At 47.3% G+C, this 230,686-nt stretch carries 219 protein-coding genes and 1 tRNA gene (2 of these 220 cut by a window edge); 83 read left to right on the top strand and 137 right to left on the bottom strand.

The window, feature by feature from the left end:
* Window positions 1-178: the 3' portion of a CDP-alcohol phosphatidyltransferase family protein gene (locus tag K7B07_RS14535; protein WP_223710793.1), read on the top strand. Its footprint begins 431 nt before the window's first position; the window shows 178 of its 609 coding nt (coding positions 432-609); the start codon falls outside the window, past its left edge; the stop codon is at window positions 176-178.
* Between the two features lie 50 nt (window positions 179-228).
* Here the strand turns inward: K7B07_RS14535 and K7B07_RS14530 are convergent, their stop codons facing one another.
* The 3 genes from K7B07_RS14530 to K7B07_RS14520 all read right to left on the bottom strand — a co-directional run bounded on the left by K7B07_RS14530 (window position 229) and on the right by K7B07_RS14520 (window position 2,909).
* Window positions 229-840: a trimeric intracellular cation channel family protein gene (locus K7B07_RS14530; RefSeq protein WP_223710792.1), complete on the bottom strand. Its 612-nt coding sequence runs from the start codon at window positions 838-840 to the stop codon at window positions 229-231.
* Window positions 841-972: 132 nt separating this feature from the next.
* Window positions 973-1,431 (bottom strand): DUF983 domain-containing protein, encoded by a 459-nt coding sequence (locus K7B07_RS14525; RefSeq protein ID WP_223710790.1) that lies wholly within the window; start codon window positions 1,429-1,431, stop codon window positions 973-975.
* A 194-nt stretch (window positions 1,432-1,625) separates the two neighbouring features.
* On the bottom strand, window positions 1,626-2,909 hold the full coding sequence (locus K7B07_RS14520) for a UDP-N-acetylmuramoyl-tripeptide--D-alanyl-D-alanine ligase (protein WP_223710788.1): 1,284 nt from the start codon (window positions 2,907-2,909) through the stop codon (window positions 1,626-1,628).
* Between the two features lie 77 nt (window positions 2,910-2,986).
* On the opposite strand from K7B07_RS14520, the gene K7B07_RS14515 reads away from it, so the two are divergent.
* The 5 genes from K7B07_RS14515 (at window position 2,987) to K7B07_RS14495 (ending at window position 6,825) form a co-directional block, all read left to right on the top strand.
* Window positions 2,987-3,988 carry an alpha/beta hydrolase family protein gene (locus K7B07_RS14515; RefSeq protein ID WP_223710786.1) on the top strand — a complete coding sequence of 334 codons (1,002 nt, stop codon included), beginning with the start codon at window positions 2,987-2,989 and terminating at the stop codon, window positions 3,986-3,988.
* A 4-nt stretch (window positions 3,989-3,992) separates the two neighbouring features.
* Window positions 3,993-4,472 (top strand): 2-C-methyl-D-erythritol 2,4-cyclodiphosphate synthase, encoded by a 480-nt coding sequence (ispF, locus tag K7B07_RS14510; protein WP_223710784.1) that lies wholly within the window; start codon window positions 3,993-3,995, stop codon window positions 4,470-4,472.
* A 69-nt stretch (window positions 4,473-4,541) separates the two neighbouring features.
* Complete coding sequence (gene dut / locus K7B07_RS14505) at window positions 4,542-4,985, top strand: dUTP diphosphatase (RefSeq protein ID WP_223710782.1); 444 nt, start codon at window positions 4,542-4,544, stop codon at window positions 4,983-4,985.
* Window positions 4,986-5,078: 93 nt separating this feature from the next.
* The gene (lolB1, locus tag K7B07_RS14500; RefSeq protein ID WP_223710780.1) at window positions 5,079-5,909 is read left to right on the top strand and encodes a lipoprotein insertase outer membrane protein LolB1; all 831 of its coding nucleotides are present in this window, start codon (window positions 5,079-5,081) and stop codon (window positions 5,907-5,909) included.
* A gap of 25 nt (window positions 5,910-5,934) precedes the next feature.
* The gene (locus K7B07_RS14495) at window positions 5,935-6,825 is read left to right on the top strand and encodes a murein hydrolase activator EnvC family protein (protein ID WP_223710778.1); all 891 of its coding nucleotides are present in this window, start codon (window positions 5,935-5,937) and stop codon (window positions 6,823-6,825) included.
* A gap of 147 nt (window positions 6,826-6,972) precedes the next feature.
* On the opposite strand, the gene queA is transcribed toward K7B07_RS14495, so the two are convergent.
* On the bottom strand, window positions 6,973-8,022 hold the full coding sequence (gene queA / locus K7B07_RS14490) for a tRNA preQ1(34) S-adenosylmethionine ribosyltransferase-isomerase QueA (protein WP_223710776.1): 1,050 nt from the start codon (window positions 8,020-8,022) through the stop codon (window positions 6,973-6,975).
* 387 nt (window positions 8,023-8,409) lie between these two features.
* Between queA and K7B07_RS14485 the strand changes: the two genes are divergently transcribed.
* Genes K7B07_RS14485 through K7B07_RS14470 form a run of 4 tightly spaced genes read left to right on the top strand, consistent with a single transcriptional unit; the run spans window position 8,410 to window position 11,515 of the window.
* Complete coding sequence (locus K7B07_RS14485) at window positions 8,410-9,738, top strand: hypothetical protein (RefSeq protein ID WP_223710774.1); 1,329 nt, start codon at window positions 8,410-8,412, stop codon at window positions 9,736-9,738.
* A 26-nt stretch (window positions 9,739-9,764) separates the two neighbouring features.
* Window positions 9,765-10,196, top strand: a complete 432-nt coding sequence (locus tag K7B07_RS14480; protein ID WP_223710772.1) for a hypothetical protein — start codon at window positions 9,765-9,767, stop codon at window positions 10,194-10,196.
* 45 nt (window positions 10,197-10,241) lie between these two features.
* The gene (locus K7B07_RS14475) at window positions 10,242-11,243 is read left to right on the top strand and encodes an SPFH domain-containing protein (protein WP_223710770.1); all 1,002 of its coding nucleotides are present in this window, start codon (window positions 10,242-10,244) and stop codon (window positions 11,241-11,243) included.
* A 29-nt stretch (window positions 11,244-11,272) separates the two neighbouring features.
* Window positions 11,273-11,515 (top strand): hypothetical protein, encoded by a 243-nt coding sequence (locus tag K7B07_RS14470; RefSeq protein ID WP_223710769.1) that lies wholly within the window; start codon window positions 11,273-11,275, stop codon window positions 11,513-11,515.
* A 17-nt stretch (window positions 11,516-11,532) separates the two neighbouring features.
* Here K7B07_RS14470 and K7B07_RS14465 read toward each other — a convergent pair whose 3' ends face one another.
* The 3 genes from K7B07_RS14465 to K7B07_RS14455 are packed head-to-tail and all read right to left on the bottom strand — an operon-like array spanning window position 11,533 to window position 14,421.
* On the bottom strand, window positions 11,533-13,248 hold the full coding sequence (locus K7B07_RS14465; RefSeq protein ID WP_223710767.1) for an ABC transporter ATP-binding protein: 1,716 nt from the start codon (window positions 13,246-13,248) through the stop codon (window positions 11,533-11,535).
* Window positions 13,248-13,637 carry a hypothetical protein gene (locus K7B07_RS14460; protein ID WP_223710766.1) on the bottom strand — a complete coding sequence of 130 codons (390 nt, stop codon included), beginning with the start codon at window positions 13,635-13,637 and terminating at the stop codon, window positions 13,248-13,250. The genes K7B07_RS14465 and K7B07_RS14460 overlap by 1 nt, the downstream gene beginning before the upstream one ends.
* Before the next feature lie 13 nt (window positions 13,638-13,650).
* Entirely contained in the window at window positions 13,651-14,421 is a 771-nt protein-coding gene (locus tag K7B07_RS14455; RefSeq protein WP_223710764.1) for an AMP nucleosidase, read from the bottom strand.
* Between the two features lie 155 nt (window positions 14,422-14,576).
* Here K7B07_RS14455 and K7B07_RS14450 point away from each other — a divergent pair, with 155 nt between their 5' ends.
* On the top strand, window positions 14,577-15,023 hold the full coding sequence (locus tag K7B07_RS14450) for a type I restriction enzyme HsdR N-terminal domain-containing protein (RefSeq protein WP_223710762.1): 447 nt from the start codon (window positions 14,577-14,579) through the stop codon (window positions 15,021-15,023).
* Here K7B07_RS14450 and K7B07_RS14445 read toward each other — a convergent pair.
* Both K7B07_RS14445 and K7B07_RS14440 read right to left on the bottom strand, forming a co-directional pair.
* Window positions 14,997-15,887 (bottom strand): 3-hydroxyacyl-CoA dehydrogenase NAD-binding domain-containing protein, encoded by an 891-nt coding sequence (locus tag K7B07_RS14445; RefSeq protein WP_223710761.1) that lies wholly within the window; start codon window positions 15,885-15,887, stop codon window positions 14,997-14,999. The genes K7B07_RS14450 and K7B07_RS14445 overlap by 27 nt on opposite strands.
* A gap of 17 nt (window positions 15,888-15,904) precedes the next feature.
* Window positions 15,905-17,062: a DUF3667 domain-containing protein gene (locus K7B07_RS14440; protein WP_223710759.1), complete on the bottom strand. Its 1,158-nt coding sequence runs from the start codon at window positions 17,060-17,062 to the stop codon at window positions 15,905-15,907.
* A 139-nt stretch (window positions 17,063-17,201) separates the two neighbouring features.
* Here K7B07_RS14440 and K7B07_RS14435 point away from each other — a divergent pair, with 139 nt between their 5' ends.
* Together K7B07_RS14435 and K7B07_RS14430 are read left to right on the top strand one after the other, a co-directional pair.
* Complete coding sequence (locus K7B07_RS14435; protein ID WP_223710757.1) at window positions 17,202-17,687, top strand: ribonuclease domain-containing protein; 486 nt, start codon at window positions 17,202-17,204, stop codon at window positions 17,685-17,687.
* 6 nt (window positions 17,688-17,693) lie between these two features.
* A complete protein-coding gene (locus tag K7B07_RS14430; RefSeq protein WP_223710756.1) occupies window positions 17,694-17,972 on the top strand; it encodes a barstar family protein in 279 nt (92 codons plus the stop codon).
* Between the two features lie 7 nt (window positions 17,973-17,979).
* Here the strand turns inward: K7B07_RS14430 and K7B07_RS14425 are convergent, their stop codons facing one another.
* Complete coding sequence (locus tag K7B07_RS14425) at window positions 17,980-18,618, bottom strand: carboxypeptidase-like regulatory domain-containing protein (RefSeq protein ID WP_223710754.1); 639 nt, start codon at window positions 18,616-18,618, stop codon at window positions 17,980-17,982.
* A 104-nt stretch (window positions 18,619-18,722) separates the two neighbouring features.
* On the opposite strand from K7B07_RS14425, the gene K7B07_RS14420 reads away from it, so the two are divergent.
* Complete coding sequence (locus tag K7B07_RS14420; RefSeq protein WP_223710752.1) at window positions 18,723-19,793, top strand: Mrp/NBP35 family ATP-binding protein; 1,071 nt, start codon at window positions 18,723-18,725, stop codon at window positions 19,791-19,793.
* A 34-nt stretch (window positions 19,794-19,827) separates the two neighbouring features.
* Here K7B07_RS14420 and K7B07_RS14415 read toward each other — a convergent pair whose 3' ends face one another.
* The 6 genes from K7B07_RS14415 to K7B07_RS14390 all read right to left on the bottom strand — a co-directional run bounded on the left by K7B07_RS14415 (window position 19,828) and on the right by K7B07_RS14390 (window position 25,366).
* Window positions 19,828-20,550 (bottom strand): hypothetical protein, encoded by a 723-nt coding sequence (locus K7B07_RS14415; protein ID WP_223710750.1) that lies wholly within the window; start codon window positions 20,548-20,550, stop codon window positions 19,828-19,830.
* Between the two features lie 4 nt (window positions 20,551-20,554).
* Complete coding sequence (locus tag K7B07_RS14410; protein ID WP_223710748.1) at window positions 20,555-21,829, bottom strand: hypothetical protein; 1,275 nt, start codon at window positions 21,827-21,829, stop codon at window positions 20,555-20,557.
* A 229-nt stretch (window positions 21,830-22,058) separates the two neighbouring features.
* Complete coding sequence (dapB, locus tag K7B07_RS14405; protein WP_223710746.1) at window positions 22,059-22,775, bottom strand: 4-hydroxy-tetrahydrodipicolinate reductase; 717 nt, start codon at window positions 22,773-22,775, stop codon at window positions 22,059-22,061.
* Between the two features lie 61 nt (window positions 22,776-22,836).
* Window positions 22,837-23,568, bottom strand: a complete 732-nt coding sequence (locus K7B07_RS14400; protein WP_223710745.1) for a DUF5683 domain-containing protein — start codon at window positions 23,566-23,568, stop codon at window positions 22,837-22,839.
* 19 nt (window positions 23,569-23,587) lie between these two features.
* A complete protein-coding gene (locus K7B07_RS14395) occupies window positions 23,588-24,517 on the bottom strand; it encodes a ParB/RepB/Spo0J family partition protein (RefSeq protein ID WP_223710743.1) in 930 nt (309 codons plus the stop codon).
* Window positions 24,518-24,565: 48 nt separating this feature from the next.
* Window positions 24,566-25,366, bottom strand: a complete 801-nt coding sequence (locus K7B07_RS14390) for a ParA family protein (protein WP_223710741.1) — start codon at window positions 25,364-25,366, stop codon at window positions 24,566-24,568.
* A 294-nt stretch (window positions 25,367-25,660) separates the two neighbouring features.
* Between K7B07_RS14390 and K7B07_RS14385 the strand changes: the two genes are divergently transcribed.
* The 6 genes from K7B07_RS14385 to K7B07_RS14360 all read left to right on the top strand — a co-directional run bounded on the left by K7B07_RS14385 (window position 25,661) and on the right by K7B07_RS14360 (window position 36,520).
* Window positions 25,661-26,917 carry a metallophosphoesterase gene (locus K7B07_RS14385; RefSeq protein ID WP_223710740.1) on the top strand — a complete coding sequence of 419 codons (1,257 nt, stop codon included), beginning with the start codon at window positions 25,661-25,663 and terminating at the stop codon, window positions 26,915-26,917.
* A 64-nt stretch (window positions 26,918-26,981) separates the two neighbouring features.
* Entirely contained in the window at window positions 26,982-27,572 is a 591-nt protein-coding gene (locus tag K7B07_RS14380) for a porin family protein (protein WP_223710738.1), read from the top strand.
* Window positions 27,573-27,824: 252 nt separating this feature from the next.
* Window positions 27,825-30,224, top strand: a complete 2,400-nt coding sequence (gene lon / locus K7B07_RS14375) for an endopeptidase La (protein ID WP_223710737.1) — start codon at window positions 27,825-27,827, stop codon at window positions 30,222-30,224.
* Between the two features lie 353 nt (window positions 30,225-30,577).
* On the top strand, window positions 30,578-33,772 hold the full coding sequence (locus tag K7B07_RS14370; protein WP_223710735.1) for a SusC/RagA family TonB-linked outer membrane protein: 3,195 nt from the start codon (window positions 30,578-30,580) through the stop codon (window positions 33,770-33,772).
* Window positions 33,773-33,791: 19 nt separating this feature from the next.
* The gene (locus K7B07_RS14365) at window positions 33,792-35,408 is read left to right on the top strand and encodes a RagB/SusD family nutrient uptake outer membrane protein (RefSeq protein WP_223710733.1); all 1,617 of its coding nucleotides are present in this window, start codon (window positions 33,792-33,794) and stop codon (window positions 35,406-35,408) included.
* 113 nt (window positions 35,409-35,521) lie between these two features.
* Window positions 35,522-36,520 (top strand): alpha/beta fold hydrolase, encoded by a 999-nt coding sequence (locus K7B07_RS14360; protein ID WP_223710731.1) that lies wholly within the window; start codon window positions 35,522-35,524, stop codon window positions 36,518-36,520.
* On the opposite strand, the gene K7B07_RS14355 is transcribed toward K7B07_RS14360, so the two are convergent.
* Both K7B07_RS14355 and rpe read right to left on the bottom strand, forming a co-directional pair.
* Window positions 36,517-37,218, bottom strand: coding sequence for a porin family protein (locus K7B07_RS14355; protein ID WP_223710730.1), 702 nt, complete (start codon window positions 37,216-37,218; stop codon window positions 36,517-36,519). The two genes, K7B07_RS14360 and K7B07_RS14355, sit on opposite strands and share 4 nt — an antisense overlap.
* Window positions 37,219-37,281: 63 nt before the next feature.
* Window positions 37,282-37,929, bottom strand: coding sequence for a ribulose-phosphate 3-epimerase (rpe, locus tag K7B07_RS14350; RefSeq protein WP_223710728.1), 648 nt, complete (start codon window positions 37,927-37,929; stop codon window positions 37,282-37,284).
* 212 nt (window positions 37,930-38,141) lie between these two features.
* Between rpe and K7B07_RS14345 the strand changes: the two genes are divergently transcribed.
* From K7B07_RS14345 to K7B07_RS14330, 4 genes are all read left to right on the top strand, one after another.
* The gene (locus tag K7B07_RS14345; RefSeq protein ID WP_223710727.1) at window positions 38,142-39,134 is read left to right on the top strand and encodes a PhoH family protein; all 993 of its coding nucleotides are present in this window, start codon (window positions 38,142-38,144) and stop codon (window positions 39,132-39,134) included.
* Between the two features lie 160 nt (window positions 39,135-39,294).
* Window positions 39,295-39,720 carry a nuclear transport factor 2 family protein gene (locus tag K7B07_RS14340; RefSeq protein WP_223710725.1) on the top strand — a complete coding sequence of 142 codons (426 nt, stop codon included), beginning with the start codon at window positions 39,295-39,297 and terminating at the stop codon, window positions 39,718-39,720.
* 97 nt (window positions 39,721-39,817) lie between these two features.
* Window positions 39,818-40,366 (top strand): inorganic diphosphatase, encoded by a 549-nt coding sequence (locus tag K7B07_RS14335; protein WP_223710724.1) that lies wholly within the window; start codon window positions 39,818-39,820, stop codon window positions 40,364-40,366.
* A gap of 12 nt (window positions 40,367-40,378) precedes the next feature.
* On the top strand, window positions 40,379-41,041 hold the full coding sequence (locus tag K7B07_RS14330) for a hypothetical protein (RefSeq protein ID WP_223710722.1): 663 nt from the start codon (window positions 40,379-40,381) through the stop codon (window positions 41,039-41,041).
* Here the strand turns inward: K7B07_RS14330 and K7B07_RS14325 are convergent.
* A complete protein-coding gene (locus tag K7B07_RS14325) occupies window positions 41,010-41,813 on the bottom strand; it encodes a C40 family peptidase (RefSeq protein WP_223710721.1) in 804 nt (267 codons plus the stop codon). The two genes, K7B07_RS14330 and K7B07_RS14325, sit on opposite strands and share 32 nt — an antisense overlap.
* A 129-nt stretch (window positions 41,814-41,942) precedes the next feature.
* On the opposite strand from K7B07_RS14325, the gene K7B07_RS14320 reads away from it, so the two are divergent.
* The 3 genes from K7B07_RS14320 to K7B07_RS14310 all read left to right on the top strand — a co-directional run bounded on the left by K7B07_RS14320 (window position 41,943) and on the right by K7B07_RS14310 (window position 43,474).
* Window positions 41,943-42,521, top strand: a complete 579-nt coding sequence (locus tag K7B07_RS14320; RefSeq protein WP_223710719.1) for an RNA polymerase sigma factor — start codon at window positions 41,943-41,945, stop codon at window positions 42,519-42,521.
* Entirely contained in the window at window positions 42,514-42,876 is a 363-nt protein-coding gene (locus K7B07_RS14315) for a hypothetical protein (protein ID WP_223710718.1), read from the top strand. The genes K7B07_RS14320 and K7B07_RS14315 overlap by 8 nt, the downstream gene beginning before the upstream one ends.
* 133 nt (window positions 42,877-43,009) lie before the next feature.
* Entirely contained in the window at window positions 43,010-43,474 is a 465-nt protein-coding gene (locus K7B07_RS14310; protein WP_223710717.1) for a hypothetical protein, read from the top strand.
* Here the strand turns inward: K7B07_RS14310 and K7B07_RS14305 are convergent.
* Entirely contained in the window at window positions 43,471-44,850 is a 1,380-nt protein-coding gene (locus K7B07_RS14305; RefSeq protein WP_223710715.1) for a UDP-N-acetylmuramate--L-alanine ligase, read from the bottom strand. The genes K7B07_RS14310 and K7B07_RS14305 overlap by 4 nt on opposite strands.
* Before the next feature lie 222 nt (window positions 44,851-45,072).
* Window positions 45,073-45,597: a DUF1905 domain-containing protein gene (locus tag K7B07_RS14300; RefSeq protein ID WP_223710714.1), complete on the bottom strand. Its 525-nt coding sequence runs from the start codon at window positions 45,595-45,597 to the stop codon at window positions 45,073-45,075.
* A gap of 74 nt (window positions 45,598-45,671) precedes the next feature.
* Here K7B07_RS14300 and K7B07_RS14295 point away from each other — a divergent pair, with 74 nt between their 5' ends.
* Entirely contained in the window at window positions 45,672-47,267 is a 1,596-nt protein-coding gene (locus K7B07_RS14295; protein WP_223710712.1) for an NAD(P)/FAD-dependent oxidoreductase, read from the top strand.
* 52 nt (window positions 47,268-47,319) lie between these two features.
* On the opposite strand, the gene K7B07_RS14290 is transcribed toward K7B07_RS14295, so the two are convergent.
* On the bottom strand, window positions 47,320-48,309 hold the full coding sequence (locus K7B07_RS14290; RefSeq protein WP_223710710.1) for a zinc dependent phospholipase C family protein: 990 nt from the start codon (window positions 48,307-48,309) through the stop codon (window positions 47,320-47,322).
* A 135-nt stretch (window positions 48,310-48,444) separates the two neighbouring features.
* On the opposite strand from K7B07_RS14290, the gene K7B07_RS14285 reads away from it, so the two are divergent.
* The 4 genes from K7B07_RS14285 to K7B07_RS14270 all read left to right on the top strand — a co-directional run bounded on the left by K7B07_RS14285 (window position 48,445) and on the right by K7B07_RS14270 (window position 51,475).
* On the top strand, window positions 48,445-49,380 hold the full coding sequence (locus K7B07_RS14285; protein WP_223710709.1) for an ABC transporter ATP-binding protein: 936 nt from the start codon (window positions 48,445-48,447) through the stop codon (window positions 49,378-49,380).
* Window positions 49,381-49,385: 5 nt separating this feature from the next.
* Complete coding sequence (locus K7B07_RS14280) at window positions 49,386-50,663, top strand: ABC transporter permease (RefSeq protein ID WP_223710707.1); 1,278 nt, start codon at window positions 49,386-49,388, stop codon at window positions 50,661-50,663.
* A 151-nt stretch (window positions 50,664-50,814) separates the two neighbouring features.
* On the top strand, window positions 50,815-51,138 hold the full coding sequence (locus K7B07_RS14275) for a DUF2752 domain-containing protein (RefSeq protein WP_223710706.1): 324 nt from the start codon (window positions 50,815-50,817) through the stop codon (window positions 51,136-51,138).
* On the top strand, window positions 51,098-51,475 hold the full coding sequence (locus K7B07_RS14270) for a TM2 domain-containing protein (RefSeq protein ID WP_223710704.1): 378 nt from the start codon (window positions 51,098-51,100) through the stop codon (window positions 51,473-51,475). The genes K7B07_RS14275 and K7B07_RS14270 overlap by 41 nt, the downstream gene beginning before the upstream one ends.
* Here K7B07_RS14270 and K7B07_RS14265 read toward each other — a convergent pair.
* A complete protein-coding gene (locus K7B07_RS14265; RefSeq protein WP_223710703.1) occupies window positions 51,472-53,469 on the bottom strand; it encodes a TonB-dependent receptor in 1,998 nt (665 codons plus the stop codon). The two genes, K7B07_RS14270 and K7B07_RS14265, sit on opposite strands and share 4 nt — an antisense overlap.
* 163 nt (window positions 53,470-53,632) lie before the next feature.
* Here K7B07_RS14265 and K7B07_RS14260 point away from each other — a divergent pair, with 163 nt between their 5' ends.
* A complete protein-coding gene (locus tag K7B07_RS14260; RefSeq protein ID WP_223710701.1) occupies window positions 53,633-54,643 on the top strand; it encodes a LacI family DNA-binding transcriptional regulator in 1,011 nt (336 codons plus the stop codon).
* Here the strand turns inward: K7B07_RS14260 and nagA are convergent.
* Window positions 54,640-55,833 (bottom strand): N-acetylglucosamine-6-phosphate deacetylase, encoded by a 1,194-nt coding sequence (nagA, locus tag K7B07_RS14255; RefSeq protein WP_223710699.1) that lies wholly within the window; start codon window positions 55,831-55,833, stop codon window positions 54,640-54,642. The two genes, K7B07_RS14260 and nagA, sit on opposite strands and share 4 nt — an antisense overlap.
* 10 nt (window positions 55,834-55,843) lie before the next feature.
* A complete protein-coding gene (locus K7B07_RS14250) occupies window positions 55,844-57,163 on the bottom strand; it encodes a sugar MFS transporter (RefSeq protein ID WP_223710698.1) in 1,320 nt (439 codons plus the stop codon).
* Window positions 57,164-57,397: 234 nt separating this feature from the next.
* On the opposite strand from K7B07_RS14250, the gene K7B07_RS14245 reads away from it, so the two are divergent.
* The 3 genes from K7B07_RS14245 (at window position 57,398) to K7B07_RS14235 (ending at window position 61,447) form a co-directional block, all read left to right on the top strand.
* Window positions 57,398-58,141: a glucosamine-6-phosphate deaminase gene (locus K7B07_RS14245; RefSeq protein ID WP_223710696.1), complete on the top strand. Its 744-nt coding sequence runs from the start codon at window positions 57,398-57,400 to the stop codon at window positions 58,139-58,141.
* Window positions 58,142-58,246: 105 nt separating this feature from the next.
* Window positions 58,247-59,650: a Gfo/Idh/MocA family protein gene (locus K7B07_RS14240; protein ID WP_223710695.1), complete on the top strand. Its 1,404-nt coding sequence runs from the start codon at window positions 58,247-58,249 to the stop codon at window positions 59,648-59,650.
* A gap of 405 nt (window positions 59,651-60,055) precedes the next feature.
* A complete protein-coding gene (locus K7B07_RS14235; protein WP_223710694.1) occupies window positions 60,056-61,447 on the top strand; it encodes a serine hydrolase domain-containing protein in 1,392 nt (463 codons plus the stop codon).
* A 189-nt stretch (window positions 61,448-61,636) separates the two neighbouring features.
* On the opposite strand, the gene K7B07_RS14230 is transcribed toward K7B07_RS14235, so the two are convergent.
* The 7 genes from K7B07_RS14230 to K7B07_RS14200 form a co-directional block, all read right to left on the bottom strand.
* A complete protein-coding gene (locus K7B07_RS14230; protein ID WP_223710692.1) occupies window positions 61,637-61,837 on the bottom strand; it encodes a hypothetical protein in 201 nt (66 codons plus the stop codon).
* 76 nt (window positions 61,838-61,913) lie between these two features.
* A complete protein-coding gene (locus K7B07_RS14225; protein WP_223710690.1) occupies window positions 61,914-62,825 on the bottom strand; it encodes a pentapeptide repeat-containing protein in 912 nt (303 codons plus the stop codon).
* Window positions 62,826-63,237: 412 nt separating this feature from the next.
* Entirely contained in the window at window positions 63,238-63,621 is a 384-nt protein-coding gene (locus K7B07_RS14220) for an amidohydrolase family protein (protein ID WP_223710688.1), read from the bottom strand.
* A gap of 820 nt (window positions 63,622-64,441) precedes the next feature.
* Complete coding sequence (locus tag K7B07_RS14215; protein ID WP_223710687.1) at window positions 64,442-65,515, bottom strand: dipeptidase; 1,074 nt, start codon at window positions 65,513-65,515, stop codon at window positions 64,442-64,444.
* Window positions 65,516-65,527: 12 nt separating this feature from the next.
* The gene (locus K7B07_RS14210) at window positions 65,528-66,526 is read right to left on the bottom strand and encodes a 3-hydroxyacyl-CoA dehydrogenase family protein (protein WP_223710685.1); all 999 of its coding nucleotides are present in this window, start codon (window positions 66,524-66,526) and stop codon (window positions 65,528-65,530) included.
* Window positions 66,527-66,570: 44 nt separating this feature from the next.
* Window positions 66,571-67,680: a D-TA family PLP-dependent enzyme gene (locus K7B07_RS14205; RefSeq protein ID WP_223710683.1), complete on the bottom strand. Its 1,110-nt coding sequence runs from the start codon at window positions 67,678-67,680 to the stop codon at window positions 66,571-66,573.
* Window positions 67,681-67,686: 6 nt separating this feature from the next.
* Window positions 67,687-68,079, bottom strand: coding sequence for a RidA family protein (locus tag K7B07_RS14200; protein ID WP_223710682.1), 393 nt, complete (start codon window positions 68,077-68,079; stop codon window positions 67,687-67,689).
* A 346-nt stretch (window positions 68,080-68,425) separates the two neighbouring features.
* On the opposite strand from K7B07_RS14200, the gene K7B07_RS14195 reads away from it, so the two are divergent.
* From K7B07_RS14195 to K7B07_RS14185, 3 genes are read left to right on the top strand one after another with little or no spacing between them, the layout of a single operon-like run.
* Complete coding sequence (locus K7B07_RS14195; RefSeq protein WP_223710681.1) at window positions 68,426-69,169, top strand: glucosamine-6-phosphate deaminase; 744 nt, start codon at window positions 68,426-68,428, stop codon at window positions 69,167-69,169.
* A 6-nt stretch (window positions 69,170-69,175) separates the two neighbouring features.
* Window positions 69,176-70,366 carry a putative glycoside hydrolase gene (locus K7B07_RS14190; protein WP_223710680.1) on the top strand — a complete coding sequence of 397 codons (1,191 nt, stop codon included), beginning with the start codon at window positions 69,176-69,178 and terminating at the stop codon, window positions 70,364-70,366.
* Between the two features lie 60 nt (window positions 70,367-70,426).
* Entirely contained in the window at window positions 70,427-72,505 is a 2,079-nt protein-coding gene (locus K7B07_RS14185; RefSeq protein ID WP_223710679.1) for a beta-galactosidase, read from the top strand.
* A 425-nt stretch (window positions 72,506-72,930) separates the two neighbouring features.
* Here K7B07_RS14185 and K7B07_RS14180 read toward each other — a convergent pair whose 3' ends face one another.
* Window positions 72,931-73,692, bottom strand: a complete 762-nt coding sequence (locus tag K7B07_RS14180; RefSeq protein WP_223710677.1) for a rhamnogalacturonan acetylesterase — start codon at window positions 73,690-73,692, stop codon at window positions 72,931-72,933.
* A 296-nt stretch (window positions 73,693-73,988) separates the two neighbouring features.
* Here K7B07_RS14180 and K7B07_RS14175 point away from each other — a divergent pair, with 296 nt between their 5' ends.
* The 4 genes from K7B07_RS14175 (at window position 73,989) to K7B07_RS14160 (ending at window position 80,963) form a co-directional block, all read left to right on the top strand.
* Entirely contained in the window at window positions 73,989-77,228 is a 3,240-nt protein-coding gene (locus K7B07_RS14175; RefSeq protein ID WP_223710676.1) for a SusC/RagA family TonB-linked outer membrane protein, read from the top strand.
* A gap of 12 nt (window positions 77,229-77,240) precedes the next feature.
* Complete coding sequence (locus tag K7B07_RS14170; protein WP_223710674.1) at window positions 77,241-78,995, top strand: RagB/SusD family nutrient uptake outer membrane protein; 1,755 nt, start codon at window positions 77,241-77,243, stop codon at window positions 78,993-78,995.
* A gap of 153 nt (window positions 78,996-79,148) precedes the next feature.
* On the top strand, window positions 79,149-80,312 hold the full coding sequence (locus K7B07_RS14165) for a DUF3298 and DUF4163 domain-containing protein (RefSeq protein WP_223710672.1): 1,164 nt from the start codon (window positions 79,149-79,151) through the stop codon (window positions 80,310-80,312).
* A 63-nt stretch (window positions 80,313-80,375) separates the two neighbouring features.
* Window positions 80,376-80,963 carry a hypothetical protein gene (locus tag K7B07_RS14160; protein ID WP_223710671.1) on the top strand — a complete coding sequence of 196 codons (588 nt, stop codon included), beginning with the start codon at window positions 80,376-80,378 and terminating at the stop codon, window positions 80,961-80,963.
* Between the two features lie 6 nt (window positions 80,964-80,969).
* Here the strand turns inward: K7B07_RS14160 and K7B07_RS14155 are convergent, their stop codons facing one another.
* The 9 genes from K7B07_RS14155 to K7B07_RS14115 all read right to left on the bottom strand — a co-directional run bounded on the left by K7B07_RS14155 (window position 80,970) and on the right by K7B07_RS14115 (window position 90,661).
* On the bottom strand, window positions 80,970-81,830 hold the full coding sequence (locus K7B07_RS14155; RefSeq protein ID WP_223710669.1) for an outer membrane beta-barrel protein: 861 nt from the start codon (window positions 81,828-81,830) through the stop codon (window positions 80,970-80,972).
* Between the two features lie 90 nt (window positions 81,831-81,920).
* Window positions 81,921-82,802 carry a porin family protein gene (locus tag K7B07_RS14150; RefSeq protein ID WP_223710667.1) on the bottom strand — a complete coding sequence of 294 codons (882 nt, stop codon included), beginning with the start codon at window positions 82,800-82,802 and terminating at the stop codon, window positions 81,921-81,923.
* A 5-nt stretch (window positions 82,803-82,807) separates the two neighbouring features.
* Window positions 82,808-83,830: a hypothetical protein gene (locus K7B07_RS14145; protein ID WP_223710665.1), complete on the bottom strand. Its 1,023-nt coding sequence runs from the start codon at window positions 83,828-83,830 to the stop codon at window positions 82,808-82,810.
* Between the two features lie 2 nt (window positions 83,831-83,832).
* Window positions 83,833-84,318, bottom strand: coding sequence for an RNA polymerase sigma factor (locus K7B07_RS14140; protein WP_223710664.1), 486 nt, complete (start codon window positions 84,316-84,318; stop codon window positions 83,833-83,835).
* Window positions 84,319-84,505: 187 nt separating this feature from the next.
* Complete coding sequence (gene rodA, locus K7B07_RS14135) at window positions 84,506-85,849, bottom strand: rod shape-determining protein RodA (RefSeq protein ID WP_223710662.1); 1,344 nt, start codon at window positions 85,847-85,849, stop codon at window positions 84,506-84,508.
* Window positions 85,846-87,975, bottom strand: coding sequence for a penicillin-binding protein 2 (gene mrdA, locus K7B07_RS14130; RefSeq protein WP_223710660.1), 2,130 nt, complete (start codon window positions 87,973-87,975; stop codon window positions 85,846-85,848). The genes rodA and mrdA overlap by 4 nt, the downstream gene beginning before the upstream one ends.
* 199 nt (window positions 87,976-88,174) lie before the next feature.
* Complete coding sequence (locus K7B07_RS14125; protein ID WP_223710658.1) at window positions 88,175-88,708, bottom strand: rod shape-determining protein MreD; 534 nt, start codon at window positions 88,706-88,708, stop codon at window positions 88,175-88,177.
* Window positions 88,705-89,481: a rod shape-determining protein MreC gene (gene mreC, locus K7B07_RS14120; RefSeq protein WP_223710657.1), complete on the bottom strand. Its 777-nt coding sequence runs from the start codon at window positions 89,479-89,481 to the stop codon at window positions 88,705-88,707. The genes K7B07_RS14125 and mreC overlap by 4 nt, the downstream gene beginning before the upstream one ends.
* Before the next feature lie 154 nt (window positions 89,482-89,635).
* Window positions 89,636-90,661 (bottom strand): rod shape-determining protein, encoded by a 1,026-nt coding sequence (locus K7B07_RS14115; protein WP_090389562.1) that lies wholly within the window; start codon window positions 90,659-90,661, stop codon window positions 89,636-89,638.
* Window positions 90,662-90,916: 255 nt separating this feature from the next.
* Here K7B07_RS14115 and K7B07_RS14110 point away from each other — a divergent pair, with 255 nt between their 5' ends.
* From K7B07_RS14110 to K7B07_RS14095, 4 genes are all read left to right on the top strand, one after another.
* A complete protein-coding gene (locus tag K7B07_RS14110) occupies window positions 90,917-91,879 on the top strand; it encodes a transketolase family protein (RefSeq protein WP_223710655.1) in 963 nt (320 codons plus the stop codon).
* Between the two features lie 171 nt (window positions 91,880-92,050).
* Window positions 92,051-92,602: an RNA polymerase sigma factor gene (locus K7B07_RS14105; protein WP_223710653.1), complete on the top strand. Its 552-nt coding sequence runs from the start codon at window positions 92,051-92,053 to the stop codon at window positions 92,600-92,602.
* Between the two features lie 37 nt (window positions 92,603-92,639).
* The gene (locus tag K7B07_RS14100; protein ID WP_223710651.1) at window positions 92,640-93,203 is read left to right on the top strand and encodes a hypothetical protein; all 564 of its coding nucleotides are present in this window, start codon (window positions 92,640-92,642) and stop codon (window positions 93,201-93,203) included.
* Complete coding sequence (locus K7B07_RS14095) at window positions 93,203-93,577, top strand: hypothetical protein (protein ID WP_223710649.1); 375 nt, start codon at window positions 93,203-93,205, stop codon at window positions 93,575-93,577. Before K7B07_RS14100 ends, K7B07_RS14095 begins: the two co-directional genes overlap by 1 nt.
* 141 nt (window positions 93,578-93,718) lie before the next feature.
* On the opposite strand, the gene K7B07_RS14090 is transcribed toward K7B07_RS14095, so the two are convergent.
* Both K7B07_RS14090 and K7B07_RS14085 read right to left on the bottom strand, forming a co-directional pair.
* Window positions 93,719-94,471: an MBL fold metallo-hydrolase gene (locus K7B07_RS14090; protein ID WP_223710647.1), complete on the bottom strand. Its 753-nt coding sequence runs from the start codon at window positions 94,469-94,471 to the stop codon at window positions 93,719-93,721.
* Between the two features lie 60 nt (window positions 94,472-94,531).
* Complete coding sequence (locus K7B07_RS14085) at window positions 94,532-96,394, bottom strand: beta-L-arabinofuranosidase domain-containing protein (protein ID WP_223710645.1); 1,863 nt, start codon at window positions 96,392-96,394, stop codon at window positions 94,532-94,534.
* Between the two features lie 146 nt (window positions 96,395-96,540).
* Here K7B07_RS14085 and K7B07_RS14080 point away from each other — a divergent pair, with 146 nt between their 5' ends.
* Window positions 96,541-99,204: an alpha-L-rhamnosidase gene (locus K7B07_RS14080; protein ID WP_223710643.1), complete on the top strand. Its 2,664-nt coding sequence runs from the start codon at window positions 96,541-96,543 to the stop codon at window positions 99,202-99,204.
* Window positions 99,205-99,227: 23 nt separating this feature from the next.
* Here K7B07_RS14080 and K7B07_RS14075 read toward each other — a convergent pair whose 3' ends face one another.
* The 9 genes from K7B07_RS14075 to K7B07_RS14035 all read right to left on the bottom strand — a co-directional run bounded on the left by K7B07_RS14075 (window position 99,228) and on the right by K7B07_RS14035 (window position 106,733).
* On the bottom strand, window positions 99,228-101,810 hold the full coding sequence (locus tag K7B07_RS14075; protein ID WP_223710641.1) for a phosphoenolpyruvate carboxylase: 2,583 nt from the start codon (window positions 101,808-101,810) through the stop codon (window positions 99,228-99,230).
* 271 nt (window positions 101,811-102,081) lie between these two features.
* Complete coding sequence (gene rplQ, locus K7B07_RS27895) at window positions 102,082-102,648, bottom strand: 50S ribosomal protein L17 (protein WP_223710639.1); 567 nt, start codon at window positions 102,646-102,648, stop codon at window positions 102,082-102,084.
* 206 nt (window positions 102,649-102,854) lie between these two features.
* Window positions 102,855-103,856, bottom strand: coding sequence for a DNA-directed RNA polymerase subunit alpha (locus tag K7B07_RS14065; protein WP_223710637.1), 1,002 nt, complete (start codon window positions 103,854-103,856; stop codon window positions 102,855-102,857).
* 105 nt (window positions 103,857-103,961) lie between these two features.
* The gene (gene rpsD, locus K7B07_RS14060) at window positions 103,962-104,567 is read right to left on the bottom strand and encodes a 30S ribosomal protein S4 (protein ID WP_223710636.1); all 606 of its coding nucleotides are present in this window, start codon (window positions 104,565-104,567) and stop codon (window positions 103,962-103,964) included.
* 236 nt (window positions 104,568-104,803) lie between these two features.
* A complete protein-coding gene (gene rpsK, locus K7B07_RS14055) occupies window positions 104,804-105,205 on the bottom strand; it encodes a 30S ribosomal protein S11 (protein ID WP_223710634.1) in 402 nt (133 codons plus the stop codon).
* A gap of 190 nt (window positions 105,206-105,395) precedes the next feature.
* A complete protein-coding gene (gene rpsM, locus K7B07_RS14050; RefSeq protein ID WP_223710632.1) occupies window positions 105,396-105,776 on the bottom strand; it encodes a 30S ribosomal protein S13 in 381 nt (126 codons plus the stop codon).
* A gap of 82 nt (window positions 105,777-105,858) precedes the next feature.
* Window positions 105,859-105,975: a type B 50S ribosomal protein L36 gene (gene ykgO / locus K7B07_RS14045; protein WP_071597075.1), complete on the bottom strand. Its 117-nt coding sequence runs from the start codon at window positions 105,973-105,975 to the stop codon at window positions 105,859-105,861.
* A 27-nt stretch (window positions 105,976-106,002) separates the two neighbouring features.
* Window positions 106,003-106,221 (bottom strand): translation initiation factor IF-1, encoded by a 219-nt coding sequence (infA, locus tag K7B07_RS14040; RefSeq protein ID WP_223710630.1) that lies wholly within the window; start codon window positions 106,219-106,221, stop codon window positions 106,003-106,005.
* Between the two features lie 116 nt (window positions 106,222-106,337).
* Window positions 106,338-106,733: a hypothetical protein gene (locus tag K7B07_RS14035; RefSeq protein WP_223710629.1), complete on the bottom strand. Its 396-nt coding sequence runs from the start codon at window positions 106,731-106,733 to the stop codon at window positions 106,338-106,340.
* Between the two features lie 434 nt (window positions 106,734-107,167).
* On the opposite strand from K7B07_RS14035, the gene K7B07_RS14030 reads away from it, so the two are divergent.
* Window positions 107,168-107,758, top strand: a complete 591-nt coding sequence (locus tag K7B07_RS14030) for an outer membrane beta-barrel protein (protein ID WP_223710628.1) — start codon at window positions 107,168-107,170, stop codon at window positions 107,756-107,758.
* Between the two features lie 77 nt (window positions 107,759-107,835).
* Window positions 107,836-108,330, top strand: coding sequence for a metallophosphoesterase family protein (locus K7B07_RS14025; RefSeq protein WP_223710626.1), 495 nt, complete (start codon window positions 107,836-107,838; stop codon window positions 108,328-108,330).
* Between the two features lie 111 nt (window positions 108,331-108,441).
* Here K7B07_RS14025 and K7B07_RS14020 read toward each other — a convergent pair whose 3' ends face one another.
* From K7B07_RS14020 to K7B07_RS14005, 4 genes are all read right to left on the bottom strand, one after another.
* Window positions 108,442-108,912: a hypothetical protein gene (locus tag K7B07_RS14020; RefSeq protein WP_223710625.1), complete on the bottom strand. Its 471-nt coding sequence runs from the start codon at window positions 108,910-108,912 to the stop codon at window positions 108,442-108,444.
* A gap of 182 nt (window positions 108,913-109,094) precedes the next feature.
* Window positions 109,095-109,553 carry a hypothetical protein gene (locus tag K7B07_RS14015; protein WP_223710624.1) on the bottom strand — a complete coding sequence of 153 codons (459 nt, stop codon included), beginning with the start codon at window positions 109,551-109,553 and terminating at the stop codon, window positions 109,095-109,097.
* Window positions 109,554-109,596: 43 nt separating this feature from the next.
* The gene (locus K7B07_RS14010; RefSeq protein ID WP_223710622.1) at window positions 109,597-111,570 is read right to left on the bottom strand and encodes a methylmalonyl-CoA mutase family protein; all 1,974 of its coding nucleotides are present in this window, start codon (window positions 111,568-111,570) and stop codon (window positions 109,597-109,599) included.
* A 51-nt stretch (window positions 111,571-111,621) separates the two neighbouring features.
* A complete protein-coding gene (locus tag K7B07_RS14005; protein ID WP_223710620.1) occupies window positions 111,622-113,034 on the bottom strand; it encodes a cobalamin-dependent protein in 1,413 nt (470 codons plus the stop codon).
* A gap of 75 nt (window positions 113,035-113,109) precedes the next feature.
* Between K7B07_RS14005 and K7B07_RS14000 the strand changes: the two genes are divergently transcribed.
* Both K7B07_RS14000 and rpiA read left to right on the top strand, forming a co-directional pair.
* Window positions 113,110-114,306: an aspartate aminotransferase family protein gene (locus tag K7B07_RS14000; RefSeq protein WP_223710619.1), complete on the top strand. Its 1,197-nt coding sequence runs from the start codon at window positions 113,110-113,112 to the stop codon at window positions 114,304-114,306.
* 16 nt (window positions 114,307-114,322) lie between these two features.
* The gene (rpiA, locus tag K7B07_RS13995) at window positions 114,323-115,003 is read left to right on the top strand and encodes a ribose-5-phosphate isomerase RpiA (protein ID WP_223710617.1); all 681 of its coding nucleotides are present in this window, start codon (window positions 114,323-114,325) and stop codon (window positions 115,001-115,003) included.
* A gap of 6 nt (window positions 115,004-115,009) precedes the next feature.
* Here rpiA and K7B07_RS13990 read toward each other — a convergent pair whose 3' ends face one another.
* Window positions 115,010-117,475 (bottom strand): DUF5686 family protein, encoded by a 2,466-nt coding sequence (locus tag K7B07_RS13990; protein WP_223710615.1) that lies wholly within the window; start codon window positions 117,473-117,475, stop codon window positions 115,010-115,012.
* Window positions 117,476-117,635: 160 nt separating this feature from the next.
* Between K7B07_RS13990 and K7B07_RS13985 the strand changes: the two genes are divergently transcribed.
* Window positions 117,636-118,277 (top strand): MBL fold metallo-hydrolase, encoded by a 642-nt coding sequence (locus tag K7B07_RS13985; protein ID WP_223710614.1) that lies wholly within the window; start codon window positions 117,636-117,638, stop codon window positions 118,275-118,277.
* A 39-nt stretch (window positions 118,278-118,316) separates the two neighbouring features.
* Here the strand turns inward: K7B07_RS13985 and K7B07_RS13980 are convergent, their stop codons facing one another.
* From K7B07_RS13980 to K7B07_RS13965, 4 genes are all read right to left on the bottom strand, one after another.
* On the bottom strand, window positions 118,317-118,817 hold the full coding sequence (locus tag K7B07_RS13980; RefSeq protein ID WP_223710612.1) for an RNA polymerase sigma factor: 501 nt from the start codon (window positions 118,815-118,817) through the stop codon (window positions 118,317-118,319).
* A gap of 122 nt (window positions 118,818-118,939) precedes the next feature.
* Complete coding sequence (locus tag K7B07_RS13975) at window positions 118,940-119,641, bottom strand: tyrosine-protein phosphatase (protein ID WP_223710610.1); 702 nt, start codon at window positions 119,639-119,641, stop codon at window positions 118,940-118,942.
* Window positions 119,642-119,719: 78 nt separating this feature from the next.
* Window positions 119,720-120,799, bottom strand: coding sequence for a glycosyltransferase (locus K7B07_RS13970; RefSeq protein ID WP_223710608.1), 1,080 nt, complete (start codon window positions 120,797-120,799; stop codon window positions 119,720-119,722).
* A 292-nt stretch (window positions 120,800-121,091) separates the two neighbouring features.
* Window positions 121,092-122,045, bottom strand: coding sequence for a UDP-glucuronic acid decarboxylase family protein (locus tag K7B07_RS13965; protein ID WP_223710607.1), 954 nt, complete (start codon window positions 122,043-122,045; stop codon window positions 121,092-121,094).
* Window positions 122,046-122,226: 181 nt separating this feature from the next.
* Here K7B07_RS13965 and K7B07_RS13960 point away from each other — a divergent pair, with 181 nt between their 5' ends.
* A complete protein-coding gene (locus tag K7B07_RS13960; protein WP_223710605.1) occupies window positions 122,227-123,594 on the top strand; it encodes a hypothetical protein in 1,368 nt (455 codons plus the stop codon).
* Here K7B07_RS13960 and K7B07_RS13955 read toward each other — a convergent pair.
* A complete protein-coding gene (locus tag K7B07_RS13955) occupies window positions 123,587-125,020 on the bottom strand; it encodes a right-handed parallel beta-helix repeat-containing protein (protein WP_223710603.1) in 1,434 nt (477 codons plus the stop codon). The genes K7B07_RS13960 and K7B07_RS13955 overlap by 8 nt on opposite strands.
* A 50-nt stretch (window positions 125,021-125,070) precedes the next feature.
* Complete coding sequence (locus K7B07_RS13950) at window positions 125,071-126,219, bottom strand: acyltransferase family protein (protein ID WP_223710602.1); 1,149 nt, start codon at window positions 126,217-126,219, stop codon at window positions 125,071-125,073.
* Window positions 126,220-126,423: 204 nt separating this feature from the next.
* On the opposite strand from K7B07_RS13950, the gene K7B07_RS13945 reads away from it, so the two are divergent.
* Window positions 126,424-127,560 carry a glycosyltransferase family 4 protein gene (locus tag K7B07_RS13945; protein ID WP_223710600.1) on the top strand — a complete coding sequence of 379 codons (1,137 nt, stop codon included), beginning with the start codon at window positions 126,424-126,426 and terminating at the stop codon, window positions 127,558-127,560.
* A gap of 13 nt (window positions 127,561-127,573) precedes the next feature.
* On the opposite strand, the gene K7B07_RS13940 is transcribed toward K7B07_RS13945, so the two are convergent.
* From K7B07_RS13940 to K7B07_RS13845, 20 genes are all read right to left on the bottom strand, one after another.
* Entirely contained in the window at window positions 127,574-128,701 is a 1,128-nt protein-coding gene (locus K7B07_RS13940) for a glycosyltransferase family 4 protein (protein ID WP_223710598.1), read from the bottom strand.
* Between the two features lie 145 nt (window positions 128,702-128,846).
* Complete coding sequence (gene asnB, locus K7B07_RS13935; RefSeq protein WP_223710596.1) at window positions 128,847-130,778, bottom strand: asparagine synthase (glutamine-hydrolyzing); 1,932 nt, start codon at window positions 130,776-130,778, stop codon at window positions 128,847-128,849.
* 155 nt (window positions 130,779-130,933) lie between these two features.
* Window positions 130,934-131,791 (bottom strand): glycosyltransferase family 2 protein, encoded by an 858-nt coding sequence (locus K7B07_RS13930; RefSeq protein WP_223710594.1) that lies wholly within the window; start codon window positions 131,789-131,791, stop codon window positions 130,934-130,936.
* Window positions 131,791-132,390: a class I SAM-dependent methyltransferase gene (locus K7B07_RS13925; RefSeq protein WP_223710592.1), complete on the bottom strand. Its 600-nt coding sequence runs from the start codon at window positions 132,388-132,390 to the stop codon at window positions 131,791-131,793. Before K7B07_RS13925 ends, K7B07_RS13930 begins: the two co-directional genes overlap by 1 nt.
* On the bottom strand, window positions 132,380-133,654 hold the full coding sequence (locus K7B07_RS13920; RefSeq protein ID WP_223710591.1) for a lipid II flippase MurJ: 1,275 nt from the start codon (window positions 133,652-133,654) through the stop codon (window positions 132,380-132,382). Before K7B07_RS13920 ends, K7B07_RS13925 begins: the two co-directional genes overlap by 11 nt.
* Window positions 133,655-133,749: 95 nt before the next feature.
* Window positions 133,750-134,685, bottom strand: a complete 936-nt coding sequence (locus K7B07_RS13915; protein ID WP_223710589.1) for a glycosyltransferase family 2 protein — start codon at window positions 134,683-134,685, stop codon at window positions 133,750-133,752.
* A complete protein-coding gene (locus K7B07_RS13910) occupies window positions 134,682-135,932 on the bottom strand; it encodes an O-antigen translocase (protein WP_223710588.1) in 1,251 nt (416 codons plus the stop codon). Before K7B07_RS13910 ends, K7B07_RS13915 begins: the two co-directional genes overlap by 4 nt.
* The gene (locus K7B07_RS13905) at window positions 135,929-137,041 is read right to left on the bottom strand and encodes a DegT/DnrJ/EryC1/StrS family aminotransferase (RefSeq protein ID WP_223710586.1); all 1,113 of its coding nucleotides are present in this window, start codon (window positions 137,039-137,041) and stop codon (window positions 135,929-135,931) included. Before K7B07_RS13905 ends, K7B07_RS13910 begins: the two co-directional genes overlap by 4 nt.
* A complete protein-coding gene (locus K7B07_RS13900) occupies window positions 137,038-137,604 on the bottom strand; it encodes an acyltransferase (RefSeq protein WP_223710584.1) in 567 nt (188 codons plus the stop codon). The genes K7B07_RS13905 and K7B07_RS13900 overlap by 4 nt, the downstream gene beginning before the upstream one ends.
* Complete coding sequence (locus K7B07_RS13895; protein WP_223710582.1) at window positions 137,585-138,007, bottom strand: sugar 3,4-ketoisomerase; 423 nt, start codon at window positions 138,005-138,007, stop codon at window positions 137,585-137,587. The genes K7B07_RS13900 and K7B07_RS13895 overlap by 20 nt, the downstream gene beginning before the upstream one ends.
* Window positions 137,994-138,404, bottom strand: coding sequence for a sugar 3,4-ketoisomerase (locus K7B07_RS13890; RefSeq protein ID WP_223710581.1), 411 nt, complete (start codon window positions 138,402-138,404; stop codon window positions 137,994-137,996). The genes K7B07_RS13895 and K7B07_RS13890 overlap by 14 nt, the downstream gene beginning before the upstream one ends.
* Window positions 138,401-139,423 (bottom strand): Gfo/Idh/MocA family protein, encoded by a 1,023-nt coding sequence (locus K7B07_RS27810; RefSeq protein ID WP_223710579.1) that lies wholly within the window; start codon window positions 139,421-139,423, stop codon window positions 138,401-138,403. Before K7B07_RS27810 ends, K7B07_RS13890 begins: the two co-directional genes overlap by 4 nt.
* A 4-nt stretch (window positions 139,424-139,427) precedes the next feature.
* Entirely contained in the window at window positions 139,428-140,009 is a 582-nt protein-coding gene (locus K7B07_RS13880; protein ID WP_223710577.1) for an acyltransferase, read from the bottom strand.
* A gap of 43 nt (window positions 140,010-140,052) precedes the next feature.
* Window positions 140,053-140,481: a cupin domain-containing protein gene (locus K7B07_RS13875; protein WP_223710575.1), complete on the bottom strand. Its 429-nt coding sequence runs from the start codon at window positions 140,479-140,481 to the stop codon at window positions 140,053-140,055.
* Complete coding sequence (rfbA, locus tag K7B07_RS13870) at window positions 140,482-141,339, bottom strand: glucose-1-phosphate thymidylyltransferase RfbA (protein ID WP_223710573.1); 858 nt, start codon at window positions 141,337-141,339, stop codon at window positions 140,482-140,484.
* A gap of 32 nt (window positions 141,340-141,371) precedes the next feature.
* Complete coding sequence (gene rfbB, locus K7B07_RS13865; RefSeq protein ID WP_223710571.1) at window positions 141,372-142,421, bottom strand: dTDP-glucose 4,6-dehydratase; 1,050 nt, start codon at window positions 142,419-142,421, stop codon at window positions 141,372-141,374.
* A 39-nt stretch (window positions 142,422-142,460) separates the two neighbouring features.
* Window positions 142,461-143,417 (bottom strand): SDR family oxidoreductase, encoded by a 957-nt coding sequence (locus K7B07_RS13860; RefSeq protein ID WP_223710569.1) that lies wholly within the window; start codon window positions 143,415-143,417, stop codon window positions 142,461-142,463.
* A 15-nt stretch (window positions 143,418-143,432) separates the two neighbouring features.
* A complete protein-coding gene (locus tag K7B07_RS13855; protein ID WP_223710567.1) occupies window positions 143,433-145,805 on the bottom strand; it encodes an exopolysaccharide transport family protein in 2,373 nt (790 codons plus the stop codon).
* Window positions 145,806-145,838: 33 nt separating this feature from the next.
* Window positions 145,839-146,663, bottom strand: coding sequence for a polysaccharide biosynthesis/export family protein (locus K7B07_RS13850; protein WP_223710565.1), 825 nt, complete (start codon window positions 146,661-146,663; stop codon window positions 145,839-145,841).
* Window positions 146,664-146,673: 10 nt separating this feature from the next.
* Window positions 146,674-147,168 carry a UpxY family transcription antiterminator gene (locus K7B07_RS13845; protein WP_223710563.1) on the bottom strand — a complete coding sequence of 165 codons (495 nt, stop codon included), beginning with the start codon at window positions 147,166-147,168 and terminating at the stop codon, window positions 146,674-146,676.
* 170 nt (window positions 147,169-147,338) lie between these two features.
* Here K7B07_RS13845 and K7B07_RS13840 point away from each other — a divergent pair, with 170 nt between their 5' ends.
* The gene (locus tag K7B07_RS13840) at window positions 147,339-148,520 is read left to right on the top strand and encodes an acyltransferase family protein (RefSeq protein WP_223710561.1); all 1,182 of its coding nucleotides are present in this window, start codon (window positions 147,339-147,341) and stop codon (window positions 148,518-148,520) included.
* On the opposite strand, the gene K7B07_RS13835 is transcribed toward K7B07_RS13840, so the two are convergent.
* Window positions 148,521-149,093: a 2'-5' RNA ligase family protein gene (locus K7B07_RS13835; RefSeq protein WP_223710559.1), complete on the bottom strand. Its 573-nt coding sequence runs from the start codon at window positions 149,091-149,093 to the stop codon at window positions 148,521-148,523.
* A 166-nt stretch (window positions 149,094-149,259) separates the two neighbouring features.
* Between K7B07_RS13835 and K7B07_RS13830 the strand changes: the two genes are divergently transcribed.
* The 3 genes from K7B07_RS13830 to K7B07_RS13820 all read left to right on the top strand — a co-directional run bounded on the left by K7B07_RS13830 (window position 149,260) and on the right by K7B07_RS13820 (window position 151,881).
* A complete protein-coding gene (locus K7B07_RS13830) occupies window positions 149,260-150,105 on the top strand; it encodes a penicillin-binding transpeptidase domain-containing protein (RefSeq protein ID WP_223710557.1) in 846 nt (281 codons plus the stop codon).
* 166 nt (window positions 150,106-150,271) lie between these two features.
* A complete protein-coding gene (locus K7B07_RS13825; protein WP_223710556.1) occupies window positions 150,272-151,276 on the top strand; it encodes a VWA domain-containing protein in 1,005 nt (334 codons plus the stop codon).
* Entirely contained in the window at window positions 151,273-151,881 is a 609-nt protein-coding gene (locus K7B07_RS13820; protein ID WP_223710554.1) for a tetratricopeptide repeat protein, read from the top strand. Before K7B07_RS13825 ends, K7B07_RS13820 begins: the two co-directional genes overlap by 4 nt.
* Before the next feature lie 66 nt (window positions 151,882-151,947).
* On the opposite strand, the gene K7B07_RS13815 is transcribed toward K7B07_RS13820, so the two are convergent.
* Window positions 151,948-153,207, bottom strand: a complete 1,260-nt coding sequence (locus tag K7B07_RS13815; protein WP_223710552.1) for a DUF4861 domain-containing protein — start codon at window positions 153,205-153,207, stop codon at window positions 151,948-151,950.
* A gap of 9 nt (window positions 153,208-153,216) precedes the next feature.
* On the bottom strand, window positions 153,217-153,654 hold the full coding sequence (locus tag K7B07_RS13810; RefSeq protein WP_223710550.1) for a nuclear transport factor 2 family protein: 438 nt from the start codon (window positions 153,652-153,654) through the stop codon (window positions 153,217-153,219).
* Window positions 153,655-153,747: 93 nt separating this feature from the next.
* Here K7B07_RS13810 and K7B07_RS13805 point away from each other — a divergent pair, with 93 nt between their 5' ends.
* Window positions 153,748-154,332: a C40 family peptidase gene (locus K7B07_RS13805; RefSeq protein ID WP_223710548.1), complete on the top strand. Its 585-nt coding sequence runs from the start codon at window positions 153,748-153,750 to the stop codon at window positions 154,330-154,332.
* 73 nt (window positions 154,333-154,405) lie between these two features.
* Here K7B07_RS13805 and K7B07_RS13800 read toward each other — a convergent pair whose 3' ends face one another.
* From K7B07_RS13800 to K7B07_RS13775, 6 genes are all read right to left on the bottom strand, one after another.
* Window positions 154,406-154,651 (bottom strand): DUF6952 family protein, encoded by a 246-nt coding sequence (locus K7B07_RS13800; protein ID WP_223710546.1) that lies wholly within the window; start codon window positions 154,649-154,651, stop codon window positions 154,406-154,408.
* Entirely contained in the window at window positions 154,632-154,946 is a 315-nt protein-coding gene (locus K7B07_RS13795; RefSeq protein WP_223710544.1) for a thioredoxin family protein, read from the bottom strand. Before K7B07_RS13795 ends, K7B07_RS13800 begins: the two co-directional genes overlap by 20 nt.
* 13 nt (window positions 154,947-154,959) lie before the next feature.
* Window positions 154,960-155,595 carry a peroxiredoxin gene (locus tag K7B07_RS13790; RefSeq protein WP_223710542.1) on the bottom strand — a complete coding sequence of 212 codons (636 nt, stop codon included), beginning with the start codon at window positions 155,593-155,595 and terminating at the stop codon, window positions 154,960-154,962.
* 196 nt (window positions 155,596-155,791) lie between these two features.
* On the bottom strand, window positions 155,792-156,451 hold the full coding sequence (locus K7B07_RS13785; RefSeq protein ID WP_223710540.1) for a phosphatidylserine decarboxylase family protein: 660 nt from the start codon (window positions 156,449-156,451) through the stop codon (window positions 155,792-155,794).
* Window positions 156,452-156,540: 89 nt separating this feature from the next.
* Entirely contained in the window at window positions 156,541-157,359 is an 819-nt protein-coding gene (locus K7B07_RS13780) for an energy transducer TonB (protein WP_223710538.1), read from the bottom strand.
* A gap of 89 nt (window positions 157,360-157,448) precedes the next feature.
* Window positions 157,449-158,024 carry an ExbD/TolR family protein gene (locus K7B07_RS13775; RefSeq protein ID WP_223710536.1) on the bottom strand — a complete coding sequence of 192 codons (576 nt, stop codon included), beginning with the start codon at window positions 158,022-158,024 and terminating at the stop codon, window positions 157,449-157,451.
* An 88-nt stretch (window positions 158,025-158,112) separates the two neighbouring features.
* On the opposite strand from K7B07_RS13775, the gene K7B07_RS13770 reads away from it, so the two are divergent.
* Both K7B07_RS13770 and K7B07_RS13765 read left to right on the top strand, forming a co-directional pair.
* Window positions 158,113-158,682, top strand: a complete 570-nt coding sequence (locus K7B07_RS13770; protein ID WP_223710535.1) for a pentapeptide repeat-containing protein — start codon at window positions 158,113-158,115, stop codon at window positions 158,680-158,682.
* A gap of 48 nt (window positions 158,683-158,730) precedes the next feature.
* On the top strand, window positions 158,731-159,393 hold the full coding sequence (locus tag K7B07_RS13765; protein ID WP_223710533.1) for a DinB family protein: 663 nt from the start codon (window positions 158,731-158,733) through the stop codon (window positions 159,391-159,393).
* A 117-nt stretch (window positions 159,394-159,510) separates the two neighbouring features.
* On the opposite strand, the gene K7B07_RS13760 is transcribed toward K7B07_RS13765, so the two are convergent.
* The 7 genes from K7B07_RS13760 to K7B07_RS13730 form a co-directional block, all read right to left on the bottom strand.
* A complete protein-coding gene (locus tag K7B07_RS13760) occupies window positions 159,511-161,460 on the bottom strand; it encodes a M1 family metallopeptidase (protein WP_223710531.1) in 1,950 nt (649 codons plus the stop codon).
* A 340-nt stretch (window positions 161,461-161,800) separates the two neighbouring features.
* The gene (locus K7B07_RS13755) at window positions 161,801-162,802 is read right to left on the bottom strand and encodes an aldo/keto reductase (RefSeq protein ID WP_223710530.1); all 1,002 of its coding nucleotides are present in this window, start codon (window positions 162,800-162,802) and stop codon (window positions 161,801-161,803) included.
* A 179-nt stretch (window positions 162,803-162,981) separates the two neighbouring features.
* Window positions 162,982-164,220, bottom strand: coding sequence for a multidrug effflux MFS transporter (locus K7B07_RS13750; protein WP_223710528.1), 1,239 nt, complete (start codon window positions 164,218-164,220; stop codon window positions 162,982-162,984).
* Between the two features lie 77 nt (window positions 164,221-164,297).
* Complete coding sequence (locus K7B07_RS13745; RefSeq protein WP_223710526.1) at window positions 164,298-165,209, bottom strand: helix-turn-helix domain-containing protein; 912 nt, start codon at window positions 165,207-165,209, stop codon at window positions 164,298-164,300.
* A 131-nt stretch (window positions 165,210-165,340) separates the two neighbouring features.
* Window positions 165,341-166,084 (bottom strand): nucleotidyltransferase family protein, encoded by a 744-nt coding sequence (locus tag K7B07_RS13740; RefSeq protein ID WP_223710524.1) that lies wholly within the window; start codon window positions 166,082-166,084, stop codon window positions 165,341-165,343.
* Between the two features lie 39 nt (window positions 166,085-166,123).
* On the bottom strand, window positions 166,124-167,593 hold the full coding sequence (locus K7B07_RS13735) for a RapZ C-terminal domain-containing protein (protein ID WP_223710522.1): 1,470 nt from the start codon (window positions 167,591-167,593) through the stop codon (window positions 166,124-166,126).
* Between the two features lie 125 nt (window positions 167,594-167,718).
* The gene (locus K7B07_RS13730; protein ID WP_223710520.1) at window positions 167,719-168,903 is read right to left on the bottom strand and encodes a TPM domain-containing protein; all 1,185 of its coding nucleotides are present in this window, start codon (window positions 168,901-168,903) and stop codon (window positions 167,719-167,721) included.
* A gap of 60 nt (window positions 168,904-168,963) precedes the next feature.
* On the opposite strand from K7B07_RS13730, the gene K7B07_RS13725 reads away from it, so the two are divergent.
* Entirely contained in the window at window positions 168,964-169,512 is a 549-nt protein-coding gene (locus tag K7B07_RS13725; RefSeq protein WP_223710518.1) for a gamma carbonic anhydrase family protein, read from the top strand.
* Window positions 169,513-169,544: 32 nt separating this feature from the next.
* Here K7B07_RS13725 and K7B07_RS13720 read toward each other — a convergent pair whose 3' ends face one another.
* The 3 genes from K7B07_RS13720 to K7B07_RS13710 form a co-directional block, all read right to left on the bottom strand.
* Window positions 169,545-170,576 carry an isoaspartyl peptidase/L-asparaginase family protein gene (locus K7B07_RS13720; protein WP_223710516.1) on the bottom strand — a complete coding sequence of 344 codons (1,032 nt, stop codon included), beginning with the start codon at window positions 170,574-170,576 and terminating at the stop codon, window positions 169,545-169,547.
* Between the two features lie 66 nt (window positions 170,577-170,642).
* Complete coding sequence (gene rsgA, locus K7B07_RS13715; protein WP_223710514.1) at window positions 170,643-171,569, bottom strand: ribosome small subunit-dependent GTPase A; 927 nt, start codon at window positions 171,567-171,569, stop codon at window positions 170,643-170,645.
* Window positions 171,570-171,638: 69 nt separating this feature from the next.
* The gene (locus K7B07_RS13710) at window positions 171,639-172,445 is read right to left on the bottom strand and encodes a 2,3,4,5-tetrahydropyridine-2,6-dicarboxylate N-succinyltransferase (RefSeq protein ID WP_223710512.1); all 807 of its coding nucleotides are present in this window, start codon (window positions 172,443-172,445) and stop codon (window positions 171,639-171,641) included.
* 129 nt (window positions 172,446-172,574) lie between these two features.
* On the opposite strand from K7B07_RS13710, the gene K7B07_RS13705 reads away from it, so the two are divergent.
* The 3 genes from K7B07_RS13705 (at window position 172,575) to K7B07_RS13695 (ending at window position 175,822) form a co-directional block, all read left to right on the top strand.
* Entirely contained in the window at window positions 172,575-173,744 is a 1,170-nt protein-coding gene (locus K7B07_RS13705; protein ID WP_223710510.1) for a glycosyltransferase family 4 protein, read from the top strand.
* A 1-nt stretch (window position 173,745) separates the two neighbouring features.
* The gene (locus tag K7B07_RS13700) at window positions 173,746-174,312 is read left to right on the top strand and encodes an L-threonylcarbamoyladenylate synthase (protein WP_223710509.1); all 567 of its coding nucleotides are present in this window, start codon (window positions 173,746-173,748) and stop codon (window positions 174,310-174,312) included.
* Between the two features lie 100 nt (window positions 174,313-174,412).
* Window positions 174,413-175,822, top strand: coding sequence for a CCA tRNA nucleotidyltransferase (locus K7B07_RS13695; protein ID WP_223710507.1), 1,410 nt, complete (start codon window positions 174,413-174,415; stop codon window positions 175,820-175,822).
* Between the two features lie 97 nt (window positions 175,823-175,919).
* On the opposite strand, the gene K7B07_RS13690 is transcribed toward K7B07_RS13695, so the two are convergent.
* Together K7B07_RS13690 and K7B07_RS13685 are read right to left on the bottom strand one after the other, a co-directional pair.
* Window positions 175,920-176,207, bottom strand: a complete 288-nt coding sequence (locus K7B07_RS13690) for a hypothetical protein (RefSeq protein ID WP_223710505.1) — start codon at window positions 176,205-176,207, stop codon at window positions 175,920-175,922.
* A 45-nt stretch (window positions 176,208-176,252) separates the two neighbouring features.
* On the bottom strand, window positions 176,253-176,642 hold the full coding sequence (locus K7B07_RS13685) for a tellurite resistance TerB family protein (protein ID WP_223710503.1): 390 nt from the start codon (window positions 176,640-176,642) through the stop codon (window positions 176,253-176,255).
* Window positions 176,643-176,852: 210 nt separating this feature from the next.
* Here K7B07_RS13685 and K7B07_RS13680 point away from each other — a divergent pair, with 210 nt between their 5' ends.
* Window positions 176,853-177,752 carry a DUF6528 family protein gene (locus K7B07_RS13680; RefSeq protein WP_223710501.1) on the top strand — a complete coding sequence of 300 codons (900 nt, stop codon included), beginning with the start codon at window positions 176,853-176,855 and terminating at the stop codon, window positions 177,750-177,752.
* Between the two features lie 17 nt (window positions 177,753-177,769).
* Here K7B07_RS13680 and K7B07_RS13675 read toward each other — a convergent pair whose 3' ends face one another.
* The 4 genes from K7B07_RS13675 to K7B07_RS13660 are packed head-to-tail and all read right to left on the bottom strand — an operon-like array spanning window position 177,770 to window position 182,613.
* Window positions 177,770-178,642 (bottom strand): carbohydrate kinase family protein, encoded by an 873-nt coding sequence (locus K7B07_RS13675; protein ID WP_223710499.1) that lies wholly within the window; start codon window positions 178,640-178,642, stop codon window positions 177,770-177,772.
* Between the two features lie 58 nt (window positions 178,643-178,700).
* Window positions 178,701-180,149, bottom strand: coding sequence for an alpha-L-fucosidase (locus tag K7B07_RS13670; RefSeq protein ID WP_223710497.1), 1,449 nt, complete (start codon window positions 180,147-180,149; stop codon window positions 178,701-178,703).
* 9 nt (window positions 180,150-180,158) lie between these two features.
* On the bottom strand, window positions 180,159-181,601 hold the full coding sequence (locus K7B07_RS13665) for an alpha-L-fucosidase (RefSeq protein ID WP_223710495.1): 1,443 nt from the start codon (window positions 181,599-181,601) through the stop codon (window positions 180,159-180,161).
* Window positions 181,602-181,641: 40 nt separating this feature from the next.
* Window positions 181,642-182,613 (bottom strand): aldo/keto reductase, encoded by a 972-nt coding sequence (locus tag K7B07_RS13660; RefSeq protein WP_223710494.1) that lies wholly within the window; start codon window positions 182,611-182,613, stop codon window positions 181,642-181,644.
* Window positions 182,614-183,084: 471 nt separating this feature from the next.
* Here K7B07_RS13660 and pyrH point away from each other — a divergent pair, with 471 nt between their 5' ends.
* The 3 genes from pyrH (at window position 183,085) to K7B07_RS13645 (ending at window position 185,829) form a co-directional block, all read left to right on the top strand.
* Window positions 183,085-183,792: a UMP kinase gene (gene pyrH, locus K7B07_RS13655; protein ID WP_223710492.1), complete on the top strand. Its 708-nt coding sequence runs from the start codon at window positions 183,085-183,087 to the stop codon at window positions 183,790-183,792.
* 70 nt (window positions 183,793-183,862) lie between these two features.
* The gene (gene pdxH / locus K7B07_RS13650) at window positions 183,863-184,510 is read left to right on the top strand and encodes a pyridoxamine 5'-phosphate oxidase (RefSeq protein WP_223710491.1); all 648 of its coding nucleotides are present in this window, start codon (window positions 183,863-183,865) and stop codon (window positions 184,508-184,510) included.
* Between the two features lie 77 nt (window positions 184,511-184,587).
* Window positions 184,588-185,829 carry a PepSY-associated TM helix domain-containing protein gene (locus tag K7B07_RS13645; RefSeq protein ID WP_223710489.1) on the top strand — a complete coding sequence of 414 codons (1,242 nt, stop codon included), beginning with the start codon at window positions 184,588-184,590 and terminating at the stop codon, window positions 185,827-185,829.
* Between the two features lie 96 nt (window positions 185,830-185,925).
* On the opposite strand, the gene K7B07_RS13640 is transcribed toward K7B07_RS13645, so the two are convergent.
* The 4 genes from K7B07_RS13640 to K7B07_RS13625 form a co-directional block, all read right to left on the bottom strand.
* Window positions 185,926-186,042, bottom strand: a complete 117-nt coding sequence (locus K7B07_RS13640; protein WP_223710487.1) for a 30S ribosomal protein THX — start codon at window positions 186,040-186,042, stop codon at window positions 185,926-185,928.
* A 142-nt stretch (window positions 186,043-186,184) separates the two neighbouring features.
* Window positions 186,185-186,454 carry an HU family DNA-binding protein gene (locus tag K7B07_RS13635; protein ID WP_223710486.1) on the bottom strand — a complete coding sequence of 90 codons (270 nt, stop codon included), beginning with the start codon at window positions 186,452-186,454 and terminating at the stop codon, window positions 186,185-186,187.
* Window positions 186,455-186,753: 299 nt separating this feature from the next.
* Window positions 186,754-187,068, bottom strand: coding sequence for a DUF4286 family protein (locus K7B07_RS13630; RefSeq protein WP_223710484.1), 315 nt, complete (start codon window positions 187,066-187,068; stop codon window positions 186,754-186,756).
* Window positions 187,068-187,838 carry an exodeoxyribonuclease III gene (locus tag K7B07_RS13625; RefSeq protein WP_223710483.1) on the bottom strand — a complete coding sequence of 257 codons (771 nt, stop codon included), beginning with the start codon at window positions 187,836-187,838 and terminating at the stop codon, window positions 187,068-187,070. The genes K7B07_RS13630 and K7B07_RS13625 overlap by 1 nt, the downstream gene beginning before the upstream one ends.
* A gap of 96 nt (window positions 187,839-187,934) precedes the next feature.
* On the opposite strand from K7B07_RS13625, the gene K7B07_RS13620 reads away from it, so the two are divergent.
* Window positions 187,935-188,684 carry an LOG family protein gene (locus K7B07_RS13620; protein ID WP_223710481.1) on the top strand — a complete coding sequence of 250 codons (750 nt, stop codon included), beginning with the start codon at window positions 187,935-187,937 and terminating at the stop codon, window positions 188,682-188,684.
* Window positions 188,685-188,688: 4 nt separating this feature from the next.
* Here K7B07_RS13620 and K7B07_RS13615 read toward each other — a convergent pair whose 3' ends face one another.
* Window positions 188,689-190,236, bottom strand: coding sequence for an ArnT family glycosyltransferase (locus K7B07_RS13615; RefSeq protein ID WP_223710479.1), 1,548 nt, complete (start codon window positions 190,234-190,236; stop codon window positions 188,689-188,691).
* A gap of 11 nt (window positions 190,237-190,247) precedes the next feature.
* On the bottom strand, window positions 190,248-190,898 hold the full coding sequence (locus K7B07_RS13610) for a phosphatase PAP2 family protein (RefSeq protein ID WP_223710478.1): 651 nt from the start codon (window positions 190,896-190,898) through the stop codon (window positions 190,248-190,250).
* A gap of 172 nt (window positions 190,899-191,070) precedes the next feature.
* Here K7B07_RS13610 and K7B07_RS13605 point away from each other — a divergent pair, with 172 nt between their 5' ends.
* The 4 genes from K7B07_RS13605 to K7B07_RS13590 all read left to right on the top strand — a co-directional run bounded on the left by K7B07_RS13605 (window position 191,071) and on the right by K7B07_RS13590 (window position 193,993).
* Entirely contained in the window at window positions 191,071-191,892 is an 822-nt protein-coding gene (locus tag K7B07_RS13605) for a 3-keto-disaccharide hydrolase (protein ID WP_223710476.1), read from the top strand.
* 15 nt (window positions 191,893-191,907) lie between these two features.
* Window positions 191,908-192,192 carry a SemiSWEET family sugar transporter gene (locus K7B07_RS13600; protein ID WP_223710474.1) on the top strand — a complete coding sequence of 95 codons (285 nt, stop codon included), beginning with the start codon at window positions 191,908-191,910 and terminating at the stop codon, window positions 192,190-192,192.
* Window positions 192,167-192,529, top strand: a complete 363-nt coding sequence (locus K7B07_RS13595; protein WP_223710473.1) for a septal ring lytic transglycosylase RlpA family protein — start codon at window positions 192,167-192,169, stop codon at window positions 192,527-192,529. The genes K7B07_RS13600 and K7B07_RS13595 overlap by 26 nt, the downstream gene beginning before the upstream one ends.
* A 210-nt stretch (window positions 192,530-192,739) precedes the next feature.
* Window positions 192,740-193,993: an ROK family transcriptional regulator gene (locus tag K7B07_RS13590; RefSeq protein ID WP_223710471.1), complete on the top strand. Its 1,254-nt coding sequence runs from the start codon at window positions 192,740-192,742 to the stop codon at window positions 193,991-193,993.
* 19 nt (window positions 193,994-194,012) lie between these two features.
* Here the strand turns inward: K7B07_RS13590 and metH are convergent, their stop codons facing one another.
* From metH to K7B07_RS13570, 4 genes are all read right to left on the bottom strand, one after another.
* Complete coding sequence (gene metH / locus K7B07_RS13585; protein WP_223710469.1) at window positions 194,013-196,703, bottom strand: methionine synthase; 2,691 nt, start codon at window positions 196,701-196,703, stop codon at window positions 194,013-194,015.
* Window positions 196,704-196,752: 49 nt separating this feature from the next.
* Window positions 196,753-197,799, bottom strand: coding sequence for a homocysteine S-methyltransferase family protein (locus K7B07_RS13580; RefSeq protein WP_223710468.1), 1,047 nt, complete (start codon window positions 197,797-197,799; stop codon window positions 196,753-196,755).
* A gap of 277 nt (window positions 197,800-198,076) precedes the next feature.
* Window positions 198,077-198,694: a recombination mediator RecR gene (recR, locus tag K7B07_RS13575; protein WP_223710466.1), complete on the bottom strand. Its 618-nt coding sequence runs from the start codon at window positions 198,692-198,694 to the stop codon at window positions 198,077-198,079.
* Between the two features lie 70 nt (window positions 198,695-198,764).
* Window positions 198,765-199,346, bottom strand: a complete 582-nt coding sequence (locus K7B07_RS13570) for a DJ-1/PfpI family protein (RefSeq protein WP_223710464.1) — start codon at window positions 199,344-199,346, stop codon at window positions 198,765-198,767.
* A 149-nt stretch (window positions 199,347-199,495) separates the two neighbouring features.
* Here K7B07_RS13570 and K7B07_RS13565 point away from each other — a divergent pair, with 149 nt between their 5' ends.
* On the top strand, window positions 199,496-200,929 hold the full coding sequence (locus K7B07_RS13565; protein WP_223710463.1) for an Ig-like domain-containing domain: 1,434 nt from the start codon (window positions 199,496-199,498) through the stop codon (window positions 200,927-200,929).
* 165 nt (window positions 200,930-201,094) lie between these two features.
* Here the strand turns inward: K7B07_RS13565 and K7B07_RS13560 are convergent, their stop codons facing one another.
* The gene (locus tag K7B07_RS13560; protein ID WP_223710461.1) at window positions 201,095-201,745 is read right to left on the bottom strand and encodes a tetratricopeptide repeat protein; all 651 of its coding nucleotides are present in this window, start codon (window positions 201,743-201,745) and stop codon (window positions 201,095-201,097) included.
* A gap of 130 nt (window positions 201,746-201,875) precedes the next feature.
* On the opposite strand from K7B07_RS13560, the gene K7B07_RS13555 reads away from it, so the two are divergent.
* Window positions 201,876-202,214 (top strand): hypothetical protein, encoded by a 339-nt coding sequence (locus tag K7B07_RS13555; RefSeq protein ID WP_223710459.1) that lies wholly within the window; start codon window positions 201,876-201,878, stop codon window positions 202,212-202,214.
* 39 nt (window positions 202,215-202,253) lie between these two features.
* Here K7B07_RS13555 and K7B07_RS13550 read toward each other — a convergent pair whose 3' ends face one another.
* Complete coding sequence (locus K7B07_RS13550) at window positions 202,254-204,209, bottom strand: heparinase II/III family protein (RefSeq protein WP_223710458.1); 1,956 nt, start codon at window positions 204,207-204,209, stop codon at window positions 202,254-202,256.
* Window positions 204,210-204,341: 132 nt separating this feature from the next.
* On the bottom strand, window positions 204,342-205,103 hold the full coding sequence (locus tag K7B07_RS13545; protein WP_223710456.1) for an outer membrane beta-barrel protein: 762 nt from the start codon (window positions 205,101-205,103) through the stop codon (window positions 204,342-204,344).
* A gap of 216 nt (window positions 205,104-205,319) precedes the next feature.
* Between K7B07_RS13545 and K7B07_RS13540 the strand changes: the two genes are divergently transcribed.
* Window positions 205,320-205,393, top strand: a tRNA-Ile gene (locus K7B07_RS13540).
* A gap of 420 nt (window positions 205,394-205,813) precedes the next feature.
* Here K7B07_RS13540 and K7B07_RS13535 read toward each other — a convergent pair.
* The 3 genes from K7B07_RS13535 to K7B07_RS13525 form a co-directional block, all read right to left on the bottom strand.
* Complete coding sequence (locus K7B07_RS13535) at window positions 205,814-206,626, bottom strand: hypothetical protein (protein WP_223710454.1); 813 nt, start codon at window positions 206,624-206,626, stop codon at window positions 205,814-205,816.
* A gap of 613 nt (window positions 206,627-207,239) precedes the next feature.
* Entirely contained in the window at window positions 207,240-207,875 is a 636-nt protein-coding gene (locus K7B07_RS13530) for a response regulator (RefSeq protein ID WP_223710452.1), read from the bottom strand.
* Entirely contained in the window at window positions 207,862-209,793 is a 1,932-nt protein-coding gene (locus K7B07_RS13525) for a sensor histidine kinase (RefSeq protein WP_223710450.1), read from the bottom strand. Before K7B07_RS13525 ends, K7B07_RS13530 begins: the two co-directional genes overlap by 14 nt.
* A gap of 374 nt (window positions 209,794-210,167) precedes the next feature.
* Here K7B07_RS13525 and K7B07_RS13520 point away from each other — a divergent pair, with 374 nt between their 5' ends.
* The 5 genes from K7B07_RS13520 to K7B07_RS13500 all read left to right on the top strand — a co-directional run bounded on the left by K7B07_RS13520 (window position 210,168) and on the right by K7B07_RS13500 (window position 213,170).
* On the top strand, window positions 210,168-210,830 hold the full coding sequence (locus K7B07_RS13520) for a hypothetical protein (protein ID WP_223710448.1): 663 nt from the start codon (window positions 210,168-210,170) through the stop codon (window positions 210,828-210,830).
* Window positions 210,831-210,974: 144 nt separating this feature from the next.
* Window positions 210,975-211,433 (top strand): hypothetical protein, encoded by a 459-nt coding sequence (locus tag K7B07_RS13515; protein WP_223710446.1) that lies wholly within the window; start codon window positions 210,975-210,977, stop codon window positions 211,431-211,433.
* A 47-nt stretch (window positions 211,434-211,480) separates the two neighbouring features.
* Window positions 211,481-211,939, top strand: coding sequence for a lipocalin-like domain-containing protein (locus K7B07_RS13510; protein WP_223710444.1), 459 nt, complete (start codon window positions 211,481-211,483; stop codon window positions 211,937-211,939).
* A gap of 72 nt (window positions 211,940-212,011) precedes the next feature.
* Window positions 212,012-212,440, top strand: coding sequence for a lipocalin-like domain-containing protein (locus K7B07_RS13505; RefSeq protein WP_223710442.1), 429 nt, complete (start codon window positions 212,012-212,014; stop codon window positions 212,438-212,440).
* Between the two features lie 202 nt (window positions 212,441-212,642).
* Window positions 212,643-213,170, top strand: a complete 528-nt coding sequence (locus K7B07_RS13500; RefSeq protein ID WP_223710440.1) for an SHOCT domain-containing protein — start codon at window positions 212,643-212,645, stop codon at window positions 213,168-213,170.
* Between the two features lie 772 nt (window positions 213,171-213,942).
* Here K7B07_RS13500 and K7B07_RS13495 read toward each other — a convergent pair.
* From K7B07_RS13495 to K7B07_RS13440, 12 genes are all read right to left on the bottom strand, one after another.
* A complete protein-coding gene (locus K7B07_RS13495; RefSeq protein ID WP_223710438.1) occupies window positions 213,943-215,214 on the bottom strand; it encodes an aminotransferase class I/II-fold pyridoxal phosphate-dependent enzyme in 1,272 nt (423 codons plus the stop codon).
* A 95-nt stretch (window positions 215,215-215,309) separates the two neighbouring features.
* Window positions 215,310-215,954: a TetR/AcrR family transcriptional regulator gene (locus K7B07_RS13490; protein WP_223710436.1), complete on the bottom strand. Its 645-nt coding sequence runs from the start codon at window positions 215,952-215,954 to the stop codon at window positions 215,310-215,312.
* A gap of 233 nt (window positions 215,955-216,187) precedes the next feature.
* Window positions 216,188-217,633 carry a glycoside hydrolase family 30 protein gene (locus K7B07_RS13485; protein ID WP_223710434.1) on the bottom strand — a complete coding sequence of 482 codons (1,446 nt, stop codon included), beginning with the start codon at window positions 217,631-217,633 and terminating at the stop codon, window positions 216,188-216,190.
* A gap of 317 nt (window positions 217,634-217,950) precedes the next feature.
* Window positions 217,951-218,919, bottom strand: a complete 969-nt coding sequence (locus K7B07_RS13480) for an MBL fold metallo-hydrolase (RefSeq protein WP_223710432.1) — start codon at window positions 218,917-218,919, stop codon at window positions 217,951-217,953.
* Between the two features lie 10 nt (window positions 218,920-218,929).
* Window positions 218,930-219,805, bottom strand: coding sequence for a hypothetical protein (locus K7B07_RS13475; protein ID WP_223710430.1), 876 nt, complete (start codon window positions 219,803-219,805; stop codon window positions 218,930-218,932).
* A gap of 401 nt (window positions 219,806-220,206) precedes the next feature.
* The gene (locus tag K7B07_RS13470) at window positions 220,207-221,979 is read right to left on the bottom strand and encodes an alpha-L-rhamnosidase-related protein (RefSeq protein WP_223710428.1); all 1,773 of its coding nucleotides are present in this window, start codon (window positions 221,977-221,979) and stop codon (window positions 220,207-220,209) included.
* A gap of 41 nt (window positions 221,980-222,020) precedes the next feature.
* Window positions 222,021-223,820 carry a hypothetical protein gene (locus K7B07_RS13465; RefSeq protein ID WP_223710427.1) on the bottom strand — a complete coding sequence of 600 codons (1,800 nt, stop codon included), beginning with the start codon at window positions 223,818-223,820 and terminating at the stop codon, window positions 222,021-222,023.
* 49 nt (window positions 223,821-223,869) lie between these two features.
* Window positions 223,870-225,057: a glycosyltransferase WbsX family protein gene (locus tag K7B07_RS13460; RefSeq protein WP_223710425.1), complete on the bottom strand. Its 1,188-nt coding sequence runs from the start codon at window positions 225,055-225,057 to the stop codon at window positions 223,870-223,872.
* Between the two features lie 46 nt (window positions 225,058-225,103).
* Window positions 225,104-226,966 (bottom strand): beta-L-arabinofuranosidase domain-containing protein, encoded by a 1,863-nt coding sequence (locus K7B07_RS13455; RefSeq protein ID WP_223710423.1) that lies wholly within the window; start codon window positions 226,964-226,966, stop codon window positions 225,104-225,106.
* Between the two features lie 30 nt (window positions 226,967-226,996).
* The gene (locus K7B07_RS13450) at window positions 226,997-229,000 is read right to left on the bottom strand and encodes a glycoside hydrolase family 71/99 protein (RefSeq protein ID WP_223710422.1); all 2,004 of its coding nucleotides are present in this window, start codon (window positions 228,998-229,000) and stop codon (window positions 226,997-226,999) included.
* Between the two features lie 47 nt (window positions 229,001-229,047).
* A complete protein-coding gene (locus K7B07_RS13445) occupies window positions 229,048-230,634 on the bottom strand; it encodes a beta-N-acetylhexosaminidase (protein ID WP_223710420.1) in 1,587 nt (528 codons plus the stop codon).
* A 44-nt stretch (window positions 230,635-230,678) separates the two neighbouring features.
* Window positions 230,679-230,686, bottom strand: the final stretch of a protein-coding gene (locus K7B07_RS13440) for a RagB/SusD family nutrient uptake outer membrane protein (protein WP_223710418.1). 1,825 nt of this gene lie beyond the right edge of the window; the window shows 8 of its 1,833 coding nt (coding positions 1,826-1,833); its start codon lies off the right edge, out of view; the stop codon is at window positions 230,679-230,681.

Below are 230,686 nucleotides of genomic sequence, written 5' to 3'. Positions count from 1 at the left end.
GGGAAAAACGCCCCTCGTCTGGTTCCGGGTTTGCCTGGTGCTGGGTGTGGTTTCGCAGCTGGACCGGATCATTATTTCCTCCCTGCTTCCCCGTCCGGAATGTGATATCCCTTCCTGCTACCATGCATGGCTGCGAAAAAAAGGAAAGCCCTTTAAGCGCTACAAACTCTTCAATTAGTACCGGGCTGAACAACTATTTTCCGGTCTTTGCACCCGGCCGACGCGGTATCAGTAGCGCATCCGCGGGAAGGACAGGCGGTGCTGTACCACAATGATCCTGGTGGCAACAATGATTGCTATTACGATAAACTTACTGATATCCGTATTTACATTAAAGTGCAGCAACAGTAGGTAAACAACCCCGCCAAAGATGCAGACCGTAGCGTAGATCTCTCTCCGGAAGATCAGCGGGATCGTGTTTAAAAGTATGTCCCGGATAATACCTCCAAAGCAGCCGGTAATAGTGCCCAGTGCAATACAGATGCCCGGGTTCAGCCCGAAGTTGATCCCTTTTTGCAAGCCTACTACTGTAAACAATCCAAGGCCCAGGCTGTCGAACAGGAAAAGGGTCACTTTCAGCTTGCGGATATAGGTCTTAAAAATAATGGCAGCAATGGATGTCACCAGGATCACCAGGCATACCTGTACGTCCCGCATCCAGGCCACCGGCGTATCCCCGATCAGCAGGTCGCGGATGGTGCCACCCCCTACCGATGTTACAAAAGCAATGATCAGCACCCCGAATACATCCAGCTTTCGCTGCATCGCAGAAAAAGTTCCGGATATGGCAAAAGCAATGGTTCCCAGTATTTCTATGACTTCCGAGGTATTGGAGAACATATTGTAAAGTACGAAATTCTACATCTTAAATTCTAAGTACTAAACTCTAAATACTAAATATCAAATCTCAAGATACAAATTCCACCATCAAAAGACCGGTCTGAAAGCTGATGGCTGATAGCTGACACTCAATCACCAATTATTCCCCTGTTCCTCATTCATGCGTTCTGAAACATCATCAGGTTTTGTGTGGCGCCAGTCGGGATCATATTTCACGAACCACGACAGCCACAGGCTTCGGGAAAAGCGCATCAGCCAGGGTTGCAGGCAAATAAGGGCAACAGAATTAAATATAAGCCAGTAAATAAACCGGTTGTCACTGGTGGAAAAACCGATGATCAGCCACCAGAGTACCGCGCTGAACACCGTAAGGAAAACCGCTATAAAATAACTCACATAGCCTGTTCCGTAATAAAAGCCCACTTCTATTTCTGTCGCCTGGCCGCATACAGGACAATACCTGTTCATCTTCAGCACGCCCTTTAACCGGAGGGCAAAAGGCTTTTCAAACAACTTCCCCTCCCGGCAGCGCGGACAATAGCACCCGAATACTGTTGCCAGGTAGCCCCTGCTGCTTTTTTCCGGCTCCATAACTAGATCATTTTGCTGCAAAGGTACGACGATCAGCAGTAAGCTTTCAGCCGGCAGCAGTCAGCTGGAAGCTATCAGATTAACAACAGAGCGGATGTAACAGCTTTCCCGTTTTTCCAAAGCTGATCGCTGATCGCTAACGGCTGAAATCCCATCTCAGGCCTCATTTCTCCCCTCCCAAATCTCACCTTTACTCACATCCCTTCCACCACCTTCTCCATCTGTGAGCTCCGGCTTCCCTTAACCAGCAGCAAAGCATTTTCTGGTTTATGTTCCCGTACCCACTCGGCCGCTTCACCGGAAGTTTCAAAATAACGGAACTGCTCCTTATAGCGTTCAAAGGGTTTCCCCACCAGGATCACATCATTCCAGGCGTGTTGTTCGATCAGCTGCACAATATGCCGGTGCTCTGTCTCCGTGGCGGCTCCCATTTCCGCCATGGCACCCAGCATCAGTATTTTTTTCTCCCCTTCCATTTTGGCGAGGTTCTCAATGGCCAGCTTCATACTGCTGGGGTTAGCATTGTAAGCATCCAGTATGATCTTATTGCTGCCTTTTTCCATCAGCTGGCTGCGACTGTTGGAAGGCGTATAGTGTTCAATCGCTTTTCTGATCTTGTCCGGCGGTACATCAAAATGCGCTCCTACTGCTACCGCTGCCAGAACATTGGGCAGGTTGTAATCACCCACCAGCTGGGTGTTAATAGGGGCAGTGAACGGTTGCTCCAGTTCAACCGTAAGAAAACCACCATTGCCTGTGGCATTACCTTTTATATCTGCATCCGTAGTGCCATAACGCACGATCCGGGGAATACCGCGGCTCATTTCCCGGAGATAATCATAATCCCACATCACAAAAGCCGTCCCGTCGCCGCGCTCTCTTAAAAAATCATACAGCTCACCCTTCCCTTTCTTTACGCCTTCTACGCTGCCAAAACCCTCCAGGTGGGCCTTACCTGCATTGGTGATCAGGCCATGCGTGGGCCGGGCCACCGCACAGTATCCTTTTATCTCCTCCAGGTGGTTGGCGCCCATTTCGATCACGGCCAGCTGCACATCATTTTTAATCTTCAGCAGGGTGAGCGGCACCCCGATATGGTTATTGAGATTCCCTGTTGTGGTATAGGTCTTATAGGTAGTACTCAGCACTGCATGGATCAGCTCTTTGGTGGTGGTCTTTCCATTACTGCCGGTTATGGCAATTACGGGGAACGGAAACTGCGCGCGATGGTGAGCCGCCAGCTGCTGCAATGCATGCAATACATCCGGAACCAGGATCGTTTTTCCCGGTATCTCATATGCGGCTTCATCAATGATCACTTTTGCGGCACCGGCATCCACGGCCTGCTGCGCAAACCGGTTGCCGTTAAAATTCGGGCCCTTCAGTGCGAAAAACAATTCCCCCTCCTGTATCCTGCGCGTATCGGTCTGCACATGGGGATGGCTCAGGTATACCTGGTATAAAGCTGCCGTATTCATCAAACAAAAATAAGAAAACCCCTACGGGTTGCTGCTTCTGAAAAACAATTATTTTTATTGCTCAAATACCTGTTTCAATGTATTTCTTACGAAAAGCATTCCTGCTGTCAGCCGTACTGAGTATTGGTATCCTCCTTTTTGCCCAGGCAAAAACGCCGGAAGATTTTGGATACCGTTATATACAAACAACCTTCCGGGGCGACCCGGTCGATCTGCTGATCAAATCAAAGAAGGGGGAAGAAAAAATAAAAAAGCCGTTGTTCCTGTTTTTCCAGGGAAGCCAGCCCCAGCCGCTGATCAAAACAGATGGTGCTGCCAGCTATAGTGTTTTCCCCTTCCATACGGACAGCCTTGCTGTATTTTATCATCTGGTCATTATAGGCAAGCCGTATATTCCGGTTATTGCTGATAAAAAAGAGCTGGGAGCAAATATGATGTACCTGGACAGTGCCGGTAATATACCTTTAAACTATGCGGAAAGAAACTTGCTCAGCTATTATACACAAAGAGCGAATCATATCATCCGCTACTTGCAATCCCTGCCTTTTATTGATCCCCGGGAACTCATTGTTGCTGGACATTCCGAAGGCAGTACCATCAGCGCTGAAGTGGCCTTTACCAATAAAAGAGTAACGCATCTGATCTATTCCGGTGGAAATCCCATTGGAAGGATCATGAATATGATCGGCCCTGCCCGTTTTTTTGAAAAGGATAGCAGTGCTCAGGCAGAGAACGTCTTTCAGCTTTGGGAGCAGGCGACCCGCGAACCGGAAAAAATAAATTATGGCAAAGGCGATACCAATAAATCATTGGTTGAATTTTCAGCTCCGTTGCTCCCGCGTTTACTCACGCTGAAGATCCCGGTGCTGGTATCTTATGGCAGCAGGGACTGGTGTACGCCTTTCAACGATTATTTCCGGGTGGAATGCATCCGGTTAAAAAAGAAGAATATTGTATTTAATACTTATATTGGCACCGAACACAATTATTTTCCCGTTGACCGTGAAGGGAATATAAATTATGAGGCATTCAACTGGAACAAGGTTGCCGGTGACTGGCTCAAATGGTTAAAAAAATAAATATATGTCATTCAGAATCGGATCAGGGATCGATTTCCACCAGTTTGCGGAAGGACGCGCATTATGGATCGGCGGTATTCAGATACCGCATCATAAAGGTGCATTGGGCCACAGCGACGCGGACGTATTGCTGCATGCCATCTGCGATGCATTGCTGGGCGCATTAAGTCTGGGCGATATAGGCGTGCACTTTCCCAATAATGATCCCCGGTATAAGGACATCGACAGTAAGATCCTTTTAACGGAAACAATGCGGCTCATTACAGAAAAAGGGTACCAGGTGGTGAATGTGGACAGCACCCTCTGCCTGCAGGAGCCCAAGATAAAAAAATACGTCCCTACCATGCAGGAAACGATCGCCGGTATACTGGCCGTCTCCGTTGCCGATATCTCCGTAAAAGCCACTACCACCGAGGAAATGGGCGCTATCGGCCGTGAAGAAGGGCTGATGGCGATGGCCACCGTTTTGTTACAAAAAATATAAATTTTCATCCGGCTGCCGGCGAATGTTAAAGTAGTAAGATATTCGTAGGAAGCTTTTAACTTTGCCGCAATGGCCTCAATTGAAATAAAGATCATCAATCAGTCATCCAATCCGTTACCCGGTTATGCAACAACCGGCGCCTCCGGTATGGATATCAGAGCACATCTGGAAGCCCCCGTTACCTTAAAATCCCTGGAACGGGCATTGATCCCCACTGGCATTTTTATGGAGATACCTGAAGGATATGAAGTACAGGTACGACCCCGCAGCGGCCTGGCCATCAAGCAGGGGCTTACCTGTTTGAACACGCCGGGGACCATCGATGCCGATTACCGGGGAGAGGTAAAAGTAATATTGATCAATCTTTCCAACGAAGAGCAGGTAATTCAGCACGGAGACCGCGTTGCCCAGCTGGTAGTGCAAAAAGTGGAAAAGGCAGGATGGGTGGAAACCGCCTCCCTGAGTGAAACCGTAAGGGCGGCAGGAGGATTTGGCCATACCGGCAAGCAATAATCGCATTCTAAACAATAAACAGCGCCGACCGGCTATTGTAATAAATAGCTGCCAGGCCGGGTTTTCTTTTCAACACACAAGAAACAATAACAGATGAAATACTTTACCCTGTTTTTAGCCACCGCTCTTATCCTGGCCTCCTGTAATTCGGCAAAAAAGGCACAGCGCACTGCCCCCCCGGTTGCGGATTCTTCCGTAAAGGTGGAAACCGCTTCCACAGAGGATACTGATGAGAAAAAGGATACCGCGGCGGCTATGGAAAGCATTTCGGTTGTTCTCGAAAAGCTCAATCATATCGAATACAACACGTTTTCCGGCCGGGCGGGTGTTACCTATAAGGCAAAGGGCGACACAAAGAACTTTGATATCAAGCTTCAGATCCATAAGGACAGCCTCATCTGGGCATCCGTGATCGGACCGCTGGGCATCGAAGTGGCCAGGGGGATCATCACACAGGATTCTGTTCGTATAATTAATAAGCTGAACAAACAATATATTTCCTCCAGCTACGTTTATTTACAGGAGCAACTGGGACTGCCGCTTGATTTGGGTACCCTCCAGGACCTTCTGGTAGGAAATCCGGTCTTTATCGACAAAACCAACAGCAGTTACACCAAACTGGATGATACCCTCCAGGTTACCAGCCGCACAAAATTTTTCAGGAACCTGCTCAATGCCATGTTGCCCGATTATTTGCCGGCGGTAAGCAAACTGGAAGACGTGGATGCCGGCAGGAACCGTTCTGCGGAACTGACTTATGGCAGCTATGAGAAAGTGGCCAATGCCCAGTTCCCGAAATCAAGAACCATAAATGTAAAATATAAAACAGATATAGAAATTCAACTGGACTATAAATCATACACCTTTGATGAAGCGTTAAATACGCCATTCTCGGTACCAAAGGGTTACAAGGTAAAAAAGTAGCCTGCTAAAAAACTTCGAATGCTTTATGTTTAAGATAAAAAATTGGCTTTGGGTGGGCTTTGTATTGATAAGCGGAACCGGATTTGCCCAGGACGACATCAAAACTACCTTGCGCAAAGAGCGGGCAACGATCCTGAATGAGGTGAACGAGATACAACGGACCTATAACAGTACCAGGACGGTTTCAAGGGAGGCGATGGTCCAGCTGACAACACTCAACCGCAAGATCGAAGGACAGGAGCGCTATATCGTCAGCATGTCGCGTCAGCCGGGCTTCTTTAATCTGGAAGAGAGCCAGGACAATGACCGGGAGGTCGGCCGCATCAAAAAAGCCATTGAGACCTTAAGGGATCATTATTACCACCCCGAAACCGATGCCCCCCCGGTAGCCAAACAAACAAACGAGCCGCCACCGGAACCGGCACCCCAGCGGCAATACCCCACACTTCCCCCGCAGCACCATGCCGCTTTCCCGGTAAGCAATGCTGCTCTGACCGGCGATTTCGGATTGTACCGCGGGCAGATCCCCTACCCGCTTGAAAAAGGCACGGTTACACAGGGTTTCGGGCGGTTTAAAATTGAAGGCTCCGGACCGGATATTGTGGGTGATAATCCCGGCTGTACGTTCTCCGCCCCGGTGAATACACCGGTAAAAGCCGTTTTTGAAGGGGATGTGATCAGTGTTTCCAAGCTCGGCGGGATGTTTTATGTGGTGGTACGTCACGGACGGTATGTTACCGCCTACAGCAACCTTGCAAGTTCTGCCGTTGTAAAGGGATCAAAAGTAAAGACCGGCCAGATGATCGGCACCGTGGGGCGTGATGATGAAACCGGTTACGGGAAACTGGATTTTATCCTGATGTTTGACGACAGGAACCTGGACCCCAAAACCTGGTTTGTTCCGATGACACAATAATAAAAGCAGGAATAATAAAAGGAAAGGCAGGCCCGGGGCCTGCTTTTTTTATGGTTCATCCGGGCCGTCAAGCAGGCACCCTGTAATTCCTGTAATAAAAAAGCAGGTCGTGCGACCTGCTTCCGATATTGTATTTTCCTTAAAAAATCAGATGATCAGCAACGCATCCCCGTAGCTGAAGAAGCGGTACTTGTCTTTTATCGCCTTTTTATAGGCCTCAATGGTCAGCTCATACCCCGCAAAAGCACTGGTCATGATCATCAGGCTGGTCTTGGGCAGGTGAAAATTGGTCACCAGCGCATTCGCAATATTAAAATCATAGGGAGGATGAATGAACATATTGGTCCACCCTTCTGAAGGTTTCAGCAATTTCTGTGCGGTAAAAGAGGATTCCATTGCCCGCATAGTTGTGGTACCGATAGAGCAGATACGGCGGCCGCCTTCCTTTGCCTTGTTCACAATGCGGCAGGCCATGTCGTCGATATGATAATATTCTGCATCCATTTTGTGCTTGCTCAGGTCTTCCACCTCAATCGGACGGAAAGTTCCCAGTCCGGTATGAAGGGTCACTTCAGCAAAACGGATCCCTTTAATCTCCAGGCGCTTGATCAGCTCGCGGCTGAAATGCAGTCCTGCTGTAGGTGCAGCAACGGCTCCTTCATGTTTGGCATAAACGGTCTGATAGCGCTCTTTATCCTCATCATCCGGCTTTCTTTTGATATATTTCGGCAACGGGGTTTCTCCCAGGGCTTCCAGTTGTGCCTTAAAACCTTCCTCTGATCCCTCCCAGAGGAAGCGGATGGTACGTCCGCGGCTGGTGGTATTGTCGATCACCTCGGCAACCAGCTCTTCATTCTCTCCGAAATACAGCTTATTGCCCACCCGGATCTTGCGGGCCGGGTCAACGATCACGTCCCAAAGACGGTTCTGCTTATTTAATTCTCTTAAAAGGAATACCTCGATCTTGGCACCGGTTTTTTCTTTGCGGCCATACATCCGGGCAGGAAACACCTTGGTATTGTTCACCACAAAAACATCCTTGTCATCGAAATAATCCAGAATGTCCCGAAAGTTCTTATTTTCCATCTGTCCGGTCTGGCGGTGTACCACCATCATGCGGGCATCTTCTCTCTTTTTGGTGGGATGTTGCGCAATAAGGTTTAGCGGTAAATCAAATTGAAATTGTGAAAGCTTCATTCTACTGTTTAACGGTTTTAAATATCAATAACCCGAAAACAAGCGAAGCCCGGGGGAAGAAGTTTTGAACATGCTGGAAACCAGTATGTTTTACGCTTTCGATCCCCGGTCTTACGGCACCGGTTTTCGATTTGTGCGTGCAAAGGTACTACATATCCGGGATATTAAAATATTTTTCTCAACTTCCAAAATTTGTTTTTATATAAACGGTTGTGTGGGCTGACCACCGCCCCTGCGCCCCCTGTCAACTCCTCAAAAATCAGCCCGGTTACGATGGCGGCAATTGATCACTGTCAAATACCGGCAGTTCCCCGGATGCTCTTTTACTTTATTGTTCATATTTTACGATATTTGTTTCCTGCACCCCTGTGCTTTCGGAATCTAACTATGGCCAAACAAATAAAAGCAATCAAATGCCCGCAATGCGGCAGTGTAAAAGCAACCGAACTAAAACCTGATTTTTACCGCTGCAACAGTTGTGGCACGGAGTTTTTTCTGGATAACGATGACATTAACATCAACCATTATTACCGGAATACCAGCCCGCAGCCTGCCATAGACCCGGGAAAGGTAAAAAAAACAGCCCTGACGGTGATCCTTGTTTTTACCGGGTTAATGCTGCTGCTGATGCTGCCGCGTATGTGCAGCCGGAAAAGAGGCGGTTATACGGCCACAACAGCAGGTGCCTCCGGCGCTAAGCCCCAGTGGTCGGATGCAGAGGTATTCTATCTTGAAAAGCCGGACGGTAAACCGGTTTATATCATCGCCGGTTTAAGGGAACGGGATTACAATGTAAAAGAGCATCCTGTATATATCGGTTTTTACGACGCACTGACCAAAAAGGAAATAAAAGTAACAGAGCTGCCGCTGAAAACCACTGACCGGTTTAATGCGGCATTTAAATATTTCAGCAACGGCGCGCTGTATTTTATTGTAAATGAGAAAAAACTGTTTACCATTGATCCGCAGCAGCTGACTGCAAATGAAGTTCCGCCGGATACTTATAAGGACCTGCCGGACCTCCAGCCGGGATTTGCCAAAATAGGGTTTGGCTATGACAAGGAAGATGATTTTTTCAAAATAGTAAGCAATGCCGGAAAAGAGCTGTATTATTACCCGCTCATTTCCAAAACCTATGAGGGCTATAGCGATCACACCAAGGCGCAGCGGACCCTGGAACTCATGCCCGCAAACTCCCCGGTCATTACGCGCTTTACTTTTTCGTCTCAGAACACGGATTTTAAAGAAGACAAGATACAACTGGTCCGATACCATCAGAAAATAACTCCGGGCTACCCCGTGGAACGTCCGCTTTTTGGCTGGCAAAAGGATTACCAGGTAGGATCGGGTATCTATGTAGGTGATGTTCCGTATAAAAAAGTATTCATCGGCAACAGCTGGAAAAAATGGGCACGGGTGCAGGACTTCCAGGATTTCAGCCCCGGCCGGCTGTATTTCAGTCCGAAGGTGCTGGGCTACAACACCAATACTGTGCTGATCAGCTTTAAGGCCACCCCCGCCGAAGATGAGAAACAATCCATCCAGGCCATGGATGCACAAAGCGGCAGGATCCTCTGGACCGTACAGCCGGGCGAATCCTATCCGCAGGACAATGCACTCATCTGCAAGGCCGGCTACTTTGTAAAACTGGGCAGCGCAGCAGTTTTATATGGTGCCGATGGCAAACAGGTATCAGAGATGAATTACAGGGACTAATCAACCTTTACTATAAAACCAAAAACATGAGCACTAAAAAGATCGAATCAAAGGAAACCGCCCCGGGTGAATACGGGGATCTTTTTGCATTACTGATGAAAGAATTAAAGCTTTTCAAACGGAAATTCATCCTGTCCCTCCGTTCCGTTTCCACCAATGAGCCGCAGCGTTATGGCCTCCGGTATTTCGAAAGGCAGCACCAGGCCGAAGTGCTTCGTCTTTTTAATGAAGAACGCTTTGAAGAGCTGCTCAGCATTCCTGTTGGAGAAGTAGGACGCTGTGCCACCCAGCTGGAATGCCGCTATATCGATTCAGGAAAAATAGTAGGTTTGCAGGTAAACGAGGCGCGGCCACATGAAAACGGCCGGTACGTAGGCCTTACCCCTGCAAAAGTGTTCCTGGACGAAGAAGGCGAGAAACTGGTGCACATAGCCGCACGGATCAATCAGAAATCATAAAACCTGCACAGCACGCCAGCCGGTAATAACCCTAAAAACAACATCATGAGCCTCTTAAATCTTTTCAGCAATCAGCTTTCAAAGGTGATCCAGTGGGAAAATCAAAGCCCGGCATTGCTTTGGTACCGGTTTCCCTCCAAACAAAACGAGATCAAAAATGCCAGCAAGCTGATCGTAGCACCCGGTCAGGGTTGTATCCTGGTATATGAAGGAAAGATCGCCGATATTATTGATACAGAAGGAATCTATAACCTGAAAACGGATAACCATCCTTTTATCACTACATTGCTGAACCTGCGGCAGAATTTTGAAAGCGAGCACAAGCTGTATGTCTACTTCTACCGGAAAGCACAGGTGGTAAACCAGGCCTGGGGTACTGCAACGCCGGTCAAGTATGTTGATGCTGTTTACAATATTCCCATAGAAATGGGGGCGAACGGCAATTTCTCTTATTCCATTGCCAATCCGAAGTTCTTTTATACGGAGATCATTGGCAGCAAGGAATCCTATACCACCGATGAAATGCGCACGGTGGTGGCCGACCGTATTCCGCAGCTGATTGCAACCGCCCTGTCTGAACGACGGTACTCCTACCAGGAGATCGATGCCCAGCTGCACTATATTGCGCAGCAGCTGCTGCGCATTCTGAACGAATCCTTTACCACACTTGGATTACAGCTCACTGATTTCCGCATCACCGGTACCCAGTTCGACGAAAAAACACAGGAACGTATCGGCCGTGTAGCAGATATCTCAACCGATGTAAAGGCCGCCGGGCAGGCCGGACTGGACTATGCCGACCTGGAAAAGCTGCGCGCATTGCGGGATGCGGCGCGCAATGAAGGCGGACTGGCCGGTGCCGGCGTTCAGTTTGGCGCTGGCATGGAGCTGGGCAAAAAACTGAACCAGCAAACCGACGATATCCTTTCAAAAAGCAATACAGACACCGTCGAAAAACTACGTAAGCTGAAATTGCTTTTGGATGAGAACATCATAACGCCTGCCGAATTTGAAGAAAAGAAAAAAGAATTACTGGGACAGCTCTGACCGGCTGTTTAACCTTATAAACAAAGCATATGAAATACCTTGCCGGGATCGTTGTAACTGCGGTAATATTGTGTATTGCGGCCTATTTAACCCTTAGTGTATGGGGCATCAATCCGGTGGATCCTGCACACCTCCGTAAGGCATTGATTACACTGGGCATTATTGTTGTAGCTGCTTTTTTATTAACCATACTGGTACCCTTCTTTTTCAAAAACCACTCAAAGGGCTATAGTGATAACGGAGGTAATGTGGCCAGGCCCAAACGTTTCTGATACGACGGTGCAGGAGATCAGATTCCCCTGGGAATGGAGGCGATCAGCTTTTTGGTATACGCCGTTCCCGGGCGCTCATAGATCGTTTCCGCCGGACCGCTCTCCTCTATTTTGCCTTTATTCATCACAATGATCCGGTCGCTGAAATAGCGTACCACGGAAAGATCATGACTGATAAAGACAATGGTAAAACCAAATTCTCTTTTAAGATCATTCAGCAGGTTCAGTACCTGGGCCTGCACGCTCACATCCAGCGCGGAGACCGATTCATCACAGATGATAAAGGAAGGTTCCAGGGCCAGTGCCCGGGCAATTACAATGCGCTGCCGCTGGCCACCGCTGAACTCGTGCGGGTAACGGTGGTAGTGCTCCGGCAGCAGTCCCACTTTTTCCAGCAAGGTCTCCACCCTTTTTTTGCGGGCGGCGGCGTCCGGTTCGATATGATGTACTTTTAACGGCTCTTCGATCGCCAGGCCGATCTTTTTCCTGGGGTTCAATGAAGAATAAGGGTCCTGAAAGATAATCTGCAATTGCTTGCGCAACCCGCGCAGCGCTTCTTTTCCAAACAGCATCATATCCTTTCCCCGGTAAACGATCTTACCGGCAGTGGAAGGCACCAACTGCAGCAGGGTACGGCCCAGGGTTGTTTTTCCGCAACCGCTCTCTCCTACCAGTCCCAGTGTTTCATTTTCGAAGATCTCAAAACTCACATTATCCACAGCCTTTGTATAGCTGAGCGGTTTGCCCAGCCAGTTCCGTTCGCGGGGAAACCATACGGAAAGCTGTTCCACTTTTATCAAACAGTTTGAAGCAACGGGAGACCCGCCGGCAGCAGTGGTTTCCGGCACTGTAACCGTTTCTCCGGTGGCTTCTTTTACTGCGGAACCCATAAAATCACTCACCACGGGCAACCGGGTTCCTTTCCTGTGATTTACCGGCCGGCAGGCCAGCAATGCCTTTGTATAAGGATGCTGCGGGTTCCGGAACAGGGCGGTCACGGTTCCTTCCTCCATCACCTCGCCTTTGTACAACACTACTGCGCGGTCCGCGATCTCCGCCACTACCCCCAGGTCGTGAGTAATAAAGATCACCCCCATGCCGGTTTCCTGCTGCAGTTCTTTAATCAATTGCAGTACCGTCTTCTGTACGGTCACATCCAGGGCAGTAGTAGGCTCATCACAGATCAGGAGCCGGGGTTTGCAGCACATAGCCATGGCGATCATCACCCGTTGTTTCTGACCACCGCTGAGCTGGTGCGGATAACGGTTATAAATCGCAACCGGGTCCGGCAGCTGTACCCGTCCGAACCATTGTATGGCCAGCTCCTTCGCCTGTTCTTTTGTTACCCGTGTATGGATCCGGATGGCTTCTGCAACCTGGCTGCCACAGGTGTACACCGGATTCAGTGAACTCATCGGTTCCTGAAAGATCATGGAAATAGCATTACCACGGATCTCCTGCAATGTTTCCCTGCTTTGTTTCAGCAGATCGGTGGCGCGGCCCTCTTCTGTATAATAAATGACAGCGCCGTGTACATATTTTATGGGAGGTGAGGGGATCAGCTGCAGCACCGATAATGATGTAACCGATTTGCCGGAACCCGATTCGCCAACAAGCGCCACGATCTCATTCGGGTGTACGGTTACCGAAATTTTCTTCAACGCATGATTCACCGTCTCACCGGAAACAAAATCAGCACTCAGTTCCCGGATCTCCAACAAGGGTTGCTGCATTATTGAACCACTTTAATATTAAGCTTCTTGCCAGGTGTGGGATAATAGGCCATGCACACCGCACATTTCTGTTCTTTATCCGCCGGTACAATTTCAAAATAAAAAGTGTCTCCCTCTTTTATATTGGAAGGGAAATTGCAGGGATTGCTGATGCCAAAAGCCTTCCAGTAGGTCTTATTGGTCTGCGGGTTGGTCCAGGTGGCCTCCACCAGCATGGGATTGATCCTTCCTTCAATAACTGAGAAGGTGTAATTGGAACACATGCCGGCTACTTCAAACCGGCCTTTCAGTTTGGTGCCGCCCCCACCTTTTGAGGCTTTGGAGGAACAGGCGGTGCCGGCACTTAACGCTGCGGCCAGAACAATCAGTGCAAATAAACTCTTTTTCATATATCCTTTTTATTTAAAACCGCAGATGCCGTACCGTCTGACCATTATTGATCAGCTGTTTCAACGAATCGATACCGATCCGCAGGTGGTCTTCTACATATTTGGCGGTTACTTTTTTATCGCTTTCTGCGGTCTTTACTCCTTCCGGGATCATCGGCTGATCGCTTACCAGTAACAGGGCTCCCGTAGGTATCTTGTTATAAAACCCGACTGTAAAGATAGTGGCGGTTTCCATATCCACCGCATAGGCCCTGATCCGTTGCAGATAGGTCTTAAACTCTTCATCGTGTTCCCAAACCCTGCGGTTGGTAGTATAAACGGTTCCCGTCCAGTAATCCGTCTTCGCCTCCCGTATCGTGGTACTCACCGCCTTTTGTAAGGCAAAGGCAGGGAGGGCAGGCACTTCCTTTGGAAAATAATCATCCGAGGTACCCTCTCCGCGTATGGCGGCAATAGGCAAAATAAGATCACCTACCTTGTTCCGTTTTTTAAGTCCGCCGCATTTTCCCAGGAACAAGACTGCCTTGGGCGCGATGGCGGTCAGCAGATCCATTACCGTTGCAGCCGTAGGACTGCCCATACCAAAATTGATAATCGTGATATCATCGGCAGTAGCGCATTGCATCGGTTTGTCGAGCCCCACCACTTCCACATTGTTCCATTCCGCAAACAGTTTTACATAGTTGCTGAAATTCGTCAGCAGGATATATTCCCCAAAATTCTTCAGACTTTCTCCGGTGTACCGGGGCAGCCAGTTCTTTACAATTTCACTTTTTGTTTTCATTCGTCTTCGCTTTTAACTGAAAATGTAATGCACTCCTCTTCCTTGTTTTACCGCCGGCACTGTTTCACGTTTTAACGGGCTGACAGCTCAACCGAAAATAACATTACTTTAAATTTACATTCTCATAGCTAATTTAACCATTATTTTTGGATCAAATGATACCTGTTCAATATCCGCCGCCTCGGTTTAAGATCGAAACCCGGAATGGCCAGCCGCATATTTTTGACGCCCTGAGAAAAAAATGGCTGGTGCTGCAGGACGAGGAATGGATCCGGCAGAACTTTATTCAGTACCTGCTGCAGGAAATGCGCTACCCCCGGGGCCTGATCGCGCTGGAAAAAGAGATCCGTCTGGGTGAACTGAAAAAAAGGTTCGACATTCTTGTTTACGATCCGGATCACCAGCCCTGGATGCTGATCGAATGCAAAGCGGACCAGGTATTGCTGAATGATGCGGTGCTGAACCAGGTATTGCGGTACCACATTGCCCTGCCGGCGCAGTACCTCGTCATCACCAACGGCAACCTCACCTATGGCTGGAAAAAAGAAGCGGATCGTCTTACGCCGATCGATATATTACCGGAATTTCTCACTCACCACTAATTCCTTTGTTCCATGGGCATAGGTATAAAAGCCTTCTCCCGACTTCATACCCAGCCGGCCCGATGCTACCATATTCACCAGTAACGGACAGGGCGCATATTTGGGATTGCCCAATCCTTTATGCAATACATTTAAGATGGACAGACAAACATCCAGCCCGATGAAATCCGCCAGCTGTAACGGCCCCATCGGATGCGCCATTCCCAGTTTCATGATGGTGTCGATGGCTTCCACGCCGGCCACTCCTTCATACAAACTGTAAACCGCTTCATTGATCATCGGCATCAGGATGCGATTCGCAATAAATCCCGGATAGTCGTTGGCTACGGCCGGTATTTTTCCAAGTTGTTCACTCAGCCCGATGATCATTCCGGAGACCTCCGCCCAGGTGGCATACCCGTTGATAACCTCTACCAGCTTCATTACCGGAACGGGATTCATAAAGTGCATTCCGATCACCTGGCCGGGCCGTTTTGTAACTGCTGCGATCTTTGTAACAGAAATGGAGGACGTATTCGTGGCCAGAACGCAGTGCTCCGGGGCCGCAGCATCCAGCTGTTTAAACAGTTCCAGTTTTACTGATTCGTTCTCAGTGGCCGCCTCCACCACCAGGTCGGCCGCAGTCACTCCCTTTTGCAGGTCTGTTTCGATGGTGATCTGCTGTAGTGTTTGTTTCTTTTGCTCCCCGGTGATGCTTCCTTTGGCAAGCTGCCGGTCCAGATTTTTTTCGATGGTCTTTACCGCTTTTTCCAGCTGCGCAGCAGCAACATCAACCAACACAACTGCGTATCCCGCCTGCGCAAATACATGTGCAATCCCGTTGCCCATGGTACCGGCGCCGATTACCGAAACATTTTTTATCATAAGGTCGTTTTTAAAATTTAATGCAAGGTATAAAAGGAATAAAGAACCAATCCCAGTAAAAATGCCAGTATCAATACCACGTTAATGATAAAAAGCGCAAACCCCTTCAGCCGGGAAACTCCCTTCCGTTCGCCATAGACCCGGCTATGCGCCCTGAAAAAATAAAAAAAGGAATAACCAGACGCTGCCATAATGATGCTCACTTCAATGGTTTTTGCCAATGTGTTCGCCCCGGCCAAACCGCTGAAGAATAAAACAAAATACAGTAAGGTTACCAGCAACAGTAAAAAACAGAAATAGTGGAGGGTAAAAATACCATGATCAAAGAACCACCATTTCTTTTTACGGTGAAACAGCCAGAGGAAGAAGGCAAACAAGGGCATGTACAGGAACAGCGCCTTGGGGATATTATGGATGAAAGCCTCCCGCATCCGTTCGCGGATCTGGTTGTTTGAGTACCCGTATTCCCAAAGTTCAATGTGTTTTTTTGCAAATACGTAATCTAATTTACTCATGCGGTCCCCCGGGATTTTTTGCACAGAATCCAGCTGGGCAACGGAGTGCACCCCTTTGGGAACATTACCGCCCCCGATATTAATAACAGAACCTGATTTATCAAAATTGGTAGTGTCGGTTCTTAATGCATTAAGGTCCCTTGTTTCATCTGCAAGGTCTTCATCCACTTCCTCAAGCGCATCCCTCAGCTTCTCTTCATAAGCCGCCTTTATGTTTCCCGTTAAACCCGAGGGTTTTGCGAGCACGCTGCCCAGGCTGTCCTTTGCTTTCTTCAGCGCTGCGATATCCGTCACCAGTTCCTGTTCCCTCTCTTTAAATGTCTTCGGTTTTGCTTTATCGTGACCGGGAAATAAGAAGACGGGCAATAAAAAGGTAATAAAATTCAGAAAGATATACAGGCGCACCGGTGGTACATAACGCATTCTTCTTCCGGCCAGGAATTCCCGGGTGAGCCGGCCCGGACGAAACAGCAGGAATTTTATTGTTTTCCAGAATTTACCATCATAATGGGTAAGATCTTCAAAAAAATGCGTAAAAAGATAATGAAAGGTCTGCCGCGGTTCGATATTCTCCTGGCCACAGTGGGAGCAAAAATGGTCTGCTACCGTATGGCCGCAGTTTAGGCAGGTTTTTTCATTTCTAAGTTTGTGCCCCGACATCTATTTTTAGGGCAAGATAATCAAAAATGAGAAAAGCGGGGATCCGCTGCATTTTAATATTCCCCGGCTGCGCAGGTTCCTCCTTCTTTGCGCATCGCAATTTTTGCTGTACGTTTGTCCTGCCGATTAAAGCAATGGTATGCAAAAACAAAACAGGTGGCTCGTGCTGCTTCTTGCAGTGGTTATCGTTCTGGGATATTTCTGGTGTCAGCACCGGGGAACCTCAACCCGGGAGCCGTCTGTCATTACCCAAAAGGAGCATTCCTCAGCTACCGGGGAAGCAGTACGGGGCCCGGTTGACGAGCTCACAAACGAATCAGTAGTTGTTCCCTATATTAAGCGAACAGGACGATTGCCGGAATATTATATCACCAAACGGGAAGCCCGGGAAAAAGGATGGATCGCCGCCCGGGGCAATCTTTGCGATGTATTGCCCGGCAGGGCCATCGGCGGCGATGTTTTCAGCAACCGCGAAAAACAATTGCCGGTTAAAAGCGGGAGGAAATGGTTCGAGGCGGATATCAATTATCATTGCGGCCGCCGTAATGCAGACCGGGTACTGTTTTCGGACGACCGGCTGGTTTTTGTTACAAAAGATCATTACCAAACCTTTGAAGAAAAATAAATAATTATGCAAGAAGCCATCTTTGACTTTGACCGGATCGGGACCACCGCGGATTTTTATCAGATTGCCGTGCAGCAGCTGAACCTGCCGGAGTATTTTGGCAATAACCTGGATGCACTTTACGATGCGTTAACCGGGATGATCGGACTACCCCTGCTGGTACGGTTCATCAACCTCTCTATGGGGCAGCTGGAAAAATTTGACGCAATCATTGCCGTGTTTGAAGAGGCAGCGGCCGCCCTTGATGAGCAACTGGTTTTTGAGTACTATCTCAAAAAACCTTAAATCATTTTTATTTATTCTTAAAATCGCCGCGTTTCCAGGATTTTATAAATTCGGCCCAGGCAGCAGGGTTAAAGATATTCATAGGAGGGATCTGTCCCTGGTAGCGTGCTTTCTGTGAAATCATGTTCAGTTGCATATTCGTCACTTCCCTTCCGTCGTACCCGGTTTTTTTCAGCATGGCCCGCTGCATCTCCTTGGTATTATTTTTCCGGATGGTTTCCATCTCGTCATCTGCAACACTTACATTTACAAAATCACGTCCAAATTGTTCAGGAGTCGGGCGTGGGCGTATGATCGCAGCCGGGAGATATACCGTATCCTCCGTCAGCAATACCACCATATTATACTGGTTGCCTTCCAGGTCACGCGGAATGGGCTTTACCATCGGTTTATAGGTAACATGCGAAAACTCGATCTGATCGCCCTTGAGCACTGCGATGGAAAACACCCCGTCTTTATTGGTAACGGTTCCGCGCTGCGAGCCTTTTACCGTAACACTCACAGAAGGAATGCCGTACAGGCTGTCGGAGGACATTACAATACCAAAAAGCTGAATAACGGAATCACGGGCCTTCTCAAACTGGGCATTCGCAGTTGATGGAATTATAAACAATAAAACAATAACCGGTATGATTATTTTCTTCACAGCCCCAAATTTAAGTAACGATTTGTAAATAAGACAACAAAATGCCCAATAGGATGTTTAACTTTGCGGATTGTAATGAATTTAACATAAGCTTTAGTAAATAAATGACAAAAGAACTTGTTTTACAGGCATTAAGTACGGTTCATATCCCGGGTTCCCATAAAGATATCGTGGCGCTTGATATGGTAAAGGACCTGGTGATCGAAAAATATTATATCGCATTCAACGTGGAATTGCCCAGTGATGACGCCCGGCTGAAGGAAAAGGTGAAGGCCGACTGTATAGAAGCGATCAAAACAGGCGTAAATGAAAAAGCGGTTGTAAAAGTAGGTTTTGGCAGCAATGCACCGAAAGCCCAGGCCACAGTTGCTGTGCCTAATAAAGTATTGCCCGGTGTAAAAAATATCATCGCAGTTGTGAGCGGGAAAGGCGGCGTGGGAAAAAGCACGGTTGCTGCAAACCTGGCACTGGCACTGGCGCAATCGGGTGCGGCAGTGGGTCTGATGGATGCGGATATTTATGGCCCGAGCGTACCCATTATGTTTGGCGTGCGCGGTGAACGCCCGATGATGAAGGATGTGAACGGGAAAGGCATGATCGTGCCGCTCGACCGGTTTGGCATCAAGTTATTAAGCATCGGATTACTGGTAGACGAAAGCAAGGCGGTGGTATGGCGTGGCCCTATGGCCAGCAGTGCTATCAAACAGTTTATCACGGATGTGGATTGGGGCGATCTGGATTACCTGATCGTGGACATGCCTCCAGGCACCGGTGATATACACCTCACCCTGATGCAGATCGCAGACGTGAGTGGCGTAGTGATCGTAAGTACGCCGCAGGATGTGGCACTTGCCGATGCCAAGAAAGGCATTGCCATGTTTGGCCAGGCCCAACTGAATGCCCCCATTATCGGACTGGTGGAGAATATGAGTTATTTTACGCCTGCGGAGCTGCCGGATAATAAATATTATATTTTCGGCCAGGAAGGCGGGAAACGCCTGGCGAGCGAATACGATCTTCCCTTCCTGGGTGAGATACCCCTGGTACAGGGTATACGCGAAGGGGGCGATATCGGCATACCGGTAATGATGAGCGATGACGAGATCACCAAGGCAGCATTTAAATCCTTCGCCGGGGAAGTGATCCGTTTTGCAGAACGAACTGCAAGAAAATAACAGGCACCGTTTAACAACCGCAATATTATTCCTGTTAAAAACAATTGTTGCCGCTGCTGGCAGTAACGGTGCATTTTTTTACCGGGATCAGCCGGCCGTTTGCAATCCTGTTTTTTGTGAGCCACCGTTGCTGTTTGTTGCTCTTTCCGGTGATGATGCACTGTTTCCTTTTATCCCACCCGTAAAAAGCGCCGCTGAAAAAATGCGGTACCAAAACATAGCGCCGGGTGTGTTTATCCAGCCGGTATAATTCATAAACCAGGTTGTCTTCAGACCATTCTGATCCATTGGCCAGCAGCAGCTCGGGCACACCATCGTGGTCGATATCGTAAACATAAATGGCTTTTGCGGTCATACGGCCATACCCTTCCTTCGCATAGCAGATAAAACTGCTGTCTGCAAAGCCCGCGGCCCGCAGCCGTTCATAAGTTTCAGGATAACTGGCCCCGGTGGTCAGCACAGGCGCCTGTTCAAAATAGCTGTCAAGCATGGTATAGAAACTGTCGGGAAACAGCGCGTCCTCCCGCAGCACAGTAATAGAAAGAGAAGCGTCCTCCGGCTGCTTCCGGTATTGCAGCTTTAGGGGATAGGTTTTATTTTGAAGCCGCAACATCCCGTTTACAACAAAGGTGTCGGGAATGGTGTCCTTTTTTTGCAATGCTTCGCGGGCCGCGTTATGGTACGAAGCAGGTTTTGCCGTAAAACAGGCCAGCAAGTTGACCAGGACAAAGCACCCTGTATAAAAAAACCGTTTCATAACATTATTCTTTAACATTCCCGATCCGTTCATTATAATCAAACCCCAGGCTGTTCTTCTGGCTGATCTGCAGCACCCCTTTATTGGTAATACCCGTGATATAGTGTCCGCCATTGTAAAGCTTGATCAGCTCGGCATCCAGTATTGACTTTTCCGAATCTCCGGAGGCCGTGTCCGTCATAAACTTATTAAATGCCGCAAACTCAGCGATGGTGCTGGGACAGGTCTTATAAGTGATCAACCCTTCCAGCTGCGTGAAGGAGGCGACCGTTTTTATTCCTTTGAATATTTTATTGAACTGCGCTACGGCCATCCTTACTTTTTCCGGTATCTTTTTGTTCATCTTTATATCGATATTCTCTTTCCAGTTCCAGATATAATCCGGGTTCTTATCAACCGCCTCCAGCGCTGCAGCGGCTTCTTTTGACAAAGCGCTCTTGTTTCTTTTTTCCGCTGCAAAATCGATCTGTCCGGCTCCCCAGCCATCCGGAAACCCATAATTAGGCATGCCTTTGCTTTCAAGTCCCCGGCCCGAAGGACCATACTCTGCAGCCACCACTTTTGTTTTGCCTTTGACCTTTGTTTTTACATACTCCGGATCCCAGAACTGACGTACCACAGTAACATTCTCACTGCCCGATTCACTCAGAATGATCTTGAATACGAACCAGTATCTGGAAAGATACTGTTTGCTGACCAGATAATCCTTTACCACTGTCTTTGAGGGGTTTTTCCCCCTGATATAAAAAACAAATTTCTTTAACACTGTTTTTCCGTCTGCACTGTATGCTTCTACTATAGCCGTTCCGCCGCGGAACAATCCCCTGAAATCCACCTCCCAGCTGGAAGTCTGACCTGCCGGGGCTTCGCGGAAGCTGCTTTGTCCGGAAGGTGCCGGAAAATAATCCACATCGTTCCGGTTAAACATGACTTCGGAAGCCTTGAACACGAACGCCGTTTTCAGCCGGAACAATACCTTTTTATAATTATAATCCTTACCAACGGTCACATCGATCCGCAGCTTTGGCATTTCCGGTACCTCAGAGATGAAGACATAGGCGCCTTCTTTTATTTCACTGTTATCCTGAAAGACCTTTATAGAGAAGGAGAGATCATTGCTGGGAGGTGTTTCCGGATCGCCGTGCCGGACGCCTTCCTCCTCTCCCTTTTCTTTAATTATATTATTTGCAAACGCATTGATGTTCTCCCTGGAATACATATTGTGATTTCCATGCGTGACCTTTGTATAAGTACCTTTTACAATCCTTATCCTGCTCATGGTTAGTATGCTTTTAAACGGATGAAGCCCGGCGGCAGCCTTGCTGTTTCACAACGGATCCTGTAACTGCATTCATGAGTTAGCGGACTGATGCATTTAAGGGCTATCCTTTGATAAAAATAATCATTTCCTCAACAGGATTCAAATTATTTTTTATTTACATGTATTTAAAGCTCATAAAAAAAGCCCTTAACCGGGCTTAAAATCTTGTATCCTAATCCATCCGTTCTTACAGCGCCAGCACGTCCTTCATGGTAAAAACGCCTTTCTTATCGTTTATGAATTCTGCGGCCAGCACGGCGCCCAGGGCAAACCCTTTGCGGTTGTGCGCGATATGGGTGATTGAAATATCATCAATGTCCGAAGAATAAGTGATCGTATGGGTACCCGGCGCCGGGTCGATGCGTTTGCTGGTAATAAGCAGCTCTCCTTCCCGGGGCAGTACATCGTTGACCCATGTTGTTTTTTCGGTGTATACATCCATCACCTGCTCTGCCAGGGTGATTGCTGTACCACTGGGTGCATCTTTCTTTTCAGTATGATGAATTTCTTCCAGGCTTACCGAATAGTCTGCATGACCATGCATCAGCGCCGCCAGTTTTTTGTTCAGTTCAAAAAACAGGTTCACACCAATGCTGAAATTGCTTGCATACAGAAAGGCACCGTCATGCTGGTTGATCAGTTGCAGCAATTCCGGCATTTTTTCGAGCCAGCCGGTAGAACCGCTTACAACAGGCACTCCAAACCGGATCAGTTTTACCAGGTTTTCAAAAGCCGTATGCGGACCGGTAAATTCGATCGCTACATCTGCCTGCTGCAGGTTTTCCGGGGTAAATTCTTCCGTATTTCCCAGGTCGATCTTCAGCACGATCTCATGTCCTCTTTCCAGTGCGATCGCTTCAATGGCCTTTCCCATTTTTCCGTATCCGATAAGTGCAATTTTCATTTATTCTAAAATTTCTGTTTTTTATTGATCCGGTGGCAGCGGCTGCCATCGGGTGTTCCCGCTACTTGAACCGCAGCACAAAGCTCAGTCCGCTGGTATTGGCCATTTCGCTGTACCCCGGTTGTATCTTAAAGCTCAGCTTGGGCGACACATCAAAAGTGCTGAGGTGCGCATCCACCGTGGCGTCCACCACATTCAATCCCCAGGCAATGAGGAAAAAAACAAAGGCATAATCCACATCCTGCCGGATCTGGTCCCGGTTGCTCCGCAGGCCCTCCGTATTCAATCCGTTCGGCCCTTCAAAGAACGGCCGCTTCAGCTGATCATAAACCTTTGCATAATTCGGACCGGTAAGACTGTCCTTTCCCTGCGAGATATTGTAAGCTACCGTAAATGCGTACCGGAAGCGTTTGTACCATTTTAAATTATCAATAAAAAGCCCTCCTGTAACACCCAGTGCAGCATAAACAATGGGCACTTTCCAGATCTTTTTATTGTATACCTGACCCCAGCCGGGCAATATTGCTGAGCGAAGCGCCGCCTTTCCGGGGTTCCGGTAACGGGGGTCCTTCCGGGCCACGCTGTCCACATATTTATCCTTTACCTTACCCGCCTTCAGCGCCTTTACCTTTCCCGTATCCTTTACAGGAGTGGTGTCACCGGCGGGAAGCGTATCTTTCACAATAGGAAGGGTGTCCTTTACAGCCACGGAATCCGTTTGCTGCGCATAAAGGTTAAGGCCTGCACCTGCAAAGAAAAATAGCAGCAGTATTATTTTGTTCAGGAAACGCATGATGCAAATAAAGCACTAATTAATCTACCGATACGTTAAAGTTGTGCAGTAGCTTATTCAATTCCTCAACCGAATAATAATCGAATGTGATCTGGCCGCTTCCGTTACTGCTGTGCCTGAGTTTTACACGGGTATCGAACTGGGAAGCCAGCTTGTCTTCAATGCGTTGAAAAGAGGACGACAACCCGCCCCGGCTCACCGGTTTCTTGGCAGTACCCGCCTGCTTGTACAGGTTGCGCACCAGTACTTCAGTCTGGCGTACCGAAAGACCTTTGTCTTTTATCTCTTTAAAAATAAAAAGCTGCTTTTCAACCGTATCTACATTAATGATCGCCCGGGCATGCCCCATCGACAATGCACCGCTACGCACTGCCAGCTGAATATCGGGAGGGAGTTTTAAGAGTCGTATAAAATTGGCAATGGTGCTGCGGTCCTTACCCATTCGTTCCGCTACCTGTTCCTGCGAGTAATCCAGTTCATCCATCATGCGCTTGTAGCTCAGCGCCACTTCCACCGCGTTCAGGTCCTCCCGTTGAAGGTTTTCGAGCAGCGCCAGCTCCAGCAGCTGCGCATCGTTGGCCTGGCGGATATAGGCAGGTACATCTTTCAGTCCGGCCATCTTGGATGCCCGCAAACGGCGCTCTCCCGCAATCAGGCGGTATTTGCCGGCAGCGGTTTTTGAAACCGTCAATGGCTGAATGATGTCATGGATCTTTATGGAGTCCGACAGTTCTTTTAATGCCTGTTCATCAAAATCATGCCGGGGTTGCTTGGGGTTTATTTCAATATCCGCCACCGGGATCCGCAGGATATTGGTGGCAGTTTCCACTACTGTTTTTTTCAATTGTTCCCCGCCGGTGCCGGTGCTTTTCAGTTCTGCGTCTATACTGCCCAGCAGGGAGCGGATCCCTTTACCCAGTGCGTCCTTATTTTGTTTTGTTGTCGACATTTCTTTCTCGGATGTTTAACGTTTGAAGTTGGTAACAGTAATCAGCAGCTACTCCAAAATCTTTTCCTCATTTGCAATCTTTGTCATATCATTTTTCTGCAGGATCTCCTTGGCCAGATTGAGGTAGTTGAGGGCGCCCTTGCTGGCCGCATCATACAGGATAGCCGGTTTTCCAAAGCTGGGCGCTTCACTCAGTTTTGAATTCCGGTGAATGATGGTGTCAAACACTTTGTCATCAAAATGGCGCCGTACTTCGCTCACCACCTGGTTACACAACCGGAGACGGGAATCATACATGGTCATCAGGATGCCTTCGATCACCAGCTCGGTATTTAAACGGCTCTGCACGATCTTGATGGTGTTGAGCAATTTACCCAACCCTTCCAGGGCGAAGAATTCACATTGCACCGGCACCACCACAGAGGCTGCAGCGGTAAGCGCATTTACCGTGATCAGTCCCAGCGAAGGAGAACAATCGATCACTATAAAGTCGTATTCCTGCTCCACCGCCTCCAGGATGTTTTTAAGTACCATTTCGCGGTTGGGATAGTTGATCATCTCGATCTCCGCCCCTACCAGGTCGATGTGGGAAGGAATCAGATCAAGGTTGGGAATATCGCTTTTCAGGATGACTTCCTTTGCAGGCGCCTGATTGGCCATACAATCATACAGACTGTGTGTAATGTTGTGCAGATCGAAGCCGACGCCGGTGGTGCTGTTTGCCTGCGGATCGGCGTCCACCAGCAACGTTTTATATTCCAGCACCGCAAAACTCGCCGCCAGGTTAATGGCCGTCGTAGTTTTACCAACCCCTCCTTTTTGATTCGCTACTCCAATAATTTTTCCCATAGTACTTATATTCTGTCTGAACTGCTGCTAAAAAACGCTAAAAAAATTCAATTAAGCAAATGTAAAGTATTTGCTATTCTTAATATGGATAAAAAGCGAAAAGCTGGCAGGGCCGCGCTTCGCTTTCAGCCATCAGTTATCAGCGGTTAACCAGCGGCATCCGGCTGGCAGATCCCGGTCGTAAGTTCCGGCGTTTCAGGCAGCAAGCGGATCGCCCAAAGCCGAAAGCTCATCGCTGATCCCGAGCTCGGATCAAAATTTTACCTAGTTTTGAGCGAATAAAATCTTCCTTTTATGCGGAATACCTCGTTCTGGTGGGTGATGCTGGTGGTGATGCTCCTGATCGATCTTTACATCTTTATCGCCATCCGTTCCTCTGTTTTTGCTTATTCCCCACAAAAAAACCGGACAATATTTGCCGTAAGTTACTGGGGTATCACGCTGCTGGCCTTTGGCACCCTGTTATTGCTGCCCTACTTACCGGCGCATGAAGCAGGCCGGCTGCGCCGCAGCATAATTTTTACCATCATTTTTGCCCTTTTTCTCGGAAAGATCCTGGCTGCGGTGTTCTTCCTGGTGGATGATATCCGGCGGCTGGCCCAATGGGTGGGGGGTAAACTTTTTTCTGCCAACAGCGAGGTGGGCGAGGTATCAGGAGCAGATCTGGAGACGATCTCCCGCTCCGGCTTTCTTACCTGGCTGGGCATTGCAGCCGGCGGCGGCATTTTTTCCACGCTGCTTTTCGGACTGAGCAATAAATACAATTATAAAATAAAACGGGTGACCCTTTCCTACCCCAATCTTCCTGCGGGATTCAAGGGTTTCCGGATGATCCAGCTGTCGGACATCCACAGCGGCAGCTTCAGCAACCGGGCTGCGGTGAACCGGGGCGTCGACATGGTCCTGAAGGAAAAAGCGGATCTGATCGTGTTTACCGGCGATCTGGTGAATAATACTGCTACTGAAATGGAACACTATATCGAGGTCTTTTCCCGTCTGAAAGCGCCTATGGGTGTCTTCTCTACCCTGGGAAATCACGATTACGGCGACTACCACAGCTGGCCGGGCACCAAGGAAAAAACGGCCAACCTGGACCGGTTAAAATCGATCCATGCACAAATGGGCTGGAAACTGCTGCTGGATGAACACCTCCCGCTGGAGCGGAACGGTGACCAGATCGGCCTGATCGGCGTACAGAACATCAGTGGCAAAGCACGCTTTCACAGCTACGGGGATATGGCAAGGGCGTCAAATGGTGCAGCTTATCCTTTCAAGATTTTGCTGAGTCATGACCCCTCTCACTGGGATGCCGAGGTTACGACAAAGTACACAGATGTGGACCTGATGCTGAGCGGACACACACACGGCATGCAATTTGGGGTGGAGATACCGGGATTTCGCTGGAGCCCGGTGCAATATGTTTATAAACAGTGGGCCGGCCTTTATGAAAAAGGAAAACAGAAATTATATGTAAACCGGGGGTTCGGCTTTATTGGGTATCCCGGCAGAGTAGGCATCCTTCCGGAAATCACAGTTTTTGAATTCGTCTGAGAATCATTCCTTTAGTTCGCCATTTTTTTCTACTTTTAATGTCTTAACAACAATACTCAGTTTTATGCAAGTAACAAAGACCGCTGCCCTCCTGATAGCAACCGCCCTTTTTGCTTTTTCTGCAAATGCGCAGTTCCATGTTGGGGCCAAGGCCGGTGTAAATGCCACCAAGATCAATGGAAAAAGTTTTAAGGAAGAATTCCAGTACAATTACCTGGTCGGCTTTTTTGCAGAGATCGGGGTAAGTAAAAAATTCAGTGTCAACCCCGAATTGCTGTATTCCCAAACCAGCAGCACCCGCGATACCAGTTTTAAGAACGTATTGCCGGGGTTCAGAAAAGATCAGACCAAGGCAAAACTCAATTATCTTTCAATCCCTATTTTGGCGAATTATCATCTGGCCGGACCTCTTCATATTGAGGCAGGGCCGCAGTTCAGCATCCTTACCAGCTCCGACAAGAACTTACTGGAAAATGGGAAAGAGGCGTTTAAAAAAGGAGATTTTTCCATGATAGGGGGCGTTCAGCTGAAGTTCAGTAAACTCCGGGTTTCCGGCCGGTATGTCATCGGTCTCAGCAACGTCAGTGATCTGCCACAACAGGAGCGGTGGAAAAACCAGGCCTTGCAACTTGCCGTGGGATACGCCCTGTTGTAAGAACCGCTCCCGGGACATTAAACAGTTATAATCAATATATTAAGTATTACATAGTCTTGCTTTGTGCTGCGGACATAAAGCAGGGGCCGTCGCAGTGCGACCGGAGCTGTCAGCCGTGGTCAGGAATCCTTTAAAACCGTCAATCTTTCCGCATTTTTGTTTGTGGCATTACAATTGACCTGCTAATTGTTCTGTTTATAGATGTGCGCACTTGTTAGAGTGCGCTGTCAGTTTGTCCTGTTAAAAAAGATTATGAAGTTTGATATTAATTTTAGACCCGAAGATGAGATGGATTTTTTACCCATTATTCCACTCAATGAAAACGAAGGCGACGAAAACCTGGATGAGATACCCGATGAAATAGCAATCCTGCCCCTGAGAAATACCGTTTTATTTCCCGGAGTGGTGCTCCCGATAACCGTTGGCAGGGATAAAAGTATCCTGGCTGTGAACGAGGCCTATAAAGGCAACAAGTTTATCGGCGTGGTGGCACAAAAGGACAGTAACCAGGAAAACCCAGAGTCGGACGATCTCGAACTCATCGGTACCATTGCCAAGATCATTAAACTGATCAAAATGCCGGATGGCGGTACCACGGTGATCATACAGGGACGTAATAAATTTTCCATTGAGCAGATCGTGGCCGATGACCCCTATTTCAAGGCAAAGATCAAAAGGATCCCTGACACGGAAACCCCGGTGGATGCCGACTTTGAGGCACATATCGCCAATATAAAAGACCTGGCGACCAATATCATCCAGCAGTCGCCCAATATCCCCTCCGAAGCATCGATCATTCTGAAAAATATTGAAAAGCCCTCCTTCCTGATCCACTTCGTAAGCAGCAACCTCAATACATCGGTAGAGGAAAAACAACAGCTGCTGGAAATGAATGATATCCGCGAGCGGGCCGGCAGCCTGATGCAGTTGCTGCAAAAGGAACTGCAGTTCGTGGAGCTGAAAAACAAAGTGACCAATAAAACCCGTACGGAACTCGATAAGCAACAGCGGGAATATTTCCTGCAACAGCAGTTGAAAAGCATTAAAGAAGAACTGGGCGGCGATACCAACAGCCAGGAGATAAAGGAAATGCAGAAAAAGGCTGAAGCAAAGAAATGGCCGGAGACTGCAAAAGAAGCGTTTAAAAAAGGAATTGAAAAACTGGAGCGGATGCATCCCAGCACACCGGACTATTCGGTGGTGTATAACCATGTGGACCTGATGCTGGACCTGCCCTGGAACGAATATACAGAAGACCACTATGACCTGACCAATGCCAAGAAGACGCTGGATCATGATCATTATGGTATGGCCAAGATCAAGGAACGGATCCTGGAATACCTGGCGGTGCTTAAATTAAAAGGCGACATGAAAAGCCCGATCCTTTGCTTTCTCGGCCCTCCGGGAATCGGTAAAACATCATTGGGTAAAAGTATCGCCAGTGCGCTGGGGCGCAAATACGTACGGCTGAGCCTGGGCGGCCTGCATGATGAAAGTGAGATCCGCGGGCATCGTAAAACCTATATCGGAGCCATGCCGGGGCGGATCCTTCAATCGCTCCGGAAAGTAAAAAGCAGCAACCCTGTGATCGTGCTGGATGAGATCGATAAAGTGGGGAATGATTTCCGCGGCGATCCCAGCAGTGCCCTGCTGGAAGTACTGGACCCGGAACAGAACAATAATTTCTATGACAACTACCTGGAGCTGGAATACGATCTGAGCAAGGTATTATTTATAGCTACGGCCAATAACATTCAAACCATTCAGCCCGCCCTGCGCGACCGTTTGGAGATCATCGACCTGAGTGGTTATGCGATCGAGGAAAAAATTGAGATCGCCAAGCGGCACCTGCTCCCCAAACAGAAAGAGTTGCACGGACTGGCAAAGAGCGGTATCCGTTTTTCAGATAAAGTGCTGGCACAACTCATCGCCGACTATACCCGCGAAAGCGGTGTACGGGAGCTGGACCGCGTACTGGCAAGCATCATGCGCAACCAGGCTAAAAAAGTAGCCATGGGGGAAACGCTGAAAACACCGCTGACCACCGATGATGTTCAGGAGATCCTGGGCAAACCCCGCTACAGCAACGACCTGTATAAAACCGTGAACCTGCCCGGTGTGGCGGTAGGACTGGCCTGGACCTATGTGGGCGGTGATATTTTATTCATCGAATCCAGTCTGAGTGATGGCAAGGGTGAACTGCACCTTACCGGGAACCTGGGCAACGTGATGAAGGAAAGTGCCACCACCGCGCTTACTTATCTCAAATCAAATGCCGGCACGTATAAAATAGACAGCTCGCTTTTCCAGAAAAAGAACATCCATATCCACGTGCCCGAGGGCGCTACTCCAAAAGACGGACCCAGCGCCGGCATCACGATGATGACCTCCATCGCATCGGCATTGACCGGCAAAAAAGTAAAGCCCTACCTGGCGATGACCGGTGAGATCACTTTACGCGGGCAGGTACTGCCGGTGGGCGGGATCAAGGAAAAAATACTGGCCGCTAAACGTGCAGGCCTGAAGGAGATCATTCTTTGTCAGCAGAACCAGAAGGACGTGGAAGAGGTCGAAGCCTCATTTATAAAAGGGCTAAAATTCCATTATGTAAGCCGGATGGAAGAAGTGCTGAAGATCGCGACAGGGATTTAAAAAACATACTGACTATAATTAAAAAAAAGAGGCGGTCTCCAAACAGAGACCGCCTCTTTTTTTTATTTTCCGGTGCTTGGCAGCAGTCACCGCAAAGCAAACAATGCCCTAACCGATCAGGGTCTTTAGAGCTGCACTTCATGCGCAATTTTTTGTGCATATCTGTAAAATTTTGATTTCCAATTCTTTTTTAAAAATGGATTTCCCCTGTTTTTTGTTCATTTTTCAAGAGCAACCGATTGCACAAAGATTACCCCTGAATACAACCACTTTAACATTTTATTTTCTATACCTTGGCTGCCTTTCACTGTGTTTTTACACAGCCATCTGATACTTAATTAAAAATTGCACACATGAACAATTATCTTATTGCAGCTTTTAAAAAAAGCCTGCATCCGCCTGGCAAGGCACGTTTGCTAGTGATCGCTTTGCTTCCTTTTCTTGCAGCCGGACTTTGCTCCAATAATGCAACGGCTGCAACTTCCCTTTCCTATTTCCAGGTTCAGCAACAGACGATAACCGGAAAGGTCACTGACAAAGCCGGTGCACCTGTTGCAGGCGCATCCATCCAGGTAAAAGGAACCAACGAAGGAACCACTACCAACAGTGAAGGATTGTTTGAACTGAAAACCGGTCAGCAGCAGGTGGTACTGGAAGTATCTTTTGTAGGAAAAAAGACACAGGAGGTTACCGTAACGGATAGCAAACCTCTTGAGATCATTCTTGAGGACGATGCCACAATGTTATCGGAAGTAGTGGCTGTAGCCTTCGGTAACCAGCAGCGAAAAACCATCACTTCTTCCATCACGCAGGTAAATACCAAAGTGATACAGGATCGTCCGGTAAACAATATTGCTTCCGCGTTGCAGGGGCAGGTAGCCGGCGTCAATATCACCCAGGGATCTGGTCAGCCGGGAGCCAATCCCTCCATCAACATCCGGGGTATCGGTACCCTTCAAAGCGGCACCTCCCCTCTGATCATTATCGATGGGATTCCCGGTACACTAAGTATGATCAATCCGAATGATGTTGAATCCATTTCGGTGCTGAAAGATGCCTCTGCATCTTCGTTATACGGTGCGCGTGCCGCCAACGGCGTGGTACTGGTTACCACAAAAAAAGGGAAGATCGGCAAGGCGGTTATTTCCTATTCCGGTTATATGGGTTTTCAAAAACCCACGGAACTGTTTAAAGAAGCCAGCGCTTATGCCTATGCCGACGCGTATAATACTGCATTGATGTACGATGCCATAACAAGCGCCAACCCGGATTTTGATGCTTCAAAAAAAGTATTTACGCAGGCTGAACTGAATGGCTGGAAATCAGGGGCCGTGCCCAGCACGGATTGGCGCGGTGCCCTATTTGACAAGGACGGCTTTACCCATTCGCATACGATCAATATTTCCGGCGGTCTCAGCAATGAAGGCATTTCCGTAAGGAATAATGCCTCCTTTGGCTACCTCGATCAGGATGGGAATATCGTCAACACAAAATACCAGCGCTATACCCTAAGGGACAATGCCGAGATCAAATGGAACAAATTCACACTGGCATTGTCATTGGGTATCGGCTATACCAAGGCCAAGGAACCCACTTCTGCCAGGGTAGGTAATCTTGGTGCCATCATCAGCGCTATTAACCGTCAGCGACCGGTGGATTCTATTAAAAACTCAAACGGAGACTGGAACATTACCTCCACCAATGACACAAGAAACCCGGTAAGACAGGCCTACGAAGGTGGATTGCAAAACAGCCAGGTATATAATATTCTTGCCAATGTGAACCTGGGATACCAGATCGCCAAAGGGCTTGACCTCAAATTCACCAACGGTATTAACTACAGCGATAACACAAAGGATATTTTCAAGAACTCACTCGATTGGTATAATGGAACAACATCAGGTCCCAACTCCTCTTTAAAAGAATCTTATAAAGATGTGCACTATCTGCAGCAACTGGATCTGACCTATCAGAAGCGATTCGGTGATCATAGTCTGAATGCCATTCTTGGAGGACAACAGGAGTTCCATACCTTCCGCTATCTGAGCGGCTACCGCGAAGGCTATCCCAACAACCTCTCCGGAAGCCTGCAGCTGGGTCCGCAAACCGGCATCAACAATAACAGTATTGCCTATGAATGGGGCATTATGGGTTTGTTCGCCAGGGTTAATTATGATTATAAAAAGAAATACCTGCTGGAGCTGAACGCCCGCGAGGATGGCTCTTCCCGGCTGACCCCTGGTTCCAACTGGGATTTTTTCCCTTCCGCTTCTGCGGGATGGCGTATCTCGGAAGAACCATTCATGGAATCACTGAAGCCCACTTTATCCGAGCTGAAATTAAGAGCCAGTTATGGGGTGCTGGGGAACCAGAACCTTCCCGGTGATAATAATGATCTTACATTGGCCAATTATAATCAATTATATTATTCCTACCAGTCTCTTTTTGGTCCTGCCTCTAACTCCTATTTCGGTCCCCTGTACTATATATTCGGTGATCAGATCTACAATCCGATGATGGTGATCCAGGATCAGAATACCGGGTTTACCTGGGAGCGTACAAAAATGCTGGATGTGGCCATTGAAGGAGGCCTGTGGAACGGCATGGTCAATTTCAGTCTGGGCTATTTTAATAAAGTAACCAATGCCATGCTGATGACAAAAAAAGTATCCTCTGTGCATGGTGGTAAGGATTACATTGCCAACATCGGGAAAATGAAGAACTACGGATACGAGTTTGAGCTGGGATTGAATAAAACAACCACCAGCGGATTTACCATATTTGCAAACGGTAATCTTACTTATCTCACCAATAAGATTCTGGATCTTGGAGGTATCGATCTTGCACCCAGCGGCAATACAAAAAATACAGTTGGCTATCCGCTGAACGCCTATTATATTTATGAAAATGCCGGGCTGCTGACAAAATCCGAGTTCCTTGATCCCAACTATACATTGATCACAGGACAGAAATACGGAGATCAGAAGATAAAGGATCAGGATGGTAATGGCATCATCAATGCATCCGACAAAGTAATGCTGAATAAATCCAGCACGCCCAGATGGTTATATGGTCTGAACTTTGATCTCGGATACAAGAACTTCGGTATTGCCGGTATGCTCCAGGGTGCCGCAGATTATTACAAATACCTCGGCGCTAGTGTTGGGTATGGATTTAACAGCGGATACAGTATCACACAATGGACCATCGATCATTCTTACAACCCGATGGCAGATGAGAACAATTACAGCACGCGTTTACCCCGTACTTCTGTTACCAATTCCATCAACTCAACCTACCCGTCCACTATATTCCTGTTTAACTCCTCCTATGTCCGTTTAAAGAACCTGCGGGTTTATTACAACCTGCCGGGCACCGTACTGGAAAAACTGAAACTCAACAATGCCCGTTTTTATGTTTCCGGTCAGAACCTGTTTACCCTGTCAAAAATCCCCAGGGACCTGGGCATTGACCCTGAGGTAAGCAGTGCCACTGCCGGATATCCCCAGGTTAAAATATTCACATTTGGTGTTGATGTTTCTTTCTAAATCCTTCAAATTTTATAACATGAAAAGCAATATATATATACCCATAATTATAGCCTGCATTTCGCTTTCCTCCTGCGTTAAGCTAAAGCGGGACGCCATGGATGCCTACCCGGTTGATAAATATTTCACATCGGAGCAGGCGGCATTGCAAAACCTGGCAGCCATTTATCAGAATACAAAAATGAGCGGCTTCTTCGAAGACGGCAATGCCATTCTGATGGATGATATTACCGACAATGGTTACAACCCGTTCAGCAACCAGTGGCCCAGCTATATAGCGCTGGGATCGGGCACTGCCGCCAAAATAGACGGGCGCTATGTGGATCTGTACCGCACTTATTTTCCGTATACGGGGATCCGTTCCGCTAATTACTTTCTCGAAAATGTGGACAAAGTGCCCATGGATGAAGAAAAGAAAAATATCATGAAAGCAGAAGCCCGTTTCCTCAGGGCCTTCGACTATGCGCGTAAACTGATGTGTTTTGGAGGCGTTCCGCTGGTGACCAAGGTACTGGCCTATGGTGATGAGACAAAAATCGGAAGAAGCACTGAAGAAGAGATCGCAGCTTTTGTTAAAAATGAACTGGCTGAAGTGGCGGACATCCTGCCCCTGAAAAGAGAAGACGAAGAGCTGGGGCGCGCCACAAAAGGTGCCGCTCTTGCATTGAAAGCACGGCTGGAATTGTTCACCAGGGATTATGTCAATGCTGCAAAAGATGCAAAGTCCATCATCGATCTTAATCAATACGAGCTGTTTAATGATTATGAGGGATTATTCTGGGAAAAAAATCAGAAAAATGAGGACCGCAACAACGAAGTCATTCTGGAGGTAAAATACACCCCGCCGACCTGGGGCTCCTGGATCGATGCGCTTTATACAGTAGCGGAAGGCGGATGGAACTCCGTAAACCCCACACAGAGCATGGTAGACGCGTACGAGACCAAGAACGGATCCACGGTAAACCCGGACAAGCCTTATGACAACCGCGACCCCCGTTTTTATGCCACCATCATTTTCCCGGGGCAAACCTGGAACGGCCGGATCTTTAACAGCCTGGAACCCGTGGGACCTGATGAATATTACAATTCTTCCCAGGGGAACCGTTCCCGCACCGGCTATTGTCTCCGTAAGTACTGTGCCCCGGTGGAAAACCTTACAAAACAGTCTCCTGAAGAAGCCCAGGGACTGAACTTTATCGTATTCCGTTACGCAGAAGTGTTACTGACCTATGCGGAAGCCCTGATCGAACAGGGATCCAACCTGGGTGAAGCAGCCAGCGCCATCAACAAAGTACGGGCAAGAGCGGGGATGCCACCGGTAACCAATATGAGCCAGGAAGGCCTCCGCCAGAAGGTACGTAATGAAAGAAGAGTGGAACTGGCTTTTGAAGGATTACGCTGGTATGATATCAAACGCTGGAAGATCGGCGGTCAGGTAATGAACGGGCCCGTTCACGGAGTACGCCCCGGAAAAGTGAATATGACCACCGGAGCTGTTACTTTCTCCAGCGCCAATCACATCACTGTTGGAGATGTTCGCGTTTTCAATGAAGGCCGGGATTATTATTTCCCCATCCCGCAGGAAGACATTGATGCCAGTGAAGCATTGAAAGGTCATCAGAATCCAGGCTGGTAAAAGAAGGCTCTTTATAAACTTCAACGCTCCGGGCATTCAACCCGGAGCTTTTTTATTATACCAACAACCTTACCGGCGCTGTTTTTGTTATACCAGATACAAATCTCCCCATAATGAAGCAACTCATATTCCTGCTCGCTTTCCTGCTCCCATTGTTAACAACAGCACAGAACAAATCGAACGCTCTGGACATCAACCTGGAGAACTATGCCTATCCTTATCCGGTTTCGTTCCTCGAACTGGAAGACCAGCAGCAATCTTTGAAAATGGCCTATATGGATGTAAAACCCGCACAGCATAACGGGAAGAACATCCTGCTGTTGCACGGAAAAAATTTTAACGGTGCTTACTGGCGCACAACGATCCAGGCCCTTACAAAAGCCGGTTACCGCGTCATCGCTCCGGATCAGATCGGTTTTGGCAAATCAGCAAAACCACAACATTATCAATACAGTTTTCATCAGCTGGCGGCCAATACAAAAAAGATACTCGATCATCTTGGGATCCGCACCACGGCAGTGCTGGGGCATTCCATGGGCGGCATGCTGGCCACGCGTTTTGCATTGATGTATCCCGGGGTGACTGAAAAACTGATCCTTGAAAATCCGATCGGACTGGAAGATTACAAAACAATGATCCCTTACCAGACCATTGACAACTGGTACCAGTCAGAACTCAAAGCGGATCAAACATCCATAAAAAATTACCAGCTGAAATTTTATTATGACAATAAATGGAAGCCCGAATACGACGAATGGGTGTACCCGCTGGCAGGTGTTACGCAGAACAAACAGTATCCCCTGGTAGCCTGGAATAATGCACTTACCTACGATATGATCATTACACAACCGGTAGTATACGAATTCGCCAAACTGCAAATGCCGGCGCTTCTTATCATCGGCACCCGCGACAGAACAGCGCTGGGAAAAGCCCTTGCACCCAAAGAGATACAGGAACAAATGGGCCGTTATGATCTGCTGGGTAAGGCAACACAGGCAAAAATTCCCGGATCCAGACTGGTAGAAATCCCGAATATCGGCCACCTGCCGCATATTGAAGCGTTTGACCGATTTATTGCGCCGCTGCTGGATTTTTTAAAACCAGCGCCTTAAAACTTATAGCCCACAGAAAGACCGAACTGCATATTCTTGAGCCGTTCCCCGGTCTCCTTTCCGTCCACCTTGGGTGCAATGTTTAACAACCCCATCTGACCGTTCAGCTGAACAGAGAACTTATTGGAGAACTCATAACCGGCCAGCAATGCAGCTCCCACATCAAAAGGCTTTCCATAAGGGAGCTTCTTCAGGTTGTTGTAATCCAGGTAGCTGCTGTCGGTGGACGAGATATCATTTTTGAATTCAAGACTACCGCTCCGACTGGTAGTGGTATTGCCCATGGCCCCTTTGCCTTTCCACCGCCCCCCGATGCCGTAAGCCAGGTATGGCCCTGCACCCAGTAAAAGACGACCATTACCCAGTTCCGGCTTATAAAGAAAATTGACAGGCAGTTCAAGATAATAAGGATGCTGATTCACTGTTACCGTAAGACCGTCACTTGTTACTTTATACTGATATCCTTTGGTATTGAACAACAGGCCGGGGCTGACCGCGAATTCATCGCCCAGCGGCAGTTCTGCCGTAACCCCTGCATGAAAACCGGTCAGCAGATTGGTAGGCATCTTATTGTCATCAGCATCCCTGACAACCGCGTTTGAAAAGTTTACACCCGCACGTACACCAAACTGAACCTGGCTGAAAGCAGCACTGCAGGCACCCGCCGCAAAAAACAGGAGAACGAATCGTTTTAACATAAGCATTTGTTTTTAATAAGTAATTAGTTACCGGCAAAGGTAGCAACAACAAGCTAGAAAACATCAGGCATTTTTCAGCAGCCGGATGGCTTCAAGAGGATCTGCCGCATTGAAAACGGTGCTGCCTGCTACCAGTACATCGGCACCCGCAGCCACAATTTCGGCCGCGTTGTTCACCGTTACACCACCGTCGATATTGATCACCGCGCTGGAACCTTTCTCCCGGATCAGTTGTTTGATCTCACGGATCTTGTTCAGTGTATTCGGAATAAATGTCTGGCCGCCAAAGCCGGGGTTCACACTCATCACCAGTACGATGTCCACATCCGCAATGATATCGCTCAGCAAACTGGCGGGGTTGTGCGGGTTAATAGCTACCCCTGCTTTTAAGCCCATGGCCTTTATCTGGCGGATATCCTGGTGCAGCAGCGGACAGGTCTCAATATGTATATTGATATGATCGGCACCGGCTTTTTTAAACTGTTCGAAATATCTTGAAGGTTCTTCGATCATCAGGTGCACATCGCAGATTTTAGTGGTCACCTTTTTTACAAACTCAATGACCATCGGACCAAAGCTGATATTGGGTACAAAGCGGCCATCCATCACATCCAGGTGCAGCCATGCTGCTTCGCTCTGATTCACCATTTCCACTTCACGTTGCAACTGAAGAAAATTTGCCGCCAGCAAAGAAGGAGCAATAATCGCCATATTTTTTTGTGGCAATGTACAGCTATTTATTAAATAATGATCCATAGTAGGGTCCCCCGTATGGGCCAACCTGTTCCCCTCCGTTTTTAAAACCCGGCACAATTATCGTTGCTTTAACAAAATACACATCCTGTGCATAAAATAAATTCGCAATTTTAAAGGGTGTTGTATAAATTTGAGAAGAAGGATTTTTAATTAAAACAAGAAAAACATTGACAGAAGCAATTATTAACCTGGAGACAGTCAACCCCATTGATTTTTTTGGGGTTAACAACGGTAAACTGGATCTGCTGAAGAAGAAATTCCCGCTACTAAAAATACTTTCCCGCGGCACACAGTTGAAACTAAGCGGCGCTCCCGAACAGATAGCAGAAGCAAAAGAGAAAATAAACCTGATCGTGTCTTACATTGAACGGAACGGCCACCTGAGCGAAAATTATTTCGACCAGATACTGGGCGGCGACGACCTGGAAACCATCGATCATTTCCAGGAGCGCAACCCCAATGAAGTGCTGGTATTCGGACCCAATGGCAAGTCGGTTCGTGCACGTACCGCCAATCAGAAAAAGCTCGTCCAGGAAGCAGAAAAGAATGACATCCTTTTTGCCATCGGACCGGCAGGTACCGGTAAAACCTATACTGCCGTGGCGCTGGCTGTAAGAGCCTTAAAGAACAAACAGGTAAAGAAGATCATCCTGACCCGCCCGGCAGTAGAGGCAGGCGAAAGCCTCGGTTTTTTGCCGGGAGATCTGAAGGAGAAGATCGACCCGTATCTGCGCCCGTTGTATGACGCGCTGGATGACATGATTCCGGCAGACAAGCTGGGGTATTACATGACCACCCGCACCATCGAAATAGCGCCCCTGGCCTATATGCGCGGACGAACCCTGGACAATGCTTTCATCATCCTTGATGAAGCGCAGAACGCCACCGATCTTCAGCTGAAGATGTTCCTGACGCGTATCGGTGCCAATGCCAAAGCCATCATCACCGGTGATATGACGCAGGTGGACCTTCCGCGTAATCAGAAAAGCGGGTTGCAGACTGCCGTGCGCATTCTGCGCAATATTCCCGGTATCAGTCATATTGAACTGGATGAGGAAGATGTGGTACGCCACCGCCTAGTGAAAGCCATCATCAAGGCATACCATAAAGAACATGAAGACCAGGAACAACGGACTCCAAGGGAATTTCCAAAAAAATAGGGTAAAATATATTCCATTTTACCTTTAAAGGGCGGCCCCCGGGCCCCCTTTTTTATTCAACCACCAGGGCCGGAACCAATCCCATGTATAAAGATCTTGTAAAAAATCCCGAAAACGCAAAATAAGGCGGAGAGAGCATAAAGTTGTTTATATTGCAGGAATGAAAAGAATTTACTTATACTTTTTATCCCTGCTCTTTTTGCTGCCGGCCTGTTTGCCGGATAAGTCGGACAAGGACGAGCCGGGTGATTCCGATATTGACGCCGCACGCAATTTCATTCAGGCGGCACTGAAAGGAAACTTTAAAAGCGCCGCCAATTATATGCTGCACGATTCCGCAAACGATGAACGGCTGGACGCTGTGGCGCGCATATCCCGCACCCCGGATGAGAAACAGGGTTTCTGGGATGCGACCATTAACATTCACCAACGCAAGCTTTTAAATGACTCTGCAAGTATCATTGTTTATTCCAACTCCTATTATAAAGACAAAAAGGACACGCTGAAAGTAGTGAAGAAGGACGGGGCCTGGCTGGTTGATTTCAAATACCTGTTTGACCCCAATAAACAGATCCCGGCCAATTAATCTTGACTGATAAACATTCCGATCAAAAAACTTGTTATTTTTGATTGACGATAAGGAGTGAACAGGAATGATCCCTTACTAAAAATTTATGAATACGATGGCAACAATCACACACCCATGGCACGGCGTTAGTTATGGAGCAGGCGCACCGGAAATTGTAAATACGATCATAGAAATACCGGAAGGATCAAGAGCCAAATATGAAATCGACAAGGAGACGGGGTTGTTAAAACTGGACCGGGTCATCTATTCCTCTTTCCACTATCCTGTTAACTATGGATTTATTCCGAAAACGCTGGGGCAGGACCATGACCCGCTGGATATCCTGGTGCTTTGCTCGCAGACGATCCGTTCCTTTTGCCTGGTAAGAGCTAAAGTCATCGGAAATATGCAGATGATTGACAGCGGTGAACGGGATGACAAGATCATTGCGGTGGCCATTGATGACCCTTCTGTCAACCACTATGAAAATATTGATGAGCTGCCCCATCATTTCCTGCTGGAAATGCGTAACTTTTTTGAGCAATACAAAGTGCTCGAAAGTAAAAAGGTGGAAATAGATACCTTCCAGGATAAAGAAACTGCTTTGTCCATTATCTCCGAAGCCATTGATTATTATAAAAAGAAATTCAAAGAAATGCCCTGACCGCCTGCTTAAATGAGATACCTGCTTTCCTTTATACTTTTTATATGGGTTGGTACTGCTGCCGCACAAGACCAGTTTTTTAAAGTGGTGAAAGACTATTTCCGGGTCGACCCCTTTTCCGGACAGTTCTCTGCTTTTGTAGATGCAGTTAAAACCGATCCTCAACTGAACATCACCGAATCCTCCGATAAATCGGATACCAGTCTTTTTTCTGTGCAGGGCGACTATAAATCATTCAATCCCTTTACCATCCGCGCAAACCGGATCGAAGTATTGCTGGCTGAAAAAAAACGGATGATCCGTACGGCAAAGCCGTTCATGGATACGGTCGTATTGTACCAGATCACCGGTTTTTTTGACAGTACGGCTGAAACGGTCAGGGCCCTGAAACGGGAATACAAAAAGATCAACAAAAAAATCCGCCGGAACCTGTCCGTGCAGGGGGAAGCGCAGTTAAAGAACATAAAGGGTGTAAGGGAGGGTGCGATTACCAATCATGCGATGAGCGCTTCCCTGGCAGCACCTATTTCCGTGGCATGGTATGTAAAGGACGATGGAGAATTGGCGCTGCTGGTGGTGTTGCGTATGAAATATGCCGGCAATCGCGCCATACCCAGCGGCATGCTCTATGATTACTATTACTTTAACCGGTCGATCCTTCAGTCGATCGAATAAGTTGCGGCATCCGTTTGATCAGTTTTAAACGATGGGTGCGTTTTCCGGTTTCACTGCTGATGATCCCCTTTTTATCAATTGTATCGATGCGTACTTTTCCCGAGGAATGAATGATCCGGTCCGGCCCCAGCAGAATGCCCACGTGTACGATCTCCTGCCGGTCGTCAAAAAACGCCAGATCACCCAACGCGGCCTCCTCCAGCTTTTTTACAACACGGCCCTCCTGTGCCTGCTGCCAGGCATCGCGCAGCAACGGGATCCCCGCCATTTTAAAAATCGTTTGTGCAAAACCGCTGCAATCCACGCCCAGTATGGTTTTCCCTCCCCATAAGTAGGGAGCGTTCAACCATTCTTTTCCGTATTTCTCAATTGCGGCCTTTGCGGCAGCCGGATCTGCAACGCTGCCGGCCAGCGTACCTTTATATTCATAGTCCCAATTACCGATGCGTCCCTTTCCCTTCACGGCCTCCCCTATAAAAGATCCCATAGGGATATGCATCGGCAAATCGTTTACCTGTATGGTGTTCAGCAGCTCACCGGCAAGACCGTACGTTGTGGTTTTCGCCGTGTCCTTATCGATCTCATGGATCATATGCTGGGTCACCCATCCTTTATACCCGTCATACAGGCTTTTCACCTTATACCAGCCCTTTTGCTTCACCGAGAGCAGGATCAGTTTTTCTCCAAACAGCAATTGATTCACCATTTCAAACTTATGATGCGGTTTTTTACGAACCGGTGCCGCCGGCACTACCACTATTCCGTATTTCATCTTTTTGATTGTTTTGACGCCTTCTGTAAAGATAAAACTTAACAATGCAACGCCATCAGTATTAAAACACTGTTTTATGGAATCTGTTTAATCTTGCATCTTACAGATAGTTTAAATACCTTTATTTCTGTGAGCAATAGCCGCTATGACCATATCAGTGACCAGGAATTGCTGCAACGACACCTGCAGGAACGCGACAGTTCATGGCTGGGTATATTGCTGGAACGTTATACCCTTCTGCTTTTCGGGGTATGTATGAAGTATCTTAAGGATGAAACCCAGGCGCAGGACGCGGTACAACAGGTTTTTTTAAAAGTGATCCAGGAAGTGCACAAGTACCGGATCGACTATTTCAAGTCGTGGCTGTACACTGTGGCGAAAAATCACTGTCTTTCGGTGTTGCGGGATAAAAAAAGGACTGTTCCGGTGGAACTGACCGAGAACAATTCCGTCACCGAAGCACCGGAGGAGGACCCGGAAAAGGAGGCTGTCAGTCCGGAATTGCTGAAGGAAGCCCTGGAGTCCCTGAATGCGGAGCAACGGCAGGCCGTAATTCTGTTTTACCTGAAAAAAAAGAGCTACCAGGAGATCAGTGCCTCTGAAGGCTACAGCCTGCTCCAGGTAAAAAGTTATATACAAAATGGGAAAAGGAATTTAAAATTGCTGATCCAAAAAATGCTTAAAAAAGCAAAAAAAGACAATGGCTGAGGATTTAAAAGACATATTATCCCATTTAAATAAAAATGTAAGCCAGGAACTCTTACTCAAGTACCTCAATAATCAATTGGGGAAGGAAGAAGTGCATGAGCTTGAAAAGCAATTGCTGGACGATCCGTTCTATAATGATGCGGTGGAAGGATTACAGGAGATCGACGATACCGCACGGCTCACACTGATCGCTGAAGCCCTGAACCGGGATCTTAAGAAAAGGACACAGAAAAAAAGAGACGCCCGCACCAAACGGCAACTCCAGCCCCAATGGTGGCTTTATTTCTCCATCCTGATATTGCTTCTTCTGCTGGTGTTAATTTACCTATTTATCCACGGTCGTATAACCGCCTAATATCCACTCAGTTGGTCAGTTTTGTGCATTGAATGTGCAAATAACAGTCCTAATATTAAGTTTACATTAATTTTAGGTTAAAACGGTGTCAACCGTTCTTAGGGATGTACATTTACCGCATAAATTTTTTGATATGCAATGGAAGACTATTACATCCAGCCTTGGTAACACCGGATTTGGATTGTGGTACAATGGTCAAAAAATGCTCACCCTGGCGTACAAACCGAAGTCGGATTCGGTTTATCTGGAATCGACCGACGGAGAAAAGCGCCTGTTTCATTATAAAAAGAAAGGACTTTTCAAGAACAAGCTCGTATTGCAAAATGAATATGGTGCAGAGCTGGGGAAAATATCCAAAGAGGGGCGTCAGCGTTATATTGAAGTAGAGGATAAGCGTTTTTATCTGAATGTCAAAAATGACAATCACAACGTGATTGAAATCATTGACGAAAACCGGGAGAAGCCGGTAGCTGTTTGTTCAGTAGAAGGCGATAACCCAAGCGATGCCACTAACTACAGCCTTTTAATGGTGATGTGCTTTTATCTCTTTCAGCCCAATAACTATAATAAAGTGTTTTCCGCCAGAGCTGCGGTTTAAAGTGTTTCATAAACTTTTTTGGCAAATTGCTCCAGCGAGGGGTCTCTTGCACCCATCAGCAGCAGGGTGGTGCCCGGCCCCAGGTGACTGCCGGCTTCTGTGAGCAGCTGATCCCGGTCTTCTACAAAATAGGCATTTTTCCCAAGCATTTTCAGGTCATTGATCAGATCCAGTGCAGAGATGTCCTTTGTGGTGGTGCCTCCTGCATAAAAGATCTCGCTCATCCAGATCTCATCCTGGGGTCTTAATGCTCCTGCTATTTCCTGTACAAACTCGCTGCGCAGGAATTTTGTGGGGGTATAACCGTGCGGCTGGAACCAGGCCACCACCTTATCAGAAACGGGCTGGCAGGAGCGGATGGCCGCCGCACATTTAACAGGGTTATGTGCAAAATCATCCACTACCCAAACCCCGTTCTTTTGTCCCAGCACCTGGCTGCGCCGGTAAATCCCTTCATAATGTGCCAGTGCGTTCGCTGCATCTTCCAGCGTAGCACCTGCCAGTACAGCAGCAGCAGCAGCGGCGGCGGCATTTTCCATATTGTGCCGGCCGAGAATATTGATCCCAAATGGATGACCATTGATACGGAAGGAAATATGAAACCGGTCCTGGAGAAAATCCGATACCTGAAAGCCCGCACCGGCACAGGTGCCGTCCACACAAAAATCATTGGCCGCATCTGCCGATAATTTTTTTGAATGCTCGTTTGACTGGTTCACACAAAACAGCCGGCTGTTGTTCCGGAAGGTGTCAAATACCTGCATTAATTCATCCAGTTCCTTATGGTCCTTTTCAATATTCAGCAATAGTCCGATTTCAGGGTGGTACTGCACGATAGAGCCATCACTCTCATCCGCTTCAATAATGAGCCACTCCCCTGTTCCCACAAATGCATTCCCGATCCTGCCCTGCCGGATCAGGCTCACCAGCCCCGCACCACTGATCACCGACGGATGTTTACCCGCCTGCTGTAGTATATCAAACAACATCCCGGTAGTAGTGCTCTTGCCGCTGGTACCCCCCACTGCGATGGTCTTTTTGCTGGCGGCGATCAGGGCCAGCAGTTCCGAACGGCGGATGATGGGAATATTGAGCTCTTTTGCTTTTCTTATTTCGATAACGGTATCTTCAATGGCAGTAGACGCCACCACAAGATCCACATCCGGAGTGATGCCGCTGCCATCCTGTAAAAAACAGGTGATGCCTTCTGTTTCCAGACGTGCTTTTATGTCCCCAGCTTTCCCTTCGTTGAAAAAACGGTCGCTTCCCGCAACCTCCATGCCGGTTCCCTGTAAATACTGGGCAATAGCACTCATCCCCGCGCCCGCAACGCCGATAAAGAACGGCTTCCTGATCTTTTCTAAACTGGATACCATAGACTACAAATGTCGGTAAACGGCTAAAGCTTTCAAAACTGATTTCTGAATAGCAGTTGTTTCAAATCTTAAGGTCCATCCGCTCACAGATCAGCACAGAGTCTTTTAATAATCCTTAGTCTGTGCACATCCGCGGAATCTGTGAGCAAAAATAATCGGTGTACTTCAGTGGGAAAATGCCGCAGCGCCGCTGAGACACTGATAATTTTACTGCCTCGTATATCATCCCTCTTTATTCTTGTAAAAGCGGATCATCTGTCCATAATCCCATTTGCGCTGTAACCCGTGAATACAGCGTGCAATACGCGTAACTTTGGTGGTATCGGTTTTGGCGGCGTCGATCCATTTGCTGAAATAATGCTGGTGGGATGGTGCCAGCGACTTAAAATAATCAAGTGCCGCCGGTTCTTCAGCTAAACATTCCATCAGCTCTTTATTTAGCTCATATTTTTTGGTATCCAGTTGTAGCGTTACTTCTACCCCGGCGCCTTCCTTTTTCCGGATACCCTTACGCATGGAAGCATTTACAGGCAGTATAAAATTGCCCCCTCCCACCGGCAACAGCGAGGTGCCGGTGATCCTGTGACGGTCGATGGTTCCTTTTACCTGGAAGATTTTCTTATTTCCCGGCAGCAATTCCTGGGCCAGGTCTGCCGGAACTTCGATATAGGTCCACCCGGTTTTATCGCCATTTTCTGCAAACTTCAGCAACCGCGCGGTCAAAGAAACAGTGACTTGCTTTTTCATACGGATAAAGTTCCGGCATCTGCCGTAAAATTTTCATTTCTTTGCAGAAATTTTCCGGATAAAAATCGGACATTATGCAACAGACCATTACCCTTCGCGTCAGGCCCGAAGAAGCTTCAGCTTCGGAACAGCTTCAGCAACTCATCGCCCGCTCACTCGGCAAAAATCCGGATGCTGTTTCGGGTTATACCATATTAAAAAGTTCCATAGACGCCAGGGGGCGCCAGCCTTTTATCCAGCTGTCGCTGCTGGTTTATATTGATGAGCCGGCACAGCAACGGGAGGTGATCCGGTCCGTTTATAAAGACGTTCATTCCGCCTCCAAAAAAGTCATCATTGTAGGGGCGGGTCCTGCCGGACTTTTTGCAGCGCTGCAGCTTCTTGAGCAGGGCATCAAACCCCTGGTGCTGGAGCGCGGCAAGGATGTACGCACCCGCAGGCGCGACCTGGCGGCCATTAACAAACAGGGAATAATGAATCCTGAAAGCAACTATTGTTTTGGTGAAGGCGGCGCCGGTACTTACAGTGATGGCAAGCTGTATACCCGCAGCAATAAACGGGGCGACATCAATAAAATACTGAACACTTTTGTGCGCTTTGGCGCCGAGGAAAAAATCCTGTACCAGGCGCATCCCCATATTGGCACCAACAAGCTGCCCCAGATCATTACCGGCATGCGCGAACAGATCCTTGCCTGTGGCGGTGAGGTCCGTTTCAATAAAAAAGTGACCGGTCTTATAACCGATAACGGTGTATTGAACGGTGTCACTACCGCCGACGGCGATGCCTTCACCGGCGAAGCCGTTATACTGGCAACAGGTCATTCTGCGCGGGATATCTTCCATCTGCTGTACAACAATAACCTGCATATAGAAGCCAAGCCCTTTGCCCTGGGTGTGCGGGCAGAGCATCCGCAATCGCTGATCGATGCCGCACAGTATAAATGCGCTTCCCGCGGCGAATGGCTGCCACCCGCTTCCTACAGCCTGGTGCAGCAGGTAGGCGACCATGGTGTGTTTTCCTTTTGCATGTGCCCGGGAGGGATCATTGCCCCCGCGGCTACCGATCAGAACGAGATCGTTGTAAACGGCTGGTCACCTTCCAAACGCAATAATCCGTATGCCAATTCCGGGATCGTGGTACAGGTGGAAGAGAAAGATGTAAAGGCCCTGCCGGCTTTTAAAAAAGAATACGGAAGCACATTCAACAGCCCGCTGTTCCTGCTTTATTTTCAGCAGTGGGTGGAGCAGCTGGCGTTTACCGCAGGGGGCGGGCAGCTGGTAGCTCCCGCACAGCGGATGGTGGACTTTTGTGAAGGTACCCTTTCACAAACGCTGCCCGGTTGTTCCTATCTGCCCGGTCTTCATGCTGCACCATTATGGGAAGTATTGCCGTCCTTTGTAAGCAAGTCTCTGCAACAGGGCTTTAAACTGTTCGGCACAAAAATAAAAGGGTATTATACCAATGAAGCAGTGATCGTGGCCACCGAATCCCGTACTTCTTCACCGGTGCGGATCCCGCGTGATAAAGAGACGCTTGAGCATCCACAGCTCAGGAACTTTTATCCCTGCGGCGAAGGCGCCGGGTATGCCGGAGGCATTGTAAGCGCGGCCATGGACGGCGAGCGGGTTGCGAAAATGATCTGTTTGAAATCTGGAATTGAGCGTTGAACGTTCAGAATTAAGATTGGGGACCTGAGACCAGAAATTTGTAACCTGCAACTCAGTCCTTCGTCCGGTTATTATTACTGATCAGCCATCCCTTTTTGATCAGCTGGTCGTGACGATAGGACTTGCGTTCTTTGCGGAACTGTTTTTTCTGATAGGATGGTCCCGTAATGTCTTTCAAATCCGGCCGGCCGGCATCCACCCAGGCGGTGTACCAGAAATCGGATAAGGCGTTGCTGCTGCGGATCAGCTGGTCGTTGATGGACCCCTGCAATGCCTTATTGAACGCAACAGCAAACTCTTTGGAATAGAAGCGGCGGTTCTTTCCCCAGCGGAATTCCCAGCGGTATTTCCGGGAAGTATCTGCAAAGCTTTTAGACACTTCTTTTTCCGCTGCGAACATTGCGGGCAGCAGGGAATGCGTGTGCTTCAGTATGCCCCAGATGGCGGTTTCCACAGAGGGCAGGTACTTTGCCTTGTGCCGGCTTTTTATTGTAAAATCAGTAAGTGCTGCCTCGGGAACGGTCGTTTCCCATAGATCGTGTATCCCCCGCTGGTCGGTCAGCTGCCCGTCATAATTCAGGGAAGTGTGCAGGGGCACATGCGCATCGCCGATATAATGTCCCAGGTCGGTGGCATAAAAAATAATGCTGTCCTTGTCCTTTCTCCGAAAGGCTTCCGTCAGTTTTTTTTGCGTTTCCACTACTATATAGGGCAGGGTACCGTATTTGCGCAGCGTGTCCGCAGTGTATTTTGCCACCGCATCCTCCCATTTGTGCGGGATGCTATCGAATGCATTGTTGCCGTAATATTCCCCATCCAGGAAATGTTTATTCCCTTCCGTAGGGTCCACATTCCTTCGCTGATCCGGCCGCGGCGCATTGTACACCAGACTGTCCATATTGGTATAGAAAAAGGCCTGCATTTTCTTTGGCAGCCCATAAACAGCCAGCTGGTTCACGGTACGGTGTACCAGGAAGCCCCAGCTACCCATAACGGTCACAAATGCGATCAACAGGATCACGGTAAGATTTTTCTGCTTCATGTCTTAGAATAATGCTGCAAAGGTGCAGTAAAATCTTCAAAGCAAAAACCGGCACCTGCTGCTGTGCGGCCTCTTATCAATTTATTAATAAACAACCACCGGCGTTCGTTATATTTACAGTATTAAATCATTTGTATGGACTTACTGCAGGTTGCTCATCTAAAAAAATATTTTGCTACGCAAAAGGCAGTAGATGACATCAGTTTTACTATCTCTGAGGGTCAGATATTTGGATTGCTGGGGCCGAACGGAGCCGGTAAAACAACCCTGATCCGCATGATCACCGGTATTTTTTATCCGGATGCCGGTACCATTACGCTGGACGGGAAACTGTTTGACCCGGTTAACGATATCGGCAAGATCGGCTACATGCCGGAGGAAAGAGGTCTGTATAAGAAGATGAAGATCGGTGAGCAGGCCCTGTACCTGGCCCAACTGAAAGGACTGAAAAAAAGGGAAGCCATCGAAAGTTTAAAGACCTGGTTCGCCAAACTCGAAATGGAATCCTGGTGGAATAAAAAAGTGGAGGACCTTTCCAAAGGGATGCAGCAGAAACTGCAGTTTGTAACCACCGTACTGCACCGGCCCCGGCTCATCATCCTGGACGAACCGTTCAGCGGACTCGACCCGGTGAACAGCAATCTTATCAAAGACGAGATCTTCAACCTTGCCCGCAGCGGATCCACGATCATTTTCAGTACCCACCGCATGGAACAGGTGGAAGAGATCTGTGATCATATCATCCTGGTGAACAAAGGACAGAAGATACTCGATGGTACCGTGCAGGGGATCCGGCAGGAGTTTAAGGAGCACCTTTATAAGATCACCTTTGCAGACATACCACCGCAGGTGGGCGCACCGGATCTGTTCGAGATCAAACAGAACACGGCGGATGCGCTGGTGATACAGAAACATCCCGATGTAAGCAATAACCAGGTGCTGGCGCATTTCCTGAATACCGGCAATGCCATTGAATCCTTCAATGAGATCCTTCCCTCGCTGAATGATATTTTTATCCGGCAGGTGGAAGGCACGCCGCTGGCACGTCAATTTCAAACGATTCAAGACTGATTTTCATGAATAAGATCACATTAATCATACAACGGGAGTACCTGAGCAGGGTGCGCAAAAGAACGTTTATCATCACCACACTGCTGTTCCCCCTTTTATACCTGGGGCTGATCTTTGGCACTTCCTATATCTCGGAAAAAGCCGGAACAAAGCTGAAGATCGCGATCGTCGATTCCTCCGGAAGCTTTACCCAGCAGCGCATCGACAAGGCAAACAAGGATTTTCCGAACAGTACCCTTACACTGGTAAAAGAAGATCCGGCCGTACTCAGCAAAAACTTTGATCAGAAAGGTTTTGACGGCTATCTCATCATACCTGCCGCCACAATGATCACAAATTCACCTGATCAGCTGGTGGTAAAATCCAAACGGACACTGGGAACCGTTCCCGATGTACAGACCAAACTGAATGCCATCTGGAGCGAGATCAAATATGATAATCTTGGCATCGATACACTTAAGCAGAACCTGCTCAGTCAGAGTCAGCTGCAGATAAAATCCGAGAACACGGAAAATAAAACTACGGATGCTTCACTGGCCTATGGCATCGGATTTGTGTCCGGTTTCCTGATCTATTTTATCCTGATCATTTACGGCGCCCAGGTGATGATGGGCGTAATGGAGGAAAAAACCAACCGGATCGCGGAGATCATTGTTTCCTCCGTAAAGCCCTTCCAGCTTATGATCGGTAAGATCATCGGCATTGCCTGTGTGGCGCTCACCCAGTTCCTGCTCTGGATCGCCTTTATCTTCCTTATTTACAATGCTACCAGGGCGGGCTCCGGCGCGCTTAATAACAGTGCGGTAAGCGGAATCATCGGCGGCGTACAGGATCTGTTCACCAGCACCAATGTGCCCCTGATCCTGCTGCTCTTTATATTTTATTTCCTTGGAGGCTTCTTTTTTTATTCTTCCATTTATGCCGCGGTCGGGAGTACGGTCAATGAAGATATGCGCGAGGCGCAATCCCTTAGCTTCCCTATTACCATGATCATTATTTTTTCCTTTTTTATTATGATGACAGCAGCCAGGGATCCCGAAAGTCCGCTGGCCGTATGGGGCAGTATCATTCCCTTTACTTCCCCGCTGGTGATGATGGCCCGTGTTCCGTACGGCATACCGGGTACGGTTCCTTACTGGCAGCTATTCCTCAGTATGGCCATGCTAATAGCTTCTTTCCTTTTTGTTACCTGGTTTGCGGGGAAGATTTACCGGACGGGCATCCTGATGTATGGCAAAAAACCCACCTGGAAGGAAATGATCCGCTGGGCGATGCGGAAGTAAAGCCGTTCGCAGGTTTAAAAAGGTCCTGACAATTTTCCATCCCGTCAGTCTATCAGCTGGTTACACCCTGCCAATGCCATTAGCCGCCGTTTGTCTGCCGCTTACCGATATCGGTTTTACAAACAGCGCCGGAGTTTAGTAGATTTGTTCTATGAACGGAAGGCAATTCATTTTAAAATACAGAGAATCCATCACCTGGGGTGCTGCGCTGATCCTGTTGTTTTTTATGAATACAGAAAGTACTTTTTCGTTGTGTCCGTTCAACGCTTTAGGAATCTGGTGCCCCGGTTGCGGCATCGGGCATTCGATCCATCACACGCTTCACCTCGATCTTATCACAGCCTGGCAGGAGCATAAACTCGGCATTCCCGCTACGGCAGTGCTGATCTGGCAGCTGATCAAATCATTACCTATAATCAACAAAAACAATAATTATGAACCAGGAACAAGTATTACGGGTTATACCGGATATTGAATACGATGAGTTGGTAACCGTGCTCAATATTACCAGGGATATGAACACCTCACAGCAGGAACAATTCCTGATGTTGTACCAGCGCAGGAGAAAATCGCGCCAGGAGCTGCTGTTATTATGTTTGCTCGGATTTGTAGGCGTTGCAGGCATTCACCGGCTGATCATCGGAGACATTGCCCTGGGGATCGTTTACCTGCTGACCGGTGGCTTGTGTCTTATCGGTACCATCGTGGATATCATCAACATCAATTCCCTTACCACGGGCTACAACGCCAAGCAGGCTTACGAAACCGCGGCACTGATCACTGCCACTTTCAACCAGCCCCGTAATTTCTAATTTTTCCGCAACCGTATCGCGGCACCCACATAATAGTTTCTCAACGGTGCCGCGTTATAATAGCGGCCACCCGCAGCATTGATATCATTGCCCAGGCTGTAGGTTTCATTAAACAGGTTGTCAACACCCGCATACACATTTACCAGCACCTCCTTCAGTTGTCTCCTGTATCCCAGTTTTACACCCATCAGATGATAGGCCGTTGCTTTCTCCGCATTTGCGTCGTTTAAAAAAACAGCAGACGCTGCGTAGTAATTCAGATCCGTATAGATCCCTTGTTTTAACACCAGACCCAGCTGGGTATTCAGCGTATTCATCGGAACGCCGGGTACCCAGTTGCCGGAATAGTCCTGCGTTTCCTTTACAAAATCATTGTAGCGGAAATGGCTGTGCGCATAGTTGGCGGTAATGTTCAGGTAATCCAGCGGGCCGGCGCCAAAGAAATGCCGGTAGCCGGCATACAGTTCCGCTCCTTTTTGCCGGATGTTCCCCGCATTGGTGAAATAGTCGGCTCCTGATGAATCCCGTCGCTGTACCAGGGCCTGGCTCAGGTCAAAATAAAAACCGGTCGCTTCCAGGTGCAGCTGTCCGCGAAGCAGGGTCTTTCGGGCGGTAAGTTCATAATTCCAGCCATGCTCCGCCTTCAGGTCCGGGTTGACAATAGTGGTGGAAGGCAATACTTCTGCAACAGTAGGTGGTGAAAAGCCGCGGGATACGGTGGCCAGCAGTTCCACAGGTCTGAACTTTTTTAAAACCGTGAACCGGGGGGCTACTTCATTATTATAGCGGAATACCTGTTCGATAACAGGATATTCGTTCAACCGGGAAAACACCAGCCGGCTCCGGTTCAGACTTACACCCGCGGTATAGTTCCAGCTTTTCCAGGAAAGCATCCCCTGCGTAAACACACTGTAGGTACCGATGGTAACATCATCATCTGTTTGCAGGGTATCCGGCTTTCCGTTTTTATTGTCTGACACGCGGATCGTGGAATAGCCCTGCTGTGCTTCTATGCCGCTGCTCCATTGCAGACCGGTCTCTCCCCATTTTTTTTCAAAATCAAAAACGGTGCGGCCGCCGAAATGCGGTTCCCTGCGTTGTTCAAAGTTGCGTACGGCACTGTTCTTAACCAATGCATAAGCACCGTAGCCGGTGGTGGTATTGCTCCAGTGCGATCCGAATTTTTGTTTGTGGGTTACACCGGCTGTAATGGTTTTCTGCCAGATGGCCGCATTGATCTGCTCCGCACCCGGAAAAGCGCCGGCTTTCGGGCGCGCTGCACGCGGGTTCTGCTGATATTCCTTCAGGGTTAATGCACCCGGTGTCTGGTAATACAGATCCGAAAAAAGAACGGAGGCGATCAGCTCCTGGTCGTTCCATTTGATATGGGTGTTCCAGCTGAGATTATTCCGCTGCATGGCCGACTGCGCACGGTATCCGTCGGATTGATCATGGGCATAGGTAACCGTATTGGTATAATTGTCTTTTGCCCAGCTGCCTTCCGCCAGGATATGGTGCGCGTTGTAACTTCCTGTAAAATATTCCACCCCTATACCTTTTTTTGTTGCTGCAGGCGGTTCTATCAGGATCAGGCCGCCGGTACCTGCACCATACATGCTGGAAGCCGGACCTTTAAAAATACTGATCGAATTAAAATTATTAAATGCCAGCTGATTGAAATAGGTATTGCCGCCGGGATCCGTAAGCGGGATGCCGCCCCAGTACACTTTTACATTCCTTACACCAAAAGGCGAACGCAGCGAGCTGCCCCTGATATTGATGCGGTAACTGCCCGGGGAACGTTCTTCCATACGCACTCCGGCCACCGTATTCAGTGCCGTCACCAGCGAACTTTTACTGGTGGGCACGGCATATTCCACCCGGCGCACCACCGCCGTTGTTATGTCATCCTTTTGCTGAAAAGCCCTGCCGGTAACGGTAATGGGGTCGATGGTTTTTACGGAATCGGTTTCCTGTGCAGCTGTTGCCTGCATGTTTAGAAGGAAAAAGAAAAGAATCAGATACCTCACGCTATAAAAATGCAACTTTTCGGGCAAACAAAAAAGATTCTTTACCCTGATATACAGGGCGATACACCGATGCCTTTATTTCAGTATCTTCACCGTAAGGACTTTTACCATTCGATAAAGCGTTTACATGGGCCGATTTGTTACCATCAAGGATATTGCCAAAAAACTGAATATTTCCGTATCAACCGTGTCCCGTGCGTTGCGTGACACGTATGATGTGAACCAGGAAACGCGGGAAAAAGTACTGGCAATGGCAAGTGAACTGAATTACCGGCCGAATTTCAATGCCACAGGACTCGTGAACCGCAGCTCCCATAACCTGGCGGTGATCCTGCCTTTTGTCACCAACTATTATTTTTCAACCGTAATTACGGGGATACAGGAAGTGGCCTACCAGCATGATTACAATATTATCCTGCACATCACGAACGATTCCCCGGAGCGGGAACTTTCCATTATTAAGAACCTCGCGGTGTCTAACCTGGACGGATTACTGATCGCTGTTTCTTCCGACTCCGATGCCTATACTCATTTTCAGCAGGTGATCGACACCGGCGTGCCTATTGTATTTTTTGACCGGGTACCGGATGCGATTAAAACTTCAAAAGTGATGCAGGATGATTACAACGGCGCTTTTGAAGCAGTGGAGCACCTGATCAGACAGGGGTACCGGAAAATTGCGCACATTGCGGGTCCGGAAGGATTGGGCTTTACTCAAAAACGCAAGAAAGGTTACCTGGATGCGCTGCGAAAACACGGCTTGCCCATAAAGGAACAATGGATCGTTCATTCCGGTTTTTCTCAGGAAAACGGGCAGTCGGACGCTGAACTCCTTTTAAGCCGGAAAGAGCGTCCGGATGCTATTTTTGCCGTGAACGACCGCAAGGCCATCGGCGCCATGGTTGCATTAAAGGAAAAAGGGATCAGGGTCGGGAAACAGGTTGGCGTGATCGGGTTTACCAACGACCCGGTGTCTACGGTTGTGTCGCCCACCCTTTCCACTATTGCCGAGCCGGCCTTTGAGATCGGCAAAAGAAGTTGCGAGCTGCTGCTGAAACATATCGGTAAACGGAATTTTATTCCGGAAGAAGTAGTGCTTCCCGGCACGCTGATCGAACGGGAATCCACCCGCCGTTAACCGGCACCCCTGCTGTATACGATCTGTCCCCCGATGATCGTTTTGCTGATGCGTACCTGCTCATCAAAGAGCACCAGATCAGCATCCCTGCCGGCAACCAGAGCTCCCTTTTGCTGATCGATCCCCATAATACGTGCCGGTGTGGCGGTGATCATGCGCACCGCATCGATCAATGGAACTTCCGCCAGGTCCACCATATTCCGAACCAGCCGGTCGGCCGTGGCCACACTTCCTGCAAAAGAGCTGCGGTCCGGCAGCCAGGCCACCCCCTTATCCACAATTACTTTCAGTCCGTTTTCTTTTCCGCCCAGCACACTCTCCCCTTCCGGCATACCTGCGGCACGCATGGCATCCGTGATCAATGCGATGCGGTCTGCTCCTTTGATCTTTACGATCAGCTTTAATAAAGGCGCGGGCAGGTGGATACCGTCTGCTATCACTTCTACGTCCATGGCATCAATGAGGTAACCACTTTCGATCACCCCCGCATAGCGGTATCCGTTCCGCCTTGAAACCCCCGACATCCCCGAATAAAAATGAGTAGCGAGCGTATAACCGTTCTCAAAAGCCTTCAGCACCTCATCATATACCGCATCGGTATGGGCGATGGCAGGGAGGATGTTTTCCGAAAGCAGGTATTGTCCCAGTTCAATGGCCCCTTCCAGCTCCGGTGCCGCACTCCAGCGTTTTATGGCATTGGAATAAGCGATCACCTCTTTATATTCCGCAGGGTCCGGATCGCGGATGTAGCGCGGATCCTGGGCACCGCGCTGGTTCATGGCAAAATAAGGCCCTTCCAGGTGCATACCCAGCAACCGGGCGCCATGCCTGTTCTGCTGTTGCGCTTCTTCAAAAATATCCAGTGTTTCCAGCAGGTCCTTTTTTTCGCTGGTAAGCGTGGTGGGGTATAAAGCCGTAGTGCCGTACCGGGCGTGTGTTTCTGCTATTTTTATAAAAGCATCACTCGTTCCGTCCATAAAATCGCAACCGCCGCCACCATGCACATGCAGGTCGATAAACCCCGGAGCCAGGTATTGTCCGCCTGCATCGATCTCCAGGGCGTCACCGATCTCCTGGTTCGCTTCGCCTACATACACAATGCGGCCCTCCGCTGCAATTAAAGTACCTTCTTTAATGACCCGGTGAGGTGTAAGGATCCGGGCATTGCTGATTTTCAGATAACGTTCCATCTGTTTGAATTTACGACCATTTTTTTATACGGTGCCCATAGAAGGCATAAAAAACCAGGTACAGGTAGCAGGGCACCAGCACCCAGTAGGCTTCACGCGTTCCGTGCAGATCCGCCAGGTGGCCATATACCAGTGGCAGGATGCCGTTACCACAAAGTCCCATGATCATCACCGATGCGCCCAGTTTGGTGAACCGTCCCAGTCCGTTAATGGCCAGCGGCCAGATGCCTGCCCAGATAAGGGAATTGGCAAAGCCCAGCAGGGCCACAAACCAGATAGAGGCATCAACGGTATGTCCCAGGAAGTTGCTGTTGCCCTTTATAAACAGGATCAGTAAGGAGAAGAGGGTGCCCAGGATGGTGCATAGCTGTAAGGCTTTTTTCTGACTGATCAGCCTGGGTATGGCGATCACTCCCAGCAGGTAACCGCAGATGGTGGCAAACAACGTATAGGAAGGAAAGACCTTGGCTTCCAGCAATGGCATGTGCATGGAAGTGGCATAACCGATGATCGTGTCAATAGAGATCACCTGCGTACCCACATGCAGGAAGATGGCAACAGCGCCTAAGATCAGGTAGGGAAAATCAAAAATACTTTTCTTATCGGCGTTGGCCTTTGAAACCTCCGGGTCCTCTTTTTCTGTATTGATCTCAGGCAGGGGCGATTTCAGGATCAGCAATCCCAGCAGCAGCAACACAAGCCCCACAACAAAATAGGGCACCATAACCCGCTGTATCAGTTCATCCAGCACCTGCTCCCGTTCTCCGGGTTGCATCAGCGGAATACGCTTGAACAGTTCGGTATCCGTTTTGCGTAAAATAACGGCTGCAAAGATCAGGGGTGCCAGTATGCCTGCACCCTTATTACAAACCCCGAGAATGCTGATCCGCTGGGCTGCGCGGTCGATAGGCCCCAGTATGGTAATATAAGGATTGGCGGCTGTTTGTAATACGGAAAGTCCCACCCCCAATGCAAACAAACCGGTTAAGAACATACCATAAGTACGGGTGAGCGCGGCAGGTATAAACAGAAAGGCGCCGATCGCCATTACACCAAACCCAATGGCCATGCCCTTTTTAAAGCCGGTGCGTTTGAGCATATAGGAAGAAGGCACCGAAATGATCAGGTAGGAAATATAAAAAGCAAACGTAACAAAGTACGATTCAAAGGTAGTCAGTTCGCAGGCAATCTTGAAATAAGGGATCAGGATGGAGTTTACCCAGGATATAAAACCAATCACAAAAAACACTACGGCAATAATACCTATCGAAACACCGACCTGTCTGTTTGTAAGCGCGGAGGCTGATACCGCTGTATTCTTTTCTTTCATATTTATCGTCTGGGATCAGGCCGGTTTCCGGCGTTGGATCGCATTCGCTAAAATATTGATTATTGAGGTTCACACATTGCTTCCCACCTGATAAATGAGTGGTAACGTTGCCGGAATCCTTCCCGATAACGTTACCGTTGTTTTATTCACCGGGTACATAACAATACTCTCCGGTAATTGATACTTTTGGTTGCGACAAAAACTTCATCGCCCTATTTTAAATTTAACTTTTACATGGAACTGAACATACAGAAAGACAAGCAGGCTCTGGGAAAAGCTGCCGGAACAAAAACAGCTCAGCTCATCCGAAACGCCATCGAACAAAACGATAAAGCCAATATCATACTGGCAACCGGTACCAGCCAGTTTCAGACCCTCCAACAACTCGTAAAAGAAGACATCGACTGGAGCAAGGTGGTCATGTTCCACCTCGATGAATACATCGGGATGCCCGTCACCCACCCCGCCAGTTTCCGCAAATATCTTAAAGAACGCTTCCTGGACCAGGTAGCTCCTTTAAACGCTTATTTCCTCATCAATGGAGAGAACAACGCCGAACAGGAGCGCCAGCACTTAAATGAACGCATCCGCCAGTATCCCATCGATGTGGCACTCGTAGGTATCGGAGAGAACGGGCACCTGGCATTTAATGACCCCCCCGCGGATTTTAACACGGAAGATCCTTACCTCATCGTGAACCTCGATGAAAAATGCCGCCTGCAGCAAATGGGCGAAGGCTGGTTCACTACCCTCGAAGATGTACCCGCACAGGCCATCAGCATGTCGGTAAAACAGATCATGAAATCGGCACATATCATTTGCTCCGTACCCGACAGTCGCAAGGCTCAGGCCATTAAGGACAGTGTGGAGCAACCGGTAAGTCCGCTTTACCCTGCCAGCATTTTACAGGAACACCCTTCCTGCGGATTGTACCTCGATGAAGCTTCCGCCGCTTTATTAGCACCGGTACATAAATAGTATCATTGAATAAAAGGGATCAGTTCTTCCTTAACGACAGGCGTACCGGTATCCGTAATCTCAGATAATCTTATTATATTAACTGCACGCTGAAAAATTTGCTTTATGAATCAGAACAGAAGAGATTTTTTAAAAGTATTTGGCATACTGGGTGCCGGTGCGGTCAGCGCGGGAACCGCGCAGGCAGCTGCCCTTCCTTCTTCCCTCCTCGCGCCGGGGGTAAATATGAATAATTACCGGGCGCCTAAACTGGAAACGGTACGTATCGGATTTGTGGGGGTAGGCAACCGAGGTGCCGCTGCCGTTAAGCGCGTCTGTTATATCGAGCATGTAGCGGTCAACGCCATTTGCGATATCCGGCCGGAGCGGGCGCGGCTTGCAAAAGAAAGTATCAAAAGCACCGGCTTTGATCCCGTATTGTATACCGGCAAGGCGGATGCCTGGATGCAGCTCTGCGAGCGCAAAGACATCGATGTGGTGTATATTGCCACACACTGGAAGCTGCACATCCCCATTGCCATTTACGCCATGGCGCATGGTAAACATGTGGCCATGGAGATCGGCACCAATGATAACGTACAGGAGGCATGGGATCTTGTAAAGGCTTCGGAAACGTATAAGCGGCACTGTATCTTCCTGGAGAACTGTTGCTATGACTTCTTTGAACTGCTGACCCTGAACATGGCCCGCCAGGGATTTTTCGGAGAGATCATTCACGGTGAAGGCGCCTATATACATGATATTGCCGATAGTTTGTTTGATACCACCAAGCGCTTTGACCTGTGGCGGCTGCGCGAAAATGCCAAACGCAACGGCAACCTGTATCCCACGCATGGGCTCGGACCGGTCTGCAATATCATGAACATCAACCGGGGCGATAAAATGGAATACCTGGTATCCATGAGCAGCAATGATTTTACGTTGAACGAACTGGAAAAAGAAGCTTATCGGAAAGATGCTGCCGATTTCAAACCTTTCCTGAATGCACCTTTCCGGGGGAACATGAACACTTCGGTCATTAAGACCAATAAGGGCAAGACCATCCTATTGCAGCACGACACCAGCTCACCACGGGTGTATTCGCGGCTGCACCTGATCAGCGGCACCAAGGCGGCAGCGCAAAAATACCCGCTCCCCGGCAGGATCTCCGTGGGACATGAAAACTGGCTGCCGGAGGCCGAAATGAAAAAGATCGAAGAACAATACACACTGCCGCTCGTAAAGCACCTGGGTGAAATGGCCAAACAGATCGGTGGTCATGGCGGCATGGACTTCCTGATGGACTGGCGCTGGGTGGATTGTCTGCGCAACGGCCTGCCCGTTGATCACAATGTATACGATGCCGCGCTCTGGTCGTCCATCGGACCCCTGAGTGAAAAATCGGTGGCGGGAAGATCCATTCCTGTAACCATCCCGGATTTTACAAAGGGTGCCTGGAAAACCAATGCCCCGCTTAATTTTTCTATTGAGCATGGCAACCTTACAGGCGTAAAATCAATAAAAGGATAGGGATCTTTTACGCTCACAGACATTCACAGACTAAAGTCCAACAAAATTTCTGTGGAGATCCATGGAATCTGTGAGAAAACAGATCTGTGGGAAAAACCCAGTAGTATCTGCGAGGGAACTATTCTGCTGATCTTCGCGGATTCTCGCCGGAATGTATGTGCCTACCTGCGGGAACTTTTACGCTCACAGATCACACAGACATTCACAGACTAAAGCTTCCCAAAACTTCCATGGAGATCCATGGAGTCTGTGAGAAAACAGATCTGCGGGAAAAACTTAAACCCCTTATCTGAATTTGAAACATTTGTTAAAACAAGGAACAGCAGCGCTTTTTTCCGCGGGCACCCTAAAAGCCACTTAGAACAATACCTTAAATTTGATAGTACAAAAACAACATCAACAGTGATGCGCCTTCTGCCTCAACTACTTCTTGTGTGCTGTACCTGTTTCTACAGTAGGGTTGCCCTTACACAGAAAAACCTTTCCCGAAGTATTGAAAAAGACATAGACCAGCTGGTTGAACAGCGGCTTCCGGATATTGCACCAGGTGCCGTGATATTGCTGGCCCAGGGAGACCGCATCCTTTACCATAAAGCCTTCGGGTATGAGAATACAACCACCAAAACAAAAATGGATAAGGATGGGATCTTCAGGATCGGTTCGATTACAAAACCTTTTACGGCACTGGCCATCCTGCAGCTGGTGCAGGAAAACAAACTGAAGCTACAGGATACGCTGCAACAATACATACCCGATTTCCCGGTAAAAAAATACCCCGTAACCATAGCGCAACTACTAACCCATACCTCCGGGATAAAGAATTATTTTGAAATCGAAAATCCCGCCCTGGAAAAAGACCATTATACTCCCCGGGAAGGCATCTCCTATTTCCAGGATGCTCCCCTGCAATTTCAACCCGGTTCCCGATATCAGTACAGCAACTCCAATTACTATTTGCTGGGCTATATTATTGAGCAGGTCAGCGGTATGTCTTACAATGATTTTTTGCAAATGCATATTTTTAACGTAGCAGGGTTGCAGCATACTTCTTACGGAAGCGTTGCCAGCCCGGCATTGCATCTCGTAAAAGGTTATTCAAAACTCAATGGCAGGATCGAAGATGCCGAACTGGAAGAGATCACTTCCATTTATGCAGCCGGAGGCCTGCTTTCCAATGCCGGGGACCTGCTTCGCTGGCACCGGGTATTATATGATGGCAAACTGATCAGCAACGGGTGGCTCAACAAGGCCACACAGTCCTACCGGCTCAGTGACGGCAAGCAGAGTGAATACGGCTATGGCTGGTTTATCTCTGATATTGACGGTACTAAAACAATTGAGCACAGCGGTTCTACCGATGGCTACCAATCGGACCTGGTCTATATTCCGGATCGGACCCTGCGCATTATTACCCTGTTCAATTGTTATGAAACGGACCGCGACTGGATCCTGCTTACAAATGATATTGCGCGGCTTGCGATGGGTAAGTCACTGGATCATTCCATTCGGCTTTCTAAAGAAATGCTTCAGCAATATGTTGGCATTTACAAACACAATGAAGAGTGGCAAATGATCTTCACCATGAAAGGCAGCGATCTCTATGTACGCTGTCCCAAAGCCGGCATTCCGGATATCAAACTGTACGCCACAAATGAAAATTATTTTTACACAAAAGAAACCCCCATAAAATTCGAGCTGTTGAAGCAACCGGATGGCAGCATGCTGCTGGTTACGTATAATAATTCCGGCAAAGACGCTGAATGGAAGCGCGTGGAGGGTTCGCAGGACAAGCAATAGCCCGTTGTTTCCCCCAACTGAACTCCGCAGGTTATTTTTCGCCGACGATGTACAGGCCAGTCCATCAGCGCTTATCTGCGGGCAACTATTTATGCTCACAGATCACACAGATGGTCACAGACTAAAAGTCCGTAAAATTTCTGTGCAGATCTGTGGAATTTGTGAGAAAATAAGCTATGGGCCCTGTCCTTACAACTCCTCACATTCATAGCCCATTTGCGCCACACAGTCCACTACAGTATCTTTGGGGATCTCGCCCACAACACGCAGTACCTTATCACAATCTTCCAGGTCTATCGTGCAGGCGGTAACCTGCTGCTGCTTTACCAGTTGGAGGATCTTATCCGCAGCCACCGGACAGGAGATATTGGTTTTAAATATCAGTATCATTATAGAGGAGTTTGTCAATACAACATTTTTTACAGGAGTTGCTGCTCCCAGGGATGGAGGGCTTGTTTTTAGCAATTCACGGTTGCGTTATCAACGTAACGCCGCTCAGCTCCGCTTTCCCGTTCTTCAGGAACTCGTAGGTCAGCCGGTCTGCCTTGCAATCGATAAACCGGACCTTTTTCAGACTCCTGCATTTAAAGAACGTGCTGATCAGCGTTACATTCTGAAAGGTCACTTTGGAAAAAGCACAGTTCTCAAAATAGCAATCCTCCATATTGCCTCCGAAAACAATATCCGTAAGTTGGGAAGTAGTAAAAGAAGTGCCATTCCAGGTCACATCGGCAACGATACTCTTTCCAAAATCGCAGGATTTAAATGATGCTCCGGTAAAGTCGGCGCCCGAAAAGTCGCAGCCGCTGATATGACTTCCTGAAAAGCCCGTATCCTTCAGTGAGCAGGATTTGAACTGGTTGTTGACCAGATGCGCGTTCCGGATTTCGCTGCTGTTGATATCAGAGCCGGAAAAATCACAGCCATCAACATGATTGCTTTTTAAAAGCAGCCCCGACAGGTCTGAACCGATAAACTTACAACGCCTCATATTAGAACCGCTGAATTTTTCATGCAGGTGCTCCAGACCGGAAAAGTCAGCATCCACCCAGTTGCCGAGCGACATATCCCAGCCACGCTTTTTTTGTACCCTTTCTGGTGCCGGCTGGTTGTTATCAGCTCCAGCAACAGGCGCAACCGGGGATTCAACAGACACCTGATCTGCATCCGAAAAACCAGTTGAAAAATAATTAAGATCCACATGCAACAGTTCCGCAAGGCGGGTAAAGGTAACAATGTCGGGCATCGATTCCCCGCGCTCCCATTTTCCTACAGCCTGGGAACTGATGAACAGTTGTTCCGCCAGCTGTGCCTGGGAAATATTAATCTTTTTTCGTGCTTCCGTAATCCTGCTGCCAATGATTTTTGCATTTAACATATACGACTGTTTTATTTTTTGATCCCACAAAGGTGCCCCGATCCACACCCCGGTTCCAAAAAAAAGCAGCAACTTATGGTTGCAGCAACACTACTTTCTGTTGTTTTTAAACAACTATCAGTGGTTTATACGGGATTTATCGGTCAATCAATACCAACGGACCCAAATAACCGACAGCCGCCTGTTCCCGGTCCTGCCCGGTCTTTTTGCGGCTGACTGCTCCCCTACACCCTGTTGCGATCTTTATTCCTGCATTAAACGTTGCAACAGGCAGGTTTGCAACAGCTGTTAACCGATTGGTTTATTGTTTTTTGGGGGATATTAAAAATAAAAAGCCATTCATCCGGCTGAAATCGGTGCAGATATCGATACCTGTGGTCCGATAAGCCTGGGATGCATCGTAAGCAGAACGCTACTGCATCGCCTTTATTTCTTTCTCCGTCAGGCGAAGAAACCGGGCTGCATTATTAAAAAGGATATCCCGCTTTTCAGCGGCCGAAAGAAAGGGGGCCTTATTAATAGCGGCAATACCCAGCTCAACTGCCTGTGGCCATATCATGTTATCTGAACCAAACATAATGCGCCTGCCAAATCTTTCATTCACCAGCTGCTCCAGATAATAAAACCCTTTGCGGGGTATCATATAACAGATCATCCCAATATCAACATATAACTGGGGATCTGTATACATAGTGGGCAGCATATCATCCAGTATCGGCCATCCGGCATGCATGGCATAAATCCGCAGCCTGGGATGCCGCAGCAATGCCTCCTCCAGTACCAGCGGACTGTGCAACCGGGCTGCAGTATTCTCCGATCATAATTCATCTACCGCTCCTGCACAGATATGGTACAAACAGGACTGACGGCAGAAGTGAGCCCCTTTACAGATCGTGCCTACGGCACTCCCGTCCTGTAGCACGTTGTGGTCTCCGGAATCAATTCCGGAGTTGCAGAAATCGCCGGGCCGATGGCCCTTTTGTATTGAGAGGATGGTGCAGACGCCGGCTGTTGTGCAACCAGGAGGATCTTGCAGGACTGGCGAGTGCCGTTGGGGACCGTGTCTACGGCACTCTTATGCCTATAGCCTGTTTTAGCATCCGGAATCAATTCCGGGTTGTAGTTATATGCCGGGCCAATGCCCCCTTTTGGGTGGTGCAGACGCCGGCTGCTGTGCAACCAGGAGGATCTTGCAGGACTGGTGAGTACCGTTAGGGGCCGTGCCTACGGCACTCTTATGCCCTGTAGCATGTTCCGGCATCCGGAATCAATTCCGGAGTTTAGAGTTCAGTCAGGTCGATGACCTTGACCTGGTACCTGCCTTCGGCCAGGCAAGATAGAATTTGGTTGTGAAGCTGGAATGATGGTATTGCAGGGGCGGGGAGACTTGCGAGGCAGGTAAGTGAAAGAGGCTGCGCCTCGTCTTCATCTTCCAACAACAAACTTCAGTTTGTTGATTCCTGCCATCAATGGAACGCTGAGAGCTGTAGGCTCGGCTCATAAAAGCCGCCCTGTACTGAGGTGCCGACGAGTGCGACGCAAGACTGTTGCCATAGGCACTGAAGCCGGGCTATTAAAAAATACCGTTATTGTTGAGTGCTTGCGGCTTCCTGCATTCAGGACCAGGCCTTCCGTACAAACCGCAGCCAGTTATCATGAAAAATATTTTTTATATCCGTGTCCGTATACCCCCGCCGCTCCAGCATACCTGCCAGTGAGGGGAGATCGGCAATGGTTTCCATATCGTAGGGGCATTGCTCTTTTCCAAACATCCCGTCCAGGTCGCTGCCAATGCAAACGTGCTGACTGTTGCCCGCCAGCTGGCAGATATGATCAAAATGATCCACCAGCAGCTCCAGGCTTACATTGCGGGTTACGGGATTGGAAACACCGCGCTGCCAGTCGTTCACCAGCATCCAGGCATCCAGCGCGCCGCCGATGATGGCGCCACGTTGGATCAGTTGCTTTATCTGGTCGTCCGAAAGCTGCCGCTGGTGCTGTACGAGGGCACGGCAATTGTGGTGACTGGCCCAGAGCGGACCTTTATACAGGTCCATAGCCTGCCGGAAGCCTTCATCCGTAAGGTGGGTAACATCCAGTATCATCTTCAGCGCATCCATCTCTTTTAGCAGTTCGATGCCCCATGGTGTCAGTCCGCCGGTTTCGCCCGTACCGGGGGCATACCTTCCCGGACCGTAATGCGCCGGGCCGATCACCCGCAAGCCACCGGCATAGGCTTTCTCCAGGTAAGAAAGGTTGACCAGCGAATCGGCCCCTTCCAGGCTTAATACAAAGCCTACGGGTTTTTCTGTATTGCTTACTGCAGGATCGTTCCACAGTGCCAGGTGTTGCTCCAGTTTTTCAAGATGGGTGAGCTGCACCATTTGACCCGCATCTTCCATCGCCTTATACCAGGCCAGCTGGCCCTGCGCCTGTGCCCAGGCCTGCTGTGGCGAGTGCCAGCCGGGCAGGTTACTGCCCTGCTCCACATACCGCGCTATCTGTGTGGCCACCACAATACCGATGTTGCCGGCCCGCAGCTCCGGCAGCGCCACCACGCCTTTGGCACGGTCGGGTTTGTCGGTAAGTCCGGCCTCCCTTTCACGGATGGCCACAACCGGCAGTTGCAGGTCGCGGTTCCATTCCAGGGCGTTCATTGCCAGGTCCAGGTGTGCATCAATCATTAACATGTAACCGTACTTTTATTTAGTTACAGCTGTTTCTTTTTCTGCCAGCCGCCGCTTTACCACGTCTGCCGGGTATTTCAGCGCCAGGTCCCTTATTTCAAAACTAAAGGCGGAAAAGGTTTCCTCCCAAAGCCGCGCTTCTTCCGGTGTGTACTCATAGAAGCCTTTCCCATTAGCCACACCCCGCCCGCCGGCAGCCACAATATCTTTGATCAGCTGTGGTGCTTCTGTGGTATTGCTCAGCGTGGGCCAGAGATCTTTCATCACCGTAAGGTAAGCCGGTACACCGGTAAGATCCATCCAGCGGAACACGCCGGCAAGCGTCATCCAGTATCCCGGGTTATTCCGGCAGGCGCGGTCCACATCCTCTATTGTCGCATACCCGTTCTCCACCAGGTAAAAGGCTTCGCGGTAAAGGGCATACATCAGCCGGTTGGTGATAAAGCCCCGGATGTCCTTACGTACCAACGTAGGCTCCTTACCCCATTGATGCGCCAGTGTATACAGCTGTTCTCCCATTGCTTCATCGCTGCGGTCGCCGCAGATCACTTCCAGAAAGCGCGTGGTATGCGAGGGCTCTGCCCAGTGCAGTCCGAAAAAACGCTCCGGGTGCTGTGTCAGCTGCTGCAGAATACTGATGGGTATGGCAGAAGTATTGCTGGCCATCAAGGCATCCGCTGCAATAACGGCTTCAATTTTTCCGTACACCGTTTTCTTGATCTCCAGGTTCTCGATGGTGCATTCGATAACCAGCCGGCAATCCTTTAGCTTTTCATAATCGCCGGTGATGGTAAGGCCTTGTAAAAAAAATTCCGGCTCCCGCGTTAACAGTCCTTCCTGTTTTGATTTATGGAGGTGCGTGCGGATCCGCTTTTCCGCATGCTCCAGATCTTCAGGAATAGGTGCCAAGGCAATCACCGGATGCCCTGCCATAAGCAAACAGGTAGTGATGCTGCATCCCATCAGCCCCAGGCCCACTACCGCCACGGGAAAATCGTTTGTTTCTGTTGACATAGATTTATTTTTAACGACTGTGATAGCTTTTTAAAAGTGCTTACTCAGAGCACATAATCCTTTCCGGCTACCGGCCACACCCCGCTTTTAACTCCGCCAACGATCACCTCCGCATGCTGGTAGAGGGCTACCGTTGGACAGATATGCCAGGGCAGGCCGTACAACAAATCCCCGATCTTCCACTGATGGTTTGGGGCGGTTTCGGCAACCAGGTGCTCTTCGCTGTGCCGGAGCATTTTCAGCCCGGGGGCATTTAAAAAGAACACCCGCCGGCCGATGGGCTGTTCTGCGGCGATCGATTTATAACCCAGGTCGATACATACCTGGTCCGGCGTGGGCAGGGAAATGATACGTGCCAGTACCAGTGCCGCCGGGATAAAGGGCAGATCCGGCAACAGCTCCTGGTATCCCTTATCCCAGTAAACAAACGTACCGGGACTGCATTCAACATCCGGCGTGGCGGCATGAACAGAAAAGGTCGGTGATCCGCCTGCGATCACGTTCACCTGCGGATAGCCCCTTTCCTTCAGCAACGTTTGTAAAAAATATACAGGGGCAAATGCCCGGGTACAACTGTTCTGCCGCTGTGCTATCTCCGTTTCATTGATGTGCCCGTCATATGCATGCAGGCCTTCCACACGAAGCCCGGGCATGCGGGTCAGGGTTTCATACAATTCCAGTGCACCTGCATCCGGTTTGATACCCGTTCGGTCCATTCCCACGTTGAGGTCGATGTATACAAGCAGCGTTATCCCGGCTTTTTGAGCGGCCTCCGAAAGCAGGGTACCGGTACCGGTATTATCCACCAGGCAGGAAAAAGTGACCCCGCTGAACTTTCGTACCAGCTCCAGCCAGCGGCTGAGCTTTGCGGCGGTGGGCGGATAGGCCAGCAGGATATCGCGCGCACCTGTATCTGCAAGCAGGGCGGCTTCTGCAAGCGTGGCACATTTAAACCGTTGTATACCCGCTGCCAGCAACAGCTTTATGACCTCCGCCGACTTATGCGTTTTTACATGCGGGCGCAGCCGTTCGCGGCGGCTCAACATCTCGACCGCAGCGTCGATGTTCTCCCGGATCCGATCCGGGTATAACACCAGTGCCGGCGTGTCGATCGTATCTGCATTGCGGATGGTATACCAGGCTTGCTCTTCCATCGGGATCTATTTAGCCGGGAGTTTTACAATACAATCAATTTCCACTTTAATATTATTGGCCATAAGGGACTGCACCGTGGTGCGTGCCGGTTTTATCCCGGTAAAATAACTGTTATATACCACATTGTACCGGTCGAACTCACGGATATCCGCCAGGTGCACCGTACACTTCACCACATCATCCAGTGTGGCGCCTGCTGCTTCAATAATGGCCCTCAGGTTATTCAGCGTCAGCGTTGTCTCCTCTTCAATAGTGCCGCTGACAAAGGTGGAGGTCTTAAAATCAACTGCGGCCTGTCCGCTTACATACAGCCATCCATCTGCAATAACCCCGTCAGAAAAAGCACCGGTGGAAAATCCCGGATCACGATCGGGATGCTTTACTTCAATTTTTTTCATATATCATTATATTGATTAATACATAACCGTACCCGTTCCTTCATGTACCCTTGCAGGGTGATGAAACCGTTCCTGTAAAGGTAGGCCCTGTGGTCCAAAACCGGAACAACGGGCTGCCAGAGGATTTTTCCACATCGTTCGTTCAATTCCGTCAGCACCGCAAGCACCGGCAACGTTACCGGCTGCAGCTCTGTTGCAACAGCAGATTTGCAGCTATCCTGTGCCACCGCCTGCCGATAACGTTACCGTTGTTTTATTCACCGGGTACATAACAATACTCTCCGGTAATTGATACTTTTGGTTGCGACAAAAACTTCATCGCCCTATTTTAAAATCTGATTTTTACATGGAACTGAACATACAGAAAGACAAGCAGGCTCTGGGAAAAGCAGCCGGAACAAAAACAGCTCAGCTCATCCGAAACGCCATCGAACAAAACGATAAAGCCAATATCATACTGGCAACCGGTACCAGCCAGTTTCAGACCCTCCAACAACTCGTAAAAGAAGACATCGACTGGAGCAAGGTAGTCATGTTCCACCTCGATGAATACATCGGGATGCCCGTCACCCACCCCGCCAGTTTCCGCAAATATCTTAAAGAACGCTTCCTGGACCAGGTAGCTCCTTTAAACGCTTATTTCCTCATCAATGGAGAGAACAACGCCGAACAGGAGCGCCAGCACTTAAATGAACGCATCCGCCAGTATCCCATCGATGTGGCACTCGTAGGTATCGGAGAGAACGGGCACCTGGCATTTAATGACCCCCCCGCGGATTTTAACACGGAAGATCCTTACCTCATCGTGAACCTCGATGAAAAATGCCGCCTGCAGCAAATGGGCGAAGGCTGGTTCACTACCCTCGAAGATGTACCCGCACAGGCCATCAGCATGTCGGTAAAACAGATCATGAAATCGGCACATATCATTTGCTCCGTACCCGACAGTCGCAAGGCTCAGGCCATTAAGGACAGTGTGGAGCAACCGGTAAGTCCGCTTTACCCTGCCAGCATTTTACAGGAACACCCTTCCTGCGGATTGTACCTCGATGAAGCTTCCGCCGCTTTATTGACGCCGGCATTAAAATAAATAAGAATGACTGGTTTTATCCGTTATATCCTGTTGGGGTGCATTGCATTTTCTGCGCTTTATCCTTCTGCGCAGGATAAGGCTATGGCCATCCCGGAGGACGGATTGCCACTGGCACAGATATTCGACGGCAGGGTACCCGACCCGGCAGTGTATCATCAGCACAGCAATAAAGTATACTTTATTTGGGGCGCTAACAAACCGGCTCAGCCGGGTGGCATTGTAACCAGCAAATATTTCCCCTCCATCCGCAATCCCGACCGGAAGCGGGATATCGAATGGTATCAAAAAAATCATCCGGAATGGATCCTGTATAAAGCAGACCAGGCGACACCTGCCTATGGGTATATTTATGATTACGGGGGACTGGTACCACTGGATGTTTCCAATCCTGCGGTAAGAGAATATTACCTGAACGAATTTATTTTACCCGCCGTGCAAAAGGGTTACCCGGTGGTTGCGATGGACAACGTGGACCTGGGCAACTGGCCCGGTGCCGTTGGTCGTTTTACAAACGGCAAATGGGAACAGCTGTATACCGGAAAGAAGAATGACACGACGTTCCAGAACAATATGATCCGCTGGATACAATTTCTTGCAGACCGGCTGCATCCGCTGGGAGTGCGCGTTGCCGCCAATATCAAAGCCAACAGTGCAGCGCCCGAAGCCGTGCTCCGTATGATGCAGGCGGCAGACATCTGGCTGGATGAGAACGGCTTTACCCATACCGGGAAGAATGTAACGGGCGGGGCCTGGGAACGGCAGCGCTCCTTCTTAGAGCAGATAGCAGCAACAAAAGGATATATTTCCATCAACCAGTTAAAGGGCACCCTCGATAAAGCGGCTCCTGCGCAGCTGGAATGGGTGATCGCCAACTTCCTGTTACTACGCGGACCACAGAGCCTGCTGGCACCCACGGGCTTTGAAAAGAAAGCCATTTACCAGGAGTTCCACTACCGGCCGGAGGTGGACCTGAACATCGGCACACCAACCGGGAAGCCGCATAAGGTGCAAAATATCTGGATACGGCCGTATCAGAAGGGAATGGTTTGTGTGAACCCTTCCCCGCAGGATACTGCAACGTTCACACTTCCGGAAGGTAACTGGAAAACGATTAGCGGGGCGGTAAAACGCGGAACGCTGCAACTGGAGCCTGGTTCGGGCTATGTATTGATAAAAGATCAGGCAGCAGAATGATCTGCTGCGCCCACCAGATCCGGGTTTACCTCCAACCACTCACGATTAAATCACAGTGATATGAAGCACAGGTTTGTTCTATTATTTTGTACAGCGATTTGTTTGTTTACATTAAACGCAGCAGCGCAGCAGTTGCCTGTCGTCCAAAAAGCACAGCCGAAATGGGCAGACGGGTTCCCCGTAATCATGATCGGCAACTGGGATGTAAAACCCAGCTTCCGGCGCCGGGTAGGTGCGAACCCCGTCTGGATGGATGAGGTGTACAAAAGGGAGTCTACCGAAGCCCAGGTAAAAAAATACAAAGAGATGGGCGCTACCATGGTGATGGCCTTTTTTTATAAAGGATTTGGATTGAGCGCAGAGAAAGAAGAGATCGACGCCACACGCAAACTGTCGGCCCTTTGTAAAAAATACGGACTGAAGATCGGCGCTTATGTCGGCGCTACCATGCCTTATGAAACCTTTCTCCCCGAAGTACCGGAAGCGAAGGACTGGATCGCGCCGCCGTACCAGGGGCAACCGGTCACCTATGGCAGCCAGACCTTCCGCAAACTGGTATATTTTCAGCATGAAGGCTATAAAGCCTATATCAAACGGGTATTAAAAATAGCCATTGAAGATCTGAAAGTGGACCTGATCCATTTCGACAACTCTTCCATACAGGCCATTGCCCCGGTGTTTTATCATCCGCTGGCAGCAGAACAGTTCCGTGCTTTTTTACGGAAGAAATATACTCCGGAACAACTCCGGCAACGTTTGGGCTTCAGCAATATGGATTATGTGGAACCGCCCTCCTATACCAAAAGCATCAGCATATTGCACGATCCGCTGGCGCAGGAATGGACCGACTTCCGCTGTCAGCGGCTGGCAGATTATTACGGTGAGATGGCGCAGTATATCCGGAGCCTGAACCCGGATGTAGCGGTGGAATGCAACCCGCACGGACTGGACGGCCGTAACTCCATGTGGAATGAAAGTGTTGATTTCCCCCGCCTGCTGGCGCATACCAATTATTTCTGGACGGAAGGCGAACATACCGAGCTGGCGGCAGACGGTACCCTGCTCTCCAAGATCCGCACTTTTAAAATGGCGCGCACGCTGAACAACCGCGTGTTTACCAATACCAGCGACAGCAAACTAAAAATGGCAGAGATACTGGCCTATAACCGCGACGGCATCGGCCTCATCGGCGGATTGGAAGAAATGGAAGGCGGCAAACACCAAACTTCTTTTGAATTACCACAGGATCAGAAAGCGTATATACGTTTCTTCCGTGATCATTTTGAATACTACACCGGTACTGTGAATATTGCAGATGTGGCCGTGCTGCATAGCTTCAATACGATGGCGTACAATAATGATCGTCCCTATCAGAGCACTTTTCTTTTTGAACAAAGCCTGATCCAGGGCAAGATTCCATTCGATATTATTTTTGATGCACAACTAAAAAACCTGGACCGGTACAAAGTATTGGTACTGGCCGACCAGGAGAGCCTTACTGATGAGCAACAGGAACTGATCCGCGCTTTTGTACGTAAAGGTGGCGGCCTGGTTGCCACCGAACATACCTCCTTATACAACAGCTGGCACCAGCGTAAGGAACACTTTGGTCTCCGCGATCTTTTTAAAGTGGAGGCACCGGAATGGCACAACCGCAGCACGCCGGAGACAATACTATCCATCGCTGAACAACGCAATAGTGTTGGCAAGGGGCGGGTTTCCTACCTGCCGGAAGTGATCCCCTCACAGCCCAAACCGGCCATGGTAGCTATGTCTGGCAAATACTTCCGGCTCGCCAAAAATCACCGGCAATTAATTGAAGCTATTCAATGGGCCTCCGCCGATGCATTATCCTTAAAGGTAGAGGCACCGGAAACCGTGACCATGGAACTGGTACAACAGGAAGACCGCAACCGCCTGCTGCTGCACCTGGTTAATTTTAATTATCAGAACTCCGGGGTGGAAAATATTAAGGTCGCATTAAAAATACCCGAAGGAAAAAAGATACAGCAGGTAAGCATATTAAGTCCTGACGGAAATACCAGTAATACACCGGCGTTTCAGCAGGAGAAAGGAAAGGTGCATTTTACCGTACCACAACTTGCTTTGTACGACCTGGTAGTGATCCGGTACAGGTAGTTATGTCACTAAGACTCCAGGAAACGAAGAAAAAACTTCCGGACCATCGCTCTTTTCGCAGCAGTAAAAACATTAAGGCATTAAGCACAACAAAAATCTTTGCGCCTCTTTGTGGCTTCGTGCCTTCGCAGCCCATTTCTTGCCACTAAGACTCCAAGGCGCTAAGTAACACGAAGAAAAGCCCTCACCTCTGCGGCTTCGAAAAAATTTCAGGCTTTAAGCTCCGTTAAGAATAACCAAAACCTTTGTGCCTCTTTGTGGCTTTGTGCCTTCGTGGCTCACTTCTTGCCACTAAAACTCCAGGATACGAAGAAAAAACTTCCGGATCATCGCTCTTTTCCCAGCAGCAAAAACATTAAGGCATTAAGCACAACAAAACCCTTTGTGTCCCTTCGTGTCTTTGTGACTTCGTGGCCCACGCGCTGTTATTTCAAATACTTTGCTACCGGCAGTTTCAGCTCCTTAAGGCCTTCTGCGGCCAGTCGTGCAATCTCAGTAGCGCCCGCTCCGGAAAGATGGGTATCGTCTTTCTTTCCCTTTGGCAGCTTGGTGAATTTGCCCGGCTCGATGTACAGGTATAATTTCTTTGAGGCTTCCGGTCCGTATTGCTGCACCAGTTCTCTCGATTTTACATTAAGGTCGATCAACGGCACCTTCATTTCTGCGGCAATTTTTCTTACTTCAGCCGCATAAGCTTCAAAAGTATTGGGCAACAGTTTCCCTTCCTTATCAAACTTTCTCCGGGTAATGGAGGTGAACAATACCGGTATCCCGCCCTTTGCTCTTGTTTCCTCAATATAACCTACCAGGTACTTCCGGTAGGTAGTCTGTGGGTCTGTATGCCGCAGCGTATCCGTTTTTTCGTCATTCGGGCCGAACATGATAAACATGTAATCGCCGGGTTTTACAGCATTGATCACTTTTTGCCACCAGCCCTCATCCTTAAAGCTCTTGGAACTACGGCCACTACGGGCGCTGTTTTTTATGATCACTTCATCGGTAAAAAACTGCGGCATTTGCTGCATCCATCCGCGGATGGGATAATTTTCGCCTCCGAAGCCACTGAGGTACCGTTGATCATAATCACACATGGTGGAATCACCGATGGAATGGATGGTTATTTTCTTTTGCTCCTTAAATGCCAGCAGCAAGGTTATAATACATAAAGCAAGAAATCCTTTTTTCATACCAGATAAATTTGTAATAAATGAGAATGGATAATATACTGCCAATGTAGTTTTTTATATACCAAATCCACCAGGAATACCCAAAAATATCACCGGTAGCGTTATCGATAACGCTACCATTAATTTTTAGTGCAGCCGGTTCCCGAACTGGAGTAAAAAGATATATCTTGTTCGGGAAATACGTTCCACCCGGGTCAAACGAGTTTATTGAGAAAAGTGCGTGCCATTCACCGGGAAAGCAATAACCGCTCTGGTCATTCATGTTCGTATCCCTGGTCTTATTAAATATATATTAGATGAAGAAAATTGTAGTACTGCTTTTAGTAACCCTGAGCTTTTCAATGGGACATGCACAAAACAGCCGCCGTATCACAGGCGAGGTACTGGATTCGGCCGGTAACACACCACTGGCAGGTGCCACCATCCTGCAAAAGGGAACCGCAAGAGGCACGCAGACCAACAGCCAGGGTAAATTTACACTGCAGGTACCTGCGGCCGATACTGAAGTAATATTGCTGGTAGAGCATGTAGGCTACAACCCGCAGGAGTTATCTGCCGCCACAGACGGGCCGTTGCAGATCAGACTATCCAACAATATTGCACAGATGGATGAAGTGGTGATGATCGGGTATGCGGCTGTAAAAAAGCGCGACCTTACAGGGTCTGTATCCTCCATTACCAGTAAACAGCTGAGAGATATACCGGTGAACTCGCTGGCAGAAGCACTTACAGGAAAGCTGGCGGGTGTACAGGTCACTACTTCAGAAGGCGCACCGGGTGCAGATGTACAGATCAAAATAAGAGGGAATGGTTCCATCACACAGGATGGGGCGCCACTTTATATTGTGGACGGTGTACAGGTGGAAGGTGGTCTTTCCGGGCTGTCGCCGCAGGATATTGAATCTGTGGATGTGCTTAAAGATGCTTCCGCAACGTCCATCTACGGTGCGCGTGGTGCAAACGGGGTGGTCATCATTACTACCAAAGGGGGTAAGGAAGCAAAGCCAGTTGTGAGCTATAACGGGTTTGTGGGTATAAAAAAACTGGCCGATAAGCTGGAGGTATTACAGCCCTATGATTTTGTGATGCTTCAATATGAGAAAAGCAGGAGCACCAACGAAGCCCAGGAAGCCTTCCGCCGTATTTATGGCAACTGGGACAGCCTGGACGTCTATAAATCGGTTCCTTTTATCGACTGGCAGGACCGCACTTTTGGCAACGATGCGCTGATGCAGACCCACAATGTAGGCGTTTCCGGCGGCACCAAGGCCACGCAGTACAACCTCAGTCTTACCAGCAACGGTGAAGACGGGGTGATGCTGAATTCCGGTTATAACCGGAAGCTCGTCACTTTCCGGATGGATACCCGGGTAAGCGATGCGCTTAAAATGGGCTTTAATGTGCGCTACACCAACCAGCGCATTAACGGCGCCGGTACTTCCGATGCAGGGGCCTCCACATACAACCTGCTCCGGCATACCGTAAAATACCGGCCCTTCATGCTCAACAACCTGTCGCCGGAAGACCTGGATGAAGCCTATTATGATGAAACCAATGCAGGGAATGCACTGGGTATCATTAACCCCATCCAGCTCAGTGATGCCCAGTACAGTCAGAAACTCAATAATATCACCAATCTGAACGGTTATGCCAATTATAACTTCAACAAGCAGTTCTCCTTTAAATCCACGCTGGGTGTCAATTACAATAACCAGACCTATAATACCTTTTACGATTACATTACTTCAAAGGCACGGACACAGGGCGCCAGCATGCCCATGGTTGGGGTGCTGACCAACAATGTTTACAACCTATCCAATTCAAATGTGCTCAGCTTCAGGAATTCGCGCGCTTCCGATCACCGCATCGACGCGTTACTGGGTAATGAATTCTATAATGTAAAAGCTAAAAGCACAGACCTGCAGCTGAAAAACTTCCCCATAGGTATTACACCGGACAAAGCATTGAATCAGCTGGGCGTTGGCACTACGGTGCCCACTTATCCGCAGTCCAACAGTTATGAGAGTCATATCGTTTCCTTCTTTACAAGAGCCAATTACGCTTATAAGGATAAATTCCTGGCGAACTTCAGCCTGCGTGCGGACGGCTCTTCCAAATTCGCCCCCGGTCGCCGCTGGGGCTACTTCCCTGCCGGTGCGGTTGCCTGGCGGCTTTCAAAGGAATCCTTCCTGGAGAACAGCAAGGTCATTTCTGATCTGAAGCTCCGGGTCAGCTATGGAGCTACCGGTAATAACCGGATCGACGACTACCTCTTTATGAATGTTTTCAGTCCCAGTGCAAAATATGCGTTGAACGGACAGGTAGTGCCGGCCTATATGGTGGGAAGCCTCCCGAACGAAAAACTGAAATGGGAAACCACCGTATCCCGTAATATAGGACTGGATCTCGCTCTTTTTAACAACCGGTTGCTGCTGACCGCGGATGTATATAAGAACACCGTTAAAAACCTGCTTATCGACGTGCCCATTCCGCCAACATCGGGTTATACCACGCAGTTACAGAATGTGGGCAATATCTCCAATCGCGGTATCGAGCTGCAATTGAGCGGTACTCCCATACAGAAGCCTGATTTTACCTGGAATGCGGAATTTAACATCGCCTTTAACCGGAACAGGATCGAGCGGCTGGCGGAAGGCCTGGATCATTACTTCGCCTATTCCGGCTTTGGCATCTCCGGTCAGCCTGCGGATTATATCGTGAAGACCGGTCAGCCCCTGGGAACGATGTATGGTTATGTATCGGACGGTTTTTACGGCGTAAATGATTTTAACTATGATGCCGCAACAGGCGTTTATACCCTGAAAGAAGGCGTTACTGATGTGTCAAAAGCCATCGGTATCGCCCAGCCGGGATGGATGAAACTGAAAGATCTTGACGGTAATCATATTATTGATGACAATGACAAAACAGTCATCGGGGATGCCAACCCGAAATTCTCCGGGGGACTGAACCAGCGGTTCACCTATAAACAATTTGACCTGGGCGTGTTTGTGAATTTTGTCTATGGCAATAAGATCTACAATGCCAACAAGATCGAATTCACCAACGGGTACGGCTCGCACACCAATTCCCTGGCCATCATGAACGACCGCTGGCGCACTGTGGATGCGAACGGCAATGTAATCCAGCAGGTAGTGACCGAATCCGGCGAACAGGTGGTAAAAGGGATCGCACCCGATCAGCTGGCGGCCATCAACCAGAACGCAAAGCTCTGGATCCCCATCAGCGGCGCCGGTGCCTGGTATCCCACTTCCTGGGCAATGGAAGACGGATCTTTCCTGCGGATCAATAATATCACGCTCGGTTATACCCTGCCGGAATCGCTGATCCGGAGGATCCGGTTAAAAAGCCTGCGGGTGTACGCCACGGTGAACAACCTGGCCGTTCTCACCGGCTATTCCGGTTATGACCCGGAAGTAAACACCCGGCGGGCAACGCCCGTAACACCCGGTGTGGATTACTCCGCCTATCCCCGGAGCAAGGTTTATATTCTTGGTTTAAATGTTTCATTATAATAAATGTTGATTATGATAAAGCAACGATCTTTTATGCTGCTCTTTGTTCTTACAGCAGCGCTGTTTACCTCCTGTAAAAAATACCTGACGCTGGAGCCACAGTCCGGGTATGATGAAGATGCGATGTTCAGTTCTGTGATAAATGCAAGGAGCGCCGTTTTGGGTGTATACGACCAGTTGGCCGGTGACCAGGGCTATGGCAGCCGCCTGAGCCTGATGTATCCTTACGACAACGACGAGATGATCGGCGTCACCAATTCCAACGCTCCGGACAACAGTTCCCGGGACCTCTCACGCTACAATCTTCAATCCACCAATGCACAGCTGCTGTCTCCGTTTAATCAGCTGTATTCCGGAATAGAACGTGCCAATATCTGTATTAAAAAAATACCGGCCATGGCGCTTTACCAGGCTGGCAGTGAAACCGAAAAGACCGAGCTTCGCCGGCTTCATGGTGAGGTCCTTACGTTGCGTGCACAGTTTTATTTTGAGCTGATCCGCAACTGGGGGGATGTTCCGGCGTCCTTTGGTCCGTCTGCCGATCAGGAAAACCTTTTTCTGGGGAAGACCGACCGTGATATTATTTACGATACCCTGCTGGCCAACCTGAAGACCGCTGAAGAACTGGTACCCTGGCGCACGGAAGTAACCTCCGATGAACGCATCACCAAAGGCACCGTTAAAGCCCTTCGTGCGAGACTGGCACTGTACCGTGGCGGCTATTCCCTGCGCAAGTCGGGAGCCATGGAGCGCAGTGCGGATTACCTGGACTATTATAAAATAACGCGGGACGAATGCTATGACCTCCTTCAGCGGAGGGATCAGCATACCCTCAATCCCAGTTTCCGATCGGTGTTCAAAGGGGCGATCGACTCCTCTGCGATCGATCCCTACGGAGAAGTATTGTTTGAAGTGGCGATGGCCCGTGAGGTGGACAGTAAACTGGGGTATTATGACGGCCCCCGCTTTTATATCCCGGGAAATACAGCATTGCTGGGCAATGGTTCTGTTCGTGTAGTACCGGTCTATTTTTATTCGTTCGATTCTGTGGATCTCAGGCGGGATGTTACCTGCGCCCCTTATTATAACAACGCGGACAACTCTAAAACGGTACAGACACTGGTGAATATGACCAGTGGTAAATTCCGTTCCGACTGGATCACACCGGCCCTTGCATCCGCTATACAGGCCACAGGGGTCAACTGGCCGATCCTGCGTTTTTCCGATGTGTTGCTGATGTTTGCAGAAGCCGAGAATGAGCTCAACAACGGACCCACCGCTGACGCCAAACAGGCATTTGAAGAAGTACGGAGAAGGGGATTCAGCGGAAATGAGGAAAAGATGGGAGCAACCCCTCTGGATAAACAGGGTTTCTTTGATGCCCTGGTAAAAGAACGCTCTTTTGAATTTGGGGGAGAGGGCATCCGCAAATACGATCTCATCCGCTGGAACCTGCTGGCACAGAAAATAACAGAAGTACGCGACAACTATACAAAACTGATGAACCGCCAGGCACCTTATGATAAAATACCGCAGTATATGTATTATCGGCCGGGATCCCTGCTGGTGGTCTTCGCCAATTCTCTGTATAACCCTTCGCCTTCTGAAGCGCCGGGTTATACCCGGGTCAACTGGACACGGTCCATCACCGCATCCTGGATCACCAATGTGGCGCAGCTGTTCAAACCCAATCACAGTGAACTGTTGCCGATACCTCAGGCAGTTATCGATGCTAATCCAAAGATCACGCAGGACTACGGTTACTGACGCAGCCAAAATGTTTTATATCCATTTGCAATGAGGCTTTAAGGCCTCATTTTTTTGACCTTAACCACCGTAAAAAGCCGCTTTTTATTTAACTGCCCGATAATTGGCACGATGTTTTACTTTTGCTTTAGGTTACTACTAAACGAAAGACGCATGAAAAAACTATTTTTTCTGGCCACCCTTGTTCCGGCATTGTTCTTCAGTTGTAAGGATACCGATAAAAAAAGCGGCACCCCACCCGGCAACGACTCGCTTCCTGTAGTGCAGAACACGGATCGTTACTATATGCAATACCAGGGAACCATCGGCGATCAGCCGGCAACCATGCACGTGGTGAAATTCGGCACTACTTACGACGTCAATTATACCTATGACAATGAAGGACAGCCTGCAGACCTGCTGTTCCAGAAGGACAGCCTGCTGCAAAATGACAGTCTGTTTTTTGCGGAGTATGCACCGCGGCCGGCGAATCAGGATCTGGAGGGTGCCGATGCCGAACTGCACCTGGTGATCCGGCCGGAGGGTATCACCGGATTGAAGATCACCGGAAATAAGCAGCAGCAACAGGTACAGCTCCTACCCGTAAAAAGCGGCACCGCGTTTACACCGGCGGGTTATATAGATTCGATCAAAATCTCCGGATTTAAGAAGGACACCCCTTCAGCCTTCAGCAGCCTGCTGTTGTTGGAGCCGGCAACCCAGGAGAGCTGGTATACGGCACTCTTAAAGAAAAATATCCTCGCTGTTCAAAAGCCGGACTCCGCATCACTGGAAACCACTATGACCCAATTCGGAAGAAGTTTTATTGAAAACTTCCGGGATGATATTGATACCATGAAAGCTGCCGGCGATGAGGAAGAGGCGCCGGTATCCATGATGCATTACGATCAGCAGATCAGTTCCAACCTCATATACAACAACAACGGCTATGCCGTGCTTAGCGTAGGCAATTATGCTTACACCGGAGGTGCGCATGGCATGTACGGGCAAACAATGATCTGCCTGGACATGCAGCAAAAAAAGGAATTGGCACTGGACAGTGTTCTTAAAATTGATTCCGCAACATTGCAGCCCATACTGGAACGTCATTTCAGGGGCCGGTATAAAATTGCAGACGGCAAGCCGCTGACCGACATTCTTTTTGAGGACCGCCTGGCACTGACCGATAATTTCTATTTTACCTCCAGAGGCATCGGGTTTGTATACCAGCCTTATGAGGTGGCGGCCTACGCCTTCGGCCTGATCGATGTATGGGTTCCTTATACGGATCTGAAACCCTACCTGCAGCCGGAGTTTGTACAGCGGATGCACCTCTAAAATTAGTTTTCTTTAACAAATGACGATGGATTCACTAACGGATTTGATAGTATCTTAGCAGCAATGGTAAAACTGCTTACAGTATTTTGCTGCCTGCTGTTTGTGCTGGATCTTTCGGCGCAGTCGGATACTACGCTCCCCAGGATCAATGATTATATTTCGCTCAGAAAGAAAAACGGCATTGCCATTGACAATTATTACACAGGAATGCCCATTCATTTTATAGGTGCGGATGGTCAGGACTATGAAGGCCCCATTGCCCGTATTGCCCACGACAGTGTTTTTGTCAATTTCTATCATATCACCAAACAACCTACTATCTGGGGCAATTATATAGTGGATACGATCAGTACCACCACCATTCCTTTTTATTATAAAGAGATCAAACACATCATCTCCTACCGGTCGCTGAAACGGAGGGGTTACCTGCACCGCCTGGGTATTATCACACAGATCGGCGGCGCCGGTTATATGATTTTAAATACCGTGAATACATTAAAAGACGGAGACAAGCTTTTTTCTGCCCGTAATTCAAGAAACCTGGGTATTGCTGCTGCGATCTTCGGAGCCGGCTGGCTGATGAACCGGCAATACCGCCAGTTAAATAAGATCTCCAAAAAATACCGGATCGTTTATGTAGACATGCAGTAGTTGCCGCTACCGGCTTTCAATCTTATTAAAGAAATCGGCAGGCCGTAGCCGGATGCCGAAATTGTAAGGCGTATGATCCAGTCCGCGGGTATACATGCTTTTGAACGCATAAGAGCCGTACAGGGTCACCACCCCCAGCGTCAGATCACCTACATAGGAAAGCTTCCAGGGATCCAGGTCGAAATTATCCTTCGCCTTTCGTTTGCCCTCATCAGAAGTGATGATCTTGTTGCGGGAAGCATAAAGATATCCCACACTGATGCCTGCACTTAGCTCAAACGGATACAGGCGGTCCGGTGTAAAATTAAAATTCAGCATCAGCGGTACTGTAATGTAATCTGCTGCCAGCTTGTTCTTCTTATAAACGCGGCCGGGTTCCTGATCGATATAGGCTACCGGCGGATTGGTGATATCCGTTGCCGTCCGGGGATTGAAGCGGACTTCGTTCTTAAACCGGTAGTTATTCAGCTCCAGACCCAGGCCGTACTGGAGGTTCACAAAATGACGGATCAGGTTGTACCGCTGGGTCACGATCCAGATATTGATGTTCCGTGATTTGAAATATCTCGTGGCAAACCACTGCTCATTGCTCCCCGGTGCATACGCCTGCGCATCAGCCGCAGCATAAACCGTACCGTCCGTGAAGTTCGACATGCCGATATCGACCATGGCCCATTCCGTAACAATATTCTTCAGATTTCTTTTGGTGCGGATGCTTTTGAAGAATCCTTTTTTAGGCTCCTGTTCGATGGGCTTATTATCCCTTATAACGGTAACACCGTTAATGACCAGGGTGTCCGGTCCGTTCTGGGCTGCTGCTATCAGCACAGATACGGTCATTATAGCCAGCAGTAGTGTTTGTTTCATCTTCATTCGAATCAATTGCATTGCTCAATCCGTTTGCTGCGAAAATTGGTTTATCAGGAATTAAAGATAGGAAAGAACTTGTTTATAAAACTATAAACCTAAACGAACACCGATAATATAGGGTGTAAGATCCAGCCCGCGTTTAAACATGCTCTTGGTGGCAAAGGACCCGTAAACGCCCAGGTATCCCAGGTTTACCTCTCCCACATAGGAGATCTTCCAGGGGTTTAAACTGAAATCGTCCTTAAACTTATGTTTTCCTTCATCCGAGTTGATGTATTTGTTCCTTGCAGAATAGAGGTAGCCGGCGCTGATACCCGCACTGACGCCGAATTCCTTGCTGGCTTTTACCCGCACGTTTTTGCGGTTGATCTCCACTATTTTCCTGTTCTTGGTGGGGATGGTAAAATTGAGCATTACAGGCAGTGTCAGGTAGTCCGCAGCAAGTTTGTTCTTCCGGTAGGTACGCCCTGGTTCTTCATCCATATATACTACAGCAGGTATGGCTGCGTCGGTACCCGGTTTCGGGTTGAACCGCACCGGGTTTTTAAACCGGTAATTATTCAGTTCCAGACCCAGTGAGTATTTCAGGTTCACCACATGTTTTACCAGGTTGATTTTTTGCGAAAGGATCCAGATATTGACGTTTACCGATTTGCCGCTTCGCAGATCCAGCCAGGAATCGGTGGCCCCGGGGGCAAAAGCCTGTGTGGCCGCATCTGTATAGATCGTATTGTCCACAAAATTTACAAAACCCAGGTCGATGCCAAACCAGCTGGTGGTTACATTCTTTACACGACTGGCTTTTACCCAGGGCTGTCCGTTGTCGCTGATGATCACAGAATCCTTGTTATTCCTGGAAATGACCTTTACCGTTATTTCTGTAGTATCTACTTTTTGTTTATGCTGCGCCCACAGACAAACGGGTGCCATCAGGATTGTACCTAATACAATTACTCTTATCGTTTTCATCTCTTCTATTTTACATTAACCGCAAAGCCTGCGATGGTCACCTGGCCGTCATCGTCTGTAAGTGTGCCCGTTACCCGCTCCTCTATACGTTGGGTTAATTTTTTGAATAAGGATTTTTTTGTTTTGGGTGTTTTTTCATCTGCGGTTGTGGCCACAGCCTGCTGCACGGACGGATCCTGTTCCGGTACAGCCTGCGGGGCGGAATTATCTTTTGCAATTAAAGGTTTTGCATCGGGGGCAGGCGTAACACCGGCATTGCGCGGAGCTGTTGTTGACGGTGCGGAAGCAGCCACAGGTTGCCTTACGGTGGCCGGAGGAGCTACAGGAACCGGTATTTTTGCCGGCTGCTTAGGTACAGGGGTGCGCTTCTCCTTATCTGCTATGGGCTTATCAGCGGCAACGATCGCTTCTTTGGACGTATTGCCGGTCTGCGGCCGGGTATCGGCAATCGTGTCATCCTTATCCGGCGCAACATGGGCAATCACCATATTTAAAGAGCTGTCGCCCACATATTCAACACCGGCCAGGGCGGAGCCTTCTTCCTGACCCTGCATCCAGATGCCTGCCCCCACTGCGATCAGCACCACTGCTGCGGCCGCAGCCATGCCCCATTTTTTAAAGAAGACCAGTTTTGAGCTCCGGTACAGGCGGTTCTTATCCGGGAAAACGACGTCCTCATCCGGTACGGAGACCGTTGCGGAAAATGCCGCCAGGCGTTGCTGCAGCTCCGGGGAAGGGCCCTGCAGTTGCTGAAGCGCCTCTGCAGATACCGCTTCCTTGTCAAGAAAGGAAAGCAACGCCTCATCTGAGACGGATGCCCCGTCAAACAGCAACCTGGATTTATCCGGAAAAACATCCGCCGGATCTGCCATTTGCCGTGTCCGGAGTAATTCCTCCAGCAAGGGCTGCAGCTCCGGATGCTGTTCCAGGAATGCCTCCACCTCGCTCTGCTCTTCCCTGCTCAGTTCATTATCAACATACAGAAGGAAATAAGCTTCATAATTGGTCGGATTAATTTTTCCCTGCATGGTTATAATACGTTTTCAATTTTAACCAAATAATCTTTCAGCTGTACCCGTGCGCGGTGCAGGTACACTTTAACCTGCGCCGCAGACAGCCCTGTAATACCCCCGATCTCCTCATAACTATACCCTTCATAATCCTTTAGCAATACCAGGGACCGCTTGGTGTCATCCAGCCGCGCCAGGGCCCGGTTCAGCACCTCTTTCAGGTTGCGGTTCCCCTGTTCCGTACCACGATCGTGATTTCCCATCGACTCTTCATATACCATTCGTCTATATTTCCGGATATGATCGATCATTTTCCGGTAGGCGATGGTGAACAGTAATGATTTCGACTTTTCAAAATGTACTTCACTCCGTTGTTCCCAAAGCGCCTGGAACGAGGACTGTACCACATCTTCCGCATTTGCCGCATGTTTCAGGTTCTTTAAAATAAACCGGTACACATTGTCAGCATATTTCGTCACACATTCGTTATATTCCTTTTCTGTCATAGATCCAGTAGCAGGGTTGTAGTTATTTGTCTCTTGAACCGGTTTATTAGTAGTTCGGCTGAACGGGAAGAAATGTTACGCGAAATAAAAAAATTTTATGCGGAACGCAGATCAACTATTGCTGATGGGTTCATAAATTAGTTATTATCAACGGGTAACACCTGCAATTGATATTCTGTAACCAGCTTTATCTCAGCACCATCTGGCGGTCGGCATCCAGCCGGATAAGAATGAACAGTAAAATAGTAAACGTCAGCAGCGAGGTACCGCCATAGCTGATCAATGGCAGGGGGATACCGATCACGGGAGCCAGGCCGATAGTCATGGCTACATTAACGGCGATATGAAAAAAGAATACGGAGGCTACTCCATAGGCATAACAGCGGCTGAAAGTACTTCGTTGCCGCTCAGCGATCCGTATCATGCGAAACAGCAATAAGATGTATAGTCCCAGCAATATAACACTTCCTACAAAACCAAATCCCTCACCGATGGTATCAAAGATAAAATCCGTCCGCTGTTCCGGTACAAAACCATAGCGTGTCTGGGTACCACTCAGCAGGCCCTTTCCCATAAGTCCGCCGCTTCCTACTGCAATTTTTGATTGCTTTACGTTATAGTCGGCCGTGTTGCTTTGCTTTCCCGTTTTGGCGTCGATCTCTCCCATATTTCCCTTCAGGTATTCCTGCGGGATCTCTTTTCCGATCGTACTGTAGATCCGTTCCACCTGGTGTTTTCCAAGAACATGAGTGAACAGGAACGGCACGCCGAACCGCTGGATACCGACACAGAGCGCCCAGATAAGAATGATCTTAACAAGCACGGTCTTATCCCTTTTGATCTGACGCATACTGAACAATACCACTACTGCAGCGATAACCGTAAGGATAACCGCCAGCAGGTTCTTATCCAGCAGCAGGGTGGCCACCACCAGGGCGGCTATGGCAAAGCCGATAATGAGGATGATGGCAGGCAGGCCCTCCCGGTACATCACAAAAAAGAAGGAACAGAATACCAAGGCCAGGCCGGTTTCCTTCTGGAAAATAGTGAGCACCGCAGGGGCCATTACAATGGTCGTGGCGATCAACTGCGATCGGATCCTGGTAAAATCAAGTTCCGGATCCGAGAGGTATTTGGACAGTGCCAATGCCACGCTCACTTTACAGAACTCTGCCGGCTGAAACTGGAACCCGCCCAGTCTTATGATCGATTCCGTTCCTTTTACCGATGAATGAAAGGGGAATACCAGCAACAGCAACAGGATACCCCCTGCATACCACAGGTTGGCAGTTGCAGGAAAGAATTTACTATCCGTAAGCAGGATGAAAAGTCCCAGTACCAGTGAAACGCAGGCAAAATAGAACTGCCGGCTGTAATCCGTTTTAAAGCCCAGGAAGCTTTGCAATACCGGATCTCCTTCGGTATAAGTAACGCCAAAAATCGCCATCAGCCCGGTAGCCACCAACACGAGGTACACGATAACGAGTATATAATCCACCCCCTTGGATATTTCTGCTTTTTTCTGGCTCATATAAATTCTTCGAAAACGGTAACGGGTCTCCTGTATTTTCTATCTTCTGTTATAAATGTAATGAGCGCCGCGGGCTTTTTCTGCTGCGGCTTTTGTGCTGGCTTCGGGGCGCCCTGGGCCTGTGCAGAGTCCTTTTTAGGCGCTGCTTTCGGGCTGCCCTTCAGATAGCGGCGGAGCTGGGTGCTGTCCTTACGGATCTTTGCCCACTGCTCGGCCCGGGTGGAGTCGGTAATATACTGCAACCGGTCATAATAAGAAGGCATCAGGTTGGTATTGGAAATCCGTTCCAGGTCGGCCTTGCTTTTGTTGGTCAGGCTGTCCAGCAGGTATTTTTCCATCAGGATCCGTGCGATCGGTCCTGCCCAGGTGGCGCCGTATCCGGCGTTTTCCACCGCAACAGCAACGGCTATTTTGGGGTTGTCCTTGGGTGCAAAACAAACAAACATGGAGTTGTCTTTCAATTTGATCCGTCTGCGGTCCAGTATTGTATAGTTTTCTGCAGTACCTGTTTTTGCACATACATCAATGCCCGGGATCATGGCCACCCGCGCGGTTCCGCGTGTTACCACATCATTCATCCCATTGATAATAGCGTTGTAGGCCGTATCCGAAATATGCGTGAGCACCGCATGTTTTTCCCGGTATTTTGCCAGGATCGGGGCATCGGCTGCTGTTTCACCGTCAATACTGTCCACAAAATGCGGTATGTAATAATAGCCTTTGTTGGCGATGATCGACATGGCATTTGCGAGCTGCAGCGGGGTGGCCAGCATCTTGTCCTGGCCGATACCCAGGGTAAGGTTGGTACAGGAGTTCCAGGAGCCCCGGTATTCCTTATCATAGACGGCTACAGTTGGGATATTTCCTTTGTCCTCGCTGGGCAGGTCCACTCCCAGGCGCACGCCCAACCCGAATTTATGCATATAGGTTTCCCAGCCTTCATACCCTTTGCGCATATTGCCCATCCTGGGATTATCTACGGCCATCCGGTACACCTGCACAAAATAAGAGTTACAGGAATTAGCGATAGCCAGTCTTAAATTGGCAGCATGTCCGCCACCGGAATGCGTACAGGCCGGTTTCCCCGCTCCGCAGCCATAATAGCGGCCCGGACAGGCATATCCGTAAGACGGAGTGATCACCCCTTCATCCAGCGCCACCAGTCCGCCCAGCGGCTTAAAGGTGGAGCCGGGTGGATAGCGCCCTTTAATGCCCCGGTTCAGCAAAGGAGCCCTTACATTCAATACCATTTTTGCATAGTTGGCGTTCTTATCGGGACCGGTAAGATCATTCGGGTTGAATACCGGACCCGAGGCCATCGCCAGGATACCGCCGGTCTTTGGATCCAGTGCCACTACAGAGCCAACCTTGTTGTTGAGCAGCTTTTCTGCCAGCACCTGCAGGTCCACGTCCAGATGGGTCTTCAGACCACGGCCGGCCACCGCCGTGGTATCAAATTCACCGTTCTCATAATGCCCTACCAGCCGGTTCTTATTATCCTTGATCATGTACTGCACCCCCCGCTGCCCCATCAGCACTTTTTCATAAGTATATTCCAGTCCGTTCTTGCCCACATAATCACCCATGCGGTAAAAACTGGCAGAACGTTCAATATCCTTTGCGTCCACCTCGCTGATATAACCGAGGATATGAGCCCCTACATTATAAGGATAGGTACGCACCGGGCGCTGCTGCAATACAAAGCCCGGAAAACGCCAGCTGTTCTCTTCAAAACGTGCCTGCATTTCCGGTGTCAGCAGCGAATGGAAAATGGAGGGGCGCACTCTTGAATTTTTAATGATCGCATTTACAATACGGGTGCGGAACTCAGCGGTATCGATCTGCAGGAGATTACAGAAAGCCAGGGTATCAAAATTCTTCACTTCTGCCGGTGTTACCATCAGGTCGAACATGATGGTATTGTTCAGCACGGCCTTCCCGTTCCGGTCGAAAATAATTCCCCGTTCGGGATATAAGATCTTTTGAAATACCGCATTATTCTTTGCAAGTTCCAGGTACTTATTGCTTACCAGCTGCAGGTTGGCCAGCTGGGCAATAATGATTATAAATACGGACAGGAATATGATCCGTATAATATAACTTCTTGACTTATTGAACACCGACATAGTAAAACCTGGGAACTTTTATTAAAGAAAAACCAAAAATAGCATAAAACTGGTAATGACCTCAAATTGACCGGGGAACATTTTTAATAGCTGTCAGCTATGAGCTTTCAGCAGTCAGCTAAGCATTGTCCTGAACCCTGGGCATCCATCTTGAGGCTTCACTCCCTTCTCAATTCTGATAGCTGAGATCTGACGGCAGTTACGCTGTATTCGTACGGTAGCGTTGTTTGCGGAAGAACAGGAGCTCAGTAATAAAAATGAGCAGCATGCTGATAGCGGTAGCGCAAAGCACTTTTACAAGAAAGTTCATAAAAGACCCGAACGATAACCATTCCAGGAACAAGAGGTAAAAGTTATGAGCAAAGGAAAGCAACAGCGCATAAAGCCCGTAAGCACTCCATCCCATGGCCTTGGGCGAGGGCTCCTGGTAGGTATAGCCGGTGGCGTCTTTCGGGGAGAGCAGGTGTATGATCAGCGGGCGCAAAAAGGCCACCAGTACGCAGGCGGCCGCATGCAAACCAGGTGTCATTGTAAAATAATCGACGGTCATGCCCAGCAAAAATCCCAATAGCAGGAGCCAGCCTTTTTTAATGGAAAAAGGCAGCCACAATAAAAATAAGAAATAGAGATAGGGGGTGATCAATTCATGCAGGTGCGGCATTACATCCAATACGTAAACCTGTACAAACACAAACAGTAAAAAGCGGATTATATTTTTTACTAGATCACTCACTTATTTCCGGATTTTGCTTCTACTTTTTTAATGGTTTCATCACTCAGCTGGCGCTGAACCGCATAGTTCAGGTTCTCCACCACAAAAACCTGCTGCAGGCCTCCAAAATTAGCTGCGGGTTTTATTTTGAGAATGAAAAAATTGGTGGCCTCATCCTTTAACACGCGGATCACGGTTCCAACCATTTTACCCGGCGGATAACTCAGTGAGTAATTGCCGGTAAGGATCGTATCCCCTACATGCACCGAGTCCGTTTTTGGAATGCCGTTCAGCGTAAGTTCGGTCGGCGTCTTTCCATCCCAGGAGATGATGCCCGAATTGCCCGTTTTTTTCAGCTGAACGCTTAGTTTATTCATCACATGCAGCAGGATCATCACTTCGCTGAAATTCCTGCCTGCATTTACCACTTTTCCTACAAGCCCGCCATTGGAACTGAAAACCCCCATATCTGCCTCCACTCCCGAACTGGTACCCCGGTTGATCTGAAGATAATTTTTATCGCTGTTCACCGTAGCATACAATACCTGGGCCGTTCTCCATACATATTGACGGGCCTTCCCCGTTGTATCTACTGCGGCCGTGTCATGCACCAAGATGGCATTGGTATCAACCGTTACGAAGTTCTCCTTCATAAGGTTCATCAGGGAATCATTGAGCTGGTGCACCCGTTTGTTTTCCGCTTTCATACGGAAAAAATCTTCAAGGGAATTGTATTTGGAATTAAAATAGCTGGTAACCCGCCCTGCGGCATCCAATCCCTTAACTCGATGCAATCGATTGTACGTAAACAAGTTATACAAGCAGATTCCCTGTAGGATCAGAAAGCCTATAAAAACCGAAAACCGCCTGATGAACAAAAATATATTACGCACCGGGTGTTAAATTTAACGCCTGTTTCGCCAAGCGAGAACAAAACGGTTTGATGGATTAACGCATTACAAAAGGATAACGGTCGTAATTTTTCAACGCGATGCCCGTACCCCTTACCACACTCTTCAGCGGATCATCCGCAATATGAACCGGTAATTTTATTTTTTGGCTAAGCCGTTTGTCAAGGCCGCGCAGCAACGCTCCGCCTCCTGTAAGATACAGGCCTCTTCGGTAGATGTCGCCGGCCAGTTCCGGCGGTGTTTGTTCCAGCGCTTTAAGAATGGCTTCTTCTATTTTAAAAATGCTTTTATCCAGTGCTTCTGCAATTTCCTGGAAACTTACCATGATCTGCTTTGGTATACCTGTAACCAGGTCGCGGCCATTCACCGGGATATCATCCGGCGGGTTTTCCAGGTCTTTCATGGCGGCTCCTACCTGTATCTTGATCTGTTCGGCCGTACGTTCCCCGATCAGCAGACTGTGATAACGGCGCAGGGCTTCCATAATATCTGCCGTGAACTCATCACCCGCAATACGGATGCTCTGATCACATACAATACCGGCAAGGGCGATTACGGTGATACCGGTGGTTCCTCCGCCAATGTCAATGATCATGTTACCAACCGGCTCTTCCACATCGATGCCGATACCCAGTGCTGCGGCCATCGGCTCGTGGATCAGGTATACCTCCTTGGCTCCTGCCTGTTCGGCACTGTCCCTTACGGCTCTTTTTTCCACCTCGGTGATCGAGGACGGAATGCAGATCATCATCCTCCAGCTGGGAGGGAACAGGGGCTTCTTGGGATACACCAGTTTGATCAGCTCACGGATCATCAGTTCTGCAGCGTTAAAATCCGCGATCACCCCATCTTTTAAAGGCCGCACAGTGCGGATGCTTTCGTGCGTTTTTTCGTGCATCATCAGCGCCCGTTTCCCCACTGCCAGTACCTCTTTGGGATTATTGCGGTTTAATGCCACAATACTCGGCTCATTTACAGCCACTTCATCGTTATGTATAATAAGGGTATTTGCGGTACCCAGATCCATTGCTATTTCTTGTGTAAACCAGTTAAAGAGTCCCATTCCTTAATTAATAAAATTTCTTGTGTTTTCGTGAGGAGCAAAGGTGAAGTAAATAATCCAAATTAACAAAGTAAAACTCCAAGTACAGAAATCATTTTTAAGCTTATACTTTCATTAACAGAAAGCCCCTGAAACGCCGGCGGGTAAAATACTCCGGCCGATGATGTAATTTCTTCAAATATAAATGAATCTGATCTAAAACTTATGCTCAATTCTTTGGCAGAAACATTACTTTTGTAGCCTCAAAAATAAATTATGGCGTTAAAGGACATCCAATCTACAGGAAAAAAAGATACCCGCAGCGGGTTTGGTGATGGTATTGTGGAAGCTGCACGCAGCAACGATAAAATCGTGGCACTGACCGCAGATTTGCTGGGATCGATGAAACTGAACCAGTTTGTAAAGGAATTTCCTGACCGTTTTGTACAGTGTGGCATCGGGGAGGCCAATATGATGGGGGTAGCAGCCGGTTTAACCATCGGAGGCCATATACCGTTTACCACTACTTTCGCCAACTTCAGTACCGGACGTGTGTACGACCAGATCCGCCAGTCCGTCGCGTATAGCGGGAAAAATGTAAAAATATGCGCCTCACATGCCGGTGTGACCCTCGGTGAAGACGGTGCCACACACCAGATCCTGGAAGACATCGGTATGATGAAAATGCTGCCGGGCATGTCCGTGGTAGTGCCTTGCGATTACAGTCAGACCAAGGCGGCCACCAAGGCCATTGCCGCCATCGATGGTCCGTTTTACCTGCGTTTCGGCCGCCCTTCCTGGCCTATTTTTACCAAAGAGGAAGATTTTGTATTCGGCAAGGCCCAGCAATTTTCTGAGGGAACGGATGTAACGATCTTTGCCTGCGGACACCTGGTATGGAATGCCATCCAGGCGGGGATAATTCTTGAAGAAAAAGGCATCAGCGTGGAAGTGATCAATATTCACACCATTAAACCACTGGATGAAGAAGCGGTTATCGCCTCCATTAAAAAGACCAAATGCGCTGTTACTGCAGAAGAACATAATGTGATTGGCGGTCTGGGAGATATGATCGCCCAGTGCGCTGCCAAACATTTCCCCGTACCCATCGAATACATCGGCACCCAGGATACGTTTGGCGAAAGTGGTACCCCCGATCAACTGTTAAAAAAATACCACCTGGATATTCCGGATATCGTGGCCGCAGCCGAAAAAGTGATCGCCAGGAAGGCGGGTTAAGTACAGGAAGCAAAAGGGAACTACTTAAAATAACAGGCCGGAACCGTAGCAATGTCTATCGTTCCGGCTTTTTCAGGTCCCTTTGGCAACCTCGCCATTCACCTTTCATAATTCATATTTCGCTATTAAACTTTTACCTATCTTACTGGTCAAAGAATACCAGGCGTCTGAATGGAACAATTTCAAAGTGATGAGACTTTATTGGCACTTTTTCGTAACCCTGACACGAAAGAAGCGGCTTTTACCGCCCTAGTAAACAAGTATAAAGAGCGGCTTTACTGGCATATACGGCGCATGGTGATCGTACATGAGGATGCAGATGATGTATTGCAGAATGTTTTTATCAAAACCTGGAAGGGACTGGCCAATTTCCGCGCAGAAAGCGGTCTCTATACCTGGCTCTACCGTATCAGCACCAATGAAAGCATTACCCATCTGCAAAACCAAAAGAAAAAAAGAACATTTTTTGCAACAGATCATGAAAGCGACTTAACGGAACAGATACGGGCAGATCCTCATTTTGATGCCAACAGGGCCGAATGGAAACTGCAGCTGGCCATCCAGCAGCTGCCGGAACAGCAACGGCTGATCTTCAACCTTCGGTATTTTGACGAAATGCCCTATCAGAAAATGAGCGAGATACTGGGCGTGACGGAAGGCGCATTAAAAGCCAGCTACCATCATGCGGCAAAAAAAGTAGAAAAATATTTACGGAACAGTTAAACAAAAGAAGAAAAAACGGGTCATAAACCTGAATGCTATGAAACAGGAACCTTCATATAACATCCTGACCGGGATCCGGAAACAACAGGATCCCCAGGCTGATTTTACCCTGCCGGAGCATTATTTTGAAACCCTGGAAGACCGGTTAAAAACGGCGATCCGGCAATCCGAAAACACAACAGAAGACCCGCTGCTTCCGGAAACGGTTTCCAGGGAAATGCCCTACGCCGTACCCGGGTACTACTTTGAGCAGTTCCGCGTGAACAGAGGCCGGCTGATCCCTTTCAAAAAAGGACTGGCCATAGCCGCCAGCTTTATCCTGCTCGCCGTTACCTCCATTTTCCTGTTTACGAAAAAACCACTGCCGGGAGAAACGGCGTCGCTGCCGGTTACAACAGCAGTCGATCAGCTCAGCAATGAACAACTGGAACGATTCATACAGCCGGAAGATGCAACGTTAAAGGAAAAGATCCTGCCTCAGCAGCCGGCGGCCACCAATGGGGCCGATATGACCATATTGTTTAAAAATGTTCCTGACGCAGAACTCGCCCGTTTTTTAAATGAAACTGCAGAAGGCAATGATGAACTATTTCTAAACTGATGCGACTTATTTTTATCTTTTTACTGCTACTGACGGGGCTTCCGGGACGGACGCAGAACGCATCCGCACCCGGGCCAAAAGTGCATGAAGTTTTTCTGGATTTCCTCACGGAAAAAATCAGTTTAACCCCTGCAGAAAAAAAACAGCTGCGTCCCCTGGTGATCCGCTACCTCAATGATGCCAAGAACATCAGCAAAACCAATAAAGATCCGCTGCTCCGGGAGCAGGAGCGTATCTCTTTGAAAATAGACTACCGGAAACGCTTTACACCCATTATCGGCGAGGCCCGCGCCACCCGTTTCTTTGCTGCCGAGCAACTTTTCCGCAAAAAAATCAGGGAAGAACTGAAAAAAAGAAATGTTAAGGAAAACTAAAAATTTTCTAAAAACAATGTTTAAACAAATATTTGCAGACAAAAATTTTTTTTGTATCTGAAGGCTATTTATATTTGCATTGGTGTTTTTCATAGGTTAGCAACGGCCAGCTCTTTTCAGGGCAGGCCTTTTTTATTGCCCCTATCCCGGCTCCTCTGTTTTGGGAAATGCCACGGGCTTGCGGGTATCATGATAAAACAGGAACTGCCAGCCTTCTTCCCTGCCGGTCTGCCACCATTGAGAACGTAGTTCCATCGCTTTTTTACCATCATAATCATATTTCGCGGCAAAACGGTGCTTCATCTGCTGGTACTGCGGTGCATCATCAGCACCAAAAAAGAGCAGCCCGCCTTCCTCTTCTATCCAAAAAACCTGATGGTATTTTGAATGTGCTCCGGTAACCGTATAACGGATATAGCCGTCGATAACACCACTGTCTTCCTTCAAAAACGAAGTATTGGCAGCCAGTACCGGCTCTATCTTCGAAATATCGTAGGATGGGCCTCCCTTCTCTTTTGCAAAAGCAGCTTCCCGCTCCTGTATATAATACGTGGCATTCTCAAAAGCCGGCCGCCCGGTACCAGGATTCACCATGCCGCCGACATGATCTTTATGCAGGTGACTCATCAGCACTTTTGTTACATCCCCCGATTGTATGCCCTGTTCCGCCAGATGTTGTATCAGCTGCATTTCATCGCTTTCCTGGTGATGAAACCCCAGGCCGGTATCCAGCAGCAGCACATCCTTTGAAGTGATGATAAGAAAAGGCTGTATCTCTACCAGCAAACTTCCATGCGTCCTGTTACTCATTTCATCTTCACTCAACCGGAACGGGATAAATTGCTTGGTAGCATCAACGGTAAAACTTCCTTCAGACAATGGTATTACTTTCATTCTTATAATTTGTGGTGCAAAATTATAAGAAATACCCCAACCGGCCGGACCGTGCCCGGCTTACTCTTTTGAAACATCCCGTATTCTTTGCAGCCATACGGTATAGGCAGAACGCTCATTCCGGGTATTCCCCGCCGAGGCAAAATCGGTAAGCACCAGTTCATCGGTCTGCATTACCAGGCCGTCCGTTTCCCGGTTCATCGGGATGTGTGCCTCAAGCAATACATTATTCCTGCTTCCGTCGCTGACGGTAACCGGTATCCGCTTATCTTTTATCACGGGTGTATAGCAATCGAAAAAGGGCGCCTGCTGATACCGGAGGTCGGCCGCCAGTACCAGCGGGCCATAAAGCAATGCATAATGATACGGATCTTTTGCAGGGGAAAATAAACGCACCTGCATGTCAAACCGGATCCGGATGACATCCCCCTTTTTCCATTTACGTTTGACGGCTGTATAGGTGCCCGGCCGTGCGGTTCCGGCAGGTGTTCCATTTACTGTAATGGTTGTGGAGGTACTCCACTCGGGGATCCGCAGCTGTAGGGTGAATTCAGCGGCCTGCTGCGGTTCTACCCGCAGGGTTGCTTCATTGGAGACCGGATAGCCTGTCGCCATTTCAAGAGTGAGCTGCCGGCCATTAGCACCATGCAACAAGAAAACAGCTTTCATTGGAGAATAAAAATTGATCGCAACACCATCGCGCCCCTCCATCACCGCCTCCCCGGTTGCCAGCATTATACCCCGCGGTCCGTTGGCGATACAGCAATTGGTGGTCATACCGCACTGGTCCTCGCCCAGGTATCGCCGTCCCTTCATTCCGATATATTTACTCCAGGTAGATCCATCCGGTTTCATGGCGCCGAGTAAGGCATTGTAATACCCTTTTTCGATCTCATTGGCCCATTTTACATCCCCGGTAACGCGCAGCAACTGCAGGCAAAGCTTCAGCCATGTTACGGTAACACAGGCTTCCATGGTATGCTTAACCGGGATGGATTGTGTGGCAGCACCACCAAACCAGCATTCCATACTGGCGCCCGATCCTGTGATCATGATCTCGGTCTCCCGGATATTATCGGCTGCGGCTGTAACGGCATCCAGATAGGTCTTATTTCCCGTAACCCGGTACAGCTCCAGCAACCCTTCATAACAGGACATCATTTCATATGCTTTCTGACCATTATCAGGTCCGTACCACACCTTGGGTACAGGAAACCGCGCGCCCACCGGAACCTGCTCCAGCGCTTTCCGGATCAACCGGGAGGAACCGGGATCATCCCAGGAAGCAACAATGGCCTCCGCAAAATCAAGGTATCTTTTTTCTTTGGTCAATTGATAAAGCCGTACCACTGGTTCCAGTATGGAAGCCGCGGCCATTCCCTTATAATTTCCGAGACGGAATAACGGCACCCTGCTCTTCATGATGGCATTGGCTGCATAGTCTGCCAGCTTTTTCATTCCGGCCAGTGTAGCCGGATCTTTGGTGATGGCATAGTAGTCCAGCAACCCCAGCAGGCAATATTTCATACCCCAGATATCCCATTGCTGTAAGCGGTATTCCGGGGCATAATTTCCGATATATCCGTCCGGTGTCTGCGTGCTCAATAATCCCTGAACTGCCTGTTGCATTTTCTTCAGCAGTTGCGGATCAGTTGTGTAGCGGTAGGCTGCCGCAGCTGCCGTAAACCATTTTCCCCAAAACTCCGTTTGCCAGCGCGAACGCTCATTCCGCTGACGAAAAGGAGCCACCAGATAATCCTCATCCGTTTGCAGGATACCGTTTCTGATACAGGCATCCAGTTTATCACCAATATAGCCCTGGATTTTCAAACCGGTAAAATCAGGTGTATACCATATATCGGGAACCCGGGCACCGGTCTTCAGGGTGATAAAGAATAAAATGACAGCAAATCGTAGTTTCATTTGTTATTTTTTTTCAGGCAGGTTATAAGGTAAGAAGAATCACCGGACAACCGTCCTGTACTGTCCTGAAAATAATATTTTCAGCCGAGATGTATTATTATTGTAGCCTGCATTGATGCAGCCACTGTAAAAATTTCTTGCCGCACATGAAACCGTTTATTTTTTTATTCCTGGCCGGGAGCCTGTTCATTTCAACCTTATCAATGGCACAATCCGGAACCGGTGCTTCCCGGCTCCGATGCGAACATTTAACTGATCCGCTGGGTATCGATAATCCCCTGCCCCGCTTCAGCTGGGTGCTTCAGGATAATGAGCCGGGTGCAGTACAACAAAGCTACCAGGTGACCGTACAAAAGGAAGACGGACAGGAAATGTGGAATTCCGGCACAGTAGCTTCCGCTCAGACCCTTATTACCTACAAAGGACAGGAACTGGAGCCGTTTACCCGCTACCGCTGGAGCGTTACACTTACCGGAAAGGATGGCCGGCGCTATCCCGCAGCAGCACCGGCATTTTTTGAAACGGGCATGATGCAGCAAACCAACTGGAAAGGAGGATGGATCAGTGATGGTACGGATATAAAGCTATTGCCCGCCCCTTACTTCAGAAAATCGTTCAACCTGTCGAAGACCGTCAAATCCGCCCGGGTCTACATTGCAGCAGCGGGTCTTTATGAACTTTCACTGAATGCCCGGAAGATCGGCGATCACCGGCTGGATCCCATGTACACCCGCTTCGACCGGAGGAATCTGTATGTTACCTATGACATTACCGACCAGCTGAAACCGGGGAAAAATGCGATCGGTGTTTTGTTGGGCAACGGATGGTATAATCATCAGTCTACTGCAGTTTGGTTCTTCGATAAAGCGCCCTGGCGCAACCGGCCGGCCTTCTGCCTGGATCTCCGGATCACTTATTCCGACGGATCAGCGGAAACCATTTCCACCGACAGAAGCTGGAAAACGGCTTTGAGCCCGGTGCGGTTCAACAGCATTTACACCGCCGAGCATTACGATGCCCGGAACGAGATCCCTGGTTGGAACCAACCGGAATTTGATGATTCCAAATGGGCTTCCGCTATCGATCGCTCAGTGCCTTCCCGGCAGATAACCGCCCAGACACTGCACCCTATAAGGGACGTTGTGAAGATCACCCCGGTGGACCTCAAAAAATTCAATGACACAAATTATGTGTTCAACCTCGGCCGGAATATCTCAGGGGTCAGCGAGATCCGCGTTTCAGGCGCGGCAGGAACCGTGCTCCGGCTGATCCACTCCGAGCGCATCCATTCTTCCGGCCACGCGGATCTTTCCAATATTAATGTCCATTACCGCCCTACGGATGATAGTGATCCGTTCCAGACAGATATCTTTACGTTAAAAGGCACAGGAGAAGAAACCTTCAAACCCCGTTTTAACTACAAGGGCTTCCAGTATGTGGAAGTCATCAGCAGCAAACCGGTGCAGCTCGGCAGCTCCAGTCTTACCGGTTATTTTATGCACAGTGATGTGCCACCGGTGGGTACTGTTGCCACCGGAAGCCCGCTTATCAACAAGATCTGGGAGGCCACGAACAATTCTTATCTCTCCAACCTCTTCGGCTACCCGACCGATTGCCCGCAACGGGAGAAAAACGGATGGACGGGCGATGCCGTTATCGCACTGGAAACCGGGCTCTATAACTTTGATGGCATCACCGTTTACGAAAAATGGCTGGCAGATCACCGGGATGAACAACAGCCCAACGGCGTGCTTCCCGCCATCATCCCCACCAGCGGCTGGGGCTATCAGTGGGCTAATGGTCCCGACTGGACCAGTACCATTGCCATTATCCCATGGACGCTCTACCAGTTTTATGGAGATACCAAACCGCTGGCCGATAACTACGAGAACATAAAAAGTTATGTAGACCATATCACCGAGCTGTATCCTACCGGTCTTACCACATGGGGGCTCGGGGACTGGGTGCCGGTGAAATCCAAATCCCCTGTGGAGCTGACCTCTTCGCTTTACTATTACAAGGACGTAACAATACTTGCTAAAGCAGCAGCGCTTTTCAATAAGAAAGAAGCAGCCAGCCGCTATATGGCGCTGGCAGAAAAGATCAGAAAGGCCATTAATGATAAATACCTGGATGTTACTACCGGGATCTATGGTACCGGCCTGCAAACCGAACTGAGCACACCCGTTTACTGGGGCGTTGTTCCCGATGCCCTGAAAGCCAGAGTGGTGGCCAATCTTGCCAAAAAAGTAACAGCGGACGGCATCCAGCTGGATGTGGGTATCCTTGGTGCCAAAGCCGTGCTGAATGTACTGAGCGAAAACGGTTATGCCGATCTTGCCTATCAGCTTGCAGCACGCACCACGTATCCCTCTTGGGGCTGGTGGATTGAAAACGGCGCAACCACATTGTATGAGAACTGGCAGATTGATGCAAAGCGCGACGCCTCGCTGAATCACATTATGTTTGGTGATATCGGAGCCTGGTTTTACAAAGCACTGGGCGGCATCTTCCCCGACCCGGAGCATCCGGGATTCAGCAATATACTTTTAAAACCCAATTTTGTTACCGGTCTTAATACCTTCAACGCTACCTATAACAGCGTCCGCGGCAGCATCCGCTCATCCTGGAAAAAATCGAAGCACCAGGTGGTTTATGAATGCGTGATACCGGCCAACAGCAGTGCCACCTTCTATCTTCCGGCATCCTGGGAGCCGGAACGGAACCGGCAACTGCCGGGTATAAAAAATCCGGATGGCAGTTATACATTGTCATCCGGTACTTATTCATTTCAGCTTAAAAAGAAATAGTCAGAAGAACCAGGTGTCCGTCGTTATGCGGAGTTACGCCCGGCATTGATGATGCCGAATGAGCAGCGCATTACCAGCTTCCCGTAAGCGTCGCGCAGCGGCTCCTCCATCTCATCACCACCTTCCCGCAGTTTTACCAGCGCATACTGCTGGATGGTTACCAGTGGTTTTACAATGCGCTCCCGCATACGGATCGAAAGCTTGTCCACCGGGTAAGAGGCCATCAGCGTATCATGCCCGGAAAGCTTCAGCAGGTATTCTTTTGTCAGCATATACTCGTCGTAGATCATCTTCCAGATCTCACCAAACTGTTCATCTTTTTCAATATAGGCGGTAATGGGGAAATAGGATTTAGACATCGCCATCTCGCAGTTGTCCAGCAGCGTTTTGAAATACAGGGATTCCTTGTAGAGCTTTTTCAGTTCTTCAAACCGGCCGATGTATTCCATTTTTTTCAGCGCCGTGCCCACACCATAAAAACCGGGAACGTTTTGTTTCAGCTGGCTCCAGGCACCGGCAAAGGGAATGGCCCGCAGATCGCCCAAAGAGAAAGAAGATTGCGACTGCCCCCTTTTAGCAGGGCGGCTCCCGATATTGGTTTCATTATAAAAACGCAGCGGGCTCATTTCATACAGGTAATTCGCCAGTTGCGGATGTTCTTTCAGTTTCAGGTAGGCATCAAACCCGTAGGAGGCCAGCTCCTGCATCAGCTCTTCCTTCTTTCCGCTCAGCGGCGGATAACGGTCGGTGAACAGCGAATTGGATACGCCCGCATTGATCAGCTGTTCCAGATTGAACTGTGCTGATTCAATGATGCCGAAGTTCGCACTTACGGTCTGCCCCTGTATGGTCAGCTGGATCTCCTTGTTGGAGATATGACTGCCCATGGATGCATAAAACTTATGGGTCTTGCCGCCACCCCTTGAAGGAGGGCCACCTCTTCCATCGAAAAAGATCACATCAAACCCATATTGCCGGGTAATGCGCGTCAGCTCTTCCTTTGCGCGGTAAATGCCCCAGTTTGCCATCAGGTAACCACCATCTTTTGTACCATCGGAAAAGCCCACCATAATAGTCTGCGTTTTGCCGCGGCGCAGCAGGTGTTCCTTATAGGCAGGGATCGAATACAGGTCCTTCATAATAGTACCGGCATTCTGCAGATCCTCGATCGTTTCAAATAGTGGAACAACATCCACATTTAATGCTTCCCCCGAGATCCCGCCAAGGCGGAACAGCCCTACCACCTCGATGATGTTCAGCACACTGGTGCAATGACTGATAATATAACGGTTACATCCTTCTTCACCGTTTGCAGCCTGGATGGCGCGAACCGCATCCACTACCTGTGCGGTATCCTTTACCACGTCGTCCTTTAAAAATGAGGCTACATCTGCTTTTGGCAGCTCCAGCAGCAGCGCGATCTTTTGTTTATCCGGTAACTGATCATACCCCTCCGGAAGCACACCGGCGCCGGAAGCCGCGATCTGTGAATAGAGTTTTTCATGAATGGAGCTATCCTGGCGGATGTCCAGTGATGCGAAATGCAGTCCGAAGATCTCGATCTTATTGATCAGGTTCTGGATCTTGGGAACAAAAAGTCCGTTGTGATTTTCGTTCACGATCACTTTTATTGCTTCCAGTGTTTCAATGATCGCTCCTGTCCGGATCTTCGATTCATAACCCGGCACAAATACTTCATCATATAGTTGCTGTTCCAGCTCGGTCAGTTTTTCTTCAATGCCCTGGAACGTAAGCCGGCGCCGGAGCCGGCGCACATCCAGGTAATAACATTTCAGAATAGCGCCGCGCAGTGCACCCGCCACCTGCAGGGTGGTATCGGTGGTTACAAAGGGATTTCCATCCCGGTCACCCCCCGGCCAGAAGCCCATCTTCAGCAAGGCATGTTTGGCTGTGTCGATCTGAGGGAACTGGTTCTTCAGGGCTCCCACGATCCGCCCGGCAGCGGGATAGAATACATTCTCCAGGTACCAGATCAGGCTCACGGCCTCGTCATAAGGCGTAGGTTTCTTCTTCTTTAAAAAAGGGGTTTTCCCCAGTTGCTGCAACAGTACATTGATCTCACTGGCGTCGTTTTTTATCAGAGCGCTGCTGAGATCCCGGATGATGCCCAGTACAGAGCCCGGATAGAATTGTGTGGGATGCGCGGTAAGCACCAGCCGCACACAAAAATCTTTCAGTACCTGTTCAAAATCCGCCTCCTTATTGTTCTGCACCACTTCAGACATCAGCTGTTTCAGGGTACCCGCGCCACTCAGATCGTTGATATTCTTATAGGAGGCGTCTTCCAGTGCATCAAACAGCACCACCTGGCGCTCGATATACTGTACCAGCCGGAAAAGCAGGTCTACCTGTGCTTTTGTGCTGGGATAAGAAGTATGCCTGTTAAAAAAATCATCTACAATTTCAACCGGACTCAAAGCCTTTTCGTATCCCTCCTCACACATATTGGACAGCAGGGACAGCAGGATCCCGGTCTTCTCAATGCGGTTAAACGGCAAAGAAGTAAATAAACTATTGTACAATTGAAACCGCGTCCCTACATCATTTTTAAAGTGCTGAACCGATTGGCTGCTTACCACATCCATATGCTTCCCGTTTGATTTTTTGTGATCGCTCCCGGCCCCGTTCCCGAAAGGGAAAGGTCCGTTCCGCAAAGAATTAAACAGCGTTGAAGATACTATTTTTCCGCTACACCACTTATCATTTTCAAGCATTTAATCATTTCTTTATACATCATCTAACAATCAAATGTATTTATTACAATTTCTCAAACAGGATCAGGGGCATTTCTCTTTTTGACAAACACAAAAAACCCCGCCGGTGGAACGGCGGGGTTTACTTATAATTTTAAAAGAATCAAGCTTCTTTGCTTTCGTCTTCTGTAGCGGCCTCAGCTGCAGGTGCGGCTTCGGTTGCTGCAGGAGCTGTTTCTTTTACTTCTTCAACCGGTGTTGTTGCCTCTTCTGCAGCCGGAACTGCTTCTTCTGCTTTTTTCTTTGCGCTTCCTCCGCGGCGGCGGGTACGCTTACCGGCAGCTTTTTCGTCGGTTCCTTTACCGTAAACCTCGTTGAAGTCTACCAGTTCGATCATTGCTTTTTCAGCAGCATCACCGGGGCGGATGCCCAGTTTGATGATACGGGTATAACCACCGGGGCGGCCACCTACTTTAGGAGCCACAGCAGCAAAAAGTTCTTTAACGGCTTCTTTATCCTGTAAATGACTGAATACGATACGACGCTGATGAGTGGTATTCTCCTTGCTCTTGGTGATCAGGGGTTCTACATATACCCGTAATGCTTTTGCTTTTGCAACAGTGGTTACAATACGCTTGTGCTCGATCAGCTGGCAGGAAAGATTACGCAATAACGCATCCCTGTGTGCTTTGGTGCGACTTAAATTTTTGATTTTGTCTCCGTGACGCATGACATTTATTATTTAAGGTTTTAGGTTCAACGTTTCAGGTTTAAACCCAATACCTGGTTAAAAAATTCGGTTACACCGTGTCAAGGAATTTGTAACCTACTATACAAATTTGAAAATTTGGTTATTTGAAAATCTGAAGATATTATAACCGTAGCTCCAACGCTAACCTATTAATACATTCTCAAATTTTCAAATCACCAAATTATTTAATAATCGTCTTTATCGATTCCCAGTTTCTGAAGGTCCATGCCAAAGCCCAGGCCTCTTTCGATCAGCACCTGCTCGATTTCAGAGAGGGATTTCTGACCAAAGTTCCGGAACTTCATCAGGTCTTCCTGCTCGTACTGAACCAGTTCGCTCAGGGAGTTGATCTTGGCCGCTTTCAGACAGTTGAATGCCCGAACGGAAAGATCCAGGTCCTCCAGCGGGGTTTTCAGCACCTTGCGCAGTTGCAGGGTCTGCTCATCCACCATATCCTCTTTCTTCTCTTCCTTATTATCAAACGTGATGTTCTCATCCGTAATGATCATCAGGTGCTGGATCAGGATCCGGCTGGCCTGTTTTACGGCCTCTTCCGGATGAATGGTGCCGTCTGTAACCACTTCCATCAGCAGCTTTTCATAGTCCGTACGTTGTTCCACACGGGTATTTTCGATGCTGTATTTTACATTCTTGATCGGTGTAAAGATGGAGTCGATGGCAATATAGCCCACCGGTGCGTCTTTTACCTTGTTGTCTTCTGCCGGAACATAACCGCGGCCTTTACCGATGGTCAGTTCAACATCCAGCTTGGAAGAAGAATCCATGGTGCAGATCAGCAGTTCCGGGTTCATGATCTGGAACGATTGGGTTCCTTCGGCGATCATTCCTGCGGTAAACTCTGTCTGGTTCTTTACTGAAATGGAGATCTTTTCGTTGGCCACTTCATGATCAACGATTTTCTTAAAGCGAACCTGCTTTAAGTTTAGGATGATCTCAACCACGTCTTCACTGATACCTTTCATGGTAGCGAATTCGTGATCCACACCTTCTATCTTGATGCCCACAATAGCATATCCCTCTAACGAACTTAATAAAACGCGGCGCAATGCGTTACCGATGGTAACACCATAGCCCGGTTCTAATGGACGAAACTCAAACTGAGCTTCAAAGTCTGAAGCCTTTTGCAAAATAATCTTGTCCGGCTGGTGGAAATTTAAAATTGCCATTTTACTTTATTATAATGGTTATTGGTAAAACGCTAAAAGTTAATCGCTGAAGCGGAAACAGTCGGAGCATATTTCCATCAGCTATTAACCAGTAGCTATTCACTATTACTTACTGTACAATTCAACAATCAGTTGCTCCTTAATGTTCTCAGGAACGCTTTCCCTTTCAGGATAAGTGATGAAAGTACCTTTGATTTCAGTTTCATTGAAATCAATCCATCCGAATTTGGGGTTTTTGGGACGGATCACGCTTGTAATGGAAGAACGGTTCTTGCTGCCTTCTTTCAAGGTGATGATATCACCTGCCTTTAACTGGTAAGAAGGGATGTTCACTACTTCGCCGTTTACCTCGATGTGCTTGTGGCTCACCAGCTGGCGTGCAGCAGGGCGGCTGGGTGCGATACCCATACGGAACACGGTGTTGTCCAAGCGTGCTTCTAGTAATTTAATAAGGTTTTCACCGGTAATGCCCTTGCGGCGGTTCGCTTCCTCAAATGTTTTTCGGAATTGTTTTTCCAGTACACCATAGGTGTATTTGGCTTTTTGTTTTTCACGCAGCTGTAAGGCGTATTCACCAAGGGTTTTACGCTTACGCTTTTCACCGTGCATACCGGGAGGGTTACTGTTCTTACCCAACCATTTACCATTACCTAAAATAGGCTCTCCGAAAATACGGGAGATTTTGGTCTTAGGACCATTGTAACGTGCCATAATTATACTTTCATTTAAGCTTTTTTAGAAACCGGTACAACAATCAGTAAAAAGCTTTGGAAAAAATTAATTGTGTACCCTTTTTATAAAATGAACGGCCCATCCCAACCTTCCCTTTGGGAAGGAGAGTGAAACCTAATTTGGCAGCATTCACTTCTAAAAGCAAATGCTATATAGTAAAGAACTTTTATAAATCAGCCTGTTAAAGTCCTCCCCCGGGAGGATTTAGGAGGGCCTTATACTCTTCTTTTCTTGGGAGGACGACATCCGTTATGCGGTAAAGGCGTAACGTCCTTGATCATCACGATCTCGATACCGGACTGGGAAAGGGAACGGATCGCTCCTTCACGGCCGGATCCCGGTCCTTTTACAAATACATCCACTCTTTTTAAGCCTGCATCCAGCGCTACTTTAGCAGCGTCTGCGGCAGCTGTCTGAGCGGCATACGGTGTGTTCTTCTTGGAACCGCGGAAGCCCATTTTACCGGCGCTGCTCCAGGAAATCACCTGGCCGGTCTTGTTGGTCAGGCTGATGATGATGTTGTTAAATGTTGCAGAGATGTGGGCATCGCCGTAAGCGTCTACCTTTACAATTCTCTTTTTTGCAGCGGCTTTTGCGCTGTTTTGTGCTTTTGCCATGATTGAAAAACTGAGGTATTCTTTTAAAAAAATATCCCGTTGATAAAACGAGACCCGGTTCAACCCTCCACGTGCACCGCGTATCCGAAGTAAAACCGGTAGTTAATAGTGCATATTATAAAAGCGGTCAGCTTTTAGTCGCCGGTAATCAGCAAATACTGATAACTGACCACTAAAAGCTGAGTGCTAATTATTTCTTAGCGGCTTTTTTCTTACCCGCAACGGTCTTACGTTTTCCTTTACGTGTACGGCTGTTGGTTTTAGTACGCTGTCCACGCACCGGAAGCCCTTTTCTGTGACGCAGTCCGCGATAGCAGGCGATATCCAGCAGGCGCTTGATATTCATTTGCACTTCGCTTCTCAGCTGTCCTTCCACTTTCAGCTCTTCGGTTATGGTAGAACGGATCGCATTCAACTCATCATCATTCCACTCGTTCACTTTTTTACTGCGATCAATGCTATTCTTATCCAGAATATATTTTGCTGTAGAAGGGCCAATGCCATAAATATAGGTCAGGCCAATTTCGCCCCTTTTGTTCTTTGGTAAATCTACGCCGGCAATACGTGCCATATTTTGTTGAATTTAAATTTCAAGAAACAAATAACAATTGTCAATTGGTTCTTGTATTTTGATTTTTGTTTTTTAAAATATTTTATCCTTGTCTTTGTTTAAAACGGGGATTCTTTTTGTTAATAACATAAAGCTTCCCTTTGCGACGTACAATTTTACAGTCGGCGCTGCGTTTTTTAATGGATGCTCTTACTCTCATCTTTTTTAATTTAAGGTTTTTAGCCAATTATTTATAGCGGAAATTTATCCTGCCCCTGGTCAAATCATAAGGAGACATTTCCAATCCCACCTTATCTCCGGGCAGAATACGAATGTAATGCATCCGCATCTTACCGGAAATTGTTGCCAAAACCTCGTGGCCGTTTTCCAGCTTTACCCTGAACATCGCATTAGACAGGGCTTCCAGGATGACTCCGTCTTGTTTTATTAAAGGTTGTTTTGACATACAAATTTTAGGGCTGCAAAGATAGGTAATATTTTATAATAAAAAAGCCTTATTCTGCCTAAATTTCAGAATAAAGCTGTATCATCTGGCCCCCGGAGGTGCAAAACCAGTAAAAATTAATGCACGAGCGGCACTTTAGTCATTTGTAAATGAATATTTTGCAGCTCACTCACGGTAAGCGGACGGTCAAAATGGCGACGGTCTTCCCGGTACCATACCTCACTTCTTGAAAAATTGTCCGCCGCTGGCACCAGCACCCGGAAGGGTCCCTTTCCGTACTTGACCCCGTCCGTGGTGTTATTGTCCATTTTTTCAAAGCCCAGCCGCATCAATTGGGCCTCATTCAGGGGGATCGGCTGTACCTGGTCAAGCGGGTACCAGAATTCCTGGATACCGTTATCCACACAAACCTCGCGTTCCTCATTGCTCACGCGAACGACCGATCCCTCGCGCGATACGCCATCATCATTAACAACCACCCAGTCTCCTGGTTTCAGTTCATGTAATTTCATATGAATTTAATTTAATGCAAACAATGGGCTTTTACTTTCCTAAGATAGACAAAATAATGACAAATACTCCGGCGGAGCAGTACTTTTTTCCGGCTCAACCAGTAACCCTATTTCCCGGCGCTGTCTGTTCGTATTATAATAGTATCGGGTAATGTGAACCGGCCGTTCATCCTATAGAACCGACAAACTTTCAGCGTGCCTGTTATTTCATCACCCCGCCCGGAAGAACAGCCACTTTGTCCGGAAAAAAACTTCCTGTTGTACCGATATTCTTCAAAACCCTTTAGCACGCTGCATTTCAGGCCATTTAACATACGTTCGTACAATAGTTACCCGACAGCGGGTTATTAAGAGATCATTAATTTTTTTTTAAATTTTCATTATGATTTGGCATGTTTATTGAACCAGGGGCCGCGAATTAAAACTTCGATCAAATGAAAAAAATTGTATTAGGCATTTTCTCCCTGGCTGTAGTGGCAGGCGCAAATGCACAAAGTGGAACTGTTTTAGTGGGTGGTAATGTTGGTGTTGAAACCAACAAAGACGCAGAAGAAACAAAAACAACTTCTTTCAACATCGCTCCGTTCGTAGGTTATCAGTTCAATGATAACTGGACTGTTGGTGTGACAGGTGGTGTTGGCTTCGCCAAAGAAGACCCGAAAGGAAGTGATGAAGTTGAAAAAGCTACGGCTTTCAGAGTAGGACCGTTTGTTCGTTACACACAGCCTATCTCTGACATCTTCTCCATCTTCGGTCAGCTGGAAGGTGGTTACCAGGGTCTGAACAAAAAAACAGAGATCACAGACAACAACACTACCACTTCTACAACGCTTAAGGCGAATGGTGGTTATGCACGGTTGTTCCCTGCTGTTTTCATCAATGTTAAAAACGGCTTTGGCCTGAACTTTGACTTTGGTGGTGTTGAATTCAATACCATGAAAGTTAAAGACGCTGATCACGGTGAGAACAATTTCAAGTTCAACTTTGGTAAGACAGTTAACATTGGTATTTCCAAGAACTTCTAATTGATGCTGCAGCATCAATGATAAACAGTCCGGTAGTTGCCGGACTGTTTTTTTATGCCTATTTTTAAATAAAAAGATTGAAACGGATCGGCCTGCTTTCTGATACACATGGTTTTTTAGACGACGCGGTATTTAATTATTTTAAGGACTGCGACGAACTGTGGCATGCCGGTGATTTTGGCTCTAAGGAACTGGCGGAACAACTCGCAGCCTTTAAAACGCTCCGGGGCGTTTATGGCAATATCGACGGACAGGACATCCGGTCCGAATTTCCAGAAACACTGGTATTTACCTGTGAAGGGGTGAAGGTGATGATCCGCCATATCGGTGGTTATCCCCCGAAATATAATAAAGAGACCAAACCATTGCTTTTAAAAGAGCGGCCGTTACTTTTTATCAGCGGTCATTCGCATATACTCAAGATCATCTACGACGATGCACTGCAATGCCTGCACATGAACCCCGGCGCTGCAGGCAAACAGGGCTGGCATAAAGTGCGTACGCTGATCCGGTTTGCCATCGACGGGAATACGATCCGCGACTGTGAAGTGATCGAGCTGAAGGGCCGGTGACGGCCCGCACAAAAAAGAGGCCGTATCAGGTATGATACAGCCCCGGTTTTATGAAGAAATCAAAAGAAACAACTACGGAGAGCAGTTATCCCAGCCGCCCTGCGGATGTTCTTATCTTTCCCCCAGCTCAAAAGACCTGGAAAATGAGGGTGACATATCTTTAACCACCCGCTGTGTGCCTTCCTCTATGGTGCTGCCGTTCACCTCTATTTTCCATGTTACCGTAAAGGGTGTAGCCGCACCTTCAAACCCGCCAAAATGTACATTTCCTGAGAAAAAGTTGCTGGCGGATTCGATAACGATGGTCTTGCCTCCGTTAAAATCATCCGTACCAACTAGCACAACAGTTCCTGTTTTTTTTGCGCCGTTCACCATCCAGTCTATAAAATTCCCCTTTTTGTCACCGGCGCCAACGCTCACTTCGAAATCATCTCCTTCAGCTTTGTGAAAGGTATTGGACACCGTAAAGGTCAGCTTTGCCTTGTTATTATTTGAAGGAAGTCCCGGTTTATCATCCTTGGAACAGGAATTCAATAAGGTCAGCAACAGGCCGGAAAACAACAAGATCTTAAACACTTTCATAGTTTATGTTTTATAATTTTACGCCTACTCTGTTATCCGCAGTTTTCGGCAGCCCTGCCTCATAAGCTGCAGCAAAAATATTCACACTGCCTGCTGCTGCAAATACCGGTTTACCAGTATTTTGATCCATAAAAAAAGGTGGCTGTACAGCCACCCGGTATAAGGTCTTTATGGAATATCTTCTAGAACCAGCCTCTTCCCAGTCCCACTTCACGGAACGGCCAGGGAATTGCCGCAAGGATAATGATCAATGCCAGTACATAAAACAGTACGGTCTTCCGGTGTTTTTTTCGATCAGAAATATTCTTTTTGGCAAACGATTTTCCAATATGGATCAGCACCACAGCGATCAGCATCATGGTGATGTGCTCTACGGCAAAGAACCGTAATGTGGCATTTTGCATAACTGCGGACATACCCTGCGCCTGGATCACCTTTAATCCATGTGCCCCGGTGAACCATTGAATAACTCCCACCAGGAATTCGATATCAACGGCAATCATCAAAAATAACCCGGCCTTACGATGGCCGTTTGTAAACGGCCGGCTGCCCACACCGATGCTTTTAAAAATAGCAACCAGCAATAACAATAGAATTACCCAGCGCAAAAAACTATGCAGATGTAGCAAACCCGTTTCCATACTATTTGTTTTAGATATTGAATCTGGCGAAATTAAGAAAATATCACATATTCCGGCGGTATTGCCCGCCAACTTCGTACAGCGCATGAGTAATCTGCCCCAGGGAACAGGTCTTCACACAATCCATCAGCACATCAAAAAGATTCGCTCCGGATATAGCCGCCTCTTTCAGCCGGGTAATTGATTCCGCGCTCTTTGTTTTATTCGCATCCTGAAACTGCTCCAGGTTATGGATCTGCTGCTCCTTTTCCGCCACTTCGCTCCGGATCACCTCATCGGGCATTACCGTGGGGCTGCCCTGTTTATTCAGAAACGTATTCACGCCTACCAGGGGCAGGCTGCCATCGTTCTTTTTCATTTCATAATAAAGACTTTCTTCCTGGATCTTATTACGCTGGTACATCCGCTCCATCGCCCCCAGTACTCCACCGCGCTCGTTGATCCGGTCAAACTCCATCAGTACGGCCTCTTCCACCAGGTCTGTCAGTTCCTCGATGGCAAAACTCCCCTGTATAAAGTTCTCCGTTTTAACCGTTCCCAGTTCCCGGTTGATGATCAGCTGGATGGCCATGGCCCGGCGTACACTTTCTTCGGTGGGTGTTGTAATGGCCTCGTCGTAGGCATTTGTGTGCAGCGAGTTACAGTTATCATAGATCGCATACAACGCCTGCAACGTAGTGCGGATATCGTTAAAATCAATTTCCTGTGCGTGGAGGCTGCGTCCTGATGTCTGGATATGGTATTTCAGTTTCTGGGACCGTTCATTGCCTTTATAAACATTTTTAATGGCCTTGGCCCAGATGCGGCGCGCCACACGGCCGATAACACTGTATTCCGGATCCATACCGTTGCTGAAAAAGAAAGACAGGTTGGGTGCAAAATCATCGATATGCATACCCCGGCTCAGGTAATACTCCACATACGTGAACCCGTTGGCCAGTGTAAATGCCAGTTGTGTAACCGGGTTGGCCCCTGCTTCAGCAATATGATAACCGCTGATGCTGACGCTGTAAAAATTACGCACCTTGTTCTGTATGAAATATTCCTGAACATCCCCCATCAGCTTCAGCGCAAACTCGGTTGAAAAGATACAGGTATTCTGTGCCTGGTCTTCTTTTAAAATATCGGCCTGAACCGTGCCTCTTACTTTTGTGAGTGTAGCTGCCCTGATAGCCGCATATTGCCCCGTTTCCAGCACTTCATCCCCGCTCAGTCCCAGCAGCTGCAGCCCCAGTCCGTTATTCCCTTCCGGTAAACCACCGGGGAATAACGGGTTGTGGTATTGAGGACTGTGTCCGTTTTCAAATTTCTTCTTACGGATGATCGCCACCCGATCCCATAGCTGATGTTCCGTGATGTACTTTTCACATTGCTGGTCAATGGCTGCATTGAGAAAAAAGGCCAGCAGGATCGGTGCCGGACCATTGATGGTCATGGATACCGAAGTGGCAGGATCACAGAGATCGAAACCGCTGTACAGTTTTTTTGCATCATCTACTGTGGCAATGCTCACACCGCTGTTGCCGATCTTCCCGTAAATATCCGGACGGTGTCCGGGGTCTTCCCCATACAGGGTTACGCTGTCGAATGCCGTACTCAGGCGCTTTGCAGCAGCATCGGCACTTACATAATGAAACCGTTTGTTGGTACGTTCCGGGCTGCCCTCACCGGCAAACATCCGGGTGGGGTCCTCTCCTTCCCGCTTCAGGTCGAACACACCGGCGGTAAACGGAAATCTTCCGGGCAGGTTTTCCTGAAGCTGCCATTTTAAAATATCGCCCCAGTCTTTGTAGCGGGGGAGAACAATTTTTTTTATAATGGTGCCGCTTAAAGAGGTTCCGGTCAGCGGAAGCCGGATCGTCTTATCCCTTACCGAAAATTCAAACGCGTCCTGATCGTATTTCGCTTTCAGATCCGGCCATTGCTGCAGCATTTCCAGCAGCTCCGGTTCCAGTTGCTGCTGCAGCTGATCGTATTGTTCCTTAAGTGCCTGTTTTATGATAGAATTTGATTCCATTGATGTTCATTTATCTCCGGCAACCGGCCTGATGCCCTTGCCGGTTCCTGATCATTGCTGTTGATCCCCGTATAATTCCAGTACGCCCTTCAGCTGGTATAATTTTGTTGCAATACCCGCCTGATCGTTTACCCGGCCGTTATAACTGCGGATCGAATCAGCGATCTCAGACAGGTAGCGCACCCTTTTCCCGGGAATAACGGACCGGTCCAGCTGCACCGTATGTTGAAAGGAAAGCGCTTCATCAAAAGCGGTCCCGCATTTTTTATTCAGGGTTTGGATGACCTTCAAAAATAATTCATTCACTCCCGGGTCATTGAATTTAGCCGCAACGGTGCCGGTTACCGGCAGGTCTTCATCCGCTGCATTCCACAACTGGTGGTTCCTGCGGTATTGCTTTTTTACTTCGATGAGCGCATCTGCCGCCCCGGCTTTATCAAATTTATTAATGCAGATCAGGTCGGCATAATCCAGCATATTGATCTTCTCCAGCTGGGAGGCTGCGCCGTATTCCGGTGTCATTACATACATGCTTACATCCACATGGTCCACAATGGAAGCATCGCTTTGTCCCACACCGGCGCTTTCCAGGATGATCAGATCAAACCCGGCCTTCCTGCAAACATCCAGCGCGTGCTGCACGGTCTTGCTCAGCGCCACATGATCATCGCGCGTAGCCATAGAACGCATATAAGCCCGGGGATGGGCAATGGCATTCATACGGATCCGGTCGCCCAGCAAGGCCCCGCCCGTTTTTTTCCGCGAGGGGTCTACAGAGATGACCGCGATGGTCTTATCGGTATACTGATTCAGGAAACGGCGTACCAGTTCGTCTGTAACGGACGACTTCCCCGCGCCCCCGGTACCGGTGATGCCCAATACCGGCACCCCTGCTGTTTTGTCCGTATCCCCTGCATCTGCGCTGCTCCCGTTCCCTCTTTCCGCAAGTGTTATGGCCCGCGCTATGGCACGGATCTCCTTTTGCTCCTTCAGCGGTGGTTGTCCGTTCCAGAGATCCGAGGCTTTATTGAACGCCGCCATGGATTCCGGTGATGCCGCAATACGGATGAGGTCATCGATCATGCCTTCCAGTCCCAGCCTCCTGCCGTCATCCGGGCTGTAGATCCTGGTGGCGCCGTATGCATGCAGTTCTTCGATCTCCTGTGGCAGGATGGTGCCGCCGCCGCCGCCAAAGATCTTTATATGGCCGCATCCGGCCTCCTGCAGCAGGTCTTTCATATATTTGAAGAACTCGATGTGCCCGCCCTGGTAACTGGTGATGGCAATGGCATGCGCATCCTCTTCGATCGCACATTCCACAATTTCCTGTACTCCCCGGTTATGACCCAGGTGGATAATTTCCACACCCTTCGACTGCAAAATGCGGCGCATGATATTTATGGCGGCATCATGCCCGTCGAATAATGATGCTGCTGTTACAACCCGTAATGTATCCTTTTCCATTTTTCACCGAACAATTGTTAGCAAAAATAGGAAAATACAGGCTGTTTCCTGCCTAAGTGTGTAATTTTGAGACCGATGAATCAGCGCGAACTTTTTTTAAGACATGTAGGGCAGACCTCCCTGGCACCGCTGGCCTTAGAGATCTCCAGTGCGCGGGGCTGCCATCTTTTCGATGTAAATAACAAAGAATATATAGATCTTATCGGTGGCATCAGTGTTGCCAATACCGGGCATGGTCATCCGGCTGTGCGCGAAGCGATCGATCAACAACTGGACCGTTACCTGCATGTAATGGTGTATGGGGAGGTGATCCAGAGCCCGCAGGTACAATATGCCCGGCTCCTTACGGATCACCTTCCGGACACATTGAACTCCGTTTATTTTACCAACTCGGGGGCAGAGGCAGTAGAGGGCGCTATGAAACTGGCGAAGCGCTATACCGGGCGCACCCGGATCATTGCTGCAAAAAATTCTTACCATGGATCCACACAAGGAGCTTTAAGCATCATCGGGGATGAATACTGGCGCAATGCCTATCGCCCGCTGTTGCCGGATATCCTGCACATCGACTATAACAGTTACAGCTGGCTGGATCAGATCGATGATTCGACAGCCTGTGTGATCCTGGAAACCATACAGGCGGAGGGAGGTGTTATTGCCCCGGATCCGCACTGGCTGCAGGCCGTAAGAAAACGATGCACGGAAACCCGCACATTGCTGGTCCTGGATGAGATACAGGCCGGTTTTGGCCGTACCGGGAAACTTTGGGGTTTTGAACATTTTGGTATTGTACCTGATATCCTGCTTTTAGGCAAGGCCCTGGGCGGCGGTATGCCGCTGGGTGCGTTCGTAAGTAACCGGGATATTATGATAACCCTGGCCGACAACCCTGTACTGGGGCATATCACTACTTTTGGCGGGCATCCTGTTTCCTGTGCTGCCGGGCAGGCGGCACTGCAGGTATTACTGAATGAGTCGCTTCCGCAAAGCGTATCCCAAAAGGAACAACTTTTTCTTTCGCTGCTGCGGCATCCGTCGATAAAGAGCATCCGCTCCTTTGGCTTGTGGATGGCCGTGGAATTTGACTCCTTTGAAACCAATAAAAAGGTCATTGACCGGTTATTGCAACATGAGGGAACCGGCGTGTTTACCGACTGGTTCTTATTTGCTGCATCCTGCTTCCGTATCTGTCCGCCGCTGACCATCACCAGCGAAGAAATAAACAAGGCATGCCGGATCATTAACAGCGTGCTGGATCAAATACATCTTTAAAAGGACCTTATAAAAAATGAACGACCAGGAAAAAATCAATGCGGCATTAAAGGCCGTATCCTTTGTAACGGGCGGGCAAATTGTTGGACTGGGAACGGGTTCCACCGCCTATTTTGCCATTTGTGAAATAGGTAAAATGGTTCGGGAGGGCTTGCAGATACAGGCCATTCCCACATCGGAGGCAACCCGGCAGCTGGCAATAGAATGGCAGATCCCGCTGGCAGACATTAATACTGTTCAGCAGATCGATATTACCATTGACGGGGCAGACGAATTCACCCGCGACCTGCAACTGATCAAAGGCGGCGGTGGTGCGCTGCTGCGTGAAAAAATTGTAGCGTCCATTACAACCACCCAGATCATCATCGCGGATGGTTCCAAAGAGGTGGAACAATTAGGGGCTTTTAAAGTTCCGATAGAAGTAATCCCCTTTGCGGTGAATGCGGTAACAAAACGGCTGCATTTACTCAAAGGCAATGCCACATTGCGCCATAAAAACGGGAACGCATTTCAGACAGACCAGGGTAATTTTATTCTTGATGTCGACTTCGGACTGATCAACGCCCCGGCCGCATTGGCAAAGGAGCTGGATCATATCACCGGGATTGTAGAACATGGTCTGTTTATAGACCTGGCTGCAATGGTCATCTGCGGCAAAGGAGATGCCCTGGAGATCTACGAGGCCGCAAAAAAATAGCACCGGTCAAAGGTTCAGCCGGATACTGCCGAACACGCCAAACCGTTCGGTAGTCTTAAGCGGGTCATTTGGCAGCAGGCGCCAGATAAAATCCACGCGCAGGAAATGAAGGATATTATCGATCCCCGTTCCCACTTCCAGGTAGGTCTTGCCGTCCAGCGACTGGAAATTATGGCCTTCTTTAAAATTCAATGCCTTGTTCTCCGCTGAAAGCGATCCCCAAAGGGCCTTGACGGTATAGAACTGCCGGAACTTAAGCGCCGGGATCGCCTTGAAGATGCCATTGCCTATATTGTGCTCAAAATTGATGCCCAGGAACTGGTCATGAATAAACTCATAGCGGTTCATCATATTGAACGCATATTTGTTGTAATAATAAAGCTCATTACCCGGCGCCACATTTAAAAACGTATAAGGCAATGTGCCAAAAGTTTTACCTCCGTAAGCCTGGTAGGAGATGATGCCGAACGGCGGCGTTTTTATATTATCGGATACACTTCCCTGGATCTTTGTGTAATTATACCGCCCGCCCAGCAATCCTGAAACGCCTTTTGAAAGAGTGGCTTCCACAATGGGGTAAGGACTGCCGAGGCTGCTTCTGTAAAAATGGGATTCAATAAATTTTTCCTGGAAAGCATACCGGAGCCGCAGCGAAACTTCTGTTGCCCGCAGCGGATGAGTGCCGGTACCGAATGAATCGGCCGGCACCAGGTTCTTTAAAGGCGTATAGGTACGGGAATTCAGGCCCAGCAAGGTAGAAAAGCCGCCGCGGGTCTCATTGAAAAATTCAAACTGCCATTTTTCCAGGCTGATAAACTTCAGCGGAATATTGGGTTTCCTTATCGCAAAGGCAAAAATATTATCCGAAGTGATCTCCCCGAAATAAACCTGCCCGAAGTCAAGATCCTTTTTATACCCGAGATACCAGTATTGCCGGGGATCCTTTTTAGGCAGGTAGAACAATTCTCCTTCCCCTTTTAGTTTTTTATCGCCAAATCCATATGCCAGGTAGGTGTGCCACCGGAATTTTTTATTAAAATGTTTGTTACTCGCTATATCAAACCGTGTCCGGAACCCTTCCCACGCATTACCGGTAAACCAGTTATAGGCCGATCCGAGTTCAACGTTACCGATGTTGATATAGCCTGTGGCCAGAAACCCAACCTGCTTGGTGATCTTCCGGAAAGGAGCAGCATTTACAATAGTGTCCATCATTTTAATGATCCCCATTTCCGTTGCGGTGAGCCCTTCATGCCGCGCACTGTCCCAGTACATGCGGTCCTTTTGTCCAGAACCCGCTTTAATGATTATTTCCTCCTGCAGCTTATTTTGCAGCAACCGGTTCCGTACTATGGTATCATTTACCAGCACATGCTGGTAGGTGCTTGTTTTGCGACCGATGATCCCCGGCACGCGGTTACTAAAAGGAGAGAAATCGACCACCAGCTTATCTTTTGCGATGAACCAGGTGCTGTCATTGATCTTTTTATATTCCTGTATCAGGCTGAGACGTTCCAGGAAATTGATGTCCGCTTTTTTGTCAAGCCGGAGGTTCATTTTTTGTACGGCAAAACTGCCCCCTTCCACCCAGCAGTCGCCCTCAAATGTATTCATACCCTGACGCCGCGGTGTAAATACCAGGTGATAATATTTGATTCCCCCGATCCGCTGGGTATCGCTCAAATTGTATTTATAATAAAAATCACCATTGCTGCTTACAGGGCTGATAAATTCTTTATTGAAGACATTGATAAAATCATTGTAAATATTGATCACCTGGTCCATTCCTCCCAGGAATTTCACCATGCTTTCGTTCTTTATACCGTTGGTGTTGACGCCTTTTATTTCCTCCCGCCGGCGCAGGGGTTTTTTCTGAAAATAATAGTCCGAGATCGATTCGGTCAGGTAGGTTGGTAATACTTTAACGCCTTCCGAACTGTCCAGGTTTTTTTTGATCAGTTCATTCATCGGCCGGAAGGGCTTTATATTGGCAATCTTCTGGATGCTTTTGATGTTCTTCAGGTCCATTTCCAGCTTATTGTATAATTCATAATAAAAATTATCAAACCGCCGGAAACGGTCATTCTGTGGTTTATGCTTTACGATATTTTTCCAAAGCCAGAGGCCCATATCCACTTTTGCCCGTACCACCACACCATCGTCATATGTTCTTGGTTCCAGGTAAATGAACATTCCTTTTTTCAGACTGCCCACTGCCATCGTTTTTGATTCATACCCTACGGTTGATATTTCCAGGCTATCCGAAGGCCAGTTGTCGGCTTCAAAATGGAAATTCCCCGCCGAGTCTGCAATAAAACCGGCATTTGTATTTTTAAACTGGAAGGAAACGAACGGAACCAACTCTTCGCTGTGCCGGTCCCTTACCACGCCGGAAATACTGTTTTGTCCCCAAACAACGACACCGGACAACAAGATCAACCCACAACAAAAAGCCCATCGCAGCATTCTCATACCTTCAGGGGTTTTTCAAAACATTCAGTTATGTTCATGCGTATATTTGTTTGTATTGATACGACCAGCCTGACCACCCGGGGTTGATCGTTGGAATTTAAATAACTCATTTTAAGACCAGTTTCATTTTCACAGCCTAAAAATAAACTAAAGATTGATTATGTTACACATCCATCGTTTTGTCTTCAACCCTTTTCAGGAAAATACCTATATCCTTTACAATGAGACCGGAAAAGCCCTTATTATCGACCCCGGGTTTTCTGATGAAACGGAGCGGGATCAGTTTGTCCGGTTTATTGACGAGAAAAAACTGCAACCGGTTTACCTGCTGAATACGCATTGTCATATTGATCATATCCTGGGCAACCAGTTTGTACACGATACCTGGAAACTTCCGCTACACATCCATAAAGGGGAACAGGTCGTGCTACAATCCGGTCCGCAGGTAGCTGAGATGTATGGGTTCTCCCTGGCTCCTTTTACCGGCGCGCTGGTATTTCTGGATGAAGCGGATACGATAACCCTGGGAGATGATAGCATCAGTTTACTTTTTACGCCGGGTCATTCGCCCGCCAGTCTTTCTTTTTACAACAAGGACAGCGGTATTGTTATCAGCGGGGACACACTTTTCAGCGGAAGCATCGGGCGCACGGACCTGCCCGGCGGAAATTTTGATACATTGGAACAATCGATCCGGACCAAATTATATACGCTGCCGGATACAACCAAGGTATATTCCGGCCACGGACCGGGGACGAGTATCGGGTTTGAAAAAAAGAACAACCCCTTTATCCAGGAATAAATCCGGGAAAAAGGGGTGGAATACTGTATATAGAACCGGTTAATACCGGCGGATCTGTTCTTTCAGCAATTTGCGGGCAAAGTGGATCCTGCTTTTGATGGTTCCCAACGGCTCTTTAAGATATTCCGCTATTTCCTGATATTTATATCCTTCAAAATAAAGCCGGAAGGGTATTTTAAATGTCTCGGGTAATCCTTCAATTGCTGTATTGATCTCCTTTTCCCTCAGGGAGCTTTCTGCCGTATTTACAACCGATACCTGGCTCATATTGATCAGGTAGTCTTCCGGTGTACTGTCCAGAATGGTCTTGCGTTTTACATTTCTGCGGTAATCATTGATAAAGATATTCCGCATGATCGTAAAAAGCCAGGCTTTGATATTGGTTCCGGAGTTGTACTTTTCTGAGTTGGCCAGTGCTTTATACAAGGTTTCCTGGTAAAGGTCATTGGCTGATTCTGAATTCTTTGTAAGATTAACTGCAAAGGGTTTCAGGAAATCAGCATTGTCCACCAACAGTTCATTAAATTCTTTATTTGCCATAAACCCGCCTTTTTGAAATTTGTCTAAATTAATGCATTACGTGATAAGCGCAATGCCGCCGGTCCAATTATAACAAAAAGTTTACCGTTTCTCCGGTGCTGACATCCCGGCAGGATCCCTGATTATAAACTGTCATTTAGCAGGCGTCCGCTTGTCAGTAATTCATGAAGTTTAATGGGTATTTCCAGGCTTTTCAGGCGTTCCATATGACCTTCATGATGCAGATCCGTTCCCACAAATGAATAAAAATCATGCTCCAGCAGGTATTGTGCGATCTCCCGTACCCGCGATCCGTATCCCCCAGTTATGGAGAGCAGGTTCAGCTGGAAGAGTACACCATTATCCCGGATCTCCTGAAAGAGATCCCAGTTTTTATAGAGATAGATATACCGCTCGGGATGCGCCAATATGGGTTGATAACCAGCCATTTGCACCTCAAAAAGAATATCTTTCATGGACATGGAACGGTGCATCGTAGAAAATTCGGTTAACACGAGGTTATCCCGGATCGTCAGCAGCCGTTCTTTTTTGCGCAGCAGTTCCAGTACATGTTCATCCAGGAAGTATTCGGCAGCCGCATCGATCTCTATATCCACCTGGTTTTCTTTCAATGCCATCCGCAGCTGATCCAGTTTACCGGAAATAATTTCCGGGGTGTTCTTGTACAGGTCCCAAAGTATGTGAGGGGTTGTGATCAATCTGGTGTATCCCAGTTCCTGGTAGCCCCGGATCAGCGCTATCGATGTTTCAAGATCAGGAGCGCCGTCATCAATTCCCGGAAGCAGGTGCGAGTGCATATCCGTCTTCACCAGGGAGTAATCCATTTTTACTTTCCTGTGTTTTTTTGAAAAAAGGCTAAACATAAACTGATAAATTCTGGCAAAGATAAATAACCCTGCAGGCTATTTTTGCAATAAAGAATAATAGAGATTTCTGAAATCGGAAGCCAGCCGCCGCACACCAAACCGCTCAGCCGCAAAACCGGCACCCTGTTTTCCCATACGGTTTCTCAACGTATCGTCGTTTATAAGTGTCAGCAGGTGGTCAAACAGCAGTTGTTTGTTGTTGATCGGTGCCAGGAATCCTGTTTCGTGTTCGATAATAGCGTCCTTTACGCCCCCCACATCGGTTGAGACGACCGGTCTACCTGCCGCCTGCGCTTCTATCAGGCTTACCGGGGTACCCTCATTCAGTGAGGTAAGACAGGCAATATCCAGCCCTGCATTCACCACGTCGATATCCGACCTCCAGGAGGTAAAGATCAGTGGACGGTCCTGCAACGGCTCGCCGCTCAGGCAATAGGGAATATTCAGCGCCACTGCCCTGGCCTGAATATGCGGATTTGAGGTACCGTCTCCCACAATAAAAGCTTTTACTTTTTTGGTGGTATTGGCAAGCACATAAGCCAGTGCCTCCAGGAAAAGGTCATGATTTTTAACAGGGACCAGCCGGCCCGTAATGCCGATCGCTATTTCATCATCGGCCAGTCCGAACTCTTCGCGGAAGGCTTTCCGTTTTTGTGCGTTGTCTTCCATAAAACGTTCCAGCTGGAAGCCCAGTGGAATGATATGAAATTTATTTTCCTTAGCCACGCGGTACTGCCCTACAAGCTCCTCTTTTTGTTCCTGGCTGATCGCAATCAGGGCAGTGCTTTTCCGCGCCAGGTACCGCTCGATATTCAGGAACACCTGGGTTTTCGGTTTATTAAAGTAAGAATGGAACACATGTCCGTGAAAGGTATGTACTACTACGGGAACTTTCATATGATGCGCTGCCAGGCGGCCCACTGTTCCCGGTTTTGCAGCATGGGTATGGACAATGTCCGGTTTAAACTGTTTGATTATTTCAGTGATCTTATGGTAGGCGCGGTAGTCCTTCCAGGGATGAATGGAGCGTCCCATTTCAGGTACCAGCAGTGGCTTAATGCCCATTTTCTCCGCCAGGAACCCGGCATCCTGCTCATGGTATTCTTTCTCGCCCACAATCAGAAGTGTTTCAAAATCCGGTTCCAGAAATTTAGTCAGATTAAGCACGTTAAAAACCGGACCTCCCGTTATCAGTCGGTTGTGGATTCGGAGTATTCTAGGCATTCCATAACAGATTTACGCTTTTTCAAACAAAACAGGAATGACTCTCATAATGTATACCTTTACCCTGTTCCGATTAACCAGCTGGTTTGCCGCACAAGGTAAGAAACTTTTATTGAAAATATACTGCAAATTAAAGGGATACATAAAAGGCATTACTCAAAATAGAATTTGTTGTCCTTTTACATCAGGACCATCCTTTTTCAGAATACAAGTGTTTGAAATATTCATAGGTTCTCTTCAACCCTTCCTCTCTTGATACAACAGGCTCCCAGTTCAGAAGATTCCTGGCTTTGGTAATATCAGGCTGCCGCTTTCTGGGATCATCGACAGGTAAGGGCAGGTAAGCAATTTTAACCTTATTTCCGGTTAAATGTAATATTTCATTTGCAAATGTCAGCAATGAAACCTCATCAGGATTGCCAATATTAACCGGAAGACAGTAATCACTCAGCAATAACTTATAAACACCTTCTATCAGATCCGATACAAAACAAAAACTGCGTGTTTGTGTTCCGTCGCCGAATACGGTAAGGTCCTCCCCCTTTAGTGCCTGACCAATAAAGGCCGGCAGGGCCCGGCCGTCGTTCAAGCGCATTCTTGGACCGTAAGTGTTAAAGATTCGAACAATACGTGTATCCACTCCGTGAAAATTATGATACGCCATTGTCAGCGATTCCATATACCGCTTCGCTTCATCATATACACCGCGCGGTCCGACAGGATTTACGTTGCCCCAGTATTCCTCATTCTGTGGATGTACTAATGGATCACCGTATACTTCGCTGGTGGAAGCCACGAGAATACGAGCCTTTTTATCCTTAGCCAGCCCCAGACAATTGTGTGTCCCCATAGCGCCCACTTTCAATGTCTGTATCGGGATCTTTAAGTAATCAACAGGACTCGCCGGTGAAGCAAAATGGAGAATATAATCCAGCTGGCCGGGAATATGAATGTATTTGGTTACATCATGATGATAAAACTCGAAAGCGGCATTGGGAAGCAAATGCTCGAGATTCTTTAAAGTTCCCGTAATCAGGTTATCCATTGCAATAACATGACATCCGTCTGCTATAAACTTATCGCAAAGATGTGAGCCCAGAAATCCTGCAGCACCGGTAATCAAAACGCGTTTTTCCATAGCCAAAATTAACCACATAAAAGTAAATAAAGCAACACTACTAAAAAGCGGCCATTCCGTGAAAGAAGGTTAAATAGCCTAGCCGTATCGTTTTTTCCGCAGCGAGTTTTGAAATATCCCAGGAACCTTTTATAGATGACGACAGAATACATTAATTTTACCTCTAAAATCACCCACTGTAATGATGCAAAATATAACACTGCTGGATTATGCGATTCTTCCATTTGTGTTAGCATTTGTTTATGCGATTGCCATACGCTATCGCAATAAACATTATCACTCTGGACATCCTTATCGGTCATATTTTATTCCCGCCTTCACAGTTAAAATTTGTGGAGCACTGTTTATTGGGCTGATTTATGAATATTATTATGGAGGAGGAGGCGATACGATGGGGTATTTTCATCATGCTAAGATTATTAACAGTTCGTTAAATGACTCTGTTATAAAATGGATTAATTTGATTTTACACATCCCGAACCAAACAACTATCGGCTATTATAACTATATCTCACAAATGATTTGGTATGGCAGTGACACATCTGCGACATCCACCTATTCGGCAGCCTCTATAACAGCTCTATTGAGCTTATTTACAGGCAATACCTATTTACCTACCGCGGTACTATTTGCAGCACTCTCCTTTACAGGAGTTTGGGCGTTATTTCGAACTTTCGCAAACATCTACCCTTTGTTTATTAAACCTATTGCTATTGCTACACTATTTATTCCTAGTGTGGCCGTTTGGGGGTCTGGTATCTTTAAGGATACCATTTGTATCTTCGGGCTTGGCTGGTTAACGTTTGGAGTATTTCAAATGTTGATACAACGAAATTTCAAGTTAACCAATATTATTTTAACAACAATTAGCCTTGTACTCGTAGCACGAGTAAAAATGTACATTTTACTGGCATTTACGCCCGCTTTGCTTTTTTGGGTGCTTTCAGTTTATACTGACCAAATGAAAAATAAAGCCGGCAAATTCCTTCTTAAACTTACCGTTTTTACTATAGCAATTATTGGTTCGTATTATACGATGACGTTCTTAGGTGAAGATTCACTGGGACGCTATTCGCTTGACAATATTGAGGAAACAGCTATGAGAACCCGAAACTGGATTACGTATTCAACAGGAGATGAAGGTTCTACTTACGATTTAGGTCAAATGAATGGGGTTGCTGATATGTTTATCAAATTTCCTTTGGCTGTAAACGTAACACTTTTTCGGCCTTACCTTTGGGAGGGGAAAAAAGTAATCATCCTCATAGCTGCTATTGAATCTGCATTATTCTTATTCCTAACAATCAAGCTTTTATTTGTGGTTGGTATAAAAAGAATATTCAGAACAATTGCTTCTGACCCCACCCTTCAATTTTGCCTGATTTTTGTGCTGATATTTGCGTTTGCTGTCGGTGTCAGTACGGGCAATTTTGGTACGCTATCCCGTTATAAAATCCCCTGCACCCCTTTTTATGCAATTTTCTTGGGCATCATGTATCAAAAAAACAATTTAAGATTTCTAAAATCAACCGGCAAACGGTTTATTTAATGATTATCTGATTTCCACCCAGGTTTATATTTTGAGGATGATTAAAAAGTCCCTTTACGTAGACTTCATCCGCTGATCTTATTTTCGGGATAAATACAATATTTCCCTTTAACGTTGCGCCAAGCACTAACCCCATAAAGTTCTTATTGGGATTTCCAGGATTTTTCAAATAAAATTTGTTGTTTACTAATTTATTCATGCTATCGGCTATCTTATATTGCGAGACAAACCAGAACGGTCTTTTATAATTGATCGAAAATTCACAATCCTTAATCAATATCCGGGAGGCATAATTGGTCTCAATCATAAACTTACTGACAGTATTACCTTTTCCTGCAATATCCTCAAAATAACATTTAATGAATTTTGTAGCATCATTGTCATTCGTTGCCCGGTATCCGTGTACAACCGGTCCGTATATCCTACAATTCAAAAAATTATAATCCGGCGCAGTAACCCAAATGGCCCAATTATCTTTTACATTAAAAACACAATTGCTAAAAGTCATGTTTTTGCTATCACCACGGTCAGCAACCACACCGCACCCTTTATTATTCGAAAATTCACAGAACTCAAACTTTCCATTTCTGACACTTCCCCTTTCAGGTTCAATATCAATTCCGGCTCCCGGCGGCGAAAAAAGACCGCCCTCCCCCGTATTTCCAAACACACATTTATAAACAGACAGCCCATTGCCTGCAATCCAGGAAAGACCCTGGCGTGCATTATACTCAAATTTTGACTCACTTAACTGAATATTATCCGGTACTTTATTTGCATTGGAAATGGTAATACCGTCCTGTCCAAAATGATGTACATAGGTATTCTTAATTCTAACCGATACTGAATTCAATATGTAGATCCCGGTATAAGGCAACTGGATGCCCACATCCCCATATCCACCTCCGATATTCATACTTTTCAGATTCCCATCCAGTTGAATATTCTGAATAAGAACATTCTTGGAATTTTCAATGCGGATACAGTAGCCGGGAAATGCCGCTTTTGTACGATCAAAAAAGTTTCTTTTGACCTCTAATTTTTTTGTTTGTGATTCAAAAGACCCAAACTTTAATCCAGACTCATAAATCAATATAGATTGTCCCTGCCCCTCTATTGTGAAGTTTTCAAATCCGGTTATTTGCACAACATCATCAGGAGAATACAAGTTTTTCTTCTTGGCGCCAAAATTATATACCTGGCGTCCTATCCGATATGTGCCATTCGGAATAATCAATTTGCCATTTCCATGTCTCTTGTCAAAAAAAGCCAGGGCTTTTTTAAATGCTTCATGATCACTTACTTTTCCATTTCCTTTTGCCCCGAATTCTTTAATACTCTTTTCTACAAATGCCTGGCCCTTTGTTGTAACACTATTTACCTGCAAAATGATACATGCGATAAGAACTGATGTATATATTTTCATATCTAACCGGTTGTTTCTTTTAAAGCATAAAATCATTAGCTGTTTTGTTGTCAGCCTTTTTCTCCAGCATGTCTTTCATCTATATTTACTTTCTTTTCCGCATACCACCTGCCTCGAGACATAGACAGTTTATTTTGGACATTTTTATTCAATATTTTAATTACGGGCTTTTCTATATATTTAAAAAAAACAATACTTATGATACAAATAGCAGCAATAAGCAATAAATAGCAGTTATGAACAATAAAACTACTATCCACTCCCTTTCTGAATAATATTTTTGCCAAAGCAGCCACAAAGGGTAAATGCAGCAAGTATAAAGAATAAGAGGCATCTCCTAGAAGTATCCACGTTTTGCTGATGTTTACAGATCGTCTTTGCTCAAACGCAACACATCCCCAAACCAGGAAAAAGGCTGGTACCCCAAAATAAATCACCCGTTGCAAAGCACTGTCCGAAAGAGACACCTTATAAATATCAAGTATTGCTCCTGCAAAAAACAGCACACTTCCAGCCCATATAAGGAGGACTGATCTTCTTTGGAATATCCTTTTATATATTAATGCGATACTTACACCCATAAAAAATTCAATATTCATGGGGAATAATACCACCCCACTCCAGCCCCCCCTATTCCCTTCCGATGATCCCCATATAGAAACCAGCGTCAAAATCAAAACATATCCCATCATTAAAAAAATCAGAACATTTTTACTTCTTATTAAAAACACCAGGGCAAACAAGACATAAAAAAACAATTCATAAGTCAGTGTCCAGCTTACCCCATTAACCATCGTGTGATCCGGCAATAATAAAAAAGTACCCAGAATGTTCTTAATATCAAAACTATAGAGTGTCCTGTAAAAACCTGGCAATAATAATTGCATCATCAAAAAACCAGAGATGATTATCCAATAAGTAGGAAAAATCCGGATAAACCGCTTTGATAAAAATACCGGCAATGCGCCAGGCGTCTCTATATGGTGCACCGAGGTATACGCTATTATAAATCCACTAATAACAAAAAAGATGTCGACACCTGCTCCCCCGAATCGAAAAATTCCTCCGAAAAACTGAAATCCAAAGATCTGCCTGACAGTTTCAGTCACATGCAGTAAAACAACTAAAAGACTTGCAATAGCTCTTAACACCTGGATAGTCTGTATATTTCTATTTTCAACAATATTAGTTGATCTCATCCCAAAAATTGAATTTAAATAGTTACGCCAATTTTCATATTCTACCTATTGAGCTTTAAAAAGCCAATTATACGAAACCTTTAATTATTTATATGTGAAATAACAGCTTATAAATATCACTAAAAAATATTTTTTCATTTTTGATGCTATAAAGACTACCTTGCAATTTTAGTAACCTTTTTTACGACTAAAGATATTTACAAAATGAAAATAGCAATAAATGCTAGTTTTTATGGACCTCGTACCGGAGGAATAGGGACATATATATACAACCTCATTACACATCTGGAACAAGTAGATGTAACTAATGATTATATTATTTATTTGGCAAAAGATTATTTCAAGTATGGTACTGAGAAATTGCCCCAAAGATGGAAATTCAAAGCAACTCCATTTGCATCAAATAGTAAGATAAAAAGAAGTATAACGGAAAATAAATTTTGGTTAAAGGAAGAAAAAGATGAGCAGTTTGACGTGTTTCATTCTCCCTTTTTTCATTCCCCCAAACTAAAACATGCGAAAACCATATTAACTGTTCATGATATGCGATTTGAACGCTACCCGAAAACTTATTCACCGCTTAGATATTTATTTTTAAAGTATAAAGTAAAAAAATCAATCGAGAGAGCAAATAAAATAATTGCAATATCTCAATTTACCAAAGATGAGCTACTTTACTTTTATAAAATTGACGATAAAAAAGTCAAAGTAATTCACGAAGCGATAAATTTTGATGATTTTCGAGACAATGATAACACGAGCCCTTCCGATTTACTTTCAGGGCTGATCAGCAACAGATATATATTATCCGTTGGACATATAGAACCCAGAAAAAATTATATTAACTTAATAAGAGCATTTAATATGCTGTTAAAAACAAATAATCAGCTGGCAGACTTGAAGCTTGTGATAGTTGGAAAGCGGCAACACAATTACGTAAAGGTTATTAAATTAATAAATCAGAATAAAAATATTATTTACACCGACTTCGTATCTTTTTCAGACTTAAAATGGCTGTATAAGCACGCCGAACTATTTGCTTTCCCATCAATTTATGAAGGCTTTGGCTTTCCACCATTAGAGGCCGCAGCACTTGGCACAGTGTCTACAGTCTCCAATGCTTCCTGTATACCTGAAATATGTGGTGATAGCGTTCTTTACTTTGATCCTTTAAACACACATGATATTGCCAAAAAAATTGAGATCCTTCTGATGGATAAGACCGTGAAAGAAAACTATGGAGATCAATTAAGACTTAATTTGGATAGATTTTCCTGGACTAAAAATGCTAACGAAACTTTGAGTTGTTACAAGTTATTACTAAAAAATGAAGTGAATTGAGAGCACGTTAACGTTACTGCTTTTTATTCGATCCAAATAAAGGTCGATAGTCATTAAATAACCTGTTAAGCGAATAGTGTGCTATTGCATAGTTTCTGGCTTCTGTTGATAATTGAACCCGAAGGGTATTATTTAAAACAAGCTCTATGATTTTTTGGCTCAGGGCCGTCGCATCCTCCCGAGGAAACAACAATCCTGTAACATATGGATGAATCATATTGTTCACTCCCCATACATCCGCACCAACCGTAGGTAACCCACATGCCAGCGCCTGCATGATCGAATTGCTCATTGTTTCGCCATGTGTAGCATGCACGTAAATATCCAGACTGTCCATAAACTTTACCAATGCTTCTTCATTCAACATTCCGCAAAACTCAACATCTGATCCTATGCCCAATGCTTTTGCCAGGTTTTGCAATTCCTCCAATGTTGAACCGTCACCAGCAATTCTCAATTTAAAATCCTTCTCCGGTATTTTCGTTTTAACCAATGCAAAAGCCCTCAACAAAGTAGGATGATCTTTGATCTTTTGCAACCGGCTCTGCATCCCAATCGTAATAGATCGTAAATGTATTTCTTGCTTATGAGGGGCATATATGTCGGTATCAACACCATTAGGAATGATTGTTGCCTTTTTAAAAAGGCGATCAGCCTTTTTAAAATAGGCTTTCGCGCCGTCCAGTGAATCTTTTGTTAAGAAAACAAAATGGTCTGTAACACGTAGTGCCATTCTAAAAAATAACCATTCTGATTTTCTCTTTAAATGATGGGCCTGTGTATCTCTGGTTATTATTATGGTTCGTTTGTGAATCAGGCGGTATAAAGTAACAGGAAGAATTAATGAGGCGCTGTGTAGAAAAATAACATCGGGTTTTAATTTAACAAGGCTATGAAAAACAGAAAAATAGTACCTAAGATCAATTCCCTTTTTCTTCTGGTGGACTTTATAGGGAATATTCATTAAATCGCATCGTTTCAGATAATCGGATCTAACTTCTTCAACTCCATAAAATAATGCTATACTTTGAAATTCGCTGCTAACATCGCTTTTTACTATTGAAAAGAAAACGCTTGCATGTCCTCCCAATCCTCCGTATAAAATGTGGAGAACCCTGCGTTTTTTCTTATTATTTTCCATCTTCTGGTCGAAAACTTTTTGAACTAATATATTACCGCCCCAAATATGAAAACTATCAAACGTATTAAATCCCAGATGCTTCCATTTGACAAGCAATGATAAACAGTACTTTCAAAATGCCGGGAGAATACTTTATTTACACTTATCAATCCATCCACTTTTCATACCACATTTGAAATACCAATATAAACCAGATAACTGCTGCACCGCGTTTGCGCTTATTATAAAAATCGCTTAAAAGCGCTTTTAAATTCTCTGGCTCAAAAATCCCCTGTTTTTTTATAAACGTATCGGAAAAATAATAATCAACCTTATCTTTAAGAAAACCATGCATCCATTTACCAAGGGGAATGGAGAATCCCGATTTAGGCCGATCCAACAATTCTTTAGGCACCAGGTCATAAGCTATTTCCTTAAGAATATGCTTCTGTATTCCAGATTTATACTTATACTCTAAGGGTAATCGGGCGGCCCATTCTATAATGTGCTGATCGAGGAAAGGCTCTCTTCCTTCCAAACCAACACTCATGGTTGCACGGTCTACTTTTTGTAAAATATCATCCACCAAATAAGTTTGATAGTCCATTGCCATCATATAGGGGAACAGGGAAAACCGCTCCCCCTTTAATTCAGTACTGTCAAAAAAAGTATTCACCAATCTTACATCATCTTTAAAAAGGGTCTTGGTACTCTCCCAGTCTATATTTTTCGTTGCAAAATCCATTATTTCCTTCGCCACCGGTTTCAGCTTAAGCAGCTCCTTAGCTTTATTATATCGCAAGGGAAAGCGTTCAATCTTATTTCCTCCAGGTATATATTCAGGCGGAAGTCGGTCCATTACGCTGCTCGCAATTTTCTTTAAGAAACTGGGAGTTTTTATAGCATATCGCATACTATTTTCTGCATAAATATACCGGGTATACCCGGCAAAAATCTCGTCGCCCCCATCTGCTGATAAGGCTACTTTAACATCTTTAGCCGCAATTTTGCTCACTAAGATAGTCGGAATTGCGCTGCTATCTCCAAAAGGTTCGTCATAATAAAACGGGAGGTCTGGAATGATATTCAGAGCTTCCTGTTCAGTACAGTACATTTCGGTATGATCCGTTCCCAGATAATGCGCTATTTCTTTTGCATAAGGGGCTTCATTAAGATTTTGATCGGTCATTCCAATCGTAAAAGTTTTTAACCGCTCGGTTGAATCATGTTGCAATAAAGCTGTGACGCAGGTACTATCAAAGCCGCCGCTTAAAAAAACACCAACGGGTACATCGCTTACCATTCTCAACTGAAAAGCTTTTTTTAAAATATGTCTTGTTTCGTTCTTAGCTTCTTCGAATTCAATTTTAAGTTCCGGTTGATTATAACAATCATACACATTCCAATATTGTTTCTCATTGAGCTTTTTATCTGAAATATTATACTCTATGTAATGCCCTGGTTTGAGTTTGTATGTTTTTTTAAAAATACTGTGAGGGGCAGGTATATAACCATATTGTAAATATAAGGCAAGAGCATCGATATTAATGGCTCTAACATACCGTGAATGACTCATGAGGCTTTTTAGCTCGGATCCAAAAAGCAAGCCCTTGTCATCAACAGAATAATACAAAGGTTTTACTCCAGCTCTGTCACGCGCAATAAACAATTGATGTTTTTCTTTATCATAGATCACAATGGAAAACATTCCAATAAATTCATGTAACATGTTTGCGTCCCATTCCTCATAAGCGTGCAAGATAACTTCTGTGTCACTGGTCGTGTTAAACACATGGCCTTTTAAAGTTAACCGTTCTTTAATCTCTTTAAAATTATAGATCTCCCCATTAAAAACAATGCAATAGGACCGGTACCACATCGGTTGTCCTGCATTATTGCTTAAGTCGATTATTGATAGCCTCGTATGCCCCAAACCGATATGACATTGATCTGTTGAAATAAATTCATAACCAAAGCCATCCGGGCCTCTGTGACGCAGCGTCTTTGTACTTTTAATAATATCTTCCTCTGTTAAAGAACAGGTATAGTCAATAAATCCGGAAAAGCCACACATTGAGTAATAAGTATTATTAGACAATAAATTTTTAAAAGTTAGCGGTTATATCATCCAGAGCAAGGCTCCTTCTTCAACGGATCGCGTTCCGAGATCAGTAACACAGATCGCTCTGACCCATCCGCGCCAGGCGTAGCATGAAAAAGCTATTGTTCCACGATTCATCATCTTATGATCATTTATTGTTGAACCCGTCTTCGTTGCATCAGCTTAGAAGCATACCCTTTCCAATAACTCATAGTTCGATTAAAAAGCCAACCGGCTACTTTAGTAATCCCAATTCCTTTTTTTATTGCCAGTAACGATAGGTTCACATACAATCCGTAATTCTTAAACTGGTCAAAAAATCGCAGGTTTGAAGAAATATTCTGTCCATGCTTTACCCAGATTCCGGATATTTCTTTAGCGACTATTACAGTGTCATTCGGGTTGTTTATACAACTTTTGTATATAGAGTAAATATCAGCTGAGCTGATATTCATCTCATAAAATCCACTTTCGATCGCCTTTTTCCTATTATAAATAATCGACATATGAGAAAAGTTTTGCCGTGAAACCGGGCCGAACACATAGACGCTACCGGTTAAAATAATTTCCTCTCCCGAAAAACAATATTTCGGGTATTCCAGTTTATCCGGGAACTTAACTATATGTGCAGCCTGATAAAATAACACGTTTTCAGCAGTACCTTCCTTAACAATTCTCTTGATCGCATTGGATACAAAAGACGGATTGGTGTAATAGTCATCACCGTCTAAATTCACGACCCAATCAGCACTTGTCAGATTATATAGCAAGTTCCGGTAGTTTGCAAGTCTCCCTAGATTCCTATCGTTTCTCCAATATTTAACCCGGGAATCTGCCAGATATTTCTGAACAACCTCTTTTGTATCATCCGTTGAACAATCATCTGCGATCACAACACTAATATTAGTGTAATCTTGCCGAAGCGCGCTTTCGATACCCAGGGAAATATATTTGCTCTGGTTGTACGTAGGTATCATTATACAAACAGAGGGCATACCCTCTTCAATCATTATTTTTTCATTATGTACTCAATTTCATAACAGGGAAAATTCCTTGACCAACTATCTTCATAAATTTCTTTAAACAAATTACTGCTGTTAATTACAACTTCATAAAATTTTCTAAACATTCTTGTTATTAAAAACGGAGAAGAGAACCGAAGATGAACCGCGTCTAACGTCAGGTCAATATGAACCTGATAATTGGGAACCCTCCGCCGAAACAAGTTGTCCTTGACCAAATATGACATTGAATATAATCCAAAGAAATGCTTATGGGTATAGTCAGAGTAGAAATAAGCATTCGAAAAGTGGGGAACCACAGTCTTAATAACGCCACCATTTTTTAATATACGCTGAAATTCCTGTAACAAAGTTACGATATCCGGAATGTGTTCAAAAAAATGATACGAGTGAATTTCGTCAACCGATTTATCAGGAAAATGAGTTACAATTTCATAGATGTTTCCTACAATATCAACTCCTTCAAAATCCAAGGCATCTATTCCAATCCATTCCGGTTTCTTCTTACCTGGTCCACATCCAACATCAAGCACCACAAATGTCCGTGATTCAATTGTTTCAATTATATTGTGTTTATCATTTATCATAAATTCTAAATCTCTTTGTTAAATAAAAAGCTTGAATTGCAAAACTAAACATATAGTAAGAAGAAATAGCCACTCCTAATCCCCAAAAGCCAAATTTATAGTACACAAAAATCTTTAAGGGAATAAACAAAGTAAAGCAAATAGCCCCAATTCTTGTTGGTGTAACAGTATCCCCCAACGAGTAAAATGTAGAAGAGGTTACGCTTCCCAACACGCCTCCAATCCAAAGTCCGCTCAAAAGCAATAAGGTGTTCCATAGCGAATATACATGATCCGCTGAAAAGTTTTTATACTTAAAGGCTATTGAAAGAAAAAAACGGCCGAAAAGCAAGATCAGCAACGAACAGATGATCGTCATCGCTAATAAAAGCCATAGCCTTGTATAATAAATTTTTTTGGCAGCGCTCAAGTCATCATTTTTACGGGCAACAGCTATTTTAGGCACCATCGTATTTACAAATACTTTTATGAATATCATATTTCCGACAGCGTAGATTTGCTGTGCCAAATTAAAAATAGTAAGCCGCCCGGTTTGCGACTGTGATAAAAAGTACTTATCAACAATAGGATCCGTTTTATAATATAAATTACCCATTAATAAAGGCCGAAGCCTTTTCCATACAACCTTAAAAGTATCTGTTTTAAAATTGGGAATCCTGGGTTTACCAAGGACGCCTGATAAAAAAATCACCTGCAACGTTATTCGGAAGATACTGATCCATGAGATTAGATAGATATCAATCTTTGTTTTAAATAGGAATAGCGCAAGCAGTGCTAACATGTTAGCAAGAATCGCAGTGGTTTCAACAAAAACAAACTTATTTCTGGATGCATGTGCCGCCCAAACGATACTAAGTAAGGCTGACATTACCATCCCAATGAGCTGTATTTTAGTCAGACTAACTGCCAAGATCTGTTTTTCATCCTTAAACCCCGGCAAAAGATAGGTTACCCAATAGGAAGATAAGCTAAAAAGGATTATTCCTAATGCAATAAATACCAACCCGATGGCACAAAAGAAATCCCAGGCCACACTTAAATCTTTTTCCCTATCAAATTCCGAAAAAACGGGAACAAGCACCATGCTTAAGGAGCTACTCAGCATACTCAATATCATCGTTGGTAATGTCATTGCTCCAAAAAAAGCATCTGTTTCAGCGCCAGCTCCTAACAAAACGATCGTATACCATTGAAAAATAAATTGCATTGCAAGATTTACAATAACCAAAACACTAAGCCGGAAATACCCTTGCTTACTTTTCAATGTTTTTATAACACTTTTCACTATTTCAATTTCTGGTTAAATCAGACGATGAGTATTTGTCCGATCAAAAATCCAATCAGATCCATATCATGGTCTCACACCGCAAAGAGCGATGTACGGATATTTTTAAATGTTGTTTTCCGAAGCCTCAACTTCAAAAGAATTTTTACCCTCCATAATATAACAGCTACCGAGGGAGCCTGCAACACTTTCAGATATTCCCTCGCTTCCTTTTCGGAAAAGTCACCCAAATGGGTATAGAGATAATAAAGTGTATCAATTTTCCGACGATTCAATGATTTCCGGTAATTGGGATGATCGTCGTATTTGTCCAGCGTTTGCTTATAATTATAAAAGTTCTTCAAATCAAGGCGTGCTGAAAAGCTATTGCCGTGACGCCGGTATACGACCTGTTGATCGTCGGCTATACGTATCTTTTTCTTATTCTTTATACAACGAAGCCACATATCCCAATCTTCAAAGGCCAAATTCTCATCAAAAAAGTCGAGATCTTTTAGTACCGATAGCCGCCAGACACTTCCCGGAGCACTTAAAAAATTTCCCAGGATCAGGCGCGAAAATACATCACCCGTCAATAAATGTTGATCAAAAGCGGTTTCTTGATAAGTCGTCGTATCCTCAAAAAAGAAAAGTGGATGACTTAGCAATACGTCGGTATCAGCATGTTTATTAAAAAAGCCCATCCGGTTTTCGATAGCCATTGGTTTCAGCCAGTCATCCACTGATATGATCATGCAATAGAAAGCCACCGGATAATTCCTTAATACGTGATTTAAATTCGCTGAGACCCCGTACGGCTCCGTCCGCCGGATAAGTACGCGGGGAAAATTATACTTGCTGATCTCCGATTCAAAAACAGGAATGCTGTCGTCAGTAGAGGCATTATCACAAAACAAAAGCCTGAAGTTTTTGTCTGTCTGATTTGACAAACATTCCAAAAAAAAGGGAATGTAGCGACTGTAGTTCCAGTTCAAACAAACAATATCGATTTTTACATCAACCGGCGTCACAGGTATTTATATTTCCGCATAAGCACATACATCAGTATCCAATAAAGGAGGTATGTAATCAAAAATGCATAGACCACCCCCGGCAAACCAAACTGCTTTATCAGAACAATGGATAGCCCCCCATAACAGACCGTGAAAATGATCTCCGTAAGCATAAATGTATATTTCATTGTCTTAGCTACCATCAGATACGCCAAAAGCCAGGATCCTATTTTAAAGATATCCGCTATAAACTGAGCACCAAACAATCTTGCTGCAGGCAAAAAGTCTTCCGTCATCAACACCCGGATAATAAAAAACCGGCAGAGCCAAATTACAAGAGCCATAATCATAACCGCGGGAAGTATCACTTTATATCCAGTCCAGATTTCAGCTCGTAGCTCCTCTCGCCCTTTTGCTTCTGATAAACGGGGCAGGTAATAAACAGATAACACGGCAATTACAAACCCAAGGTAATAATCTGAGATCCGGGTAACAGCCTGCCAGTACCCGGCATCGCTGAATCCCAGCTCCCCGATAATTTTATTACGGATAAACAACTGGATGTAAGGAGTTAAAAAACCAGAGACAGTTACCATCAGTGTAAAGGACAGCAGCAGCTTAACCATGGTCCGATTCAGTTGGAATTTCAGAATCTCACCCAAAGAGAACCACCGGTGCCGATTCAGAAAATAGAGATGTACCAAAAACAGCAGCACTGCAGTAACACTGGGGGCAATCAGCACACCAAGCACCTGGTATTTTTTTGCAAACAAAATTGTTATTCCCACGCCTGCAACAGTGCCTAAAATGTTCGCCAACGTCAAAAAACGAATTTGTTTTATTCCATTGAGGATACTCGACATTAAAACGGAAAGATTTGTGAAAACCAGAAGCAATGCCCAAAAAATATATGCCACCCCATACTCCGGGGTGCGAAATGTGCTGGCGGATAAAGAAGGGGCAAAAAAAAGTACGGCTGCACCAGTACCCAGCGAACATATAATGGTGATCCAAAACGCCGTCTGTATCACGGTCTGCTGCCGCTGGCGATCGCCGGTATATTCAGCCAGGTATTTTACCACACCGGTGGACATAGCCCCACCCGCAAAAAGCGATAATAAAGCTGTTGCATTTATAAACTGGCCCGTGTAAGCCATGCCTTGTGGCCCGACCTGGGAGGTGATCACTTTTACGCTCACTAAACCGCCCAGAATACCGATGCTTTGTGATACCGAAGTAAATAAACTTGTTTTTATAAGTTTCATTGAACTGCCCGAAAGCTATTGACTGCCGCAATGACCTTTTCTGTTTCTTCTGTTGTCATTACAGGACTAATTGGCAAACTAAGTACTTGCTGGTGTATCTGTTCAGATAATGGCAAATGCAGATCGTTCCATTCCTGATATGCCTCTTGTTTATGAGGAGGAACCGGGTAATGAATCAATGTTTGAATATGGTGGTCCCGGAGATGATCCTGGAGTTTGTAACGTGCTGCAGAACGGATCACAAATAAGTGCCAGACATGCTCCAAACTGTCTGCCGGTTCTTCGGGCAGCAGTATGCTGGTATTTTCTATTCCGGCACTATAACGATGTGCGATCTCCCTGCGTTGCGCATTCTCCTCATCAAGATATTTTAACTTTACATTCAAAACGGTAGCCTGCAGTTCGCTCAACCGGGAGTTTATTCCTTTAAACCTGTGTATATATTTTTCAGAAGCGCCATAGTTTGCCAGGGAGCTAACGATCTCTTTCAGTTGCAGGTCATTGGTTAAAACAGCTCCTCCATCTCCCAAAGCACCGAGATTCTTGCCGGGATAAAAGCTAAAACCCGCGGCATCACCCAGTCCCCCGGTTCTTCTGTTACACCAGCAGGCTCCAATTGCCTGTGCACTGTCTTCAATAATTTTAAGATCATATTTATCTGCCAGCTGCACTAATTTCTCCGACCATGCACAGCGTCCGTAAAGATGAACAACCATGATCGCTTTGGTCCTGGCACTTACGGCCATTTCTATTTTCTCAAAATCGATGTTATAGGTCGCAGACTCCGGCTCTACTAGCACCGGTTTTAACCGGTTATCCGTAATCGCCAGGATACTGGCAATATAAGTATTTGCCGGAACGATTATCTCATCCCCTTCATGTATGACGCCCAACTCGATATATCCCCGCAGGATCAGCCGGAGTGCATCCAGACCACTAGCTACTCCAATAGCATGGTCAACTCCAATGTATGCAGCCAATGCCGACTCGAATGTTCTTAGTTCTTTTCCCTGCAGGTACCATCCGCTTCGGAATGTATCAAGCAACCGCTGCTCGATCTCCTCCTGACGAACCAGGTTGATTTTCTGCAGATCCAGGAATTTTATCATTGCTTCTGCACTTTTACCAGCTCCCCTGTTTCGGCGAAAACATAAAAATTCTGTTCCTCGTCTTTAAAATCAAGAGCTACCAATACTCCTTCTTTTGTGACATATCCGCTGTGCCGGGCGGGGTTCCCATAGTAAACATAATAATCCTCAACAGTATTGGTTACTACACTGCCGGCCCCAATCAGCGCATAACGTCCGATTGAACACCCCGCGATGATGGTTGCATTTGCACCGATAGAAGCGCCCTTCTTAATATGCGTTTCCAAAAACTTCCCCGGATAACGCTTCGACCGTGGCACCAGATCGTTTGTGAACGCAACGTTCGGGCCAATGAAAACATCATCCTCAATTCTGAGTCCATCCCAAAGCTGAACACCCGATTTCACCGTAACATTATTGCCTATTATCACGTCATTCTCAACAAATACAAAACAGCTGATATTACAATTACTACCAATTACTGCATTTTTCAAGATTACCACAAATTGCCAGATAGATGTCTGTTCACCAATATTTGAGGACTGAACGTCAGCCAGCACGTGTTTAAAAAACTGATCCCTCATTTCTGAAAGCTTTTAGATCATCATAATTACGTATGTAATCCTCTTCAGAGTAAATAGTAGATGCGAGCACCAGGCAGATGCTGCCACTTGAAAAATCCCTGATCTCCCGCCATATCCCAGGCACGATGTGCAATGCCCTGTCCGGCCGGTTCAAGAACACTTCTTTTTGATTGATGCAATCATCAAGTAGAACTCTGAAAGAGCCGCTTGCTGCAATTATATACTGGTTCAGATCATAGTGTGCATGCCCTCCCCGCTCCGTATCCATTGGTACATCATATAAATAATAGATCCTTTTTATATCAAAAGGGATGTTCGCGCCGTTTTCCAAAACGGTGATATTGCCCGATTCATTATGAACAATCGGCAACTCAACAACCTTGCAATCATTAACGGAGTACACTCTTCAACTGTTGAAACTCTTCAAAATCCCTTACATAATCACTTGCGTTGAATTTCCTGTCGGAAACAAATAAAGCCAGCGAATTGGTTGAAAAATTTTCAACCCTTCTCCAATATAGTTTCGGAACAAAGAGTCCGAAATAAGACCTGTTCAAGGAGTAACGCGTTTCCTTTTCACCATTATCCAGTATTATGTCGAAACTGCCGGACAACGCAATAATAAATTCCTGCTGCTCTCTGAATGCATGCCCCCCCCTTGTGGCTCCCCCTGGAACATCATATATCCAGTAGGTCCTTTTAATTTCAAAAGGAATCGGTGTGCAGTGCTGCAAAAAAGAAAGGTTCCCTCTTTTGTCGACAACCCTTGGCAGCTGAATGATCTGAGGCAGTTCTGTCATCTACCCAACTGTTGATATATCCTTTCAATAATATCCACCACTTTCATCCCTTCAAGGACATTCGTTGTCAGCTCACCTCCATGCCGTAGTACCTCCACCACATTTTCTATAATATAATGAAGATTTGCTGCTGATCCCTTATATGTCCCATCGCTATTATCCGGATTGACCGGCGTAAGCTCCGGCATTGTATAATCCTTAATATGACAATATTCTACCTCATTCATGTATTGCCCACCTACTTTAAGAGAGCCCTTTTCTGCAATTACTGTGACATGGCTTTCCAGGTTCTTATCCCATACTGCCGTACTATAATTCAGACAACCCATTCCTCCATTTACAAAATCGAAGCTGATCACTCCGCTATCTTCAAAATCAGTCAACTCCTGATGATTAAAATCTCGGAATCTTGCCCGGATATTTGTTATATCACCAAAACACCAATATATAAGATCAATGAAATGACTGAACTGAGTGAACAAGGTTCCACCATCCAGCTCTTTTTTTCCATGCCAGCTTTCTTTTTTATAATAACGTTCATCCCGGTTCCAGAAGCAGTTAATCTGAACAAGAAAAATCTTTCCCAGTATTCCTTTTTCAAGAAGTTGCTTCAACCAGACGCTCGGTGGGCTATAGCGATTCTGCATTACTGCAAACACCTGCTTACGTACCTGTAAGGCCTTATAAATAACTTTTTCTGCATCAGCCTTATACAATGCGATTGGTTTCTCCAGTACAACATGTTTTTTAGCATCCAGGCATTTCATGGCCTGATCTGCATGATATCCGTTGGGAGTCGCGATAGTGATAACATCAATCTCCTGACCTACATCTGAGGCCAGCAAGGCCTCAAGTGAGGAAAAAAGAGGGGCGGAAAACTGCTCCAGCTCCAATTTTTCTTTTGTTTGTACATCAACAAATGCAGCCAACACACAATCCTTATTCCGGCTGATCATCTCCGCATGACGTTTACCAATATGGCCGCAACCAACAACGGCAAATTTTAGTGTATTCCCCACTCCGCTATTTTAATATAGAAACCTTATTCCCCTTTAACAGATATTGTTTGCCACTTTCCGGGCAGACAGCATGACCATTCCCATCAAATTGCAATTTATGCCCATACTCACTCATCCAGCCTGTTTGCCTTGCCGGATTGCCCATAACCAATGCATAATCCGGGATATCTTTAGTCACCACTGCACCCGCACCAATAAAAGCATATTCACCTATTGTATTTCCACATACAATAGTTGCATTAGCCCCAATCGTTGCACCTCTTTTCACAAGCGTTTTCTTATATTCGCTTTTACGGCTGATAGCGCTTCTGGGGTTCACTACATTGGTAAATACCACGCAGGGACCAAGAAACACATCATCCTCGCAGCTCACTCCTTCATAAATCGAAACGTTGTTTTGTACTTTTACATTATTTCCCAGTACTACGCCAGAAGCTACCATTACATTTTGACCAAGATTGCAGTTCTTTCCGATAATACATCCGGACATAATGTGGGAAAAGTGCCAGATTTTTGTTTTTGTTCCGATAGTGCAACTATCATCAATAACAGCAGATGGATGCGCAAAAAAAAATTCGGTGTTCATTGGATTCAACTATAAAACAAATTGATCATTAAGCATTTTCAAGTTATTCCTGAAAGGCATTTCCATACAGAACCGGGTAGCGGTGCTCATCATTGGTAACGCCCACCGCATAATCCGACATGACCATTAATTTTGACCCGGGCGCAATTGCTTGCAGACAAAAAACATTTCCGGGAGGTATGTGCAACACATCTAACGTATCTGCATTTAAAAGGAAGACTTCACATTCTGCATCACTGATATCCGGAGCTTGCCAGTCGGTAACTTCTGTTACTTTTATCTGAAAAGCACCACAAACTGCCAAAAACCAGCGGTTCTCGATCTCGTGCCCCATCCAGCCTCTTATAAATGAAGGATCGTTGTGTTCAATTGTAAAGATACGTTTTACAGGGCTGAAATCAAATCCATTACTAAACAGCAAACGGCCCCGTTGGTCAATATGCTCGCCCCCCTTGATCAAACGGATATTCATCTATTTAAGTTTTTTGAGGTATGCACCATAACCACTTTTAGTCAGTTCTTCGGCCAATACGTTAAGTTCTTCTCTGTTAATAAACCCATTCCTGTATGCGATTTCTTCGATACACCCGATCTTCATTCCCTGTCTTTTTTCAATCACACGAACAAATTCTGAGGCATCTGTCAGTGAGTCAAACGTTCCTGTATCCAGCCAGGCCGTACCCCTGTCCAGCACTGCTACCTGCAATTTTCCTCTGTTCAAATATTCCCTATTTACATCAGTGATCTCATATTCGCCCCGGGGGGAAGGCTTCAGGTTCTTTGCGATCTCCAGTACACTATTATCATAAAAGTACAGCCCGGGAACCACATAGCTGGATTTAGGCTCCGCCGGTTTTTCTTCTATTGACATTGCCACTTTATTTTCATCGAATGTAACGACGCCATACCTTTCCGGATCAGACACCTGGTAGGCAAACACATATCCGCCTTCCACATTAGTTAAGTTCTTTAATTGTGAGCCCAACCCCACACCATAAAAGATATTATCGCCCAAAACCAGTGCCACCTTATCGGATCCGACAAAATCCGCCCCGATTATAAATGCCTGTGCCAGTCCGTTGGGCCGCTCCTGCACTGCAAATTCAAACCGGCAGCCAATGCGCTCTCCATCACCAAGCAACCGTTTAAAACCGGGCTGGTCTTCCGGAGTGGTGATGATAAGAATCTCTCTGATTCCGGCCATCATCAATACGGAAAGCGGATAATAGATCATCGGCTTATCATAGATCGGCATCAACTGTTTGCTGATAGCTTTTGTAATCGGATACAATCTGGTGCCGGAACCTCCTGCGAGAATGATACCTTTCATTTTATTTTGTGTTGATTAAATGTCCGGGACATTCAATTATATTGTTTTTCATAATATTGTTGATACTCCCCGCTGGTCACATGTTTGAGCCATTCCTCGTTTTCCAGGTACCAGTCGATCGTTTTTGAAAGTCCTTCCTCAAAAGTAACCGAAGGCTTCCAACCCAGCTCTTTATTGATCTTTGACGCATCAATTGCATACCGGAGATCATGGCCCGGGCGGTCTTTTACAAAGGTGATCAGCTGCTCACTGGTACCTGCAGGCCTTCCCAGTTTTTCATCTACCTGTTTGCATAATAGTTTTACCAGGTCAATATTCTTCCATTCATTGAAACCTCCTACATTGTATTTTTCTCCCGCACACCCCTGGTGGAAAACAAGATCGATGGCCCGTGCATGATCGATCACATACAACCAGTCCCGCGTATATTTCCCATCACCGTAAACAGGTAGGGGTTTATTGTTTAGAATATTGTGGATCATTAACGGGATAAGTTTCTCCGGAAAATGATTTGGCCCATAATTATTGGAACAATTGGTAACCACGACCGGCAAGCCATAAGTATCTGCATACGCATACACAAAATGGTCAGAAGACGCTTTCGAAGCGGAGTAAGGTGAATGCGGATCGTATTTCGTTTCTTCCGTAAAAAAACCTGTTTCGCCCAATGCGCCGTATACTTCATCTGTTGAAACATGATGAAACCGTTTGCCCTCGTAATTATCTTTCCACAACTCTTTGGCCGCATTCAGCAGGTTTACTGTTCCTATTACATTGGTATAAACAAAATCAAGGGGAGATGTGATTGAACGGTCCACATGACTCTCTGCCGCCAGGTGAATAACCCCTTCCGGCTGGTATTTGCTGAATAAGGCGTTCACAGCTGTCTGGTCCGTAATGTTCACTTTTTCAAATATATAATTCGATGCCTGCTCCACATCCCTTAAATTCTCCAAGTTACCCGCATACGTCAACGCATCCAGGTTCACCACTCTGTATTCAGGGTAACTTGTCACAAATAGCCGTACTACATGAGAGCCAATAAATCCTGCGCCTCCTGTAATTATCACTGTTTTTTTCATATTAATCACCTTACTATTGAAATTTTGTTTGTTCCGGGATCACGCTTCCACGCTGCTTTTATACCATTCAAATGTTCTGACCAGTCCTTCCCTCACCGATACAGAAGGCGTATAACCCAACAGTGATTTTGCTTTGGAAATATCTGCGAGACTGTGCAAGACATCCCCTTTTCTTGTTACACCAAAATCAGGTGTTATATCCAAACCCGCTTCTGTTTTAAGAAGTTCAAACAGTGTGAGCAAACTGGTCTGCTCTCCACAAGCGATATTGTAAACCTGGTTTATTGCTTCTTTTTTTTCAGTAAACAATGCACATATGTTGGCATTCACCGCATTGGCAACATATGTAAAATCCCTGCTATGCTTTCCGTCTCCATTAATAACAGGAGCTTTTTGCTCCAGGAGTGCCTTAACAAAGAGTGGGATCACTGCCGCATATGGCCCCTGCGGGTTCTGGCGCGGACCGAAGATATTAAAATAGCGCAGGCCGATCAACTCCAGATCATACAATGACGCATATACTCCGGCGTAAAGCTCATTCACATACTTGGTAACAGCATATGGAGACAATGGTTTACCGATGTTTTCTTCCTTTTTAGGCAACGCCGGATGATCTCCGTAAGTGGAAGAACTTGCAGCATAAACAATCCGTTTTATCCCGGTTGTCTTTGCCGCAGTGAACATGTTCAAAGTTCCTGTGATATTTACCGCATTGGTAGTTAGCGGATCGGCAATAGAGCGCGGCACAGAGCCCAGCGCGGCCTGATGCGAAATGGCATCCATTCCTCCACAAGCTTTCAAGCAGGTTTCAAAGTCCCTTATATCCCCTTCCATCCACTCGAACCGTTCATCAGAAAAAAAATCCTCCAGGTTCTTCATTGTTCCTGTAGAAAGATTGTCCAGCACTCTTACAATGTGCACACGTTCATCCTTTAGCAGTGTTTCAACAAGGTTAGAGCCAATAAAACCAGCTCCTCCTGTAACTAAAATCCTCATATACAAAAATTCTTTTTAACTATTTCGACGCCGGAATATCCCCTTCTTTTTTCGCTTTTCATTAAAGGAATCATCTTGATAATAATCATTACCGTGTTTTTCTCCATACCCGTACCCATATCCATATCCATACCCGTAGTTGCCATAATAGCCTCCGCCAGTCGGCATCTTGGTATCATTCAAAATAATGGAAAGGTTCGGCATTTTTTTGTTCTCATACATTTCATTGATCAGGTTTAACTGTTTTTTAAATGTATGCCCCTGCCGTGTTACATACAGGGTACAATCTGCATATTTGCTTAGCGTCAGCGCATCGCTTACCATACCAATCGGCGCTGTATCAATAACGATATAATCAAATTTGCTTTTCAGTTTTGCAAACAACAGATCTACTTTTTCATTGAGCAGCAATTCGGAGGGATTGGGAGGGATTGGTCCGCAGGGCAATACATACATATTCTCTTCACCAGCTACCGGAATGATAAGACTATCCAGGTCCATATCCCCGATCATGTAGTTACTGATCCCCTGCCTCTTTTGCATGTCCAGTCCAATTAATACTTTCGGCTTGCGCAGATCAAATTCGAGAACAATTGTTTTTTTACCGGTAAGTCCATAAACTGCGGCTATATTGGTACTGATAAAAGATTTCCCTTCTCCCCCAAAGGAAGAGGTCACCAGGATTACTACTTTATCCCGCTTACCAGTTATATATTGCAGATTTGATCTCAGTAAACGAAACTGTTCAGCGATCAGGGTCCGTTTTGTTTTGCTAACCACCAGTGTCTGATCGGACTTGGAGTGCCCGATCTCTCCAAGAATCGGAACAGTAGTAGCGCGTTCTATATCTGCCCGTGTATTCACCCGGTCGTTGAATGCTTCTTTCAATACAATAAACAATCCCGGAATGGCCAGTCCGAAAAGCAATGCGGCAATCTTTACGGTCCTGGGATTGGGCTTTATTGGGATTATATCCGGCTCTGCTTTTTCAATAACTTTTGTATTGGAAATGGTGCTGGCCCTTTTTATCGCAGCTTCTTCCCGCTTCTCTCCCAGGATCTTGAACAGGTCGAGTTTTGAAACCAGATCCCGTTCAATGTCAGCCTGATCCGTCACTTTGGCCGGCATTTCCAATGCTCCACCGGTGTTTTTTGATTTTTCGACAGACACCAACCCCAGATTCTTCCGGTAGCTGTTTTTTAGCGTTTCCACATTGGACAGGGTTCCTCTACGCATCATCTCAATACTTTGATCGAGCTGTTTGATCTGTGGATTATCCACCGGAACATTAGCTTCAATAAGCGCTTTTCGTTGGAGCTTTGCTTCATTCAGTTTTGCCAGCATTTCAGCCAATCCATCATCTTTAATCCCCAATGTTGAGGGAACAAGCATAGCATCTCCTCTTTTATCCAGGCTGCTTTCCAGCAGATCCAGTGTATTCAAAGCCAGGCGTTGTTCCTGGTTAAATGCGTCCTGTTCCTGCGCTCTGCCTAAGAGAATGCTTGTCTGTAATGTGGCATCCACCAGATTATTGCGTTTCTGATAGGCTACCAGCTTCTTTTGCAGGCTGTCAATATCATGTTGCACCAATCCCAACCGGTTATTGATAAAGTCTATAGTCAGATCCATAGAAATATTCGCCTGTTCCACCTTCCATATCGTATACTCTTTCATTAGTGTATTTACAACATCCGATGAAAGGTAAGGGTTGGCAGAATGATATTCCACCAACATGATCTCGGTATTAGCAAGTTTCGGCTGCACATTCAATAACTCGATCATGTCTGCAGCTACCACATCTTCATTATGATATGTCATCGTAAATTCAGATCCAGGTTCCGGCAGGCCTTCTCCATTTTTTACAAGCTTAAACACGCCATTCTTTGTCTGGAACAGCTGATCGAAGTTGTATAAGGTGTTGCTTTTATCGACCCGGAACTGACTGCTGTTTATAAAGTCAATATCGACAGAAAATGACAAAGCTGAATCCACCAACTGTACAGGGATAAAGGCAAATGCCGACTGTTTATAGGCATTCATGTTTTTCACTTTCCCTTTTTTGGTATAGCCGACCTGCAAATTCAGCTTTTGCACCACACGCGTCATCAACGGCCGCGATTTCATTACTTCAATCTCATTGAGCAGGTTGGTCGTCTTTCCTTTGCCGGCGATCAGGTCCTCTACTTTATCGCCCTTAGGTTCTTCCGTAGTGATCAGTATACTTCCCATAGAACTATATTGCTCCTGTGTATACCTGAGGTACAGCCAGGCAAGCAGCAGCGCCAGGGCAACACTAAAAATAATCAAAGGAAGAAACCGGAGATATTTGTAAAATAATTCTCTCGTGCTTAAACTGCCGGAGGCTTCTTTTCTTTCTATAGATTGCATAAATGAAACAGCGGAATTTTAAAAGAGTAATGGCTACTTCCTGGAAGCGGATATTATGACAGATGTAATAACTGCAGCTGCTGAAATCATGGATGTTGCAAACGTAAAACGTCTCAACGTTCTGGCTTCATCATTTGCTTTAGCTTTATCGTTTACAGGATCTACCAACAAAATATCATTTTGTCTTAAAAAGTAATAGGGTGAGGAAAATATATCCGCCGAAGACAAGTTCACAACGCCCATCTCCCTTTTTCCATCCTGCTCCCGGATGATTTTCACCTCCTCTTTTTTTCCCCATTCCGTAATACCACCCGACATGGCAATGGCCTCAAATATATTTACCTTTTCCGTTGGAATATTAAGCACCTGCGGATTGGTAAACTCCCCCACGGTGATGATCTTATAGGTCTGAAACCGGATCAGTACGGTGGGATTTTTCAAAAGCTCTACAGGCGTTACCAGTCGTTTTTTGATTTCCGCTTCCAGTTGTTTTTTGGTAAGTCCTTCCGCATGAATTTTGCCGAGGCGGGGAAAATCGATATTACCATCTCCATCTACCAAATAACCGCTGGCTGTACTTGTTGTGTTGCTCGCTGTACTCCCCATTCCGGCAGCGCCGCCTCCGGGCAGGGGCTGATTGTATAAAAGGTCGGGATTGGGGTCTTTGGGTAAATAATCGCTGTACACCTGGATCGCCAGCTGATCGTTCTTTTGTATTACAAGCTCAGGAAACTGGATCTGTTTGTTGATCGATTCGTTTGTTGCACCTTCCAGATATTTTGGTAATTTCTGTTGTATGGTGCACGATCCAAACAATAATACAGCAGCAAGTATGAATGGATAATTGAACAATTTCATAAAGTTTGATTTAATGGTTGATCAGTTTTGATTTATCAAATAAGGCCACGAGGCTGTAATTAAGACTTTCAATTGCTACCTCCACCTTATTGTTTCTTAAATCAATCACCCGGCCTTCTTCCTCCACCAGCAATCCCTGGTTGATCATCACACGCTGATTTTTTCTCGGATGAAATGCAGTCAGCTCCACATTTTCAAATTCATTCAGAAACCGTTGAATCCGAACCACCTCATAGTCTTTAACAATTGCAGGCCGGCCTTCGATATAAACAAAATTGATCACTCCCGGGGTTTCCCGTATTGTCTGCCGCTCTGCAGTATTTATATATACAAAGAGATAAGAGGGCAACAGCGGCACCAATACCGTTTTTATCCGGTCGCTCCATTTGCGTTTTACCCTGTTTAACGGGCAATAGGTGACAACATTCCTGTCCGTAAGCAGCTTTGATACTTTTTTCTCCCAGCGGGGCTTAGTATAGATTGCATACCAGTTCTTTTCTTTCATTTTTTTACATGGCTTCGCCACCTCAGTCACATTTTCAGGTAAAATACGACCAAAACAATCTGCAGGAACAACCCTGCAAATATAACAGTAACAGTGCTTATTGAGAAAATTCTCTGGGGCTTGTCTTTTTTACTTCTAAATTTGTATTTTACTGGCTTATTCCATCAACAATGAAGATTCGATACCGATCGCTTGACGTTTTCCGGGGAGCTACCGTTTGTCTGATGATCCTGGTAAATAACCCCGGCAGCTGGGCGCATATTTACGGTCCGCTGGAGCATGCACCCTGGCATGGCCTGACCCCAACTGATCTTGTTTTTCCCTTTTTTTTATTTGCCGTGGGGAACGCTATGTCCTTTGTTATTCCCCGCTTGCAGGAAGAGGGGCCTGCAGTATTCTGGAAAAAGGTGGTTAAACGAACCATTATCATTTTCGGGATCGGGCTTTTTCTTAACTGGTATCCCTTTGTCCGCTGGCACGATGGCACCCTGGAATTGATCAGGTGGACCTCCGGACCGGAAAGAGGAGTAAGGGTCTTTGGCGTATTACAGCGGATCGCGGTTTGCTATTTTCTCGCCTCGCTTATTGTCTTCTATTTAAAACCCAAGGCAGCAGGGGTCCTTTCTCTTGTGCTGCTCCTGCTCTATTGGGCCATCTGTATCATTGGTAACCCCGCCGATCCGTACAGTCTGGCCGGTTGGTTTGGCACGGAAAAAATAGACAAACTGATCTTACACACCGCTCATATGTACAAAGGAGAAGGTGTGCCATTTGACCCGGAAGGTATTGCAAGCACTCTTCCTGCTGTGGTTCAGGTGGTATTTGGCTACTTCGTGGGGATGTATATCAAAAACAGCAGCACCGGGCTTCCAAAAGAACTGGAAAAAACGAATCCCGCGAACCCAATGTTCAAAATGCTGACCGTGCTTTTCGTGACCGGCGTGGCCCTGTTACTTACCGGGTTCTGCTGGGACCTTGTATTCCCGATCAATAAAAAAATCTGGACCAGCTCCTATACCATATACACTACTGGGCTGGCGGTTGTCACCCTTTCCACAATGATCTATTTTATAGAAATAAAGGGCAGGACGGGATTTTTAAGCAATTTTTTTGAGGTTTTTGGAAAAAATCCCCTGTTTATCTTTGCTTTGAGCGCTTTTCTGCCAAAAACTGCCGCTCTTTTTAAAACGGCAGAAGGTGTTACACCATGGAACTGGCTTTACACAAAAGTTTTGATCCACACACCCGGTGCCAAGGAAAACGGGTCACTTCTTTATGCTCTATGCGTCATCCTTTTTATGTGGGCTATCTGTTACTGGCTCGATAAAAAGAAAATCTACATAAAAGTATAACTATCCTTCAATCAATTGATTTTCAAATAAAAAATGCTTTACAATCTGCCAGGAATGATGGCCCTCCCATTTCCGGAGCAGTAACATTTTATTTATAATAAATTGATTTTGAAAGGTTTCATTCTCAAAATAGGGCCACACGCGATCGAATTGCCAGGAGGAAAGATTTCTGGCCAGGGAAATCCGGGGCAGGCGGTTAAAATGCACATCCCTCCAGGGGCCAGTGATCGCTGAAACTTTATCAACTACTGAATTCACCCAATCCGTCTCGGCAATCCGGATATACATCTCGGTATGGGTAGTATGATCAAATCCCTTCAGGTGGATCCTGAAAGGCATCGCACCCAATGCCACCTTCTGCAGTGGTTCTGTTATGCGTTCTTCTTCCGACTCAAAAGCCGCAAAGCGTGCTAAATAAATAAAAGGCATTCCACCGGAAAGAGGCGTTCCGGGAAAGAAAGCATCCAGCCGTGTTTTAGCCACAGCTATTTTCTTTTTTACGGCCGGCGGCGGATCCAGGATCAGGCGGTAGCTGTTCAGGGCGTCTCTCCGGTATGTTATAATATCCTGCATAATAATATGCTATATATAACATAAACACACAATTTGGATGCCAGAAATTATTAAAGCCGTTGTATACCAAAACACATTGTATTTTTGCGGCGCGGATTAAATATTCCGGGCAATAATTATGAAGATTTTTAATAAACTATTGAGAATTAGCAGGAAAAACACCAGATTGAGACAAGCCAGGGGCAATAACACTCTTTTTTGGGCATGTATTATTGTTGCGGGAAGCGTATCCTGCACGCAAAACAATGTAAAACAGGACAACTCGTTAAAAAAATATTTTGATGAAAACCAGCTGACCGGAACCTTCGCTTTGTTAAACAATGGTACCGGCGATTTTACGGTTTACAACCTGGCAAGATACCGGGACAGCGCCTATCTTCCCGCCAGTACTTTCAAAATTGTAAACTCTCTTATCGGCCTTCAGACCGGGATTATCTCCAGCGACAGCATGGTGATCCCCTGGGATGGCATTCAGCGGCCGGTGCGGGAATGGAATAAAGATCTTACTATGTATGATGCATTCAGGGTTTCGGCGGTGCCTTATTACCAGGAAGTGGCGCGAAGGATCGGAAAGGAAAAAATGCAGTTCTGGCTGGACTCATTGCATTACGGCTCCGGGAAAAAAGACACGCTTTTTAAGATCCGGTCGGCCATTGATACTTTTTGGCTGGACAATACCCTAAAGCTAACTCCTGACGAAAATCTCGGTCTGGTAAAAAAACTTTATTTCAACGAGCTGCCATTTTTCAAGCTTTACCAGGAAAAAGTGAAAAACGCCATGTTGTTCGAAAGCAACTCCAATTACAAACTGGCCTATAAAACCGGTTGGGCAACCACTGATAACCGGCATGCATTGGGCTGGATCGTTGGCTGGATCGAAGAGAACAGGCATCCCTATTTTTTTGTATTAAATGTAGAGTCGGCTGACCCGAATTACGATCTGTCTGCCGTACGCCTGAAAATGTTAAAAGAGATCCTTAAACAGCTGGGCTTTTTTGAGGGCAAAATGTAAGCGATCTTTATTATATTTAAAACCTGTTAGAAGTGGTGCAGCCGCTGTACCTCGCCCGTTTGCTGTAAGAGCAGCTAAAAGAACCGGCTGCCTTTAACAACTTTTGGCCGGTGTCGGCTTAATTATTGCAGGGTTCAGCAGGAACCGGGATAAAATCAGCAGGTACATGAATTTTGAATTTCAATATATCTATTTTATTTGGCTGAGTGCTGCAGTATTGCTGTTCCTGCTCCTTTTTTCCGCAGTAAAAAGCTGGAAAAAAAGAACCATCCGTAAGATCGGGGAGCCCTCGCTTGTAAAAACCATGATCCGCGGCTACAGCCCGTCCCGCTTCAATTTAAAGTTTATATTATTATGCCTGGCCTTCCTGATGGGAGTGTTCTGCACCATGAGCCTTCGTAAGCCGGGCGGTAATGATGGTATAAAAAGAAAAGGGATCGATGTAGTGTTTGCGCTGGACCTGAGCAAGAGCATGCTTGCCCAGGATGTAAAGCCCAGCCGGTTGCTTTTCGCAAAACAATTCATCAGCAAGATGATGGATGCCATGCCCAATAACCGTGTGGGTCTTGTATGGTTTGCCGGCAAAGCCTATATCCAGATGCCGATCAGTGCCGACCACAGCTCGGCCCAGATCTATGTAAATGATGCTTCTCCGGATGTGGTTCCTGTAAAGGGCACCGTAATCGGTGATGCCCTTGAAGAAAGCCTGAAGTCCTTTGGTGAGCGGGAAGCAAAATTTAAAGCTGTGATCCTGATATCTGATGGGGAAGATCATGATGAAAAGGCGCTGGAGCTCTCAAAAGAAATGCAGAAACGCGGGTTAATGGTCAATACAGTTGGGATCGGCTCTCCGGAAGGAACATTTATTCCTGATGATTCTACCGGTGGCAATAAACTGGATCCGCAAACCGGACAGCCGATTATCTCAAAATTGAATCAAAAAGAATTACAGCAAATTGCTGCTACAACAAACGGCGTTTATGTGCATTTAACGGATATCGATGCCGCTGTTAAAAAGATCAATGCCCAACTGGAGCAGATCGACAAAAAAGTAACCGGCGATACCAGCCTGATGAGCTTTTCCTATTATTTCTGGGTCTTTGCTGCTGCGATGATCCTCCTGTTGGTGATCGAACAGGTGCTCCCGGAAGGTAAAAAAACAAAAGAATGAAAAACCGGCTTTTCGTTTTACTGAATTTTATCGCGCTTCCCCTGCTGGCCCAGGAAGGGTCCACCTATATCAAAAAAGGAAACGAACTATACAGGGAGGGCAAGATGGAGGAGGCTGCAAAAACATATGATAAGGCAACAGCCGGACCCCAAAAATACATCGCATTGATGAACAAAGGGAATGCCCTGTACCGTTTGAAAAAATATGATGAAGCGGTGAACACCTATCAGCAGGCAGGCAGCACTGCCAATACGGATCTGCTGCTCCGCTCCGGGGCCTACTACAATACCGGTGTGGTGTATTCCAACCAGAATAAACTGGAGGAAAGCATTGAAGCCTACAAGAATGCGCTTCGTCTGAACAGCAGGGATACAAAAGCAAGGGAAAATCTCCAGAAGGCATTGCTGGAAAAGAAAAAACAAAGCAGTGGTGGCGGTGGCGGACAGGATAAGAAAGATGATTCAAAAAAGCCGGATCGATCGAAGCTCAATCAGCGCCAGACCCAAAATCAGCTGGACCGGCTGGAAAACAAGGAGAAGAATACGCAACAGCGTATTTCAGAAGATAAATCGCAGTACGGCATCAGCAACGAAAAAGACTGGTAAGGACTTCTGATCCATAAGTCTGCAGGCAATAATTGATCCCCCGCCGGATGATCCCGTACCCGGGCGCTACCGGATCTTCAGTGGTTGTGCAAATTTTTCAGCCTCACTGCTGAGCATTTTTTCAAATCCCTGCTGTGTGGCAAACGCCTTATCCGTCAGCTCCCATCCCACATAATACCGGTATACAACCGGTTTGTTGGCGGACACTTTCAGGTCTACGGTAAATACATTGGTTACATCTGTAGATGGAGTGGTTATATGGTCAAACCCCTTTATATCCTTCGCATAACTTAATATGCCCAGCCCCAGCTGATCTTTATTTTCACTTTGCGGATCGTAGGTATACAGACCGGCGATTCCTTTTTTATTGATCTTGTAATCCTGCTGGCTGTAAAAATCAATGGTACCGGTAACCAGGGAGGCCGTTGCAGGTACACTACTGAATGTAACCCTGTTCTCAAAAAAATACTGCCCTCCCCAGATGCTGATCTGTTCGGTGACGGTCAGGGGCGCCACTCCGGGAAGATACTGCCAGTTCTCATACGTTATTTTAAAAACCGAGCGTAAAGGTCCGCTGCTTAGCTGTTTGTAGATCACCTGTCCGGTATTACTTCCAAAACGGATCAGCGAATCTCCGGCTGCGGTCTTTACCTTTAATGCCAGCGCTCCCGCGCCCAGCGATTTTCCGACCTTTAAGATATCCATTCCCCAGTCAGACAGGTTATGGTAGCTTTTGGAAGGATCTGCACCCACATCATCCAACACCATATAGGGCACCCGTTTGCCCCAGATGTCGTTCGCATTCCTTGTATCAAAATATTTCCGGAATCCCACTTTATCATTCTCCCATGCGGGCCCTTCTGTCAGATAAGGCGGCAATTGCTGTTTTGAAAAATCGGTAGGAGGATTGTTATAAGGCATGGAGTCGGTTGTTACAACGCTGCCAAAGCCCCCATCCGGCAGCCGGTGCTTTTGCCGTACATACGTGCGCACCACCGCTTTAACTGCAGCAGGATGCTCGCTGACCGCAATGGTAAGCCGCCGTTTTTGTTTTGCGGTCATGTTCAGTAATAACACGGCCTCATCCCATACCCCATCACCATCCAGATCATCGTACTGAACCAGTTGTGGTACGTTCTTATCCGTTATCACAACATACTGATGCGCGGTCAGTGCCGGCAGTTTATGTTTTACCCATTCCCTTTTAAGGATCACCAGCTCGTCACTCCGGTCTAAGGAAGAAGGGTTAATAACCGTAATTGTTTTTGTCTGTGCAGACACACTCATGCCAATAGCAACACCTGTTGCTAAAAAAAAGCTTTTCATCAGTTCTATTTATTGGGCTTTTACTGCCTGACGGGCGATCAGCTGCCACTGACTGCCAACCTTGGTCCAAACGGTCATAATCTTTAATGTGGTATGCCCCGGTTGTTTATTGTCATTGGTATCTGCGTCCAGCAGATGACGCACGATCGCCGTATTATTTACAAAATAGATCGATTGGTCTGTTATATCGATCCGGGTGAAATCACTTGCACCTGTTTTGAATGATTCCAGGAACTCCGCCTTATCCTGCACCTTACCACTTGAGTGCCCGTAGGTCAGTTTTTCCGCGGCCAGCGCGCTCAGCACCGGCACATCACTGTCGAGCATGGCCTTTGTAAGTTTTTTTACAGCCACTTCTACCTGCTGCACATTTTTTCCCTGTGCAATTACCCCTGCTGCCGGAACCAGCAACATCAAAAACAAAAAAGCAAAAAATCGTACATGCATAAGAATCATTGTTTGTCCGGCAAATATACCCTTTAATTGTTCAAAACGGCTGCTTTAAGACCTTGGTAACAGAAATGCATTTACTTTTGATAAATGAAACCGTTGCTCGGGGTTTTATCCGTTGTCCTTTTATTACTGTGCTGTTCCTGCGCCGGATCAAAAAAGAACAGCACCGTTAATGTGCTTGCCCGGCCTTCCGCCTCGGGTGTGCCGGACAAGAACGAAAGTGATCCGGAATCACCGGCAACGACACCCGTATCAAAAGCGACTTTTTTAACCACCCGGCCCCTCGATATCGGTCGCCGGGAATTTGTGGATTATGCAAAACGCTTTTTGGGTACTCCATACAAATACGGGTCCGCAGATCCGGCAAAAGGTTTTGATTGCTCCGGATTGCTTTACTATGTGTTTCAGCATTACCAGGTAAAACCACCACGCACTTCCGCCGCCTATGGAAATGTTGGGGAAACAATTTCCCTTGACAACGCATTACCCGGAGACCTGATCCTCTTCAGAGGAGAGAACAGCCGGAACATCGGGCATATTGGCATCATCACCGCCAATAAAGGCACACTCAGCTTTCTTCATGCTGCGGGAAGCAATACGGGTGTTATCATCAGTACCTTTTCGGGATATTATAAAAAACAATTTGTAAAGGTGATCCGGGTATTGAAATAAGCATTGCTTCGTATTCCCATAAAAAAGCGTTCCGCTATCAACGGAACACTATAAATGCACTTTTTACGCAGGCTTATAAATCAATTGAGCCCAATACTTTTTTCGAAAAACTATTCAGTGCTTCGGATTCACGCATTCCATTCTTCACCATTTCATGTACTTCAATTGCTCCGCAAAGATTGGTAATCAGTTCACCGGCTACATCCAGCTCTTCCTCCTTTATGTTCATCTCACAAAAAGCCTCCAGCACTTCCACGGCTGTCTGCAGCTTTTCGGGGGGAGCCGCCTGATAAAGTTTTCTAATTATGGGTAATTTCATTGAATAATTCGTTTAATGATGCCACCTGGTTGGTTTGCACCTGGTTTAATAACCGGCCGTTGCTGAACGCCGCGAATGTAGGCAGATTATCTACCTTTGCCAGTTTGCGGGATTCCGGTAGCTTTTCCGCATCCACATAAATAAAAGCGACCTGCTCGTTTTCGGCAGCCAGTTTTTTGAATTTCGGTTTCATGATCCGGCAATTGCCACACCAGCCGGCACCATACTGCACCATTACCTTTTCATGATTGGTCACCAGCTCCTGTAAATTATCTTCATTTAACTCTACATACATAAGGTTCCTGTTTTTAGTTTTCGCTGAAATAAGAAGCTACACCTTCACGATCTGCGTTCATTGCTTTTTTGCCTTCTTCCCAGTTTGCCGGGCACACTTCCCCGTGCTTTTGCACATGGGCATATGCATCGATCAGCCGCAGGTATTCCTGAACATTTCTGCCCACCGGCATGTCATTTACACTTTCATGGAATACTTTGCCTTCCTCATCGATCAGATAGGTAGCCCGGAAACTCACATTTGAACCGCTTAAAATTACATCCCCTGTTTCATCATTCACCTCATAACCGGCGTCCAGTATACCGAGTTCACCTGCCAGATAGCGATGTGTATCTGCAAGGATGGGATACGTAACGCCTTCGATACCTCCATTATCCTTTGGTGTATTCAGCCAGGCAAAGTGTACTTCGGCCGTGTCACAGGAAGCACCGATGATAAGGGTATTGCGTTTTTCAAACTCTTTTATAGCTTCCTGAAAGGCATGCAATTCCGTCGGACATACAAACGTAAAGTCTTTCGGATACCAGAACAATACCACTTTCTTTTTGTTGTTCACTGCTTCTTTGTACACATCCACTTTTAAAAGATCGCCCATTTCAGACATTGCATCGATTGCCACACTCGGGAATTTTTTTCCTACTAACGACATACTTATTGTTTTAAAAATTTTTAACTGATTTTATGCTTTTCAATTGCGCGGCAAAAGTACCGCAAAAATCAGCCGCAGGCAAACGATAGTTTCTATAAGTATATAGATAAAATCTATATATTATTTTTTCTTATAGACAACACAAATACGCATAAAAAAGCCCCGCAATGTGGGGCTCCGGTTCTTTTCCGGTTCATTACCAGGTGGCTACTACCGTAACACCTCCTACGGCAACGTCGCCGATCTTTACATTGATTTTGGCATCCAGCGGCAGCAACAGATCTACCCGGGAGCCGAATTTGATGAACCCCATCTCATCCGCCTGCTTTACACTGCTTCCTACCTTGTTATAATTTACGATCCGCTTTGCCAGTGCTCCGGCGATCTGCTTGGTGAGCACTTCTTTGCCGTTGCTGTGCCGGTATACGTTTGAATGCCGTTCGTTTTCTGTGGAAGATTTCGGATGCCAGGCCACCAGGTACTTTCCTTTATGATATTGATCATACACAATCTCCCCGTCCACCGGGTTCCGGTTCACATGTACGTTCAGCGGACTCATAAAGATAGATACCTGTATCCGACGGTCGCTGAAATATTCATCCGCCTGCACTTCTTCGATCACCACTACTTTACCGTCACAGGGCGCGATCACCGCATTACCGTCAATCGTATACTTCCGGCTCGGTATCCGGAAGAAGGAAATGATCAATCCGAACACCACGATCAGTGCGATCTCAAGTATCCAGAAAACAGCAGGGTATGTATGAAACAGAAAATAGTAAAAAACGAAACTTACTATTAAAAAAAGTACCGTGCTGATGGTAATGGTGGCATTCCCCTCCCTGTGTAATGTCATTTGCTTTTGTTTAGGCCGCAAAATTACACAAAACCTGCGAGGTTTGATCATTCCGCGGCCTCAAACCCCGCAGGCATCTGCCCTTCCGCCTACTGCTCCACCACCTGGAAGGTAATGGGCTGCTTTCTATATGCTTTTACCGCTATGCCGTTCTGAATCGCCGGTTTCCATTTGCCGGATTTTTTTATTACCCGGATGGCTTCTTCTGCCATACCAAAACCGGGATCCCGGGCCACTTTAATATCACTTACAGCACCGTTTACATCCACAACAAACTGTACGATAACCTGGTAGCTACCAGTAGGGGCTCCATTATCCACCGGTATTTCACTGCGCAGATTGGTGGTCAAGAAACGTGCCCAGTCGCCGGAATATTCTGCTTCTTTTTCAATTTTTGTAAACCGGGTATCATCATTATCCACACGTTTGGTTTCTATCAACCCTTTTCCATCCGGTACACCCAGTGGTGGTGTGGCAATATCACCCAGCTTATCCCCTTTAATATTTTCTATGCCGATCTTTACATCTGCCAGGTCGTCCTGCGCAGGCGGGGCAGTGATCACTTTTTCATCCGGAGTGATTTTCGGAATCACGAATTTTGCGGTCTCAATCTTTTTGGGCTCCTGCATTTTTGGCGGCTTTGGAGCGGGTGGCTCTGCTTTTTCGGGCTCTTCGATCTTTGTAATTTCGATTGTCGGACCCACAATGTGTGCTAGTTTGCTTTTTGATTCCGTTGCCTTAAGGGCCGTGGCCCCCATAAACACCGCGATGACCAGACCGGTAGCTCCCAGGGCTTTCACCAGGCGTCGGTTATAGGTATTACGTAATTCGTAAGCGCCATAAGCCTTGTTTCTGCCGTCAAACAAAATGTCCAGAAAGCTGGCAGAAAGGATTTTTGTTTTTTCCATAATTTATCGTTTTAGTTGTTTAAAAGACATAGTGGGTCCTGCTCCGGAAACGATCTTCAGGAGTAAGGTGTCCTTCGTTTAAAACCGGGTCAGGGAATGTATTTCAGTTCATCCACATCTGGAGTCACCAGGGCATACCGGGCGATTTTATTGATCACCATCTCATCCAGTACTCCTACCACTGTTTTATAATCGGCATTCTTTCCCGGCTTGATCATTACCATAAGTTTACGCTGCCGGCAATCATCCGGTGACCGCTTTTCTGATAGCGCTTTTGCTTCGCAATCCGGATCCCGTACGTATTGTGCGATCACTTCTTTTTTCTTTTTCATTAATGCGGCCCTTAATGCTTCGGGCCGGATGCGGTGCAGATTGGAAGCATCCGGCTCCAGTTCATTTTCATAGTAAGCAACGGCCCCGTTATTACCAATAAGAACGGTGAATGCGCCTGAAGCAGCCGTATTTACCGGCGGACCGTCCTTGGGCATGAACAGATCCATGGTGGACGGATCACTCATCGCACTTGTATAGATAAAAAAAGTGATCAGCAAAAACCCCAGGTCCACCATCGGTGTCATATCGATTCTGATTGCGGCGCGTCTGAAACGCAGTCCTGTCTTTGGTTTGCGGCCGGCCGGCAATGCCAGCGCCTCCATGCTGCTCATAGTTTATGTGTTTATCATTTAGACCGCAGGCCTCGCAGATTCCATAAATTTTTTTTACCCCTTTTGAAAACTATCTTTGAATAAAAAGATGAGCCCGTATTTTGAAGACCTCGTTTATGAAAAACAGGACTATGTCCGGAACACCCTTCCGAAAGGTGATTATGAAGGCTGCCGTTTTAAAAGCTGTGATTTTGCCAATGCATCCATCGCCTCCATCAATTTTATTGATTGTCATTTTGAAGACTGCAACATGAGCGGGTGCAGTATTGAAAAGGCCTCCTTTCAGAACACCGTTTTTAAAAACTGCAAGCTTGTGGGGCTCCGGTTTGAAGAGGCCCAGACTTTTCTATTCACCCCGCAGTTCGAAAACAGCACGCTCACCCTCAGTTCTTTTTATACACTAAAACTGAAACATTCCATCTTCCGTAATTGTATTTTGAAAGAGGTTGATTTTACGGATGCCGATTGCAGCACTCTTTTATTCGACAACTGTGACTTTACCGACGCGAGATTTGAAAATACCAACCTGGAGAAAGCCGATCTTAGCAGCTCGTACAATTACCGGATCGATCCGGAAAAGAACCGGATCAGAAAGGCAAAATTCAGTCTGATGCATGTGGCGGGCCTGCTGGATAAATATGATATTGTTATCAAATAATTGTCGTATTTTGTAGATTGTATTGCTCTTCCTTAAACCCATCACACCATGCGCACATCCATCTACAACCGCAGAAGCTTTATTACCAGAAGCGCCGCCCTTGCTTTGTCTGCCGCCCTGCCTGCAGCAGCGCTTCCCGTTTTTGCCGCCGGCAACCAGCCGGCCAATGACGACCTTTTTATGATCGGTCCGGTAAAGGGTTATTCACCCCAGATCGGCACCCTTGTTTCCATGCTGAATTATAACCGTCAAACTGTTATTCAATCGGTACAGTCGCTGAACCAGGAGCAGATCGATTTCCTGCTGGACGGTCATGCCAACACCATTGCCGCCTTGGTACTGCACCTGGGTGCTACAGAAAAATTTTACCAGATCAACACGTTCGAGGGCCGACAGGAATTCAACGAAGAAGAAAAAAAACGCTGGGAGGCCCCTATGGAACTGGGCGACAAAGGCCGTAAGGAAATAAAAGGAAAAGAGATCCGGTATTACCTGGACCTGATAGCCGAAGTAAGAAGCAAAACGCTGGACGAATTTAAAAAGAAGGACGATCAGTGGCTGATGGCAGTGGATCCCAAATGGTCGAAACCCGACCGGCCGCTGAATACCTACTGGAAATGGTTTCATGTATGCGAACATGAATCGAACCACCGGGGGCAGATTGCCTTTTTAAAAAGCCGGCTTCCCGGCGCCAAGCCCGCTTCCGAGTAAGTATTGTTTTCTTTGCCCATAAATGACTTGAAACAAAAGCCGCTCTGTTGCCCAGGCGGAACAACAGAGCGGCCTGTTATATAAACCGGATGTTGCATCCGTTTTTTATGCGGTGTTTTACTGACCCGTCCAGGTATTATTGGAGCGGTCCCAGTCGAACATTTTTTTCTCGGGATCGATGGTCACTTCGGTAATCTGTGTGGTGGTAGGCACTTCAAACGTGTAGGTGCCTCCACGCTGCCAGATCTCAACGGGGAGCTGGGTGGTCTGTTGCTTTCCGTTGCTTTCTTTTACAAGAACGGTTGCCGGCATCGGCTGCTGCTCCAGGTTTTCAATCGTGATCACTGCGCCGTTTGCGGGTACGCTGTTCTTATACTTAACACTTTGTACCGACTGGTCGATCTTCCAGTTATTGAATACCCATCCTCTCCAGAACCAGGCAAGGTCCTCCCCGCCTACATTTTCCATCGTCCGGAAAAAATCCCAGGGGGTAGGATGTTTAAACGCCCAGCGACTGATGTATTCCCTGAAAGCAGCGTCAAAGCGTTCTTTGCCCAGTACGGAGTTCCGCAGTGCGTGCAGCATAAGGGAAGGTTTGAAATAAGCGGTATTGCCCAGGTTGGCCTGTTGTACCACATCGGGTGCCGTCAGCAGAATATCCCCCTTATCATTAAACACCGATTTAACGGTTTGTTCCGCCGCGGGATTGTCAAAATAGCTGTGCTTTTTAAATTCACCATTATTGAAGGCCGCGCTGGAAAGATCATTGATAAAGGTATTGAAGCCTTCATCCATCCAGGCATATTTGCGCTCGTTACTGCCGACGATCATCGGGAACCAGGTATGACCGAATTCATGGTCCGTTACACCCCAGAGGCCATTCCCCCTGGACTTGTAACTACAGAACACGATACCCGGATATTCCATTCCTCCGACGATTCCGGCCACGTTCGTAGCTGCAGGATAAGGAAATTCGAACAGGTTTTTAGAATAGAATTCGATCGATCCTTTTACCATTTCCGTGCTGCGCTGCCAGCCATCGGTGCCAACACTTTCAACCGGGTAGGCACTCAGCGCCATTGATTTTTTGCCGCTGGGCAGGTCGATCTTTGCACCGTCCAGTATAAAAGCGTTTGAAGCGCCCCAGGCTACATCACGGGTATTCAGTATCTTAAACTTCCACGTGGTGGTTCCCTTTTTGCTGCTGATGCCTCCTTTGCCTATTTCTTCCGCGCTCCGGATCATTACCGTTTTATCGCTGAGCCGGGCCGCAGCATACCGTTTTGCTTCTTCGGGGGTAAAACATTCGGCGGGGTTCAGCAATTCACCGGAACCCACAACGATCATATTTGCAGGAGCCGTAACACTGAAGCTGATATCACCGTACTCCAGGTAAAACTCTCCCTGCCCCAGGTAAGGCAGCAGGTTCCAGCCCTGGATATCATCATACACCGCCATGCGCGGGAACCATTGTGCGATCTCATAGATCCATCCGTTCTTTGTGTTGAGCCTGCCCATGCGGTCGCTACCGTACTCCGGCACCGTGAATTTATATTCGATGGTAAGCTTTAGTTTACCCCCCGCGGCTTTCAGCGGGCTGTTCAGCCACACCTGCGTACGGGTGTCTGTAGTGCTATATTGCGGACTGTATTTTTTCGCGCCTTCGTCAATTGTTACGGATTTGATCACATCACCTTCTGTAAACATCGCATTGGCCCAGCGTCCTCCGGCGGCCGTTGTTGTGGCAGTAGCCCTCGAATCCTTGCGATAGTTGTTCTGGTCGGTCTGCAGCCAGAGGAATTTCAGATTATCCGGACTGTTATTGGTATACGTTATTTCCACTTTTGCCGTAACCGTATGCCCCGTGGTGTCCAGGGTACTGGTAATGTTATAATCAGCACGGTTTTGCCAGTATTTCGGCCCCGGCTCTCCGGATGCGCTCCGGTACTCATTTCCGCCTGATGGATAAAAAAGGGGCGCAAATGCTTCCTTATGGTTGTAATGCGACTGTGACCAGACCGAAAGGGATGTAATTGCAAAAACTGCAAGCAGACTGCTTTTCTTCATATATCTAAGTATTTACCGGGTGAAATTAGCAAAATAATAGCTCTTCTGCCGTTTGTGCCGGTAAAATATGACAAACAGTTCCCCGCTTATACAAAAGGTAGCCTCCGGAGTCAGCAATACCGGATATTATGGTCGGCCATCTTCCATAAACGACTCTGTTACAGAATATGATCAATATGCTGCTTCTTTGGGCGGCATGCCAGGGGAAGCAGGGCAAGTAATAATAATAAACGTAGCATTTTGAGTTTTGAGATAAAGACGCGATACCTTATCCCACCCGCAACAGTGTAGTGAGAAATTAACAGACCTGTAAGGTTTTTAAAACCTTACAGGTGTTTTTTTAATGGTTCACCAGTTTCATGGCGCCTTCGCTGTACCGTGCGCCGGTATCCGGATATTTTTTTATTATGGAATCGATGGCTTCCACGTCACTTTGCGTCAATTCAATGTCCACCGCACCAGCGTTCTCCTCCAGGTATTTCCGTTTTTTGGTTCCTGGAATAGGGATGATATCATCACCCTGTGCCAGTACCCAGGCAAGCGCCAGTTGTGCGGGAGTACTGTTCTTTCCCTTTGCAAGATCAGCGAATGCACGCACCAGCTGTGCGTTATTTTCTGCAACATTCTCCTGGTAACGGGGAAGGGTCCTTCTGAAATCGTCTGCAGCCAGCGATTCCGTATTCAGTGCATTGGTCACCAATCCTCTTGCCAACGGGGAATAAGGTACCAGGCTGATCCCCAGTTCACGGACCGTGGCCAGGATTTCCCCTTCCACATCTCTCGTCAGTAAGGAATATTCGCTTTGTAAGGCTGCGATCGGATGCACGGCATGTGCTTTACGGATGGATGCTGCGGAAGCCTCACTTAAGCCAAGGTATCTGACTTTTCCGGCTTTTATCAGCTCTGCCATGGCGCCTACCATTTCTTCAACCGGAACATTCGGATCCACACGATGGGCATAGTACAGGTCGATGGTATCGATTCCCAATCGCTGTAAACTTTTATCCACCGCCTGTTTCATCCATTCAGGACTCCCGTCAAAATAAGTACCCGCGGCATTATTGGGTCCTGCAACCCCATCCTTAAACCGAAAACCGAATTTAGTAGCAATAAACACTTTGTCGCGATTGGGTACCAGCACCTTTGAAATCAGCCGCTCGTTAGCCCCATCTGCGTACATGTCCGCCGTATCCCAGAAGTTGATACCCCGGTCGAGGGCCTTGTGCAAGGTGGCAATGCTTTCTGTATCATCCGTGGGACCATAAGCAAAGCTCATTCCCATACAACCCAGCCCGATGGCCGAAAGACGCTCACCGGTCTGTCCTAGATTTCTGTATTTCATGTTTTGTTATTTTAAAAGTGAGAGGTGAAATTTGAGATGCGAGATTTGAGAGGTGAATGTGAGAAGTGATAATATGAAAAGGGCCTGCCAGGCTGATGCCCTATGACCGGGACGATGAACTGAGCGTAGCAACCCGGCTGCCACAGGCACTGTTGCCGGCACCAAAAAACACGAACCATTTATGCCTGCGCCTGCTGCTTTTTCAGCAATAACTGTAAGATCAAAAAAGCTATAACCCCCATGATAAGGTACCCGTATCCTAGTCCCTGTTGCGACTGCGGATGTAAGATCCCCACTACCGAATAACTGGCAACAGCTGTAATAATAAAGTTGGACCCTCCGCTCAGGCCGCTGGCCAGCCCGGCCATCTGCGGAAACCGCCCCAGGCAGTAGGCAAAATAATTATTGAAAATGAACCCGACGCATACATGGATCAGGAATGCAAAGAACAGCAGGGAATAAAGATTCTGCAACCATACCGCTGTGATGATCATGCCCAGGGTTGCCAATAACTGCGCAGCGTTGCTTCTTCTCAGCTTTGGCAGAAACGCTTTATTTAAACTGGCTTTACCGAGAAAACCGCCGCACATCCATGCCAGCCCCATTACCAGCGCACCATAGCCCGCCACAACAGAAGAGTAATGCATCTGGTGCTCGATGATAAAGGCGCCTGCCAGTCCGAAGATCATCGTGGTGCCATAACAGAGGCCGCAGATCAATAAACCATAAGCAAAAGTGCGGCTCCGCAGCATCACCCGGTAATCACCCAGCATGGAGCTCCATTTAAAATTGCGGTAAACCGGAACCGTTTCTCCTGAAAAGATCCACTCCAGCGCCAGCATCAGGGCTCCATATACGGCCAGCACATAAAAATTGGCCTGCCAGTTGAAATACTGCTGCAGGTAACCACCGATAAAAGGGGCAATAACCGGTGCGGAAGACCATACGATGGACATCAGGCTGAGATAGTGTTTCCGTTCTTCCCCTTCATATACATCCACAAAAAAAGCCCGTTTGGCCACAACAATAAAGCCGGTGGTAATGCCCTGCACGATGCGCATGGCATAGATCAGTTCAAGCTGCTTTGTAAAAATGATAACCAGGTTGCTGGCGATGAAAACAGCAAGGGATACCAGGGTGAGCCGGAACCTTCCGTAACTGTCGATAAGGCTTCCGGTTACGAACTGTGCCAGGCCATAGCTTACCAGGAACAGCGTTAATGTAAGCTGGATGGCACCTTCCGGCCGGTGCAGTTCCTGCGCCATGTGCGGCATGGAAGGCAGGTAGATGTCCGTTATCAGCCCGGATAAAGGAATGAGCAAAAATGAGATAAGGGTGGCTGCCTTTTTATTTTTTTCCTGCAGCCGTTTTACTCCGGGCTGCTGCTGACGGGATATCATGGATTGTGTAGGAATCATACGGGTCATTTACACCGCAAAATTAGGACCGCTTCTTCAGCCGCCGGTTACTCTAATCAAACCAATACTTACAAAAATCAAACAATGGATTTTCTAAGTGCGGCGGGGCTCTGGCCGGTTTTTTTCTTATAAAAGCTGGTAAAGTGCGCCGGGTATTCAAAACCCAGGCTGTATGCGATCTCCGAAATATTCCAGTCGGAATGCCTTAAAAGCGCCACCGCCTCTTTCAGGATCCGGTCGGAGATATGCCCGGTGGTGGTTTTGCCGGTCACCTCCCGTACCGACCGGTTGAGATGGTTTACATGCACGGAGAGCTGATGCGCAAAACTTTTGGGGGAACGCAGCTGTACCACCAGGTCGGGTGCATCGATCGGGAACTGGCGTTCGAGCAGGTCCAGGAAAAGATTGGTGATCCGTACACTGGCGTTTACCGGTTTTTCAAACCTGTCTGTAGCACACCATTTCATGGCTTCGTGAATGACCAGGTGCAGGTAATTACGCAGCACGTTGAATTTATGCACATAGTCTGAATGCAGCTCCTGTTGCATCTTACGGAAGATACTGCTGATCTCCTCCTGCTGGTCTTCGTTTAAAAAATAAACCGGCCGCGCACCTGCCTTGAACAGTGGTGAATCCTGAAGACTGAGGATCCGTTCATCATGCTGGATAAAATCTTCTGTGAACAGACAGAACCATCCCGACTGTTCGGGCGATTCCGCTTCCCACAAATAAGGCACCATAGGATTGGAGAACATCAATGCCGGACGGTCGATGTGGATCCACTGGTTGGCATAATACAGTTTACCGGTACCGATAATATAGGAGACCTTATAATAATCCCTCCTGGAATAATTGGTATGCGGAGAGCAGAAGGCCCTTGGAAAGATATTAAAATGCCCCAGGCCCAGACCTACGTTATGAAGGGATAATTTTGATGTATTGTGATTGATCCTTTTATAGAATTCCTCAACGGTTTCTGCTTTTTCCATGGAACAAAATTACAGAAATCAAACAAATAAAGGCATTGAGCAACATAACGGGTCCATAAACAGCCGTGTGTTTTACCGTTAACCCGCCGTTTCCTCACCAGATCACAGCAATGTTGCTGCTTATAAAAGTCTCATGAAAACAATGCTTCTGCCACTGCCACACTCTCCGGTTTACCCACATCCACCCAGCGGTCATCCTTGTGTTCCAGGCCTTTCAAGGTATGCTCTTTTGCCAGGTGCAGGTACAGATCGATCAGTGAGAATTTTCCGGTAAAGGGAATGGCATCAAACACGGCGTAATTAAAGAGCACCACACAGTCATAGGCCAGTTGCCGCATGGGTTGCGCCGTTCTTGAGATCCGTTCCTCACCGGTGGTAATATTGCGCCAGCCGCAAAGCGTATTTGCTTCATCAAACAGCAGATAACGGGAAGTTTTCCGCCCACTTACCATCATTGAAATCAATGCATCACCGGCGTTATGAAAACGGGTCAGCGCATTGATGTCCAGGTCGGTGAGTATGTCTGCATTGCAGGTGATAAACGGTTCGCTGGGCGTAAAAAGCGGCTTTGCCTTTAACAATCCTCCCCCTGTTTCGAGTACCGCATCGGTCTCATCACTGATCAGCACTTCGCTCCCCCAGCCCTTATTCTTTTTAACGGCTGCTACGATCTGGTCGGCAAAATGATGCACATTCACAATCACCCGGCTGATCCCGTATTGCTGCAGGTATTCGATATTCCGCTGTAACAGGCTTTTCCCGTTGATCACCGCCAGGGCCTTGGGATGTGTGTCTGTCCAGGGTTTGAACCGCGTGCCCAGGCCGGCGGAGAAAATGAGGGCGGTCCGGGGCAGGGAATTACTATTTGTTGTCATACTATACGCTTTCATTTCCGGCAGATCATTGACCGCCGGTTATACTTCCTTTTTAACCACTTCATTGATCCAGTTCTTTGCATCCTGCACCCAATGGTTCAATTCTATTTTTACCTTGAATTTGTTTTTCAGATGCCGGGCCAGGGCATCCGCGGCATACACGCTGCGGTGTTGCCCGCCGGTGCATCCAAAACTTATCATCAGGCTGTCGAACCGGCGCTGGATAAAATCAGCCACCGTAATGTCCACCACATCAAAAACACTGTGCAGGAACTCAGGCATCTTTGTCTGCTGTTCGAGGTACTGGATCACTTCTTTATCACGCCCTGTCTGGGTTTTCATGCTTTCGATCCTTCCCGGGTTTAATATACCCCGGCAGTCAAATACAAAACCGCCGCCATTCTCTTTATCTTCTACCGGAAGGCCTTTTTTAAAGGAGAAGCTTGCTATTTTCACCACCAACGGGGTTTCTTCCGTCGCCTGCACCGGCGTGAACTGCTCAATGATCTCATCAGCGATACAGAGCTGTAACACTTTATCAAATTCCGGTACAGAAATACCCATTGCATTTTTGCGGAGAAAGGCCCTGAGGTTTCGCAGCGCCAGCGGAATGCTAGTAAGGAAATGCGCCTTCCGCTCGAACAATCCCCTGAACCCGTAGGCACCCAGCACCTGTAGCAGACGGATGAGCACATAGCCGTTGTACTGACTTACAAATGCCGTCCGGTTCAGTGGCTTACCCAGCAAGGGTTCCAGCGCATCCATATAATCGGTGAGCAATTGTTCTTTCCAGCCTTCGGATAGATTAGCCCTTGCCTGCCAGAGCAGGGAAGCCACATCATACTGAGGGGCACCTTTCATCCCCCCCTGGTAATCGATAAAATGGACGGAGCGATCCTCCATCACCTGGATATTGCGGCTTTGAAAATCGCGCATCATAAAAAACTTATGATCCGTGTGTGTAAGGTAGGTACTGAGGGCTTCAAAATCATCGATCAGCGCCTGTTTATCATACGGTTTCCGTAATGCATCGAGAAAATAATATTTAAAATACAGCAGGTCCGCCATAATGGCCTGCTTGCCAAATTCCTTATTGGTCAGACAGCGGTCATAATCCAGTCCTTTGTCGCCCAGTACCTGAACACGGGCCAGTGCGGCAAGACTGCTTTTAAATAATTCATACACCGGAGGGCATTCTCCCTGCTCCTCCAGATGGTTGATCAGCGATATATTTCCATAATCTTCCTGCAGGTAATACGCCCTGTCGGCACTTATAGAAAGTATATGCGCCACCGGAAGCTGCTTCTTTTGAAAATGTTCTGAGAAATAGAAGAAGGATTCATTCTCTTTTATATTGGCACCATAGGTTCCGATGACCGAACGCCCTTCCCTCCAGATACGGAAATAACGGCGTTCACTGCCCGCCTGTTGCAATACATCAATCGTATCCGGAGCATGTCCCCCCCATTGCTGATACAATGCTGTTATTTTTTCTACTTTATCCTGCATCCGGCAAAGATAAGTTCCGTTTTGAGTTTGCAGTCTTAAAGTTTAGCAGTTGTTAAGCAACCTGGTAGCTGCTCATAGCCTGCTGCACAGCCGGCAATTACGGCCCTCCCTGCGCCTGAGTCCTTTTACCAGCTCCCGCTTGCACCGCCACCGCCGCTGCTGCCACCACCACCGGAGAAACTGCTGCTGGAACCGGAGGAGGAGGAAGAGGACGACGACCAGGAAGATGAGCCCGAGGAAGAACTGCTCCGCGACCAGGAGTCATCATCGTGATCGCGGCTTCCGCCGGAGCTGATCAAAATGCCTTTTGAGTATGCGTAAACCAAAAAGCCCATAATGGTAACAATGCCTCCGACAAACGCTGTGATGGAAGCAGGGATGCCTCCGTAAAATTTTGCTACCAGCGCCACCACCGCCGCCAGCAGCAACAGTACCCCGGCAAGTATCTTGACGGTTCTGTAGCGTGCCAGCGCATACCCCGCTGCATAACTGAAAGCAGCAAAGGGGGTTGCCAATAACGGGGTGAAACTAAAACTAAAAAAGATAAATACAACTATGATTACAAGATCAGCAATCAGCACCTGCCGCACCGACAGGAACTTCGCCCCTGCCAATATCCCGGATACAAAAGCCACCAGCATCAGCAGGAGAAATATCTTGCCTTCTTTTGTTAATCCGCCGCGCGAAGCCGGAGCCGCTTCAGGCAATGATCCGCCATTGATCAGCAGTTCCACCGAATTTACTGCGCTCTTTAGTCCTTCGCCAAAATCATTGTTCCGGAACGCAGGTTTCATTTGTTCTTCGATGATCCTGCTGGCAGACAGATCCGTTATGGTGCCCTCCAACCCGTAGCCTACCTCTATCCGCATTCTTCGGTCATCCTTTGCAACCAGGATCAGCACGCCGTCGTTCCCGTCCTGTGAGCCGATCTTATTTTCCCGGAACAGTGTTGTTGCATACTCCTCAACGGAGCTGCTTCCCGTAGTAGGGATCATTACAACGACCACCTGGCGCCCGGTCTTTTTTTCGATTGCATATAACCGGTCATCGAGTGTTTTTATTTCACCGGAGGATAAGGTACCTGTCTGATCCGTGGTACGTGTCCGGATCTTCAACACTTCCTGTGCCTGTCCATTACCTGTCAAAAGCAACAGTGCTATCATCAGTTGCAATATTCTCAACAATCCCGACAGGCTTCCCTGCAACGGGATAACCACGCCTTCGTGCTTCCTGTAAAAATCTCTCAACCGGAACGAACGTATCATAAAGGTCTTCCCAAAAAAATGCATCGCATTAAAGTTAGCGATCATCCCGTCTTTTTAACAAGAATGACCTTGATTTTTTTGTACCTTAGCAGGAAAGGATCTATTATGGCAGTGATATTACCAGTGGAAGGAAAATACCCTCAGATCGGTGTAGATTGTTTCGTGGCGCCCAATGCCACTATTGTAGGCGATGTAATTGCAGGAGCCGCCTGCAGCTTCTGGTTCAACACCGTTGTAAGGGGCGATGTGAATTTTATCCGTATCGGCGATAAGGTGAATATACAGGATGGTGTTACTATTCATTGTACCTATCAGAAATGCGGCACTACCATCGGCAACAATGTCTCCATCGGGCACAATGCTATCGTACATGGATGTACCATTCATGATAATGTATTGGTAGGAATGGGCGCTATTATTATGGACAACGCCGTAGTGCACAGTAATACCATCATAGCGGCCGGCGCTGTGGTACTGGAAAATACGATCTGCAGTCCGGGCAGCATTTATGCCGGTACGCCTGCAAAGAAAATAAAAGATATTTCCCAGGAATTGTTACAGGGGGAAATCGACCGGATCGCGAACAATTATGTAAAATATTCGGGCTGGTTTAAAGATGCCAATGAAGCAGACCGGTATTTTAAAAAGAGCTAGGGCTGCTGCCGGCACAGGCAGGCCAAAGTAGCTTACCTGTAAATAAGCACCTCGATCTTTCCATCTTCGGTAACGGCGCCCCGGTACATGCCCTCAGTATTAAAGGGCATGGCCATATTACCCTGTTTGTCCAGGATGATCAGCCCGCCGTCGCCGCCCATTTCCTTTACCTTATCCAGCACGGCACCTGCTGCCCGATCAATAGTATATCCCTTATACTCTATGAGATCGGATACGGTTTTGGCAACTACGTTCCTGATAAAAAATTCTCCCCAGCCGGTGCAGGAAATACCCGCTGTGGCATTATTGCAGTAAGTACCCGCGCCGATGACCGGCGAATCGCCTATCCGTCCGTATTTTTTATTGGTCATACCGCCGGTTGATGTTCCCGCAGCAAGGTTTCCCTGCTGATCGAGGGCCACACATCCTACGGTTCCGAATTTCTGATCAATATTTATTACCGGTTCCACTGCGGAGGTTTTGCCATCATGGTCCTGCACCGCCCGGGCCGAATCCGCTTTTAATGCCCGTTGCAGCCCCTGCCACCGTTCTTCTGTTCTGAAATACTCTGGCCCCACCGGTGTAAGTCCGGCCTCTTCCGCAAACAGTTCAGCCCCTCTGCCTGCCAGCATTACGTGTTCCGATTTTTCCATTACAGCCCTTGCCGCAGTTATCGGATTCTTTATGGTAGTTACCCCCGCAACAGCTCCGGCCTTTAAGATCTTGCCCTCCATAATAGAAGCATCCAGCTCATTACGTCCGTCGTGTGTAAAAACGGCGCCTTTACCTGCGTTGAACAAAGGATTATCTTCCAGAACGCGTATGGTCGCTTCCACTGCGTCCAGACTTGTTCCTCCGGAACGGAGTTTGCCATATCCTGTCTTTAATGCTTCGGTAAGGGCCGCAATATAATGTTGCTCCTTTTCGGCAGACATGTTCTTTTTTAAGATGGTACCCGCCCCTCCGTGTACCACCAGTACATATTTTTTCTTTTGGGCAACGGCAGCAAGGCCCAGTATGAGCAACCATACTGTAAGCACGTATCGTGTATTGCGGATCTTCATAAAACCAGATTTTAGAATACGGATCGGGCGATCCGGTTTCAGGATCGGTCATACCCAACCAATCCGTCAATAATTCCTGTTTTCAATGCTCTCAAAAATATTGAGATAACTTATGTAGCGTTCCTCGTAAATATCCCCGCTTTCAACTGCTGCTTTCACCGCGCAGCCGGGCTCATTGATGTGCGTACAGTTATTATAACGGCAGTGTTCCAGCCGTTGCCGCATTTCGGGAAAATAATGTGACAGCTCTTCCCGTTCAAGATTCGTAATGGCAAGTTCCCGGATGCCCGGAGTATCGATGATCCTCCCGTTTTCAGGCAGGTCGTACATGGTGGCAAAGGTGGTGGTATGCATCCCTTTTCCGCTCCATCCGCTCACATCATTGGTTTTAATGGCTTCTCCGGGCAGCAGGATATTGATCAGCGAAGATTTTCCCACACCGCTGTGACCGCTGATCAATGTCGTTTTATTGTGCAGCAGGCCATTGAGAATGTCCAGTCCTTCTTCTTTTTCCACGCTTACCGCATGAACCTGGTAGCCCAGTGAACGGTATACCTCCGAGAGCGCTTCGTAGGCGGCCCATTCTTTTTCCCTGTAAATATCAGTTTTATTAAAAAGAACGATTGCCGGTACATGATACATTTCACAAACCACCAGGAACCGGTCGATGAACCCACGCGAAGTACGCGGATCCTTTAACGTAGCGATCAGTATCGATTGATCCAGGTTGGCGGCAATAATGTGCTGCTGGTGTTTCATACGCGGCGATTGCCGGTTGATATAGTTCGTACGGGGGAAAATCTGATCAATAACAGCGGTGCCTTCAGCGCCTTCCTCCGTTTCTATATTCACCCAATCGCCTACCGCAAGCGGGTTGGTACTGGTGATGCCCTCTATTTTAAAAACGCCCTTTATCCGGGCGTTATGAAACGTTCCCGCTTCATCTTTAACCGTATACCAGCTCCCGGTTGATTTATAGACTAAAGCCTTCAATGCTCAGGGGTTTAAAGTTTGGGGTTTGAGGTAAGACATCAACCTTGCACCTCAAACCTCAAGCAAAAATTATACACTGATCTTAAAATCACGCAATGCATCATTCAGACTGGTTTTCAGATCGGTACTGGCTTTCCGTTTTCCGATGATCAATGCGCAGTTCACATGATATTCACCCGCAGGGAATTTTTTGGCATAGGAACCCGGGATCACCACACTTCTGGCGGGTACGCGGCCTTTGCCTTCAATGGGAATGGATCCGCTTACATCAATGATCTTGGTACTCTGTGTAAGCACCACATTGGCACCCAGTACTGCTTCTTTTTCCACGATCACCCCTTCCACTACAATAGAACGGCTTCCCAGGAAACAACCGTCTTCTATAATTACTGGACTGGCCTGCAGGGGTTCCAGTACACCGCCAATACCCACGCCACCACTCAGGTGCACATTCTTCCCGATCTGTGCACAGCTTCCTACCGTTGCCCAGGTATCTACCATGGTTCCTTCATCCACGTACGCCCCGATATTTACATAAGAAGGCATCAATACCACATTCTTTGCCAGGTAGGATCCATAGCGTGCCACCGCATGCGGTACCGCACGCACCCCGATATCCTTGTAATTCTTCTTCAGCAACATCTTATCGTAAAACTCAAACGGGGGCACATCCCAGGTCTGCATTTTCTGAATTCCGAAATACAGGAGAATGGCCTGTTTTACCCATTCGTTCACTTTCCATTTTCTTCCCTCAGGTGCTGCAACGCGCAATTCTCCTTTATCCAGTGCCGCAATTACTTCATGAATGGCATCCGTATATTTACTGTCTTTCAACAACTCCCTGTTGGCCCAGGCCGCGGTAATCAAGTCTTGCATAGTACTTTTTTTGTACGGACAAAGATAGCTTTTGTGCCTGAAGTTTAAGGCCTAAAGTTTAGGGTACAACCGTATTCCTACGACAACGTTGCCAGAAAACGGCATCGATATACGGGGATGAAATGAGAAATGACTTTCTTTGCAATTATGAATATCGGGTTCGACGCCAAAAGGGCTTATCATAACAATACCGGGCTGGGATTTTTCAGCAGGGTGCTGATCCGGCTGCTTGCAGAGCAGTTTCCTGAACATGGCTATTACCTGTTTAATCCAAAGCCCGGCAAGTCGTTCCGCCCGGAACAAAAAAACATTTACGAGGTATTGCCCGCAGCTCCCCTGCACCGCCTGTTCCGTGCAGTATGGAGAAGCCGCTGGGTGACCCGCGATCTGCAGCGGCTGGGGATCAATCTTTACCATGGGCTGAGCCATGAAATCCCTACAGGTATTCCCAAAACCGGTATTCCTTCTGTGGTAACAATCCACGATCTGTTTCCAGAGATCTATCCGGAACAGTACAAACCCATTGATGTAAAGATCTATCGTGCCAAATTGCGCTATGCCTGCAGGAATGCCACAAAGATCATGGCCATCAGCGAAGAGACCAAAGGTCATATCATTAAGACCTATGGAACGCCCGCAGAAAAAATTGAAGTGATCTATCAGAGCTGTGCCCCTGCTTTTACAGTAATAGAGACCGCAGAAAAAAAAGCGGCCGTCCGTGAAAAATACGGACTGCCGGAAGCTTTTTTTCTGCATGTGGGCACCATTATCGAGCGCAAGAACCTTCTCAACATCTGTAAAGCACTAAACAGTATCCGCGGGGATATCCCCATACCACTGGTGGTCGTTGGCAATGATGGCGGGTTTAAGGATAAAGTGACCGCATATCTCCGGGAAGTACAACTGGAAGACCGTGTGATCTTTTTGTCGGAACAACTGGCACTTGCAGGGAAAAAACCGTTTGTGGAAACAGCAGACCTGCCTGCGTTATACCAGCTGGCAACCGCTCTGATCTATCCTTCCTATTTTGAAGGCTTTGGCATGCCGATCATCGAAGCCATGGCCGGCGGTGTACCCGTCATCACTTCCACTACTTCCTGTCTGCCGGAGATCGCCGGCACGGCCGCCTGGCTGGCAGATCCCGATCGTCCGGAAGAAATGGCGGCCGGCTTCCGGAAAATCTATGAGGACGCTTCCTTTGCCGCCACCATGCGACAGAAGGGCCTGGAAAATGCACAACGCTTCCGGCCGGAAGTGTATGCCGCCGATGTAATGAAACTCTATCAATCGATTTTATAATATGCACTCTTTTGAACAGGATATAAAAAAATGTGTGACGGCCCTGGAAGAAGGCGGCGTGATCCTCTATCCCACAGATACCGTATGGGGCCTCGGCTGCGATGCCACCAATGCAGATGCCGTTTCAAAAATATACGACATAAAAAAAAGGAGCGACAGCAAAGCACTGATCGTTCTTGTTACCACCGAACGGGAAGTGATGCAGCACACGGCGGCTGTAGACCTCAGCCTGTTTGATTATCTTGAAACCACAGACCGTCCGACAACGGTGATCTATGAGAACGGGCTCGGGTTTGCGGAGAACCTGACTGCTGCAGATGGGAGCATTGCCATCCGCATCTGCGGGGATGAATTCTGCCGGGCATTGATCAAACGCTTCGGTAAACCGATCGTATCTACTTCCGCAAACATTTCGGGAGAGGCCACACCTGCACATTTTAAAACCATCGCGACAGCTATAAAAAAGCAGGCGGATTTTGTGGTGCATCACCGTCGTGATGATGAAGAACCGCACCAGCCCTCGTCCATCATCCGCTGGAGGGATGGACAGGTTGAAGTGATCCGGTAACGAGTTGCTGAACAGGAGCTGTCAGCTATTGGCTGTCAGCTTTCAGCTTCCCAGATTCTCAACGCTCAATTCTCAAACCTGCATTATATTTGCCGGTCAGATGGATATTCAATTAAGTGACCCGGAACTGGCCATCATCAATAAAGTGGCCCTGGCAGCGCAGGAGCTTGGTTTTGAAAGCTACCTGGTGGGAGGCTTTGTGCGGGACAAATTGCTGAACCGGTCTACAAAAGATGCGGATATTGTTACTATCGGGGATGGCATTGAACTGGCCAGGGCTGTGGCTGCGATGCTGCATCCGGCTCCACAGGTCAACTATTTTAAAAACTTCGGTACCGCTCATATTCGTATTGCAGCATTTGATGTAGAGTTTGTCGGTGCCCGGAAAGAAAGCTATCAGCGCAACAGCCGCAAACCACAGGTAAGTCCGGGCACGCTGGAAGATGACCAGAACCGGAGAGACTTTACCATCAATGCCATGGCCATCAGTCTGAACAAAGATACCTATGGTCAGCTGTTGGATCCCTTCAATGGGCGCCGGCACCTGGAAGAAAAAATAATCATTACCCCGCTGGAGCCGGACCAGACCTTTAGTGACGATCCGCTCCGGATGCTGCGGGCCATCCGGTTTGCCACACAGCTCCATTTTACGATCGAGGCAAAGACACTGGCTTCCATTTCAAAAAACAAAGACCGTATCCGGATCATTTCCCAGGAACGCATTACGGATGAACTGAATAAGATCATTATGGCTGCGCGGCCTTCGATCGGTTTCGACCTTCTGTACAAGACCGGGCTGCTCCGCATCATCTTCCCCAAAATGGTGGACCTCGCCGGTGCGGAATTTAAAGAAGGGATCGGGCATAAGGATAATTTTTATCATACATTACAGGTACTGGACAATGTTGCCGCTACCAGTGATGACCTCTGGCTGCGATGGGCAGCGATCCTGCATGATATTGCAAAACCGGCTACCAAACGCTTTGAAGAAGGAACGGGATGGACCTTTCATGGCCATGAGGTAGTGGGTGGCCGTATGGTACCCAAACTTTTTGCACAATTTAAACTGCCGCAAAATGAGAAAATGCGGTTTGTAAAAAAACTGGTGGAGCTGCATCTCCGGCCCATCAGTCTTACAAAGGAAAACATCACGGATTCTGCCATCCGCCGGCTTCTGTTTGATGCAGGGGAAGATTTTGACGCACTGATGTTGCTTTGCGAAGCGGACATCACCAGTAAGAACAGGAAAAAGGTGCAGCGCTTCCTCGATAACTTTAAGCTGGTACGCGAACGCTGTAAGGAAGTGGAAGAAAAAGACCAGATCCGCAACTGGCAGCCGCCTGTAGATGGCATTGAGATCATGCAGCTTTTCAACCTTGCCCCCTCAAAACCGGTAGGTATCCTGAAAGATGCATTAAAAGATGCCATCCTGGACGGACTGATCCCCAACACAAGAGAAGCTGCATTAGAATTCCTGAGAGAAAAAGCAAAAGAGATCGGGTTGCCGTAATTACAGGAGTCAGAAAGCAGTGATTTATTTGAACCATTAAGAAGTGAAGAACAGTTAAGGCCGCTAATGCTTCAATGGTTCAGCCACCCTTCCGGTATTAACTCCAAAGTTGCAGCAGCAATTCCAGTTCTTCTTCTTTGGATTGATCGGGCATCACAGTACCTGCACGCCGGTACCAATAACGGGCATTTCCTTCATCACCTTCCACGCGGTGTAAATAGGCATGCAGCCGGTCAAAATCCTGCTCACCCTCATGATCCTGGGCAATGCTATGTGCCGCGTTCCAATTGCCTTTTGCAGCGTGCCACAATCCCTGCTGCAACAAGCTGAGTCCTTCAGGTAATACATTTGCCTGTAATGATTCTTTAAAATCTTTATATGCCATTCCTTCAATTTAATAGTTAGCAGAGTACTGTTTTTTCAGACATTTTTAAAAGCGGAAGGTAAGCCCTGCCCCATTATGCGTTCCACCCAGCGATACACTTTTGAGTTCATCCAGCCTCCGATTACTGTGAGCGATAATAAATGAACTTCCGGCTACAGCAGCCAACCCGCCCAGCATGATGATTGTACCCGATGTTTTGTTGTCCTGCTTACCCGACAGTACGATACCCGTCACTGCCACGGCAACCCCTGCACCACCAAGTACGAACCCCGATGTCCGCATTCGTTTATAGTGGGCTTCGTCTTTTTCTTTACCGGATACTGCTGTTTTATAAAACACCGACTTGCTGTCTGTCTTTTGTTTTGCCAGGAACTGACTGTTACCGTTGTTAAAAAAGGCAAGACAAAAAAGACCCAAAAACAAAAGTATTTTCATAGCAAAAAATTCTGACCCTCAAAAATAAGCAACTGCACGGCCATATACAGAGAAAAAAGCGAGTAGCGACTGTTAAAATTAAAGATCACCCAAATAAGCGGGAACCCGGAGCGCTGCCTGGCCGCTTTACCCGTATGAAAATTTGAAGCAGACCCAAAGAAGCCCTAACTTTAGCACCCTTATCCGGTTAAGCGATTAATTTTAAAAAACATGAAACGACTACATCCATTAAACTTCCTGCTTTTATCCTGTTTTTTATTATCGGCCTGCGCCTCCCGGACAAACAGCGGACTGCGGGGTACCGATCTTGCAGTGTGCGGAGATGACAAGGTTCTGTTGGTGAACAGCCGTCAGTCGGCCAGTACACCTGATATAACCTGGCGCTGGCAGGTCTCTGAAGCCCGCGAACTGCCTGCGGCCTATCAAAAATGGATGGTGCCACTGGACGAATGCAAACCGGTTATGAACCGCTCTGCCCTGCTGCTTACCTCATCCGGCGGAGGTGTGCTGCTGCTGGACATCAAAAGCCGCAAACCTCTTTTTTATGCGCATGTACCTATGGCGCATTCTGCAGCGCTGCTGCCGGGAAACCGCTTGGTTGTAGCACTTTCCACACATCGCGATGGAAACAGCATTGAACTTTACAACCTGAACCAGCCGGAACAACGGCTATTCAGGGACTCCCTTTATTCCGGGCACGGAGTGGTGTGGAATGATAAATACAAACGTCTTTTCGCACTGGGCTTTGATGAACTCCGGTCTTATTCTTTAAAAGACTGGGAAGGCCCCAATCCCCAACTGCGGCTTGAGGAGCACTGGAAGATCCCTTCGGAAGGCGGGCACGACCTGTCGGCAGTTGATGATGAAAACATGATCGTTACCACCCATCATAATGTTTTTACGTTTAATATCGCAAAGAAAAGTTTTGAGGTATTTGAGCCCTTAAAAGGCCGGGAGAATATCAAATCAGTTAATTATAACGCGCAGAAGAAATTATTACTGTTCACCCAGGCAGAAGAAAGCTGGTGGACACATCACATTTACCTGCGCCATCCGGATAAAACCATCGAAATACCGGAAGTAAAACTCTATAAGACCCGTTTCTTCTGACCACCCTAAGCGTGCGGCTATAAGGCAGTCACATCATAATCCGGACAGGCGCCCTTCTGTGTGGCAATAAATGAGCCCAGCCTGCAGGCAAAGTCCAAAGCGGTTTCCGGGGTGCTGCCTTTTAGCAGCCGGGATAAAAAACCGGCGAGGAATGCGTCTCCGCTGCCCACCGTATCCACCACATCTACCTTAAAGCCCGGATGCTCATAAAAAGCACCGTTTGTGTAATAAGCGGCCCCATCGGCACCCTTTGTTATTATAATGTCCGGGAGAGAGAACCGCTTTCCCAGTGCCGCTGCCTGTTCCTGCATTGTTCCGGTAAACGTATACCAGCCGCTGAGCAGCTCCAGTTCGTTCTCATTCAACTTCAGCATCGTTGCCTCGTTCAGCAATGCTTCAACTACATCCTGCGTAAAATGCGGGGGACGCAGATTGATGTCCATTATTTTTGTGGTTGCCCGGGATAACAGGGTGAACAACGTTTTACGCGAATGCTCATTGCGGGCAGCAAGACTTCCAAAGACAAAGAGTCCGGAGGCCGCCACCTGCTGCGGCACGCCTTCCGCCACATCAATAAAATCCCACGCTACAGGAAAAACAATATCATACTGCATTTCATAATTCTTACCCGGTGTGGCCAGCACTTTTCCGGTGGGATGCGTATTGTCCGTTTGTATCAGGGAGGTATCCACCCGATGTTCTTCCAGGAAACGGATCAGCCGCTCCCCTTCCTCATCATTTCCTTTTTTTGATACAACTCCCGCAGTAATGCCCAGCTGGTTCAGGTGATAGGCCACATTCATCGGCGCACCGCCCGGCTGCGCCCCGTCCGGCAGCACATCCCAGAGAATTTCACCAAAGCAAATAGCCGTATAGGATTGTTCCGTCATAAAATTTAATTTGATCTTTATGGCGCAAAGTTCATACCAGCCCTTTCAACAACCGGAATTAATACAGGGCGAGGTTCGAAATCAGCGGTGCGGCCTTTGAATCGGTGATGCGCACCCTTATTTTTGAAGTAACCACCGGATCGATGCGCAGGATGCGTTTGTAGCCGATAGTAGTACCTCCAGCGATCTCCTTCCAGCTGCCGTTTTTCAGGGCCTCGATCGTAAAGGCCTTCACACGCTGGCCCAATGCAATATATTCCTGCAGTAATACATAACTGATCTTTTTCGCTGCAGGCAATTCCACTTCAATATCGGCAACCGTTACTCCTTCATCTGTTGCCCAATACGTGTTTTTATCGCCATCCGCGATCTTTGCTCCGTTATAAACCGCCGCATTCCCTCTTATATTGCTGGCCTTTACACGCACCTGCCTGGCCAGGTTGTTCGTCAGTCTTTCCTCCAGCAGCTTTTTAAATCCCCGTAAAGCCGCAACATCTGTGGGATGGAATACCCCATTTCGGTCGGGAGGAATATTCAGCAACAGGTTGGATCCTCTGCCCACCGAGCTGAGATAAATTTCAAACAGCTGCTCAGGAGTTTTAACTTTACTGTCTTCCGAAGCATGATAAAACCAGCCCGGACGGATGGACACATCCACTTCTGCAGGGATCCATTTTGTTCCGTCATCGGACCCGGTATTCAATATCTCATTGATTCCGGACTTGCCTGCATACAACGTATCAGGTGTAATGCTGTTCCAGTTGGTTTCACCGGCCACTCCTTTTTCATTTCCCACCCAGCGGATATCCGGTCCCGCATCGCTGAAGAACAATACATCCGGCTGCATACTGCGCACCAACTTTAAGGTGGTGGGCCAGTCATAATAAGTCGCTCCGTTGATCTTCCGCTGCTCTCTTTTCCCGCCGTAATAACCATCACCGCCATTAGCGCCGTCGAACCACATTTCAAAAACAGGCCCGTAATTCGTAAACAGTTCTTTGAGCTGGTTCCGGTAATAGCTGATATAGGAAGGGCTGCCGTAATCCGCTCTGTTGCGGTCCCAGGGCGACATATAAACACCAAACTTCAACCCCGCCTTCCGTGCTGCCTCGCTGGTTTCCTTTACAATATCGCCTTTTCCGTTCTTCCAGGGACTGTTCCTGACCGAATGTTCCGTGTAGTTGCTGGGCCAGAGACAAAATCCGTCATGATGCTTGGTAGTAAGGATCATGGCCTTAAATCCTGTTTGCTTCAGCACGGTTGCCCACTGATTGGCATCGACTTTTGAAGGATTAAAGATCCCGGGATCTTCATCGCCGAACCCCCATTCTTTATCCGTAAAGGTGTTAGTGGTAAAATGAATAAAGGCATAGGTTTCCAGCTGGTGCCAGGCCAGCTGCCGGGCAGACGGCACCGGATACACTGGAGCAGGTGGTGTCACCTTCTGGGCCCCTACCGACAGGACAAGTCCCATACACAGAAAAGAGCCGATGATCGTTTTCTTCATATACTGTTTTTAGTCGTTTACAAAAGAAAAAGCAAGGGCCGTAACGTCCTTCATCGCTTTCAGCCGGGCAGGCAGCTGAAGGGTCAGTTTATTACCGGCCACGGTCCATTTTATCTTTTCGCCGGTAGCAACGGATCTGATCACCGATCCTTTACGGGGCAGATTACCTTCCCATTCAATAATGGCAGGCAGCGCTGCGTTGCTGACCAGCGTAATGGCATAATTTGTTTTTCCATCTTTCGAGCGGGTAAAATAAGTGTCGCCGCTGTTATACTGTTCAACAGATCTTGTATTATAAATGGCAGCGCCATTAGCTTTCAGCCATAACCCGATCTCATTCAGGCGGGATACGGTTTCTGCAGTTAAGGTGCCGTCTGCCTGCGGACCCACGCCCAGCAGCAGGCTGCCGCCTTTCGCTACAATTTCAACCAGCGTATGGATCACTTTTGATGCCGGCTTCAGTTGGTCGCCCGGCACATATCCCCAGGCACCGCCCAGCGTCATACAGCTCTCCCAGGGATTGTTGATGCGGTGATCGGGCACCCGCTGCTCGGGGGTCTGGTAATTTTCATACGGGCCGTGCACGGTACGGTCCACCATAAGAATTCCTGGCTGTGCCTGCCGTGCCATGGCAGCGATCCGGGGCATATCGATATCCTGTCCGGATTCCGGGATCCTGGCACCCCAGGCCCGCACCTCATCTGTAACGGTGGATATCGGCCGTACCCAGCCACCATCCAGCCAAAGAATATCCAGCGCGCCATAATTATGCATCAGTTCGCTGATCTGGTTATAGGTAAACTCTTTAAACTTTTGCCAGCGCCAGGGAAATTTCCGGATATCATAATTCACGTTCCGGTCCGGCGTTGCATACATGGGCCACCAGTAATTCTCATTGTGCCAGTCCGGTTTCGAAAAATAGGCCCCGGTCATAAAACCCCGTTTCCGGAAGGCCTCAAACACATATTTTGCCACATCCGATCTGGGATTATTCCGGAAAGGCCCATTGGATATTTTAAAATCAGATTGTTTGGTATCAAACATATTAAACCCGTCATGATGCTTGGTGGTAAATACCAGGTAGCGCATACCGGCGGCCTTTGCGGCATCCGCCCACTGATCCGGGTTGAAATTTACTGGGTTAAAATCTTTCTTCAGTCCCCAGTACCATTGTTTGTAGCGGTCATAAGGGATGGTGCTGTCCCGGCCGATCCAGTCTTCCGAGCAAATCGACCAGGATTCCACGATACCCGGTACCGCATATAATCCCCAGTGGATGATCATCCCGAATTTCTGGTCCTGCCACTGTTCCAGCTTTTGTTTTACCAGCGGATCCCCGGGCCATTCGTAGAGCGAAGATTGCTGATGCATGCCCTGTTCCTGGCCATGGGCAGTGATCAGCAGGCACAGCATAGCTGCCAGTCCGGCGGCCTTTTTTATTTTCTTCCACATAACAGCAATTATTCTTTTTATTTGTGCGCTGTCAGGTCATTTATTCCGCCAGCCATTTGTCAATTTGTACAAGATCTGTTTCCGATAATTTCAGTTGCAGGGCCCCGGCATTTTCTTCTGCCTGTTTTGCATTGCGGGCACCTGCAAGCGCAGCGGCAACGGCCGGCTGATGAAAGGTCCAGGCCAGCACCAATTGTACCACAGAAGCCTGGTATCCCGAAGCCAGTTCGGCCAGGTGTCCTGTGAGCCGGGCCACTTTTTCCATATCAAACTGTTTAAAATAATCGTTCCGGTGATCATCAGCAGCAAAACGGGAAGCCGCATTATACTTCCCTGTCAGAAGTCCCCGTTCCATCGGACTATAGGCGATAACCGATAATCCGTTTGCAAGTGCATAGGGCACCACATCTTTTTCAATATTCCGTTTCAGCATGCTGTACGGCACTTGGTCAGCGGCCAGTTTTACTGTCTGTTCTGCTTCCGTCAGTTGGGCACCGTTGTAATTACAAACCCCGATGGCCTTTACCTTGCCTTCGTCCAGCATCCGCTGCATGGCTTCCATGGTTTCACTGATCGGTGTTGTACTGTCTGGCCAGTGCAGCTGGATCAGGTCGATATAATCAGTCTGTAACCTTTTTAAACTGGCCTCTACTTCTTTTATGGCATTATCATAACCACCATATTTATAAATTTTTCTCAGGATACCGGCATTGTCTTTCCGTTCAAATGCATAATCGCCCTTTTCCCGGTCCCACACCATCCCAAATTTTGTAAGGAGCTGAAGGGAACTCCGGTCGTATCCTTTTATCGCTTTCCCCACCAGCTCTTCGCTGTATCCCATACCATAAATGGGTGCTGTATCGATAGAGGTAATGCCACTATCGATGGAGGCCCTGATCGCCGCCAGTGAATCCGCCTCTTCGTTACCGCCCCACATGGCACCACCGATAGCCCAGGCTCCCAGCGTAATGGGTGTTACAGCAACATTACTTGTACCGATCTTATTTTTCATAATCGTTCATTTCTCCTGTTAAAAAATATCCGGAATACTACCGGGGTGAAGGTACAATCATTTTCAGAAAAATGCCGGGCAAACAGGGATAGGTATGCAGCCTTTTTTCGCCTTTTTGCAGCTTTTTTTACCATAATGTGCTACGCCGCTGAACCCAGAATTTAGTGGCGAGAACCGGGAATCCGCATCAGGGATCCATCGGAATCCAACCTCACCGAAGATCCAAAACACTCTCTGCAAGGCTCCTTCAGAAAAATGTTGAATCTTAAACACTTTCTTAGTGGTCAGCTTTTGGCTGATCATCCGGTTCTCATTTCTGACTGCTCACGTCTCCTGTCCGAAAAACATCAAACCAACGGAAACAAATACATCATTCACAGGGCCGAATCCACCCTGAAACCTTAAACTTGATTTTACTGTCTGAAACAGTATCTTCGCTGCGTCAAATATTCACCTTCAAAAAAAATATTCATGCCCAAGTATAAAAGGATCTTATTAAAACTTTCAGGAGAATCGTTAATGGGAGATAAAAATTTCGGAATGGATTCCGAAGTCATTTCACAGTATGCACGTGAGATCAAATCCATAACAGAACTGGGAGTGGAGGTAGCACTGGTGATCGGCGGAGGCAATATCTACCGGGGCATGAACGAGGCAGAAACGGGCATTGAGCGCGCGCACGGTGACTATATGGGCATGCTGGCCACCGTGATCAACGGAATGGCACTGCAGGCCGGGCTGGAAAAAACAGGTCTGTTCACCCGTCTGCAAAGCGCTATAAAAATGGAACAGATCGCAGAACCTTATATCCGCCGCCGGGCGATCCGGCACCTGGAAAAAGGACGTGTGGTGATTTTTGGTGCAGGAACGGGCAACCCTTATTTTACTACCGACACCGCAGGCTCGCTCCGGGCCATCGAGATCAACGCAGATGTTATTTTAAAAGGCACACGGGTGGATGGTGTATATACGGCAGATCCGGAGAAGGACCCCACCGCGACAAAATATGATGAGGTCACTTACCAGGAATGCCTTACGAAGAACCTCCGGATCATGGACATGACCGCCTTCACACTCTGCATGGAGAACAACCTGCCGATTATTGTATTTGATATGAACCAGGAAGGGAACCTGAAACGACTTGTGGAAGGCGAAAAGATCGGTACACTGATCCGCTGACTCCGGAAATATCCGGTTGCGGATTACGCGGCCGGCGCAACACCGGGTCAACGGAACATCAATTTTTAGCATGAAACAGGAAATTGCCGATATACGGATCAATTATTCAAAGAAGAGCCTGTCTGAGAGTGATGTGGCGGAAGATCCCGTCAGTCAGTTCAACAGCTGGTGGCAGGAAGCCGTGGAAAGCCAGCTTTCAGAAGTAAATGCCATGACCCTGGCAACCGCTGATGCCGATGGACTGCCGGATGCCCGGATCGTGCTGCTAAAAGGATTCTCCGGCAAAGGGTTTGTTTTCTTCACCAATTATGAAAGCCGGAAAGGCAAGGAATTACAACAGAACCCGAATGCCTGCCTGGTCTTTTTCTGGAAAGAGCTGGAACGGCAGGTAAGGATCACCGGAACAGTGTCCAAAGTACCGGAGAACGAAAGCGACCAGTATTTTTATTCCCGTCCTGTAGCCAGCCAGATCGGCGCCATCGCCTCACCACAAAGCAGTGTGATACCCGACCGCAGTTTCCTTGACCAACGGACGCAGGAGGTCAGCGACCGTGCCAATGCCGGGCAGCAGATCCAGCGTCCTGATCACTGGGGTGGCTACCTGGTAACCCCCTTTTCTGTTGAATTCTGGCAGGGAAGACCCAGCCGCCTGCATGACCGGCTGCGGTATACCTTGCAGCCGGACGGACAATGGCGGATCGAACGCCTGGCACCCTGACCGCCGGCACGCCTAAATTTTCCCGATTTCGTAAATCCCCTCTCAGCAGCGGATCGATTTTTACGCTAAATTCGGCTATGGATAGCGGAACAGTTCCTGCATTTAAAACAGGGCGGGCAGGAAAAAAGAAGCCGGGTTTTATTAGAAAATGGGCTTCCAGGTTGCATTTGTGGCTGGGGATGACCATTGGCATCCTTGTTTTCATCATTTCCGTCACCGGATGTTTATATGTGTTTAAAGATGAGATCGAGAACCAGCTGCGTAAGAATGCGATCTTCCACAACGAACCATCTATCGAAACCAAAAACCTGCTTCCGTTAAAAACGCTGGAAGCAAAAGTGCAGGAGCAATGCCGTGAAAAATACAATATCCACTGGGTGGATATCCCCATCGATAAAAAGCGCTCCTATCAGTTTTATTATTACGAAACCAATCCCGGAGCCTGGAATTATTTCGGAGAGTATATCATTTACAAATCGGCGTATGTAAACCCCTTTACCGGAAAAGTGCTTGCCGTATTTGACGAAAAGAACAGTTTTTTCAGTATTGTTAAGATCATCCACTGGAGCTTTCTGCTGAACAGCGGCTGGGGTACTTATGTGGTGGGCATTCCGGTGCTTATCTTTCTTATCATGATCATAACCGGCATCATCCTGTGGTGGCCTAAAAATAAAAAAGCACGGAAACAGCGCTTCTGGTTCCAGTGGAAAAATGTGCGGGCCTGGCGCAGACGGAATTATGACCTGCACAGTATCCTGGGGTTCTATGCGTCTTTCATCGCACTGATCGTTACCATTACCGGCCTCTTCTATGCCTTTACGTTTGTACAGCAGGCGCTTTACTTCAGCTTCTCCGGGGGTAAGACCGCTTTGCCGGACTTCTCACATATTACCACAAAAGCCCCGGACAGTATGCGCAATGAACATACCATTGATAAGATCTGCAGGCAGGTGGAAGCCCTCTATCCCGGGGCATTCAGCTATTCCGTGGATCTGGGAAATGAGCACCTGGACAACCATGAGCACCCGAATTTTTCAGTATATGTGAAACAACTGGGCTATTCCTACCACATCATGCACCAGCTCATTTTTGATGAGAACTCCGGTGCGCTTTTAAAAAACTACAATCACCGGGAAAAGAACATGGGGGAAAAGGTGGTGGGCGCCAATTACGACATTCATGTGGGTGCGATCCTGGGCTTACCCACAAAGATCATCGCTTTTATTACAAGTCTTATCTGTGCTTCGTTGCCAGTAACAGGCTTTCTGGTATGGTACGGCAGGCAGCGGAAAAAGAAAAAGCCGGTACGGCTGGTATGATGTTTTACCAAAGGAGGGAAATCCGCAGCTGCGGAGTGCCGGCATCAGCTCATAGTTCATAGAATCTGTGCTATGAACTACGAACCATCCGCCTGATTAAGCTTCTGCTTTCTTTTTGGCAGGAGCTGCTTTTTTGGGGTTTGCAGGACGGCTTTTACCGAACGATCCCTTAAAGCGTTTTCCTTTTGCTGTTTTTTTATCTCCTCTTCCCATGGTTTTAATTTTTGCAAATGTACGGGTTATTGCTGTTTCAGCGGGTAAATCCCCCTATGAAATTCTGCCGGGGAACTGCTCCCAGGCAATAAAAATGCCCCGTAACCGGAATTACGGAGCATTTGTTGTTCAGAATAAGCTATCAGATCTTAGAAGCAAGCTCTTTACCAGCTTTGAAGCGGGCAACTTTTTTAGCTTTGATTTTGATTACAGCACCGGTTTGCGGGTTGCGGCCGTTACGTGCTGCTCTTTTGGTTACAGAAAAAGTACCAAAACCCACCAGTGTAACTTTATCACCTTTCTTCAATGTTCTGGTAACAGCATCTACAAAAGAATCTAAAGCTGCATTTGCCTGTGTTTTTGTGATACCGGAATCACCGGATATCTTGTCGATCAATTCTGCTTTGTTCATAATTAACTATTTAATGAGTGTTTTTTATAACAAAACAAATTTAGAGGGTTTTTGATCACAGTAACAAAAAACTTTGGAACTTTTTGATTTATTTAATTCCCGGAAAACCCGCTCCTGACAAGACTTCCAGCAAAAAAATCAAAAACAGTATAACCGGGTTTTCAGATACAAATTCTTCAAAACCCTTTGCTGTAAAGGGTTTCGGACCACAATCGCCTGTAATCCCCGCCAAATAAGGGTTTCAGGGAATATACAATTATTTTCAAACATTCTGTACCCCTTAAAAATGTTATTCACATTCAATTCACAACCTGAAGTGCCGACTCAAAACTGTAGCATTCCCCGCCCCAGGTGTTCTTCATCAGCTTGCTCAGCGCAGCATGGTGCTCCCGTACAAACTGCTCAAAACCGGCTTCAGAACGGGCGTGGAACTGAACGGCGTAGGTAACATCGCCATCCTCCTCCTGGTTCATCAGTTTTAAAACAACAGCATCATAGAAACATCCCGTTTCCAGGAACGCAGGGATATACACTTCCCGGAGCCAGGAAAGCCAGCTTTCGCTGGTTCCGGAAGGCACTTTTGTGGTGATATTCCATATAACCGATGGCTTCATCAGAGCTGCAGTTTGAGGTAAACAGGGCAGTGATCACTGTGCTTTACATCCGGATAAATTTCCGCGTCCTCCACACTTTTCTTCAGGGCGTCTGTAACAGTGATGTAGTCGATGCGCCAGCCTTTATTGTTGAGGCGTACCGAGGGAAAGCGCTGGCTCCACCAGCTATACCGGTGGGGTTCATCGGGATGGATCATCCGGAAACTGTCATTGAACCCATTCTTTAAAAACTTTGTCATCCATTCCCGCTCTTCCGGCAGGAATCCTGAAGAGTTCTTATTCCCCTTGGGGTCATGGATATCGATGGCTTCATGTGCAATGTTATAATCCCCGCAAAGCACCAGCCGCTGCCGGGTGTTCTTCAGTTCGCCGAGATAGGTATAAAATTCATCCAGCCACATGTATTTAAAGGCCTGCCGCACATCGCCGCTGGTGCCGCTGGGAAAGTAGGCATTCACTACCCTCAGGTCACCAAAATCCAGCTGCAACACACGCCCTTCGTCGTCGCTGGTATGATGGCCGGTTCCGTAAACGATATTGTCCGGTTTGATTCTGGTAAATACGGCCACACCGCTGTAGCCCTTTTTTTGTGCCGAGAACCAGTGGTCCTCATAGCCCAGATCGTGGAGTAATGTGGTATCCACATCCGTTTTTGATGCTTTTGTTTCCTGTACACAAATCACATCGGCCGGATCCGTTTTCAGCCATTCGATAAACCCTTTCTTGATCGCTGCACGGATCCCGTTTACATTGTAACTGATAATTCGCATAGAATATAATTGATAAAACACAGCAAAAATAAAAGGATTTCGCCCGTTATTAAAAAGTTATATAGGCTATATTCGTATCCCCAGATAAAAGAGCATATGGATACAAAAGAAAAGATGAAGAACAGCGAGCGCATTATCCCCGCCAAAGAGCACATCTATTTGGACGGCCCCAAGAGCAGGACCTACGAGCTGGGATTTGCTTTTCATGTGCTGTGGCAGTTCTTAAAGGGCTTCAGGACCCTGCATTTTGTAGGCCCCTGCGTTACGGTTTTCGGATCGGCCCGGTTTAAAGAGGATCATATTTTTTATAAGCAGGCAGAAGAGTTTGGACGGCGAATCGCTTCACTCGGGTTTACGACCATGACCGGCGGCGGACCGGGTATTATGGAGGCTGCCAACCGCGGCGCTTTTGAAGCCGGGGGGGAATCCGTTGGTTGCAATATCAAGCTGCCCTTTGAACAGCACTATAACAAATACCTGACCGCGGCTGTAACGCTGGATCATTTCTTTGTGCGCAAGGTGCTGCTGGTTAAGTACAGTTATGCCTTTATCATCATGCCCGGTGGTTTCGGTACCATGGACGAGTTTTTTGAAACGGTTACATTGATGCAGACAAAGACCATCACCCAGTTCCCGATCGTTCTTTTCGGAACAGAATTTTATAAGGAGCTGATGACCGCTATTGAAAGCATGGCGGCAAAAGGCACTATTTCCAAAGAGGATCTCGACCTGGTACTGCTTACAGATGATATGGATGAAGCCATGCAGCATATCAGCCATTATATCACCACCAACTATAAAATCAAAAGAAGATGGCGGATACCCTGGCTGTTTGAAAAACGGTAAGCCTTCAATCGGTGACGCCGGTTTTTTTTATCCCCCCTTTATAATGGTGCAGCCGTGTTATAAAGAAATAGCGCACGCTTTTTCCCATACGGAGCTGTGGCAGGGCAACCGTGTTTCCCACAGAAAAACAGCGTAACAGTTCCGGGCCGGGCGCCCGGTAATAGTTGGATACAGTAATGTAATAGGCATCAATTCCCGTTTTCAATACCGGCTGCTGCCGGTTCAACCAGGCAAACTGGTGAATATCATTCAGCCGACCGACGGCTTTGAACGGATAACCATTTTCCCTTGCAACATACCAGTTGAGGTGAGCCGCAGGGAACCAGTAATCAGCAAGCAGGACAGCCCCCGGTTGCATGGTACCCGCGGCCTGGTCGTTTTCATACAATATGCTGAAGTTGCCGGAAAAGCGCTTCCATCCGGTAAAATCCAGCATCAGGTCGCCTTTACCGGTGTTCTGCTTATTATCCCTGTTAAACACAAACGGTAAAAAAAAGGAAGCGGCTGCGATAAAAAAGATGGCGGCTGCCACCAGAACGTTCGCCCACTTTAAAATATTGGGCGCCGGCTGCTTTTCCCGGTACCGGTGTGCGAAAGCTACAGCCCCGTAAAACAGAAGCAGTGTATAGGATGGCCCCGTCCAGTGCGGCAGTACCGGCCGGAAAAAAGAAAAAAACCAGACGATCGCCAGCAGTGGCAGCAGCAGCCATAAGAGTAACCGGTGCACTTCCCCCTGCATTATTTTATTGCGGCTGCAATAGTACAGGCCCCAAAGGGCCGGCACACAGCATAACGGGTTGTTATAGCCCAGTTCTCCCAACAGCTGGCGCAGAAAGCCGGAAGGATTCAACGTAACATGATGCAGTGCAATACGACCGGCATGATACCACATTCCCCCGCCGTCATGCTGCCTATTCCACAAAAATGCAGGAGATGCCATGCAGGCGGTCAGCAGTAATGCCAGATACAATCCCGGATGCCGGAACAGGCTTCTTTTATAACACAACAGGAATAGTATAAAACCGATCCACAGCGATACAGCGCTTATCTTGCTCATGACAGCCAGTCCGTTTACAAATCCAAACCACAGCAACAACCGGTATGGCACACTGGAAGCCGTGCTCCGGCTGATATCAACAGCCAGTGATACGCCCAGCAGCCAAAACAGCAGCAGCGGGCCATCCGGCATGATCATAAACCCGGCAATGATGGTTCCGTACAGGGACGCGGAGAAAAACAATGCGGCCAGCCATCCGGCATGGTCGTTATAGAGCTTTTTGCCAATGCGGTATACCAGCCAGGTGTTCACACACCCGATCAGTATAAAACCAAGGCGCAGGAACAATTCGTGCTTTAACAGAAGGTTTAAAGAAAACAGATCAATGACAACTGCCACAGCCGGGGGATGATCAAAATAGTTCCATTGAAGTTGCTGTGCATACGTAAGATAGTATACTTCATCATTGCCCAATTGCAATACCGCAGCCAGTATCAGTTTGCACAGCGCTACTCCCGCAATAAGAAAATACATCCGTTTCTGATAGCCGGTCATGCGCTTATTTTTCAGGCAGGAACATTACCCTCGATACGGCGCTCCTTCCTCAGCCATGCAGGGTATTGCACAAACAGGTAAACAATGATCGCTGTAACACAGCCGAGCAGCATTCCTGCAAACACATCCGGCAGGAAATGCTGCCCCAGGTAAATACGCGAATATCCTACCAGGCAGGCCAGGAACAATAACAGGAGCTGTACCCCGAAATTCCGGGTATGCAAACAGCACACCAGAGCCAGCGCGAAGGCCGAGGTCGTATGTCCGGAAGGAAAGCTGCTGTACCCCGAATGCGTGACCCCGTCTATAAAATACGGATAGGCCTGTGACCCCAGTGCAGCCATTGGCCGTGGCGCATGAAGGATCTTTTTCAATACCTGTGCGGCTACGCCGGAAATAAGAAAGGCCAGCAATATCCGGAAGGCCAGCACCCGGTTTCTGAAATAAAAGAAGGCCACCAGTAACAAAGAGAACAATCCATCACCCACAAATGTATAGGCGGTAAAAAAATTGTCCAGTGCCTTAGAATGAAAAAAGTTCAGCCAGAAAAAGCTTTGCACTTTCGTTATGAGCAGGCTGGGTGCTGCCACCAGTATCAAAAAGGTAACAAGGAACACCGCCAGCGTCCGGTTGTTGTCTGTTAAGTTTCGCAGGGTTTGCATTTCAGGATATTTGACCCAAATCTATCCAGCCAGTATTGTCCCAGTATTAAGTCTTCAAAAATTAATAAATTGGTAAAGCAGTTTATCCGGCAGGCAGGTTTTGTGAAAGCCGCTTAAAACAGTACCTTTAAAGGCTGGAACAATTTTTTCATTCAGTTAATTATTTGTTTATATGCGGTTTCTTTTTCTTCTTTTATTCTCAGCAGCGATGACTGCATCCGCCCAGGATCCTATTCCCCGGAACTGGGTACAGCTTTTCAACGGAAAGGACCTTTCCGGCTGGACTCCAAAGATCACTGGTTATGCCTATGGCGATAATTTCGGAAATACTTTTCGCGTGGTGGATAAAAAAATAACCGTTAACTACGATCATTACAAAACCTTTGATGACCGCTTTGGCCATCTTTTTTATAAATCTCCTTATTCTTACTACCTGCTGGCGGTGGAATACCGTTTTGTAGGCAAACAAAATACCGGCGCACCCGGCTGGGCCTATAAAAACAGCGGGGTAATGATCCATTGTCAGCCCCCGGCTACTATGGGCAAGGATCAGGACTTCCCCATTTCTATCGAAGTGCAGTTGCTGGGCGGGGATTCTACGGGAGAACGGACCACCTGCAACCTTTGCACCCCCGGAACCAATGTGGAAATGGATGGCAAACTGGTAACACAACATTGTATCAACTCCACCTCAAAAACATTCCGGAACGAAGAGTGGGTACGCGCCGAGATACTGGTGCTCGGGGATTCAGTGGTTAAACATATTGCCAACGGGGATACCGTGCTGGTGTACCAGAAACCCCAGGTAGGCGGCGGCAGCGTTACCCATTTTGACCCTGCTGTAAAAAAGGATGGTCAGTTGCTGAAGTCGGGTTATATCTCGCTTCAAAGCGAAGGGCATCCTGTTGAGTTCAGAAAGGTGGAGATCATCGATCTGAGTCCCTATTACGAAAAGAAGCCGCTGACCGCAAAAAACAGGTCTTTCAAAAAATAATATAAAACGCACACCATGTCGCTGGATGTATCAGGAGTCGATATCCTGGGGTATATTGCCGGAGCCATCACAACGCTCACATTTTTGCCCCAGGTGATAAAAACGATACGGGAGAAATCAGTAAAGGATATCTCTTTAATGATGTTTGTCATCGCGGCAGTGAATGAGATCCTCTGGGTCATTTATGGCGTCCTGAAATCCGACCAGGTGATCATCCTCACCAATGCGGTGATCCTTTGTCTTTCCTTAACCATGATCTATCTTAAGTTCGCATATGCACGCCGGCAAACTCCATCATAACCTGGCCCTTTTGCTGCTGGTGCTGCTGTTTTCGTGCAGCCGCAAGATGAGCGAAACGGGTAAGGCCTCGTATTACAGCGATGCTTTCTCCGGGCGGAAGACCGCCAGTGGTGCCGTTTTCCGGCAGGGTAAAAAAACCGCAGCCCATCCGTCCCTTCCCTTTGGCACAAAGGTGACTGTTACTAATTTAAAGAATGGCCGGAAAGTGCGGGTGCACATTAATGACCGCGGGCCTTTTGTTGCAGGCCGTATCATCGACCTCAGTAAAAAATCTGCCCGGAAAATAGGAATGCTACAGGATGGAGTGGTGCCGGTAAAACTGACCTACAAAAAATAACATACGAGCAACGCGATGATGGCTCAAAGCTGATCGCTGTTTGCCAGGCATCCGGCTGCTACAAACCCAAATTTATTCGGCTAAATGTTTTCATTTAAACAAAATATTATTTATTAAATAATTTTTGCTTAAATTTTGTTCGATTTTACCTACTTAATTAAATTTTTAAAACAAGTCCTTTATCTTCGGAACAAACGAAACAAACTGGTCATGAAAAAAAAAGCGATTGTCGAAAATAAACGTCCTTTGCTTACTTCAGAAAACAGGAAAAAACATCTTTTTAAGGTACGCCTGCTGAAATACCTGTATGAGGTGGATGCAGCCTCTGTTGGTGAGATCTGCAAAGCCCTTTTCATCAGCACCCCCACCACGCTCAAGCTCCTGAATGAACTGATAAAAGAGCAATGGATCGAAAAAAAAGGATTCGGAAAATCCATGGGGGGAAGGAAACCGGACCTGTTCGGCCTGCGCCCCGGGTCCCTGTTCAGCCTTTGTATTGATATTGAACTGTTCAGCGTCAAAATGGTGATCCTGGACAATGCCCATAAAGAAAGCACGCCCATCCTTACCAAAGCCCATACGCTTTCCAAAGACCGGGAAGAAGTGGACCAGGTATACCAGGCCGCCCTGGCGCTGATGAAAGAATCGGGTATTGACAAAAACCGGCTCATTGGTGTAAGCATCGGGATGCCCGGACTGGTGGATTCCTTTAAGGGCGAGAACTACAGCTATCTTACAAGTGACGTTCCGGGCAGGACCCTGCAACAGTCCTTTGAAGAAAAATTCGGAATGCCGGTAATATTGCAGAATGATGTAAAAGGTACCGCACTGGCGGAACTGCGGCACGGGCAGGCCCTGGGCAAAAAAAATGCGCTGGTACTGCTGATGGACTGGGGTGTTGGACTGGGTATTATTATGGATGGAAAAGTACGGCAGGGCGCTTCCGGTTTTTCAGGGGAAATGGGGCATATCCCGTTCATCGACAATGGCGATCTCTGCTACTGTGGCAAACACGGTTGCCTGGAAACCGTAGCTTCCGGACTGGCCCTGGCCAAAATGGCCAAGGAAGGCATTCTCTCCGGTAAGAATTCCATACTTGCGGAACTCTCTGAAAAAGAGATTGATAATATCGAAGCCGAAGTGGTTATTAAAGCCGCCAACCGGGGTGATCAGTATGCCATTAAATTATTATCCAATATCGGCACCAATATGGGTAAGGGCATTTCCACACTGATCCAGCTGTTCAATCCCGAGCTGATTATCCTTGGCGGAAAAATTGCGGAAGCGCGGCAGTATATCACCCTGCCCATGCAGCAGGCGATCAATACCTATTGTATGACGCAGATCCGGGAGAAAGCATCGATCGTTTCTTCAGAACTGGGTCAGAACGGCCGGCTCCTCGGTTATGCCACAGCTTCTTTTGATCATTATTTTACTTCGTTGCTGACAACGCTGGAGAACTAAACCCAGCCAGCAGGGCAGGCTACTCCAATACCGGCCGGAGCCAGCGCCGGAGCTCATCTTCCGGCATTTCCTTTCGCTGTACGTAATCCAGGAACTGGTCTTCCTGGATCTTTCCAACCCCGAAGTATTTGCTTTCCGGGTGACTGAAATACCAGCCGCAAACCGAAGAAGCCGGGTACATCGCCAGGGATTCGGTAAGGTGGATGCCGGTAGCTGCTTCCCCGCCCAGCAGTTCAAACAGTTTGTATTTTTCCGTGTGGTCCGGACATGCCGGGTACCCCGGTGCCGGGCGTATCCCCTGGTATTTTTCCTGGATCAGCTCCTCATTGGAGAGCTCCTCTTCTTTTATATATCCCCACAGTTCCTTGCGTACTTTTTCATGCAATAATTCAGCAAAGGCCTCGGCGAAACGGTCCGACAACGCCTGCAGGTTGATCTTGCTGTAATCATCATTCTGCGCTATAAACCGCTCCAGGTGCGGCTCTATACCGTGTATGGTTACGGAGAAGGCGCCGATGTAATCGGTCGCCGGACCCGGGCAAATAAAATCTGCAAGACTTAAATTGGGTTGCCCGGCTGCTTTTTTTATCTGCTGCCGCAGGAACTGAAGCGCGGTGGACCCGCCACCGGTCTGCTGCACCAGCACAGTATCATCTGCTGTTTTTGTTACCGGCCAGAACCCGGCCGCACCCTGGGCGGTCAGCCACTGTTCTGCAATGATCTGATCCAGCATCTTATTCGCATCGTGGTATAATTTCGTGGCTTCCTTTCCCACCACCGGATCTTCGAGTATCTGCGGAAATTTCCCGTGCAGCTCCCATGAAATAAAGAACGGCTGCCAGTCGATATACTTTCTTATTTCCGACAGATCATAGTCCCTGAACGTGCGCACCCCGGTAAAAGAAGGCTGTACCGGCTGAAAACCGGTCCAGTCGATACCCGCTTTGTTTTGCTGTGCAGTGCTAAAGGGCAGGAATTCCTTTACTTTTCGCTTACTGGCAAAATCCTCCGCCAGCTTTATATATTCCGTTTTAATATTTTCCAGGAACTGTGGTTTCTGTTCCGGGCTCAGCAGGGAGCCGGCTACGGTAACACTGCGTGAAGCATCCAGCACATGCACTACCCCTTTGTCGAATTGCGGCGCGATCTTAACCGCTGTGTGCATACGCGATGTGGTAGCACCGCCGATCAGCAGCGGCTGCGACATATTACGGCGCTGCATCTCATGGGCCACGTTCACCATTTCATCCAGCGAAGGCGTGATCAGTCCGCTCAGCCCGATGATATCCGCCTTTTCTTTCTCCGCGGTATCCAGTATCTTATCGGTAGGCACCATCACCCCCATATCAATGATCTTGTACCCGTTACAGGCCAGTACCACCCCAACAATATTTTTACCGATATCATGCACATCTCCCTTAACAGTAGCCAGGAGAATGGTGGGAGCAGCATCGTCGTTGATATCGGGATTGGCCAGCTTTTCTTCTTCAATAAAAGGCGTCAGCCAGGCCACACTTTTTTTCATTACCCGCGCGCTTTTTACCACTTGCGGCAGAAACATCTTGCCCGAACCGAACAGGTCACCTACCACATCCATGCCCGCCATCAGCGGCCCCTCGATCACATCCAGCGGACGGGGATACTTCAGCCGGGCCTCTTCGGTATCGGTATCGATATAATCTGTAATACCATTTACCAGCGCATGTTTCAGCCGTTCTTCCACCGGTGTCGTTCTCCATGCAAGGTCTTTCTTTTCTGTTTTCCCCGAGGCCTTTACCGTTTCGGCGAAGGCCAGTAATTTTTCTGTAGCCTCGTTGTTTTCATTGTTCCGGTTCAGGATCACATCCTCACACAGCTGCCGCAGCTGTGGTTCTATTTCATCATAAACCGCCAGCTGTCCTGCGTTCACAATACCCATATTCATTCCGGCGCTGATGGCATAATACAGGAATACCGCATGCATCGCTTCCCGTACGGGTTCATTACCGCGGAAGGAAAAAGAAAGGTTGCTGACACCACCGCTGATGCTTACTTCCGGCATCAGTTGTTTGATCTCCTTTACGGCTTCAATAAAATCCACGCCGTAATTATTGTGTTCTTCCAGTCCGGTTGCGATCGCAAAAATATTCGGATCAAAAATGATGTCCTGCGGCGGAATGCCTACCTGTTCTGTAAGAATTTTATAGGCGCGGTGGCAGATCTGCACCTTCCGCTCTTTGGTATCCGCCTGCCCCTGTTCATCAAACGCCATCACCACTACTGCTGCCCCGAAGCTCTTGCAGATGATGGCCTGTTCAATAAATTTTTCCACGCCCTCTTTCATGGAGATGGAGTTTACAATGCACTTGCCCTGTACGCATTTAAGTCCGGCCTGGATGATCTCAAACTTTGACGAATCGATCATCAGGGGCACTTTTGCAATATCCGGTTCACTCTGCACCAGGTTAATAAACGTGTTCATGGCCTGCACCCCATCCAGCAGCGCATCGTCCATGTTCACATCGATCACCTGTGCCCCGTTCTCCACCTGCTGCCGGGCCACACTCAGCGCTTCTTCGTATTTGTTCTCACGGATCAGCCGCGCAAACTTCTTGGAACCGGTCACATTGGTCCGTTCCCCTACATTGATAAAATTGGTTTCCGGTCGTACTACCAGTGGTTCCAGCCCGGAAAGACTTAAATAAGAATGAATTGTTGTACTTGCTGCCATTAAAAGTGATCTTGTTCTTTTTCGTTCTCTGTTATAGCTATTCGCCTTTTTATGCGACAATGGTTTCCGCCACCGGCAATATCCTGGGCGCAACACCGGCCACCGCTTTTGCAATGGCTTTGATATGAGGAGGCGTGGTGCCGCAGCAGCCACCCACAATATTTACATATCCTTCCCGGGCCCAGTCTTCCAGAAATGCCGCGGTTTCTTCCGGCAGTTCATCGTATTCGCCCATGGCATTGGGCAATCCTGCATTGGGATAGGCCGATACATAGCAGCCTGCCAGGTTTGCCAGTTCGCTTACATGCGGACGCATTTCTTTTGCGCCAAGCGCACAGTTCAGTCCCACACTCAGCGGATTCGCATGCGCCACGGAAATATAAAATGCCTCAAGGGTCTGCCCGCTCAGCGTCCTGCCGGAAGCGTCTGTAATGGTGCCGCTGATCATGATCGGCGCACCATCGGTGCCATTCTCAAAGCGGGCGGCTTTTTCCGGGTGTTCCCTGAAAAATTTCTTGGCTGCAAAGATGGCCGCCTTTGCGTTCAGGGTATCGAAAATGGTTTCGATCAGCAGCAGGTCGGCCCCGCCATCCACCAAACCACGGATCTGCTCCGTATAGGCGTCCACCACCTCATCGAATGTTACTGCCCGGTAGCCGGGATTGTTTACATCCGGCGACAGGGACAGGGTTTTATTAAGCGGTCCGATGGCACCCGCAATAAATTTGGGTCCGGTGTCCGGATGTGCTTTTGAAAAGGCATCGATCGCCTCGCGGGCGCAGGCCACAGCCGCCACATTCAGCTCATAGGCCAGGGACTGCATATCGTAGTCGGCCTGGGCAATGGAAGTGGAGCTGAAGGTATTGGTTTCGATGATATCGGATCCTGCCTCCAGGTATTCTGTATGAATGGCTTTGATGATATCCGGGCGTGTGATGCTCAGCAGGTCGTTATTTCCCTTTACATCGGTATGCCAGTTTTTAAACCGGTCGCCCCGGTAATCCTCCTCCGTCAGCTTATACCGCTGGATCATGGTGCCCATGGCGCCATCCAGTACCAGTATCCGTTGCTGTAACAGTTCTTTTATTTTGCTCATGGTACAAAATTTTAAACGGGCAACATTACTTGCCGGTATCTGAAACCAAAAAATAAACGTGGGAAATCTTTGAAGGGATTCTAACGTTTATTAGTTCAGATTTTTAAACAGGCTGAACAATAAACAAATCCGCCTGCGGATGCAAAGGTACGGTTTTTTAGCTTTCCGCTATCAGTGTTGAGAATCGGGCTATCAGACAGAAGTTTTAAGCCTTTAGTCGTCAGTTATATTCCGGAGCGGGCCTTAAACCCTTAACATTAAATCCCGCCCCCACCAATTACCGGCTCATATACTTTTCAACGGGAAGCCGGTTTTGCAGACTACGGCCCAGGGTCAGTTCGTCTGCATATTCCAGTTCGCCGCCAAAGGCGATCCCCCGGGCAATGGTGGTGATGCGCACAGACTGATCCTGGAGTTTTTTCTGAATATAATAGATGGTGGTATCGCCCTGGATGGTGGGGTTCAGTGCAAAGATGAGTTCTTCCGTTTTTTCATGTTCTACCCGGTGCAGCAGGGAACCGATGTTCAGCTGATCCGGCCCCACGCCATCCAGCGGGGAGATCACTCCGCCCAGTACATGATAGGTACCATTGTATTGCTGGGTGCTTTCAATGGCGATCACATCCCGGATGGTTTCCACCACACAGATCGTATGCTGCTGCCGGTGCGAATTGGAACAAACGGAGCAGAAATCACCGTCCGCCACATTAAAACACCGTTTGCAAAAGCAGATGTCCTTTCGCATGCGGTCGATCGTTTCGCTGAACCGGCTTACTTCACCGGGCTCCTGCCGCAGCAAATGCAGCACCAGCCGCAGCGCTGTTTTTTTACCAATGCCCGGAAGTTTCGCAAACTCATTGACCGCTGATTCCAATAAACCGGATGAAAACTGCATCCCGCAAAGATACACCGGAAAAAAGAAAAAATGCCCCGGCAGCCCCGGCGCGCTGCAATAAACACTGTTTTTATCCGCATTCGATCCGGGTACCCAGGAGCTCCAGGAATGCCCGGATCCAGGCCGGATGTGCCGGCCAGGCAGGCGCTGTAACCAGGTTGCCATCTGTAACCGCTTCCGTAACGGCCACTCCGATATATTCCCCGCCGGCCAGTGTTACCTCGGGTCCTACTGCCGGATAGGCGGTCAGTTTTCTTCCTTTTAATACATTGGCTGCAGCCAGTATCTGGATAGCATGACAAATGGCAGCCACCGGTTTGCCCGCCTCCATAAAATGACGGGTCAGCTCAATTACCTTCGGATCCAGCCGCAGGTATTCCGGTGCCCGTCCGCCTGCAAGGCAGAAAGCATCATAACCGGATGCGTTCACCTCATCAAAACTATAATTGAGCTCAAAGAAGTGCCCCGGTTTTTCACTGTAGGTCTGGAATCCATCAAAATCATGAATGGCCGTGATCACTTTTTCACCCTTCTTTTTCCCGGGGCAAACGGCATGCACTTCATGCCCCACCATGGTCAGCATCTGAAAAGGTACCATTGTTTCATAATCTTCTGCAAAATCACCCGTCAGAAACAGAATTTTCTTTGCCATATCGTTCCGTTTTTCCCCAATATACAAAAAACACACCATATCGAACAACTGTTAGCAATCCGGTTCACCGGGCCGGCAAAGCGCCTTAAATTTCCACATATTAACAATCAGTAAGCAGGGAGGAAGTTTCATTTTCCGCAAAAGCGATTATGTTTGCAATTCATATGCAAACAAAGAGTCTTCTCGGTGTTTTTTTCGCTGCAGTAACCGTCATCCTGCTTGTCTTATCAGGAGGAGGGTGTGCCAATATCGTCCCTCCGACGGGGGGGCCGCGGGATTCGCTTCCGCCGCAGATCGTACGGGTGACCCCGGCAGACAGGACCAAACATTTCGACCAGGAAAAGATCACGTTTTATTTTGATGAATATGTGGACCTGAATGATGTATATCAAAACCTGGTGATATCGCCCTTGCCAAAATCGGTTCCCCAGGTCGACCGTAAACTGAAAACGGTGACGGTGCGCCTTAAGGACAGCCTGCAACCGAATACGACCTATGTGCTCAATTTCACCAATGTGATCAAGGACATTACAGAAGGCAATAAGGCCAAGGATATGCTGTACGTGGTGACCACCGGTGATTATTTTGACTCACTCCAGCTCAGCGGCAATGTGAAGATGGCAAAAACCATAAAAGCGGATTCGACTTTGACCGTGATGCTGCATTCCAACCTCGAAGACAGTGCTGTGTTTAAACAGCGCCCGGAATATATTGCCAAAGTGGACAGCACCGGGGATTTCCTTTTCCGGTACCTGCGGCCCGGAACTTACCGTATCTATGCCCTGAAGGATGAAGGAGGCTCCTACCTGTATACCAGCAAGACCCAGGGATTTGCATTTGCCGACTCGCCGGTCGTGGTTAGTGCCACGCCCCCTCCCCCGGTTCGCCTTTATGCCTATGCGGAAGAGGAACAAAAAGCAGCAGGGTCCGCTGAAGAACCCGAGCTGGACAAAAAAGAAAAAAGGCTAAAATTCCAGATCAATTTACAGGGGCAGCAGCAGGATCTGCTGGAGCCGCTGGTGATCACCTTTCCGTCAGCGCTGAAAACCTATAACCCGGAAAAGATGCTCCTCACCACGGACAGCACCATGACCCCGGTTACGGGTCATACCTTTACACTGGACAGCACCCGGAAGATCATTACCATGAATATGCAGTGGCAGGAAGGAACCAGGTACAACCTCGTCCTGCCTAAAGATTTTGCTACAGACAGCCTGGACCGGGGCCTGCTGAAGCCGGATACCATCCGGTTCACTACCCGGGAGCGTAAAGAATACGGACAGGCCCGGCTGACCTTTAATAAGCTCGATACCACTGTGCATCCGGTATTGCTGATCTCCCAGGGGGGCACGTTAAAAAATGCATTTCCGTTGCGGTCCAATATCCTAAACATCGACCTTTATAACCCGGGGGATTACGACCTGCAGGTACTTTTTGACCGGAACAATAACGGGAAATGGGATCCGGGGGATTTTATAAAACACATCCAGCCGGAGATCATCGTTCCGCTGGACCGGAAACTTACTTTTAAAGCCAACTGGACACTGGAGCCGGAGATCAATCTGAAAGAACCGCCGAAGTGATTTGAGAATGCAGAATTGAGAATTTTCAATTGAACGGGGAAGCGCCAGTTGACCTTTAACCTGTCTGACATCAGCGGAAAACCAAACCGATGGCCGATAGCTGGTAACTAAAAGCTAATGGCTGCCTGCCGAATCTCAAATCTGAATTCCCGATTCTAAGTATGACTATCCCGGCATCCGGGAAATGTATTTTTCGATTTCCTTGATCTGGCTGACGATCTGCGGGGTTGTAGGTTTACAGGCCTTTGCCTTGCGGAAAAAGTCCTTGGCAGCCCGGAATTCCCTTTTATTCATCATGATACTGCACATCTGCAGATATGCCGCAGCCTCATTCTCTTTATCGGGCAGGCCTTTGCGGATCGCCTGGCGGATATAGCTTTCCCCCTGCCGGGTATTTCCCTTTTGCATGGCCAGCATCCCCATTTGCAACAGGCTGGCGCCTTCTGCTTCTTTCATCGGCATACCAAGGTCAAGCCCTTTTTTCATCATGGTCTCTGCTCCGTCAAAATCCTGCTTGCTCATTGCAATATTACCTTTTAACGTATAATATACAGAGCGGATAGGCTTATACAGCAGGTTGGGGAACCGGATCGAGTTCAGCACTTTTTCGGCTCCGTCCAGGTCACCGCTCTCCATATATTCCTGGATCAGGCGGAGCGGTCCGAAGAAAAAATGGCTGAAAAGCAGGATGACACCTACCAGGTAGAGGGGAAACGCCGGCCAGAAACTCCCAGCATAATTGACATACGCACCTGCAAGAATAAGAATGATGCTGATGGGTAACCGATACTTTATTAAAAGATTATACGCTTTCATGTTGTTTTTGTTTTTTATCACCCGGCCCTGTTTGTTTGCCGGTCCTTTTGGGGTTGCAAAGATAAGGGTTGCCGCGCAGCGTAAAAAGGCCGCCTGCTATTTAATAACGGCGTAAATTTGCGGCATGGCAATGAGTGATGATCTGCAGGTCCGGTGGTGGACCCTGGAAGCAAAACTGGTAGAGCGGTTCGGGAAAAAGCCGGATATGGAAACGCTCCTGTTTCTAATTGGCATTCAGGAATTTGGGGAGATAAAACCCAAGTTCTCCAAAGAGCAGAAACAGGAACTGATGCATGTAGCTGTTTGCAGTCTGCTGACACCCAGCGGGTATTATGCCTATGAAGGCCGTGATAAGGATGGCTGGCCGCATTTTAAACAGCTCAAACAAATGCCGGTGATGAACCCCATCGAACAGGAAAACTTCTTAAAAGACCATGTGCTGCTCTATTTTGAAGAGCATGGTCTTTAGGAACTTTATTGCTGACACTGTTATTTTCTTCGCTGTTTTTTAATCTTCCATCCTTCTGATCGAGTAGCGGTACTGCCCGGAAGCTGCCGGTTTTTTTTCGATGAGGGTGATCCTGTAAATTTCGGGACCCCATACATTCGAAAGGCGGGTATCATCCAGTTTCACGGTATCCACCGTCACATCAAAAATACGGTCGTCATAGCGCAGCAGCGACCGGATATTCCCCTGCCGGATCATCAGCTTTCCATTATCCCCTGATGTAACAGTACCGTAACAAAGAAAATGAATGCGGTTCTTCTGTCCCGGTTTGCTGAGCCGGAACCGGTCTTCTATATCCAGTGATCCTTTATTCAGCCGGTAGGTCCGTTTCCAGGATTGCACTCCCGCATCAGCAGGATAGGCATTGGCGAGGTTTAGCGAAAAGGTCTTTGTTCCCGGATCGAACCGGGCTTCAGTTGCTTTGTATTTTGCACCGTTCCGCTGGTTGTGCCCGTTTATTTCCGGAACATTGTGATAGGCGCTTTGCATGGTCCAAATCGAATACCGCTCCGGGCCGAATGTTTTACGGGTATAAGTACCTACTCCGGCATCGATCATAACCGGTGTGTTACCGAAGTATAAATTAAATGAGCCGATGTCATTGTGGTTATGACTTTCATTGTTATGTCCGCCCTTGGCCGCAAAGAATACTTTATTATCCCGCATAAAACAGACCTCTGTCTGCGGATACCAGGTATACGCCGGTGCACTTTGTAACGGTTTACTTCCGGCGATTTCTTTATCCATACGCAGCGATTGAAACAGCCGGTAAATATCCCGCCCTTCCCATGGCACATGCGGCTCCTTTTCGTTGCTTTGCAGCAGTGCTGCCAACTCCATCATTTCACCGCTGCCCACCGCTTTACCATACCGGTAGATCAGCCGGGCATCCGGGCTCAGTCGTGCTGAAGCATCCGCAAAATTCACCACCCACCCGTTTCCGACATAGGCCCGTGAAATATATTCCCCCATATTCTTAATGACCGGTTCGTTGAACAGGGAGATCTTACCTCCCGTCATATCATACAGCAGCTGGAGGTAATCATACAGCTTTCCCGCGGCATGTCCCCAGTAGGAAGGGCCCTCCTCGCAGGCACCGTCCTCATTGGTATAGTTGATGAACTGGTCAACAGAGGTCATTGTCCGGTACACTGCCTGCGCCAGTTTTTCCGGATCTTTTTCGATTAAAGCAAATGTTTGCAACACGTTGAAATTGCACCAGGGGTTCCAGTTATTCACCAGGTCGCCCGGTTTGTAACGCAGTGCCATCCACCAGAGGTGGTCGGTAGTCATATAGGGTGTCAGGATACGGTTTTCCAGTTCCTGTTTCAGACGCATCTCCAGCAGCGGGTTCAGTTTCCGGAATTCGTTATGAAAATAATAGTAGATCCAGGAGAACAGGGAACCAAGGTCCCCGGCCATCAGGTCGATCACCTGCTCGCGGTGATCCGGGAACAACTGCTTGCTGGTTTGCAGGCTGAGGTGTGCGGAAAGTGCCCAGGAGGTCATTTCGCAGGTAGAAAAAACACCATTGGCCAGCTGATCCAGGTAGCGTCCTTTTCCTTCAGCCAGCTCCGCCATAAAAAGACGTACAATGGCGGTAATGTTTTCATTAAACGGCCCCTCCATGATCACGCGGGAGCCGCTGCGGGAATACTCAAGATAATCGGTGGCCTTTACTACCTTCCACTGGTAGTTCAGCATTGCATCCCCGTTGCCGATAAACTCTTTTTTATAATTTCCCAGGAACCGGTCCCATCCCGACCGGTCCTGATATGCCGGATAAGGCACCCATTGTTCTGCGGGAACCAGCACATTTTTCACCAGCGTTACATCCCGGTTTTTTTGCAGCAGATCTCTTTTTACATAGGCATCTGCTGTTACGGGCAGCAATACAGTGATAAAAAATAAACTGATGATTCCGTTTTGCAGTGAAGCGCTTACTAATCTTTTCATAACCGTTTTGATGATTGCAGCAACCTTGTTCCGGGCAAGTTAACCGTTGCTGTTTTACCAGGGAAGATACAAGCTTTGGACAATAAAAAAGCGGATCTTCCGGATCCGCTTAAAAAAGAGTTCTGAAAACCATCAGAGGCCGCCAAAGCTAAGACCAATGGTATACGGTTTTATTTCCGGTCCGGCGCCATCTTTCAGCAGTTTGGTGAACTGATAGGTACCGAACAATGTAAAGTGGCCGACACCGATACGTGCCGTACCCACGATACGGGTGGTATTGAAATATCTTTTGCTGGATTCTTTCAGCAGGTAGTCGCCGCCGGATTGTACCACACGGGTACGGGTTGCGGCCTTTATCATGGTACCGGCTTTCACACCCAATGCTATTTTAAAACTTTTGTCGCTGTGCTCGGGATCTGAAACAAACCGCAGTTCGAGGGGTACTTCAAGGTACGTGGTTCCCAGCTTTGTTTTTTTCGCATCCAGGCGCGTGGTATCATTGAACGGCAGCCGCGTACCGGTTGATTTTACATTCACCAGGTTCACATCCTTATCCAGCGACATGTGATCGGAACCCACGCCCAGCCCGATCGCAGCACTCAGCTTCTGATTGCTTTTAAAAGGGAAATCGAGCATAAAGTAGGCATTGATGCTTCTGGGAAAATTGCCGGTCTGAATACTATCCGGCAGACTGGTCCAGTTCGTATAACCCAGCTGAACCAAAAAATGGTCGTTTGCCCGTTTGGTAAGGTCGTATTTTTTCTTTGGGGTCTTCGGGGGAGTTGCCGCCATTGCTGCGGCCGCTGCTGTTGCGCTGGCACTGGTATCCACCTGAGCATGCAATGCACCGCCGAGCAAAAAGCAGGCAGCCAGGAATAGAACTATTTTCTTCATAAATATTTTAAGTTGGCGCAAATATATTTGTCTTTGGGTTAAAATTAGGTTAATAACCGGCCCTTCTTTTAAAAACGATAAACTTTTTCCTTAGGAAAGTACCATTTTCTGCTGGTTGAATAATTATTTTCTTTAATTTCGCCCTCCCTTCGGGGTACCGGTCAAGACACTGATCCTGATTTGTCTTTTATAACTATTTTGCTGTTCTGCAGCATTGGTCCTATAGCTCAGCCGGTTAGAGCATCTGACTCATAATCAGAGGGTCCCTGGTTCGAGCCCAGGTGGGACCACTTAAAAATCAAGCAGTTACATAAATGTGACTGCTTTTTTTACACTTCTGATAAACATTTTCCGGATTAGATTGAAAAGTTGAGAGACTAAATACATCAAGCATAAATTTTAGCGAGTCTAAACAGCTGGACCTACAAATAGTAATTAACGAGAATGTTCCACCTCATACATATCATAGACACGACAATTTGGAAAAGCTGTAAAGAAAGTAAATTAACTGCCCTATACCAGTAATGTATAAAAGTTACTTCATCTCATCATTTTAATGGTATAGCCGGTACCGATACCGATGTTTTTATTGTTAAAACCTTTCGTATTAAAGAATTGTGGCAGCAGTTGAGGAGTTACTTAAGGAACCCGGCAGCAAATAAAAAGTAGATTACTATATTTTATTTAAAATAATGGCGGCCTGTTGTCTGTTAATATTCGTAAAACTCACGCAGCTTTATGTGCTTATAGTGGCGGTGTATTTCCCGCTTTAGAAAGTATCGGTGGGAGAAGCCGGTCAATACGACGATTCGTTTCCCCGGATTTTGTTTAACAATTGCGGCGATATTTTTTGCCATAGTTTTATTTCGCAAATCCCAAAACTGTGACAGGCTGCTATAAGCGTTTTGTAAACTCGCTTTTGTCCCCAAACTGGTTGTTACAAGAAGTTTTGAGAATTCATTCCTTTGATTTATAACTTTTCTGATTTTGTGGTGTTGGTAAAACTGTTTTCTTTTTGCTAGCTTGTCGAGCTCAAAACTATTAAAGTTAAAGGCTGGTCTGTCAATATAAGCATTCAATTCGTCTGTAAGCGAATAGTATTTTTTTACAATTTTAGTTTGTCTTTTTCTCAAAAGTTTATTTCGATATAAACTATCCAGCAGCTTCCCGGCTAAATTTTGTGATTGTTTAATCCCGTGCTGCAGGCGATAAGTATCCCGGTTTTCGTAATCAAAATGAGAGGCAATAGTTAAGGGATGTAGTTCAATATATCTAGCTGTAGCAACCGGTTCATTTTCTTTCGATTTGTATTTTAGTCTGAATTTTTCATCAAATGTTTTTGAAAATAGACCGCTATCCAGCTCAAGAAGGATAATATCAGGCTTTACCTTTTCAAGAATAGTGGAAAGGGTGTCTGCATTAAAGCTTTCTGACGCAAAGTGGGTATTACCAATAATAGTAAGTTCCTGGCTAAAAAGGTAAGCCGGGAAAATCAGAGCGATCAAAGTTATAACGCATCTCATTGTAGAAATTTTCCTATTTACTACACGCCTGAATGTCTGGAATGTTACACCGCCAGGCTTATAAGAATGAGCTTTTATTTTAATTTGAGACAACTATCATTGGATAATGTTTGACCCAATGATTTAATAGATGCAAATCAGAATATAGCCAAATATAGAAAACGAAACAGCGTCAATTGCTTCGACATCCAGATAAAACAGAGAGAGAATTTCTGAACATTGATCCACCTTTTTAGCTAAAACAAATATTACGTACGCTACTATTTTCATTAATCCTTCATATTCGTTATTTGATGAAGCGGACCCTGCGGCGAGTTCTGACTGGATCCGTGTATATTTGCGATGCCAGTATTGGGAAGGGATTGCAATTTCGGTGTTCAGTAAAGTGGATTTTCTATTCAGCGATACTGAAGAAAGATTAGAGCGGTGCCATCTTTTCTTGTCTTGCTTTTTGGGCAAATGGGTTTAATTGATAATAACATATTTAGTCGAATTTAATAATGACTACTACAATAAATGTAAACGCTCAGATTTTTAGTGCCTGTTACGATAATATGCAAATCGATAGACTATTGTTAGGGTGAGTAAAGTAATTTCTGTCTGATTGCATCTTTCACAACAATCCTTTTTCTGTTGCCTTCCGAATCAGTGCCGCTGAGTTATTGACTTCAAATTTTTGCATGAGGTTGCGCCGGTGCGTTTCAACAGTTTGCGGGCTGATGAATAGTTGTGCCGCAATTGAACTGGTGGTGGTACCACGACTGACCAGCTGCAATATTTCTTTTTCGCGGGTGGTGAGGCGGGGTACTGCTTTTTCGGCCGGCGGGGTGGGCGCAAAAACTATTTTTTGCAAATCGGCGGGCAAAATAAACCGGTTGTCCATTACCTGGCACACGGCGGTGAGCAGATCCTGTTTGGAGGTGTTTTTGAGCAGGTAACCATCGGCGCCGTTTTCCAGCATTTCCTGTATCACACTTTTTTCGGTATGATTGGTGAGCGCGATTATTTTTATATGCGGTTGTTGTTGTTTTATACTGCTGCATAATTCAATACCCGACATTTGTGGCAGGCTAATGTCCAGCAACAGCAGGTCCACACTGTGTTTCTGTAAAAAGGCCCATGCTTCTTCTGCTGTAAAAAATACACCCGCGAGCTTTAGCTCTTTGCTACTGCTGATGATGGTGCTGAGCCCTTCGGCAATGATGGAATGATCTTCTACCACGCCTACTGATATTTTATTCTTTTTCATTTAACACTAATTCAATATTTATAATGGTTCCCTTACCGGGCGTGGATTGCAACTCGATTTTTCCTTTTAAAAATTCTACACGGCTGCGTATATTATCCAGCCCAATGCCCCGGTTGCCTGCTTTATTTGCTTCCGCCATACCACGACCATTATCTTCTACCGTAATAGAAAAAAGATTTCTATTTTGGCTGCATTGTACAAAGGCTTCTGTGGCGGCGGCATGCCGTACCACATTGGTAAGCAGCTCCTGTACAATGCGGTAAATAATGGTTTGCTCCTGCTGGGAGATGCGGGTGCTAATGTTCATAAAACTATGCTCAACAGATAGTTTTTCACCCGATATCGATTGACAAAGATCGGTTAATGCTGTTTCCAGCCCGGAGCGCAACAGGGCTTCGGGCATCATATTGCGGGCTATGCGCCGCAACTCGGTTACCGAATTGTCTAATTGCAAAATCACTCTGTTTATTTCCTTTGACGGCTCATCTTCCAGTACATTGGTCAGGTTTATTTTTACGCCGGCCAGCATGCCGCCCAGTCCGTCGTGCAAGTCCCGGGCCATGCGCATACGCTCTTTTTCCTCACCTTCCAGCAGCGCCTGTGTAAGCGCAATTTCCTGCTCCTGTTTTAAGGAGTGTAATTGCTGCGCAGCCTTGTATTTACGTATTCTGTTCAGGTATAAAAAAAGGAACAATGCCAGCAGCAGACCTGCCAGACTTATCCAGGTAAGCATTTTTTGCCGCTTCGTTTTATTATTGGCAACAAGCAAATCCTTTTCTTTTTGCACAAAATTGTATTTTGCTTCCAGTTCGGCTATTTGTCGTTTTTCGGTCGCGCTGCTCAGGCTATCCGAAAGCCGGGCGTATTCACTCAGCCATTTATAAGCAGCGCCCATATTGTTAAGACCGGCTTCAGTAGTTGCCAAACCACGATACGCCAGTTTTCTGTCTCCCACGGTGGTCATATAGCCTCCATTAACCAGCGTAAGCAGCACCTCTTTTTCGGCTTTTTTATTGTTCTGCTGCCTGTACAGCCGCGCTTTTTGATACAATAAAGAGCGTATATCTGTGCGGCTATTTATTTTTTGCGCTGCCGAAATGCCTTTATTAATGCATTGATCGGCCTGTTCTTGCTGATGGTTGTAAATATAATATTGTGCGGCTATGGCATAATAGTATGGTTCGTATGTAATGGCGTCCGGGTTTTGATCCATAATGCTGAAAGCGCTGTCTAAAAAAACTTTTGCGTTGGCGGCTGGCGCCTTTTTTAACAATTGTATTTTTGCAAGGTTTGCAAAATTATTTGTCTGTTGCAAATTGAGGGGTTGATGGCGCTGGTAAATAGCGACAGATTTTTGCGCATATAAAATAGCTTTATCCCAATTGCTGGTGTTCATAAACGCATTTGTTAAATGAGTGTATGCATACGCCACACGCAGGCTGTCGCCGGCTTTTGCTGCCAGGGGTATCACTTTGTTTTGTACCAGATCCGCATAGGCTTCTTCATCGCCCTTTATTTGGATGGCTATGGCTTTGATGCCCCATGCGCGGCTTTGGTATGCATAGGACGCCGGTGTATGCACTTTTTCAAGAAAAGAAAGCGATTGGTTTGTTATTGCCGCTCCTTTGTCAGGGTCATTATTGGTATATATTCTCCCCAAATAAAAATACCCAACGCCCAGATAATAGGGATCTTTTTTGCTCAGCTGTATTCCCTGTCTGATATAGCCATAACTGGCAGCGGTATCGGTTCCTTTTGTTTTATCTGACAGCTCGTAAAGGATCATGGCCCTGCCCGTGTCGCTGGGTGTGCGTTGCAGCAGGCTCTTTAAACTGTCTATTTCCTGCCTGTTTTGTGCTATGATGCAATGAGCAACAAGTAAAAAGATGATCGATATATACTGTTTTTTTTTGTTCATGGGGAATGGGTCGTGGTTGATTACAATACGCTATAAACTCCTCCGCGTTAAAGTTCGCACTTATTCCCAACACATACAATACCTAAAAACCCTTAGCCGTTTCTACCGGTTTTCATGGATATAAAAAATGAAGGTTTTCTCCGATTGTTTTTTCCTGTAATTGATGAGAATTTAGCACCGGATTTTCATCGATCTCAAAAATGAGCTTCTAAAAAGAAACAGAAGGAATGTTTATTACAAAGTCATCATTTCTAAATCACACAGGAGCAGATCCGGTTAGTTTTTTTCCGGCTCTCGGGGTGTTTTTGCTGAGTGCTCAATTGGATACTATACATCTTTTTTCATTTATTAAAACAATCAATAACCAGTAAATCATGAAAAAAAATCAGTTGTTTTTGTTACTCTTTGTTTCAGGTATTTTATCATTCCAGTCCTGTAAAAAAGATGGCGTCGGCGAAAAAGAACAGACCGTTTATAGTACTGATTTCAGTTCCAATGACGGGTTCTGGCCAACGGGAACCAGGTCGAACGGCACTATACTTATGATAGAGGGTGGTTATTATGCACTAAGCACCCAAGGGGTGGAATGGAATGTATGGCTAAAAAGTTTATTTGAAAAAAACGTTCAAAGATCTGCAATTGAGGCCTCGGTCAAAGTTTCTACAATCGGGGGAGATACCTGGGGTAATGGTGGGTTGATCTGGAACCTGCAAGGAAGCGGTTCTAGCATAACCGGTATGTCTTACTTTTATATTTCCCACAATGGGCAATTCGTAATTGGCGGGTATCCTAATGGTTATAACAAGCCTTACGTAAATTATGTGAACTGGACGGAAAATAATGTTATAAAAAAAGAGGCCTTCAATAAACTGCGCATTGAAAATATCCAGGGAACATGGCATTTCTACATCAATGGAAAAGAAGTGCATAGCATGCCTTCCAAAAAGGGAAATCTATTGGATCAGGTAGGTGTTGCCGCGCATCCAAAAACAATACTCATGGTCGATTATTTTAAAGCGGTTACCATTGGCCAGTAAGGCGGATGCACAAATTCAGAAAGCGCCGCAAATGCACAGATACGATCAACGTTTGGCTGAAGAAGTACGCGAACGGGTGCTGCAAAGACAGGGTGGTTATTTAAAAAGCAGCAATCATCTAATTATAACGCCTGTAAAAATACAATGATGATTAAAAAATTATTACTCCCACTAAGCTTTATGTTTATTTTTTTTGGATGCAAAAAAGATAAAGGAGTTAGTAATCAACTTTTGGGAAAATGGTATTATGCACGGTTAGTAATTTATTCCGGCAAGGATGGAAAAGAATTGAAACGGGAGGAGGGCAACACCTGCGAAAAAAAAAGTTATAAGGAATTTTTATCCGGAGGTGTGTTAAAAGATGCAGGGTATGCACAAATAAATAAAAAATGTGAATCTACGGGTTTCGGCCCAAACAGATATAAATATGACGTATCTGCAAAAAAAATAATTGCATGGTTTGATAGCAATGGGGAAAATAGTCCCACGGGTATTTATCTTGTACGTAGCATTACCGCAACACAACTGGAATTACAATTGTACGAAAGAGATGTAAATGGCGATGGCGTAGATGATCCACATGTTTACGTATGTACAAAGTAAGTAGAAGGAAAAAATGAAGTATCCTTTTGATGTAAAAACACTGAAAAATGAATATTTATAACAATACAATGATGATTAAAAAATCACTCCTCTCCCTAAGCCTTGTATTTATTTTTTTCGGATGCAAAAAAGAAGCCGATGTTGCTGATCTGCTTATTGGCAAATGGAATTATAGTGCAAGGTCTTATTTAGTGGGCGTGGACAAACGGGAGCAAAAAGAGGCAACTGATTGCACTAAAAAGTCATTTATGGAATTGGCAGCTGGAGGCACTTTTCATCGGGAATCGTATGGTGATGAAGTACCAAATACGGGTTGTCAGTTATCCATTTCCGATCTAAAAAGCTATCAATACGATGCCGCTTCAAAAAGACTAATCCTAACCGGAGGAAAATCGAAAGAAAACTATAAGGTAATCAGTATTTCAAAGAGTAAATTGGTATTACAGAAGCTTGATGAAGACGGAACCCTACCCCCGGGTGAACTTGAATATACCTATATACGGTAACTATTGATGAATGCTTGAACGGAGCCTTAATGTATTCAAAAAAAGAGATTATTTACCCAGTACTATAAAAATATGATGATTAAAAAATTACTCCTCTCCTTAAGTTTTGTGTTTATTTTTTCCGGATGCAAAAAAGAAACCGATGTTGCCGGGCTGCTTGTTGGAAAATGGAATTACAATGCAAGCAGCTATGAATATAATGGCAAACAGGTGCGGGAAGCGGCAAATGATTGCAGTAAAAAATCTTTTATAGAATTTGCATCCGGCGGTGCTTATCATGGGGAAAGCTATGGTGATCAGAATGAACATAATACCTGCCGGCATAGCATTTCCGACCAAAAGAGCTATCAATACGATGCCGCTTCAAAAAAAATAACCCTAACCGGGGGAAAACGGACTTATGCCTATAAAGTCATCAGTATTTCAAACAATAAACTGGTGATACAATATATTAGTGAGGACGAAACATTGCCGGCTGCTAAAGATGAATATATAAGGTAACAACTGATGATTGGCTAAAAAGGGGTGAATTCAAAGAAATGGCTCACACCTCTCATTCAGAAAATCGTTTATTTAATCCGCTTATAAGAGTTAAAATCAATAAAAAATTATACACATGAAACGAAGCCAATTACTATCACTTCTGTTTTTTTGCCTGCCCATTTTGTGTTATTCACAATTAACAAAAGCGGAGCTTGAAAAAATGAAGCCGAAAGTAGCGCTGAAAGAAGTAGCAAAAAGCGGGTACCGGCTTGATAACGGATGGGTCTGGAAAACAGGCGATACCGTTTATTTTGGAAAAGGAACCTTACCTACGAAACATTTTGCTTTTGTTTATGAATCTGAAACAAGCTGGTATAACGTGCTCGGAGGGCCTAAGTCGGGAAATGATGCTATGAATGACCGGATATCGCTAAAATCCAATGAGGCAAAAAGAGGCGTCATTAAAAAAATCACGCTCACCGGAACTGAAAAAGGGGGGTACACAGCCATTGGGGTTGTTGGTCTTGGAGGAGCCGCTAATTATTGGATTGAAATTGACAACGCGGTCGAATCCGGTGAAATAAGGTCCCCTAAACAATATGCGGTTAATAATCCGGCCGAGCCGTTGGCGCCCGCTTCCTCATCTAAAACGGATCAGTTGAAAGAACTTAAAAAGTTGCTCGATGATGGCACGCTGACCCAAAAAGAATTTGATGCGGAAAAGAAAAAAATCCTAAGCAGTCAATAATTGCGAAACACTGCGCCTGGTAACAGCGCACCCGGCTTCTCATGACAGCTCTCACAGGTGCACATCGGAAAATTCGGGAAAGAGGAAAAACTGCGATATAAAAAGCTCGTAAGATGGGCAACACCAGGAATTTTGTCTGCGCAGTCCGGTCAGGTCAGCACCTTAAAAAAATGATCCTCCAAAATAATGATACCCTTCCATAAACAAAAAGGCCCGGCTTTAAAAAAAGCAGGCCGTTGCTAACCTATGAAAAACACCAGCACTAAAGTAGTGCTTATTCTTTAAACTTTTACCGAATCCTCCAACTAAATTTTCCGGAAACCCGAAATAAAGCGGGTATAAACAGTAACTTTTTCTATAATAATTCATTAATTTATTGGCGTTTTTTTCACTTTTTAGTGAATTTTATGGGGAGTTTACTATTTTTGTTCCGGATCGGCCGTTGTGTATTGCAAGTTTTTTACCTGATCACTTTGAAAAAAAGTACAGCTATTAAAATTGCAATCATTCTTTTTAAAAAATGAATCTGACCTTGAAACATCAGCTCTCTTTTCCATGATCCCATCTGGTTGCTGATTGAGATCTGTGGATAAATGATGTAATTAAGCTTTTGTTAGTTAATCTTCTCATTTGTCTTGTATAAAAAGCAAAATGGGAGGATTAACTTTTTCGCTTAAATAACTCCTCGCTTTTTGACCAGCCGGATGACGATAAATGAAAATGTAAAATGTGAGACATAAGAACGGAACGGACACTGATTGCTGACAGCTCCTTATCTCCTGGTGATCTTTAATTTCTTGTCAACAAATTCAAACGCGTTCAGGACCTTATCAAGCTGTTCCCGGGTATGTGTTGCCATAAGGCTTGTCCGGATGCGGGCATCTTTACGGGCCACACCCGGATAAACAATACAGTTGGCATATACACCTGCTTCAAAAAGCAAGCGGGCTGCATCAGCAGTCTTGTGCGGATCACCGATCTTAACAGGAACGATGGGTGATGCGGTAGTACCGATATCCAGTCCCAGATCCCTGAGCCCTTTCTGATAATAGTCCACATTTTCCGCCAGTGTTGTTCTCCAGTGCGGTTCCTCATCAATCAGGTCGATCGCTTTTAGAAGTCCCATAGAAGCCGGAGACGACGTGGAAGAAAATACCTGCTGCCGGGATTGGTACCTCAGAAAATTTATTATTTCCGGTTTTGCAATGATGAAACCGCCGATATGTCCAAAGGCCTTGCTGAGTGTTCCGGATAAAATATCCACCTTATCAAGCACACCGAACAGCTCTGCACAGCCCCGGCCGTTTTCTCCTACAACACCGATGCCATGTGCATCATCCACCATAAGGTACCCGCCATATGCTTTTGTAAGTTCAAGGATCCTGTCCAGCAAACCCAGATCCCCATCCTGTGAGTACACCCCATCCACGATTACCAGCCGGGTAGCATACCTGGACCGGGCTTCCTCCAGTGCACGTTCCAGGTGTACCAGGCTGTTGTGAGGAAATTTTTTTATGTTGGTACCCGGCAGTCCTTCATATACACTTGCATGTACCGCCCTGTCTACAATGGCGCAGTCTTCTTTTTTGAGCAATGCTAACAAAGTGGCACTATTGGCTGTGTAACCGGTGGTAAAAACAATGCTTGATCCCTGCGTGCGTCCAAAAAATGCCGATAGTTTATTTTCCAGCGCCACATGGTATTCATGATGGCCGCCGATCAGCGGCGAAGCACCGGCACCCGTTCCGTATCGCTGAATACCTTTTACAGCCGCATCAATCACTTTCGGGTGATGCGTGAAATTCAGGTAATCGTTTGATACCAGGCTGATGCATAACTTAGGATCCGGTGCAAACAGGGATCGTACCAGCACCTCCGGTCCGCACCCATCCGTAACAAACCTGAAATTCATTTGCTGCCGGTCTTCCATAAAACCGGTAAACTGTTCAAAGGCTTTTGCCCGCTGAAATATGTCGTAATGGGGTATTGTTTCGAAATCTTTAAAGGAGGCTTTTTCAAAATCAATATTATGCCCTGACTGCATACAGAAGATTTTTTGGCCAAATATAGAATAAAGTGGTTCGTTTCAGGAGCCGGCCCTTCTCCTAAACCGGAACATTCCGGATCACAGCATAAAGGTCAGCGTTCTTTCTTATGCCCGTAACATAATTCCAGGAGCTTGTCGATCATCCTTATAAACCGCTCCCGCCCTTCCTTCGTATTCGGGTCTATCCCGCATATGGTACTGTCGATCATTTTTCCATGCAGCACGATATAATAGATTGCTCCTACAAAAAGACCTGCTACGGCCCTGAAATCGATGTCGGTGTCTTTAAACACCAGGTCCGATGCCTCAAAAACCGGTACGCCGAAGTCTTCGCGGACATCCGCGATCTTCTTTATCGCCTTATTTTTTTCGCTGATTCCCCAAAGAATGATCTTTTGCATTTCGGCAGAGGTGGCAAAATATTCGAAGTCATCACGAAATAGCTGAGACATCATGTCTTTTTCCAGCGGCTTTATTTCAGCCGGAGGACTTTGCGCAGCCTTTTCCCTTTCCTGGTTCCAGAAATCGGTCTGCATCAGGTAGGCATTGATCAACCCGTCCAGGCCATCAAAATAAAGATAGATCAGTTTTTTTGAAACACCGGATTCGGCTTCAATCCTGTTTACCTTTATACTTTGAAAACCATCTTTAACCAATATCCTGCCTACGGCCGCTATCAGTTTTTCCTTGGTTCGCTCTTTGTTATAAATGCCTCTGGGACCAGTTTTTCTTGCCATGTCAAAATGTTTCGATCATTCATCCAAATCAAAAATCAGTGCCCCTGCAATTTACAGTTTTATATCAGAACCATCCTCCTGCAATGACCTTAAAGATCCGGACCAGCCTGCAACGGTAAGGCAATCTATCGCCTGAATGGCACTACGGTTACGCATCATATAGCATGCTGCTCAGCCGATTATCCTCTGTATCACCGGCATACGGCCAATACTTCGCGCCGTGCAACAGCCGCTTACCAAACAAGGGTGGCCACGGTATTTGCCGGCAGCATGCAGACAGCATTTTTACCGGAATAACTGATCCGGAATACCTGCTCGCCGTTCTGTTCGTTCAGAACAATCATTACTTTTTTACCTGCCGGTGTCAGAAATGCCACATTGGACAACCCTGCGGCATCGCTGCTGTAGATCCTTCGGGACCCCGCGGGTACAAATTTTGAAGCATGCGCAATAATGTAATAGGCCACATTCCGGTTCACTCCATTTCCGTCAAGGGTCAGTGCGCCTTTACATTGTGTGCAACCACCCGGTGTGTGGGGGTTGTAGCCCGGGTCGCTGGCCAGGTTCCATTCCAGCGCAATACGGCTCCAGTTCTTTATGGTGCCAATGATCACATTCTTAATATGCCATTTCAGGTCGCCGTTAAAACTTCCTGTAGATCCGGTCCATTGTTCGGTAAAGTAAAGGTTCCTGTCGGGATGCGCTGTATGTACCTGGTTCAGGGCACTTACATTTCCCGCATACAGGTGAAAGGCCGAGCCATCAATATATTTTTTTGCTTCCGGATCATTCAGGATGGTGATGGGATAATCGGGCCGGTCGAGGTTGTGATCATATACGACGATCTTTGTTTGAATACCGGCAGCTTTAAATGCCGGTCCCAACTGATCTTTTATAAAATCCCGCTGCTGTTCTGCCAGCATCAGCAAACTGGGATTATTCCCGGGATGCAGCGGTTCGTTTTGTGGTGTCAGTGCGTCGATCGCAATCCCTTCTGCCTTCATGGCCTGGATGTACTTTACCAAATAGTTTGCGTAAGAAGCATAGTATTCCGGCTTAAGGCTTCCCCCCTTGGTCGCACCATTATCATTCATCCAGGCCGGCGGGCTCCAGGGCGAGGCCAGGATCTTAATGGCAGGATTGATAGTAAGGATCTGCTTCAGCACCGGTATCAGGTTTATCTTATCCGGCGCAATGCTGAATTTTTCCTGTGCAATATCAGTTTGCCCGGGAAGCAGGTCATTATAACTGAAAACGGCGGAATCCAGGTCGGAAGCACCCACGCTTACCCGCAGATAGCTGATACCTATACTGTTTTCGCCGCTTCCGAACAACTCTTTTAACAGGGTTTCTTTTTTTGCATCATCCATCCGGTTGATGAGCATTGCGCTGCCGCCGGTCAGTGTATATCCAAATCCGTCGATCTCCTGGAACGCACGCGCGCTATCCACCGTTATAACCATACCCCCTGTACGACCGCTGCTGAAGTTTATGGTATTGCTTTTTTTCAGGAGCACCGAAGAATCCGCCCGGGTGATCCAGACCGTTAATACTGCATCCGGGGCCGGCGGCAGACCGGGTTTTACCGTTTCTCCGGAATTTCCGGGTTTGCTGAATTGCGCGTAAACAGATATAAAAGCAAGCAGCCCGATACCGGCAAGTGTTCTTTTTTGTTGCATCCTGTTTTATTTTATGGCACTCTTCTGAAATCGATGACCGAAGCAGTGACTGCGGGTCCGGATGTTCCCGGAAACCATTCCTGTTACAAGCGATCTGTCTGCTGAAAATATTCTCAAGTGCTAAACTAAAGAAAAAGCAACAATTTGTTCCGGACATCCGGAAACATCCTGCTCCCGGTAATCCGGATGCCGGTAGCTTATGCGCTGCCGCACAAAAAGAAAAGTACGGGCAGCCGGAGAAACAAAAAGATCATCCGCAATAACAATGCAAGCGGTAACGATCCGTTTTTATTTTTGATAGCGTTCCATTATCCGGTCTACCATACGCCACGCCGGTGATTGGTCACCCAACGGTACATACCCAGTACATTCAGCTTGCTCATGGCATCAAAGCCACCCCATTTCTTTACCTCGTCTGAAAATTTCACATTGCGGTAAAGCTGGTCCCAGCTCTGCCCCGCCCTTACAAGGTTTAATACCTGCTGATGCAGGTCCTGCATGTATTCCCGTTCTTTACGTATATCTTCTTTTGTAGCGGGAGTATAATGCCCCACGTCGATATAATCCACATCCTGTTGCAGTGCCCAGTCCAGCGTTTCTATCCATCCGTCGTAATAGAAATCCAGGAAATCATTATACGGCATTGTTTTGGACTCACCCACATCAGTCAGTTGCAGTGCTTTATATTTTGGAAATAACACCACCGACATGTTGTTGGAATGGCTGGGAGCAATATGGTTAACAATAACGGTATCACCGCCCAGGCTGATCGTTAACTGTTTGTCAAAAACAATATCCGGAACGGCTATCGGCAATTTTTCTCCGATGATCGGCTCCAGGCCGTTCTTTTGAACGATCACCTTAGCACCGGCCTGCTGCAATACCTGCGAGCCACCGGCATGATCATAATGTGCATGGGTTAGGATCACGTATTTTACCGGCACGTTGAACCGCTTTCGGATTTCTTCATTCAGCCAGATGGCGGCCTGGGTCAACGCCGGATCTATAACAATAGCGCCCTCTTTTGTAACCAGTACCAGGCCACTGTGTAAAGCCGGTAAGGTTCCATTGGTATGCCGGTACAAATTCCCTTTCACCTGTGTGAGTGTTTTTTCAAGGCCGGGATCCGGCCTGCCAAACACATCGGGTAGTACTTCCCGGTTCATATATAGAGCGTGGTCTACATAGTCTGCGCCTTTTAAATGGGGGTCCTGCTGGCCAAAAGCATTTCCCCGGGCCATCATCATACAAAAAAGAACGGGCAACAGTAAATAATTCCGGTTCATGGGTAATCGTTTAAATATTGTCGGAAGCCGGCTGGTCCTGCGCCGGGTTTAAATACACCAGCACCAGCAGTGTAAATATCGGATAAAATACAAGGTTTGTAGAGCCGCCGAAATTGAACAATATGGCCAGTCCAAAACAAAGTATGGTAAAGGTAAAAATGCTCAATACCAGTGCATAGTTGAGCCAGGGCTTAGGCCCGGATTTCCGGAACTCTCCTTTCAGCAGGCTGATGATCAGCAGCAGTGGCACAGCCAGTTCCAAAACACCCAACAGATAAATAATCAGTGTCGTTCCACCGGGTAGTCCGGCTACAAAGCTGTCTTTAAACATGTTTACATACCGGTCAATGGCCTGCCGGCCGCCGAATATTTTAGCCCAACCGGGTATTCCCATTGTGTACAGCAACACAGCGTAAACAGGCAGCAGCTTTATCGAAGAAAAAAAGGTATGGGTACCGGCCGGTTTTCCTTCCACGATACCCAGTATTAAAAACAACAGCATGGTAAAAAAGAACAGTAACGCTGCCCCTTGCTGATTGGAAACCACCCGCATGATACCACCATATACCGTACCCGCCAGGATGACCGAAAACAAGGCCCATTTTAATACTGCTGCATTACTTATGTTCCGAAACTCTCTGTTTGCAAAAGACGCCAGGAACAGGATACCGCTAATAATAAACAAGAGGCCCACTATCCGGAAAGAAAGCATTACACCGGACGAAATAATTTCATTTGGCTCTTTAGAAACCACGTTCTGGTATCCCAGCAGCCGGGCTTCATCATCCGATAACATACCAAATCCATGAGCAAATGCATACGCACATAATAAGAGTGCGATCAGCACCACCGAAATTACAGTCAGGTTCATTTGTTTATTTTTCATCAACAAAAATTTAAAGATTCATAAAACCGATTTGTGAAGGTCAGCGGCATTAGACAAGGATTCTCTATACAGATCTGCATAAAGAGCGTAACAATACCATTACCAGTGTACATGCTGCTGAAGGGAAACTGATCCGTTTTGCATTTGCCTTTTTAGAATAAGATGCCCCATGCCAGCCGCTTTTCAGCGATGCAGTTGACACAGCAGCTGACAGCCGCAAAGTTGTCTGCTGTAAACCAAACACAACTTAATACAGATTAAGTTCCGCTGTTATAGTCTTGCAAAAATCTGTCCCCCTGCCGGGTTTTAGTTACAGATAAACGGACAAGAATTGTAAAAATTAAAGATCCGGGAGAAATTGCCTGCCCGGTTTTACGGTAGAAATCGTTTTGCCGGTTGATTTACTGGCGGATGATCCTGACCTGCGGAGGTGCTGTTATGGATGATCGGATCCTGCCATCATGTTGTTTTACATGTTTTACCTTTACGGGCCCGTAAGGAGTGGGAAAGCTGCCTTCTGCAAACCGGAGATCGCCCAGGTGCGGTACTACCCTTATCACCTTACAGCCCGGTGCTGCCACGGTGATCCCCAATACATGTTGTGTAAGCCAGGGAGTGGGACCGGAGGCCCAGCCGTGGCAGAGGCTGTGCCGGAACCCGATATAACAGTACGCCCCATAGTCGCCGTGTATGTCTTTCTCGCCGGACCGGGGCAGTTGGTCGATCCGCGATGCACCGGGTAGCCAGTCCAGATTAAAATCCTCCCAGAAAGTGGTAGCGCCCAGATTCAGCATGGCGCCCCAGAAACTGCGGATCGCATCCAGCGCTCCCTGATAATTACCGGCCTTGGCCATGGCCTGCAGCATGTAATAGCCATAAAATGTAGAAAAGCCTTTGGCCCCATTCACTGCCAGCACTTCATCATTTGCCTTTTGTGCAGGAAGAAGCCCGGTAAGCGCCATTAGTGCCGCCGCCTGTTTTGATCCGTTGAGGTCCGGTACATTTTTCCTCAAACGCGCCAGTGCGATTTCACAACGCGCTGCGGCCGTTGGTTCCTCCAATATGCGGCAAAGATCAGCCCCATCTTTAAGCGCCCATATCATCATGGCCTGCAGCCCGGCATCCACGCCCTTTTTATTTTCGCTGGAAGGCCAGTCCAGGAAACGGGTGCCATCCAGCTGTTCTTTATTGTCATTGCCGATCTTACTGATGATATGATCCAGCAAAGGAAGCAGGTAGCTTTTCTGTTGCTTCAGATAGTTAAGATCGCCGGTGTGATAATACCAGTCCCGGTGTATGATGATCCACCACATGGAATAGGTACTGATACCATTCATCCATGAAGGCAGGGGGGTGATGTCCCGTGAAAGATCCAGGCTTTTCGGCACTACCTCGTTGTAGCCGAACACGGTGCTGATGGTGGCTATTTCGGGGTGCATATCACCTACCCATACCAGCCGGTCGCGTTTGATGCCGTCCCAGAGGTAATCCTGCATATTCAGCTGCACGGTATAGGCTCCGGTCATCCAGATCCGGTTGAGCAGGGTATCGCTGCAGTTAAAGAATCCCTTCCAGGGAATATCCCGGAAGGTGAAGATGGCCCGTACCTCCTTTAACTGTAATTCGGTATCCGCATCCACCAGGTCGATGCGCACAAAACGGAAGCCGGTATTACCGGTCTCCAGCTTTCCCAGCCAGGGAACCAGCAGCACTTCATCGCGTATGGCATGGTCATTTGTTGCATTTTTTTCCGGTTCGATATCACTCATTGCCTCACTCGCGGATTCGCCGAAACGCAGGCGTATACGAACCGGTTTACCGGAGGGGTGCATCCCAGTAACGATCTGTACACCTCCGTGCAGTTCCCTGCCGAAATCCAGCAGCAGGGCCGGGCGGTTATTGCCATCGCTTTTTAATATACACATATTCTTATTGGACAGATCGGCCTGGCCGTTTCCCTGCTGCAGCAGCCGTTCTGCATTAACGATCCCCGTGCCGGCCTGTTCCGAACGCCAAAGGATCTTAACAGGCGCCAGATAACGCTGCACGGTTTCTGCGGCCACCGCAGTTTTTATCCGCGCCGCTTCAAACACGGGAGGCAACTGTGCATTGCCCCCCACTGATACCAGTAAGGTCATTAACAACAATGTCCTGTCAGTTACATACTTCTTCATCCGGTTCATTTTATTCTTAGTCTGCTCCATTTTTGATCTGCCTACGGCGCTGCAAAATGAAAATTAAATCTTCCGGCAGGGGCCACATCTCCGTTTATTACAAAATCTGTTATGACGCCCTCCTGCTGCATGTTATCGCTCCATTTAAAACCAAGATCGGTCTTTCCTTTAATTCCCAGCAGTGATTTGGGTATCCGGAGTTCCATTTTATTACCGGCAACCGCATATTCCAGCTCACCTGTTTTTTGCCAGTACCAGCCGCCCGGTGATTTTTCAAGCAGGGCCCGGCGCTCCGGGTTCAGCCGGTTCACAACAAAATCATACCCTTCCCATCCCGTGTTCTTATCATTATCTATATCAAGAAACAGGCGCATCCATCCCGGATCCGTGCGGGGAGTAAGCGTTGCTGCTGTTTCCACATAAAAATAAAGATTGTCGTTGTCTCTTGCAACCCTGGTCAAAACAATATCATTGCGCCCGGTGTTGTTCCGGTAATAGAGGCTGCCCCAGCCCGGACTACTCCGGTGCATTGTATTGCCTTTATAGGAATGAAATGCCGGGGTCACATCATTCCAATCGCTGAACGTTCCGTCGATCTGTATGGAACGCGGTGCTGAAGCGGGCTCCGGCGCCGGCAGCCCTTTGAAGCGGCGAATATTGGCTACCATCTGATAATAATAATTGTCGCTGTGTCCGCCCTTCATCGGTTCGATATCCCGGCTGCCTTCCTGGTTGCATTCGTCCGGGAAGGCATTTGTTTGCTGCTGCCATACCTCGTAGCGGCCGGCGATCCATTCATTCCAGCCTGTAATAAAAATGAACTCGGGGTCCAGTTCCAGCGCCCGCTCCCATTGCTCCTGGAAATTGTATCCATTATTTACCGCACCGGTATCCGATATTTGTCCTTTTGCGTGGGTATAGCTGCGGCCAAATGCACCGGGAGCATTCATAGCCGTCAGCCCCCGCTCTTTACTCCAGTTCTGTGCCACACCTACCGTCACCTGTTCAAACCCTCCCTTACTGTTCTTTGCAAACCCGTGTTGCGGATATATTTCCAGCCAGCCCCAGTGATCGGGCCGTTCCGGCCCCTTATTGTATACCGGTTGCCCGGGGCGGAAAGTGAAGAAGTTCTTCATGGCCACCCGTTGTGCGGGATCATTCTGCCTCCCGGCTATATCATCTGCAAATTCCGGAAGTGCCATGATCAGCGGCTTGCCCTTCCACAGGAACCAGAGGTCTTTATACAGACCGGGTTGATATAGGTCGTTATAGAGTTCTCTCAGTATTTCTTTTCCTCCGTCGTTCAGCCAGAAGGGCAGCATGAAAGCGATCCCGGGTGTATGTACGCCCTCCTTACGGGCCCTGGTAAATACTTCACAAAGCTTCCTGTAGGATTCCTTCCAGGTGATATTACCATTCGTGCAATCAAAAATGATCACGTCCACGCCCGCATCTGCCAGCATTTCTGCATGTTTCCGCAGTACCCATTCATCCGTATCCAGGTAATACCCCAATAAGGGCTCGCCCCAGAACCAGGGGCTGTTGCGTTTGGGCCAGATGGGATTTTTATAGTCATCAATGGCCTTCGGGTCACGGTCAAGGTATTCCGTTACATTAAAGGGCGGATTGTCCCTGCCCTGCCGTGTATGCCAGGTCCAGTAGAAAAGGCCTACAAATTTATCCTTCCGTGAAGTACCTGCGGCTTCATGATCCGGCAGCCTTCTTCCGAGCGCATCTGTTGCTGTCAGCGATGCATGATAAGGGGTAAGCAGCTGCGCAAAAACAGGCTGCGACAGAAAAAGTAATCCTGCAATAAGGCAGATCATATAAAATCTGATCAAAAAGCTATTCATTTTATAATTCATTTGAAGCAGCGGCATTGAATATTTTTTATTTCCGGGAAGACCTTTTATTATGGAATGTGCGCTTTATTACGTCAAGGTATTCCAGTTTATGTACGGTATCGGGTTCGAGGTAACTGCCTTCGGACCATTCATTCCAGGCATTGACGGTGATCAGCCGCGGCTGTTGCGGGTGCCCGTCCACATACGCCTTTGCCTTTTCAACATAGGTCGCGAATTTTTCAGGAGCCGGGTTGGTGATATAGCCTGCTTTGAAGGGATAGCGCGGATTGGGATCCCATCCGATGGTCACATTCGGGATATACGGCATCGAAAAATCGCGGTCGAAACCACTCCACATCGCAGTGGAAGCATCCGCCCACTTTTCATAATCGCCTGAAGGCGGCTGCAGGTGCGCCCAGCAGTAATTGGTGATGCTGCTGAAGCCGAAGTACTCCAGCACCTTGTCCTGCGTTTGTATCTTATCTCCCGGTACGCCGCTCAGGGAAGCCGGTAGGGCCGACCATAAAATACCCTGAAGATGCAATCCCGGAAATCCTGCGGCTTTGGTCTTCTTTCTGAAATCATCAAGGGCCGCCTTTGTTGCTCCGGGCCCGCCCAGTCCGTCGATCAGGGTCTGCAGCTCATAGATGCAGAACACGGGTTCACCATTGATCTTATAGTAAGACGGCTGTTTAAAATAACGTTCAATCACCCGGTCGGTGATCTTATCAAACTCCGTCCTGTTAACGCCGCCTTTCCAGATCACTGAATCTTTCCGGGGATTCCGTGCATCCCAGTAGCTTGTTGCATCATGATTGGCCCACATCAGGTAAAATTTCATCCGGCCCTTATTGGCCTTTAAAAAACCATCGTTAAGACAGCGCTCCAGGAACGGCTGACCTTCATACCAGTACCAGTCGAATATGAACGTGTTCACTCCATGTGCCAGCGCCGTTTTGATCTTTTTCTTCATCACCCGCGGAGCCGCCTCATCTTTGTAGCCCCATAAGGGAACCTTTGGCTGGGCATGTCCCTCCTCCTTTGGTTTTGCGTTATAAATAATTTCCCATTCACCCTTTTTATCCGGAAAAAGAAAACCGATCCGCGGCTCATAATGATAGGCCGGCCAGTAAAATGCCGCTACATCATATTGCTGTGCCGATACCCCAACGGGAGCTGCTGACCCCGCAATCAAACAAAGCAGCAAATACCCGATCATCTTTTTTACATTCATTTTCTTCTTGTTTAAACGTTCGAATCCACTGTGGCCGCACCTGTATTCATTTGTCAGGGATCCAGGTACAGATATGTGTACCGTTCCAGTTGTTAACGGATGCATAATCCACCATCTTCACAGCACCTTTGGCTGTAGGCACTTCCATTATTATCTGGTAATGCGTTCCTGCAGCGTTTACTGTTTTTGCCGCTACAACACCATTCTTATGAACAAGGGTTACCGGCTCATTGTAATGGGGATCCAGGTTTTCATCTCTCGCCAGTACCACCGGTCCGGCACGCAGCGCCATAAAATGATCTCCCTTGCGGTTACTGCCCCGGGGCGCCTCCAGAATCCGGCATCGCATGTCCAGCTGCATCAGGATCTCATCATCATTATTCCAGTTCCTTTTGATCTCCAGGTAAGTTCCCGGAACAGCCTTGTAGGTCGTTCCATTTACCGTCACCCGGGTTCTTTCACTCCAGGAAGGGATCCTTATCTTAACAGGAACCGCCTCTTTTTTAGTGGTATGCACGCGGATACGGACCATTCCGTTCTGCGGAAAGGCCGACCGGATCTGTAATTGCAGACGGTTTCCCGAAGGTAACATCATGGAAGCGGCTGCTGCATTGAAAAGATTTACCACAGGTCCGGAAGCGGATCGCATCACGGCGATATAAGGAAGGTAGGCCAGTCCCATGGGGCCGTTTAAATTACAGCAGGTAACGTATACATTGCTGATCATCCCTCCCCAGCCGGTCCTGTTGGTCTTTACACCGTTGAGTAAATTTACATAGCTGAACCCGTCGCCTTCCGGTTTCATTGCACCCAGCAGACCGTTGTAGGCGTATTGCTCGATCCGGTCCATTGCACTGGCATCACCAGTCAGCCGGAAGATCTGTGAACAGAGTTTCAGCCAGGTAACACCGACGCAGGTTTCCATCATTCGCTGTATATCGGGATTGGTCTGCTCCAGTGCGGTATAATCCCAGGCCTCTCCCAGTACAGCCGGATGATAGGGCTGATCACCCCCGCCATTACCGATGATGGTGATCTCTTTTTCTTTTACTTTTTCAAAGAGGTTCATGACAGCAGTGCGCCATTTCTCCTGCTTTGTTGCCCGGTAATATTCCACCACGCCTTCAAACAGGGACAGCATCTCATAGGCTTTTGGATAAACGCCGCCGATCCGCGCAGGATCTTTTCCCAGCAAGGCGGATCCGATGATATTTTCTCCTTTGGCCCCACCTTCCGTCTCTACGATATACCGGCAGAAATCCAGGTAGCGCTGATAACCGGTGAGCCGGTAAAGCCGCATCAACGGCTCCAGTATGGTACTGGATTCGATGTGGTTCGGGCTCCATCCCAGGTCGGTGATCCGGGCTTTAGGCGGGGGGCCGATCTGTGTCAGCAGCACATCCGCCTGACGGACCAGGGCCTTCAGCACGGCCGGGTCTGCCTCCACATCGGTATAATATCCCTCCAGTGCCAGCATCACATATTTCCGTTCCCAGATATCCCCACCAGGCCCATCCGGCTGCTGTGCCGGAGCGGAGCAACTGATACTTCCGTTTTCCCGTGTATAGGAAAGCAGGTCCGCAACCGTTTGCTTTAGTATTTTTTTTAGTCCCGGGTCGCGGTTGTACCGGTAAAACATACAGCCCGACCTCACTGCCTTTCCCCACATTTCTCCCTGGGCAAAAAAAGCCCGGCCGTTCCTGAACAGCAGGGCCAGACTGTCGTAAGGTACCACACCTTTGTTCCAGCTGGCGATGGAATGCGTTATATATTGTTGCAGGTACCCTTCCAGCTTTACCGCCCCCGGTGGTAGCGGCTCGTATACATCCGCTACCTGCGCCGGAGCCCTGCTGCCCACGGCACACAAAACACAGACCAGTAACCACTGCGTTATCCTTTTAACAATCATATATTCCTGTTTTTAGCCGCATACCGGAAATTATTTTTTCCAGATACAACGATAATTAAACCGCCGGTTGGGTGCGTTATCACCGGTCGTACATAATGTGATCAGCTCCTCCGTATCCGTTGCATTGTCACTCCAGTGGTAATCCATTACGAATGCGTTACCGGTAAGTCCCAGCAACCGGCGGGGTACGGCCAGTTCCAGCGCATTACCATTGCTGCGGTATTGCAGCTGCGCCTGCTCTTTCCATACTCCGGAATCGTAACGCATCAGCGTGGTGGTCTGATCATCTTTTACCTTCTTATTGATCAGGAAATCATAACCATGCCAGCCGGTTGCAGCGTTGTTATCTGCATCGATAAGCAGCAACATCCAGTTATTGCCGGAAGAAGGGCTGAGTGCATCAGCCGCTGCTGCGTAAAAGAAAATATTTTTCTTATCTACCGCTACTTTGCAGGCGACAATGTCGTTGCGCCCGGAGCTGTCCGTATAAAAAGTGCCCCCGTATCCTTTATGACTGCGATGGAATACATCGCCTTTTGTATCCCGGTATTCTGCGGTCATTCTTTCCCAGTCGTCAAACCGGCCGTCAATTTTCACCGGTGTAAATCCCTTGAGTTCGGGTATGGACCGTACCCCGGTATACCGGCGGATGTTCTGCGCCATCTGCATGTAATAGTTATCCGTATAGCCGCCTTTCATCGGCTGCATCGTCCGGTTAAATTCGGAATTATACTGATCCACAAAAAAGAACGGGTTATCCCGGCGCATAAACTGGAATGTTTTGCCCGCTTCCGGCTGGTATTTACCTGCCGTCCATTCATTCCAGTCATTCAGGTACAGGAACTCCGGATCCGATTTCAGCGCTTCTTCCCATCGCTCCTGGAAATAGATGCCATAACCTTCTGGGTGTGCCACTTTTTTCTTCAGCCAGGGCACATAGGCCGAGTCCGGAAGGTCGTACGCATTCAATTCCGGCTCACCGGTCTTTCTCGACCAGGACTTGCCTACCAGCGACATCGGATGCTGAGCCGGCGTAACGGCAGCTTCCTCGCGTCTTCCGTTATGCAGCGACAGCAAACTGTCAGGAGGCATAATCTTTACGTGCTTATTGCCCATATCATATCCAAAGCTCCAGTTGTCCTCCGTTCCTACAAAACGGCGGCCGGCCCATTTATAATATCCCCACCACATCGTACGCAGTGTAAAAAACTTTTTTATATCTTTTGTATAGTCTTTATAAAATTTTGATGTGTAGTCCGGATCGCCGTAATGCGGATGGTTCTTATCCGTAACAGCAGCACTGTCATAGTGCGGGTTCGGGTTGTTCACGCCTTTCCCGTTAGCATCCACTCCCGGGTCGCCGTTATACAGCAGCAGTGGTTTTCCCTCCCAGTAGAACCAAAGATCGTTGTATTTATTTTCCTTATAGATCTTATCATACAGATCCTGCACAACCGTGATCACCGGTCCGTTAAACGCCCAGAAACAGAATTCCGGCACCTTATTTCCTTCCTTTTTCATTTTCTGCATCACGGTAAAGACCGTATCCCATTCACTCCAGTACCGAACGGCATTTGTAACATCCATGATCAGTACATCCACACCCGCATCGGCCAGCATCGACATATCCTTACGGATCACATACTCATCCTTACTCAGGAAGTAGCCCATTTCCGGTTCTCCCCAATGGAAGGAGCCCTCCTTCCAAGCCGGATGTTTCGCATCCAAACGGGCTTCGGGGTTTGCAGTCAGTACCTTTGTTACGTCTCCCGAGTAAGGGCTTTTAAGATCCGCCAGGTTGTCGCTGTGCCAGGTGATATAAAAGATACCCACAACACGGCGTTTGTCTTTTTTAACCGGGCCTGCTGTCCGGGCATCCGGCATCGTACGTCCCAAAGCATCCGTCGCCACCCAGGTATCCGAAAAAAGATCCCTGTACTCTGCTTCCTGTTTTGCAGCAGGTGCAGTGCTTTGCGCCATCAGTGTTGTACGGATCAAAAACAAAAGGAACAGGAATAAACAGAGTTTCATCATTTTTATTTTTTCAATGCGATCAATTGGTATCCTCTTCTGCGGTAAGGCTACAGCTTCCAGTATCCATAGCTTTTCCAGATCGTTTCCATTTTTTTTAACCGTTCGGTAAAGCCGGAATAATCTTTCCGGGCGGGAGCCGTCCATGCGCATTCCGCCATAGCAGCGATTCTCGGGAAGACCTGGTAATACAACCGGTTGGTATCCGGGATGGCTTCTCCCCACATCTGACAACCCAGGCCCAGTATCTTTTCCGTATCGGTGCCAGAAAGTCCTTCCGGAACCGGGTTGAAGGCATAGGCTTTTTCCAGCGGTGTGGTTTCATAACTGTAATCGAGGTATGTGTAATGCCTGTCGGAATTGACCACATCAAAACCATTATGAATGGCCTTATTGACCAGGCTTACTTCACCATCCCAGAACTGCACGATCGTGCCCGGTGCCAGTTTTTCTTTTTCACTTGCCTTCACATGCGCTTCCAGCCGGATGTTATCGCCGGTAATTTCATTCCATCCGATCATCTTTGCTCCTTTGCCTGCCAGGTACCGTGAGAGCCGGTTAATGGCCCATACCTGCAGGTCGGAGTGTGTAGGGATATCATGCTTTTTCATAAAGGCGGTAATATCTTCCCGGTTCTTCCAGTGGGTATAGTTTGCTTCATCACCTCCGATGTGAATTATTTTTGAAGGGAAGATGGCCAGCACCTCATCCAGCACATCATGAATGAACCCTTCCACCCTGGGGTCGGTAATATTGTACAGATCCCCATAAACCAGCTTTTTTTCCTTGCTGCTGCTGGAACCCAGCCAGGGATAGGCGTAGATGGAAGCGGAGGCATGCCCCGGCACTTCGATCTCGGGGATGATCCGGATACCGCGGTCGGCGGCATAGCGTACCATTTCCTTCAGTTCTGCCTGCGTATAAAACATCTTTCTGCCAGGGAATAAGCTATCCCATTGCTGCCAGGAAAGATTGGTATGTGAATGATCGCGTTTGGAGCCGATCGTTGTCAGCAGCGGGTATTTTCTGATCTCGATCCGCCAGCCCGGATCATCTACCAGGTGCCAGTGAAAGATATTCATCTTAAGACGGGCCATTTCATCCAGCAGTTTTTTTACGGTTGCCATACCATGAAAATGCCGGCTTTCGTCCAGCATAAAGGCCCGCCAGGAAAATTCCGGGGTGTCGGATACCCGGCATCCGGGGGCATGGATGCTGCTGCCATCGCGGCCGATCAGCTGACGCAGTGTTTGCAGGCCGTTTAAAAGTCCTTCGGTTGTATTGGCAGTTATCGTGATCTTATTTTTTACGGAAGCCGCCAGGTCCAGCATGTACCCGCCTTTTTTACCTTTTTGTTTTGTATCCAGGAGCAGTTCGATCCCGGCATTTTTCTTTTCGTTTGTAAAGCCCGCGGCTATACCCAATTCCCCGAATACGGACAGGATGTATGATCTGCCCAGCCCGGCATTGGTATAGATATTCCGGAACATTTTTGCGGGCAGTACCGTAGCAGTATTTGTTACCGTAGCAGCTGCCGGTTGGGGTATAACAGAAAGTTCCTGTACAGCAGCCGTGAAGGGAATACAGAGCAACAGCAGTTGCAGAAAGCCTGGTTTTAAAAAACGGAAATAAGACATGTTTAAATTATTGTGATGATCAATAGATACAACGTTTTAGACTGCTACCAGC

This window comes from Niabella beijingensis (assembly GCF_020034665.1).
Lineage (GTDB): Bacteria > Bacteroidota > Bacteroidia > Chitinophagales > Chitinophagaceae > Niabella > Niabella beijingensis.
This window is presented reverse-complemented; position numbering and strand designations above follow the sequence as displayed.

Coding starts and splice junctions, on each gene's coding strand:
- K7B07_RS14530 (WP_223710792.1), bottom strand. CDS start 840: ATGTTCTCCAATACCTCGGAAGTCATAGAAATACTGGGAACCATTGCT.
- K7B07_RS14525 (WP_223710790.1), bottom strand. CDS start 1,431: ATGGAGCCGGAAAAAAGCAGCAGGGGCTACCTGGCAACAGTATTCGGG.
- K7B07_RS14520 (WP_223710788.1), bottom strand. CDS start 2,909: ATGAATACGGCAGCTTTATACCAGGTATACCTGAGCCATCCCCATGTG.
- K7B07_RS14515 (WP_223710786.1), top strand. CDS start 2,987: ATGTATTTCTTACGAAAAGCATTCCTGCTGTCAGCCGTACTGAGTATT.
- ispF (WP_223710784.1), top strand. CDS start 3,993: ATGTCATTCAGAATCGGATCAGGGATCGATTTCCACCAGTTTGCGGAA.
- dut (WP_223710782.1), top strand. CDS start 4,542: ATGGCCTCAATTGAAATAAAGATCATCAATCAGTCATCCAATCCGTTA.
- lolB1 (WP_223710780.1), top strand. CDS start 5,079: ATGAAATACTTTACCCTGTTTTTAGCCACCGCTCTTATCCTGGCCTCC.
- K7B07_RS14495 (WP_223710778.1), top strand. CDS start 5,935: ATGTTTAAGATAAAAAATTGGCTTTGGGTGGGCTTTGTATTGATAAGC.
- queA (WP_223710776.1), bottom strand. CDS start 8,022: ATGAAGCTTTCACAATTTCAATTTGATTTACCGCTAAACCTTATTGCG.
- K7B07_RS14485 (WP_223710774.1), top strand. CDS start 8,410: ATGGCCAAACAAATAAAAGCAATCAAATGCCCGCAATGCGGCAGTGTA.
- K7B07_RS14480 (WP_223710772.1), top strand. CDS start 9,765: ATGAGCACTAAAAAGATCGAATCAAAGGAAACCGCCCCGGGTGAATAC.
- K7B07_RS14475 (WP_223710770.1), top strand. CDS start 10,242: ATGAGCCTCTTAAATCTTTTCAGCAATCAGCTTTCAAAGGTGATCCAG.
- K7B07_RS14470 (WP_223710769.1), top strand. CDS start 11,273: ATGAAATACCTTGCCGGGATCGTTGTAACTGCGGTAATATTGTGTATT.
- K7B07_RS14465 (WP_223710767.1), bottom strand. CDS start 13,248: ATGCAGCAACCCTTGTTGGAGATCCGGGAACTGAGTGCTGATTTTGTT.
- K7B07_RS14460 (WP_223710766.1), bottom strand. CDS start 13,637: ATGAAAAAGAGTTTATTTGCACTGATTGTTCTGGCCGCAGCGTTAAGT.
- K7B07_RS14455 (WP_223710764.1), bottom strand. CDS start 14,421: ATGAAAACAAAAAGTGAAATTGTAAAGAACTGGCTGCCCCGGTACACC.
- K7B07_RS14450 (WP_223710762.1), top strand. CDS start 14,577: ATGATACCTGTTCAATATCCGCCGCCTCGGTTTAAGATCGAAACCCGG.
- K7B07_RS14445 (WP_223710761.1), bottom strand. CDS start 15,887: ATGATAAAAAATGTTTCGGTAATCGGCGCCGGTACCATGGGCAACGGG.
- K7B07_RS14440 (WP_223710759.1), bottom strand. CDS start 17,062: ATGTCGGGGCACAAACTTAGAAATGAAAAAACCTGCCTAAACTGCGGC.
- K7B07_RS14435 (WP_223710757.1), top strand. CDS start 17,202: ATGCAAAAACAAAACAGGTGGCTCGTGCTGCTTCTTGCAGTGGTTATC.
- K7B07_RS14430 (WP_223710756.1), top strand. CDS start 17,694: ATGCAAGAAGCCATCTTTGACTTTGACCGGATCGGGACCACCGCGGAT.
- K7B07_RS14420 (WP_223710752.1), top strand. CDS start 18,723: ATGACAAAAGAACTTGTTTTACAGGCATTAAGTACGGTTCATATCCCG.
- K7B07_RS14415 (WP_223710750.1), bottom strand. CDS start 20,550: ATGAAACGGTTTTTTTATACAGGGTGCTTTGTCCTGGTCAACTTGCTG.
- K7B07_RS14410 (WP_223710748.1), bottom strand. CDS start 21,829: ATGAGCAGGATAAGGATTGTAAAAGGTACTTATACAAAGGTCACGCAT.
- dapB (WP_223710746.1), bottom strand. CDS start 22,775: ATGAAAATTGCACTTATCGGATACGGAAAAATGGGAAAGGCCATTGAA.
- K7B07_RS14400 (WP_223710745.1), bottom strand. CDS start 23,568: ATGCGTTTCCTGAACAAAATAATACTGCTGCTATTTTTCTTTGCAGGT.
- K7B07_RS14395 (WP_223710743.1), bottom strand. CDS start 24,517: ATGTCGACAACAAAACAAAATAAGGACGCACTGGGTAAAGGGATCCGC.
- K7B07_RS14390 (WP_223710741.1), bottom strand. CDS start 25,366: ATGGGAAAAATTATTGGAGTAGCGAATCAAAAAGGAGGGGTTGGTAAA.
- K7B07_RS14385 (WP_223710740.1), top strand. CDS start 25,661: ATGCGGAATACCTCGTTCTGGTGGGTGATGCTGGTGGTGATGCTCCTG.
- K7B07_RS14380 (WP_223710738.1), top strand. CDS start 26,982: ATGCAAGTAACAAAGACCGCTGCCCTCCTGATAGCAACCGCCCTTTTT.
- lon (WP_223710737.1), top strand. CDS start 27,825: ATGAAGTTTGATATTAATTTTAGACCCGAAGATGAGATGGATTTTTTA.
- K7B07_RS14370 (WP_223710735.1), top strand. CDS start 30,578: ATGAACAATTATCTTATTGCAGCTTTTAAAAAAAGCCTGCATCCGCCT.
- K7B07_RS14365 (WP_223710733.1), top strand. CDS start 33,792: ATGAAAAGCAATATATATATACCCATAATTATAGCCTGCATTTCGCTT.
- K7B07_RS14360 (WP_223710731.1), top strand. CDS start 35,522: ATGAAGCAACTCATATTCCTGCTCGCTTTCCTGCTCCCATTGTTAACA.
- K7B07_RS14355 (WP_223710730.1), bottom strand. CDS start 37,218: ATGTTAAAACGATTCGTTCTCCTGTTTTTTGCGGCGGGTGCCTGCAGT.
- rpe (WP_223710728.1), bottom strand. CDS start 37,929: ATGGCGATTATTGCTCCTTCTTTGCTGGCGGCAAATTTTCTTCAGTTG.
- K7B07_RS14340 (WP_223710725.1), top strand. CDS start 39,295: ATGAAAAGAATTTACTTATACTTTTTATCCCTGCTCTTTTTGCTGCCG.
- K7B07_RS14335 (WP_223710724.1), top strand. CDS start 39,818: ATGGCAACAATCACACACCCATGGCACGGCGTTAGTTATGGAGCAGGC.
- K7B07_RS14330 (WP_223710722.1), top strand. CDS start 40,379: ATGAGATACCTGCTTTCCTTTATACTTTTTATATGGGTTGGTACTGCT.
- K7B07_RS14325 (WP_223710721.1), bottom strand. CDS start 41,813: ATGAAATACGGAATAGTGGTAGTGCCGGCGGCACCGGTTCGTAAAAAA.
- K7B07_RS14315 (WP_223710718.1), top strand. CDS start 42,514: ATGGCTGAGGATTTAAAAGACATATTATCCCATTTAAATAAAAATGTA.
- K7B07_RS14310 (WP_223710717.1), top strand. CDS start 43,010: ATGCAATGGAAGACTATTACATCCAGCCTTGGTAACACCGGATTTGGA.
- K7B07_RS14305 (WP_223710715.1), bottom strand. CDS start 44,850: ATGGTATCCAGTTTAGAAAAGATCAGGAAGCCGTTCTTTATCGGCGTT.
- K7B07_RS14300 (WP_223710714.1), bottom strand. CDS start 45,597: ATGAAAAAGCAAGTCACTGTTTCTTTGACCGCGCGGTTGCTGAAGTTT.
- K7B07_RS14295 (WP_223710712.1), top strand. CDS start 45,672: ATGCAACAGACCATTACCCTTCGCGTCAGGCCCGAAGAAGCTTCAGCT.
- K7B07_RS14290 (WP_223710710.1), bottom strand. CDS start 48,309: ATGAAGCAGAAAAATCTTACCGTGATCCTGTTGATCGCATTTGTGACC.
- K7B07_RS14285 (WP_223710709.1), top strand. CDS start 48,445: ATGGACTTACTGCAGGTTGCTCATCTAAAAAAATATTTTGCTACGCAA.
- K7B07_RS14280 (WP_223710707.1), top strand. CDS start 49,386: ATGAATAAGATCACATTAATCATACAACGGGAGTACCTGAGCAGGGTG.
- K7B07_RS14275 (WP_223710706.1), top strand. CDS start 50,815: ATGAACGGAAGGCAATTCATTTTAAAATACAGAGAATCCATCACCTGG.
- K7B07_RS14270 (WP_223710704.1), top strand. CDS start 51,098: ATGAACCAGGAACAAGTATTACGGGTTATACCGGATATTGAATACGAT.
- K7B07_RS14265 (WP_223710703.1), bottom strand. CDS start 53,469: ATGCAGGCAACAGCTGCACAGGAAACCGATTCCGTAAAAACCATCGAC.
- K7B07_RS14260 (WP_223710701.1), top strand. CDS start 53,633: ATGGGCCGATTTGTTACCATCAAGGATATTGCCAAAAAACTGAATATT.
- nagA (WP_223710699.1), bottom strand. CDS start 55,833: ATGGAACGTTATCTGAAAATCAGCAATGCCCGGATCCTTACACCTCAC.
- K7B07_RS14250 (WP_223710698.1), bottom strand. CDS start 57,163: ATGAAAGAAAAGAATACAGCGGTATCAGCCTCCGCGCTTACAAACAGA.
- K7B07_RS14245 (WP_223710696.1), top strand. CDS start 57,398: ATGGAACTGAACATACAGAAAGACAAGCAGGCTCTGGGAAAAGCTGCC.
- K7B07_RS14240 (WP_223710695.1), top strand. CDS start 58,247: ATGAATCAGAACAGAAGAGATTTTTTAAAAGTATTTGGCATACTGGGT.
- K7B07_RS14235 (WP_223710694.1), top strand. CDS start 60,056: ATGCGCCTTCTGCCTCAACTACTTCTTGTGTGCTGTACCTGTTTCTAC.
- K7B07_RS14230 (WP_223710692.1), bottom strand. CDS start 61,837: ATGATACTGATATTTAAAACCAATATCTCCTGTCCGGTGGCTGCGGAT.
- K7B07_RS14225 (WP_223710690.1), bottom strand. CDS start 62,825: ATGTTAAATGCAAAAATCATTGGCAGCAGGATTACGGAAGCACGAAAA.
- K7B07_RS14215 (WP_223710687.1), bottom strand. CDS start 65,515: ATGTTAATGATTGATGCACACCTGGACCTGGCAATGAACGCCCTGGAA.
- K7B07_RS14210 (WP_223710685.1), bottom strand. CDS start 66,526: ATGTCAACAGAAACAAACGATTTTCCCGTGGCGGTAGTGGGCCTGGGG.
- K7B07_RS14205 (WP_223710683.1), bottom strand. CDS start 67,680: ATGGAAGAGCAAGCCTGGTATACCATCCGCAATGCAGATACGATCGAC.
- K7B07_RS14200 (WP_223710682.1), bottom strand. CDS start 68,079: ATGAAAAAAATTGAAGTAAAGCATCCCGATCGTGATCCGGGATTTTCC.
- K7B07_RS14195 (WP_223710681.1), top strand. CDS start 68,426: ATGGAACTGAACATACAGAAAGACAAGCAGGCTCTGGGAAAAGCAGCC.
- K7B07_RS14190 (WP_223710680.1), top strand. CDS start 69,176: ATGACTGGTTTTATCCGTTATATCCTGTTGGGGTGCATTGCATTTTCT.
- K7B07_RS14185 (WP_223710679.1), top strand. CDS start 70,427: ATGAAGCACAGGTTTGTTCTATTATTTTGTACAGCGATTTGTTTGTTT.
- K7B07_RS14180 (WP_223710677.1), bottom strand. CDS start 73,692: ATGAAAAAAGGATTTCTTGCTTTATGTATTATAACCTTGCTGCTGGCA.
- K7B07_RS14175 (WP_223710676.1), top strand. CDS start 73,989: ATGAAGAAAATTGTAGTACTGCTTTTAGTAACCCTGAGCTTTTCAATG.
- K7B07_RS14170 (WP_223710674.1), top strand. CDS start 77,241: ATGATAAAGCAACGATCTTTTATGCTGCTCTTTGTTCTTACAGCAGCG.
- K7B07_RS14165 (WP_223710672.1), top strand. CDS start 79,149: ATGAAAAAACTATTTTTTCTGGCCACCCTTGTTCCGGCATTGTTCTTC.
- K7B07_RS14160 (WP_223710671.1), top strand. CDS start 80,376: ATGGTAAAACTGCTTACAGTATTTTGCTGCCTGCTGTTTGTGCTGGAT.
- K7B07_RS14155 (WP_223710669.1), bottom strand. CDS start 81,830: ATGAAACAAACACTACTGCTGGCTATAATGACCGTATCTGTGCTGATA.
- K7B07_RS14150 (WP_223710667.1), bottom strand. CDS start 82,802: ATGAAAACGATAAGAGTAATTGTATTAGGTACAATCCTGATGGCACCC.
- K7B07_RS14145 (WP_223710665.1), bottom strand. CDS start 83,830: ATGCAGGGAAAAATTAATCCGACCAATTATGAAGCTTATTTCCTTCTG.
- K7B07_RS14140 (WP_223710664.1), bottom strand. CDS start 84,318: ATGACAGAAAAGGAATATAACGAATGTGTGACGAAATATGCTGACAAT.
- rodA (WP_223710662.1), bottom strand. CDS start 85,849: ATGAGCCAGAAAAAAGCAGAAATATCCAAGGGGGTGGATTATATACTC.
- mrdA (WP_223710660.1), bottom strand. CDS start 87,975: ATGTCGGTGTTCAATAAGTCAAGAAGTTATATTATACGGATCATATTC.
- K7B07_RS14115 (WP_090389562.1), bottom strand. CDS start 90,661: ATGGGACTCTTTAACTGGTTTACACAAGAAATAGCAATGGATCTGGGT.
- K7B07_RS14110 (WP_223710655.1), top strand. CDS start 90,917: ATGGCGTTAAAGGACATCCAATCTACAGGAAAAAAAGATACCCGCAGC.
- K7B07_RS14105 (WP_223710653.1), top strand. CDS start 92,051: ATGGAACAATTTCAAAGTGATGAGACTTTATTGGCACTTTTTCGTAAC.
- K7B07_RS14100 (WP_223710651.1), top strand. CDS start 92,640: ATGAAACAGGAACCTTCATATAACATCCTGACCGGGATCCGGAAACAA.
- K7B07_RS14095 (WP_223710649.1), top strand. CDS start 93,203: ATGCGACTTATTTTTATCTTTTTACTGCTACTGACGGGGCTTCCGGGA.
- K7B07_RS14090 (WP_223710647.1), bottom strand. CDS start 94,471: ATGAAAGTAATACCATTGTCTGAAGGAAGTTTTACCGTTGATGCTACC.
- K7B07_RS14085 (WP_223710645.1), bottom strand. CDS start 96,394: ATGAAACTACGATTTGCTGTCATTTTATTCTTTATCACCCTGAAGACC.
- K7B07_RS14080 (WP_223710643.1), top strand. CDS start 96,541: ATGAAACCGTTTATTTTTTTATTCCTGGCCGGGAGCCTGTTCATTTCA.
- K7B07_RS14075 (WP_223710641.1), bottom strand. CDS start 101,810: ATGGATGTGGTAAGCAGCCAATCGGTTCAGCACTTTAAAAATGATGTA.
- rplQ (WP_223710639.1), bottom strand. CDS start 102,648: ATGCGTCACGGAGACAAAATCAAAAATTTAAGTCGCACCAAAGCACAC.
- K7B07_RS14065 (WP_223710637.1), bottom strand. CDS start 103,856: ATGGCAATTTTAAATTTCCACCAGCCGGACAAGATTATTTTGCAAAAG.
- rpsD (WP_223710636.1), bottom strand. CDS start 104,567: ATGGCACGTTACAATGGTCCTAAGACCAAAATCTCCCGTATTTTCGGA.
- rpsK (WP_223710634.1), bottom strand. CDS start 105,205: ATGGCAAAAGCACAAAACAGCGCAAAAGCCGCTGCAAAAAAGAGAATT.
- rpsM (WP_223710632.1), bottom strand. CDS start 105,776: ATGGCACGTATTGCCGGCGTAGATTTACCAAAGAACAAAAGGGGCGAA.
- ykgO (WP_071597075.1), bottom strand. CDS start 105,975: ATGAGAGTAAGAGCATCCATTAAAAAACGCAGCGCCGACTGTAAAATT.
- infA (WP_223710630.1), bottom strand. CDS start 106,221: ATGTCAAAACAACCTTTAATAAAACAAGACGGAGTCATCCTGGAAGCC.
- K7B07_RS14035 (WP_223710629.1), bottom strand. CDS start 106,733: ATGAAATTACATGAACTGAAACCAGGAGACTGGGTGGTTGTTAATGAT.
- K7B07_RS14030 (WP_223710628.1), top strand. CDS start 107,168: ATGAAAAAAATTGTATTAGGCATTTTCTCCCTGGCTGTAGTGGCAGGC.
- K7B07_RS14020 (WP_223710625.1), bottom strand. CDS start 108,912: ATGAAAGTGTTTAAGATCTTGTTGTTTTCCGGCCTGTTGCTGACCTTA.
- K7B07_RS14015 (WP_223710624.1), bottom strand. CDS start 109,553: ATGGAAACGGGTTTGCTACATCTGCATAGTTTTTTGCGCTGGGTAATT.
- K7B07_RS14010 (WP_223710622.1), bottom strand. CDS start 111,570: ATGGAATCAAATTCTATCATAAAACAGGCACTTAAGGAACAATACGAT.
- K7B07_RS14005 (WP_223710620.1), bottom strand. CDS start 113,034: ATGGAAAAGGATACATTACGGGTTGTAACAGCAGCATCATTATTCGAC.
- K7B07_RS14000 (WP_223710619.1), top strand. CDS start 113,110: ATGAATCAGCGCGAACTTTTTTTAAGACATGTAGGGCAGACCTCCCTG.
- rpiA (WP_223710617.1), top strand. CDS start 114,323: ATGAACGACCAGGAAAAAATCAATGCGGCATTAAAGGCCGTATCCTTT.
- K7B07_RS13990 (WP_223710615.1), bottom strand. CDS start 117,475: ATGAGAATGCTGCGATGGGCTTTTTGTTGTGGGTTGATCTTGTTGTCC.
- K7B07_RS13985 (WP_223710614.1), top strand. CDS start 117,636: ATGTTACACATCCATCGTTTTGTCTTCAACCCTTTTCAGGAAAATACC.
- K7B07_RS13980 (WP_223710612.1), bottom strand. CDS start 118,817: ATGGCAAATAAAGAATTTAATGAACTGTTGGTGGACAATGCTGATTTC.
- K7B07_RS13975 (WP_223710610.1), bottom strand. CDS start 119,641: ATGGATTACTCCCTGGTGAAGACGGATATGCACTCGCACCTGCTTCCG.
- K7B07_RS13965 (WP_223710607.1), bottom strand. CDS start 122,045: ATGGAAAAACGCGTTTTGATTACCGGTGCTGCAGGATTTCTGGGCTCA.
- K7B07_RS13960 (WP_223710605.1), top strand. CDS start 122,227: ATGATGCAAAATATAACACTGCTGGATTATGCGATTCTTCCATTTGTG.
- K7B07_RS13955 (WP_223710603.1), bottom strand. CDS start 125,020: ATGAAAATATATACATCAGTTCTTATCGCATGTATCATTTTGCAGGTA.
- K7B07_RS13950 (WP_223710602.1), bottom strand. CDS start 126,219: ATGAGATCAACTAATATTGTTGAAAATAGAAATATACAGACTATCCAG.
- K7B07_RS13945 (WP_223710600.1), top strand. CDS start 126,424: ATGAAAATAGCAATAAATGCTAGTTTTTATGGACCTCGTACCGGAGGA.
- K7B07_RS13940 (WP_223710598.1), bottom strand. CDS start 128,701: ATGGAAAATAATAAGAAAAAACGCAGGGTTCTCCACATTTTATACGGA.
- K7B07_RS13930 (WP_223710594.1), bottom strand. CDS start 131,791: ATGATTGAAGAGGGTATGCCCTCTGTTTGTATAATGATACCTACGTAC.
- K7B07_RS13925 (WP_223710592.1), bottom strand. CDS start 132,390: ATGATAAATGATAAACACAATATAATTGAAACAATTGAATCACGGACA.
- K7B07_RS13910 (WP_223710588.1), bottom strand. CDS start 135,932: ATGAAACTTATAAAAACAAGTTTATTTACTTCGGTATCACAAAGCATC.
- K7B07_RS13905 (WP_223710586.1), bottom strand. CDS start 137,041: ATGATAAAATTCCTGGATCTGCAGAAAATCAACCTGGTTCGTCAGGAG.
- K7B07_RS13900 (WP_223710584.1), bottom strand. CDS start 137,604: ATGAGGGATCAGTTTTTTAAACACGTGCTGGCTGACGTTCAGTCCTCA.
- K7B07_RS13890 (WP_223710581.1), bottom strand. CDS start 138,404: ATGACAGAACTGCCTCAGATCATTCAGCTGCCAAGGGTTGTCGACAAA.
- K7B07_RS13880 (WP_223710577.1), bottom strand. CDS start 140,009: ATGAACACCGAATTTTTTTTTGCGCATCCATCTGCTGTTATTGATGAT.
- K7B07_RS13875 (WP_223710575.1), bottom strand. CDS start 140,481: ATGAATATCCGTTTGATCAAGGGGGGCGAGCATATTGACCAACGGGGC.
- rfbA (WP_223710573.1), bottom strand. CDS start 141,339: ATGAAAGGTATCATTCTCGCAGGAGGTTCCGGCACCAGATTGTATCCG.
- rfbB (WP_223710571.1), bottom strand. CDS start 142,421: ATGAAAAAAACAGTGATAATTACAGGAGGCGCAGGATTTATTGGCTCT.
- K7B07_RS13860 (WP_223710569.1), bottom strand. CDS start 143,417: ATGAGGATTTTAGTTACAGGAGGAGCTGGTTTTATTGGCTCTAACCTT.
- K7B07_RS13855 (WP_223710567.1), bottom strand. CDS start 145,805: ATGCAATCTATAGAAAGAAAAGAAGCCTCCGGCAGTTTAAGCACGAGA.
- K7B07_RS13850 (WP_223710565.1), bottom strand. CDS start 146,663: ATGAAATTGTTCAATTATCCATTCATACTTGCTGCTGTATTATTGTTT.
- K7B07_RS13845 (WP_223710563.1), bottom strand. CDS start 147,168: ATGAAAGAAAAGAACTGGTATGCAATCTATACTAAGCCCCGCTGGGAG.
- K7B07_RS13840 (WP_223710561.1), top strand. CDS start 147,339: ATGAAGATTCGATACCGATCGCTTGACGTTTTCCGGGGAGCTACCGTT.
- K7B07_RS13835 (WP_223710559.1), bottom strand. CDS start 149,093: ATGCAGGATATTATAACATACCGGAGAGACGCCCTGAACAGCTACCGC.
- K7B07_RS13825 (WP_223710556.1), top strand. CDS start 150,272: ATGAATTTTGAATTTCAATATATCTATTTTATTTGGCTGAGTGCTGCA.
- K7B07_RS13820 (WP_223710554.1), top strand. CDS start 151,273: ATGAAAAACCGGCTTTTCGTTTTACTGAATTTTATCGCGCTTCCCCTG.
- K7B07_RS13815 (WP_223710552.1), bottom strand. CDS start 153,207: ATGAAAAGCTTTTTTTTAGCAACAGGTGTTGCTATTGGCATGAGTGTG.
- K7B07_RS13810 (WP_223710550.1), bottom strand. CDS start 153,654: ATGCATGTACGATTTTTTGCTTTTTTGTTTTTGATGTTGCTGGTTCCG.
- K7B07_RS13805 (WP_223710548.1), top strand. CDS start 153,748: ATGAAACCGTTGCTCGGGGTTTTATCCGTTGTCCTTTTATTACTGTGC.
- K7B07_RS13800 (WP_223710546.1), bottom strand. CDS start 154,651: ATGAAATTACCCATAATTAGAAAACTTTATCAGGCGGCTCCCCCCGAA.
- K7B07_RS13795 (WP_223710544.1), bottom strand. CDS start 154,946: ATGTATGTAGAGTTAAATGAAGATAATTTACAGGAGCTGGTGACCAAT.
- K7B07_RS13790 (WP_223710542.1), bottom strand. CDS start 155,595: ATGTCGTTAGTAGGAAAAAAATTCCCGAGTGTGGCAATCGATGCAATG.
- K7B07_RS13785 (WP_223710540.1), bottom strand. CDS start 156,451: ATGACATTACACAGGGAGGGGAATGCCACCATTACCATCAGCACGGTA.
- K7B07_RS13780 (WP_223710538.1), bottom strand. CDS start 157,359: ATGGAAAAAACAAAAATCCTTTCTGCCAGCTTTCTGGACATTTTGTTT.
- K7B07_RS13775 (WP_223710536.1), bottom strand. CDS start 158,024: ATGAGCAGCATGGAGGCGCTGGCATTGCCGGCCGGCCGCAAACCAAAG.
- K7B07_RS13770 (WP_223710535.1), top strand. CDS start 158,113: ATGAGCCCGTATTTTGAAGACCTCGTTTATGAAAAACAGGACTATGTC.
- K7B07_RS13765 (WP_223710533.1), top strand. CDS start 158,731: ATGCGCACATCCATCTACAACCGCAGAAGCTTTATTACCAGAAGCGCC.
- K7B07_RS13760 (WP_223710531.1), bottom strand. CDS start 161,460: ATGAAGAAAAGCAGTCTGCTTGCAGTTTTTGCAATTACATCCCTTTCG.
- K7B07_RS13755 (WP_223710530.1), bottom strand. CDS start 162,802: ATGAAATACAGAAATCTAGGACAGACCGGTGAGCGTCTTTCGGCCATC.
- K7B07_RS13750 (WP_223710528.1), bottom strand. CDS start 164,220: ATGATTCCTACACAATCCATGATATCCCGTCAGCAGCAGCCCGGAGTA.
- K7B07_RS13745 (WP_223710526.1), bottom strand. CDS start 165,209: ATGGAAAAAGCAGAAACCGTTGAGGAATTCTATAAAAGGATCAATCAC.
- K7B07_RS13740 (WP_223710524.1), bottom strand. CDS start 166,084: ATGACAACAAATAGTAATTCCCTGCCCCGGACCGCCCTCATTTTCTCC.
- K7B07_RS13735 (WP_223710522.1), bottom strand. CDS start 167,593: ATGCAGGATAAAGTAGAAAAAATAACAGCATTGTATCAGCAATGGGGG.
- K7B07_RS13730 (WP_223710520.1), bottom strand. CDS start 168,903: ATGATCGCTAACTTTAATGCGATGCATTTTTTTGGGAAGACCTTTATG.
- K7B07_RS13725 (WP_223710518.1), top strand. CDS start 168,964: ATGGCAGTGATATTACCAGTGGAAGGAAAATACCCTCAGATCGGTGTA.
- K7B07_RS13720 (WP_223710516.1), bottom strand. CDS start 170,576: ATGAAGATCCGCAATACACGATACGTGCTTACAGTATGGTTGCTCATA.
- K7B07_RS13710 (WP_223710512.1), bottom strand. CDS start 172,445: ATGCAAGACTTGATTACCGCGGCCTGGGCCAACAGGGAGTTGTTGAAA.
- K7B07_RS13705 (WP_223710510.1), top strand. CDS start 172,575: ATGACTTTCTTTGCAATTATGAATATCGGGTTCGACGCCAAAAGGGCT.
- K7B07_RS13700 (WP_223710509.1), top strand. CDS start 173,746: ATGCACTCTTTTGAACAGGATATAAAAAAATGTGTGACGGCCCTGGAA.
- K7B07_RS13695 (WP_223710507.1), top strand. CDS start 174,413: ATGGATATTCAATTAAGTGACCCGGAACTGGCCATCATCAATAAAGTG.
- K7B07_RS13690 (WP_223710505.1), bottom strand. CDS start 176,207: ATGGCATATAAAGATTTTAAAGAATCATTACAGGCAAATGTATTACCT.
- K7B07_RS13685 (WP_223710503.1), bottom strand. CDS start 176,642: ATGAAAATACTTTTGTTTTTGGGTCTTTTTTGTCTTGCCTTTTTTAAC.
- K7B07_RS13680 (WP_223710501.1), top strand. CDS start 176,853: ATGAAACGACTACATCCATTAAACTTCCTGCTTTTATCCTGTTTTTTA.
- K7B07_RS13675 (WP_223710499.1), bottom strand. CDS start 178,642: ATGACGGAACAATCCTATACGGCTATTTGCTTTGGTGAAATTCTCTGG.
- K7B07_RS13670 (WP_223710497.1), bottom strand. CDS start 180,149: ATGAAGAAAACGATCATCGGCTCTTTTCTGTGTATGGGACTTGTCCTG.
- K7B07_RS13665 (WP_223710495.1), bottom strand. CDS start 181,601: ATGTGGAAGAAAATAAAAAAGGCCGCCGGACTGGCAGCTATGCTGTGC.
- K7B07_RS13660 (WP_223710494.1), bottom strand. CDS start 182,613: ATGAAAAATAAGATCGGTACAAGTAATGTTGCTGTAACACCCATTACG.
- pyrH (WP_223710492.1), top strand. CDS start 183,085: ATGCCCAAGTATAAAAGGATCTTATTAAAACTTTCAGGAGAATCGTTA.
- pdxH (WP_223710491.1), top strand. CDS start 183,863: ATGAAACAGGAAATTGCCGATATACGGATCAATTATTCAAAGAAGAGC.
- K7B07_RS13645 (WP_223710489.1), top strand. CDS start 184,588: ATGGATAGCGGAACAGTTCCTGCATTTAAAACAGGGCGGGCAGGAAAA.
- K7B07_RS13640 (WP_223710487.1), bottom strand. CDS start 186,042: ATGGGAAGAGGAGATAAAAAAACAGCAAAAGGAAAACGCTTTAAGGGA.
- K7B07_RS13635 (WP_223710486.1), bottom strand. CDS start 186,454: ATGAACAAAGCAGAATTGATCGACAAGATATCCGGTGATTCCGGTATC.
- K7B07_RS13630 (WP_223710484.1), bottom strand. CDS start 187,068: ATGAAGCCATCGGTTATATGGAATATCACCACAAAAGTGCCTTCCGGA.
- K7B07_RS13625 (WP_223710483.1), bottom strand. CDS start 187,838: ATGCGAATTATCAGTTACAATGTAAACGGGATCCGTGCAGCGATCAAG.
- K7B07_RS13620 (WP_223710481.1), top strand. CDS start 187,935: ATGGATACAAAAGAAAAGATGAAGAACAGCGAGCGCATTATCCCCGCC.
- K7B07_RS13615 (WP_223710479.1), bottom strand. CDS start 190,236: ATGACCGGCTATCAGAAACGGATGTATTTTCTTATTGCGGGAGTAGCG.
- K7B07_RS13610 (WP_223710478.1), bottom strand. CDS start 190,898: ATGCAAACCCTGCGAAACTTAACAGACAACAACCGGACGCTGGCGGTG.
- K7B07_RS13605 (WP_223710476.1), top strand. CDS start 191,071: ATGCGGTTTCTTTTTCTTCTTTTATTCTCAGCAGCGATGACTGCATCC.
- K7B07_RS13600 (WP_223710474.1), top strand. CDS start 191,908: ATGTCGCTGGATGTATCAGGAGTCGATATCCTGGGGTATATTGCCGGA.
- K7B07_RS13595 (WP_223710473.1), top strand. CDS start 192,167: ATGCACGCCGGCAAACTCCATCATAACCTGGCCCTTTTGCTGCTGGTG.
- K7B07_RS13590 (WP_223710471.1), top strand. CDS start 192,740: ATGAAAAAAAAAGCGATTGTCGAAAATAAACGTCCTTTGCTTACTTCA.
- metH (WP_223710469.1), bottom strand. CDS start 196,703: ATGGCAGCAAGTACAACAATTCATTCTTATTTAAGTCTTTCCGGGCTG.
- K7B07_RS13580 (WP_223710468.1), bottom strand. CDS start 197,799: ATGAGCAAAATAAAAGAACTGTTACAGCAACGGATACTGGTACTGGAT.
- recR (WP_223710466.1), bottom strand. CDS start 198,694: ATGCAGTTTTCATCCGGTTTATTGGAATCAGCGGTCAATGAGTTTGCG.
- K7B07_RS13570 (WP_223710464.1), bottom strand. CDS start 199,346: ATGGCAAAGAAAATTCTGTTTCTGACGGGTGATTTTGCAGAAGATTAT.
- K7B07_RS13565 (WP_223710463.1), top strand. CDS start 199,496: ATGTTTGCAATTCATATGCAAACAAAGAGTCTTCTCGGTGTTTTTTTC.
- K7B07_RS13560 (WP_223710461.1), bottom strand. CDS start 201,745: ATGAAAGCGTATAATCTTTTAATAAAGTATCGGTTACCCATCAGCATC.
- K7B07_RS13555 (WP_223710459.1), top strand. CDS start 201,876: ATGAGTGATGATCTGCAGGTCCGGTGGTGGACCCTGGAAGCAAAACTG.
- K7B07_RS13550 (WP_223710458.1), bottom strand. CDS start 204,209: ATGAAAAGATTAGTAAGCGCTTCACTGCAAAACGGAATCATCAGTTTA.
- K7B07_RS13545 (WP_223710456.1), bottom strand. CDS start 205,103: ATGAAGAAAATAGTTCTATTCCTGGCTGCCTGCTTTTTGCTCGGCGGT.
- K7B07_RS13535 (WP_223710454.1), bottom strand. CDS start 206,626: ATGAGATGCGTTATAACTTTGATCGCTCTGATTTTCCCGGCTTACCTT.
- K7B07_RS13530 (WP_223710452.1), bottom strand. CDS start 207,875: ATGAAAAAGAATAAAATATCAGTAGGCGTGGTAGAAGATCATTCCATC.
- K7B07_RS13525 (WP_223710450.1), bottom strand. CDS start 209,793: ATGAACAAAAAAAAACAGTATATATCGATCATCTTTTTACTTGTTGCT.
- K7B07_RS13520 (WP_223710448.1), top strand. CDS start 210,168: ATGAAAAAAAATCAGTTGTTTTTGTTACTCTTTGTTTCAGGTATTTTA.
- K7B07_RS13515 (WP_223710446.1), top strand. CDS start 210,975: ATGATGATTAAAAAATTATTACTCCCACTAAGCTTTATGTTTATTTTT.
- K7B07_RS13510 (WP_223710444.1), top strand. CDS start 211,481: ATGAATATTTATAACAATACAATGATGATTAAAAAATCACTCCTCTCC.
- K7B07_RS13505 (WP_223710442.1), top strand. CDS start 212,012: ATGATGATTAAAAAATTACTCCTCTCCTTAAGTTTTGTGTTTATTTTT.
- K7B07_RS13500 (WP_223710440.1), top strand. CDS start 212,643: ATGAAGCCGAAAGTAGCGCTGAAAGAAGTAGCAAAAAGCGGGTACCGG.
- K7B07_RS13495 (WP_223710438.1), bottom strand. CDS start 215,214: ATGCAGTCAGGGCATAATATTGATTTTGAAAAAGCCTCCTTTAAAGAT.
- K7B07_RS13490 (WP_223710436.1), bottom strand. CDS start 215,954: ATGGCAAGAAAAACTGGTCCCAGAGGCATTTATAACAAAGAGCGAACC.
- K7B07_RS13485 (WP_223710434.1), bottom strand. CDS start 217,633: ATGCAACAAAAAAGAACACTTGCCGGTATCGGGCTGCTTGCTTTTATA.
- K7B07_RS13480 (WP_223710432.1), bottom strand. CDS start 218,919: ATGAACCGGAATTATTTACTGTTGCCCGTTCTTTTTTGTATGATGATG.
- K7B07_RS13475 (WP_223710430.1), bottom strand. CDS start 219,805: ATGAAAAATAAACAAATGAACCTGACTGTAATTTCGGTGGTGCTGATC.
- K7B07_RS13470 (WP_223710428.1), bottom strand. CDS start 221,979: ATGAAGAAGTATGTAACTGACAGGACATTGTTGTTAATGACCTTACTG.
- K7B07_RS13460 (WP_223710425.1), bottom strand. CDS start 225,057: ATGAATGTAAAAAAGATGATCGGGTATTTGCTGCTTTGTTTGATTGCG.
- K7B07_RS13455 (WP_223710423.1), bottom strand. CDS start 226,966: ATGATTGTTAAAAGGATAACGCAGTGGTTACTGGTCTGTGTTTTGTGT.
- K7B07_RS13450 (WP_223710422.1), bottom strand. CDS start 229,000: ATGATGAAACTCTGTTTATTCCTGTTCCTTTTGTTTTTGATCCGTACA.
- K7B07_RS13445 (WP_223710420.1), bottom strand. CDS start 230,634: ATGTCTTATTTCCGTTTTTTAAAACCAGGCTTTCTGCAACTGCTGTTG.